The following is a 230,686-nucleotide window of genomic DNA, read 5'->3' on the forward strand; positions in this document are numbered from 1 at the left end:
ACCACAATACGTTCCATTTTTCCCATCAGCGCTGATTTAAACGGCTGCTCGGTATTGTCTGGGTAAGCTACAGTGACATCAATAATGTTATCAAACAGCTCCCCCATAGAAGCTAAAGTGTAAGCAATGCCGCCGGTTTTGGGTCGCAAAAGATACTCAAATTCCGAGCGTGTGGCTTGACGCTTCTGTGGCGTAAATCGCGTTCCTTCCACATAATTGACCACGGTCGTCGGTGTATCTTTAAATTTCGCGCAGGCGCGGCGGGTTGTCTCTAGATCTTGACCTCGCTTCTCTGGATGCCTCACCAAATACTCTCGCGAATACCTTTTCATAAACGGCATATCTAAAGCCCAACAAGCCATCCCAAGAAACGGTACATACAGCAGTTGTTGTTTTAAGAAAAATTTTGGGATAGGTATTCGGTTACGAAAGACACTGCAAAGTACCACAATGTCTGTCCAACTAAGATGGTTGCTGATCATCAGATACCACCCATCCATCTTCAGCTCATCAACGCCTTCGATCTGCCACTTCAATTTTGGATTGACCAGAGACAAAATACCGTGATTTACCGTTGCCCAAAGCCACATGCAGCGATTGGCAAGCTGGGTACACCTCTGCTGCCATGCCTTCATCGGCAACACCAGCTTCAAGAGACTTAAAATGAGTATAGGAAGGGAGCAAAATGCCGTGTTAACAATAACTAGCGAACAAGTAATAACAAAAACAAGGTAGCTCAGCATAAGCAATTATCTGTGATTCATTTGTTGCAAAATAATGATGGTTAATTTTACTGCTCAAACGGACTTCTGCAACGGTTTTATTATTGATCTGATATCTATTGTCTGTCGTACGAATCACTCCTATGCTATGGAGAAGGTGGCAAACGAAACAACTTGTTGATACTCTGATAACATATTTAATTATAATAAGTTAGCCCCGACCTATTACTTCAATACCGGATAAGAGCACAAGCAGCTCAACCCAAAAACCGTTCGTTTTCGACAATTTTATATTTAAGGATGAATTATGAAACAGGCGTGGCCCATATTAACTGTAGCTTTGGGTTTAGTTTGTCAGCCCGTTTTCGCTAAGCTCGGGAAAAGCAATGGCTTTAGTGGCGAAGTATCTATTAGTGCCGCTTACAGCAGTAATACCTCTAACCTCACCAATACCGACAGTGAATTTAAAACCTACCGTGGTGAAGATCAGGAAGACAGTTCTGGACTAATTCTACCGCTTGGCAATGTTCAATACACCTTTGGCTCTCGCTCACAGCACGAATTATTTCTAGGGACAACCCGTTCAGATGTTGCCATCGGTACCGTGGCACTAGAGACCGGCTATCGTCATCAACTTTATGACGGTACTAAGCTCAGCTTTTCCGTATTGCCTACTATTTTGAAAGGCGAAGTCTGGCAAGACCCATACCTCGAAAATCAGGCGCGAAAGACGACGGACGAAAGCGGACTGGCTTACCGAGTGCAACTGAATAACATTGCCGGTTCGCTGTTCAGTCTCGACCTAGCCTACGGTCAAAAAGATGTCGATGATGAAGACTCTGGTTCCCTACTCACGGCTGAAGAAGCTCAAAAGCTAAACCGAAACGCAGACATTTTCTACAGCAAAGCAAAGATGATGCTACCCATAAGTCGAACGGTATTGCTCTATCCTGCCATTATCTATTCAAAGCAAGATGCTGATGGCTCTGCAATGAGCAATGATACGTTAGGTGCGGAAGTGGCTTCTTTCACCTCCATAGGTAACCACAAGTTTGCATTAACTCTTAGCTACCTCAATATTGACTATGATGGCGCTAACCCCATATACAACAACCAAAAACAGAAAGTGGATCAGTGGAAGTTCTTCTTGGCCTACGAATATCCCAGCATCTTCAATATCCACAATCTATCACTGGTGGGGTTTGCTGGCGCAACCTCAAGAGATTCCAATATGGACTTCTATGATGAGGAAAGTTGGATTACCGCTGTCGGTGTTAACTGGAAATTCTAACGCTAGCTAGACGGCGATATTTACACAGCGTTCTTTTTAAACAGACTGCGCATTGAGTTGCTTGAGTAAGCGATCCATTGCCCTATAACCCAGAGCCTCAGCTAAATGAGGCTTTTTGATCTCCGCTTGCCCTGATAAATCCGCGATAGTTCGAGCCACCTTGATAATACGATGGTAAGCGCGAACAGATAGACCTAATCGATGCAGTGCGGCTTCTAAGAATTCGGCATCCTCCGACTGCAACCGACAATCTCGCTCCAACTCACGATTAGTCAGCAACGAATTAACCTTACCACTTCGTGCCAACATGATTTCTCTGGCATCAACCACTCGCTGCTTGACTACTGAGGTTGTTTCGCCCCGCTCGCCTCCTTGCGCGAGTACCCCTTTAGGTAGCGCCGGTATCTCTATCGAGAGATCAAACCGATCCAACAAAGGACCAGATAGTCGATTAAGATAGCGCAGTATCGCTTGTGGGTTACTGCGAGATAACTCCCCCTCATAATGACCAGTTGGGCTTGGGTTAAGAGCCCCTAAAAGCTGAAATCGGGCAGGAAAGCGCGTTTTACCTTGAGCCCTTGAGATAATGATCTCTCCAGACTCTAAAGGCTCTCTCAAAGAGTCCAACACTTTACGCTCAAATTCCGCCATTTCATCAAGAAACAGCAACCCGTTGTGCGCCAAAGATATTTCGCCCGGTCTCGGGATGGTTCCGCCACCCACTAACGCAGCCATCGAACTAGAATGATGCGGAGATCGGAAAGGTCGGCTTTTCCAATTATGAACATTAATGTCTTGTTGAGTGAGCGAGGTTACTGCGGCAGTTTCCATTGCCTCGTCATCCGTCATCATAGGTAATAGATCACACAGGCGTGACGCTAGCATGGTTTTACCGGTACCTGGAGGTCCAAGAAATAAAAGGTTATGCCCACCCGCCGCTGCAATTTCCAATGCACGTTTACCTTGTTGTTGACCTATGATGTCTTGCAGATCTCGACCATTTGCTTCCTCATTCATCTCTGGTTGAAATTGAGGTAACGTGAGTGCCATCTGACCAGAAATATAACTGCATACGTCAAGCAAACTGGAGGCGGCTTTATGTCTCTGTTCATCCACTAAAGCCGCTTCTCCTGCATTTGCTTGCGGTACAATTAAGGCACGCTGGTGCTGAGACACCATTAGGGCTGCAGGCAATACGCCTTTGACCGCTCTCAATTCTCCAGAGAGTGCTAATTCACCAATAAATTCATGATCTGAGAGCTTCTGATGAGGGATCTGATCAGAAGCTGCAAGAATACCCAAAGCAATCGGTAGATCAAAACGACCGCCCTCTTTGGGCAAATCAGCTGGTGCCAAGTTAACCGTTATGCGCTTAGCCGGAAATTGAAGTCGCGAGTTCATAATGGCGCTTCTTACTCTATCCTTTGACTCCTTGACCGTTGTCTCTGGTAGCCCCACCAGCGAGAAACCCGGCATACCATTACTAATATGCACTTCTACCGTCACTAATGGTGCTTCAACACCTACGCTCGCACGGCTATAAACAATAGATAATCCCATAAAGCACCATTTTCATTCTAAAATAGTCGGCATAAGCGCCATTAGAGCAGTATTAAATCTTATTGATATGTTATATCTCATCATTTAATGCTTAGTAAATGTGAGAGAAGTTGTAATTTTTCCTTGTCAGGTAACAGAAAACTATGTTACCACTAGGTTCGCAAATAATTTTGTTAGACCAAAATAACAACGAACCTAGTAAATATGACAGCAAACGCTCACTCTCTGATTATCCTGATTATTGTGGTCCTGATTGGCACCGCACGGGGGAATGTGGGCAAAAGATAGCCAGAAGATTCTAAAAACCCCCGCACTGAAAAGTCCGGGGGTTTTTTTACAGACTTAAAACAGAAAACTAGATAGTGATCGCTCATTCAGCCAACAGACTGAATCGAGAACAAAAACGGGAGCACATGATGTGCAGTCAAGGAACAAAATTCCATGCTACAAGCAATGGAACGAGAGGAAGTTACAATGACAGGTGCTGAATTAGTTGTAGCCGCGTTGAGACAACAAGGTATTGAAACGGTATTTGGTTACCCAGGTGGCGCTATCATGCCTATCTATGATGCGTTATATGACGGTGGCGTAGAGCATATCCTCTGTCGCCACGAGCAAGGCGCAGCAATGGCCGCGATTGGTATGGCCAGAGCGACAAAAGAAGTAACGGTCTGCATGGCAACATCGGGACCAGGGGCGACCAACCTTGTAACTGGATTGGCTGATGCCTTTCTTGATTCTATCCCTCTTGTCGCCATCACAGGTCAAGTTGCTAGCTCACACATCGGTACTGATGCCTTCCAGGAGATGGATGTGATTGGTATGTCACTCTCCTGTACTAAACACAGTTACCTTGTGACCGACATCGAAGACCTTGCTCCAACCCTTTCCGAAGCATTTGAAGTTGCAAAAGCAGGCCGTCCAGGTCCAGTTATTGTTGATATTGCAAAAGATGTCCAACTTGCTAATGCTCCGATCGAAGTACTGCCTGCATTTACTGCTCCACCGCACCCTGTCGCTTGTCCTGAGCAACTCGAAACTGCACAGCAAATTCTTGATCAAAGCTCTCGCCCTGTACTTTATGTGGGGGGAGGCGTACAGCTTGCCGATGCAACGGATACCGTTCGAGAGTTTCTACGCATTAACCCGATGCCTTGTGTTAGTACCTTAAAAGGGCTGGGGACGATTGAGAGACATGATCCTCACTATTTAGGTATGTTAGGCATGCACGGCACTAAAGCTGCCAACCTAGTGGTACAAGAAAGTGACCTTCTCATTGTGGTTGGCGCTCGTTTTGATGACCGCGTGACTGGGAAATTAGACACTTTCGCCCCTCACGCTAAAGTCATCCACATTGATATTGATGCCGCTGAATTCAATAAGCTAAGACGTGCAAACGCGATGCTTCGCGGCGATATCAACGTTATTTTACCGCAGTTGGAATTATCAAAAGATATCACGCCTTGGGCTCAACACAGTGAAAGCTTACGCTCGGCATTTAAATGGCGCTATGACCATCCTGGTGACCTTATCTTTGCTCCACTGCTGCTTAAGCAACTTTCTGACATGATGCCTGAGTCATCCATTGTCTCTACCGATGTTGGTCAGCATCAAATGTGGGCGGCGCAACATATTCAACCACGAGCGCCAGAAAACTTTATTACCTCAGCGGGTCTTGGCACCATGGGCTTTGGTTTACCCGCTGCCATGGGCGCTGCCGTTGGTCGAGAAGGTGACCAATCCATCCTCATTACTGGTGATGGTTCATTTATGATGAATGTACAGGAGTTGGGCACATTAAAACGTCGCCAAATTCCCGTAAAAATTGTGCTACTCAACAACCAACGTCTTGGTATGGTGAGGCAGTGGCAATCCCTCTTCTTTGATGGTCGACATAGTGAAACCATTCTTGATGACAACCCTGACTTTGTCATGCTAGCAAAAGCATTTGATATCCCAGGTAAAACCATCACAAAAAAAGAAGAAGTGGAACCAGCATTACAAGAGATGTTAGAGAGCAAAACCTCTTACCTACTCCATGTGCTTATTGATGAAGAAGAAAACGTTTGGCCATTGGTACCACCAGGTGCCTCAAACAGTGACATGTTGGAGAATACCTAATGCAAAGATACCTACTAGACATCAAAGCTGACGATAAGCCAGTACTGTTGGAGCGTGTACTGCGTGTCATTCGCCACCGAGGCTTTATCATCAAGCAAGTAGCAGCAACACAAAACCACGAAAGCAAGGTTGCTAGCGTGGAGATTATCGTCGATAGCGACAGACCGATTACTACATTAATTAATCAGATTGAAAAACTTTGGGACATTCGCACTGTAGAGGTTACTGAACTCAAGGGCAATGAACTGACCAATCACAACCTCCAAGAACAGAGTGCATAAGGAAGGGATGTTAAATGGCTACAAATACTGCAGATTTTATTTGGTTTAATGGCGAGATGGTACCTTGGGCTGAGGCAAACGTGCATGTGTTAACGCATGCCATGCACTACGGCACATCGGTATTTGAAGGAGTTCGCTGCTATAACACTCCTAAAGGTCCCGCTATTTTCCGCCATCCAGAGCATGCTAAGCGCCTAAAAGATTCCGCAAAAATTTATCGCTTCCCTATTCCGTATACGGAAGAAGAGATCATGGAAGCCACTCGCGAAACTTTGCGTCAAAATAAACTGGAGTCCGCTTACATTCGTCCGCTTGGTTTTGTGGGTAACGTTGGTTTGGGTGTCTGCCCTCCTGTTGGCTCAGAGATGGAGCTTATCATCGCCGCTTTCCCTTGGGGTTCTTATCTGGGTGAAGAAGCGCTAGCCAATGGCGTTGATGCCATGATTTCTAGCTGGAACCGCGCTGCGCCGAATACCATCCCTACCGCGGCTAAAGCCGGTGGTAACTACCTTTCTTCGCTACTTGTTGGCGGTGAAGCAAGACGCCATGGTTACGCCGAAGGTATCGCTTTGAGCGTTGATGGTTATCTCTCTGAAGGTGCTGGTGAAAACATCTTTGTCATTAAAGACGGTGTGATCATCACGCCACCAGCAACCAGTGCGATTCTGCCGGGTATTACTCGCGACACGATCATGACGCTCGCTCGTGATATGGGCTACGAAGTGCGCGAAGCGAACATTGCTCGTGAAGCTCTCTATCTTGCCGATGAAGTCTTTATGACAGGCACTGCTGCGGAAATTGTTCCAGTGAGAACGGTCGATCAAATCGAAGTTGGCGAAGGCAAACGAGGTCCAATTACACAAGTCATGCAAGATGCCTACTTTGGTCTATTTAATGGCACCACTGAAGATAAGTGGGGTTGGTTAGACTACGTATACCCTGAACAAGCGCCGGCAAAATAAGGAAATAACACAATGCCTAAATATAGATCAGCAACCACAACACACGGTCGTAATATGGCAGGTGCACGCGCTCTATGGCGCGCAACTGGCGTAAAAGATGAAGACTTCGGCAAGCCTATTATTGCGGTTGTAAACTCATTCACTCAATTTGTTCCGGGTCACGTTCATCTGAAAGATCTCGGACAACTCGTTGCGTCTGAGATTGAGCAAGCCGGCGGTATTGCTAAAGAATTCAACACCATTGCTGTCGATGACGGTATCGCGATGGGTCACGGAGGAATGCTTTACTCGCTTCCATCTCGTGAACTGATTGCCGATTCAGTCGAGTATATGGTCAATGCCCACTGTGCCGATGCCATGGTTTGTATCTCAAACTGCGATAAGATCACCCCAGGGATGCTAATGGCGTCGATGCGCCTTAATATTCCGGTGATCTTTGTCTCCGGCGGTCCAATGGAAGCGGGTAAAACCAAACTTTCTGATCAGATCATCAAACTTGATCTGGTTGATGCCATGATCCAAGGCGCCGATCCTAGCGTTTCCGATGAGCAAAGTGAACAAATTGAGCGTTCTGCTTGCCCTACTTGTGGTTCTTGCTCCGGCATGTTTACCGCTAACTCAATGAACTGTCTGACAGAGGCACTCGGTCTTTCTCAACCTGGTAATGGTTCGCTACTCGCCACACACGCCGATCGCGAAGTACTGTTTAAAAATGCCGGTAAGCGCGTGGTTGAACTGACCAAGCGTTACTATGAGCAAGATGACGAGTCGGCTCTACCTCGTAACATTGCAACAAAACAGGCATTTGAGAACGCCATGGCGCTCGATATCGCGATGGGCGGTTCAACTAATACTGTTCTGCACCTTATCGCCGCGGCTCAAGAGGGCAACATTGATTTTGATATGCAAGATATCGATCAGATGTCTCGTAGAGTGCCAAACCTATGTAAGGTTGCGCCATCAACGCAGAAATATCACATGGAAGATGTGCACCGCGCAGGCGGGGTTATTGGTATCCTTGGTGAACTGGATCGTGCGGGTCTACTTAACAACCAAACAAAGACTGTGCTTGGTTTAACAATGGAAGAACAGTTAGCTCAGTACGACATCAAGCTAACCGATTCTGAAGAGGTAAAACGTTTCTACCGTGCAGGTCCTGCGGGTATTCGTACCACGCAAGCATTTTCTCAAGACTGCCGCTGGGACACCCTTGATGATGACCGTGAAAATGGCTGTATCCGCACCAAGGATAATGCCTATAGCCAAGATGGTGGTCTAGCGGTACTTTCTGGCAATATCGCACTGGATGGTTGTATTGTTAAGACTGCGGGTGTTGATGAGAGCATTCTTGTATTTAAAGGTCCTGCGGTTGTCTTTGAGAGCCAAGAAGATGCGGTTGAAGGTATCTTGGGTGGCAAAGTAAAAGCAGGTGATGTCGTTATTATTCGCTACGAAGGTCCAAAAGGCGGTCCGGGCATGCAAGAGATGCTGTACCCAACCACTTACCTTAAATCTATGGGCTTGGGCAAAGAATGCGCCTTGCTAACAGATGGTCGCTTCTCAGGCGGCACATCGGGTTTATCCATTGGTCACGCCTCTCCAGAAGCAGCAAATGGCGGTACTATTGGTTTAGTAAAAGATGGCGATACCATTAGCATCGACATTCCATCAAGAAGCATCACGCTAGAGGTTGCTGAAGCGGAACTGGCGCAACGTCGTGAACAACAAGACAAGCTAGGTTGGAAACCGCTACAACGTGAACGTACCGTTTCTCTTGCGCTTAAAGCCTACGCTAGCATGGCAACCAGTGCAGACAAAGGTGCGGTACGCGATAAAAGTAAGCTCGAGGGATAACGATGAGTGACAACAGTTATCCCACCACTGGCGCAGACTATCTGCGCCAAATATTGCGCGCTCCCGTTTATGAAGTAGCGACGGTAACACCGCTACAGGACATGCCGCGCCTATCTGAAAGAACGGGTAACACCGTTCAATTAAAGCGTGAAGACAGACAGCCGGTTCATTCATTTAAGTTAAGAGGCGCCTATAACATGGTCGCCAATCTAACCGAAGAACAGAAACAAGCTGGGGTTATTGCGGCTTCAGCGGGCAACCACGCTCAAGGTATGGCGCTATCTGGTACTAAATTAGGTATCAATACCACTATCGTTATGCCTAAAACCACACCTGATATCAAAGTCGATGCGGTACGTGGGTTTGGCGGTAAAGTGGTATTGCACGGTTCCAACTTTGATGAGGCGAAAGCAGAAGCTGTGCGTCTCTCTGAAGAACATGGATATACCTTTGTTCCTCCTTTCGATCACCCTTTGGTGATTGCAGGTCAAGGGACTATCGGCATGGAGATGATTCAGCAAAATGGTCACCTCAACTATATCTTTGTGCCTGTAGGCGGCGGCGGTTTAGCGGCGGGTGTAGCGGTTTTAGTGAAGCAACTTATGCCAGAAATCAAGGTCATTGCGGTCGAGCCTGAAGATTCGGCCTGCCTTGGTGCAGCATTAGATGCCAATCAGCCCGTGGCTCTGGATCGAGTCAGTATGTTTGCTGACGGTGTAGCCGTTAAGATTATCGGTAATGAAACCTTCCGTCTTTGCCAGCAATACATAGATGGTCATATTACGGTCTCTAGCGACGAGATCTGCTCCGCGGTAAAAGATATTTTTGAAGATACACGAGCGATTGCTGAACCATCAGGTGCTCTCGCCCTCGCTGGTCTGAAAAAATACGCAGATAAGCACAAGCTACAGGGCTGTCAGCTTGGTACGATTCTCTCGGGTGCCAACACTAACTTCCACGGTCTACGCTACGTCTCTGAGCGCTGTGAGTTAGGTGAAAAACGCGAAGGGTTATTAGCGGTTACCATTCCTGAAAGGCAAGGGGCATTCTTCGAGTTCTGCAATATTATCGGTGGTCGAGCGGTAACAGAGTTTAACTATCGCTATAACGATGACAAACTGGCGAATATCTTTGTTGGTGTTAGGCTTTCTGGCGCTCAAGAGGAACTCGATAGCATCATCAAAGACCTTCGTACCGGCGGATATCCCGTTGTTGACTTATCCGATGATGAAATGGCAAAACTGCACGTGCGCTACATGATTGGCGGTAAACCAGCAAAGCCTCTTACAGAGCGCTTATATAGCTTTGAGTTTCCAGAATACCCTGGCGCTTTGCTTAAATTCTTGAGTACCTTAGGCACCCACTGGAATATCAGCTTATTCAACTATCGAAACCAAGGCGCAGACTATGGTCGTGTGCTGTGTGGGTTTGAACTTGATGATGGTGACTTATCTCAGTTTTCTGCTCACTTAAGGGAGTTAGGTTATCAATGTAAAGATGAAACCGATAACCCCTCTTACAAGTTTTTCCTATCATAAAAAAGCCCCCACCGTTGATACTGTGGGGGCTTTTTTAATGTATTCAGTCGTTATTGTTTCTTAGTTGGGCGCTTCCAATCAGCAACAACACGCTCTTTAGCGCGAGTAATGACTAGAGCATTATCCGCCACATCTCGCGTCACTGTTGTACCTGCCCCCACGGTTGCACCATCAGCAATAGTCACCGGCGCAATAAGTTGACTATCCGATCCAACAAAAACATCATCGCCAATGATGGTTTTAAATTTATTGGCGCCATCGTAGTTGCAAGTAATCGTACCTGCACCAATGTTAGTACGTTTGCCAATTTCAGCATCACCGAGGTAGGTTAGATGGTTCGCTTTTGACCCTTCACCTAAACGAGCATTTTTAACTTCGACAAAGTTGCCCACATGGGAGTCATTACGTAAGTCAGCGCCAGGACGTAAACGAGTAAATGGTCCAACAGTACAGGCTTCACCAACTGTTGCGCCTTCTATAACGCTATAAGGTCGAACCAAGGTATTATCGTCAATTTCACAGTCTTTCAGCACGCTGCCGGCACCAATTTCGACATTATCACCTAGAGTAACACTGCCCTCGATAACAACGTTGACATCAATCTCAACATCTTTACCGCATTGCAAGCAACCCCTCAAGTCAAAACGGTTTGGATCTCGAAGCATTACCCCCTGAGCCAGCAGTTTCTCTGCTTGTGCTAACTGGAAAGCGCGCTCAAGTTTGGCTAATTGCACGCGGTCATTCACACCTTCAACCTCAATTGGGCTATCTGGATGCACCGCTTCAATACGACGCCCGTCATTATGAGCCGCAGCAATTACATCGGTCAGGTAGTATTCACCTTGAGCATTGTCATTACTTAGACCTGATAACCAACGACGAAGATCTCCACCCGTTGCAACCATCACACCGGTGTTAATTTCTTTGATCGCTTTTTGCGCTTCACTGGCGTCTTTCTGCTCGACAATCGCCACAACCGCATCGTTCTCTCGTACGATACGTCCGTAACCTGTAGGGTTATCTAGAACAACCGTTAGTAGACCAATGCCGCCCTCAGGTTGAGCATCAAGCAAACGTTCAATGGTCTGCTCGGAAATCAGTGGTACATCCCCATACAGAACCAACACTTTTTCATCATCTGCAAATTGGTCAGACGCCTGATCAACCGCGTGGCCTGTGCCGAGTTGCTCAGCTTGGAGAACCCAATTGACTTTCTCTTGCTCAAGCGTTGCCTGCATCAAATCTCCACCGTGACCGTAAACCAGATGAAGATTTTGTGCCCCTAAGCTTTCACAGGTATCGATGACATGTTTCACCATCGGTTTACCCGCTAATGTATGAAGTACTTTTGGGGTATTGGAATACATGCGGGTGCCTTTACCCGCAGCAAGAATCACTGCACTAAATTTCATGAGATTAACCATCTACTTGTTTTGATTTGCTGTCTGACGAGTTACAACATGTGAAATAGAATATTTTCACATCCTTTAATGTGCATATTATTACAGAAAAGGCGACCCTTAGGTCGCCTTTTATCGCAGTCAATCACGCTTTATGCGAAATTAACGACGTTTTTTTGTCAGCTCAATTACTCGTAGCTGAGCAATGGCTTTAGCCAGTTCACTGGCCGCTTGCGCGAAGTCCATGTCGCCATGCTGATTCTGAATATTCTCCTCAGCTTTGCGTTTGGCTTCTTCTGCCTTAGCTGCGTCAAGCTCTTCACCACGAATCGCGGTATCAGCCAGCACAGTCGCTGTGCCAGGCTGAACTTCGACAATACCACCAGAGACATAAATGAACTCTTCGTGGCCGTGCTGTTTAACGATACGCACCATACCAGGCTTAATAGCGGTCAGCAGCGGTGTATGACCATGGAAAATACCAAGCTCACCTTCGCTACCGGTCACCTGAAACGTCTCAACACGACCTGAGAAAAGCTTTTTCTCAGCGCTTACCACGTCTAGGTGAAAGGTTATTGCTGCCATATCGCCTCCTATTTAGCCTTATAGCTTCTTCGCATTCTCGATAGCATCGTCGATAGTACCGCAGTACATAAACGCTTGCTCTGGAATGTCATCGTAGTCACCAGCTAGTAGACCTTTGAAGCCACGTAGAGTCTCTTTAAGAGATACGTAGATACCAGGGGCACCAGTAAATACTTCAGCAACGTGATAAGGCTGAGTTAGGAAACGTTCAACTTTACGAGCACGAGATACGACCTGCTTATCTTCTTCAGATAGTTCGTCCATACCAAGGATCGCAATGATGTCTTTCAGCTCTTTATAGCGCTGCAGCGTTTGCTGAACACCACGAGCAACGTCGTAATGCTCTTGACCAACCACTAGTGGATCAAGCATACGAGATGTTGAATCTAGTGGGTCAATCGCTGGGTATAGACCCATCGCTGCGATGTTACGGCTAAGTACAACCGTTGCATCCAAGTGCGCAAATGTTGTTGCTGGAGACGGGTCGGTCAAGTCATCCGCTGGCACGTATACCGCCTGTACAGACGTGATAGAACCCGTTCTAGTTGACGTAATACGCTCCTGAAGCACACCCATCTCTTCTGCAAGAGTCGGCTGGTAACCTACCGCAGATGGCATACGACCTAGTAGTGCCGACACCTCTGTACCTGCAAGGGTATAACGGTAGATGTTATCAATGAACAGAAGAACGTCACGACCATCGTCACGGAATTTTTCTGCCATTGTTAGACCAGTCAAAGCAACACGTAGACGGTTGCCCGGTGGCTCGTTCATCTGACCATAAACCATTGCTACTTTTGATTCTTCAGGTTTCTCAACGTTTACAACGCCGGCTTCCTGCATCTCAAAGTAGAAATCGTTACCTTCACGAGTACGCTCACCAACACCAGCAAATACTGATAGGCCAGAGTGTTGTAATGCGATGTTGTTGATAAGTTCCATCATGTTGACGGTCTTACCTACACCTGCACCACCGAATAGACCGATCTTACCACCCTTAGCGAATGGACAAATCAAGTCGATTACTTTTACACCCGTTTCTAGAAGTGCCGTCTCATTTGATTGCTCTTCATAGCTTGGCGCTTCACGGTGGATAGCGTAGTGCTCTTCAGCACCAACGTCACCGCATTCGTCAATCGCATCACCAAGAACGTTCATGATACGACCAAGGGTCTTAGTACCAACGGGTACTGAGATTGGCGCGCCTGTGTTTTCTACTGTTACGCCACGACGTAAACCATCAGAGCTACCCATTACGATACAACGAACTACGCCACCGCCTAGCTGTTGTTGAACCTCAAGAACAAGACGCTCTTTTGATTCAGATACGTTTAGAGCGTCATATACTCTTGGTACATCACTCTGTGGGAACTCCACGTCGACTACCGCACCGATGATCTGTACGATCTTACCTGTAGCCATCGTTAATCCTCTAATCTATTTCGTTTTACCTAAGCTTAAACCGCAGCTGCGCCGCTCACGATTTCCGTTAGTTCTTGTGTAATCGCCGCTTGTCGCGCCTTGTTATACACAAGCTCTAAATCGTCAATCAAGTTCGTCGCGTTATCTGTTGCCGCCTTCATCGCAATCATTCGAGCCGCTTGCTCACAAGCAAGGTTTTCAACCACGCCCTGATACACTTGTGATTCGATATAACGAAGCAATAGTGCATCTAATAGTGGTTTTGGCTCTGGCTCATAAATGTAGCCCCATGAATGCTCACGCTGCATTTCTTCGCTGTCAGATTTAGGCAGAGGTAGCAATTGATCGATCGTTGGTTCCTGAACCATAGTGTTCACAAAGTGGTTATACACTACGTACAGGCGATCCAATTCGCCTTCGTCATATTTCTTCAGCATTACGCCAACCGTACCGATCAGGTCTTCTAGACTTGGCTCATCACCAAGACCCGACACCTGTGCCGCTACTTTAGCACCGCTATTGTTAAAGAAAGCCGTTGCTTTTGAGCCAATCACTGCCAGCTCAACTTCTGCGCCCTTCTCTTTCCAATCTTTCATCTCTAAAACGGATTTTTTGAACAAGTTAATGTTCAAGCCACCACAGAGACCACGGTCTGTCGAAATAATAACGTAACCAACACGCTTGGCTTCGCGCTCTTCTAGGTACGGATGTTGGTACTCTAGGTTTGCGCTTGCCAAATGACCGATCACTTTACGCATAGTTTCCGCGTATGGACGAGAAGCTTCACGTGCATCTTGACTACGACGCATTTTTGAAGCTGCTACCATTTCCATCGCTTTCGTAATTTTTTGAGTGCTTTTAACACTACCAATTTTATTACGTATATCTTTTGCGCCGGCCATCGTTACTCTCCATAAGTGGTGACCATAAGGTCACCCACCAATTACCAAGTCTGAGTTGCTTTGAAATCGTCGGTCAGTGTCTTAAGCTGAGCTTCGATATCGTCGTTGTAAGCACCCGTTGCGTTGATCTCTTTTGCAAGATCAGCATATTGACTATGAGCATACGATAGTAGAGACGCTTCAAAATCTAGAATCTTGTTGATTTCAACATCATCTAGATAGCCGCGCTCAACAGCAAAGATCACTAGCGCTTGGTCAAATACAGACATAGGAGCATATTGTTTCTGCTTCATCAGTTCTGTTACTTTTTGACCGTGGCTAAGCTGACGCTTAGTTGCTTCATCAAGATCAGATGAGAACTGTGCGAATGCCGCTAGTTCACGGTAAGCCGCTAGTGCAGTACGAATACCACCGGATAGCTTCTTAATGATCTTAGTCTGTGCTGCACCACCTACACGAGAAACTGAGATACCTGGGTCAACGGCTGGGCGAACACCCGCGTTGAAGGCTTCAGATTGTAGGAAGATCTGACCATCGGTAATCGAGATTACGTTCGTCGGTACGAATGCAGATACGTCACCCGCTTGAGTTTCAATGATAGGTAGCGCAGTCAAAGAACCGGTTTTACCTTTCACTTCACCATTAGTGAAACGCTCTACATACTCTTCGTTTACACGAGCAGCACGCTCAAGTAGACGTGAGTGTAAGTAGAATACGTCACCTGGGAATGCCTCACGGCCTGGTGGACGTTTTAGAAGTAGAGAGATCTGACGGTAAGCTACCGCTTGCTTAGATAGATCATCATAAACAATCAGAGCGTCTTCACCGCGGTCACGGAAGTACTCACCCATTGCACAACCCGCATAAGGCGCTAGGTATTGTAGTGCAGCAGATTCAGATGCAGAGGCAACCACAACGATAGTGTTTGCTAGTGCACCGTGTTCTTCCAGTTTACGCACAACGTTTGCGATAGTAGAAGCCTTCTGGCCAATCGCTACGTAGATAGAGAAGATACCAGAATCTTTCTGGTTGATGATTGCATCAATCGCCATCGCGGTTTTACCGATCTGACGGTCACCGATGATAAGTTCACGCTGACCACGACCGATTGGGATCATTGAGTCAACAGACTTATAACCCGTTTGTACTGGCTGATCGACCGATTTACGATCGATTACACCAGGTGCAATCACTTCTACTGGTGAAGTAAGCTTAGCTTCAATTGGACCTTTACCATCAATTGGCTCACCCAGTGTGTTAACAACACGACCAAGCATTTCTGGACCAACTGGTACCTCAAGAATACGACCAGTACCTGTTACTTTCATGCCTTCCTTAAGGTCAGCATATGGGCCCATTACAACCGCACCAACCGAGTCACGCTCAAGGTTAAGTGCTAGTGCATAGTGGCCACCCGGTAATTCAATCATTTCACCTTGCATCACGTCCGCTAGGCCGTGAATGCGAATGATACCATCGCTTACCGATACGATAGTACCTTCATTACGAGCTTCACTTACAACTTCGAAAGATTCGATACGTTGTTTGATCAGATCGCTAATTTCTGTGGAATTAAGTTGCATGCTCCAATCCCCATCAAGACTGTAATGCATCACCCAGGCGGTTCAAACGACCACGCGCTGAGTTATCAATTACAAGATCTCCGGCTCGAATAATAACCCCACCAAGTAGGGTCTCATCTACACTGCAATTCAGCTTAACTTTGCGTTCTAAACGCTTCTCAAGTTTGTTGCCGATCTCAGTCAGTTGCTCTTGCGTTAGCTCGGTCGCAGAAATAATATCCACGTCCACTTGTTTCTCATGCTCTTTTTTAAGCATTAAAAACTCAGCCAGTACCGCAGGTAGAGCCACCAAACGACCGTTTTCAGCCATCACTTTTACCAAGTTTTGACCAAACTCATCAAACTGTTCACCACCAACAGCAATGAAAACTTCAGCGATTCTATTTGCTGAAACTGAACCTGAAATCAAGTCCGCCATTTCTGTATTTTTAGTGATTTCAGCGGCAAAAATCAGCATATCAACCCATTGGTCTAATGCATTCTTTTCGACCGCAAAGTCAAATGCTGCTTTAGCATAGGGGCGTGCAATTGTTGTCAATTCAGACATATTTATCGCCCCTCGCGTTAAAGTTTCGCAGTAATATTGTCGAGAATATCTTTCTGTGCATCTTTATCGATACTACGTTCCAGAATCTTCTCAGCACCAGCTAAAGCCAGAGTTGCAACTTGTTTGCGCAGTTCATCGCGGGCACGGTTGCGTTCCGCTTCAATTTCCGCTTCAGCTTGCGCAAGGATTTTTTGACGTTCAGTCAAAGCTTCCTCACGAGCTTCATCGATAATTTGTGCTTTACGCTTGTTTGCCTGCTCAATGACCTCAGTTGCAGTGCGCTTCGCTTCTTTCAGTTGATCAGAAGCGTTGGCTTGCGCTAGATCCAAGTTTTTTGCAGCACGCTCAGCGGCTACAAGGCCGTCAGCAATTTTCTTCTGACGTTCTTCGATTGCGTTCATTAGTGGTGGCCATACATATTTCATGCAGAACCAGACAAATGCAGCAAACGAGAGTGCTTGACCTAGCAGAGTTGCGTTCATATTCACAACAGCTACCCCTCTAACATTTCATTGATGAGCTAAAATTAATCAGATGACAGATTCGAAACCTGTCGAAATACAAGCTGATTAACCTAGCTGACCAACGAATGGGTTCGCGAATGTGAATAGCAGTGCGATTACAACACCGATCATAGGAACCGCATCAAGTAGACCAGCGATGATGAACATCTTAACTTGAAGCATAGGAGCCATTTCAGGTTGACGAGCTGCGCCTTCAAGGAATTTACCACCTAGAAGACCAAAACCGATCGCCGTACCAAATGCAGCCATACCGATCATGATACCTACGGCGATTGCAGAAAAGCTCAGTAAAGTTTCCATTACTATCTCCAATTTATAGTTGTTGGCTTAAATATGCCTGAATAAAAAAGCGTTATAATAATTAATGATCGCCATCTTCATGAGCCATTGATAGGTAAACTATCGTTAGCATCATAAATACGAAGGCTTGAATCGTAATTACTAGAATATGGAATATTGCCCACGGTAGCGAGCCCATCCACTGTAAATACCATGGCAGCATTGCCGCACAAAGAATAAATACGACTTCCCCTGCAAACATGTTACCGAACAGACGCATACCTAGAGAAAGTGGCTTTGATAGCAAAGACACAACTTCAATCAGCATGTTGAAAGGTATCAGTAACGGTGTGTTGAATGGGTGAAGAGTCAACTCTTTTGTGAAACCAACTAGACCTTTCACTTTGATGCTGTAGTAGATCATCAGAGCGAAAACACCTAGCGCCATAGCCATGGTGATATTGACATCAGCAGAAGGAACCACTTTCAAGTAAGGGATACCCATCTGCTCTGCTGGATAAGGTAAGAAATCGATTGGAACTAAGTCCATCAAGTTCATTAAAAATACCCAACAGAAGATAGTTAGTGCTAAAGGCGCGATCAATGCATTGCGGCCATGGAAAGTCTCTTTGACGTTGTCATCGACAAATTCCACGATCATTTCAACAAAACATTGTAGCTTGCCCGGCACACCAGCTGTTGCTTTCTTAGCAACTGAGCGGAATATTCCAATGAATATAAAACCAGTTAGCAAAGAAAAAAACAGGCTATCGATATGTACGTTCCAGAAACTGGTCTCTTCCACTAAACCTAGACTTCCTAACGAAAGATTGGTCAAGTGGTGAGAGATGTATCCGGCCGATGTTAGCGCTTCACCTGGCGCAGCCATAACTCATCCTATTTTTTGTTGTTGACGAATATTACTGGTGCCATAAGGTTACTTAAGACGGCCAGTAAAAAAGTGAGATTCAAGGGAACAACTTCCACCTGAATATACATGTAGGCTAGTGAAATTAGTGTGGCTGTAATGAGGAGTTTCAGTGCCGCTCCGGTATAGAAAGAAGCCGCTACTTTTTTGGCAGCGCGCGCTCCACTAAACAGAAAAGCACATAAAGCGAAAACTGCATTAGCGATAACAAAACTACCACCGCCAATCAGTGCCGAAATTCCCCACTCAGCATTTACAACCACTGTCATTCCAACAGCTACTAATGTAACAACACTGACTTGAATCAGTAACAATCGCTTTGCGAGCTCTCGTCCTGGTTTAGTTAGCACTGCTACCATGTATTCTTACCTTTAATCTAAATTAGCTGCGTAGATAGATTATTTCTGCGCAGCCGCAAAAAATTATACGATGACGTAAATTTATTGCAATTAAACCATACAAAAAGTTTCTTTTTGTTTACAAAAATGCAACCTAGGTTGAAGATTGCTATTTCTGATAATTGATCTAAATCAATTATCACATTTTAATTCTCTAGCTTAGCAATAAGTTGTTCTAATTTGTGAGGTTCATCAATACTAATTGTTACTTTTGCTTTGCCGTTGCTATTTCTAACCAGAGAAACTTTCGCCCCCAGTTTAGAACTTAATCTATCCGAAATTTCTTTTGCGTCACTGTCTTCTGATACATTTTTGTCAGAAGAGTTCGGTTTTAGGCACTTTTTAACCAATTCTTCCGTTTGACGAACCGTCATCTGCTTTTTGGCGACTGTCTCAGCGATCTCACACTGGACTTCACCTTCGAGAGCAAGTAGTGCCCTAGCATGACCCATTTCCAGTTTTTTGTCTGCAACAAGACTCTTTACGTCATTTTCCAGCTGATTAAGACGTAATAAGTTACTTACCGAGGTTCTGGATTTACCTATAACATCGGCAATTTGCTGGTGAGTCAGTTCAAAATCATTTTGCAAACGCTCAAGCGCTTGCGCCTCTTCAATAGCATTAAGATCTTCACGCTGAATGTTTTCAATCAACGCCATAGCTACCGCTGCGCGATCTTGAACGTCTTTAATAAGGCACGGTACTTGTTTTAAACCGGCTTGCCTTGCTGCACGCCAACGTCTCTCACCAGCAATAATTTCATACTGATCGTGACTGACTCGTCTTACGACAATAGGCTGGATAATACCCTGAGACTGTATGGAAGCAGCAAGTTCTTCAAGCGCTTCTGGTGCCATATCTTTACGCGGCTGATAAATACCAGGGCGTAAGGTACTGATAGATAACTCTTGTAAGTCACCATTGGCAGACATTGATTGACTTTGAGTGGCTATTTGCTGTTTTTCTCTAGCTAGTGAACTAGTTGACAGCAAGGCATCTAGTCCTTTTCCTAAACCACGTTTAGACATTGAATCGCATTTCCTTCAGAGCATTAAGCCAAAACTTCTTCGCGTCGAAGCATCTCACCAGCTAAGGCTAAATAGGCTTTAGCACCGACTGAATATTTGTCGTAGTACATAGCGGGTTTACCATGGCTTGGAGCTTCTGCGAGACGGACATTCCGAGGGATAACGGTTCTGTAAACTTTGTCACCGAAGTGCTTTTTAAGCTGATCTGAGACTTCGTTTGATAAACGATTTCGAGGATCGTACATGGTTCGTAATAAACCCTCGATTTTTAGATTCTCATTCACTACCGCAGCCAATTTACTGATTGTGTCCATCAAAGCCGTCAGGCCTTCTAAAGCAAAATACTCACATTGCATTGGAACCAGAACAGAGTCTGCAGCTGCCATCGCATTGATTGTAAGTAGATTTAGTGCCGGAGGACAATCTATAAAGATGAAATCATAGTTATCACGAATTGGGGTAAGTGCATGTTTTAGTCGCACTTCTCTCGCGAATACTTCCATCAATTTGATTTCAGCAGCGGTGACATCACCATTTGCTGCAATCAAGTCATAATGACCTGAAGTGTCTGTACACACTACCTGTTCAAAAGGCAGTTCATCAACCAGCAAATCGTAAGCGGTTGTTTCGACTTGATACTTATCGACACCACTTGCCATGGTTGCGTTGCCTTGAGGGTCAAGGTCTATAACGAGCACCTTGCGCTTTGTTGCAGCCATGGAAGCCGCTAAATTGATGCATGTCGTTGTTTTACCAACGCCACCTTTTTGGTTCGCTATAGCGACTATTTTTCCCACAACAACCTCTCCGTTATCCCTTGTCGGATAAGATTACAAGATGACGCTCGCCTTCCAACTCAGGAACTTTCAAAGGTTTGATATCGATCACAGAACACCACTCAGGTAGTTCGTCAATTTCAAATTCATGTCGCTGTCCTTTGAGAGCGTAGAAACGTCCAGTTCCAGCTTTTGGCAAATGTTTACACCAAGATACCATATCATTCATTGAGGCAAACGCACGACTTAATACACCATCAAAGCCATCTTCAAGTGCAAACTCTTCAACTCGCGACTGTACCGGAACCACGTTGGTAATTTTAAGTTCGTGTATCACTTGTTTAATGAACCGGATGCGCTTGCCTAAGCTGTCTAACAGATAAAACTGACACTCCGGCTTCATGATAGCAAGTGGTATACCAGGTAATCCTGGTCCAGTACCGACATCAATGAACAACTCACCATCCAAGTGTTCACCGACCACAATACTATCCAAGATATGCTTTACTAACATCGCTTGAGGATCACGAACCGACGTCAGATTGTAAGCTTTGTTCCATTTATCCAACAATTGCACATAACCAACAAGTTGGTCACGCTGGCGTTCAGAAACCTCTAAGGAGGTCTCTGAAAGTAATACATCTAATTGGGTTCTTAAGTGACTCACGCCGCCTCACCTTTCTTTAACATGCCATGTTTTTTTAAATAAACCAGCAGTATCGAGATCGCTGCAGGCGTAATACCTGAAATTCTTGAAGCGATACCAATCGTCTCCGGTTTTGCTTCCGTCAATTTTGCAATGACCTCGTTTGATAATCCTTTGACATCACTGTAATCAATGTCGGTTGGCAGCTGAGTATTTTCATGACGCATAGATTTAGCGATTTCGTCTTGCTGTCTTAGAATATACCCTTCGTATTTGACCTGAATTTCTACTTGCTCTGCGGCTTGCTTATCGTCAATAGCAGGAGCAAATGCATCAAGCGACGTTAACTGGTCATAAGACAACTCTGGGCGACGCAAAAGATCTTCACCACTCGCTTCGCGAGAAATCGGCGTTTTAAGCAGCGTATTAAGATCATCGACACCCGTCGACTTTGGATTGATCCAGGTCTCTTTTAATCGCTGACGCTCGCTAGCCATGTTTTCCATTTTTTCGTTAAATCTCGCCCAACGCTGATCATCAACAAGACCGAGCTCACGCCCTTTCTCTGTTAAACGGATATCTGCGTTGTCTTCACGAAGCAACAAGCGATATTCGGCTCGAGAGGTAAACATGCGATACGGTTCTTTGGTCCCCATGGTTGATAAATCGTCAATGAGTACGCCCATATAAGCTTGATCTCGACGTGGGCTCCAGCCCTCTTTGCCTTGAGAATACAAACTTGCATTTAGACCCGCCATCAAGCCCTGCGCTGCTGCTTCTTCATAGCCTGTTGTACCGTTAATTTGACCGGCAAAGAACAGACCAGAAATAAATTTGGTTTCGTAAGTTTGCTTCAAGTCGCGAGGATCAAAGAAATCATACTCGATGGCATATCCCGGTCTGACAATGTGTGCATTTTCAAAGCCTTTCATTGAACGAACAATGTCCACTTGCACATCGAATGGCAAACTGGTTGATATGCCGTTCGGATATAGCTCGTGAGTCGTCAATCCTTCGGGTTCAATAAAGATCTGATGGCTATTCTTGTCAGCAAAACGCATCACTTTATCTTCGATAGATGGACAATATCGTGGACCAATCCCCTCGATCACACCAGCATACATTGGGCTTCGATCTAAGTTATTGCGAATGACCTCATGGGTACGATCATTAGTATGAGTAATAAAACATGGGATCTGAGTGGGATGCTGCTCACGTTTACCTAAAAACGAAAACACTGGTGTTGGATTATCACCATGTTGAACTTCCAACACAGAAAAATCGACGCTTCTTGCATCAATACGCGGTGGTGTACCGGTTTTTAAACGGTCAACCCTGAATGGCAACTCACGTAGACGATGAGCTAGAGCAATCGATGGTTGATCTCCCATGCGACCACCAGAAGAGCTTTCCATACCAATATGGATTTTACCACCTAAGAAAGTCCCCACCGTTAAAACAACCGCCGTCGATCGGAACTTAAGTCCCATCTCTGTCACGACACCACAGACACGATCATTTTCAACGATCAAGTCATCAACGGATTGTTGGAACAGCGTCAAATTAGGCGTGTTTTCCAATGCTTGTCTTACATACGCTTTGTATAACGCACGATCAGCTTGGGCTCGAGTGGCTCGAACCGCAGGTCCTTTCGATGCGTTTAATGTCCGAAATTGAATACCAGCATGATCAATAGCCTGAGCCATTAAACCACCGAGTGCATCCACTTCTTTAACCAAATGACCTTTACCAATACCACCAATGGCAGGGTTGCAAGACATCTGACCTAAAGTGTCAATGTTATGAGTTAACAATAAAGTTTTTTGCCCTGTGCGAGCAGATGCGAGTGCGGCTTCCGTTCCTGCATGTCCGCCACCGACGATGATGACATCAAATGTTTCGTGATAAAGCATGAACCGACCTCAGTATTCAATCGACAAAAAAGATAAGTAAAAGGAGACGTATTCTACCGCTTTTCTTTTTGGGAGAAAAACGGTTTTAACAAATTTCGGATCAACAAATTATTTAATATAAATATATAGATCTATATATGATCTTTTTATTAGATCTATTATTAGGATCCCATGATCGTGTGGATAAGTGGAAAATGATCAATAAAACCATGGATCTTTTTTAGATCCATTCTTGTGATCTACCCATGATCTAATCCGGTATTTCCTGGGATCAAAATGCCACTTTATCCACAAGGGGTGGGGGGGGAAAAGTTATTCTTTGGATAAATATAGGTTTTTCACCGAAAAGATCATGTTTTATCCACAGTGTGATCGGTTGATAATTGACCATCTGTGAGGTTCGGATATAAAAAAAGCGACCAAATAGGTCGCTTAGGTGTACGGTCTTGTTTATCTAACTAAGTTTTGCCATGTGATTCTTTAGCCACATTTCTGCTTCATCTTCTGGTACTGGTGCCGCCAATATATCAATCTCAAAGCAATCTGTTATCGGTGTTGCACCAATATCTTCAAGCAGTTGATAGGCATCTTTTCCTGCTTGGCAGAACGTGTCATAACTAGAGTCACCAATGGCAATGACCGCGTATTTCACTTGACTCATTCGCGGTGGTGTATTGGCGAGTTGGCTCATAAAAGCACGAATGTTGTCTGGAAATTCTCCGGCACCATGGGTTGAAGTAATCACAAGCCAAGTTCCTTCGGCAGGGATATGTTCGAATTCCGGCTGATTATGAACGAGAGTTTCTATTCCTTGTTCTTGCAGTAAATCGTTGAGGTGATCGCCGACATATTCAGCGCCTCCTAGCGTACTACCAGTAATGATATGAATCATGTTGTTCCTTTATTTACCAATACAGAATGACGAGAAGATGCGTCCAAGAAGATCATCAGAGCTAAATTCGCCCGTGATCTCATTGAGATGCTGCTGGGCGATCCTTAGCTCTTCCGCTAAGATTTCACCCGCCATATAGCCTTCAAGTTGTTGTTGACCGATATCCAGATGTTCGGCTGTTTTTTCTAGGGCTTCAAGGTGGCGACGACGAGCCATAAATCCGCCTTCGTAGGAGCCCGCATAACCCATGATAGACTTCAGGTGTTCTCGCAAGGCATCAACACCTTCTCCGGTTCTTGCAGATAAGCGAATAAGAGTCGGGTTGTTAACGTGGCAGATGCCGAGCTCTTCACCAGTTTCGTCGACCTTGTTACGAATGACGGTGATACCGATGGATTCTGGAAGCTTATCGATAAAGTCGGGCCAAATGTCCTTAGGATCAGTGGCATCGGTTGTGGTTCCGTCCACCATAAATAGCACGCGATCTGCTTGAGCGATTTCATCCCATGCGCGCTCAATACCGATTCGTTCAACCTCATCGGAGGCAACACGCAGACCAGCGGTATCGATGATATGCAGCGGCATACCATCAATATGGATATGTTCACGCAATACATCGCGAGTGGTGCCTGCGATATCCGTAACGATTGCAGACTCTTTGCCTGATAGTGCATTAAGCAGACTTGATTTGCCCGCATTAGGGCGACCCGCGATAACAACTTTCATACCTTCACGCATGATAGCGCCTTGATTGGCCTCTTTTCTCACTGACGCCAGATTGTCGATAATGGTTTGTAGATCGCCAGCTACTTTGCCATCTGCGAGAAAGTCAATCTCTTCCTCGGGAAAGTCGATCGCCGCTTCAACATAGATACGTAGGTGAATGAGTGACTCGACTAGCGTATGGATACGCTTAGAAAACTCACCTTGCAGCGATTGAAGGGCGGATTTAGCCGCTTGTTCGGAACTGGCATCAATCAAGTCAGCAATGGCTTCTGCTTGGGTCAGATCCATCTTATCGTTCAAGAAAGCTCGTTCACTAAACTCGCCAGGACGGGCAGTTCGGATACCGGGAATGGCAAGGATGCGCTTGATGAGCATGTCCATAACCACAGGACCGCCGTGACCTTGCAGTTCTAGAACGTCTTCACCAGTGAATGAATGTGGGTTCGGGAAGAATAGGGCAATGCCTTGATCTAATTGGCTGCCATCTTCGGCTTTAAAAGCAAGGTAATCAGCGTAACGCGGCTTGAGAGTCTTGCCAGTTACCTCTAGCGCTACTTGCGAGGCTTTGGGACCAGATACACGGATAATACCCACACCACCACGTCCGGGAGCCGTGGCTTGAGCCACAATAGTGTCTGTTGTCATGCTTTTACCTAAATTTAATCGCTTTTTTCAAATTGTAATCACGGAGAATAAAAAAGGCGACCATAAAGGCCGCCTTTTATGCAAATTGCTTATCGAAACATTTTGTTTATTAAAACACTTTACTCATTGAAATAAAGAGTTACTTGAGACCTTTACGTTCGAGCGCTCGGTAAATCAGAGTTTGCTGGATAAGCGTCACAATGTTAGACACCAACCAGTACAGAACAAGACCTGATGGGAACCACAGGAAGAAGAAGGTAAACACAACCGGCATAAAGGTCATGATCTTCTGCTGCATCGGATCGGTTACTGTCGTTGGGCTCATTTTTTGGATCATAAACATACTTGCACCCATTAATAGAGGCAGAATGTAGTATGGGTCTTGAGCCGATAGATCGTGAATCCAACCGAAGAATGGTGAGTGACGAAGCTCAACCGATTCCATCAGTGCCCAATATAGGGCGATAAAGATTGGCATCTGCAGAACGATAGGTAAACAGCCACCAAGTGGGTTTACTTTCTCTTTCTTATACAGCTCCATCATCTCTTGGCTCATACGCTGACGGTCATCACCGATGCGCTCACGCATTGCTTGCAGTTTAGGTTGCAGCATACGCATCTTAGCCATTGAGGTATATTGAGCTTTGGTGAGTGGGTACATTGCACCACGAACGATGAAAGTCAGACAGATGATCGCCAGACCCCAGTTCACAACGATGCCTTGAATGAAAGCAAGGAGCGTGTGAAGTGGTTTAGCAATAAACCATAGCCAGCCGTAATCAACCACGAGATCAAGATTTGGTGCGGTTTCTGCCATCTGCTCTTGCAGTTTAGGACCTACCCAAAGCGTTGCATCTAGTGTCGCACTTTGACCATTTGAGATAGTTACGTTTGGCATGCGAACACCGATATCCCCTAGGCTACCAATGATACGAGTGTATAGGTTCGTACCCGGTGCTTCACGAGGGATCCAAGCCGCAGCAAAGTAGTGTTGAATCATCGCTGCCCAACCTTGACCGTTCGCTAGGCTTAGAGACAGGTTGCGATCTTTCATCTCGTCGAAGCTGTACTTCTTATAACGAGTATCTTCAGTCGAATATGCGCCACCGTTATAAGTTGGCATAGTAATGCTGCCGCCTTTGTCTTGAACATCTTGACGTAGGTGAGCATACATAGCGAATGTCGCATTCTGACCAGAGTTGTTATCTACTTTGTATTCAACGTCAACCGCGTAGCTGCCACGCTTAACGATGAATGTTTTGGTGTAGTTGATGCCGTTAACTGAGTAAGTTAGCGGAATACGAAGTTCTTCTTCACCGTCTTTAAGGTCAAAGTTTTCTGCAGAGACGTGATAAGCAGGGCGGTCAGTCGAGCTTAAATCGATACCCTGTGGACCAAATAGACCACTTTGTGCAATAAACTGGTGACCTGGAGTCTGTTTTAGCAGCTCAAATGGGTCACTGGAATCCATTTCAGTCGCGTATTGATTAAGTTTTGCGCTTACTACGTCACCACCAACGGTATTAATAGCAAGAGTTAGTACATCCGTTTTAACCGTAATGACTTTTTCTGCTGCTGGTTGACTTTCTCCTGGAACAAGATCGTTTCCATTCGCCATAGGCGTTGCAGGTAGGGTGCCGCTTTGTGTCTGCTCAGTCGGAGCTGGTACAGGATTCTTATAGGATTGCCATTGTTGAAATAGCAAAAAAGAAACTATAGCCAAGCCGATTAACAGAATATTACGTTGAGAATCCATCGTTATTTGTCTCTGTCTTGTTTTTGGGCTGGTGGTACGGGGTCAAATCCCCCATCATTCAAAGGATGGCATTTTAATAGACGTTTGCCAGATAACCAACACCCTTTTACAAAACCGTGAGCTTTTAAGGCATCGATTGCGTAACGAGAGCATGTTGGTTCAAATCGACAACGAGGGCCAATCAAAGGACTAATCGTCCAACGATACAAGTACACTAGCCCAATGGCTAGCCACGTGAAGGGCGAGAAAGGCGCTGCCATAACTTATCTAAAAGTTTGAATGTTTCTTCATTACTCAGAGTTTGCGCACTCTTTTTAGCAATTACAACAAAATCTTTAGCCGGAAGCTGGTGCTGTTTGTTGCGAAAGCTTTCTCGAACCAAACGTTTGAAATGGTTTCGTGCCACAGCGGTTTTTATCTGCTTTTTTGGAACGGCTAAACCTAAACGAGGATGAGATAGAGTGTTTTTTCGAGCAATGATGGTGAAGTGAGGGGAGCCTGCTCGATGAGCTTGCTTAAAGACGTATTGATAATGCTCGGGAGTTAACAAACGTAACTCCCGAATAAAGGCGTGCTTATTCAAAATAGTTTAATTATTTTGATAGACGAGCGCGGCCTTTTGCACGACGTGCATTAATTACCTTACGACCGTTCTTAGTTGCCATACGTGCACGGAAGCCGTGGGTACGTTTGCGCTTTAGAACTGTAGGTTGAAAAGTGCGTTTAGTCATGGTTAATACCTTTACTGATCAGTAGTTTTAGGTTCTCGTTGAACCCGGCGTGGGACATATTTCCCGCTCTATATATAGAGAGGAAATCCGACGCCTCTCAACAAAGAGGCGGAATTGTAATCACTCACTCGCAAAGAGTCAATAATCAGTTCAACATCTATTCCGGTTGGCGGATTATACTTTTTGTGAGCGAGAGCGCAAGGATCCTTATGCGATCCCGACGTTTTTTAGGAATTTTTTTAGCTGGATATCTTGTGGATGATTGAATATTTGTTGCGGTGTACCTTGTTCAACAATATGCCCGTCAGCCATAAAGATCACTCTGTCGGCGACTTCGCGAGCAAATTGCATTTCATGAGTCACCACTAACATGGTTTGATGATCTTTGGCTAACTTCTTCATTAAATTAAGAACTTCGCCAACCCACTCAGGATCCAGTGCCGATGTTGGCTCATCAAATAGCAACAGTTCCGGTTGCAGCGCCATAGCGCGACCTATGCCGACACGCTGTTGTTGTCCACCAGAAAGAGAAGCAGGGTATTGCTCTCCTTTATCCCCAAGTCCAATGTCTTCTAGTAACTGTTGTGCCTTGTCATAAGCCTGCTGTTTTTTCCAACCTTTTACCGTAATCAGTGCTTCGGCAATATTTTGTTTTGCGGTCAGATGAGCGAACAGTGCGTAGTTTTGAAATACAAAGCCAGTATTTCTTCTTATAGCCAGTACATCCTTTTTATCTGGATTCTGACAATCAACAGAAACGTCACCGATGGTGATAGAGCCCTGATCCGCTTGTTCGAGAAAGTTAACGCAGCGCAATAATGTCGATTTACCGGTACCGCTAGAACCGATGACAACGATAATTTCGCCTTTCTTTATCTCAATATCAATGCCTTTCAGGACTTCGCTATCAGCAAACTTTTTATGAATATTTTTTAGTTTGATCATCTTTGATACGCCTTATTCAGCCTTGCTTCTGCCCATATTTGAGCGCGAGTAAGTACTAACACTACACCCCAATAAATCAAAGCGACGGCTAAGAACGCCTCGAAAAATCGAAAGCTGGATGAAGCCTCCATTTGTGCTTTCGCCATGATTTCGGCAACCCCAAGCGTAAATGCAAGCGATGTCGACTTAATCATATCGATGAAGTAATTCATCAATGAGGGAAGGGCAACACGAGTCGCTTGTGGGAGAATGACTCTTCGCATGGCTTGCATACGAGTCATACCCACAGAGAGGCTCGCCTCCATCTGACTTCTATCGATACCAATAATGGCTGCACGAATACTTTCTGCCATATAAGCGGCGAAGTGCAAGGTAAGTCCTATGACGGCAGCACTAAATGCATTGAGCCCCACCAGCCAAGGAAATACTTGTGGCAGACCATAATAGAGCAAGAAAAGTTGCACCAGCAGTGGGGTGCCGCGGAAGAAACTAATGTATAGCTGACATAATTGATCAAGAATAGGCAGCTTAAACACACGAATGTTCGCGATAATGACCGATAAGATAAGCGCAAACAGCAAACCCCAGACGGCCATTTCCATCGTCGTGCCAAGATACTTGAGCAGTATCGGCATCAGCTCTAGCATGTAGTTAAAATCAAATCCCATAATACAACCAACGTGTAAAAATAAACAAACTCACCATCAAAGAGGGTGAGTTTAAGGTGAGTGTGTACTTACTTTTTAGTAATGTCAGCAGTAAACCATTTAGTCGAAATATCCGCTAGCGTGCCATCTGCGCGCATGGCATCCAAGGTGGCATTGACTTCTTGTTGCAGTTTTTTGCCTTTCTCGTTGTTAACAAAGGGCCAGGCATTTTCAATCAACTCAAATGGTTCACCTGCTAGTTCCAGTGGTAAACCGGTCTTTTTAATCAATTCCAATGCAGAGAGACGATCCATAACAAAAGCATCGGCTCGACCAAGCGCGACATCATGCTCAATACCGGTGTCATAAGTCTTGATGTTAATTTTGTTGCCACTGTCGTGCTGACGAAGCAGTTGTTCAAAATTGGAACCTAGGTTCACCGCCACGGTCTTTCCGGCAAGATCATCAATTGATTGAATCTCGTTGTTTCCTTTACGAACCGTAATTTGTGCACCGTCAATTACATAGGGTTGAGAAAAGAGATATTTATTGAGGCGCGCAGGCGTCATCGTGATCTGATTTGAGATGGTATCAATTCGACCCGTTTCGAGTAATCCAAACAAACCAGAAAAGTTAGCGGTCACATACTCGACCTTATAATTGTTGCGGCGACCGATTTCATCCCATAGATCCACTTCAAAACCTTGCAGCTTATCTTTTTCAACAAAAGTAAATGGGAAATAGCGTCCAGACATCCCGACCTTAACTTCTTGACTGACTTCAGCATAAGCTACCGCTGATAAAGACGTCGATAGAATGAATGTCGCAACAATGTTTTTAATCCAGTTTTTCATATTACAGCTCCTCGATTTGTTGGAGAGAATGTTACTGGTGAACATGTAGATAAGTTAAATAACCAGTTGTTATTAACCATAACCAATGGAAGGGTGGATAAAGATCACTTATCCCCAATAAATGTGTAATAGAGTATAGCTAATGACAAGTTGATCACGGATCTATTCACAAGGGGGAATGAAACGAATAACTTGTGGGAAGATCCACGTTTTGTGCAAACTAATGTGGGTAGAATTAGGACAATTTGTGTGGATCCTACCAAAATTACCCAAAAAATTGTGAATAACTTAGATCTTATTCACTGGATCGTCGATCATTTACTGGCGATCTTGGTTATCAACAGGTAAAATTGCCAATCTTTTCCAATTCAATTAAATAGAGTGAGAGCAACGTGTCATCTTCGCTTTGGTTGCAATGTTCGCAACGACTACAAGAAGAGCTACCAGCAACTGAATTTAGCATGTGGGTCAGACCGCTTCAGGCTGAGCTAAATGACAATACCCTAACTCTATTTGCACCTAATCGTTTTGTCCTCGATTGGGTAAGAGATAGATACATCAATAGCATCAATCGCCTACTTAAAGAGTTTTGTGGTGGTGATGTGCCTAATCTAAGGTTCGAGGTTGGCAGCAAACCTGTTACTCCCCCTCCTGCTCCTAAGCCAATTAAAACGGCTGCCGATGTGGCGGCTGAGTCTTCAGCGCCCGCGCAACTTCAAGCGCGCAGAATGGTTGATAAAACTTGGGATAATGAAAAGGTTGATGTTACTGACGTTAATCACCGATCGAATGTTAACGTAAAGCATAAGTTCAATAACTTCGTTGAAGGTAAATCGAATCAACTGGGTCTTGCTGCGGCTCGTCAGGTTGCTGACAACCCAGGTGCAGCGTATAACCCACTGTTTCTCTATGGCGGTACAGGTTTAGGTAAAACCCACCTATTGCATGCTGTTGGAAACGCGATTGTCGATAATAAACCAAACGCAAAAGTGGTCTATATGCACTCTGAGCGTTTTGTCCAAGACATGGTAAAAGCACTGCAAAATAACGCGATTGAAGAGTTCAAACGCTATTACCGCAGTGTTGATGCTTTGCTTATCGATGATATTCAATTCTTTGCCAATAAAGAGCGCTCGCAAGAAGAGTTTTTCCATACTTTCAATGCGTTACTAGAAGGTAATCAACAGATCATCCTAACTTCAGACCGTTATCCAAAAGAGATCAACGGGGTAGAGGATCGACTTAAGTCTCGTTTCGGTTGGGGTTTGACGGTAGCGATCGAGCCACCAGAGCTCGAAACTCGCGTGGCAATTTTGATGAAAAAAGCCGAAGACCATCAAATCCACCTTGCCGACGAAGTTGCTTTCTTTATTGCTAAACGTCTGCGCTCAAATGTTCGAGAGCTAGAAGGCGCTTTAAACCGTGTTATTGCTAATGCTAACTTTACTGGTCGCCCAATCACTATCGACTTTGTTCGCGAAGCGCTGCGTGATTTACTGGCACTGCAAGAAAAGTTAGTCACCATCGACAATATTCAAAAAACAGTCGCGGAATACTACAAGATAAAGGTTGCGGATATTCTATCCAAACGTCGCTCTCGCTCGGTGGCTAGACCACGTCAGTTAGCGATGGCGCTTGCCAAAGAGCTCACCAACCACAGCTTGCCAGAAATTGGCGATGCATTTGGTGGTAGAGACCATACAACGGTTTTACATGCCTGTCGCAAGATCGCCCAGCTTCGCGAAGAGAGCCACGACATAAAAGAAGATTACTCGAACTTAATTCGCACCCTTTCATCTTAATGGTGGCATAATCGTTATAATGTGCACTCAAACTGCTATATTGAATAATTAAGTTAGCCTTATGGGCCATCATTACTAAGAGTTAGCTATGAAATTTACCATCGAACGAACTCAGCTGATAAAGCCACTGCAGCAAGTCTCTGGTGCTTTAGGCGGTCGACCAACATTGCCAATTTTAGGTAACTTGCTTCTTAAAGTAGAGCAAGGTGTCCTTTCTATCACCGCAACTGACCTAGAAGTTGAGTTAGTCAGCCAGATTAGCTTAGAAAATGATTTTGAGGCAGGTAGTGTAACTGTCCCTTCACGTAAGTTCTTAGATATCTGTCGCGGTCTTCCGGATGATTCAATGATTACCATTGTTCTAGAAGGGGATCGTGTTCAGGTTCGTTCAGGTCGCAGCCGCTTTTCATTGTCGACGCTGCCAGCGAATGACTTCCCAAATATCGAAGACTGGCAGCAAGAGGCGCAAGTTACTATCAGCCAAGCTGAGTTGAAGTCACTGATTGATAAAACTCAGTTTTCTATGGCTAACCAAGATGTTCGCTACTACCTCAATGGTATGTTGTTTGAAGTTGAAGATAATATTCTGCGCTCAGTGGCCACCGATGGACACCGTATGGCGGTGGCTCAAGTCACTCTTGCTCAAGCGGGTGAGCACAATCAGATTATTATTCCTCGCAAAGGGGTGCAAGAGTTATCCAAACTGTTGGATGCACCTGAACAGCCTGTGACACTGCAAATTGGTGGCTCAAATATTCGAGCTGAGGTGAATAATTTTATTTTTACTTCTAAGTTAGTCGATGGTCGTTTCCCTGACTATCGTCGAGTGCTGCCGCAGAGTACGGATAAAGTGCTGTTGAGCGGTTGTGATGAACTGCGTCAGGCATTCTCTCGAGCTGCTATTTTATCTAATGAGAAGTTCCGAGGAGTGCGTGTTAACCTAGATGGTACAGAAATGCGCATCACGGCAAACAACCCTGAGCAAGAAGAAGCGGAAGAGATGTTGGATGTCGAATTTAGTGGCGACGCTTTAGAGATAGGCTTCAATGTGTCTTATGTATTGGACGTATTGAATACCTTGCGTTGTGAACAGGTTCGTATTTCCATGTCCAATGCTAACGCGAGTGCTTTGATTGAGAACAGCGAAGACGACAGTGCCATGTATGTGGTGATGCCGATTCGTCTGTAATCGACCACTCTCAGCAAACAGATATGCCGCTAACACGATTAATCGTCCAGCAGTTTCGCAATATTAAAGCCTGTGATATGCCATTATCGACAGGCTTTAACTTTATTATTGGTCCGAACGGTAGTGGTAAAACCAGCGTGTTGGAGGCGATCTACATGTTGGGTCATGGGCGCTCTTTTAAAAGCTCTCTAACAGGACGAATTATCCAAAATGAGTGTCAGGAACTGTTTGTTCACGGGCGTTTTTTGAACTCGGATCAATTTGAGATACCCATTGGGATTAATAAGCAGCGCGATGGCTCAACAGAGGTTAGAATAGGCGGTCAATCTGGACAAAAGTTGGCTCAATTAGCCGAGGTGCTACCTCTACAGTTGATTCACCCAGAGGGCTTTGAGTTATTAACCGATGGCCCAAAATTTCGCCGCGCATTTATTGATTGGGGAGTGTTTCATTCACAACCTCAATTTTATGAAGCTTGGGGGCGTTTCAAGCGTTTTAGTAAGCAGCGCAACGCACTGCTAAAAACTGCCCGTAGCTATAAAGAACTCAGTTATTGGGATAAAGACTTAGCGCTGTTAGCGGAGCAGATAGACCAGTGGCGGGCAACGTATGTTGAACAGATGCAACCCCTTGCTGAAGAAATGTGTCGTGCGTTTCTCCCTGAGTTTGAAATCAAGCTTGGTTATTACCGAGGTTGGGAGAGAGAAACCGCTTATGGTGAGCTTTTACAGCGCAACTTCGAGCGTGATCAGAACCTTGGTTACACATTTAGTGGTCCCAACAAAGCCGATCTCAGAATCAAGGTCAATAACACCCCTGTAGAGGATGTGTTATCGAGAGGTCAGCTAAAGCTGATGATGTGTGCTCTGCGCCTAGCGCAAGGGCAACATCTAGCGCAATTAACAGGTAAGCAATGTATTTATCTTATCGATGACTTTGCTTCAGAATTAGATAGTGTTCGTCGTAAACGTTTGGCAGATTGCCTAAAGCAGACGAAGGCTCAAGTTTTTGTAAGTTCTATTACCGAAAGCCAAATTGCCGACATGATAGATGAAAACGGCAAGATGTTTCATGTGGAACATGGCACAATAGAGCAAGTGTAAATAGTGAGAGAAACTCATGTCAGAAAATTACGATTCATCGAGTATTAAAGTACTAAAGGGTCTGGATGCAGTTCGTAAGCGTCCGGGAATGTACATTGGCGACACGGATGACGGAACCGGTCTGCATCACATGGTTTTTGAGGTCGTTGATAATTCAATCGATGAAGCGTTAGCGGGGCACTGTAAAGATATTATCGTGACTATCCACGAAGACAACTCGGTTTCGGTTAGCGATGATGGTCGTGGTATTCCAACCGAGTTGCACCCAGAAGAAAAAGTGTCGGCTGCGGAAGTTATCATGACGGTACTGCACGCGGGTGGTAAGTTCGATGATAACTCTTATAAAGTTTCTGGTGGTCTGCACGGTGTCGGTGTTTCAGTGGTTAACGCACTATCAAAACAAGTCACACTGACAATCCATCGTGGTGGTAAAGTCCATACTCAAACCTATCACCATGGTGAACCACAAGCGCCACTGTCTGTAGTGGGTGAGACGGACAGTACGGGTACAGAAATTCGTTTCTGGCCAAGCGAAGAGACTTTCTCTAACGTTGAATTCCATTACGATATTCTTGCTAAGCGTTTGCGTGAACTGTCGTTCCTTAACTCAGGTGTTTCAATCAAATTGATTGATGAGCGAGAAGAAGACAAACAAGACCACTTCATGTTTGAAGGCGGTATCATGGCGTTTGTTGATCACTTAAACACCAATAAAACCCCAATCATTCCAAAAATCTTCCATTTCAACCATGAACGTGAAGATGGCACTTCTGTTGAAGTGGCGATGCAATGGAATGACGGTTTCCAAGAGAACATCTACTGCTACACCAACAACATTCCACAAAGAGATGGTGGTACTCACCTAGCGGGTTTCCGTGCGGCACTGACCAGAACCCTAAACTCCTTTATGGATAAAGAGGGTTTCTCTAAGAAAGCGAAAACAGCCACATCGGGTGATGATGCTCGTGAAGGTCTAACCGCAGTTGTTTCGGTAAAAGTACCGGATCCAAAATTCTCAAGCCAAACCAAAGACAAGTTGGTGTCTTCTGAAGTGAAGTCAGCGGTTGAATCGGCAATGGGTGAAAAGCTATCTGAGTTCCTTATTGAGAACCCAACTGAAGCTAAAATCGTATGCTCTAAGATCATCGATGCGGCCCGTGCTCGTGAAGCAGCGCGTAAAGCTCGTGAAATGACTCGCCGTAAAGGTGCGTTAGATCTTGCTGGTCTGCCAGGTAAGCTTGCCGACTGCCAAGAGAAAGACCCAGCGCTTTCTGAACTGTACATAGTGGAGGGTGACTCTGCGGGCGGTAGTGCTAAGCAGGGTCGTAACCGTAAGAACCAAGCGATCTTGCCGCTGAAAGGTAAAATTCTAAACGTAGAAAAAGCGCGTTTTGATAAAATGCTTTCTTCTCAAGAAGTCGCAACTCTGATCACTGCACTAGGTTGCGGTATCGGTCGTGACGAATATAACCCAGACAAACTGCGTTATCACAACATCATTATCATGACCGATGCGGATGTGGATGGTTCTCACATTCGTACTCTGCTGCTGACCTTCTTCTACCGTCAAATGCCAGAGTTGATTGAGCGTGGTTATGTTTATATTGCTCAACCGCCACTTTACAAAGTGAAGAAAGGCAAACAAGAGCAGTACATCAAAGATGAAGATGCGATGAACCAATACCAGATCTCACTGGCGTTGGACAATGCGCAACTGCATGTTAACGCTGAGGCTCCGGCTATGGCTGGTGAAGCATTGGAAAAACTGGTTCATCAGTACAATGCTGCACTGAAAACCGCTGACAGAATGGGTCGTCGTTACCCACATGCTATGGTCAGCGAGTTTATGTATGTGCCAAGACTGACGTCGGAAAATTGTCACGATGCTGCAGCGGTTGAAGCTTGGGCTAAACAGCTAGTTGATCAGTTAAATGCCAAAGAAGTCGGCGCTAGCCAGTATAGTTTTGAGGTAGAACAGCACTCTGAACTGGGTATCAACCTACCTAAAGTGATTGTGCGTACCCACGGTGTGACTCATGAGCATGTCATCGGTGTCGACCTACTGAACTCTAAAGAGTACCGTTCGCTTGCCGACTTATCTGAAGCGCTAGACGGCTTCATTGAAGAAGGTGCATACGTGAAACGTGGTGAGCGTACTCTGCCAATTGCGAGCTTTGCTGATGCACTTGCTTGGTTGATTAAAGAGTCTCGTCGCGGTCTTTCTCTACAGCGCTATAAAGGTCTAGGTGAGATGAACCCAGATCAACTTTGGGAAACGACAATGGATCCAGAAACTCGCCGCATGATGCAGGTGACAATCGAAGATGCTGTTGGCGCAGATCAACTGTTCACGACTCTAATGGGTGATCAGGTTGAACCACGTAGAAACTTTATTGAAGAGAACGCACTGAAAGTGGCTAACTTGGATGTCTAGTTCTAGCTGATACCGATAAAATCGCAATGCGCTGCCTATGGGTGGCGCATTTTTTTTGCTTTCTATCTAACTGAAATTTAATGCTTTAATAAATAAGTGCTCATAAATTTGTTTATCGACGCTTGAATCCTAATTTTCCAACCTTATATCTAGTTATGAAGAGGACGCCGAGTTAGGGCCTCTGACAGAGTTGGTACTCATCGCTCAACAGAGGATGCTGTGATCAACACACAATTTGTCCCGATTTTTATCATGTCCCAGCGTTGGTTAACCCGAGGAATGGTAATAAATCACTTAGTCCCTAGATAGCATTACGATGTTAAGGGCTAAGACTATTGCTTATCATGAGGATAGTATTATGAGAACTGTAGATTTCACTCCTTTATACCGCAACGCAATCGGCTTTGACCGTCTATTTAATATGATGGAAGCAAGCTCAGCGAAAAATACTTCTGGCGGTTACCCTCCATACAATATCGAACAGAAAGACGAGAACCACTTCCGCATTACTATGGCGGTCGCAGGCTTTGCTGAAGAGCAGCTCGATCTGACTCAGAAAGAGAATATGTTGATTGTTAAGGGTGAGCGTAAGGCAGAAGAAGGCAAAAACTTTGTTTATCAAGGCATCGCAGAGCGCGACTTTGAACGCAAATTCCAACTGGCAGACTATGTCAAAGTGGTCGGAGCGAGTATGGAAAATGGCCTACTGCATATCGACCTTGAGCGTGAAATTCCGGAAGCAATGAAGCCACGTAAAATCGAAATTGCTGGTAGCAAGTTGATTGAAGGCTAACTCCCTAGCCTGAGACCTGACATAAAGAGTGAAAGAGCGCACTGTCGAAAAGAGAGTCGCGCTCTTTTTAGTTTTAGCCTTGTAGATAGGCTTTTTTCACTTCCTCTGCGATGATGGTAATACCTTGCTGCATCTTTTCATCATCTTGCACATAGTTCATACGCACGCATTGTTGGGTATGTGACCACTCTTGGCTTTGACCAATAAAGAAATATTCGCCAGGTACGATCAAGACGCCACGGGCTTTCAAGCGTTGATAGAGTTCCATTGAAGTAATCGGCAACTCGTCAAACCATAGCCATAGGAAGATTGCGCCTTCTGGTTTATGAATTCTAAACCGAGGATCGCTGATCGCTTGTTGCAGTAAAGATACTGCGCGCATCGATTTCTGTTGATAGAAGGGCTGAATTGTTTGTGCGCTGAGCTTTAACAGATCCCCTTTTTCGATCATATGATTGGCAATTGCAGGACCAAAACTGCCTGGAGCGAGACTGATGATGCCACTCATATTAGTCAGCGCTTGGGTAATGGTTTCACTCGCGACCACAATACCACAACGTAATCCCGGTAAACCGAGTTTAGATAAGCTCATGCATAGCACGGTATTGTCATTCCAAAACGGTTCAACTGGCTCAAAAATAATATTGGGAAAAGGCAAGCCGTAAGCGTTGTCGATGATCAATGGAATATTATTCGCTCGGGCTAATTGGTCGAGCTTATTGATCTCTTCATCCGTGAGGACATTGCCTGTTGGGTTGGTCGGTCTGGATGCGCAGATAGCGGCAATCGAGTCGTCAATATCGAGCGCATCAAAATCGACATGGTATTTAAACAATCCATTCTCGAGCAGTTCTATCTCGGGTTGGTAAGAGACAAAGATGTCCTCATCAATGCCCGCATCACCATAGCCGATATATTCAGGCGCTATCGGCAGTAATATTTTCTTATGTGACCCATCGCTTTGAGTGCCCGCTAATAGGTTAAATAGTGAGAAGAATCCACTCTGGCTACCATTGGTCAGACTGATGTTCTTTTCGCTGATATCCCAGCCGTAGTGATCTCTAAATAGCCGTGCGAGTGACTTAATAAAGCTATCTTTACCTTGTGGACCATCATAATTGGCCATCGCCGCAAGCAATTCACCGTTGGAAAGCATTTCAGAACTGGCTTGATGAAAGTAATCGAGCATAGCCGGTATGGCGGCTGGGTTGCCACCTCCGAGCATGATGGTGCCAGGTGTGCGCAGCCCATCATTGAGGTCGTCCATTAATTGGGTTATGCCAGAGTAACGATTAAATTTTTCACCAAACTTAGAAAACTGCATTGCGATACCTAATTCATTTTATTCACTTGTACTGCTTTACGGATTAATGATTCCGGTTGCGGCGAGAGGACGTTTGAAAATACCTCAATGAATCTGTGAGGCAAAGCACTATTTGTACTGTAGGCGAAAAAAAACCCAGTCATCGGACCGGGCTTTGTTCTGTTGCGAATCGTGATTATTTCTGAAGTAGTGAAATATCAGCAATTTGCAGGAATAGGTTGCGGAGGTTGTTGAGCAGCGTCAGACGGTTTTTCTTCAGCGCTTCATCATCAGCCATAACCATAACATTATCGAAGAAAGCATCGACAGGCTCGCGCAGATCCGCAAGTTTACTCAGTGCTTGTTGATAGTTGCCCGTTGCAAACGCTGGTTCGAGTGCTTCAGTCATCACTTCGACATTCTCTGCGAGTATTTTTTCAGCGTCTTCTTGCAGTAGAGCAAGATCGATTTCCGCGGCAAGTTCACCATCGAATTTCGCTAGGATATTGCCGACACGCTTGTTGGCAGCAGCCAATGATTCCGCCGCTTCCAATTCACGGAAGTGCGACACTGCTTTAACACGTTGGTCAAAGTCAGCGGGTTTGGTTGGGCGGTTAGCCAATACCGCTTGAATCGTATCGACGCTAAAGCCTTCATCTTTATACCAAGCATTGAAACGACCAAGCATAAAGTCGATGACATCCGCTTCAACCTTGTCATTGGTGAGCTTGTCAGCAAACAGAGACTTCGCTTTGTTGATCAAGTCTGTCAGATCCAAGCTGTAGCCGTTTTCAACAATAATACGCAGTACACCCAAAGAGGCACGACGCAGCGCAAACGGGTCAGAACCTTTAGGTGCTTGACCAATACCGAAGATACCAACAATGGTATCGAGCTTGTCTGCCATCGCAACCGCAGAAGAGATCGCGGTGCTTGGTAGTTGATCGCCGGCGAAACGAGGCATGTATTGCTCATAGAGTGCCAGTGCGACTTGCTCATCTTCACCATCGTGGGTTGCGTAGTGCATGCCCATCACACCTTGAGTATCCGTAAATTCAAATACCATGGAGGTCATTAGGTCACACTTAGCCAAAAGACCTGCACGTTTAGATTTATCTACGTCAGCGCCGATCTGCTCAGCGATATAACCCGCCAGCTCAGTAATACGGTCGGTTTTATCTTTGATAGTGCCAAGCTGTTTCTGGAAGATTGCCTGTTCTAGCTCTGGTAAGCGATCAACAAGTGGGCGCTTACGGTCAGTGTTAAAGAAGAACTCTGCATCGGCCAGACGAGGGCGGACAACCTTTTCGTTACCTTCGATAACATGGCGAGGCTCTTTAGACTCGATGTTAGAGACGAAGATAAAGTTTGGCAGCAGCTTTTGGTTTTCATCGTAAACAGGGAAGTACTTTTGGTCACCTTTCATGGTGTAAACCAACGCTTCCGACGGTACTTTTAGAAACTCTTCTTCAAACTTAGCGGTCAGCACCACAGGCCATTCCACTAATGAAGTCACTTCTTCGACTAAGTCATCTTCAAGATCAGCAACACCGCCAACCGCCGCCGCTGCTTTTTTTGAGTCCGCTAGGATAATCGCTTTACGCGCTTCGTAGTCAGCCATGACTTTACCGCGCTGCTCTAAGAGCGCTGGGTATTGCTCCGCTGAGTCAATCGTGAACTCTTGCTCACCCATAAAGCGGTGACCACGGATAGTGCGGCTTGAAGCCACACCAAGGATCTCACCCTCAATAAGCTCTGAGCCCATAAGCATGGTCAGTGTTTTTACTGGACGAATGAACTGAGTGGTCTTGTCGCCCCAACGCATTGGTTTGGCGATAGGTAGGTTGCCCAGTGCTTTCGCTGCTAGGTCGACAACGATTTCAGATGTTGCTTGACCCTTCACCTCTTGTTTAAACAGGAGCCATTCGCCTTTGTCTGTCACTAGACGATCGGCTTGTTCAACCGTGATGCCGTTACCGCGAGCCCAACCTTGTGCCGCTTTAGTCGCGTTACCGTCCGCATCGAATGCAACCGATACTGCAGGACCACGCTTCTCAACGATTTTGTCTTGTTGACCTTCAGCCAGCGCTGAAACTCTCAGTGCAAGACGACGCGGTGCTGCGTACCACTTCACACCTTCGTGGGTTAGGTTTGCTGCTTTAAGCTCAGCTTCGAAGTTTGCCGCAAATGCTTCCGCTAGCGTGCGAAGTTGTGTTGGTGGTAGCTCTTCAGTACCCAGTTCAATTAGAAATTCTTTAGCCATGGTTACTTCTCCTCGCCATCTTTTTTGCACATTGGGAAACCAAGGGCTTCACGTGATGCGTAGTATGCTTCCGCAACGGCTTTTGTTAGGTTGCGAATACGAAGGATGTAACGCTGGCGCTCTGTTACAGAGATGGCTTTACGTGCATCAAGCAGGTTAAAGGCATGAGCTGCTTTAAGGATTCGCTCGTATGCAGGTAGAGGTAGAGGCTTTTCAAGCTCTAGTAATTGCTTGGTTTCTTTTTCACACTGGTCAAAGAAAGCGAATAGGAAATCAACGTCAGCATGTTCAAAGTTGTAAGTAGATTGCTCAACTTCGTTCTGGTGGAAAATATCACCATAGGTCACGTTGCTGCCGTCTGGGGCGACGTTCCAAACAAGATCGTAAACGGAGTCCACTTCTTGAATGTACATGGCAAGACGCTCGATACCGTAAGTGATCTCACCAGTGACGGGTTTACACTCGAGACCACCCACTTGCTGGAAGTAAGTAAACTGAGTGACTTCCATACCGTTAAGCCAGACTTCCCAGCCTAAACCCCAAGCACCGAGTGTTGGGTTTTCCCAGTTGTCTTCAACAAAGCGAATATCATGCACAAGCGGGTCGATACCAAGCACTTCCAGCGAGCCTAGGTAGAGCTCCTGAATATTATCTGGAGAAGGCTTAAGAGCAACTTGGAACTGATAGTAGTGCTGCAGTCGGTTAGGGTTCTCACCATAGCGACCGTCGGTAGGACGACGAGAGGGCTGAACATAAGCGGTCGACATGGGTTCTGGACCAAGCGCACGCAAGCATGTCATTGGGTGAGAGGTGCCGGCACCCACTTCCATATCAAGTGGTTGAACAATGGTACAGCCATTTTGTGCCCAGTAATCCTGCAGCGCGAGGATCATTCCCTGGAAGGTTTTGATATCGTATTTTTGCATAGTCAATTCGCGCAATTCTTCTGTCTGAAAAAGATAAAAAATAACGATCAAGTATACCCAGTTATTCCCTGTGGGAGTAGGGGTAAACCTGCCTAATTAATCATCATAGTGGCAAAAATCGGCTTTTTTCTTTGTATGCAAGCTTAAATTGATGAAAGCACAGCAGCCGATGTTGAATTTGTCGCGGGTGGCAATTACAATGCAGCCATCTTTGGGGAGTAGCTTGTTCAATATTTCGCCGAAACATTGAATTCGTTCGTCAACATAATTGGTGCAAAATCACCATGGCGCTCGAGACTTGTGCCAACAAGTTTAGCAAGACCATAGATAAGCGTTGCCAACCGGGGTGGGGGGTAAGGTTTGTCTATTGGTTAAAATAATAATCTCCGCCCCATTGAGCATGTCGTGAGTATTTTAGCTATATCTATAACAACGGTCGCATTAGCCGAAATTGGGGATAAAACCCAGTTACTATCGCTATTGTTAGCCAGTCGCTATCGTAAACCTTTACCCATTATTGCTGCGATTTTTCTCGCCACTCTAGCCAATCATGCCCTTGCAGCTTGGTTGGGGGTTGTGGTTGCCGATCACCTCTCTCCGGAGGTTCTTAAGTGGGTATTAGTTGTGAGTTTTGCTGCAATGGCTGCTTGGGTGTTGATTCCCGATAAACTGGATGAAGATGACTCTATTTCCAATCGAGGACCATTTGTCGCGAGCTTTATTGCTTTTTTCATTGCTGAAATTGGTGACAAAACTCAGATAGCGACGTCTATCTTAGCGGCAAAGTATTCGGAAGGACTACTGTTGGTCATTCTGGGTACAACAATAGGTATGCTGTTGGCGAATGTACCCGTAGTCATGATTGGTAAATTGTCAGCAGACAAGCTCCCGTTGGTGTTGATTCGCAGAATTACCGCTGTGCTGTTTTTGATATTAGCGATCGCGGCGATCTTCAGTTAATCGTTCACATTGTTGAACGATTTAATACTGACATTAAAGGAGTTATGACAGGTCAATTTCGTGATGAATGGCGTATTAGTGCTACCATTGACATGATAGTTTACGGATGTGGACATTAGCGAGAGGGCATGAATATGCTGACACGTTATACAAAAATGACACCAAAGAGCCAAAGTTATTTATTCTCTGTTGGACTCGTTCTGACACTGTTGGGTATGGTGTTAACCGATATGTGGATTCCTATGGTTGTCGGAGCCATTATTATGGCCGCCTTAACGGTTGAATCTTGGATTCGTGTGCAGCATTTGATACCCATGCATAATGAAATCCGCGCACTGCAAAAGCAGATAAGCAAACTCAATTCTGAAGTCAGAACCCTCGAATATGACGAATAAACAAAAGGCTGCATTTGATGCAGCCTTTTTTATTCCGTTCCCTTCCTGATTAAATAGAGATAGGGCAGTGTGTCGGTTTGCACACCGAGTAGTTGGTGGTCCATAAATCGGCAAAAGCTTGGAATATCACGGGTAGTTGAAGGGTCATCCGCTTTTACCAGCAGCACCTCACCGTTTTCCATTTTTCTTATCGTCTTCCTGACCATCATCACGGGCTCTGGGCAACGCAGCCCTTGAGCTTCTAGGGTATGCGTAGCGAGTTCAGTTTTGATTGTCATTGGCGGCTCTTTGTCATGGTTAGTTTGGATAAATCACCGCAAATTTTACTCGTGAAGAAAAAATATGCAATAACACTTGGCAAAAGTTATTTTTTGCTCTAATGTTATTAACATTAATTTAACAACAAGATGATTCAGCTCAATACAGCAAATGATTAAGGTATGAATATATGAGTAAATTATTGGTTATCAGTTGTTTACATTTTATCTGATTTTGGCAAACTTAACTTTTAATGTGAACTAAATGTTAAATTTAAAGTTATCTCACAGGCTACGACTTCCGACACTATCCCAATTTTCTTGGGCTTCCCCGCTGAAAGGCGGGATTTTTTTGCCTGAAAAGCGTGATTAAACTAGCGATACCTCAATACCTTGCTTCGGTATATACTCTAAGACAACAACATCAAATCTTTGATATTTCGATAAAAGGTTGGGGTATTTGTGGAACTAGAAGAAATCTACCGAAGAGACTTGAACCTGTTAGTGGCTCTTAAGGTGCTGGTGGAAGAAGGCAGTGTTAGCCAAGCAGCGATCAGACTTAACCTCAGCCAGTCGGCGACGAGTCGTGTTCTCGGTCGATTAAGAGATTTACTGGATGATCCCTTGTTTACCCGTCAAGGTCAGCGCATCATTCCAACCAGTAAGGCGCTCGAGATCAGTAAACAGATAGAGCAACCCCTAGAGTCCTTTCGACAACTGTTAACGCCGAGCGAATTCAACCCTTTTTACTGCAATGAACGCTTTTTGATTGCTACCACAGATTATGCGATGCAGACCATACTGCCTTATGCCTTACCTAAGATCTATCAACAAGCCCCCAATATCTCTTTAGAGTTTGCGCCATTGCAGCATGAAAACCTATTCAAGCAGCTAAGTACCGACAAGGTCGATATGGCGATCTGTCGCCCAACAGGACTGGTATCGCCGTTACATCAAGATGTTTTAGGACCGGTTGGGGTTTCTTGTCTGGTGTCTAAGCATCATCCTTTGGCGAAGAAGACCATTACACTTGAAGACTATGTGTATGCACCTCATGCCATGATTGCGATCAGTGATGGCGTGAAGGCGTTACTGGATGCAGCCTTGATTAATCAAAAGCCTCGCAAGATGGTATTGCGCGCCTACCATTTAGAAGCGGCGTTAGCCATTGTCGATAGCATGCCACTGATTATTACCGTACCGGCAGATTTAGCTTACTTAGTCGCTGAACGTTATGATCTGATCATCAAGCCGCTGCCATTTGCCTTTACCCCGTTTGATTACTCTTTGATTTGGCATTCAAGGTGTGACACTTCAGAGTCGCAAAAATGGCTGCGCAATGTCGTTAAAGAAGAGTGCGGAAAGTTGATTGCCAAGCGTATAGAAGATGTTGGCTTAGGTTGACCGGAGCAATGACGCTAATCAGTTAATCAATAAACAGATAGACAAATAGACAAGAGGCGTACCCATTGGATACGCCTCTTTGATATCAATGATAATCACGGATGGATTAGATCTTGATGGTCACACGACCTGTCACTGCACCATTGGTGATATCTTCAGCCGCCTGAATCGCCTCTTCTAATGCGATAGTTTTGCTCGCTTGCTCGAAGTATGACGCAGGAAGTAGTTCAGATAACTGTTCCCATGCCTTAATGCGTTTTTCGCGTGGACACATAACAGAATCGACACCCTGCAGGCGAACGTTGCGCAGAATAAACGGCATTACTGTGGTCGGAAGGTCAAAGCCGCCAGCAAGACCGCATGCCGCTACAACACCGTTGTAGTTCATTTGTGCCAGAACTTTAGAGAGAAGTTTGCTGCCAACGGTATCAACGGCGGCTGCCCATACTTGACGCTCTAGTGGCTTAGCGGGTTCTTCAAGTTCGCTGCGCTCAACAATACGTGAAGCACCAAGGGAAGTCAGAAGCTCACCGTTTTCGGCGGCGCGACCGGTCACTGCTGCGACTTTATAGCCAAGTTGGTTTAGTAGAGTGACAGACACACTACCCACGCCACCGCTAGCGCCAGTAACAAGAACTTCACCATCTTCAGGCTTGACACCAGCATCGACAATGGCTTGCACACAAAGCATCGCAGTAAAACCAGCAGTTCCGATAGCCATGACTTTTTCCGCATCTAATCCTGCTGGCATTGGCACTAACCAATCACCATTTAGGCTTGCTTTTTCAGCCATACCACCCCAATGGTTTTCACCGACCCCCCAGCCAGTGAGTACCACTTCGTCGCCTTCCTTGTATCGAGGGTCTTCAGACTGAGAAACCACACCAGCAAGGTCGATACCAGGAACCATAGGGAAGTTGCGAATGATCTTGCCCTTACCCGTAATTGCCAACCCATCTTTAAAGTTAAGAGATGAGTATTTTACATCTATTTTTACATTCCCTTCCGGCAGTTGCGCTTCGTCAACTTGTGAGATGGTTGCGATGGTTTTTTTGTCTTCTTGATTAAGCAATAGGGCTTTGAACATGATGTTCTCCAATGGATTGACGTTTAATCGATTGGGTTGAGTTTAGGTGAGTTATTTAAAAAAAAACAATGAAACTTCAACATTTTTACTATGCATAAAACGCATAAATAAAAACAGCCTGTTGGTGTTAACAGGCTGTTTTATCGCATTGCATCTATTACGGACGTTCAAATATCGTGGCGATTCCCTGACCTAAACCGATACACATGGTGGCAAGACCATACTTGGCCTGCTTATCCTCCATGATGTTGATCAGAGTGGTGGAAATACGCGAGCCAGAACACCCCAGAGGGTGACCTAAAGCGATAGCACCACCATTGAGGTTAACCTTAGTCTCCATATGGTCGAGCAAGCCAAGGTCTTTAGCGCATGGAAGTGACTGAGCTGCGAATGCCTCATTGAGTTCAACGATGTCGATGTCTTCTATGCTTAGCCCCGCTCGTTTCAGTGCTTTTTGCGTCGCGGGCACTGGACCATAACCCATGATAGACGGATCGCAGCCAGCAATCGCCATTGCGCGAATTTTTGCTCGAATCGGTAATCCGAGTTGCAGGGCTTTCTCTTCGCTCATAATCAACATCGCTGACGCACCATCGGACAGTGCAGAGGAACTGCCTGCGGTCACGGTGCCATTGACTGGGTCAAAAACTGGGCGAAGCTGGGATAAGCCATGCTCAGTGGTCTCAGGTCTGATAACCTCATCATGGTCTAGAGTGAACAAGGTTCCATCGTCGGCATGGGCTTCCGTTGGCAAGATTTCATTGCTAAATCTGCCCTCAACGGTTGCCGCATGGGCTCTTTGATGACTGCGTGCGGCAAAAGCATCTTGTTGCTCGCGGTTGATGCCATGTAATTTACCTAACATCTCAGCGGTTAGCCCCATCATTCCCGACGCTTTAGCGACATGCTTTGAAAGTCCAGGGTGAAAATCGACCCCATGACTCATAGGAACGTGACCCATATGCTCAACACCGCCAATCAGACAAATCTCTGCATCACCCACCATAATGCTTCGTGATGCATCATGCAGTGCTTGCATTGAAGAGCCACAGAGTCGATTAACGGTGACAGCACCGATCTCGATTGGCAACCCTGCGAGTAGCGCAGCATTTCTAGCGACGTTAAAACCTTGCTCCAATGTTTGCTGTACACAGCCCCAATAGATATCCTCAATCTCTTGCGGTTGAACCTGCGGGTTACGATTGAGTATGCCTTTCATAAGGTGAGCAGAAAGGTCTTCAGCTCGCTGATGTCTAAAAGCACCACCTTTAGAACGCCCCATAGGTGTACGGAGGCAATCAACAACGACGACATTTTTCATTTTGATAATCCTTTTCCGAATGGTGGTTTACAGCGAACCGGTTTGCTGTTGCTGATAAAAACTGCGGCCCTCTTGCGCCATTTCGACAAGCAGTGCAGGCACCTTATACATGGCACCGAGCGATTGGTACTGCTTGGCAATCTCGATATAGTTGGCAATACCCAAGCTGTCGAGATAGCGGAATACGCCGCCACGGAATGGCGGAAAACCGAGACCATACACCAGTGCCATATCTGCTTCTTGCGGCGATGCAATAATACCCTCGTCAAGGCAGAGAACGACCTCATTAATCATGGGTATCATCATGCGGTGAATAATCGCCTCGTCATCGAACGCTTGAGGATCTGATACCACCTGTTCAAGCAGTTGATTAATCTCAGCGCTGGTGGATTTGTTAGGTTTTCCACGTTTGTCTTTGGTGTAATCGTAAAACCCGCTGCCATTTTTTTGACCAAAGCGGTGGTTTTCAAATAGCACATCAATCGCGTCTTTACCTTGCTTCGCCATACGTTCAGGGAAGCCTTTCGCCATAACCGCTTGAGCATGATGAGCGGTATCGACGCCGACAACATCAAGAAGGTACGCCGGTCCCATCGGCCAGCCAAATTTCTTCTCCATCACTTTATCTATACGGACAAAGTCTCCCCCGTCATTGATCAGTTGACTAAAGCCGCCGAAGTAAGGGAACAGTACTCGATTAACAAAGAACCCAGGGCAATCATTGACCACGATCGGTGATTTCCCCATCTTGGCGGCATAAGCCACCACTCTATCGATGGTTTCGTCCGAGGTATGTTCTCCTCGAATGATCTCCACTAATGGCATGCGATGAACGGGGTTAAAAAAGTGCATGCCGCAGAAGTTCTCAGGGCGAGTCAGTGATTGCGCCAGCAAGTTAATAGGAATGGTAGAGGTGTTGGAAGCGATCACAGTGTCGTTGGAAACATGGCTTTCGACTTCACAAAGTACCGAGGCTTTGATTTTTGGATTTTCAACCACGGCTTCGACAATGACATCACTGTGCTCAATGCCCGCATAATGAAGAGTCGGAGTAATGGATGAGAGGATCCCAGCCATCTTAAATCCATCGATACGTCCTCTTTGTAGTCGTTTATTGAGCAGTTTAGAGGCTTCTGACATGCCGAGTTCTAAGGATGGTTGAGCAATATCCTTCATCAATACCGGCACCCCTTTGAGGGCGGATTGATAGGCGATACCACCGCCCATAATACCTGCGCCCAGCACCGCTGCTCTTTGGGTCGGTTGACCTTTTTTAGCTGCGCTTTTTGCCAACCCTTTGATGTATTGATCGTTTAGGAAGATACCCACCAAAGACTTTGCGGTTTCAGAGACCGCTAAATCGACGAAGTAATCGGCTTCAATAGCAAGAGCCTCGTCTCTGCCCTTACTGCTTGCGGCTTCAATGGCATTCACTGCTGCCATTGGGGCTGGGTAGTGTGGACCGGCTTTTTGTGCCACTAAGCCTTTAGCAACGTTAAAGCTCATCATCGCTTCCACTTTCGATAGGGGAAGTGGCGATAACTTCTGTAGACGTCGGGCTTTCCAATCAATTTTTTCATTGATCGCTGACTGCAAGGTATCGAGCGCAGACTGATGCAGCTTGTCGTTATCGACAATCGCATCAAGCAACCCAAGCTTGAGTGCTTCATCAGCACGGCATGCTTTGCCTTGGGTGATAATTTCCAGCGCACTGTCAGTCCCAATTACCCTTGGTAGGCGAACCGTGCCACCAAAGCCTGGCATGATGCCAAGTTTGGTTTCTGGCAGACCAATACTAGTGGTCTTATCGCCAACGCGAATATCGGTGGCGAGTACGCACTCACATCCGCCACCTAATGTGTGCCCTTTGAGCGCAGATATCGTTGGAAATGGTAGGTCTTCTAGCTTACAAAAAATATCATTGGCGTAGCTTAACCACTGTTTAAGTTCTGGTTTAGGTTTGGCAAACAGACCAAGAAACTCGCCAATATCAGCACCGACAATAAAGGTGTCATGACTGCTGGTGAGTAGCAAACCGTTTAAGTGGTCTTGGTCTTTAATGATATCTAATGCTTGGTTAAGTGCTTCGAGGGTTTTGAGATCCAGTTTATTGACAGAAAGCGGAGCGTTAAAACACAACTCGGCAATGTTGGGTCGTACTTCTTGTACTTGTAGAGTTTCAGATTGGTAAATCATTGTCGTTCTCCGTGACAGACAATCTTGTATCGCGATTGAGTGAGAGCGGTGATGTTATTGTTATCTCTGGTTAGACCAGTGAACTAAGTGTGTACCCCGACAACGATAATTTCAATACATTTTTTAAACATTTGTTTAACATTTAACGAAAGTGTTATCCATAGCGGTTTTTTTAAGCCCTCGTGTTAGAATACGTTTTTTTATCCACACACAAAGCAAGCCTTAATGAACTCAACCGCTTACTTAATTCCTGAACAAACCGTCGCGTTTGAGGAAGAGATAAAAAAGAGCGTCTTTATTACCCAACTCGCTCATACGCCGAGTATCGAGTCGGCAAAAGCATTTATTGATAGTGTCAAGAAACAGCACAGTGCCGCTCGTCACAACTGCTGGGGGTTTGTCGCAGGGCGACCAGAAAACTCAATGATGTGGGGGTTTAGTGATGATGGCGAACCGTCGGGGACGGCAGGTAAACCGATTCTGGCTCAATTAAGCGGCTCTAGTATTGGTGAAATTAGTGCGGTTGTTACGCGCTATTCTGGTGGAATAAAACTTGGAACTGGTGGTTTGGTCAAAGCGTATGGTGGCGGAGTTCAACAAGCACTTAAGCTAATTCAAACTATAGAGAAAAAAATCACTACCTTATTAAGAGTAGAGTTAGACTACTCGCTAGTGGCAATCGTGCAGTCTTTGTTTACTCAGTTTGATGCCGAAGAGGTTGAGGCGCAATACAGCGATAAAGTGACGCTCATTATTGAAGTCGAAGTCAACAAAGCGGAAGCTTTGACCGAGAGTATTATTAACAGAAGTGGAGCCAAGGCGATGGTCTCTCCAGTAAAAACAACTAGGACGTAGCAGAAGCGTAGCTTCTTTATATACTTATGCAATTTCGATCAATTCTTCGCATCGTCGGATTATTACTCGCACTCTTTAGTGTTTCTATGCTTGCACCTGCATTTATCGCACTGCTCTACCGAGATGGTGCGGGTGTGTCATTTGTGACGACTTTTTTCGTTCTACTTGTGTGTGGCTTCTTATTTTGGTTCCCCAACCGTCGCAATAAACATGAACTCAAGGCTCGAGATGGTTTCTTGATTGTTGTGCTTTTTTGGACGGTAATCGGCAGCGCGGGCGCATTGCCTTTCCTTATGTCTGATACGCCCAATATTTCCGTCACCGATGCTTTCTTTGAATCCTTCTCCGCCCTTACCACAACCGGTGCAACCGTTATTGTCGGCTTAGATGAATTACCCAAAGCGATACTGTTTTACCGTCAGTTACTGCAATGGTTTGGCGGTATGGGCATCATTGTGTTGGCAGTGGCTATTTTGCCAGTCCTGGGTATCGGTGGAATGCAGCTATACCGAGCTGAGATACCTGGACCAGTAAAAGACAGCAAAATGACGCCCCGTATCGCGGAGACAGCAAAAGCCCTTTGGTACATCTACCTTAGCTTAACGGTGGCGTGTGCGGCTGCGTTTTGGGCGGCGGGAATGACGCCCTTTGATGCCATTGCCCATAGTTTCTCAACCATAGCCATCGGTGGCTTCTCTACCCATGATGCCAGCATGGGGTATTTTGATAGTCATACCATCAACATGATTACGGTTGTGTTCTTGTTGATATCGGCATGTAACTACTCTCTGCACTTTGCGGCGTTTGCCTCAGGTGGCGTACATCCTAAGTATTATTTGAAAGATCCTGAATTTAGAGCTTTTTTACTGATTCAATTGGTGTTGTTTTTAATTTGCTTCTCGGTATTGCTAAGACACCATTCTTATGACTCGGTTTATGATGCATTTGACCAAGCCTTATTTCAATCCGTCTCTATTTCTACCACCGCGGGCTTTACCACTACAGGATTTGCTGAATGGCCACTGTTCTTACCAGTATTACTGTTGTTCTCTTCTTTTATAGGCGGCTGTGCAGGTTCCACTGGTGGTGGGATGAAAGTAATTCGAATTTTACTGTTGACTCTGCAAGGGGTTCGAGAAATGAAACGCCTTGTTCACCCAAGGGCGGTATACACTATTAAAGTTGGCGGTACAGCATTGTCACATCGTGTCGTTGATGCGGTATGGGGGTTCTTCTCTGCTTATGCTTTGGTATTTGTCGTATGTATGCTTGGACTTATTGCTACTGGTATGGACGAGCTAAGTGCATTTTCAGCTATTGCCGCCACACTGAATAACTTGGGTCCGGGACTAGGTGAGGTCGCGCTGCATTTTGGTGAAATTAATGACAGGGCAAAATGGGTACTCATCGTATCCATGCTATTTGGTCGTTTAGAGATCTTTACTCTATTAATTCTACTCACGCCATCTTTCTGGCGCAGTTAAGGAAAACACATGGCAAAGGTTTTATTCCTTTACTCCTCTCGCGAGGGACAAACAAAGAAGATTATTGAGCATATCGCGACATCGACCGCGGGCGATAATGCGGTGTACGTTGATTTACACCAATCACCGAAAGTTGATCTTAATGACTATGAGCGGGTGCTCATTGGTGCTTCAATACGATATGGACGCTTAAGCAAGCAGCTTTATCAATTTATTGAAACTCATCAATCTCAACTGGAGCAGGCGAAAGTCGCCTTCTTTTGTGTCAACTTAACGGCGCGTAAAGAAGACCAAGGAAAAGATACCCCCGAGGGCAGTGTCTATATTAAGACGTTTTTAAACAAGTCACCTTGGAAACCTGCGCTTATCGGCGTGTTTGCGGGTGCTCTCTATTACCCGCGCTATAACCTAGTCGACCGATTTATGATTAAGCTCATTATGAGCTTAACGGGCGGGGAAACGGATACATCAAAAGAAGTGGAGTATACAAACTGGGAAAAAGTGGCTCTTTTCGCCAAACAGTTTGCACAAATGTAAAAGGAAAATTGCATTTATAGGCGGTTTTAGACGTTTTTTTATCCAAATAAAAGAAAGTCATAAAAAACCTAAAAAAAGCCTTGCCAATGTGAGTTCGATCTCTATAATGCACCCTCGCTGACACGGGAACGAGACATTAAAACCTCTACCAAATCAGTGATAGGTCAACCTCCTAGAGGTTAGAGAAATTAAGTTGAAAAAAGTGGTTGACACAACAACTTATCTCGCTAAAATGACCGTCCGTTTTGAGAGAAGCTCAAAACAAGCTCTTTAACAATATAAACCTATCAATCTGTGTGGGCACTCGTTGATGATAATCAAAAAGAGATACTTCGGTATCAACTTAGATTTCAATGAACTGAGTGACCAATCAAGTCGAAAGACTTGGCACAGTCAATTCATTGTTGTTCTGTTGGAACAACAATAGCTTTAAAATTACTTCTTACTTTCGAGTAAGGACAGTTTTGAAGTCAGTATTCGTTGAGTCTCCCCTATTTATAGGGAATCAAAATCTTAAATTGAAGAGTTTGATCATGGCTCAGATTGAACGCTGGCGGCAGGCCTAACACATGCAAGTCGAGCGGAAACGAGTTATCTGAACCTTCGGGGAACGATAACGGCGTCGAGCGGCGGACGGGTGAGTAATGCCTGGGAATATGCCTTGATGTGGGGGATAACCATTGGAAACGATGGCTAATACCGCATAATGCCTTCGGGCCAAAGAGGGGGATCTTCGGACCTCTCGCGTCAAGATTAGCCCAGGTGGGATTAGCTAGTTGGTGAGGTAATGGCTCACCAAGGCGACGATCCCTAGCTGGTCTGAGAGGATGATCAGCCACACTGGAACTGAGACACGGTCCAGACTCCTACGGGAGGCAGCAGTGGGGAATATTGCACAATGGGCGCAAGCCTGATGCAGCCATGCCGCGTGTGTGAAGAAGGCCTTCGGGTTGTAAAGCACTTTCAGTCGTGAGGAAGGGGTATACGTTAATAGCGTATGTCTTTGACGTTAGCGACAGAAGAAGCACCGGCTAACTCCGTGCCAGCAGCCGCGGTAATACGGAGGGTGCGAGCGTTAATCGGAATTACTGGGCGTAAAGCGCATGCAGGTGGTTCGTTAAGTCAGATGTGAAAGCCCGGGGCTCAACCTCGGAACTGCATTTGAAACTGGCGGACTAGAGTACTGTAGAGGGGGGTAGAATTTCAGGTGTAGCGGTGAAATGCGTAGAGATCTGAAGGAATACCGGTGGCGAAGGCGGCCCCCTGGACAGATACTGACACTCAGATGCGAAAGCGTGGGGAGCAAACAGGATTAGATACCCTGGTAGTCCACGCCGTAAACGATGTCTACTTGGAGGTTGTTCCCTTGAGGAGTGGCTTTCGGAGCTAACGCGTTAAGTAGACCGCCTGGGGAGTACGGTCGCAAGATTAAAACTCAAATGAATTGACGGGGGCCCGCACAAGCGGTGGAGCATGTGGTTTAATTCGATGCAACGCGAAGAACCTTACCTACTCTTGACATCCAGAGAAGCCAGCGGAGACGCAGGTGTGCCTTCGGGAACTCTGAGACAGGTGCTGCATGGCTGTCGTCAGCTCGTGTTGTGAAATGTTGGGTTAAGTCCCGCAACGAGCGCAACCCTTATCCTTGTTTGCCAGCACGTAATGGTGGGAACTCCAGGGAGACTGCCGGTGATAAACCGGAGGAAGGTGGGGACGACGTCAAGTCATCATGGCCCTTACGAGTAGGGCTACACACGTGCTACAATGGCGCATACAGAGGGCGGCCAACCAGCGATGGTGAGCGAATCCCAAAAAGTGCGTCGTAGTCCGGATTGGAGTCTGCAACTCGACTCCATGAAGTCGGAATCGCTAGTAATCGTAGATCAGAATGCTACGGTGAATACGTTCCCGGGCCTTGTACACACCGCCCGTCACACCATGGGAGTGGGCTGCAAAAGAAGTGGGTAGTTTAACCTTCGGGAGGACGCTCACCACTTTGTGGTTCATGACTGGGGTGAAGTCGTAACAAGGTAGCGCTAGGGGAACCTGGCGCTGGATCACCTCCTTAACGATAAGATTATTGCGATGAGTGTTCACACAGATTGATGGTTTATGTAGTTTAAGAGATGGAACACCCCCCAAGGTGTTCGCCTAAGTGTCCCGTTCGTCTAGAGGCCTAGGACACCGCCCTTTCACGGCGGTAACAGGGGTTCGACTCCCCTACGGGATACCATGGGTCGTTAGCTCAGTTGGTAGAGCAGTTGACTTTTAATCAATTGGTCGCAGGTTCGAATCCTGCACGACCCACCATTCTTCCCACGAGAATGAAAAAACAATGTGGGCGATTAGCTCAGTTGGGAGAGCACCTCCCTTACAAGGAGGGGGTCACTGGTTCGAGCCCGGTATCGCCCACCACTCTCTAAATACTTTTGGATACAAACTCCAAGCCTACTTAATTAAGTGAGGTTGGTTTTTTAGGCTCTGAAAGTCGTTAGAAAGTGTTGTTTAACACGCGTTTGCAATAGCAAACAAAGCTCTTTAACAATTTGGAAAGCTGACGAATAACAACAATCCCCTTATCTTTAGATAAGCGTTGTTATTCAAATAAAAGTTCTCAAATCCTAGTGATTCTTTTTCAATAAAGAATGATTAGGTACCAACACACATTCAAGTGTTCTTGGAAACAACATAACTTCGGTTGTGTTTGTTCACTTTTTGCTTCTGCTTTTTTATAAAAAGCGGAAATAAAGAGTTATTTGAGTCCGGCAAAATCAAAGCTATCTCGCTCATTCAAATAATGAGATAGCGACTTTGGTTGTTTAACGACAGCGCCAAGATTTCTTTTGAAACTCTTTGGGGTTGTATGGTTAAGTGACTAAGCGTACACGGTGGATGCCTTGGCAGTCAGAGGCGATGAAAGACGTAGTAACTTGCGATAAGCCCAGATTAGGTAGTAACAACCTGTGAGTCTGGGATGTCTGAATGGGGAAACCCACTAGCATAAGCTAGTATCATTAACTGAATACATAGGTTAATGAGGCGAACCGGGGGAACTGAAACATCTAAGTACCCCGAGGAAAAGAAATCAACCGAGATTCCGAAAGTAGCGGCGAGCGAAATTGGATTAGCCCTTAAGCTTTTAGCGCGTCAGGTGAAGAGTCTGGAAAGTCTCGCAATAAAGGGTGATAGCCCCGTAACCGACAACGTGCAATCAGTGAAAACGAGTAGGGCGGGACACGTGATATCCTGTCTGAATATGGGGGGACCATCCTCCAAGGCTAAATACTCCTGACTGACCGATAGTGAACCAGTACCGTGAGGGAAAGGCGAAAAGAACCCCTGTGAGGGGAGTGAAATAGAACCTGAAACCGTGTACGTACAAGCAGTAGGAGCCTCCTTTGTGGGGTGACTGCGTACCTTTTGTATAATGGGTCAGCGACTTATATTCAGTAGCAAGGTTAACCGAATAGGGGAGCCGTAGAGAAATCGAGTCTTAACTGGGCGTCGAGTTGCTGGATATAGACCCGAAACCAGGTGATCTAGCCATGGGCAGGTTGAAGGTTGAGTAACATCAACTGGAGGACCGAACCGACTAATGTTGAAAAATTAGCGGATGACTTGTGGCTAGGGGTGAAAGGCCAATCAAACCTGGAGATAGCTGGTTCTCCCCGAAAGCTATTTAGGTAGCGCCTCGGACGAATACTACTGGGGGTAGAGCACTGTTAAGGCTAGGGGGTCATCCCGACTTACCAACCCTTTGCAAACTCCGAATACCAGTAAGTACTATCCGGGAGACACACGGCGGGTGCTAACGTCCGTCGTGGAGAGGGAAACAACCCAGACCGCCAGCTAAGGTCCCAAAGTATAGCTAAGTGGGAAACGATGTGGGAAGGCTTAGACAGCTAGGATGTTGGCTTAGAAGCAGCCATCATTTAAAGAAAGCGTAATAGCTCACTAGTCGAGTCGGCCTGCGCGGAAGATGTAACGGGGCTAAGCTATACACCGAAGCTGCGGCAATAACTTTTAGTTATTGGGTAGGGGAGCGTTCTGTAAGCCGTTGAAGGTGAACTGTAAGGTTTGCTGGAGGTATCAGAAGTGCGAATGCTGACATGAGTAACGATAAAGGGGGTGAAAAACCTCCTCGCCGGAAGACCAAGGGTTCCTGTCCAACGTTAATCGGGGCAGGGTGAGTCGACTCCTAAGGCGAGGCCGAAAGGCGTAGTCGATGGGAAACGGGTTAATATTCCCGTACTTCTTACAATTGCGATGGGGGGACGGAGAAGGCTAGGTGGGCCTGGCGATGGTTGTCCAGGTTCAAGTGCGTAGGCTGAAGGTTTAGGTAAATCCGGACCTTCTTAAGGCTGAGACACGACGTCGAGCATCTACGGATGTGAAGTCATTGATGCCATGCTTCCAGGAAAAGCCTCTAAGCTTCAGATTGTAAGGAATCGTACCCCAAACCGACACAGGTGGTCGGGTAGAGAATACCAAGGCGCTTGAGAGAACTCGGGTGAAGGAACTAGGCAAAATGGTACCGTAACTTCGGGAGAAGGTACGCTCTTAGCGGTGAAGTCCCTAGCGGATGGAGCGGTCGAGAGTCGCAGATACCAGGTGGCTGCAACTGTTTATTAAAAACACAGCACTGTGCAAAATCGTAAGATGACGTATACGGTGTGACGCCTGCCCGGTGCCGGAAGGTTAATTGATGGGGTTAGACTTAGGTCGAAGCTCTTGATCGAAGCCCCGGTAAACGGCGGCCGTAACTATAACGGTCCTAAGGTAGCGAAATTCCTTGTCGGGTAAGTTCCGACCTGCACGAATGGCGTAATGATGGCCACGCTGTCTCCACCCGAGACTCAGTGAAATTGAAATCGCTGTGAAGATGCAGTGTACCCGCGGCTAGACGGAAAGACCCCGTGAACCTTTACTACAGCTTGGCACTGAACATTGACCCTACATGTGTAGGATAGGTGGGAGGCTTTGAAGACGGTACGCTAGTATCGTTGGAGCCGTCCTTGAAATACCACCCTTGTAGTGTTGATGTTCTAACTTAGACCCCTTATCGGGGTTGAGGACAGTGCCTGGTGGGTAGTTTGACTGGGGCGGTCTCCTCCCAAAGAGTAACGGAGGAGCACGAAGGTGGGCTAATCACGGTTGGACATCGTGAGGTTAGTGCAATGGCATAAGCCCGCTTGACTGCGAGAATGACAATTCGAGCAGGTGCGAAAGCAGGTCATAGTGATCCGGTGGTTCTGAATGGAAGGGCCATCGCTCAACGGATAAAAGGTACTCCGGGGATAACAGGCTGATACCGCCCAAGAGTTCATATCGACGGCGGTGTTTGGCACCTCGATGTCGGCTCATCACATCCTGGGGCTGAAGTCGGTCCCAAGGGTATGGCTGTTCGCCATTTAAAGTGGTACGCGAGCTGGGTTTAGAACGTCGTGAGACAGTTCGGTCCCTATCTGCCGTGGGCGTTGGAAGATTGAAGGGGGCTGCTCCTAGTACGAGAGGACCGGAGTGGACGAACCTCTGGTGTTCGGGTTGTCATGCCAATGGCATTGCCCGGTAGCTAAGTTCGGAATCGATAACCGCTGAAAGCATCTAAGCGGGAAGCGAGCCCTGAGATGAGTCTTCCCTGGCGCTTTAAGCGTCCTAAAGGGTTGTTCGAGACTAGAACGTTGATAGGCAGGGTGTGTAAGCGTTGTGAGGCGTTGAGCTAACCTGTACTAATTGCCCGTGAGGCTTAACCATACAACACCCAAAGGGTTTTGATGGACTCAAAGCAAGAACAGATTGAATGTGTGAGAACTTAATCAGCTTTCCAGATTTTTACCTTTAGCTTTTTTAAAGCTGAAAGTAAGCAAGAATTTGCTTGGCGACCATAGCGTTTTGGACCCACCTGACTCCATTCCGAACTCAGAAGTGAAACGAAACAGCGCCGATGGTAGTGTGGGGCTTCCCCATGTGAGAGTAGGTCATCGCCAGGCTTTAAACATTGTCTATTTAAAGCCCTTTTTTGGTCAGACTTTAGATAGTACCACTGCGGAGTGGTAGTTCAGTTGGTTAGAATACCGGCCTGTCACGCCGGGGGTCGCGGGTTCGAGTCCCGTCCACTCCGCCACTTATTTAGATAAAGCCCTAGCAGCAATGCTAGGGCTTTTTCGTGTTTGTTGAAAATAATTAACAACGGCAAGTCGTTAAGGCTGAATATAGATCTTTTGAGCCACCTTCCAAAAGGCGGTGATCAGAGGGTTATCTAAATTAGACCGTTTGCAACACACACCAAGCTTGAATGGTCTGATAGGTTCCAGTTTAAGGCGTTCGATCTTGTCTCTTACTGGACTGTTCACAATAACCACTTCGGGCGCAATCCCAATCCCACAGCCTAAAGCAACCATACTGACGATGGCTTCATGACCGGAAACCTGTGCGTAAATGTTAGGTTTAATACGCATCTTCTTAAACCACGCGTTGGCCCTCTCTCGTGCTGTACCTGCTTCAGGTACGATAAAAGGGACTTTATTCCAATTGATAGGCTGTTTGCTCAGTTCAACACCAAAACTGCTGCTACCTGATGGAGCGATGACGGACAAAGGGATTTCACTGATAGTTTCGAACTCGAGTCGTGCCGGTAATACCTCTGGTAACGCAGAGATAGCGATGTCGGTCTCATCTTGCATTATTTTATCTATTGATTGAGCGGGATCGCCTGTTGAGAGTTCAAGCTCGATATAAGGGTGAAGCAAACGAAACTCCGCCAAGAGTTCAGGAAGGTGACTGTAGCTTGCTGTCACCGAACAGAATAGGCGCAATTTACCTTTCAGCTCTTGCTCGCCGAGTTTACTTTCTGATTGAAACTGCTGCCATTCCGTAATGATCTTCATTGCAATGGGCAGTAGCTTTTTTCCCGCTGGGGTAAGTTCTACTGAGCGGTTATCCCTTAGGAATAGATTTTGTGCGATGTCCTGTTCGAGTTTTTGGATCTGACGACTGAGCGCTGATGGACTGATATGCATGGCTGTCGCAGTTTTATTGAAGCTTTTGCTGTCACAAAGGTGAACAAAGGCTTGTAGGCTTTTTATATTCATAATCACTAATTTTGATTGATGTTGCGTTTTGCGCAATAACTGATTGTGAATATATCACTTTAAGCAATTAAAAGAGTGTTTTAGTATGAATTTATTCGATGTACACCATCACCAATATGGATATTTTCACAGGAGCTGCCGCTATGGCTAACTATTTCAATACACTTAACTTGCGTGAGCAATTGGACCAACTAGGTCGTTGTCGTTTTATGGATCGTGAAGAATTTGCTCAAGAAGCAGATTACCTAAAAGGCAAGAAAGTCGTCATCGTTGGCTGTGGAGCTCAAGGTCTTAACCAAGGTCTAAATATGCGTGACTCTGGTCTTGATGTAGCTTATGCACTTCGTCAAGCGGCAATCGACGAGCAACGTCAGTCATTTAAAAACGCTAAAGACAACGGTTTTGAGGTTGGTAGCTATGAGAACCTTATCCCTCAAGCTGATCTTGTGGTTAACCTAACTCCAGACAAGCAGCATACTAACGTTGTTGAAACGGTAATGCCTTTAATGAAACAAGGCGCAGCACTGGGTTATTCACACGGCTTCAATGTGGTTGAAGAAGGTATGCAAATTCGCTCTGACTTGACAGTAGTGATGGTTGCTCCTAAATGTCCAGGTACTGAAGTTCGCGAAGAGTATAAGCGTGGCTTTGGTGTACCAACACTGGTTGCGGTTCACCCAGAGAACGACCCTAAAGGTGAAGGTTGGGATATCGCTAAAGCATGGGCAGCGGCAACAGGTGGTCACCGCGCTGGTTGCCTAGAGTCTTCATTTGTTGCTGAGGTTAAGTCTGACTTAATGGGCGAACAGACCATTCTTTGCGGTATGCTGCAAGCGGGTTCAATTGTTTGTTATGAAAAGATGATTGCTGACGGTATCGAACCAGGTTATGCCGGTAAACTGCTTCAGTATGGTTGGGAAACGATCACAGAAGCACTGAAGTTTGGTGGTATCACTCATATGATGGACCGTCTATCAAACCCAGCTAAAGTGAAAGCGTTTGAGCTTTCTGAAGAGCTTAAAGAGCTAATGCGTCCACTTTACAACAAGCATATGGATGACATTATCACAGGTCACTTCTCTAGCACTATGATGGCTGACTGGGCGAATGACGATGTTAACCTATTAGGCTGGCGTGCAGAAACTGGTGAAACAGCTTTTGAAAACTACCCAGAGTCAAGCATTGAAATCTCTGAACAAGAGTACTTCGACAACGGTATTCTAATGGTGGCGATGGTGCGTGCAGGGGTTGAACTTGCATTTGAAGCAATGACAGCATCGGGCATTATTGATGAATCAGCATACTACGAGTCACTGCATGAGCTGCCATTGATTGCAAACACAATCGCACGTAAGCGCCTCTATGAGATGAACGTGGTTATCTCGGATACCGCTGAATATGGTAACTACCTGTTTGCAAACGTGGCAACACCACTACTACGTGAGAAGTTTATGCCATCAGTCGCGACAGATGTTATCGGTAAGGGTCTCGGTGAAACGTCAAACCAAGTAGATAACGCGACACTTATCGCTGTTAACGAAACGATTCGTAACCACCCTGTTGAGTATATCGGTGAAGAGTTACGCGGTTATATGACGGATATGAAGCGTATCGCTGTAGGCGGTTAATCGCGAGTCATAAGCTAAAACGAATAACGGCTTGCCAATCGGCAAGCCGTTATTTTTTTGTTCTGCTGACGGGATTATTTATCCGCTAGCTTCTGCTCTAACTCAGCCAGTTTTTGTTCCATCTCTGTCAGTTTTTGACGCGTGCGCAATAGTACTTGAGTCTGAACATCAAACTCCTCTCTGCTCACCACATCCAGTTTATTGAGCTGACCTTGAATGACTTGTCGTACTTTTTGATCAACATCTGCGCCCAGTTCTTTGACTGGTTGAGGCATCGAGTCATGAATTTGTTTCGCTATCTGTTCAAGTTTTTTTGGATCAAACATATCTAATAACTCCTTAAGTGTTATCTCTTATTCTATGTAATCCGTTGTCGAATGTCGTTATTTTGACTAATAAAAAAGGCCACAATGTGGCCTTTTCTTAATCGTATCACGCTATGTGGTTAGCGGTGTTCCTTGCACGCTGCCGATGCTGCGTCAACACGAGCGATCTTTTCCAGGTCTTTATCTTCAACAAACACCGGAAGAGGCTTGTGTCGTTCTGCTAGGTAGGTATAGATAACCGGCAGTACAAACAGAGTAAACAGAGTACCAATCGCGAGACCGGCAACGATGACGATACCGATACTGAAACGTTGAGCTGCACCTGCGCCCGTGGCATACATCAGTGGAACCAGACCAGCAATCATTGCCGCAGTGGTCATCAAAATCGGACGTAGACGAACTTTTGCCGCTTCCATTACCGCTGCCATCCGGTCTTTGTTATGGTGAAGTTGTTCTTCTTTTGCTACCTCACAGATAAGAATACCGTGCTTGGTGATCAGACCTACGAGGGTAATCAAACCAACTTGAGAGTAGATGTTCATCGAAGCTGCGCCCCATGCTAACGCGATAAGCGCACCACAGATAGCAAGAGGTACCGAAACCATGATAACAAATGGGTCTTTGACCGACTCAAACTGAATCGCCAGAACTAAGAAGATGATAGCCAGTGCTAAACCGAACGTGGCGTATAATGCGCTACCTTCAGTCACGTACTGACGAGCTTCACCCATGTAGTCATGGTTGTAGCCGCTCGGCAGTTTGTTGCTTGCGGTTTGCTCGAACCAAGCAATCGCATCACCCATAGCAACCCCAGGAGAAGGCACTGCGCCAACAGTGGCAGAGTTTAACTGGTTGAAGTGAGGCAGAGATCTTGGCTCAGCCACAACATCAATGGTGATTAAACTACCTAATGGGATCGCTTGACCATTGGAAGAGCGTACGAAGTAGGTGTTCATTGACTCAGGGTTTAAGCGATACTTACGCTCAACTTGAGGAATCACTTCGTAAGAACGACCATTTAGGTCGATACGGTTTACATAACCATCCGCCATCATGGTACCTAGCGTGATACCAATATCTTGCATAGTTACGCCATACGCACCCGCCATATCTTTGTCGATATCGATTTTCATCGTTGCTGAGTCGTAGTTTAGATCCAGCGTTGAATAGACAAATTGCGCATTTTTCTGTACATCAGACCAAATATCAGTCGCAATAGTAAACAAGCTTTCGAAGCTGTTTGGCGTGGTAATAACAAACTGAATTGGTAGACCAGAACCGGCTCCTGGAAGTTCTGGCATTTGGAACGCAGTCACCGACATTCCTGGAACCTCTGAAACAAGGGCACCAACGCGATTTGCTACTTCCGCCTGACTGCTTTCACGTTGACTCCATGGAACCATTGACGCGATACCGAAGGCTTGGTTCGAGTTTGGCACACCAGTAAACACCTGAGCAAAGGCAACTTCCGGTTGATCAGACAGGATTTTGTTTACGTCATTCATGGTGTTTTGCAGATAATCAAGGTTGGCATTGGAAGGACCCGTGCCCATCAACATGACTACCCCTTTATCCTCTGACGGTGCAAGTTCACTTGGAATAAACTTGAACAACAAAGGTAGGGTTGCAAATACGATAACCGCAAACGCAATGATAACAGGGCGGTGCTGCATTACAGCGCCTAGCATACGTTCATAACGGTTAGTCATACCATCAAGGATATGGTGTACTTTTTGCTCGAATCGGCTTGGGGTTTCATTCGCTTTCAATAGCTTAGAACACATCATAGGAGATAGTGTTAATGCCACGATACCAGAAACAAATACCGCACCTGCTAGAGTTAATGCGAACTCTTTAAATAGCGATCCGGTAATACCGCCCATTAACGCGATTGGCGCATATACTGCACCCAGCGTTAACGTCATTGCGATAACGGGAACCGCAATTTCTCGGGTACCAATAATCGCGGCACGGAACGGTGATTCCCCCAGTTTGATATGGCGGTCGACGTTTTCTAGTACAACGATCGCATCATCTACTACCAGACCAATGGCTAATACCATGGCAAGTAGTGTCATTAAGTTCCAAGAAAACCCAATCGCTTGCATCACCATTGCTACACCAATTAGCGACAGTGGGATGGTAACGATAGGGATCAGTACGGCGCGGAATGAACCCAAGAACAGGGTGATCACGATAAGTACGATTAATGCCGCTTCCAGAATGGTTTTAATAACTTCTTGAATTGACTCATTAATCGCTACCGTTGAGTCATACATCACGTTCATTTTGATGGTGCTTGGCAAGTTCTTCTCTAATTGAGGAAGAAGTGCTAGCACATCAGCGGCGATGTTAATTGGGTTAGCACTTGGCGCTGCGTTGATAGCGGCAACCACGGCTTCTTGACCGTTAGCACTGGCACGATATACGTCGTGGCTTTTCGCGAGTGTCACTTTAGCGATGTCACCAAGGCGAATGACTTCACCATCGTTCTCTTTGACGACGAGATTGCTTAGTTCAGTCGTGTTAGTGACCTGAGTAGCAGCACTGCCGTTATATAGAACGAATTCGCCAGTTGCCTGACCGGTTGCCGATTGATAGTTGTTGGCGTTCAACACGCTCATAATATCAGTCGCGGTGAGTTTCAGTGCCGCCATTTTCAGTGGGTCGAGCCAGACACGAAGTGCGTATTTCACACCACCGTACATATCAACCTTAGACACACCGTTAACGGTAAATAACTGAGGGTTAATTACGCGATCAAGATAGTCAGTAATTTGGCTAGAGTTCAACACATCACTGGTAAAACCAATATACAGAACCGCGGTTGTCGAACCGGTTGACATGGTTACTGTTGGATCTTCCGCTTCACTTGGAAGTTGAGAACGAACCGAGTTGGTTTTCGCCAAAATATCAGAGAGTGCAGCGTTAGGATCGGTATTCAACTTCATATTAACAGTGATGGTGGATTGACCAAGCACTGACTGGGAAGTCATATAATCGATGTTATCTGCCTGTGCCACTGCTTGTTCCAGTGGTTGGGTAATAAAGCCCTGTATCAGGTCTGCACTAGCACCGTAGTAGCTAGTGGTTACTGTGACAACGGTGTTCGTCATCTCTGGATATTCACGTACCTGCATTTTGAAGACAGCTTGTAGACCAAGCAGTGCAATCAAAAAGCTAATGGATATCGCAAGAACAGGACGTTTTATGAAAATATCAGTAAAACGCATTTTGCCTCCATCTACAGCATCGGTGTTTCAGCAGGTGGGACAGTTGCATCACTTTCCACTACTTTCACTTTTACATCGTTACTCAGTCGTACTTGACCAGAAGTAACCACCATATCACCTGCTTTGACACCCTCAAGGATGTGTGCGATGTCAGCAGTACGCTCACCGACAGTAACCACTTGTTGTTTCACTCGCTTAACACCGTCCGCTTCCTCAACGATGTAAACATTGTCACCGTATAGAGTGAAGGTAATCGCGGTTTGCGGCAGCGTAACCTGATTTTCTAACTTGGGCAGGATGATGTTAGCACGTGCGAACATGCCACTACGCAGCTTGCCATCGTTGTTAGGAATATCGGCTTGAACTTGAACAAGACCACTTTGCACACTCACGGCAGGTTCAATAGCACTAATTGAACCTTTGAAAGTTTGCTCTGGGTATGCATCGACAAAAATATCGACGGCTTGACCAATGGAGATCTTTGAGTAGTCGTTTTGTGGCACGGTGAAACGCAGTTTCATCACGCTCGTGTCTTCTAGTCGCACGATGGCGTCGCTTGGTTGTAGGTATTGACCTAGGAACACGTTACGAATACCCACAACACCAGCAAATGGCGCTTTGATTTCACGACGAGAGATAGAAGCTTTCAGACTCTCAATATCCGCCGCTAGAGAGAAGTAGCTCGCTTCTGCTTCATCATAGGCTTCTTTAGAGATAGACCCTTTCTTGAAAAGACCTTGGTATCTTAAATACTTAGCTTTTGCTGCGGGCAGTCTCGCTTCGGCACTCTTTAGGTTGGCTTTTTCTACATCGGAGTCTAGAGACACGAGAAGTTGTTCTGCTTCAACGTTTGAGCCAGAATTGAAAGAGATTTTGTCGATAATACCGCTTGTTTCAGAGCTAAGCGTAATGCCCTGGTTTGGTTCAACAAAACCGATGGCTTCAATAACCGGCACCCAATCCACAGCGTCCACAGTGGTGACTGTCACAGGGAATTCAGGTTCAGGTCGATTAGCCATATACTCGGCAATCTTCTGTTGTTTGAAGAGATTGAAACCTATCACACTACCAAACAGTAGTATTGCAATAAGTAACATAAAAAATGTCCACTTTTTCATTCTGATTAGAACTCCAATTTAGTGTTTTATAATAGCATCCCAACTGGCTTCGATAGCGGCCTCAAGAGCGTTATCTTCCAGCTGATAAATACCTAGAATATGTTTTCGAGCCAGTGAAACACTCACTTCCAAACTTAATCCAGACAAAATTTCGTTATCGAGATCTTTGAAGACCCCTTGTTTTTTCCCCTCTGTAAACAAACCATCCACCATTGCGAACATTTTTCGCTCATGCTGCCGTGCTTTTTGGTTGTCTTGCAGTGGGATCGAGTCGTACTGCACTCGAGCTTTCAATGAATCAATGTTAGAGGCGGCAATACACCAAATGTTCAACCACATCGTCCTATATTGCTGTTTCAATGGCTGTTTCGTATCTACGTTTTTTTGAATAGCGTCTGCCATTTGCGACATTACGTAATAGCGAAGCTCTTCTAGTAGATGATCTTTGTCATTGAAGTAACGATAAATAGTCCCTGTAGCCACCCCCGCTTCTTGAGCGAGTTTCTGCATTGACACACCTTGAATACCAACAGAAGCCACCGTTTTTTTAGTGGCTTCAAGTATTTGTAATCGTTTATCCGTCGTGTTCATTGTTGTCACTAATTAATTACTCAATAATGAATGAACGTTCATTCATTATAATCGATACATGGTGAGACTACGCAACATATTTTTATACTTTAATTTTGTCTTAACAGACTAAATTCTGTAGGGCGTCGCCTCTGCTTTGCTGCTTATCAATAAAAATGTTTATGTGAAATAGCCATTGTGAAATAGCAATGTCTGTCGCGTCAGTCTATTATGTGCCCGTTACATTACCTCCGTCATTAAAGTCACGAATGAGCATCTGATGAAGCTAAATCCACAGCAAGATTCCGCAGTTAAATTTGTCTCTGGTCCCTGTTTAGTACTCGCGGGAGCCGGTTCAGGTAAAACCAGAGTAATCACTAATAAGATAGCCTATTTGGTGCAAAGCTGTGGTTACAAAGCGAGAAATATAGCCGCCGTAACCTTTACCAACAAAGCGGCACGCGAGATGAAAGAGCGTGTGGGCCAGACGTTAAGCAAAGGGGAATCGAAGGGTTTGATGGTATCGACCTTTCATACTCTTGGGCTCAATATCATTCGCAGAGAGTATAAAGCGTTAGGATTGAAAGCCGGCTTTTCTCTGTTTGATGACCAAGATCAGATGGCATTACTCAAAGAGCTAACAGAGAAACAGATCGACGGTGATAAAGACTTGCTGCGCATGTTGCTGTCGAGTATTTCTAATTGGAAGAATGACATGCTGTCCCCGCAACAAGTAAAGGGGATCGCCCGTTCTGAGCAAGAGCAGCTGTTTGCTTTTTGTTATGAAATGTATCAGGGGCAGATGAAAGCTTACAACGCATTAGACTTTGATGATCTGATTGCGTTACCGGTATTACTGCTGAAAACGGACCAAGAAGTTCGCCAGCGTTGGCAAAAGCGCATTCAATACCTGTTAGTGGATGAGTACCAAGACACTAACACTAGCCAATATGAATTGGTGAAACTGCTGGTCGGTGAGCGTTCACGCTTTACCGTCGTCGGTGATGACGATCAATCAATCTACTCATGGCGTGGCGCAAAACCTCAAAACTTGGTGCTGCTTAATCAAGACTTTCCAGCGCTTAAGGTGGTTAAGCTAGAGCAGAACTACCGCTCTACTTCTCGTATCTTGAGAGCCGCTAATATTCTCATCGCCAACAACCCTCATGTCTTTGAAAAATCGCTGTTCTCTGAACTGCCTGATGGTGAGAAGTTAAAAGTGCTGCGTGCCAAAGACGAAGATCATGAAGCTGAGCGAATCACGGGGGAATTGATTGCGCATCGTTTCGTCAACGGCACGCAATATCGTGATTATGCGGTGTTATATAGAGGCAACCACCAATCGAGGTTAATCGAGAAGGCTCTGATGCAAAACCGAGTCCCTTACAAGATCTCTGGTGGTACCTCATTTTTCGCTAGAGCGGAGATCAAAGACATCATGGCTTACTTGCGGGTTTTGGTGAATCCAGACGATGACAATGCTTTTTTACGTATCGTTAATACTCCACGACGTGAGATTGGTCCTGTCACACTTGAGAAGTTAGGCACCTACGCCAATATGCGCGGCAAGAGCTTATTTGAAGCGAGCTTTGAGTTAGGCTTGGAGCAGCACTTGTCAGGACGTGGCTTGGAGAACCTGAGACGTTTCACGCAGTGGATTGTTGCGATTGCTGATAATGCAGAGCGGGGTAACACCGTAGACGCGGTGCGCGCTCTGGTTCGAGATATTAACTACGAGGACTGGTTGTACGAGACGTCATCGAGTGGCAAAGCTGCAGAGATGCGCATGAAAAATGTCTCTGATCTCTATTCATGGATTGTTGCTGATTTAGAGGGCGACAACTATGACAAGGAAGAGAAAACGCTAAAAGAGGTGGTTCAGCGCCTAACACTGCGAGACATGATGGAGCGCGGTGAAGAGAATGATGATAGTGATGCAGTTCAATTGATGACACTGCATGCCTCTAAAGGCTTGGAGTTTCCGTATGTGTATTTAATGGGGACGGAAGAGGGCATATTGCCCCATCAAACAAGTATTGATGAAGATAATGTAGAAGAAGAACGTCGTTTAATGTACGTAGGCATCACTCGTGCGCAGAAAGAGTTGACCTTTACTATGTGCAAAGAGAGGCGTCAGTACGGCGAACTCATTAAGCCACAACAGAGTCGCTTTCTGGATGAGCTGCCTCATGAAGATGTTGAGTGGGAGATGGTGAAAAAGCCAGTTTCGCAAGAAGAGCGGATGGAGAAAGGTCAGGCGCATATTGCGAATATCCGCGCTATGTTTAACAAAAAATAAATGCTTGATAAAAAGTAGACGTTTGATCAATAGATACTTGATCACAGGTGACAGCAAGGGCAGACGTATCTGCCCTTTTATGGTTGCTAAGGTAAGACTTAGAATTACAGGTCGGCGATCATATGCTCAATCGCAGCGACGATCTCATCATCAGAACAGTCCATACAAGAGCCTTTCGCTGGCATTGCATTAAAACCGTTGATGGCGTGATCGGTTAGAACATCTTTACCTTTTGCAATACGCGGAGCCCAAGCCGCCGCATCACCAGTTTTTGGTGCTCCACTAATGCCGGTTGAGTGACAGGCGGTACAAAAGGTGTTGTAAACCGTGGCACCATCACGAGGACCGCTAGGCTCTTCAACCACAGGCTCGCTACCAGTTAGGTAGACGTTCCCGACGGGTTTAATGCGTTCAGCGATGGCATCATATTCTTTTTGGCTTAAATCAGCAGCGATTGAAGCGCTTGAAAACGTTAATACTGCAAATAGAGCAGCTAATGTTCGACGAGACATATCCATTAAACTCACTTTACTATCCAACAAGGTAGCAAGTCTGTGCTTGCATTTGATTTGTACGATTTTATTCTGCTTGTTGATTCAACAACTGTTAAATCAATGTAAATGTTGCGTGATTATATCCTGTTAAGTTGTTGCAATAAACAACAAGTTTTGTGCGACTGGGCATGAATCACAACTAAACTTTGTGGATTTGGCGCTTTGAGTGTTGAAAAAGACAACAATCAATAAAAAAAGTTGAAAAAACACTTTACGACCTAGTGTGATATACGTATTATTCCACTCCGCCGATAGGGCATGCGCCCGTAGCTCAGCTGGATAGAGCGTTGGCCTCCGGAGCCAAAGGTCGAAGGTTCGAATCCTTTCGGGCGCGCCATCCGGATAAAATATTGGCAAAATATAATGGTGGCTATAGCTCAGTTGGTAGAGCCCTGGATTGTGATTCCGGTGGTCGCGAGTTCGAATCTCGTTAGCCACCCCATTATTTCGGTGACTTCGGTTTCCTGTTTTGATTTAATCGAAACGAAAGCGTTCTGAAAAGAACATTGTCGGTGAATAGCGCAGCTTGGTAGCGCATCTGGTTTGGGACCAGAGGGTCGGGGGTTCGAATCCCTCTTCACCGACCACTATTTCAGTTATCGTTGTGAACGGTAACAAAACAAAATTTGTGGTGGCTATAGCTCAGTTGGTAGAGCCCTGGATTGTGATTCCGGTGGTCGCGAGTTCGAATCTCGTTAGCCACCCCATTTATTTTGGTAGTAAGTTACTTCCTTTTACGAAAATATTCGTAATAAAACATCGTCGGTGAATAGCGCAGCTTGGTAGCGCATCCCGATGTTAGGAATAGCGGGACCAGAGGCGACCCTCTTACGATGCACTCCTAGTAAAAAACAGAATTTCGGTGAATAGCGCAGCTTGGTAGCGCATCTGGTTTGGGACCAGAGGGTCGGGGGTTCGAATCCCTCTTCACCGACCACTATTGAAAGCCTCGTCTTAGGACGAGGCTTTTTTCGTATCGGGCTTCTCTATTCTTTCCTGCTCACTATTTCTCTATTCAAGACAGACATGCCATTGAAATTGTCTTGTCCTTATATCTACTTTTATCAGCGATTTTTACCTTGCGAACACGATATTTTATTAAATCGGTCAAGGTGAATAATGTTGCTATCGCGATATCGAATCTATCTGGGTTTTTATGTTGATTGACTGGTCTATTTTGGCTTTTAATTTTGCTATTTTTGTATTTATGTAGGTTAATAATTTGAAATTGATTTTAATTATATGGATATATTTCAATTCTGTTAATTTCAATCTGTGAATAATTATTCCAAACTAAAAAGTTGAATATTTTGGCGATATCGCGATTGTTGGTTTTTTGTTGCTGGGTTTTTCGCGTGCTTTAAATTATTTTGAATGAACTTTGCACAGTTTTTGATAACGATTAATTTTGTGTTTATGCATACATATTCGTTGAAACTGCTTTTTATTATCTTTTTTGCCAGTTTTTATCCTATTCTTGTTGCTTTTTTGTAAGATCTTTGCCAAATTGATGCACTTGCAAATAGTCAGCATAATACTCTGACTATGAATGGATTCAATTTTTCAGACAGGGCAGGAAGCTGCCGGAGCAGTAGAGGTCTGGTAATGTCATTATTAGAAGTCAAAAATCTTCGTATCGAATACCCATCTCGCCACGGTGTGCACGCTGCGGTAAAGAGCTTGTCGTTCAGCATTGAGCGCGGTGAAATCGTTGGTGTTGTGGGTGAATCAGGGGCGGGCAAGTCGACTGTCGGCAACGGCGTCAGTGATTTACTGTCACCTCCGGGCACAATTGCGGCTGGTGAAGTCTTTCTTGATGGTGAGAAAATCTCTGGGTTATCGCCAGAAGCGATGCGTAAAGTGCGTGGCTCAAAAATCGGTTTTATCTTTCAAGATCCGATGACCTCTCTTAACCCTCTTTTTACTGTTGAACAGCAGTTGAAAGAGACCATTCATGCCAATATGAAGGTCAGTGATGAGCAAGCTTATGAGCGTGCTCTTCATCTTATGAATCAAGTGGGCATCCCACAACCTGAGAACCGTCTCAAACAGTATCCTCATCAATTTTCTGGTGGCATGCGTCAGCGTGTGGTTATTGCGATCGCCCTTGCGGGTGAACCTGATCTTATTATCGCTGATGAACCGACCACGGCACTGGATGTTTCAATTCAAGATCAGATTCTAGGATTGATTCGCGAATTGTGCGTTAAGAATAACGTGGGTTGTATGCTGGTAACGCACGATATGGGAGTTGTCTCCAATGTTACTGACCGTGTGGCGGTAATGTATCGTGGTGACTTGGTTGAGTTTGGTCCAACGGCAAAAGTGTTGGGTGAACCTGATCATCCGTATACACGTAGCTTAATTTCTGCCGTTCCTCGCTCTGATATGAAGCTAGACCGATTCCCGTTGGTGAGTTATATCGAAGAAGCGCAAGAAATGGCACCTCTCGATGTCAAAAATCACTGGTTAGGTCAAAGCCAAGATCATCGTACTTATACCGGTCCTCTGCTAAACGTTGAAAATGTGAATCTACGTTTTGTGACCAAAGATTCATTGTTTGAAAGTCGTCGTGAGTACGTTCAAGCATCTAATGATGTCAGCTTCCAAGTTCACGAAGGCGAAACCTTTGGTTTGGTGGGTGAGTCGGGTTCCGGTAAATCAACAATCGCTCGTGTGATTGCGGGTCTCTATGCACCAAACTCAGGCAAAGTCACCTTTGAGGGGATTGATCTGACCGCATTGAAGTCAGAAAAAGAGCGCCGTCCAATGCGTCGTCAGATGCAGATGGTGTTCCAAAACCCTTATACCTCGATGAACCCTCGTATGAAAATTTACGATATTATCGCGGAGCCGATTCGTTTTCATAAGCTGACGGCAAACGAGAGTGAAACAAAAAGGATTGTTGAGGACCTGCTAGAACACGTTGGTTTGGGCAAAATGGCGGGCGTGAAATATCCCCATGAGTTTTCTGGTGGTCAGCGTCAACGTATCTCGATTGCGCGCGCACTGGCAACAAGACCACGACTACTGATTTGTGATGAACCAACATCGGCTCTGGATGTATCGGTTCAGGCACAAATCTTGAATCTACTCAAAGACCTACAACAAGAGTTGAATCTTACCATGCTGTTTATCAGTCACGATTTACCTGTTATTAGACAGATGTGTGACCGAGTGGGTGTAATGCAGATGGGCACGCTATTAGAAGTCGCGCCGACTGAGCAGTTATTTACTGACCCGCAGCATGAGTACAGCAAACAACTGATTTCTTTAATGCCAGAATTTACTGGTTTAAGGGAAGATGTAGTAAACATGGCGTAAGCCATCCTTCCCATCAGGGATACGATAACAGAAGCAAACACAACAAGGGACCTAGATCCCGGCATGAAGGAGTTATGCAAAATGAAATCCATGAAAAGTAAATTGACTGTAGCTTTAATGGCTGCAGGCTTAAGCTTTAGTGCAGCAGCGGCAGACATCACCGTTGCTTATGACGCCGATCCAGTAACACTTGATCCGCATGAGCAGCTATCCGGTGGTGTTCTTCAGCTGTCTCACATGGTGTTTGATCCACTTGTTCGTTTTACTCAAGAGATGAAGTTTGAGCCTCGTCTAGCGGAGTCTTGGGAGCGTGTTGATAACGAAACTATGCGTTTCAGCCTACGCAAAGGCGTTAAGTTCCACTCAGGTAACGAGCTAACTTCAGATGACGTAGTATGGACATTTGCTCGTCTTAAAGAGTCTCCAGACTTTAAAGGTATTTTCGCACCGCTAGTTTCTCTAACTAAAGTTGATGACTACACGTTTGAAATTAAAACAGACGGTACTTATCCACTTATCGAGAACGTGGCGACTTATATCTTCCCAATGGATAGCAAGTTCTACTCTGGCACAACTGCAGACGGTAAAGATAAAGGTGAGATCGTTAAGCACGGTAACTCATTTGCATCAACAAACGTTTCAGGTACGGGTCCATTTATCGTTAAATCTCGCGAGCAAGGCATCAAAATGGAATTTGAGCGTTTTGCAGACTACTGGGATAAAGAATCTAAAGGTAACGTTGATAACCTGACTCTAGTGCCAATCAAAGAAGCTGCTACTCGTGTAGCTGCGCTACTTTCTGGTGACGTGGATATGATTGCGCCTGTTTCTCCAAACGACTACAAGCGTGTAGATAGTGCGAAGAACATCAATCTGTACACTATGCCGGGTACTCGTGTTATCACGTTCCAGATGAACCAAAATAGCAACGAAGCACTGAAAGATGTTCGTGTTCGTCAGGCGATCACTTATGCAATCAACAACGAAGGTATTGCTAAGAAGATCATGAAAGGCGCTGCGACTCCAGCATCTCAACAGAGCCCTGTAGGTTACGCGGGTTACAATGCAGACCTAAAACCTCGCTACGATCTTAACAAAGCAAAAGAGCTGATGAAAGAAGCGGGTTACGAGAACGGCTTCACGCTAACAATGATGGCTCCAAACAACCGTTATGTTAACGATGACAAGATCGCTCAAGCGGCATCAGCAATGCTATCTAAGATCGGCATCAAGGTTGATCTAAAAACAATGCCTAAAGCGCAATACTGGCCTGAGTTTGATAAGTGTGCAGCAGACATGATGATGATTGGTTGGCACCCAGATACAGAAGATTCAGCAAACTTCTCTGAGTTCCTAACAATGACTCGTAACTCTGACACGGGTCGTGGTCAATACAACTGTGGTTACTACTCAAACGCAGAAGTAGACAAACTAGTTGAAGCGTCTAACAGCGAAACCGATCTGGTTAAGCGTAGCGAGATGCTAAAACAGGTTGAAGCAACACTGTACAACGAAGCGGCATTTGTTCCTCTTCACTGGCAAGATCCATCATGGGCAGCGAAGTCTACTCTAGAGATCAAACCAATCATCAATGGTATGAACTTCCCATACTTTGGTGATCTAGTCGTTAAGTAATTAAACCTTAACCACTTTATTAGTAACACAAAGAGAAACGCTCAGCCTAGCAAAGCCTAGCTGAGCGTTATTTTAAATCCCAGTAACAAGCAATTGTTAACGGTAATGGATAGTTAAGGGGCAAGGAATGTTTTCGTTTCTGGTCAAGCGCCTGTTTCAGGCACTGATAGTGATGTTTGTGATCAGTTTAGTGGCGTTTGCCATTCAGGATAACCTGGGTGACCCGTTGCGTGAGCTTGTAGGTCAGTCGGTTTCGGAAGCAGAGCGACAAGCAATGCGTGAGGAAATGGGCCTCAACGATCCTTTCATTACTAAATATTCACGTTTTCTTGGCAATGCAGTTCAAGGAGACTTAGGGAATTCATACACTTTTAAGCGCCCTGCGGTAGAAGTGATTTTGAGTAAATTAGTGGCGACAATGGAACTTGTGTTCGGTGCGACACTGATCATCATCGGTTGTTCTATTCCTCTTGGGGTGTACTCTGCGATTAACCCGAAGAGCTTTTTCACTAAATGTATTATGGCGGGAAGTAGTATCGGTATTTCGATTCCGGTTTTCTTAACCGCGATTATGTTGATGTACGTGTTCTCGATTGAGTTAGGCTGGTTACCTTCCTACGGCAGAGGGGAGACTGCGAACCTACTTGGATGGGATTCCGGCTTCTTTACCTTAGATGGATTGGCGCACTTGGTGCTGCCATGTATTGCGTTGGCTTCGATCATGTTGCCGCTATTTATCCGTTTGGTTCGTTCTGAGATGCTTGAAGTGCTGAGTTCAGAATACATTAAGTTTGCCAAAGCAAAGGGTCTACCTCTGACTAAAATCTACTATCAACATGCATTAAAAAACACCATGTTGCCGGTACTAACCGTCGGTGGTGTACAGATTGGTACTATGGTTGCGTACACAATTTTGACTGAAACGGTTTTCCAGTGGCCAGGTACAGGGTTCCTTTTCCTAGAAGCGATTAACCGCGTCGATACCCCACTGATCACAGCCTACGTTATTTTCGTTGGTCTTATTTTCGTGGTGACGAACACAATTGTCGACTTACTGTATGGAATCATCAACCCAACAGTAAACCTAACAGGTAAAGGTGCATAATAATGACTCAAGCAATACAAGCTGCTCCTTCTCGTTGGGAGCGATTCAAACAATCCGATTTTCTTTATTACTTTAAGCGTGACAAAGTGGCGATGGCGAGTTTCACCGTGTTTATGGTGTTCTTGCTGCTTTCTCTGGCTTCGCCTCTGATTGCGCCCCATGATCCTTATGACCTCAGTACCATCGATATTATGGATGCGGAATTACCGCCATCTTGGATGGAAGAGGGTGACACGAATTTCCTTCTCGGTACCGATGAGCAAGGTCGCGACATCTTATCGACGATTCTGTACGGTTCCCGTTTGTCACTAACAATCGGCTTTATGGCTGTGGGTCTACAACTGCTGTTGGGTACGATTATCGGTCTGTCCGCGGGTTACTTTGGTGGTCGTGTAGATAGCTTCTTGATGCGCTTTGCCGATGTACAGCTTTCGTTTTCAACCATGATGGTCGCGATTATTGTGTCTGCCATTTTTAAGGCGAGCTTTGGGAGCGATTTCTATAGTCAATATGCCGTTTTGATGCTGGTGGTGATCATTGGTGTTGCAGAGTGGCCTCAATACGCTCGAACTATTCGTGCATCTGTATTGGCAGAGAAAAAGAAAGAGTATGTAGAGGCTGCAAGAGTCATGGGCTTTAAGTCCTTACGCATCATGTTCCGTCATATCCTTCCTAACTGCTTGTCACCGATCTTGGTTATCTCGACGGTTCAGGTCGCTAACGCGATCATGTCAGAAGCGGCACTCTCGTTCTTAGGTCTTGGTTTACCGGTCGATCAGCCGTCATTGGGGGCTTTGATCAGTATCGGCTTTAAGTACATTTTCTCTGGTGCATGGTGGATTACTGCCTTCCCAGGTCTTGTGCTGGTGACTTTAGTTCTGGTGATTAACTTACTCGGTGACTGGTTACGTGATGTATTCAACCCTAAAATCTATAAAGGGTGATCCAGAGTGATTGATTTTTAATCTTATTTATAACTAAACTAAGAGTCGCTTTGTAGCGACTCTTTTTTTACCTTTCGCTTGGTAGAATCGAAGTTTTAATAGTGGATAGCGTGTTCAGAGGAAGTATATGAGCCCGATAAAATCAGCTAACAAGTGGCTATGTTCAAGCTTTGCTATTGCAGCCTCACTTTTAGTGTTGAGCGAGCCAAGTCATGCGCAAGATGCACCACTGTGTGATGCCACACAGGTTTCTTCTAACCAACTGCCAGTATTAGAGGCGCAGTGCCCAATTGGTCAGGGAGTTTGGAGTAACAATATTCCATCGACAGAAACTTCTGTTTATTGGATTCAATGTGGTCTGTTGGATGCGCTCATGCCGCTGTCGACAGCCAAGCCACTCTATCGTCAAATCTCCACCCATGTTTGGATGAAGCCTGAGGCGAAAGGCTATCGTTGCCTGCTGGGTCCCTATACAGACAGCCGAGTTGCCAGTAGAGAATTAGCCAAAGTAAAAACGCTCAGAGATTATAAAGACGCTTTTATTCGACACATAAGCCGTGCATCAGCACATGCCAGCCCAGTAAAACCGGTTGCCGCAGGTGAGACCAATATCACCAATTCGATCACCCCCCAAATTTCACAAGAGAACAACCGTCGTACTTCGACGCCTAAAGCAAACACCGTGGTGAAAGTGCCAGCAACAGCAACAACAGCGCAGAAGCCATCACCCTCTAAAACATCATCACAGAACAGTCGCCCCAAGCAGGTGGAGCCTGTCGCGACTTTGCCCACCACAGTCTCTTCCTCGGTGAGCATTCGTTTTAGAGCTCAAGTGCATAATAAGCAGTACACCTTGCCTTACTTAGACAGTAATAACTACCAGTTCTATATGGAGCATAATCAGGCCTGGAATCGCCTAGATTATCAAACTGCGATTAAGGTATGCAGTGACCTAGATATGCGTTTAGTCAACAGCACAGAATGGGAAGCGTTGCTGGCATCCAAAGTGATGACTCGAGAACAATGGCCAGTGCAACTCCCATATTGGGGAGATGGGCAAAAAGGTCTGTTTACCAGCGGTAAAGTGGTGCCCGTTAAGGCGAATACCCAGTTAAACGTGCTGTGTGTGAAATAAACCCAACGGCTTTATGGCAACAGCCAACGGGTTTTAGCGCTGAGTGAAAGCAAATAACTGAGCGCTAATGCACCACCACCACTGATGAGTACCCAAATTGGAATCATCATCATTGGGTGACCTTGATAAAGGTGCAGGGTATTCATTGGCCAAAGAAACAGTGGGTGGAGAATATAAATCCCTAAGCTATGCTTGCTAATGAAACTGACCACACGCTGACTACCGCTATTCAATCGGTCAGCAAAGGCTTTGCAAAGAATAAACACCATACTTGCCGCCAGAACAGTATTGATGGTTTTGTAGGAGAACCATCGACCAACGGAATACCTTTCCGCTTGGATACTGTTTTCTATCACCATGTAGCTACCCAGTGCCATAGCACCCAAGCCAAGAATCACCGCCACTATCACGATGGTCCGGTTTAACGGCAGTTTTTGATACAGCACATAACCTAAAGGTAAAAGCCCCATATAGAGCCAAAACTGTTCGCTCCAAGGACCATCGATGCGAAGTAGAAATAATAGAGTCGTAAGCAACCAAATCGCAGTTAATGCGTAGAGTGCAACATCGTCATAGCGCTTTACCAATGCTTGCAAGAATGGGATAGCAAAATACAGAGGGATAAAGTAATAAAAGAATCCCAGATGGTAGTAGGTTTGATGATGAAAGCTATTAGCGAGAATTTGAGAAACAATACTGCTATCAAACCCAGTGAGACTCCACCCCGAAAGGAACGCGTAGAAAATCGACCAGACGATAAAAGGGACCAGCACTTTTCCCAGACGCCTTGATAGATAATATTTGAGATCGAAAGGACGCTTGTCGTTAAGCATTAGCGCGCCAGTAATCAAAATAAAGACCGGTACAGCCCAGCGGCTAAACCCATTGAAACTGATGGCTGTTATCCATTCGCCCATGGGAATGTCGCCAAGTTGATGTCGATATGGAGCTAATGCATGAATAACGATCACCGCCAGTGCCGCACAGCAGCGCATGGCATCAAAGAAAAAAACGTGCTTTTTGGTATCCATTCATAACTCCTTACAGGCTCTTATGAACTATAAGAAATATAGGCAGATAGGCAAAGGGTGATTGCTTTAAGTTTTTGTAAAAACATACAGTTCACATTTAAATCCGCTGACATTATGATGACTTAGCGCGTTTCGAGTCACGATTAAACTGCCGATACACTTCCGCCACGACAAAACAGAAACCAGCAGGAATAAGTAGAGAATATGAGTTAAAGTGGGCGTAACTCAGCGCCCCTAGCGTTCCACCAACAACAAAGCCAATAATAATCAACAAGAATAGCTTACTCTTTCTGCGATCGAGCTTCTCCCCTCTCAGTATTGAGCCAACCATAATGCCCAGATCGGTAAATAAGCCGGTAACATGAGTCGTTCTTACCACCGCGCCACTGTAGGTTGTCGCCAACGCATTTTGCAGACCGCATGCCGCTGAAGCAAAAAAATGACCGAAAGAGAGGTTATTAGTCAGGAAGGCAAAGGCGAGAAACAGCAGCAGTGACTCTAAAAATAATGCGGTATCGTAATGACGCCCCAACTTGAGCGTTGACCCATGTAGCAGAAAACCAGCAATAGCAGAGCCGATAACAAAGCAGAGCAGGGTTCCCACAAGGTGGAGAATCGTAATGTAAGAGCCTTCTAACAAGCTCACGCCCAGCAAGGTTGCCGTGCCTGACAGATGAGAGACGGACTGGTGTTCAAAACTCAGCAGCCCAATCGCATTAATAAAGCCCGCAATCAAAGCCAAGACCAAAGCGCCAACTTCAACCCATTTGGGTAAACGAGATATCACTTTAACCTACCTTAAACCTACAGCAGTTAGTGGAAGCAAGAAAACGGCCTTATTATGCGCCTGAAAACGGAATGTACAAACCGCTTCTTCCCCTTCACTTTGAAGCGAAACAATAGGAAGCCCAAAATAGACGGCTAGCTAAACACGGAAAATGGAAATAGGGTCTTGAGCCCTGCATTGCTTATTCCGCGATGACTCAAACAAAAACAGCGAACTATCAAGTTGATAATAGTTCGCTGTTTGGTATCGCACCAGAGTGGGAGAGGTGCGTTACCTCATGGTAACAAACTCTTCCGACCCCGTTGGGTGAATTGCAACGACCGAGTCAAAGTCTGCTTTGGTTGCGCCCATCTTCATTGCGACAGCAAAGCCTTGAATCATCTCATCGACGGTAAAGCCGATACCGTGTAAGCCAACGACTTTTTCATCATCACCAGCACAGACCAGCTTCATTTTGCATGGTTGGCGATGTTTGGTTACCGCGGTGTACATTGCGGTGAATCCAGAGGTGTACACCTTGACGTTGTCTTCGCCGTATTGCGCAATCGCTTCTGGTTCCGTTAAGCCAATCGTGCCGATCGGTGGGTGGCTGAATACCACGGTTGGGACGAGATCATAATCCATTTTTGCCGTTGGTTTGTTATTGAATAGACGCTCAGAAAGCTGGCGACCTGCCTTCACTGCCACTGGCGTTAGCTCAATACCGCCTTCCATAATGTCACCGACACAATAGATGCCAGCAACATTGGTGCTTTGGTATTCATCGACCTTGATATAGCCCTTATCGTTGATTGCTACGCCTGTTGAACTTAGGTTAATCGCGTCAGTCGTTGGGTGGCGACCAATCGCCCAAATCAGCTGATCAACGTTTTGGCTTTCACCGTTTTCAAGGTGTAGAGTCAGGCTGCCATCGGCTTCTCTGACCACTTCTTTAGGCACAGAATGGGTGTGCAGTGTTGGACCTTCCGCGTCCATGACTTCAACTAAGGTGTCGATGATCATGGGATCGAAGGTACGCAGTGGAGACTGTTTGCGCACAAATAAGTGAGTTTTTGTGCCAAGAGCACTTAACACGCCGGCAATTTCTACCGCAATATAGCCGGCACCAACCACCGCCACACGCTTAGGTTGTGTCTCTAAATCAAAGAAACCATTGGAGTCAATACCATACTCCGCGCCGGGAATGTTTGGAATGGTTGGACGACCACCCACGGCAATCAAAATATGATCTGCCGTATAAAGTTCGCCATTCACTTCAACGGTTTTTGCATCAACAAATTTCGCAAATCCTTTGATGACGTTAACCTTGTTGTTACCTAGCACTCGGTCATAAGATTGGTGGATACGACCAATGTAGGCTTGGCGACTTTCAACCATCTTGCTCCAGTCAAAGCTTTTTACATCCACATCAAAGCCGTAGTCTTCAGCGTAAAGGTTCATCGCTTCAGCGACTTGAGCTCCGTGCCACATCACTTTCTTGGGAACACAACCTACGTTTACGCAGGTGCCACCAAGATCTTTGGCTTCGATAAGCGCGACCTTTGCGCCATACATAGCAGCACGGTTGGCTGAGGCGATACCGCCACTGCCACCACCAATACAGATATAGTCAAAATGCGTTGCCATTACTTTCTCCGAGAGCTGAATAGTTATAGTTGAATACATTGGGGTGAGCTTTACTCAACTCAACACAGTGAGTGCGCCCAACGGTATCTTATTATGTTCATCATAAATCGAGTCTAGCAACTAACGCCAATGGGAAAAAGTGTCTTTTATTATGACTAATAGCGATGAGTTGTTAGTGCGGCGCTGTTAGCAAGGAGTCAGCCTGTGACTGACTCCTTTGTTTATTAACCCGCAATAGCTCATTACCCGCAACAACTCGCAGCATTGCAGCTCGATGACGGTGCAACATCGTTACCCTTACCAAGATAGGTGTTGGTAAGATAGAAATCACTGAATAGAGTTTCAAAATCTTCTGAGACGGTCAGGTCGATTAAGCCTGATTGCAAGATATTCTGCTGCCAAGCTTGCATCTTAGGTAAACCACAGAAAAAGTCATAGCCGGTACGAGCTTTGACGATGGCTGCACGATGCAAAAGAGGCAACCAAGCAATATCGACATTACTGACCACGTCCGACTTAAAGTAACGCGTGGCACCGGAGAGTTGATCTTCTGATTTTTTGAATGCCTTGATAAGTTTGTCTGAGCGTTCTTCAAACGTCTGTTGGTTCTTACTGCTCATCGCGCCGCACTGAGCTAAGTAGTGCTTACTCCCAAGGTAGCTCCATGCCCTATCAAGGGCATGTTGCTCATTGGTGACATCTTGCTCTACTGGACCATATTCATCTTCGATGTACTCAATGATGGCATCAGATTCAAACAGTGCTGTTCCCGACTCAGTGATCATGACAGGCACTTGACCATTTGGCGCAATATCTAAAAACCACTGCGGTTTGTCTCTTAAGCTGATGTACTCAATCTCAAATGGGATCTGCTTAGTCGCCAATGCTGCCGTGACACGCTGAACAAAGGGACAAATTTTAAAACTAACGATTTTAATCATGATGATTTCCTCAAAGGCAAAAGTGTTTTTTCACCAATAAGACGTAGGCAAACAAAAAAAGACGACAATATTTTGCAAAAGATGGAAATTAATTTTTGCCAAGCTGAATTGGCGGGGGATAAAAATGACAAACGCAGCACTTGGCTGCGTTTGAAATATCGAGATAGAAACCTAGATGCGAGGCTTATTCCGGCACTATCCATTCCACTTTATGGTGACCAGTAGCTGGGGCAATTTGCTGTTGTAAGTAAGGCAGAATCGCCTTCATCTGCTGTTCAAGCTTCCAAGGGGGATTGATAACGATCATTCCAGATGCGGTCATGCCGCGCTCATTGGTATCTGGACTCACACCCAGTTCGATCTGGAGAATTTTGCGTATGCCCAGACTTTCTAGCCCTTCGATCATATCTTCGATGTCGTAGCGATTCACAACCGGATACCAGATAGCATAGATGCCAGTTGCCCAGCGTTTATAGCTCTGCGCGATGGCGGTTACGACATCACGATACTCTCGAGCCAACTCGTAAGGGGGATCGATTAACACTAAGCCACGACGCTCTTGAGGTGGAAGGCTCGCCTTAAGGCGTTTGAATCCATCTTCTTTAAAAATGCTGACTTGGCGGTCACGATGAAACTCTTGCTCAAGCAGAGGAAAATCACTGGGGTGTAACTCCGTTAGTACCATGCGGTCTTGTGGACGCAGTTGGGCACGCGCAACACGCGGTGAACCCGGGTAATAGCGTAATGTGCTATCCGGGTTGAGCGCCGTTATCGCCTCGATATAAGAAGCGATATCTTCAGGTAACCCATTATCACCCCAAAGTTTGGCGATCCCTTGCTTGTACTCACCCGTTTTTTCCGACCATTCATGGGTCAGGTCGTAGCGTCCAACGCCTGAATGGGTGTCATGATAAACAAAAGGCTTATCTTTGTTTTTCAGAGAATCAAGGATCAGGCTTTGAACAATATGTTTAACAACGTCGGCGTGGTTGCCAGCGTGAAAGCTGTGGCGGTAACTTAGCAAGGTAATTACTCATCTAGCGGGATAATCGTCAAATTATATACTGACTCAATGGGCTTGGGTATATATCGACAAAAAACGTGCTGAGGATTGATTTTTCACTCATTTGCCTACATTACTTGATACATACTCACTGAAATGTATTTTCTGTTAAACAGTGAGGGAACCCAATCACAAAAATAGGGATGCTGCATGTCTAATCCATTACTAACTTTTACAGACTTACCTCCTTTTTCCCAGATCAAGCCCGAGCATGTCAAGCCGGCGGTAGAGCAGGCAATAGAAGCGTGCCGAGAAAAAATCGAACAAGTGCTAGCGGATAATTCAACACCGACGTGGGACAACTTGGTTGCTCCTATCGAGCAGATTGATGACAAGTTGAGTCGTCTTTGGTCTCCGGTGAGCCATATGAACTCGGTGATGAACAGCGAAGAACTGCGTGAAGCGTATGAAAGCTGTTTGCCGATCCTGTCTGAATACGGTACTTGGGTTGGGCAGCACAAAGGGCTTTATGAGGCTTATAAGGCCATTAAAGCCAGTGACAGCTTTAACGACCTTACCCAAGCACAAAAGAAAACCATCACCGACTCACTGCGAGATTTTGAGTTGTCAGGTATCGGCTTACCTGCGGACCAGCAGCATCGCTATGGTGAAATCAGCAAGCGTATGTCTGAGCTTGGCTCGCAGTTCTCCAACAACGTATTGGATGCGACCATGGGGTGGAGCAAGCATATCACCGATGCCAGCGAACTCTCTGGGATGCCTGAGTCTGCTTTAGCTGCGGCAAAAGCGGCGGCAGAAGCAAAAGAGTTGGATGGATACCTGCTGACTCTGGATATTCCATCTTATCTGCCAGTACTGACTTACTGCGACAATCAAGCTCTGCGCCAAGAGCTTTATGAGGCTTATGTGACGCGCGCGTCCGACCGTGGTCCCAATGCAGGTAAATGGGATAACTCAGAAATCATTGCTGAACAGCTTAAACTGCGTCATGAAATTGCCCGTTTGCTCGGCTTTGGTTCATTCAGTGAGAAGTCTCTAGCGACCAAAATGGCAGAAACGCCAGCACAGGTGTTGGGTTTCTTGAATGACTTGGCTGAAAAAGCCAAGCCGCAAGGTGAACGTGAAGTAGAAGAATTACGTCAGTTTGCCGAGAAAGAATTTGCCGTGACGGAGTTAAATCTGTGGGATATCGCTTACTACAGTGAAAAACAAAAACAGCACCTATTCCAATTCTCTGATGAAGATCTGCGCCCTTATTTCCCAGAACAGACCGTGGTGAATGGTTTATTTGAGGTACTCAACCGCCTGTTTGGCATGAAGATTACTGAGCGCAAAGGGGTGGATACTTGGCATGAGTCGGTGCGTTTCTTTGATATTTTTGATGCGCAAGGCTCCTTGAGAGGCAGTTTTTACTTAGATCTTTACGCTCGCGAACATAAACGCGGTGGCGCTTGGATGGATGAGTGTCGCGTTCGTCGCATCGATATTGACAGTGAACTGCAAACACCAGTGGCTTACCTGACTTGTAACTTCAACCGCCCAGTCGGTGATAAGCCAGCCTTGTTTACTCATAATGAAGTGGTCACTCTGTTCCATGAAACTGGTCATGGTATTCACCACATGCTGACCAAGATTGATACTGGTGCCGTTTCTGGCATTAATGGTGTGCCTTGGGATGCGGTGGAGTTGCCAAGCCAATTCCTTGAAAACTGGTGTTGGGAAGAGGAGGCGCTGGCGTTTATTTCTGGTCACTATGAAACCGGTGAGCCACTCCCTAAAGCGATGCTGGATAAAATGCTCGCCGCGAAGAACTTCCAGTCGGCGATGTTTATTCTTCGTCAGCTTGAGTTTGGTTTGTTCGACTTTACTCTGCACACTGAGTATGATCCAGATATCGGTGCTCGTGTTCTAGAAACATTAGCGGAAGTGAAATCTAAGGTCGCGGTGCTGCCGAGTCTTGAGTGGAACCGTTTCTCACACGGCTTTAGTCATATCTTTGCGGGTGGCTATAGTGCGGGTTACTACAGCTATCTGTGGGCTGAGGTGTTGTCGTCAGATGCATACTCACGCTTTGAAGAAGAAGGTATTTTCAACCAAGAAACGGGTCAAAGCTTCCTTAACAATGTGTTAGAAATGGGCGGCAGTGAAGAGCCAATGGAGCTATTCAAGCGCTTCCGTGGTCGCGAGCCTGAGATTGATGCCCTATTGAGACATTCAGGCATTAGCGCCTAACATTGGATTTTTAGTGATGATAGCCTCTTGTTGATAAGAGGCTATTTTTTTATGGATTAACGCTTTTTATGGATTGACGTTACGACTGATCGGGTTTTGCAGTGAGATCAGTGTCTCTGTCGACTGAACTTCATCGATAGCTTGCAGCTTTTCAATCAGCACTTTTTGTAACTCTTCAATCGAACGGCACATCAGCTTGACGAAGATATTGTAAGCACCTGTGGTGTAATAGGCCTCAACGACCTCATCGAGGGCGTTAAGTTTTTCTAGCGCGGAGTGATAATCCCTTGCCGCATACAGGTTGATGCCGATAAAACAACACACGTCATAGCCCAGCTTTTTGGTGTTAACGATGACTTCTGTCCCTTCGATAATTCCCGCCGACTTCATTTTCTCAATTCGCACGTGAATGGTGGCTGGGCTGACTTGAAACTGTTTGGCCATTTCCGCATAGGGCTTTCTAGCATCTTCCATCAGCGTTTTTAGAATCGCTTTGTCTAAGTCATCGAGACCAGCAGGGTGGTGCATAATCAATCCTTTTTAATTCGCAAAATATCGCCGTTATGAATCGATAGCTTATCACTAATCGGTGGCATCAGTCTTATATTGGTGGCGCATCACTCTTGATGTAAACTTGCTAGGTTAAATCACCCATTGCCCTCCGGAGCCTATCTTGCACATTCAACTGATCAGCGAACAATCTTCAAGAGCCGATGAACTGGAACGCCTTGCCCAGCGTTGGGGGCTGATAGCCAGTTCTGATAGCGATTTTGCCTTAGTTCTGACCGCTGACCGTCTTGAGCTGCGTAAGTTAAACGAGCCTAAACTTGGCGCCATCTACGTTGATCTCGCGGGTGGTGCGGTTGCCCACCGTCGCAAGTTTGGCGGCGGTAAAGGGCAAGCGATAGCCAAAGCAGCCGGTTTAAACAAAGGCGTTACTCCAACCATCCTTGATGGAACCGCCGGACTGGGTAGAGATGCTTTTGTATTGGCCTCTTTGGGGTGCAAAGTACATTTGGTAGAAAGACATCCGGTTGTCGCTGCGTTGCTTGATGATGGTTTATCTCGCGCGAAACAAGACCCTGAGATCGGCGGTTGGGTGTCTGAGCGTATGTCTCTGCTTCATGCCTCTAGCCTTGATGCACTGAATCAGTTGGCTCAAGACCGACAGTTTACCCAGCCCGATGTGGTCTACCTTGATCCAATGTATCCTCATCCAGAAAATAAGAAAAAGTCAGCGTTAGTAAAAAAAGAGATGCGAGTGTTCCAGTCATTAGTCGGTGCCGACCACGATGCTGACGGTTTACTGGCACCAGCGCTGCAATTAGCGGCAAAACGTGTGGTGGTTAAGCGACCGGATTATGCGCCTTGGCTTGATGAACAGAAACCTAGCATGGTGATTGAAACTAAGAAGAATCGCTTTGATGTGTATGTGAACGCTGCAATGAGCGATTAATCGAACGGCAAGTTTGCAGAGTAAGGGTTGATTTTCTCGTCAATAGTCACTATATCTGATTAATAACCATTCTTATTATCGTTTGGTTGTTTGCTTACAATGGGTATAGCGTGGTGGAATTGGAGAGTAGTATGACCAAGCGTTTGTGCAAGTATCGTCGTGTTGAAATCAGCGCTCAGCTTGGGGAGATCACCCAATTGGTGGCTCAGCCTAAGTACATGTGTGGTTCTTGTACTCGCGTCGCCTCCCATCGTTCCGCACTCTGCAAGCCCCGTTTGCTTGAGACGGCGACGGTTTCGGCAGGGAACTCAGTTATCGCTAATTCTGCAATGACACCACTTGCAACAACACCGCGTGAAACCGACATTAAAGCGGATGCAAATCACACTCGGCATAGCAAACAAGATAAGCGTGCGGTGAAAGCCGCGAAAAAAGCGCTCAAGAAACAGAGTAAAGCGCAGAAGAAGCTCGCAAAGTTGGTTAAGAAAAGCCAAAAGCTAGCGAAGCAGCAACGGAAGCTGGAGCTGAAGTATCAACATCTCGCTCATAAAGCGGATAAGCGGGTGGCGAATATCGCCACCCAGACACAGCTGCATTAGTTTATCGACGTTGAGCTTGAGCTTTGGGTTTCACCCATAGCTCGTTCACGACCAAAGACAATAAGATCACCCCACCGCCTATGGCGAGTTTGGTAATATCAACCTCTCTATTCCAGATAACGATGTTGACCACCAAACCCGCAGGCACTAGCACGTTATTCATCACTGCTAAAGCGCCTGCGTTAACCATGCAGGCACCTTTATTCCACACAAAGTAACCCAAACCAGACGCAACGATGCCAAGGTAAACGAGTATCCCCCATTGTAATTGGGTCGTCGGTAGTTTGTCGGTGTTACCAAATAGCGCAAAGGCAACCAGCGCTACAACGGTCGCGCCTAGGTAGAAAAAGCCAAAAATAGTATGTTGCGGCAGCGTGACTTGCTCTTTCTCCATCAAATATTTGTAGCTCACCTGACCAATCGCAAAGCAGAGATTGGCGCCTTGAACCACTAGGAAGCCGAGTAAGAAATTGTCGTTGATGCCGGCAAACTTGATGAAGGCTGCGCCCAAAACGGCAATAACCGCAGTGACTAAGTACCACGGAGAGAACTGCCCTTTTAATCGATCATAAAATAGCGTGACATAAATCGGGGTAAAGACAGTAAACAGCAGAACTTCCGGCACCGAGAGCAATAGAAATGAGTGGTAGTAAAAGCAGTACATTAAACCAAGCTGAACACCACCTATCGCCATCAACTTGATCGCCAGAGAGCGAGAAACTTGCTTAAAGCGTAAGAAGGGTAAGAAAACCACCGCCGCTAATACCACCCGCATGAGTACGGAAAACCAAGCGTCAACCTGCCCGGCTAGATAAACACCAATCAAGCTAAATGAGAACGCCCAAAGCAGCGTTACAAAGTAAAGATATCCCATAAGTTTTTATTTCTACTGTCCATAAATGATTTGAAATCAACCTCTGCCTGACAACAAACGGTTTTCTGCGTTGTTGGCATAGTGTTGAATGTAATTCTGGCGGCAGTATAGCGGAGTCTGAGCAGGATGTTGATATGCAATGAACAGGGGTATAAAAAAGGCTCCCGATGGGGAGCCTGAGAAAATTACTCTTTAATTGGAACCACCAGCAGATCAACTGGCACAGTATTAATTAATTGGCGAGTTGAGGAGAGGAGCTTGCTCCAGAAATCTTGATGATGTCCGCAGACCACCAAATCCACATCAAACTCTTTAATGGTGTCACGTAGTTCGTTACTGAGATCGCCACTCCCAACCAGCGAGTGCTTGATAGGGTAGTCAGCATATTCAGCAAATTTTTTCAGTTGCGTCAGAGAGGCTTCCATTACGTGGTTTTGATTCTCCGCCATGTTGAGGTCGATGAGTCCCGTATAGAGTTCAGCAAAATTGACATCAATATGCACAAAAGAGACTTCTGAGCCAAGCGGCTTGGCTAAAGAAACGGCTCGGTCAATTAATAGGTTACTTTCATCCGAAAGATCTAGGGCAACCAAGATATGTTTGTAACTCATAACGCGCTCCTTTTGACGTTAGTTATATAAAAAACATACCAATAAAATCAAAATAATGATGCTGTCGTGATCGCAAAATGATGCGGTTTTTAAGTGAAGCGTGGAGGTAAATTTCTTAATAAAAAGACAAAAATTTGTGAGCAAAGTCTAAAATTCCTTTCTAGACTCTAATTAGACAGTCGAGGACGGCGAGCAGTCCTGTCTCGGTAGCGAACTGTGCGGTATCTTAGGCACTTATGTTATATCGACGTTAACACAAGTTAGCCAGTTAGGAGTACAGCATGTTATCTCAGGAAATGGTCGAACAGCTAAACGCGCAAATTAACCTGGAGTTCTTCTCATCCAACCTATACTTACAGATGAGTGCTTGGTGTGAAGATAAAGGGTTTGAAGGTGCGGCAGAATTTCTTCGCCAGCACGCAGATGAAGAACTTGAACATATGAAAAGGCTCTTCACCTATGTCAGCGAAACCGGTGCTTTGCCTATTCTTGGCGCGATTGATGCGCCTAGACATGAATTCGACAGTTTAGGGGATGTATTCCGAGAGACGTATCAGCATGAACAAATGATCACTCAGCAAATCAACAAGCTAGCTCATGTTGCTTTTATGGCTCAGGATTACTCAACATTTAACTTTCTTCAGTGGTACGTTGCCGAGCAACATGAAGAAGAAAAATTGTTCAAAGGGATCTTAGATAAGTTAGAACTCGTAGGAGAGAACGGACAAGCGCTGTTCTTTATCGACAAGGATTTAGCAACGTTAGCAAAAGAGGGTTCTTCTTCCATTATGGATGCTCCAGCTGAGTAACATCGGCGCTTAAAAGACGACTGGTCGTCTTTTACTCTTGAGCATCTTGGAAGATGTAGGGAGGAAAAGATGATCAGTGGAGACACTATTCTATTCGTTTTAATGCTCGTTACCATGGTCAACATGGCCCGGTATCTGACTGCACTACGCTCACTTATTTTTATCATGCGCGAGGCGCATCCGCTCTTGTATCAGCAAGTGGATGGACGTGGATTCTTTACCACACATGGCAACATGTCTAAACAGGTAAGGCTTTATCACTACCTGAAGACTCGGGAATACCACCATCATCATGATCCGGTATTCACTGGAAAATGTGATCGTGTAAGAGAGTTATTTGTTCTGTGCTGTGCGCTCGTTGGTGTAACACTTTTTGCCAGTTTCCTTTTATAACTGACGATAGCATTTGAGGTTAACGAGCCATCGCCAGCAATACGCTATTTGGTTAGTGTAAGTGGCTTTTGGCTGATGAAACCGCTAAAATAACGCGCTAATTTGGAAAGGATGTGCCGATGCACATCCTTTTTTATTATTTTGGGTTTGTTATAGGTAAAGGTCATGAGCCAAAAAGTTGATGTGGTTGTCATTGGTGCTGGTGCCGCTGGCTTGATGTGTGCTGCTCATGCCGGTATGCGTGGTCGTTCGGTATTGGTGCTGGATCATGCCAAAAAGCCGGGACGAAAAATCCTCATCTCAGGAGGAGGCAAGTGTAACTTCACCAACTATGACGTATCAGCCAATAACTATCTTTGTCAAAACCCGCACTTTGTAAAATCGGCACTTTCTCAATACAGTCACTGGGACTTTATCTCTTTGGTGAGCAAGTATGGTATTGAGTTTGAAGAGCGAGATCACGGGCAGTTATTCTGTCTTGATTCAGCCAAACAGATTGTCAGTATGCTGCTTGCCGAATGTGAGCAACCTAACGTTAAGTTCCGTTATCAGTGCGATGTACATTCTATTGAAAAAACACCGCAGGGCTTTAGCTTATATGCCGACACCGATGCTATAGAGTGCCAATCCCTTGTGGTTGCAACGGGTGGTTTGTCGATGCCGAAATTAGGCGCAACACCATTCGGATACAAGATTGCAGAACAATTTGACCTAGAGGTGATTCCGACCAGCGCGGGCTTGGTGCCTTTTACCTTACATAAAGAAGACAAAGAGGACTTCTCTGAATTGTCTGGCATTGCGATTCCCGCAGAGATCTCTGCCAATGATGGCACTCTGTTTAAAGAAGCCTTGCTGTTTACTCATCGAGGCTTATCGGGTCCGTCAGTATTGCAGATTTCATCTTTTTGGAAACCAGGACAGAATGTCTCGGTCAATTTGGTGCCAGAGGCAGATATTGAAGCGTTATTAAGCCGATCTCGCGAAAAACACCCCAATCAAAGCCTAAAGAACACCTTGGCAAGAGTGCTTCCAAAACGTTTGGTGGAAGTGCTGATCGAGCGTCAGGTGTTTGCCGACAAGCCGTTGAAGCAGTACAACCCCAAAGAGCTGGATGCTATCAGAAGCAGTCTAGAGAACTGGAAAATTGTTCCCAATGGTACCGAGGGCTATCGCACCGCTGAGGTCACCTTAGGTGGGGTAAACACCGATCATCTATCTTCAAAAACAATGGAGTGTAAATCCGTTCCCGGGTTGTATTTTATCGGCGAAGTGATGGACGTAACGGGTTGGCTAGGTGGCTATAATTTCCAATGGTGCTGGTCGAGTGGCTATGTGGCTGGGCAGAGTGTTTAGTCGCATCGATTGTGCGGTAGCCAAGATGGAATAAGCTTTGTTGCTTGCAATCCCGAGTCATCAAACAGCTTTTGGGGTTAGCTGCACTGGCTTTGTGTTCTTCGTTTTATACGCTGGTTTTTCAGCTTTAAGGGGTGGTTCAAGGAAAGGACGGGTGATTCTAGTTAATATCACGTTCTTAGTCACGTTTCAGAGCGTTACTCTGATGGTAGCGTTAAAGCTAAAAAGGTAATGCTGTGGGAACGAAAAGATTCATATCTCTATTTATTATATTCACCACACTTGTTACGTTTTCTTGTAGAGCTAGCGATGCTGCTTTTATTGAGAAACAAACGGTTGAAGCTCGACAGATGCTGAAGGATTACGCACTGTTAAACTGTTTGCGTGAAATAGAGCCAAGCAGCATGTTAGCGAAAGACTTAAGCTATGCGCAAAGCTCCTTTTCATTTATGGGGAGTGGGCAACATCGTATTATTCAAGACGAAGAAACATTTGAAACAAAGTACGACCCATATAAAGCAGTGCGTGATTACATACAAAATGAGTCAAAAAAAGCAATTGGTCATATGAAAAGTGGAGCGACATCGCGCAGTGTAGGATGCCTGAATGTATATCATTCTACGGAGTTTAATCACTTTATATCTAAACAAGACAGTTATATTTATAATTGACCATGATAGTGCATATTTTGGAGTGTTAAAGCTCAATACTCAGTACAAAGGTTTTAAAGATCAGCACCTTGATATTTTCCAAGCTTAGGGAACTATCATTGCATTAACTGGACCAACCCCTATTTACAAAAACGACGCCTTGTTAGGCGTCGTTTTTGTTTATCCATGAATCAATTACATTAACCACTTCCACCAGATGAACAGGGCTAAGAAACCAAATAGGTAAACCAAGCCGAGAATCGACAAAGCTTTGAGCCTTTTACTTAACTGAAGTTCTGCGGGTAGCTCGGTTTTTGAAACTAACAGATAGTTCAACAGCGCGAATATTGGAGTGGTGACAAACGCCATAACCATCGCAAAGTCCAGCATCGGCATTAAGGCTTTGACAAAAAAGGCAATGATTGAAATTGCCGACACAGACACAATAATCACCCAAACCTGAAACGCTTTTGGACTATTTTCAGGTTTGTTTTGCAGTAGGCGCTGTGATTCCTCAATTGCTCTTGAATAGCCATCAATAACAGTAATGGTGCTACCAAAAATACAGAAGAAAGCGATGATGGCGACCAAATAGCGAGACCACTCCCCAATGGTTGAGGCGTAGATGCTCACCAACTGATGAGAAAAACCAATACCTGATGCAGAAAGCTCAGTGCCCGAGCCATGAATCACCAGCGCGCCTAGGGCAACAAATACGATTGCTAAAATTGCGGTGCCAATATAGCCAACATTAAAGTCAAACAGTGCCGACTTAGCCGTCACAGTCTGCTTTTTACACTGACTTTTGAGCCAAAGCGAGGTGATGCTCGATATCTCGATAGGAGCTGGCATCCAACCCATAGTGACCACAAGAAAGCCGATGGCTGCCAAAGTCCAAGGAGACGGTGCTTGGTAGTCGGCAGGTGCAACACTGCCGTTTGAAGCCGCGATCACCAGTGCTGCGACCGTCGTTATGGTTAGGACCGTCATTATCGTTTTTGAAAGGCGATCGAGAGCCTTGTAGTGACCAGCAAAAAGAATGGCGATACAAACGCCTAAAACAAGGATACAGACTGGTAGCATGGCGAGTTCGAAAGGCAGGAAGTAGCTTAACAAACTGCCACTAAACAGCAACAAGGCCGCAGTGTTTACTATCGCAGAGATAACGTTGAGTATGGTAAAAGCCCAAAGATAGCCTCGACCAAGGTTAGAGTAGCCTTGGATCAGGCTTTGCCCCGTTCCCATGGTGTATTGCACGCCAGCCCTAAAGAAAGGGTATTTAAGCAGATTCACCAACAAGATAAGAATGACCAGTTGCCAGCCATAGATTGCCCCTGCTTTCGTGGAGGCAACAAGGTGCGAGCCACCAACAGCGGCAGCCGCCATCATAATGCCCGGACCAAGAGAGCGAATTAACTGTGACAAACCAGAGCGATGCTCTGGTGAAGTAGAGAGAGTTTTCTCCATAATAGAGTCCTTTCTAATTATATTTTTTGTAGAGGGTCTGTGTATTAATAATTTTACACTTTGTGTAAATATTTTATTTTGGAAGGTTAGTTCTACAGAGTTGCAGAGAATAATGCAATGAGGCGTTGCTATCACACAAACCTAAATTAGACGAATATTTTGCGTGAGGGTATTAGTTGGGTATAAATTTCATTATCGGCTTTTTTAGTGATTTTTAATTATGTCTTTTGTAATGAAAAAGAATATTAAAAATGGCAGTAAAGATAACTTTACTGCCATGATGACGAAATAATGTTCGGGAAAGCGGACTCGTTTTAGTGGTAGTTAAATCAGGCTTTTCGTTTTACCTGTTGAACAATCAGACCGATAACGATCAACACAAGACCGACTAGCGTTGATGGGTGGATCTCTTCACCTATGATGTAGGCAAGCAGCATCAATGAAATAAAGGGAGATGCGAAAATAAGGTTACTGATTTTGGCGGTATTTTGCGTGAGTTTGAGGGCGCTGAGCCAAAGAACAAAGGTGATCCCCATTTCAAACAGCCCGACATAGCTCAGTGCAAGCCACCCTTTGATGCTAATTTGTTGCCAACTCGCCCCTTCATAGATGGCGATAGCAAACGCAAAGGGGAGGGCGACTAAGAAACTCAGCAATACGCCTACCACAGGGTCGGCTTTGTTTTTGGTATTGATGATCCAATATCCCGCCCACAATAAGGTAGAAAGCAGTGCAAGCGCGACACCAGCAGGGCTACTAAACTGCAAACCCAATATATCGCCTTTTGTGGCGATAACCACAACGCCAAGATAACCCAATAGACAAGCGACCCAATCTTGAGGGCGTATTTTCTGCTTTAGAAAAACCGCAGCCATTAAGGTTAACGTTATTGCCCAGCTATAGTTGATCGGTTGCGCTTGTGATGCGGGCAGAAGATCGTACGCCTTAAATAATATCAGATAGTAGGCGAGTGGGTTGATCAACCCAACGATGAGGTAGTAGCAAGGATTAGCGGTAAAGGTATCTTTAAGCTGGTTGAGTGTGCCTTGTATTGCGCAGACCGCAATCAGAGCCAACGTTGATACCAATGACGCTGCCGCCACCATCTGGATTGGGGTAAATTCCGCCAGGGTAAGCTTAAAAGCGGTTGCTACGGTTGACCAGAGAAGTACGGCAGCAAGCCCATAAATCAAAGCTTGACGTTCATTATGCATAGTGATGATTGTGCAATTTAGTGTTTGAAAGCAGGCATATTACCAGTGATTAGCCTAGGCAAAGTAGAACAATTTGAGTGAGATAAATCATAACCTTGGTATTTGGCAATAAGCGATACTACATATGGACATTTATCCAGTATAAATTATCATTGCAGATAGGTGAATTGATATGGCTAACCAATAATGCAGTGGATTTTACAACATCAAATTTGGCTTCTTGTTGCCTTGGCTTCTGGGGCTTCAATAATGGCGATCGGTTTTGCAGTTGCCTGCCTGCGAGCGCAACAACGCCTTGATATGTCAACCCAACAAGCGGAGTTACAGCAGCAATCGGCGCAGCAAGAAATTGCAAGGCTAAAAGTGGATTATGAACAAGCCAAACAAGAGCTTGATGAGCTAGACGACGAACGCGATAAAGCCGCGTTCGAGTTAAAGCAAGCTCATGGCAAGGTGATGGCGGCGATGGAAAAGCTACGGTACTTCGACGCGATTAAGCAAGAGCGCCAAGATTATGCGCAAGAGCTTGACAATGAGCGCCAGCAGAGAGCGGAAGCTGAGGCTAGATTAAGAGAACAAATCGCCACCTACCAAGCCAATCAGCGCTCGGACAAAGAAAAATTACAGTTGCTAGAGCAGTCAGAAGAGCGTTTAAAGCAGCAGTTTGAGGCGTTAGCCAATCAGGTGTTTGAGGAGAAAACCGCCAAGGTTGATATTCAAAATAAACAGAGCTTACAAACCTTGCTGTCCCCACTCAAAGAGCAACTGGAAGGCTTTCGAAAGCAGGTCAACGATAGCTTTAGTTTTGAAGCTAAAGAGCGTCATACCTTGGTTCATGAGTTGAAAAAACTGCAACAACTCAATGATCAGATGACTCAGGAAGCGATGAACCTCACCCAAGCTCTTAAAGGCGATAATAAGCAGCAAGGTAACTGGGGCGAAGTGGTATTGGCGCGTGTTTTGGCGGAGTCTGGATTACGAGAAGGGCATGAATACGAAACCCAGGTAAATTTGCAAAACGAGGCGGGTAAACGTTATCAGCCGGATGTCATTGTTCATCTGCCGGATGATAAACAGGTAGTGGTTGATTCTAAGATGGCGCTCGTTGCCTATGAGCGCTACTTTCATGCCGACACTAACGACCAGCGTGATGGCGCTTTGAAGGAACACTTGCAAGCGCTGAGAAACCATATCAAAGGCTTGTCAAATAAAGACTATCACCAATTAAAAGGCATACAGTCACTGGACTATGTGCTGATGTTTATTCCTGTCGAACCGGCTTTCCAAGTCGCGATTCAAGCGGATCCGAGTTTGGTCAAAGACGCCATGGAACAAAATATCATTTTAGTGAGCCCGACAACTTTATTGGTTGCACTGCGTACCATAGATAATCTCTGGCGTAATGAAAGACAGAATCAGAATGCGCAAGTGATCGCCCAGCGTGCAAGTAAGCTCTATGACAAGATTCGTTTATTTGTCGATGATATGGAAAGCTTAGGGGGAGCCTTGGATAAGGCGAACCAGAGTTATCAAGGGGCGATGAACAAACTGGCGACGGGTAAGGGCAATATGCTGCGACAAGCAGAGTCATTTAAACGGTTAGGCGTTGAGGTAAAGCGTCCCATCTCTCCTAGCTTGACAGAAATTGCACAAAATGATGCTTTGTCTGAAAGACAAGCCGAGATGGATAAAGTAAACTGAATCACTGCGATGCAGTGGGTGTTGCATCGCGTAATAGGATGAATAATGACGGATATTATTGTGCAATCGAATCAGCCAACTCAACAATCTACAGCTTCAGTAAAGGATGAAACCACTCACTTTGGTTTTGAAACAGTCGCAAAAAACGAAAAAGTAACCCGTGTCGCGGAAGTCTTTCATTCCGTTGCTGCAAAATACGACATCATGAACGATCTAATGTCTGGTGGAATCCACCGCCTATGGAAGCGTTTTACTATTGATTGCAGTGGTGCAAGACCGGGACAAAAGATCCTCGATCTTGGCGGCGGTACTGGTGATCTGACCGCGAAGTTTTCACGCATTGTAGGCGATAAAGGCCAAGTGATTTTGGCTGATATTAACAACTCAATGCTCAATGTGGGTCGCGATAAGCTACGAGATTCTGGCATTGTCGGCAATGTGCATTACGTGCAGGCCAACGCCGAAGAACTGCCTTTTCCAGATAACCACTTCGATTGCATCACCATCAGCTTTTGTCTAAGAAACGTCACCGACAAGGATAAGGCGCTCCGTTCTATGTATCGTGTGCTTAAGCCGGGTGGTCGACTATTGGTGTTGGAATTCTCCAAGCCAACCATCAAAGCCGTTTCAAAGATTTATGACGCTTATTCATTCCATTTATTACCGAAAATGGGTGAATGGGTTGCCAACGACGCAGAAAGCTACCGTTATCTTGCCGAGTCGATTCGTATGCACCCTGATCAGCAAACCCTTGAAGCTATGATGCAAGACGCAGGTTTTGAGCAGACACAGCACTACAACCTAACCGGTGGTATTGTTGCTTTGCACCGAGGTTACAAATTCTAGGAAACCCACTATGCCTTTTGAGCCGTTAATGACTGCAGTGGTGGAAACCACGTTAAACACTTTGATCAAAGAAGATGATGAACTGGTGCGCCGTTTATCTCGACTCAAGGGGCGTGTTATTCAGATCCACTTCCGTGAGTTGAATAAGTGTTTAACCTTTGTGTTTAGCCAACAGATCGACGTTTTGTCTCAATATGAAGCCGAACCAGATTGTTATCTGTCTCTTAATCTCTCGGTATTGCCTCAACTCAGAGATCAAGCCAATATCACCAAGCTTATCAAACAGGATCAGTTACAGCTTGAGGGCGATATTCAACTGGCACAAGCCTTTTCCGCCCTATTGAGCGATTGTCGCCCCGATCCGGAAGAGTGGCTTTCTAAATTACTCGGGGATGTTGCGGCTCATACTATGGTGCGCGGTGCCAAAAGTACCTTTGATTTTGTCTCAACGCAGATGGATAAACACCAACGACATTTAGGTCAAGTGGTCACCGAAGAGTGGAAACTGGCTCCGAGTCCACTTGAGATCGCGGCTTTCTGTGATGACGTTGATGTGACTCGTGGTCACAGCGAACAGTTGTCACAAAGAATTGAAAAACTACAAGAGCAAATCACCCTCGCAGAATTAGAACAGAGTCGGAGTGTGCATGACGCCGAGTGAAATAAGACGCCTGTATCGCATCGCTAAAGTTCAATTAGAGTATGGCTTAGATGAGTTGATGCCCAATCATCAACTAGCAAAAGCGCCATTGTTTGCTCGAAAATGCCTGTTCTGGCTCAGAAATAAACATCCAGATAAACCTTTAGGTGAGCGTCTTCGTCTCGCATTGCAAGAATTAGGACCGGTCTGGATCAAATTTGGTCAGATGATGTCGACCAGACGTGATCTGTTCCCTCCTCATATCGCGGATCAGCTCGCTTTATTACAAGATCAGGTATCGCCATTCGATGGTGAGTTAGCGAGATCTCAGATGGAGCAGGCTTTGGGTGGTTCAATCGAACAGTGGTTTGATGATTTTGATGTCACCCCTTTAGCGTCAGCGTCGATTGCACAAGTCCATACGGCTAAGCTGAAATCCAACGGCCAAGAAGTGGTACTTAAGGTGATCAGACCGGATATTAAGCCGGTGATCGATGCTGACCTCAAGCTGATGTATCGTCTGGCTCGCATTGTTGCCAAAGCGCTGCCTCAAGCGCGACGATTAAAACCGATAGAAGTGGTTCGCGAGTATGAAAAGACCCTGATTGATGAACTAGACTTGCGCCGTGAAGCCGCCAATGCCATTCAATTAAGACGTAACTTTGAAGGCAGTGCTGAGCTGTATGTCCCAGAAGTGATGCCAGACTTTAGTAGCGAAAACCTCATGGTTTCTGAGCGCATCTATGGCATTCAAGTGTCTGATATACCGGCTCTAGAAGCCAATGGTACCAATATGAAATTATTGGCTGAGCGCGGTGTAACGGTATTTTTCACTCAGGTATTTCGCGACAGCTTTTTCCATGCCGATATGCACCCGGGCAACGTGTTTGTCAGCTATGAGCATCCAGAAAATCCAAAATGGATCGGCTTAGATTGCGGCATTGTCGGTACCCTTAATGCGGAAGATAAGCGCTATCTGGCGGAAAACTTCTTAGCATTTTTCAATCGAGACTATCAGAGAGTCGCGCAGCTGCACGTTGATTCTGGTTGGGTGCCTGCCGATACCAATGTGGACGAGTTTGAATTTGCCATTCGCATGGTGTGCGAACCCATTTTTGCTAAGCCTTTGTGTGAAATCTCATTTGGTCACGTACTGCTGAATCTGTTTAATACCGCGCGTCGATTCAATATGGAAGTGCAGCCTCAACTGGTTCTGTTGCAAAAAACCTTACTCTATGTTGAGGGATTAGGTCGTCAACTCTATCCACAATTGGATTTATGGGAAACCGCCAAGCCATTTTTAGAAAAGTGGATGGCTAACCAAATTGGTCCGCAAGCATTTTTAAACGGTATTAAAGATAGAGCTCCGTACTGGGCGGAAAAATTACCGGAATTACCAGAGTTACTGTACGATAGCCTAAAGCAAGGCAAAGCGATGAATCAGCGAATCGATACGCTTTATCAAGGGTATCGAGAGACAAAGCGTCAGCATGGCGTCGGTCAATTACAGTTTGGTGCCGGAGCAACCTTGATTGTCTGTGCCGCTGTTTTACTGGATAGCCCATACTCACAGCTTTCTTTGGTCTCGGCTGTTGCAGGTATAATTTTTTGGTTGTTTAGCTGGCGAACCTATCGTGGTTAACGCAGGTGTTAGATAAACTAGCATAGCGAGGCAACTTAGGTATAAACTTCTAGTTAATTTAAATTGTTAACTCAATTCGGAGTAGAACAGATGGGTGGTATTAGTATTTGGCAACTTCTTATCATTGCCGTGATCGTTATTTTGTTGTTTGGAACTAAAAAATTGCGTGGCATTGGTGGTGACCTTGGTGGAGCTGTAAAAGGCTTTAAGAAGGCGATGAATGAAGACGAAGCGCCAAAAAGCAAAGATGCTGACTTCGAACCGAAAAACATCGAGCAGCAAAAAACTCAGTCAACTGAAGAAGTAAAAAAAGACAAAGAGCAGGCATAACACGTGTTTGATATCGGTTTTTGGGAACTGGTACTCATCTCGGTGGTTGCTCTTGTTGTGCTTGGTCCCGAGCGCTTGCCGACGGCAATTCGTAGTGTGTCGAGTTTTATTCGCACCGCAAAAACGATGGCAAATAATGTCAAAGACGAATTGTCCCATGAGCTGAAAGTTCAAGAGCTACAAGAGAACCTTAAAAAGGCTGAGAAAATGGGGATGGACGACCTTTCTCCAGACTTACAGCGGTCGGTGGATGAACTCAAACAGGCCGCAAAAGAGGTGACTCGCCCTTATGCCAGTGCGAATAACAAAGCGACATCAGACTCAAGTAGTGAGCCGTTAAGTCAGAATGAATCTGCTTCATCGCAACCTGTGATGCAAACCAGTCAAGATGACCCAAAAGGCGCAACGAAGAGTGAATAAAGCGCTTTAGACTTTGTTAAGCGAGACCGATAAGGGCTCGCTGTTTTATTTTTGAGGTTTACATGTCTTCTGTAGAACAGACACAGCCCTTAATTAGCCACCTGCTAGAGCTACGTAATCGCTTATTACGAGCCATTTGTGCTGTGCTAGTGGTATTTGTCGCTTTGATCTACTTTTCTGGCGATATATACGACATTGTTTCTAGCCCGCTCGTCGAGCGTCTGCCGGAAGGGGCGACGATGATTGCGACCGATGTCGCGTCACCATTTTTTACCCCGTTAAAGCTCACGCTGGTCGTGTCGGTATTTATTGCAGTGCCTTTTATTCTTTATCAGATTTGGGCATTTGTCGCACCGGGACTCTACAAGCATGAGCAACGACTTGTGATGCCTTTAATGTTCTCAAGCTCGATTCTGTTCTACTGTGGCGTTGCTTTTGCCTACTTTGTGGTTTTCCCGCTGGTGTTTGGCTTTTTTACGGCTATCTCTTTGGGAGGCGTAGAATTTGCCACGGATATCTCTAGCTATTTGGATTTTGTCTTAGCACTATTCTTGGCGTTTGGGATTGCCTTTGAAGTGCCTGTCGCCATTATCCTATTGTGCTGGACAGGGGCAACCAATGTCGAAAGCCTGAAGCAGAAACGCCCTTATATCGTTGTGGCCGCATTTGTGGTCGGTATGATGCTGACACCACCGGATATGATCTCACAAACCTTACTAGCCATTCCAATGTGTTTACTGTTTGAGGTCGGTCTGTTCTTTGCGCGCTTCTATACTCGCAAAGAGGAAGATACCGAGTATTCTGAGGAATAACGGAAAGTTGCAGCTATGTTTCTTTATATCGGTGATATCAAGAGGCATAGCTGATTCATCATTTGAGCTGAGGCTGACAAGGCTTAGCTGAGGTTAAAAAGGCGTTTCGCATTGTGGGTGGTTTTTTCTAGCACCGCTTGCACATCCCACTCTTTACACTGTGCCACTCTTTCTAACACCAGTTGAGTATAGGCAGGCTCATTACGCTTACCACGATGTGGAACCGGGGCAAGGTAAGGGCAGTCTGTTTCCAGTATCACATAATCCAGATCTAGCTCTGGAATCACCTTATCCATTCCTGAATTCTTAAAGGTTGAAACGCCGCCTAATCCAAGGTGAAAGCCGAGTTTGTTAATCGCTTTTGCCTCTTCGATTGAACCTCCAAAACAGTGAAATACCCCGCGCAGGCTGCCATCTTGTTGTGATTCAAGCAGTGTGAGTGTTTCTTCAATCGAGTCTCGGGTGTGGATCACGACGGGTAAGTCTTTCTGTTTTGCCCAATCTAACTGGGTAATAAAGGCGTGTTCTTGCTCTGCTTTATAGGTTTTATCCCAGTATAAGTCGATACCAATTTCGCCAACAGCAATAAACGGATGCTTATCGAACCAAGCATGAATCTGTGCCAGAGTCTGTTCGACATTGCCATCGACGTAGCAAGGATGAAGCCCCATCATTGAACGACAAAGATCGGGATAACTTGCTTGTGTTGTGAGCATCGGTTCAATCGAGTCGAGGTCGATGTTGGGCAGCAAAATATATTCCATTCCTGCAGAGCGGGCTCGGGCAATAACTTGCTCTCGATCGCTATCAAATTCAGCCGCGTATATATGGGCGTGTGTATCTATCATAATGGTTGTACAGAGTTTGTCAGTTTGCATGAGTATACTTGAGTGACCTCAAGATGCTAGGGTGATATGCTCTATTTGGCATGAGTTAATTCAAGGAGAATAAAGGTGTCAGTAGCGATCCAAAGCCAATTTCCAGCAAGACGTATGCGTCGTATGCGTAAGCATGATTTTAGTCGCCGCCTAATGGCAGAAAATACCCTGACCGTGAATGATCTGATTTACCCAATGTTTATCTTAATGGGGAAAAATCGTCGTGAAACGGTAGACTCTATGCCTGGAATTGAGCGCCTTTCTATCGACTTAATGATAGAAGAAGCGAAATATCTAGCGAAATTGGGTGTACCTGCCATTGCACTGTTTCCGGTAGTGAATCAGGATGCAAAAAGCCTCTGTGCTGCTGAAGCGTTTAATCCGGAAGGTCTGGTTCAGCGAGCAGTGCGAGAGATCAAAGAGCATGTGCCTGAGATGGGCGTGATTACTGATGTGGCTCTTGATCCGTTTACCACTCATGGTCAAGACGGCATTATTGATGACGAAGGCTATGTACTCAATGATGAAACAACAGAAGTCCTTATCAAGCAAGCTTTGTCGCATGCAGAAGCGGGCGCTGATGTAGTCGCTCCATCGGATATGATGGATGGTCGAATTGGACGCATTCGTGAAGCGCTTGAAGAGGCGGGTTATATTTACACTCAAATCATGGCTTATTCGGCAAAATATGCCTCCAACTACTATGGTCCTTTCCGTGATGCGGTCGGTTCATCGGCGAATCTCAAAGGTGGTAATAAGAAGAACTACCAAATGGATCCTGCCAATAGTGATGAAGCCTTGCATGAAGTTGCAATGGACATCAACGAGGGAGCCGATATGGTAATGGTAAAACCGGGAATGCCTTATTTAGATGTGGTTCGTCGAGTTAAGACCGAACTGCAAGTCCCAACGTTTGCCTATCAGGTATCTGGAGAGTATGCGATGCATAAAGCCGCGATTCAGAACGGTTGGTTAAAAGAAAAAGAAACCGTGCTTGAGTCTCTGCTCTGCTTTAAGCGTGCAGGTGCCGATGGGGTACTGACTTATTTTGCTAAGCAAGTTGCCGAGTGGTTAGCAGAAGAATCGTTAGCAAAAAATAACGGCGAAGCGAAATAGATTGTAGATAGAAATAGATTGTAGATAGAAATAGCTATAGATAAGCGATGAATGAGTCAGAGTCGGCATAGTGCCGACTCTTTTTTATGAGTTTGTTAGATGCAGATCGCGTTAATTAGCATTTAATGAGAAAAATTATCAATTAGCACTTGCGCATTCAAATGCGAATGATTACTATTAACTTGTCTTGAGCGAAGTCGGTTTTATTTAGCCTTGAATGTTAGAAACCGTTGTTTTTAATTTCGAAGAACTATCTAGCTTAGCTTTTTGACACGACATTGCTCACATTGCTTCCAGTGAATTTATAGCTTGGAGTTTGTGGCTACCTCTACAGCACTACGGGTAGACACCTACTATTTATGCTAAGCGGCTTCTTTACAGATGCCGCTTTTTTTCTGTCTGTACACTTTCGACTCGGTTTATGAGTCACAAATGCTACGCTTGTAACTTGTTGGATCGATCTGTGATCACGGCAAGTTAAAACTTTTTCCACATGCAAGGATCGTCGCAAGATCAGATCTTTCTCTACAGATCGGCATAAAAATACTTTAATAACAATAGTTTAATTGTGTTTTCTGGTCTGACTTTATGAAATGGAAAAAGAATAAAATAACTATATAAACAGACTTATCCACAATAATGCACTTGCCAATGGTTAATCAAACAGACCGCTGTTTATATAGCCAGTGAAAGAGCGTGGCATAACTTTGCTAACCGTGGCATCCTTATACGCAATTACTACTCTACTCTTGGATGACGAGAACATGGCGCAAATACCAGACAACCCACTGATTCTTATTGATGGATCTTCTTATCTCTATCGAGCTTTCCATGCCTACCCAGAAAGCATGAGCAATGGTGAAATTCAGACCAATGCGATTTACGGTGTGGTCAACATGTTAAGAAGCATGATGCGTCAGTTTTCTTCGGAGCGTATTGCGGTTGTATTTGATGCAAAAGGTAAGACATTTCGTGATGATATGTATCCAGAGTACAAGGCAAACCGTCCCTCAATGCCAGACGAGTTACGCAGTCAAATTGAACCGTTACACAATATAATCAGGGCGATGGGATTGCCTTTAATCTGCATCCCTGGTGTTGAAGCGGATGATGTGATTGGCACGTTAGCTCATCAAGCGTCAAAAGCGGGTATGCCGGTTCTGATCAGTACTGGTGATAAAGATATGGCGCAGTTAGTGGACGAGAATGTCACACTGATCAACACCATGACCAATGTTGTGATGGATTCGGACGGCGTTGTCGAAAAATTTGGTATTCCACCAGAGCTGATTATCGACTATCTCGCGTTGATGGGAGATAAGGTTGATAACATTCCTGGTGTGCCGGGTGTTGGTGATAAAACCGCGACTGCTTTACTACAAGGTATTGGCAGCCTTGAGACGATTTATCAACGTCTTGATGACATTGCTGCGCTTAGCTTCCGTGGTTCTAAGACAATGGCAAAGAAACTGGTTGAACACAAAGAGAATGCAATGCTCTCTTATCAACTAGCCACCATTAAGCTTGATGTTGAATTGGAACATACGCCGCAAGATCTCAATAAGCAAACACCAGATGTAGATGCACTTCAGCAACTCTACGGTCAGATGACCTTCAAAACTTGGCTTAATGAGCTTTTAGAAGGTGGAAGCGGTGAGGTGGTCGCCGATGGACAAGCCCAGAGTCGCCAGCAAGCGTCAAGCGATGCTCCTGAATTGGACAACTCTGCGGTCACCATTGATCGCAGCCAGTATCAAACCATCTTAACCGAAGAAGAATTCAATCTTTGGTTAGAGAAGCTGAAATCAGCAACAGTATTCGCCATTGATACCGAGACCGACAGCCTTGATTACATGGTCGCTAATTTGGTCGGACTTTCTCTTGCTACCGACGAAGGTGTGGCTGCATACTTGCCTGTTGCTCATGACTATATGGGCGCACCAGCGCAGCTTGACCGAGCTTGGGTTCTCGAACAGTTGAAGCCTATTTTAGAAGATGAATCGCAGGCTAAAGTGGGTCAGAACTTAAAATATGATATGAGTGTGCTTGCTCGTTATGACATTGAACTCAAAGGCATCAAGTTTGACACCATGCTGGCGTCTTATGTCTACAACAGTGTCGGTGGTAAACATGATATGGACAGCTTGGCGTTGCGCTTCTTGCAACACTCTTGTATCTCATTTGAACAGGTTGCAGGTAAAGGCAAGTCGCAATTAACCTTCAATCAGATTGAGATGGACCAAGCATCACCTTATGCCGCAGAAGATGCTGATGTCACCTTAAGATTGCATCAAAGAATCAATGCTCAGTTAGAGCAGAACGACGCTTTAAACGCTATCTACCAGCAAATTGAAGTGCCACTGGTGCCGGTATTGTCTCGCATTGAGCGCACCGGTGTTTTAGTTGACGATATGCTGTTGGGCGCTCAATCTCAAGAAATTGCAGCGAGACTGGATGAGTTAGAGAAGAAAGCCTACGAGATCGCAGGCGAAGAGTTTAATCTGAGTTCTCCGAAACAATTGCAACAGATATTCTTTGAGAAAATGGGCTTGCCTGTTATTAAGAAAACCCCCTCAGGCGCACCATCAACCAATGAAGAAGTGCTACAAGAGTTAGCATTAGATTATCCGCTACCTAAGTTGATTCTTGAATATCGTGGTTTGGCTAAGCTGAAATCCACCTACACGGATAAGCTACCAAAGATGATCAACCCAGAGACGGGACGCGTTCACACGTCATATCATCAAGCGGTAACGGCAACAGGTCGTCTCTCTTCGACCGATCCAAACCTACAAAACATTCCAATTCGAAATGAAGAAGGTCGACGCATCAGACAAGCTTTTGTTGCACCGCATGGTTGGAAAATTTTAGCGGTCGACTACTCACAAATTGAATTAAGAATTATGGCGCACTTGTCTGGTGACGAAGCGTTGCTGGCGGCATTTAGAGAAGGCAAAGATATCCACGCAGCCACGGCGGCAGAGATCCTAGGCGTTTCGATTGATGAAGTTTCAAGTGAGCAGCGTCGTCGTGCCAAGGCGATTAACTTTGGCTTGATCTACGGTATGAGTGCCTTTGGTTTATCTAAGCAGTTAGGTATTTCAAGAGGTGAGGCTCAATTATATATGGACACCTACTTTGAGCGTTACCCTGGTGTTATGCAGTATATGGAAGATACCCGCTCTCTAGCGTCTGAAAAAGGCTACGTTGAGACCATTTTCGGTCGTCGTTTGCACCTGCCTGAGATTAAGTCGAGAAACGGTATGCGCAGAAAAGCGGCTGAACGTGCTGCGATTAACGCACCAATGCAAGGAACGGCCGCTGATATTATCAAGAAAGCGATGTTGTTAGTTGATGAGTGGATTCAAGCAGAGGGCGATGGTCGAGTTAAGCTGCTAATGCAAGTACACGATGAACTGGTATTTGAAGTGGAATCGTCATCTTTACTCGAAATTGAAAGTAAAGTACAAGATCTGATGGAATCTGCTGCAGAATTAGCCGTGCCTTTAGTGGCTGATTCCGGTCATGGTGACAACTGGGATGAAGCTCACTAGACACTTTTAAGCGAATTGCTGGATTTTTGTATGAACTAGCGCACGTTTGTGCGCTTTTTTTATTTTGAAAACGAAGAAATACTAACCAATTGTTTGCTCGCCGAAAATGTCAATTTGCTAGATTTTTTTGAAAATAAACTACAAAAATAGTTTCATTTAATAAACGTTTGCGGTAGATTAGAACGCGTAGGGTACAGAGGTAAGATGTTCTATCTTTCAGACCTTTTGTTTCACGTTATTGGATTAGGCTAATTCAGCCGCCCCAGTCAAATATTGACTGGGGCGTTTTTTCTTGTGCGAAATATAAAGACATTATTCGCTCGCCCCCACACAAAAAAAGCCGCTTAAGCTCTTCACTCAAACGACTTTCTATTATCAGTGGATGATTGCAGAGTGATTTACTCTTCGTTGTCTAAATCATCAGTTGTGTCATCTTCGCTGTCTTGCTGCATAGCAAAAGCAGGCGCAAACCAAGTGTCTAGTTTGTTACGCAATTGATCAACACCGATCCCTTTCAGTGAAGAGAAGGCGTCCACTTGAACATCGCCACCAAATGCCATTGCTGCCTCGCGGATCTTAAGCACTGCTGCCTTTCTTGCGCCTGATTTAAGTTTGTCGGCTTTTGTTAACAGAACTTGCACAGGAATACCGCACTCTACCGCCCAGTCGATCAGTTGTTGATCAAGATCTTTCATGGGATGACGGATATCCATCAATACCACCAAGCCTTTTAAGCATTTACGCTTTTGCAGGTATTCACCTAGAGACTTCTGCCACTTTTTCTTCATTTCCAGTGGGACTTGAGCGAAGCCATATCCAGGTAAGTCGACAATATGACAGCCTTCATCCACTTTAAATAGGTTGATTAACTGCGTTCGTCCCGGCGTTTTACTGGTTTTTGCCAAGCTTTTTTGGTTAGTCAGTCGGTTCAATGAGCTTGACTTACCGGCATTCGAGCGACCAGCAAAGGCAATTTCAATACCTTCATCTTCGGGTAAATGTCGAATATCAGGTGCACTAGTTATGAAGTGCGTGTTTTGGTAATGAATTTTTACGCTCAATGTTAACTCCATCCCGACTTTGTGTAGTCGATTGATTACTTTTTTGTGAAATTGTGTAAAATAACCGTGCTCGGCATTTTGGCCACGTATTGTACCATGAACGGTATGAATTGCTCGTGTTACCTCAACTTGCCATCCAAAGTGGAGCTTGGTACAGGGTGCAATCGAATGGCGAAAAGTGGTACTGGAAGCTTGATAATTATAATGGAATGTCATGAAAAAATTAGCGCTAATTTTGAGTCTGGTTGCCAGCTGCTCAGTATGGGCTCAAGGCGATATTGAAGCTGGAAAAGCAAAATCCCAAACCTGTGTTGCGTGTCATGCCGCTGACGGCAACAGTCAATTAACAATTTACCCTAAGATTGCGGGTCAGCATGCAAAATATATCGAGAAGCAACTCAAAGAGTTCAAACTCGGCATGACCAGCAATGGCAAACAAGGTCGCTACGATCCCGTGATGAGTGGAATGGCGTTACCGCTATCTGAAGAAGATATGGCGGATCTTGCCGCTTATTATGCCTCAATGCCCATCTCAGATAACGCCACACCTGAAAACGTGGTAGAGCAAGGTAAGGTATTGTATTCCGCGGGTGATAGTGAGCGAGGCATTACCGCTTGTATCGCTTGTCATGGTCCTAGAGGTAATGGTACTGAGCTTTCTGGTTTCCCCAAAGTTTCGGGGCAACATGCAGACTACATCAAACTCCAGCTAGAAAAGTTTCGCGCTGGCGACCGCAACAACGATATGAATGCCATGATGCGTGATATTGCCAAAAAGCTAACAGATGAAGATATCGATATTTTGTCCAAATATATGGGTGGTCTCCACTAACTGCACCGTTATATACCGCACCTGATATCAAGAGCCTTAATATCTCAGGTTGTCGTGTCGTCATTTAAGGTCAAAGTGTAACGATTCAAGGTCATAGTGCAGTATCGTACCGTTCGATATTGTTTTGTGATCTTTGCCACATTGTTATTTCCACATCGGTATCCAGTCTATCGCTATATGTCTTACTACTTTGTGAGACTTTAGCTATAGCTGCCGTTTATAAAATAGCCAAGTATATCGTCAACCCTCTGATCTGCATATTAATCGCCTACTTTCGTCTTAAATTCATAAAATTTTATTCGTATACGCGCTTGTTTATGATTCTGAGGTAGGTAAATTACTTCTTGTCGACAGGATGTTGAGAAAGGAAAGTTAGTCATGGAGATCTTCATGACGGCTAATAAGGAACTAGGATGGCCTTAACAGGACTCGTCAATACTCAGGAAGTGTATTGACCGATACGGATGGTCACTTGTTTCTCAGGATGAGAAAGTAAATGGAGTAGGCTGCAAGTTTTCGCCTTTACATCGACTTGCTAGGGATGAAATAACGCATCAGGATGATGAATTAAAAAGAATTAGCAGTGGAAGCACAAATAACAAATGGATGATTGTGCGGGCTCTTGAGTTAGAGCCAAGCAGTATCACGTTATAGTGATGAAGAGCGACAGCGTAAGCTGTCGCTTTTTTTATATCTGTTTCATTTTATCTGTTTCACTAGAACAAGTTCACCAAAACAAATTCATTAAAATAAACGGTTAAGTCCATTCAGTGCGGCAACACGATACGCTTCTGCCATTGTCGGGTAGTTAAATGTAGTATTAACAAAATACTCAATGGTATTTGCTTCGCCTTTCTGCTCCATGATGGCTTGCCCAATGTGAATGATTTCGGCAGCACGCTCACCAAAGCAGTGGATGCCTAATATCTCCTTGGTTTCTCGATGGAACAAGATTTTGAGACTGCCGACATCTTTGCCTGCAATTTGCGCTCTAGCAAGATGTTTAAATGAAGAACGACCGACTTCATAAGGGATTTTCGCTTCAGTCAACTCCTGCTCAGTTTTACCGACGGAACTGATTTCAGGGATAGTGTAGATGCCTGTTGGAATATCTTCGATGAGATTGCCCTCAGCTTCTCCCTGCGTGATGGCTTGCGCTACGAAACGCCCTTGATCATAAGCCGCGCTCGCCAGACTTGGATAACCTATCACATCGCCAACCGCATAAACGTTATCTGTTTGCGTCTGGTAGTTGCGGTCTACCTTGAGTTGCCCTCTAGAGTCAGCGCTTAACCCAACCGCTTCAAGGTTAAGTTTATCGGTATTACCCGTGCGTCCATTGGCAAAAAGAATGCAATCGGCACGCATCTTTTTGCCCGAGTTGAGATGGACAATAACACCATCATCCGTCCCTTCAATTTTTTCATAGGTCTCATCATTGCGAATAAGTACGCCATTGTTCCAGAAGTGATAAGAAAGAGAATCGGATATTTCATTGTCGAGGAACGCGAGTAGACGATCACGCGTATTCACTAAATCCGTTTTGACGCCGAGCCCACGAAAAATAGAGGCGTACTCGCAACCAATCACGCCAGCGCCATAGATAATGATGTGTCTTGGGTCATGCTCAAGAGACAAAATGGAGTCACTGTCGTAGATACGCGAGTGAGTAAAATCAACATCGCTAGGACGATAAGGACGAGAGCCTGTCGCGATCACAAACTTATCGGCACGGTACTGCTCTAACGTCCCATCTTCCTTAATGATTTCTATTGTGTGTGCATCGACAAACCGTGCTGTACCAAATAACAGAGTACATTGGTTTCTATCGTAGAAGCCTTGTCTTAGGCGTGTTTGTTTGTCGATAACACTTTTGGCATGGCTAAGAATATTTGAGAAAGTGGAATGTAGGCTGGTGTTATTTTTACAAAACAGCGGGTTACTATTAAATTCAATGATCCGGCTAACAGCGTGCCTTAGTGCTTTCGATGGGATCGTTCCCCAGTGAGTACAACCACCACCAACGCTAGACTCTTTTTCTACAATAGCAACATTGAGGCCTGCCTTGGTCAATCCCATTGCTGCACCCTCGCCACCGGGACCGCTGCCAATTACAATGGCATCAAAATGTTTGCTGTGACTCATAGTTCGTTATCCTTATCGTTCATGCAGTCTTGGTTAATGCACTGTTATCAATATTCTAACGAATTATTAAATTTGGTAAATAAATCAAACATCATAGAGTGTGAATGATCACGGTGTTTGGTTGTCGATTAGCAGTAAGGCAATGTTTATTTTGAGAAGAGTGCTGGCGTAGCGCGACTCGCTTAGTCAGGGTGATATTGGCTTACAGGTTCAAAATCCTAATCGCTGGACTTACACAAAGCTTCGATTTCGCGCTATATTAGCCATTCCTCTTTATGTCGTAACACTGGCATGCAACAAGAACACCTAGGTTAAAAATGAAATCAATGGGTATCCGTGCACAACAAAAAGAAAAAACGCGTCGTTCATTGATCGATGCTGCCTTTAGTCAATTAAGCGCCGATCGCAGCTTCTCGAACTTAAGTTTACGTGAAGTCGCCAGAGAGGCAGGCATTGCACCCACATCCTTTTATCGACATTTTAAAGATATGGATGAGTTGGGTTTGACTATGGTTGATGAGGGCGGGTTGTTGCTCCGACAATTGATGCGACAAGCGCGTCAGAGAATCGTGAAAGAGGGGAGTGTGATCCGTACATCGGTAGAGACTTTTATGGAGTTTATCGAGAGCAGTCCCAACGTATTCCGCCTATTATTAAGAGAACGATCTGGCACGTCGTTTGAGTTTCGTGCCGCGGTTGCTCGAGAGATCCAGCACTTTTCAGCCGAACTAACGGAGTACTTGATGAGTACAGGCATGAGTCGCGATGAGGCTCTTGCTCAAGCGGAAGCTTCAGTTATATTGGTTTTTAGCTCTGGAGCAGAAGCATTAGATTTAAATAAAAAAGAACGATTCGAGTTGGCAGAACGCCTGATTATCCAATTACGAATAGTCGCAAAAGGTGCCCACTGGTATCGAAAAGAACGTGAACGCAATCGCTTAAAAGAAGGGACAAATTGATGTCGATAGAAACTAGCTCAGATGAACGCCGAAATGGTCAGAAAACATTAGTGTTGGCGGTGATCGCAGGCATGTGTGGTAATGCCATGCTATCTTGGTTCACTATCAGTGAAGTGGCATTCTCTATTTTTCCATTAATCGCCTTGGTACTTTCTGTACAGGCGCTTTACCAAGAATACCTTAATAATCCAGTAACTGAAGATGTGCCGTTGGTGGGTTTAGCCGCCTTTTTTGTTGGTGCGTTTGGACATTCGGCGTTTACCAAAGCGCAATATCCGGATGCTGGCTCAAACTTCTTCTCAATCATCGTAGTATTGTTGCTGCTGTTTTGGATTGGTAAGAAGCTTGGCTATATTCTTAAGCAAGAATAGAGAGAACAAACTTAAAAAACGAGCCTTTTGGCTCGTTTTTTTATACCTACACTTTTTCTAACTAACCATACGTTCGCATCAATAACCTTTGAATATGACAAAGAGTGTTTTCATCGTTGATGAAATCACTCTGGCGCGGTTCAGAACAAATTGATAGATTTGAATATTGCCCTAATTCATTGAATAACAAGGGATAAAAGACGCTGGCCTTATGTGCGGTTAATTGGTACAATATGCCGACATTTTCAACGATACACACTAAAGCATGACTAAACAAATCGTTTCATTCTTCGCCGGTGCAGGCGGTCTCGACTTAGGTTTTGAACAAGCCGGTTTTCACGTTGCTTGGGCCAATGAGTACGACAAAGACATCTGGGCTACTTATGAAAAGAATCATCCTAAAACGACGCTAGTGACCCGAAGCATTACAAACATTGATGCAGATGAAGTGCCGGAGTGTGATGGCATCATTGGTGGTCCGCCATGTCAAAGCTGGAGTGAAGCCGGTGCGCAACGCGGTATCGAGGATAAACGTGGTCAGCTATTTTTTGATTTCATTCGTATTCTTGAGGCAAAAAAGCCTAAGTTTTTCTTAGCTGAAAATGTGAGTGGCATGCAGCATGCTCGTCATGCCGATGCTTTAAACAACATAAAGAAAATGTTTAAAGATGCAGGTTATGATCTTTATTCACAGATGATGAACGCCGTTGATTATGGTGCGGCACAAGATAGAAAACGCGTCATATTTATTGGCTTTCGAAGTGATTTGAATATCAAATACACATTCCCCGAGCCTATCGAAAAAGAAGAAAGAAAAGCGCTTAAAGACATTTTATTGGATCTAGACGGCAACGCGGTCCCTGCGCTTGAAAAGCAAAAGCCAAATCCAGATGTCAAAGTACTCAATCATGAATATATGATCGGTGGCTTCTCTTCAATGTTTATGTCGCGTAACCGTGTACGCACATGGGATGAACCATCATTCACTATTCAAGCGGGTGGCAGACATGCGCCTATCCATCCTAGCGCACCACGAATGGAAAAAGTCGAAACAGACAAATTCAAGTTTGTTGAAGGGCATGAGAATAAGTATCGCCGCCTCACAGTGAGAGAGTGCGCCCGTATTCAGGGCTTTCCAGATAACTTTGAATTTGTCTACAGCAATGTAGCCGCAGGCTATAAGATGATTGGCAATGCGGTGGCCGTTCCATTTGCCAAGGCGCTGGCGGTCAGTATTTTAGAGCACTTACATAAGGCTAAGGTTAAACAAGCCGCTTAGAGGAAAAAAGCAGTCATACATTGAGTTAAAGAGCGTAGGTACAGAGCTTATTGAACGGTACCTATGCTATACAGAGATGACTGCAATCTAATCGGGAGTATTTATTTAATACGTTCCAACATGACACCCGCTTCAATATGATGAGTAAACGGGAACTGATCAAACAACGCAAAACGGGTGATTTTATGTGTTTTGCCTAGTGTTTCTAAATTTTCTTGTAGTGTTTCTGGGTTGCAAGAGATATAGAGAATACGCTCATAACCTTGAACCATCTTACACGTATCTTCATCCATACCAGCGCGCGGTGGATCGACAAAAATGGTATTGCAGTTGTAGCTTGTTAAATCAACATTTTGTTGTTTTAGACGGCGGAACTCGCGTTTGCCTTCCATTGCTTCGGTAAACTCTTCCGCAGACATTCTGACAATTTGTACATTATCAATCTTGTTGGCTGCGATATTATATTGAGCAGAATCCACCGACGGTTTAGCAAGCTCAGTAGCGAGCACGCGTTTGAAGTTTTGTGCCAGAGCTAAAGAAAAGTTACCGTTACCGCAATAGAGTTCCAGCAAGTCACCTTGGCTACCGCGAGTACAATCAACTGCCCACTCAAGCATTTTTTGAGCAACGGGACCATTAGGTTGAGTAAAGCTATTTTCAACTTGCTGGTAGAGGTATGGCTTGTCGTTAACGTGAAGAGTTTCTAGCACATAGTCTTGGTCTAGTACGATCTTCATTTTTCTAGCGCGACCGATCAGGTTGAGCTTAAAGCCTTCATCATTGAGGCGCTGTTTAAGAATCTTAGCTTCACGTGTCCATTCATCGTCCAACTGGCGGTGATAGAGCAGAGATACCAAAATCTCCCCACTGAGTGTGGACAGGAAATCGACCTGAAACAGTTTCTTTCTCAGTACCTCGTTACCTTTCATTGCTTCAATCAGCATTGGCATTAGGTCATTGATCAGCCGACTCGCTGCGGGAAATTGATCGACGCGATACTTTTCACGTGTTTCCTTATTGAACATGATGTAATACATCTCTTCACCTTCATGCCAAACACGAAATTCAGCACGCATACGATAGTGTTTCTCTGGAGACGTAAATACTTCAAGTTCAGGAGCAGCGTATGGCGCCATCATTGCTGTTAAGCGTTGAGATTTTTCTTCCAGTTGAAGTTGGTAGCCTTCTGGTGTGAAGTCAAGATTTGCCATAGTTGTGCCTATCGTCGGTGAACATTGGAATAAGGAGCGCAGATTTTATTCAATACAGAGGTATTGTCCAGTGTTTATCAAAATTGTCCGACCTCATTAGCTGATTTTAGCTGGAAACCGTGTTTATGCAGAGACTTGTGGTGCAAAGGCGAGGATTAAACACAGATTCCAGTAAATTATGCCCGGGTTATAGACAAAGAGTATGTGTCCGAATACCATTTGCAGCAGCTGGTGTTGAAGAAGTGTTGTATTGCACTTCGGATACTGAAAAGGGAATCTGGTGTAAATCCAGAACTGACGCGCAGCGGTGAGAGAGAACGAACGCTCATAATGACACTGTTAAGAGGATCTTAACGGGAAGTCGAGTTACTAGGTCAAAGTAAGATGCTCTTGAGTCCGAATACCTGCCAGCAGCCAAATATAGCCATCTGAATATGGCGCTTTATATTTGGTTTGATTTACGCGATTTTAGGACAAATCAATAAATGAACAGATCTATTCTAGCGACAGCAGTAGCTGGCTCGCTTCTTTCTTATACTCCATTTTTTACTGCCCAAGCTAATGATGCCCTTGCCCCCTCTGAAGTTATGGTGATTACGGCAAATAAAACACCGCAGCAGATTGAGCAAGTATTAGCACCAGTCGAAGTCATCAGCCGAGATGAGATTGATGCCATTCAAGCCAAATCTTTGTCAGAGGTGTTGCGTCGTTTACCGGGCGTGCAAGTCAGCAACCTAGGTGGTTATGGCCAAACCACAGAGCTTTATGTGCGCGGTCGTTCTACTAAAAATACTCTAGTGCTGATTAATGGAGTCAGAATTGGTAGTGCAACGACAGGTGCTGCCAATTTGTCTGCTATCCCGCTTGATGGCGTCGAGCGCATTGAGATGATCCGTGGTACACGAGCTGCTGTTTATGGTTCTGATGCCGTAAGCGGTGTAGTTAATATTATTACCACTAACCCTAACGCTGCACTTAATCGAGTAAAAGCAGGTTACGGTAGCTTTAATTCCTATAATGCCAGTGCCTCTCTCTATTTTGGTGATGAAAAGCAGGGCTGGTTAAATGTGACGGCAACCCATCAAGAGAGTGATGGCTACAACATTCAACCTAGTAGTTCGACACCAGATGATAAAGATGACGATGGCTACAGAACTCAATATCTAGTCATAGACACAGGCAAGGCGCTGAACAGTCAATGGTTGATTAAAGCCAATGGTTATTATCAAACACATTATGTTGAGTATGACAATCCATATGTGGGCACCGATAAAACAGACAGTGATCTTTATAGCCTCAGTCTTGCTGCTCAGTATCTGCGAAAAAACCTCACTTCAGAATTTTCTTTATCCACTAACCAAGACCAAGCGGAGTCCTATGGACAAGGTGTTGCTGCCAGTACGATAAAAACACAACGCTATGCAGTGAATTGGAATAATGAGTTGGCACTAAGTCAGCAATTAAAGCTACTTGGTGGTCTGGATTGGTATCGCGATAAAGTCGGTAACACTTCTACGGCAATGACCAAAGACAGCCGCGACAATGCAGCTCTATTTGCTGGTGCGCTTTATCAAAAAAATAGAGTGTCGTTAGAAGGTAATGTTCGTTATGACGATAATGAAGCATTTGGTGGTTACACAACTTATCAATTAGGTGCGGGTTATGACCTAACAGATAATTTACAGTTGATTGCCACGCATGGTACTGCGTTTAAGGCACCGACTTTTAATGACCTATACTGGCCACAGCAATGCTGGGGTAGTTATTGCTACCAGGGTAACCCAGATCTAAATCCGGAAGAGTCGATGACGTCTGAAGTTGCCATTAAGCTCCATCACCAAGGTAACGTAGTGTGGCTAGCGATTTATCAAAGCCAAGTTGATGAGATGATTGCTAGTAATGGCTCTACTAATGTGAACATCGATGAAGCAGAAATTAAAGGCTTTGAGTTAGCCGCTAACTTCTACACTGGCGCTATAGATCACAATGTTTCCTATGACTATTTAGATGCGAAAGATAAGTCGACCAATCAACATTTGGTCAGACGTGCCAGACACAGCGCCAAGTGGAACTCGTCATATAAATTGGCTAGTTGGCGTTTTGACCTAAGCTACTTGTACCAAGGAAAGCGCTATGACGACACCACAAATACACAAGTATTAGATCCGTATTCATTGGTTGATATAGCCGCTAGTTATCAATTTGCTAATGGTTTGAGCTTGGGTGGCAAGGTTGCTAATCTGTTTGATGAAGAATATGAAACAGCAAGTGATTACCAAAGCCCAGAGAGAAACTACTACATCAACGCTATGTATGAGTTCTAATGAAGCCGCCCAGCAGGGCGGTTTTTTTATTACGTTTACCGTAAGGCAGCATCTGCTATTATGACGCCACTCTCAGTTAATCAACATGTCACATCGTAATAAAATGGGTAGAAATAATATTCTGATATTTGACTCCGGGGTTGGTGGTCTATCAGTATTTAAAGAAATATACCGACGTCTTCCTCATGATAACTATTTTTACCTGTTTGATAATGAAGCGTATCCCTATGGTGAACTCTCGCAAAGCATCCTTATAGAAAGGACTTGTAGACTCATAAATCAGATGATGGATGAACAGCCGATAGATATAGTGGTTATTGCTTGCAATACCGCCAGTACGGTTGTGTTACCACATTTACGCAGTCAGTTATCAATACCAGTCGTAGGCGTTGTGCCAGCAATAAAGCCTGCTTCCTTGATTTCAACCAAAGCCGTAGGGTTAATCGCAACCCCAGCAACGGTGAGTCGTCAGTATACCCGTGACTTAATCCGTGACTTTGCACCGGAAAAAGAGGTGGTTTTGTTAGGCTCAACCCGGCTTGTTGAAATGGCGGAAGAAAAGCTTAGAGGGTTTCCAATCGATTTGACAGAATTACAGCAGGTGCTGAATAGTCTTATCGGGCAGATTGATGTTGCCGTTCTGGGCTGTACGCACTTTCCACTATTAAAACAAGAGATATCGACGGTGTTAGGGGACGATGTGGTGTTGGTTGATTCTGGTTCGGCAATTGCTAAAAGAGTGGCGTATTTACTGGGAGAGGGATCGATACAACAAGAGAAGGGTGAGCTAAGGGCGTTTTGTAGTGCTCCTCCGTTTGAAGAAGAAGCACTAAATCAATCGCTAAAAACGTTTTCGTTTTCTCCTATTGAGCATTTTCCGCTTCGGGGTGTTTAGGGTCATTGGCAACACGCACTTTTAAGGTACGTTGCATATAGTCTTTTTCGTTTAATGCTTTAACTGCTTTGTCGACGTCAGAGCTAGATATAACAACAAAGCCAAAGCCACGACGTTTTCCGGTTCGTTTGTCCTTCATTAACCTGACAGCAAAAACCTCTCCGTATTCAGAGAATAGCTCTTTGACGTGAGATTCATTCGCCTTATAAGGCAGATTGCCAACATAGAGGGTTGTCGTGGCAGCAACTGCATCAGACGTTGAAGTTGGTGTTTGGGTTGTCGTTTTAGTAACAGCGAAAGTAACTACAACGCCAATTACGAAAGCTAACGCAGGTGAAACAGCAAGTTGAGAAAAAATAATGCCACCTAATACTGCGACAGCTACTACTAAAAGAAGTGATTTTTTAGAATCCATATTAAAGTACTACTTTTTTATTGAACAGTAATGAGATCTATCGTTAACAAATAGATATAGGAATATTACGTACATGGCGGCAACTTTTCCAATTAATTGATGTGATGTATTTCAAATGTTGAATTTAGGCCTCAATTTCGCCCCCTTGCTGGATAAATGAGCGTTTGGAAAAAAGTTTTTAAAAAACGCTTGTCATCGTTTGTGTGATCTCTATAATGCCGCCTCACCGACACGGAGATGAGACGAAAGTCACAAACCAGTGTTCGGTAAGAGAAGAAAAAGTTTTGAAAAAAACGCTTGACTCTCTAAGCGGGAAGCGTAAGATACGCATCCCTAACGACGAGACGCACAGTGTGCTAAGTTGTTAGAATGTTCTTTAAAAATATAAACCTATCAATCTGTGTGGGCACTCGTTGATGATAATCAAAAAGAGATACTTCGGTATCCACTTAGATTTCAATGAACTGAGTGACCAATCAAGTCGAAAGACTTGGCACAGTCAATTCATTGTTGTTCTGTTGGAGCAACAATAGCTTTAAAATGACTTCTTACTTTCGAGTAAGGACAGTTTTGAAGTCAGTATTCGTTGAGTCTCCCCTATTTATAGGGAATCAAAATCTTAAATTGAAGAGTTTGATCATGGCTCAGATTGAACGCTGGCGGCAGGCCTAACACATGCAAGTCGAGCGGAAACGAGTTATCTGAACCTTCGGGGAACGATAACGGCGTCGAGCGGCGGACGGGTGAGTAATGCCTGGGAATATGCCTTGATGTGGGGGATAACCATTGGAAACGATGGCTAATACCGCATAATGCCTTCGGGCCAAAGAGGGGGATCTTCGGACCTCTCGCGTCAAGATTAGCCCAGGTGGGATTAGCTAGTTGGTGAGGTAATGGCTCACCAAGGCGACGATCCCTAGCTGGTCTGAGAGGATGATCAGCCACACTGGAACTGAGACACGGTCCAGACTCCTACGGGAGGCAGCAGTGGGGAATATTGCACAATGGGCGCAAGCCTGATGCAGCCATGCCGCGTGTGTGAAGAAGGCCTTCGGGTTGTAAAGCACTTTCAGTCGTGAGGAAGGGGTATGCGTTAATAGCGTATATCTTTGACGTTAGCGACAGAAGAAGCACCGGCTAACTCCGTGCCAGCAGCCGCGGTAATACGGAGGGTGCGAGCGTTAATCGGAATTACTGGGCGTAAAGCGCATGCAGGTGGTTCGTTAAGTCAGATGTGAAAGCCCGGGGCTCAACCTCGGAACTGCATTTGAAACTGGCGGACTAGAGTACTGTAGAGGGGGGTAGAATTTCAGGTGTAGCGGTGAAATGCGTAGAGATCTGAAGGAATACCGGTGGCGAAGGCGGCCCCCTGGACAGATACTGACACTCAGATGCGAAAGCGTGGGGAGCAAACAGGATTAGATACCCTGGTAGTCCACGCCGTAAACGATGTCTACTTGGAGGTTGTTCCCTTGAGGAGTGGCTTTCGGAGCTAACGCGTTAAGTAGACCGCCTGGGGAGTACGGTCGCAAGATTAAAACTCAAATGAATTGACGGGGGCCCGCACAAGCGGTGGAGCATGTGGTTTAATTCGATGCAACGCGAAGAACCTTACCTACTCTTGACATCCAGAGAAGCCAGCGGAGACGCAGGTGTGCCTTCGGGAGCTCTGAGACAGGTGCTGCATGGCTGTCGTCAGCTCGTGTTGTGAAATGTTGGGTTAAGTCCCGCAACGAGCGCAACCCTTATCCTTGTTTGCCAGCACGTAATGGTGGGAACTCCAGGGAGACTGCCGGTGATAAACCGGAGGAAGGTGGGGACGACGTCAAGTCATCATGGCCCTTACGAGTAGGGCTACACACGTGCTACAATGGCGCATACAGAGGGCTGCCAACCAGCGATGGTGAGCGAATCCCAAAAAGTGCGTCGTAGTCCGGATTGGAGTCTGCAACTCGACTCCATGAAGTCGGAATCGCTAGTAATCGTAGATCAGAATGCTACGGTGAATACGTTCCCGGGCCTTGTACACACCGCCCGTCACACCATGGGAGTGGGCTGCAAAAGAAGTGGGTAGTTTAACCTTCGGGAGGACGCTCACCACTTTGTGGTTCATGACTGGGGTGAAGTCGTAACAAGGTAGCGCTAGGGGAACCTGGCGCTGGATCACCTCCTTAACGATAAGATTATTGCGATGAGTGTTCACACAGATTGATGGTTTATAGATTAAAGACGATACTGGGTCTGTAGCTCAGGTGGTTAGAGCGTTCGCCTGATAAGCGAGAGGTCGGTGGTTCAAGTCCACTCAGACCCACCAATAGTCCTAACGGATTTTGGCATACAGTATCAACACCTGATGGGGCTATAGCTCAGCTGGGAGAGCGCCTGCCTTGCACGCAGGAGGTCTGCGGTTCGATCCCGCATAGCTCCACCATCTTTAAGCGCATTAGTGATAGTGTCTTTAAAAATGGTTTCCTTCTTTATAGAGAAGGTGAAACATTGCTCTTTAACAATTTGGAAAGCTGACGAATAACAACAATCCCCTTATCTTTAGATAAGCGTTGTTATTCAAATAAAAGTTCTCAAATCCTAGTGATTCTTTTTCAATAAAGAATGATTAGGTACCAACACACATTCAAGTGTTCTTGGAAACAACATAACTTCGGTTGTGTTTGTTCACTTTTTGCTTCTGCTTTTTTATAAAAAGCGGAAATAAAGAGTTATTTGAGTCCGGCAAAATCAAAGCTATCTCGCTCATTCAAATAATGAGATAGCGACTTTGGTTGTTTAACGACAGCGCCAAGATTTCTTTAGAAACTCTTTGGGGTTGTATGGTTAAGTGACTAAGCGTACACGGTGGATGCCTTGGCAGTCAGAGGCGATGAAAGACGTAGTAACTTGCGATAAGCCCAGATTAGGTAGTAACAACCTGTGAGTCTGGGATGTCTGAATGGGGAAACCCACTAGCATAAGCTAGTATCATTAACTGAATACATAGGTTAATGAGGCGAACCGGGGGAACTGAAACATCTAAGTACCCCGAGGAAAAGAAATCAACCGAGATTCCGAAAGTAGCGGCGAGCGAAATTGGATTAGCCCTTAAGCTTTTAGCACGTCAGGTGAAGAGTCTGGAAAGTCTCGCAATAAAGGGTGATAGCCCCGTAACCGACAACGTGCAATCAGTGAAAACGAGTAGGGCGGGACACGTGATATCCTGTCTGAATATGGGGGGACCATCCTCCAAGGCTAAATACTCCTGACTGACCGATAGTGAACCAGTACCGTGAGGGAAAGGCGAAAAGAACCCCTGTGAGGGGAGTGAAATAGAACCTGAAACCGTGTACGTACAAGCAGTAGGAGCCTCCTTTGTGGGGTGACTGCGTACCTTTTGTATAATGGGTCAGCGACTTATATTCAGTAGCAAGGTTAACCGAATAGGGGAGCCGTAGAGAAATCGAGTCTTAACTGGGCGTCGAGTTGCTGGATATAGACCCGAAACCAGGTGATCTAGCCATGGGCAGGTTGAAGGTTGAGTAACATCAACTGGAGGACCGAACCGACTAATGTTGAAAAATTAGCGGATGACTTGTGGCTAGGGGTGAAAGGCCAATCAAACCTGGAGATAGCTGGTTCTCCCCGAAAGCTATTTAGGTAGCGCCTCGGACGAATACTACTGGGGGTAGAGCACTGTTAAGGCTAGGGGGTCATCCCGACTTACCAACCCTTTGCAAACTCCGAATACCAGTAAGTACTATCCGGGAGACACACGGCGGGTGCTAACGTCCGTCGTGGAGAGGGAAACAACCCAGACCGCCAGCTAAGGTCCCAAAGTATAGCTAAGTGGGAAACGATGTGGGAAGGCTTAGACAGCTAGGATGTTGGCTTAGAAGCAGCCATCATTTAAAGAAAGCGTAATAGCTCACTAGTCGAGTCGGCCTGCGCGGAAGATGTAACGGGGCTAAGCTATACACCGAAGCTGCGGCAATAACTTTTTAAGTTATTGGGTAGGGGAGCGTTCTGTAAGCCGTTGAAGGTGAACTGTAAGGTTTGCTGGAGGTATCAGAAGTGCGAATGCTGACATGAGTAACGATAAAGGGGGTGAAAAACCTCCTCGCCGGAAGACCAAGGGTTCCTGTCCAACGTTAATCGGGGCAGGGTGAGTCGACTCCTAAGGCGAGGCCGAAAGGCGTAGTCGATGGGAAACGGGTTAATATTCCCGTACTTCTTACAATTGCGATGGGGGGACGGAGAAGGCTAGGTGGGCCTGGCGATGGTTGTCCAGGTTCAAGTGCGTAGGCTGAAGGTTTAGGTAAATCCGGACCTTCTTAAGGCTGAGACACGATGTCGAGCATCTACGGATGTGAAGTCATTGATGCCATGCTTCCAGGAAAAGCCTCTAAGCTTCAGATTGTAAGGAATCGTACCCCAAACCGACACAGGTGGTCGGGTAGAGAATACCAAGGCGCTTGAGAGAACTCGGGTGAAGGAACTAGGCAAAATGGTACCGTAACTTCGGGAGAAGGTACGCTCTTAGCGGTGAAGTCCCTAGCGGATGGAGCGGCCGAGAGTCGCAGATACCAGGTGGCTGCAACTGTTTATTAAAAACACAGCACTGTGCAAAATCGTAAGATGACGTATACGGTGTGACGCCTGCCCGGTGCCGGAAGGTTAATTGATGGGGTTAGACTTAGGTCGAAGCTCTTGATCGAAGCCCCGGTAAACGGCGGCCGTAACTATAACGGTCCTAAGGTAGCGAAATTCCTTGTCGGGTAAGTTCCGACCTGCACGAATGGCGTAATGATGGCCACGCTGTCTCCACCCGAGACTCAGTGAAATTGAAATCGCTGTGAAGATGCAGTGTACCCGCGGCTAGACGGAAAGACCCCGTGAACCTTTACTACAGCTTGGCACTGAACATTGACCCTACATGTGTAGGATAGGTGGGAGGCTTTGAAGACGGTACGCTAGTATCGTTGGAGCCGTCCTTGAAATACCACCCTTGTAGTGTTGATGTTCTAACTTAGACCCCTTATCGGGGTTGAGGACAGTGCCTGGTGGGTAGTTTGACTGGGGCGGTCTCCTCCCAAAGAGTAACGGAGGAGCACGAAGGTGGGCTAATCACGGTTGGACATCGTGAGGTTAGTGCAATGGCATAAGCCCGCTTGACTGCGAGAATGACAATTCGAGCAGGTGCGAAAGCAGGTCATAGTGATCCGGTGGTTCTGAATGGAAGGGCCATCGCTCAACGGATAAAAGGTACTCCGGGGATAACAGGCTGATACCGCCCAAGAGTTCATATCGACGGCGGTGTTTGGCACCTCGATGTCGGCTCATCACATCCTGGGGCTGAAGTCGGTCCCAAGGGTATGGCTGTTCGCCATTTAAAGTGGTACGCGAGCTGGGTTTAGAACGTCGTGAGACAGTTCGGTCCCTATCTGCCGTGGGCGTTGGAAGATTGAAGGGGGCTGCTCCTAGTACGAGAGGACCGGAGTGGACGAACCTCTGGTGTTCGGGTTGTCATGCCAATGGCATTGCCCGGTAGCTAAGTTCGGAATCGATAAACCGCTGAAAGCATCTAGCGGGAAGCGAGCCCTGAGATGAGTCTTCCCTGGCGCTTTAATCGTCCTAAAGGGTTGTTCGAGACTAGAACGTTGATAGTGCAGGGTGTAGTAAGCGTTGTGAGGCGTTGAGCTAACCTGTACTAATTGCCCGTGAGGCTTAACCATACAACACCCAAAGGGTTTTGATGGACTCAAAGCAAGAACAGATTGAATGTGTGAGAACTTAAACAGCTTTCCAGATTTTTACCTTTAGCTTTTTTAAAGCTGAAAGTAAGCAAAGAATTTTGCTTGGCGACCATAGCGTTTTGGACCCACCTGATTCCATTCCGAACTCAGAAGTGAAACGAAACAGCGCCGATGGTAGTGTGGGGCTTCCCATGTGAGAGTAGGTCATCGCCAGGCTTTAAATCTCGACTCTGCTTAGTTTCTAAGCAAGTCACCATAAGGTTCTAAAAATAATTAGAATTTTATGTTGACTTTTCAAAGTGGAGAGCGTATTATACGCGTCCTGCTTAAGTGTTAAGGCACTGAAAGCCAAGCTCTTTAACAATATAAACCTATCAAATCTGTGTGGGCACTCGTTGATGATAATCAAAAAGAGATACTTCGGTATCCATTTAGATTTCAATGAACTGAGTGACCAAACAAGTCGAAAGACTTGGCACAGTCAATTCATTGTTGTTCTGTTGGAACAACAATAGCTTTAAAATGACTTCTTACTTTCGAGTAAGGACAGTTTTGAAGTCAGTATTCGTTGAGTCTCCCCTATTTATAGGGAATCAAAATCTTAAATTGAAGAGTTTGATCATGGCTCAGATTGAACGCTGGCGGCAGGCCTAACACATGCAAGTCGAGCGGAAACGAGTTATCTGACCCTTCGGGGAACGATAGCGGCGTCGAGCGGCGGACGGGTGAGTAATGCCTGGGAATATGCCTTGATGTGGGGGATAACCATTGGAAACGATGGCTAATACCGCATAATGCCTTCGGGCCAAAGAGGGGGATCTTCGGACCTCTCGCGTCAAGATTAGCCCAGGTGGGATTAGCTAGTTGGTGAGGTAATGGCTCACCAAGGCGACGATCCCTAGCTGGTCTGAGAGGATGATCAGCCACACTGGAACTGAGACACGGTCCAGACTCCTACGGGAGGCAGCAGTGGGGAATATTGCACAATGGGCGCAAGCCTGATGCAGCCATGCCGCGTGTGTGAAGAAGGCCTTCGGGTTGTAAAGCACTTTCAGTCGTGAGGAAGGGGTATGCGTTAATAGCGTATGTCTTTGACGTTAGCGACAGAAGAAGCACCGGCTAACTCCGTGCCAGCAGCCGCGGTAATACGGAGGGTGCGAGCGTTAATCGGAATTACTGGGCGTAAAGCGCATGCAGGTGGTTCGTTAAGTCAGATGTGAAAGCCCGGGGCTCAACCTCGGAACTGCATTTGAAACTGGCGGACTAGAGTACTGTAGAGGGGGGTAGAATTTCAGGTGTAGCGGTGAAATGCGTAGAGATCTGAAGGAATACCGGTGGCGAAGGCGGCCCCCTGGACAGATACTGACACTCAGATGCGAAAGCGTGGGGAGCAAACAGGATTAGATACCCTGGTAGTCCACGCCGTAAACGATGTCTACTTGGAGGTTGTTCCCTTGAGGAGTGGCTTTCGGAGCTAACGCGTTAAGTAGACCGCCTGGGGAGTACGGTCGCAAGATTAAAACTCAAATGAATTGACGGGGGCCCGCACAAGCGGTGGAGCATGTGGTTTAATTCGATGCAACGCGAAGAACCTTACCTACTCTTGACATCCAGAGAAGCCGGAAGAGATTCTGGTGTGCCTTCGGGAGCTCTGAGACAGGTGCTGCATGGCTGTCGTCAGCTCGTGTTGTGAAATGTTGGGTTAAGTCCCGCAACGAGCGCAACCCTTATCCTTGTTTGCCAGCGAGTAATGTCGGGAACTCCAGGGAGACTGCCGGTGATAAACCGGAGGAAGGTGGGGACGACGTCAAGTCATCATGGCCCTTACGAGTAGGGCTACACACGTGCTACAATGGCGCATACAGAGGGCGGCCAACCAGCGATGGTGAGCGAATCCCAAAAAGTGCGTCGTAGTCCGGATTGGAGTCTGCAACTCGACTCCATGAAGTCGGAATCGCTAGTAATCGTAGATCAGAATGCTACGGTGAATACGTTCCCGGGCCTTGTACACACCGCCCGTCACACCATGGGAGTGGGCTGCAAAAGAAGTGGGTAGTTTAACCTTCGGGAGGACGCTCACCACTTTGTGGTTCATGACTGGGGTGAAGTCGTAACAAGGTAGCGCTAGGGGAACCTGGCGCTGGATCACCTCCTTAACGATAAGATTATTGCGATGAGTGTTCACACAGATTGATGGTTTATGTAGTTTAAGAGATGGAACACCCCCCAAGGTGTTCGCCTAAGTGTCCCGTTCGTCTAGAGGCCTAGGACACCGCCCTTTCACGGCGGTAACAGGGGTTCGACTCCCCTACGGGATACCATGGGTCGTTAGCTCAGTTGGTAGAGCAGTTGACTTTTAATCAATTGGTCGCAGGTTCGAATCCTGCACGACCCACCATTCTTCCCACGAGAATGAAAAAACAATGTGGGCGATTAGCTCAGTTGGGAGAGCACCTCCCTTACAAGGAGGGGGTCACTGGTTCGAGCCCGGTATCGCCCACCACTCTCTAAATACTTTTGGATACAAACTCCAAGCCTACTTAATTAAGTGAGGTTGGTTTTTTAGGCTCTGAAAGTCGTTAGAAAGTGTTGTTTAACACGCGTTTGCAATAGCAAACATTGCTCTTTAACAATTTGGAAAGCTGACGAATAACAACAATCCCCTTATCTTTAGATAAGCGTTGTTATTCAAATAAAAGTTCTCAAATCCTAGTGATTCTTTTCAATAAAGAATGATTAGGTACCAACACACATTCAAGTGTTCTTGGAAACAACATAACTTCGGTTGTGTTTGTTCACTTTTTGCTTCTGCTTTTTTATAAAAAGCGGAAATAAAGAGTTATTTGAGTCCGGCAAAATCAAAGCTATCTCGCTCATTCAAATAATGAGATAGCGACTTTGGTTGTTTAACGACAGCGCCAAGATTTCTTTTGAAACTCTTTGGGGTTGTATGGTTAAGTGACTAAGCGTACACGGTGGATGCCTTGGCAGTCAGAGGCGATGAAAGACGTAGTAACTTGCGATAAGCCCAGATTAGGTAGTAACAACCTGTGAGTCTGGGATGTCTGAATGGGGAAACCCACTAGCATAAGCTAGTATCATTAACTGAATACATAGGTTAATGAGGCGAACCGGGGGAACTGAAACATCTAAGTACCCCGAGGAAAAGAAATCAACCGAGATTCCGAAAGTAGCGGCGAGCGAAATTGGATTAGCCCTTAAGCTTTTAGCGCGTCAGGTGAAGAGTCTGGAAAGTCTCGCAATAAAGGGTGATAGCCCCGTAACCGACAACGTGCAATCAGTGAAAACGAGTAGGGCGGGACACGTGATATCCTGTCTGAATATGGGGGGACCATCCTCCAAGGCTAAATACTCCTGACTGACCGATAGTGAACCAGTACCGTGAGGGAAAGGCGAAAAGAACCCCTGTGAGGGGAGTGAAATAGAACCTGAAACCGTGTACGTACAAGCAGTAGGAGCCTCCTTTGTGGGGTGACTGCGTACCTTTTGTATAATGGGTCAGCGACTTATATTCAGTAGCAAGGTTAACCGAATAGGGGAGCCGTAGAGAAATCGAGTCTTAACTGGGCGTCGAGTTGCTGGATATAGACCCGAAACCAGGTGATCTAGCCATGGGCAGGTTGAAGGTTGAGTAACATCAACTGGAGGACCGAACCGACTAATGTTGAAAAATTAGCGGATGACTTGTGGCTAGGGGTGAAAGGCCAATCAAACCTGGAGATAGCTGGTTCTCCCCGAAAGCTATTTAGGTAGCGCCTCGGACGAATACTACTGGGGGTAGAGCACTGTTAAGGCTAGGGGGTCATCCCGACTTACCAACCCTTTGCAAACTCCGAATACCAGTAAGTACTATCCGGGAGACACACGGCGGGTGCTAACGTCCGTCGTGGAGAGGGAAACAACCCAGACCGCCAGCTAAGGTCCCAAAGTATAGCTAAGTGGGAAACGATGTGGGAAGGCTTAGACAGCTAGGATGTTGGCTTAGAAGCAGCCATCATTTAAAGAAAGCGTAATAGCTCACTAGTCGAGTCGGCCTGCGCGGAAGATGTAACGGGGCTAAGCTATACACCGAAGCTGCGGCAATAACTTTTTAAGTTATTGGGTAGGGGAGCGTTCTGTAAGCCGTTGAAGGTGAACTGTAAGGTTTGCTGGAGGTATCAGAAGTGCGAATGCTGACATGAGTAACGATAAAGGGGGTGAAAAACCTCCTCGCCGGAAGACCAAGGGTTCCTGTCCAACGTTAATCGGGGCAGGGTGAGTCGACTCCTAAGGCGAGGCCGAAAGGCGTAGTCGATGGGAAACGGGTTAATATTCCCGTACTTCTTACAATTGCGATGGGGGGACGGAGAAGGCTAGGTGGGCCTGGCGATGGTTGTCCAGGTTCAAGTGCGTAGGCTGAAGGTTTAGGTAAATCCGGACCTTCTTAAGGCTGAGACACGACGTCGAGCATCTACGGATGTGAAGTCATTGATGCCATGCTTCCAGGAAAAGCCTCTAAGCTTCAGATTGTAAGGAATCGTACCCCAAACCGACACAGGTGGTCGGGTAGAGAATACCAAGGCGCTTGAGAGAACTCGGGTGAAGGAACTAGGCAAAATGGTACCGTAACTTCGGGAGAAGGTACGCTCTTAGCGGTGAAGTCCCTAGCGGATGGAGCGGCCGAGAGTCGCAGATACCAGGTGGCTGCAACTGTTTATTAAAAACACAGCACTGTGCAAAATCGTAAGATGACGTATACGGTGTGACGCCTGCCCGGTGCCGGAAGGTTAATTGATGGGGTTAGACTTAGGTCGAAGCTCTTGATCGAAGCCCCGGTAAACGGCGGCCGTAACTATAACGGTCCTAAGGTAGCGAAATTCCTTGTCGGGTAAGTTCCGACCTGCACGAATGGCGTAATGATGGCCACGCTGTCTCCACCCGAGACTCAGTGAAATTGAAATCGCTGTGAAGATGCAGTGTACCCGCGGCTAGACGGAAAGACCCCGTGAACCTTTACTACAGCTTGGCACTGAACATTGACCCTACATGTGTAGGATAGGTGGGAGGCTTTGAAGACGGTACGCTAGTATCGTTGGAGCCGTCCTTGAAATACCACCCTTGTAGTGTTGATGTTCTAACTTAGACCCCTTATCGGGGTTGAGGACAGTGCCTGGTGGGTAGTTTGACTGGGGCGGTCTCCTCCCAAAGAGTAACGGAGGAGCACGAAGGTGGGCTAATCACGGTTGGACATCGTGAGGTTAGTGCAATGGCATAAGCCCGCTTGACTGCGAGAATGACAATTCGAGCAGGTGCGAAAGCAGGTCATAGTGATCCGGTGGTTCTGAATGGAAGGGCCATCGCTCAACGGATAAAAGGTACTCCGGGGATAACAGGCTGATACCGCCCAAGAGTTCATATCGACGGCGGTGTTTGGCACCTCGATGTCGGCTCATCACATCCTGGGGCTGAAGTCGGTCCCAAGGGTATGGCTGTTCGCCATTTAAAGTGGTACGCGAGCTGGGTTTAGAACGTCGTGAGACAGTTCGGTCCCTATCTGCCGTGGGCGTTGGAAGATTGAAGGGGGCTGCTCCTAGTACGAGAGGACCGGAGTGGACGAACCTCTGGTGTTCGGGTTGTCATGCCAATGGCATTGCCCGGTAGCTAAGTTCGGAATCGATAACCGCTGAAAGCATCTAAGCGGGAAGCGAGCCCTGAGATGAGTCTTCCCTGGCACTTTAAGTGTCCTAAAGGGTTGTTCGAGACTAGAACGTTGATAGGCAGGGTGTGTAAGCGTTGTGAGGCGTTGAGCTAACCTGTACTAATTGCCCGTGAGGCTTAACCATACAACACCCAAAGGGTTTTGATGGACTCAAAGCAAGAACAGATTGAATGTGTGAGAATTTGAACAGCTTTCCAGATTTTTACCTTTAGCTTTTTAAAGCTGAAAGTAAGCAAGAATTTTGCTTGGCGACCATAGCGTTTTGGACCCACCTGATTCCATTCCGAACTCAGAAGTGAAACGAAACAGCGCCGATGGTAGTGTGGGGCTTCCCCATGTGAGAGTAGGTCATCGCCAGGCTTTAAATTTTAAGAGCCCGTTTGTATGAACGGGCTTTTTTAGTCCACTAGACTAAGTATTTGCATTTGCTGATATGGCTCAGGTGGTAGAGCGCATCCTTGGTAAGGATGAGGTCCCCAGTTCGAGTCTGGGTATCAGCACCATTTTTTGTTTGGCAACCATAGCGTTTTGGTCCCACCTGATCCCATTCCGAACTCAGAAGTGAAACGAAACAGCGCCGATGGTAGTGTGGGGCTTCCCCATGTGAGAGTAGGTCATTGCCAGACTTTAATTTAGTATCATCAGAGCAATAAATGTAAGACTCTGAAAGATATTTAGAAACCCGCCTTAGGCGGGTTTTTTGCGTTATGCGCTACCCAAAAAACAAATTCTACAATTTGCCTACCATTTTCACTATCAAGCGCATACGCGGCCGTTTTCTTTGATGTAAACTAACTGTTAATCTGTCGCAATGAACAAATAAGCTTTGGTTTAAATGTCTGTAATAACGCCTTTTATAATATCCGGTGGTCCTGGCTCTGGGAAAACCAGTTTGATTAATGCACTCCATAAGTTGGGAGTGGCTACTTACCCTGAGATCCCTAGGAAACTGATTGAAGAGCAATCAAAACGAGTCGATGGTATTTTACCTTGGTCTCAACTCAGTGCTTTTGCTGATCTATGTTTGACTGAAATGGTAGAGCAAAGGAAAGCCGCTTTAGGTGGTGGCAGACTTGCGGTGTTGGATCGTGCTATACCCGACATTTGTGGCTACTTACATCTTGCAGATATAAGCATCCAAGAAAGCATTGCAAAAGAGGCGCAGAAGAATTATCAAAACCAGGTATTTTTTTGCAAACCTGAGCCAGAGATTTACGTGTCAGACGAAGTTCGACCTTACCCGTATGAACAAGCGCTAGAGATTCATCATAGTTTGCTTCAGACCTACCAAAAATTGGGTTACCAGATTGTCGATGTTCCTCTGCTTTCGATAGCAGAAAGAGCCGAGTTTGTACTAGAAGCGATTAACAAGATAACCAGTCAAGAGCCTGCAACAAGGAGCGATGCTTAGATGCTTAAATTTGCGCAGTTTAAATCACTAGAGCTATTCGTGTCAGTAGCTAAGCATTTACACTATTTTTTGCGCTATCTTATTCAGAGAATGGGGCATGATAGAGTGAATGTTAATGCTGGCTATTTAGCGTACATTACCCTTTTGTCGATCGTTCCTATGCTGACGGTGTTGCTGTCGGTATTGTCTTCATTTCCAATTTTCTCAGATACAGGCGAAGTGCTACAAAATTTTGTTATTGCTAATTTTGTTCCAGCCGCAGGCGACGCAGTCTATTCTGCATTGATGGAGTTTGTCTCTAATACCGGAAAGATGACCGCCATAGGCAGTGCCTTTTTGTTTCTCGCAGCCTTAACGCTTATTTCTAACATAGATAAAAACCTCAACTATATCTGGCGAGTGAAGGTGAAGCGTCGCTTCGTTTTTTCTTTTTCAATGTATTGGATGATTTTAACGTTAGGACCGATTTTGATTGGCGCGAGTATTGTAGGCACGTCTTATGTGACCTCTTTAAAGATTCTTGAGCACGATGCACTCAGTGGCGCGTTTAGTCTTCTAATACGTTGGTTGCCAGCCATACTCGCCTTTTTTGCCTTTACGGGGCTTTATATGTTGGTGCCGAATAAAAAAGTTCGTGTGCATCATGCGGTCATTGGTTCTATCGTGGCGACTCTGCTATTTGAAATAAGCAAAAAAGCCTTTGCTTATTACATTACCCAATTTCCCTCTTATCAGCTGATTTACGGCGCGGTTGCAGCTATTCCTATTCTATTTTTGTGGATTTATCTATGCTGGTTCATCGTCTTAATTGGAGCTGAATTCACCGCAGCACTAGGTGAAAGAGAGCAGTGGTCGCCTAATAAAGGCGTGTTACAATCAGATATTAATAATTATAAAACAGATAATGAGGAAGCCATTAGTGATCGCACTAATTCAGAGAGTCAGTGAATCGTCGGTGACGGTCGAGGGAGAGATCGTAGGCCAAATAGGTCATGGTTTACTGGTGTTGCTTGGCGTAGAAAAAGGGGATGACGAGGCAAAAACTCAGCGAATGGTTGAACGTGTTACCAACTACCGAGTGTTTGAAGACCAAGAAGGTAAAATGAATCTCAACGTAAAGCAAGTTGGTGGAAGCCTTTTGGTTGTTTCTCAATTTACGCTGCCTGCGGATACGAAAAAAGGAACTCGAGCGGGTTTCTCTAGAGGTGCAGCTCCTGCTGATGCCGAACGACTCTACGATCTATTTGCCGATAAGTGTGAAGCTATCTTACCAACAGAGCGTGGTCGATTTGCGGCAGATATGAAAGTGGCATTGATTAACGATGGTCCAGTGACGTTCTGGCTTAACGCTTAGAGAATTTAGCGATATTGATAAAGGATTATTATGTTCAAGCTTATTACTCCTACAACAGAAAAACAGCTAGAAAAGTATTATCAATTTAGGTGGCAGATGCTGCGTGAACCTTGGCGGCTACCGATTGGCTCAGAAAGAGACGAGTATGATGAAATGAGTCATCACCGCATGATTGTGGATAGTCGAGGTAGACCGATGGCTATTGGTCGTCTTTATATCACTCCTGATAACGAAGGGCAGATTCGTTATATGGCGGTAAAGAGTAATCGCCGAAATAAGGGAATGGGCTCTTTGGTGTTGGTGGCGCTGGAGTCTTTCGCGCGTCAGGAAGGTGTTAAGCGGTTAGTTTGTAATGCTCGTGAAGACGCTATCGCTTTTTATGAAAAAAATGATTTTGTCAGTCAGGGTGAACTGAATGATCAACGTGGTCCCGTACGTCATCAACAAATGATTAAGCCACTCGATCCGATGTCTAAAGTGCTAAGAAGACCGGAGTGGTGCGCTGAACTTCAAGAGCGTTGGGAGCAGCAGATACCAATCAGCGATAAGATGGGGATTAAGATCAATCAGTATACGGGTTACCGATTTGAATGCAGTGCCCAGCTTAATCCAAACCTAAATCCGCACAATACCATGTTTGCTGGCTCAGCTTTTACGCTCGCGACCCTGACAGGGTGGGGAATGACTTGGCTTTTGATGCGTGAGCGCTCACTTAATGCTGATATTGTACTGGCAGACAGCCAGATTCGGTACCGACACCCTGTTGAAATGAATCCGGTCTCTGTGACTTCTCTTGATGGGATCAGTGGCGATCTAGACCGACTGGAGACAGGAAGAAAGGCGCGAATTGTCATTAATGTCACCATTTATAGCGGTGATGTACCTTCCGTCGAGTTTGTCGGTACTTACATGCTCTTGCCTAATTACCAGCATCGTTTTGACATGGTTCATGCTGACTAGTGTGGACTAAGCCAGATAACAACTCTATACGATAGCTTTGCCCACATTCTACGGTGATGTCTAACGTCAGTTCGGAGGCTGAAGGTTCAATCAATGAAGTGGTGCCTCCCGCTTGACCTTTTAGCTTGTTCCCCTCTATAACCACAGAGTCCAGTTCAACCTGTCCTCTGTCCAAAGACAGGATTAGCGGTGTAATATCGACCGCTTGAGGTTCCTCTTTGGCGGCGGTTATTTGTGCTTGATGAAATTGCGCGCGCAGTTTTCCCGTAGCCGTTCTTGAAAAGGCTAAAGGATCGGCAATTAACGCATCCAAATTCAGTTCCAGATCCATTTTCCCATCAAAGTACAGGTCACGTTCAGGATTGACGAGTAGATAGTTTGCCAAGCTAACGGGTAATGACAGCGCTTGTGCTTCGACAAGCAGAGGTTGGCTAGGAGCGGCGAAATTAAGTGAGGCTTGTGCGGTGGCAAAACCTTCTTGCAGAGGAATTATGAGTCGATTTAAACGCCAAAGCCCATTGTTACTTTCGGTTTCAAGTACTAACTGATTAGAGATGATTTTGTCATAACTCGCGCTGTTTACCGATGCGAGCAACTTGCCTTGCCACATCCCCCACCGATAATCTCGTTTGAGAATCAGGTTTTCCGAATCAATATTGACCCCAGTTAATTGCCAATGTGGTTGCTGATTGAGTTGAATCCATTGTCCCCGAGTGATTTCCACGTTGTCGATAGAGATAGATTTTATGTCTTTAAACCAAGCCGGGTTAATCAATGCTGTTAATGATGGTTGTTGTTGCTCTTGAACAAATTTGATGCCATCCAAACGAAAATGTTTCAGCGCAATGTTTTGCTTAGAAAGATGACCAGAAGCTTGGATTCGCCCTTGCTCCAGGTTGGTGTCCAAGTCATCGAGTTGAATCTCGCCGTTATCAATAGAAACTTGCAGTGTTGGTTCGATAAATTGAAATTCTTGCCAAAAGAAACTATCGGAATCTAAGGAGATATAGGCGTTATCTTGATCCAATAGGGATCGGCGTAAATCGATATTTTCTAATGAGGCATTGAGATTAATCACTTTACCGTCTTGGGAGCTAAGATTGGAGTTCAGGATATCTAAGCTGTTGATGTGTCCAATGGTTTGTTTAAGTGTGGCGATTTTCTCTAACCATACAGAGTCAAAATGATAATCCAACTTCTCTACCGTTGCGTTCACCAAAGACCAGGTATTATTCTCTTGTTGTGCTTGCGTGCTGATTTTTGCTTCATTCCACTCAAAAGAAGCCCCGTAGATAACGCTGTTGTTTGGTTGATAACGGCCATTGATTAATAGGTTAGTTAACGATTCGCCTTGATAGTAGAACTGAGAGGCTTGCAGCTGAAAGTCAGTTTTTTGCGGGACAAAACTATCGTCAAAGTCGATCTGTTGCATCTGTAGTTGCAGATCATTGATAACAAAGTCATGGTTAGAATAATCGATGTGCTTTAATGCAATGTTATCAACTTGCCACCATTTAAAATCATAGTGCGACCATGTCATTGATTGCAGGTTTGCCCCAGAGAGCAGGAGTTCTTTCACGCGCAGAGGCTTAGTAAAGGAGTGCGGTAGACCGAACCATAAGGTTAACTCAGTCGCTTGAGTTTCTGAATCGTCAGGAAATTGCGCAACAATATTGCTGAATGTCAGTTTATTGGGATATTGATAATCCACATCTTCACTATCAAAGTGAACCTGAGATAGCTGATTGAGATTCTGCAAGATAATGGGTTTTGCATATTGTGTGTGTAGCAGACCAAATCCAATGAGGATAGCAAGTAGTCCTACCGCTAATAGCCCGAAAAATAGCGCTGATAATCGTTTGATCACTAAAGTTCCCTTTAAACCTATGCACTGCCCCTGTCTGATAATTCGGACAAGATAATTCAACTTACACTAAAAAGCCCCTCAAAAAGAGGGGCTGTAGTTAAAAAGTTGAACTTCTATCTAACTATTTTTTGACTTGAGGACCAGCTGCGACCAGTGCCTGACCTTGAGCGTTATCGGTATATTTTTCAAAGTTGTTGATAAACCTAATCGCGAGATCTTCAGCTTTGCTTTCCCATTGTAGTGGGTCGACATAAGTATCGCGTGGATCGAGGATCTCAGAATCGACATGAGGTAATGCAATAGGTACCTCCAAGTTGAAGACCGGAATGTTTTTCGTCTCCGCTTCTTCAATAGAGCCATCTAAGATGGCATCTATAATCGCGCGAGTATCTTGAATAGAGATACGCTTGCCACTGCCGTTCCAACCGGTGTTAACCAAGTAGGCTTCCGCTCCGGCTGCCTCCATACGTTTAACCAACACCTCAGCATACTTTGTCGGGTGTAACGTTAAGAATGCCGCGCCAAAACAAGCGGAGAAGGTTGGAGTCGGTTCAGTAATACCGCGCTCGGTTCCCGCGAGTTTAGCGGTGAATCCAGATAGGAAGTGATATTTGGTTTGCTCCGGAGTCAGTTTTGACACTGGTGGTAGCACACCAAACGCATCGGCTGATAAGAAGATAACCTTATTCGCGTGACCACCTTTGGAGACTGGCTTCACGATATTATCGATGTGATGGATAGGGTAAGAAACACGGGTGTTCTCTGTTTTTGAGCCGTCGTTGAAGTCGATAGATCCGTCATTGCGAACGGTCACATTTTCGAGCAGTGCATCACGACGAATCGCGTTGTAGATATCTGGCTCAGCTTCTTTCGACAAGTGAATAGTTTTCGCGTAACAGCCACCCTCAAAGTTAAAGACGCCCTCATCATCCCAACCATGTTCATCATCGCCTATTAACTGGCGCTTAGGATCGGTTGAGAGGGTTGTTTTCCCTGTACCGGAAAGACCGAAGAAGATAGCGACATCACCCTGTTCACCCATATTGGCGGAGCAGTGCATCGAGGCAATCTCTTTTAGAGGTAAGAAGTAGTTCATCATCGCGAACATACCTTTTTTCATCTCACCGCCATACCAAGTGCCGCCAATTAACTGCATCTTCTCGGTAAGATTAAACACCGTGAAGTTTTCAGAATTGAGTTTGTGTTCTTGCCACTTGTCATTGGTGCATTTCGCACCATTCATCACAACAAAGTCTGGCTCAAAGATCGCTAACTCTGCTTCTGTAGGGCGGATGAACATGTTTTTAACAAAGTGTGCTTGCCAAGCTACTTCGGTAATAACGCGAATACACAATCTTGTTTCTGGGTTAGCACCACAATACCCATCGATGACAAACAAGCGCTTGTTTGATAGCTCATCAGTGACTAATACTTTGAGGTCATTCCAAACATCATTGGAAATGGGCTTATTGTCATTTTTGACTTGATCTGAAGTCCACCACATATGCTCACGGGTGGTATCGTCGAGAACGATAAATTTATCTTTAGGCGAGCGACCAGTAAAGATACCAGTATCAACAGCAACTGCACCGAGTTCGGTTACGATGCCTTTTTCGTAACCTTCTAAATCAGGGCAAGTTTCTTCAGCAAAGAGAGTTTCGTAACTAGGATTGCGAACAATCTCTGTTATGCCGGTGATACCGTATTGGGTAAGATCAATTTGCGCAGCCTTGTTAATGTCCATCACGGTCATAGGTGCTCCTTAGTCGATTTTGTAGGGATTTTTAAATTCTAATCATTCAGTACTTTTTATAATTTTGTTGTAATTGGTGAGTTCATGCTAACAACGAGGCTGCGAGAAAACAGAGAGGGAGTTCAAAAATTGACCATCAACTGTTGCTGGTTTTCTGTAGTCCATCACACATTCATTTGAAGGAGTTTTATTCCATTTTGTCATCCAAATACTTAGTAAATGTAGCCCATGAATTACGCATTGAGAGGAAAGTTCGGCACAATAATTTCGTAGGCAGATAAAATGGGTAAAAAAAGTCAGGCACATTGGCCTGACTTAGAGGAATAGTTCTAAATATAAATGAAATATTTAGTGGATGGTGTTATTGCTATCCGTTGCTTTTGACTCGGCATAACAGGTTTTGATTTCCGCTTCCTCAAAGCGATACGTGGTGCCACAGTAATCGCAGTGAAGAGAGACTGAACCTTCTTCCGCCAAGATCTCATTAATTTCTTCTTCTGCTACCGTTGCGATGGCTGCAGCGCTGCGCTCACGTGAGCAGCCACAGAAGAATTCAATCTTTTGTGGTTCGAATAGCTGAACTTTATCTTGGTTATAAAGGCGATACAGCAGTTCGTTAGCGTCAAGATTAAACAACTCTTCGTCTTTAACCGTGTTGGTTAATTGCTCAAGGTGTTCGAAGTCTTCTGGGCTTCCGGTGCCATCAGGCATAACTTGCAGAAGCATTCCGGCAGCATGTTTGGCGCCATCAACTTCACCAGTGCGGATCCATAGGCGAGTTTTTAACTGCTCAGAACGCTCAAAGTAGCCTTCTAGTACTTCAGCTAGATTATCACCTTCAAGACCCACAATGCCTTGATAGCGTTCGCCTTTGTTTGGCGTAATAGTAATGACAAGGTAGCCTTTGCCCATCATATCCTGAATGCTTGCGTCATCTGGGATTTCGCCTTCCCATCGTGCAACGCCACGTAGTTTTTGGTCATGATCACCATTGATAACCGCGAGAGAAACAGGACCATCACCTTGAAGCTGCATGGTGATAGAACCTTCAAATTTAAGCGTTGCAGTTAGCAGGCTAGTCGCAACCAGCAGTTCTCCAAGCAGAGTTTGCAAAGGTGCTGGGTACTCTTTGCTAGATAGAATGTTTTGATAGGTCGTATCTAACTGAACCAGTTCGCCACGAACAGACAGTTCGTCAAAAAGATATCGGTTTAGGGTGTTATTTGCCATTTAAGGAAGCTCCAGCTTATTGGTGTTTAAACTTAATGATATCGCGACGCTGTTTTTTGTCTGGGCGTCGTTCAGGGCTTGGGTTGTGTGCGTTTAACTTGCGTTTTAACGCGTTGTCTTCTCGTTTAGCAATACTCTCATTGGTTTCGGCATAGAGAGTTTGGGCTTCCGGTGCGCCTTTGCGTTGGTCTGAGATTTTTTCGATTACCACAGTTTTTTCTTCGTGCCCTTGACGAAGGGTGATAACCGCTCCTAATTCTACCATTTTACTTGGCTTAGAACGTTGTCCATTATAGTGGACTTTACCGCCATCGACCATGGTGCGAGCAATGCTTCTTGTCTTATAAAAACGTGCCGCCCATAACCATTTATCTAACCGAACTGCTTTATCTTCGGAACTCATTGCAAAACCTATTATCTAACCTGTTGCTACCCTTGAGAGGTAGTAGTGTTAGGGGTGATTATATTATTCTTCTCTAAATGGTGCAGAGATCTAAAAATTTCAACCCCAAAGAGTAGATTGCCATTTTGTAATAATAGATGTGATACAATCACCGTTTGTTTTATTAAAACAAAGTCAAACCAGCCGTGCTGTGTTATATATGTTTTAAAAGTTATGATTGACGCTAGGAACAATAGGTAAGTGAACGGACTATCAATTTCTCGGCAAACCGCATTTAATGCTGACAAGTTGTCTCATTTATTAAGCCGTGGCCTCCAATATCAGTCAAAAATCAGTGTAATTTGTACTCTTCTTTTGTTAGCAATGTCTGCATGGATCTTGGGTGTCCTTGCGTGGCAGTTGTTTCCTCAATCTCAATCGGTCAGTCGTTGGACGCCTCCTGTTGTCTCTTCGAAAACCGCACACTCCTCTGCAGACTTTGACTCGGAAGACATCAATAAGGGCAATATTTTTGGGCAATACAATAGCAAGCAACAAGTTGTTAAAGCTCCCGTTGTTTCTGATGCGCCGAAATCACGCCTAAACGTCGTACTTGTTGGCTCGGTAGTGAGCAATAACGCCAAGCTAAGCTTGGCCGTGGTTGCCAATAAAGGTAAACAAGCGACCTATGGGATTGGAGAGAAGATCGAGGGCACAAGAGCAACGATTAATGCGATATTGATCGATCGAATTATCATCTCTAATGCTGGACGTGATGAGACGGTGATGTTGGAGGGATTAGATTACCAAAAGCTTGACTCTACTCAGTCAACGAAGAGACCAAGTTCCAATGTTCGCGGTAACAACAGTCGTTCAGAAGAAGCCAGTGCTGATGATCTTGAAGCGATTCGCCAAGCGATTACTGAAGATCCTCAGCAAATATTCCAATATGTCCGACTTTCTCAGGTAAAGAAAGCGGGTAAAATCCTTGGTTATCGAGTTAGTCCGGGTAAAAAGCCGGAACTGTTTAACTCTGTCGGGCTAAAAAATGGCGACATTGCCACCGAGTTAAATGGTCAAGACCTTACGGACCCATCATCAATGGGTGAAATATTTAAATCTATCAATAATTTGACCGAGCTAAATCTTACGGTTGAACGTGATGGACAGCAACACGATATATTTATTCAGTTTTAATCGCATCTGGAATGCAAGTAGGGAGCATTAAGTGAAGAGTTGGCTCAAAACAAGTACCTGGTTATTGATGGGGAGCCTGATGGCAGCCCCAACGGTATCAGCCAATGAATTTAGCGCCAGTTTCAAAGGAACTGACATTCAGGAATTTATCAATATTGTGGGACGCAATCTTGATAAGACCATTATTGTTGACCCTACGGTTCGCGGCAAAGTCGACGTCCGTAGTTATGATGTACTCAACGAAGAGCAATACTATAGTTTTTTCCTCAACGTACTTGAGGTCTATGGTTATGCAGTTGTCGAAATGGACAACGGTATACTCAAGGTCATTAAGGCAAAGGACTCTAAAACATCGGCAATTCCAGTCGTAGGCGATAATGATGTTATTGCTGGAGACAGTGTTGTTACCCGTGTGGTTGCGGTGAAAAATGTCTCGGTACGCGAATTATCGCCCCTACTACGCCAATTAAATGACAATGCTGGTGCTGGTAACGTGGTTCACTATGACCCAGCAAACATCATCTTGATTACTGGTCGTGCTGCGGTGGTTAATCGCTTAGCCGATATCATTAAACGCGTCGACCAAGCGGGTGATAAAGAAATTGAAGTGGTTGAGCTAAACAATGCCTCTGCAGCAGAAATGGTTCGTATTGTTGATGCGTTAAATAAAACCACCGACTCAAAAAATACCCCTGCGTTGTTGGAGCCTAAACTGGTTGCTGATGAGCGTACCAACTCCATTCTTATTTCGGGTGAGCCGCAAGTGCGTTCACGCTTACGTCGGCTAATCAAGCAACTAGATATTGAGATGGCGTCTAAAGGTAATAACCGAGTTCATTACCTAAAAAATGCCAAAGCTGAAGATCTGGTTGATGTCCTTAAAGGTGTCTCTGAGAACCTACAAAAAGAGAAGCAATCGGGTTCAAAGAGCTCTTCCGCGAATCGTTCAGAGGTGATGATTTCTGCCCACGCAGAGACCAATGCGTTAGTACTCACTGCGCCGCCAGATATTATGAATGCACTGCTTGAAGTCATTCAACAGTTGGACATTCGTCGCGCGCAGGTATTGATTGAAGCACTTATTGTTGAGATGTCTGAAGGTGATGGTCTGAATTTTGGTGTTCAGTGGGGCTCATTAGAAACCGGCGCTGTAATTCAATACGGTAATACGGGAGCAAGTATCGGTCAGGTGATGGTTGGTCTTGAAGAAGCCAAGGATACGACGCAAACAGAAAGTTATTGGGATTCAGATAACAGCACTTGGGAGACCCGTGAATATACCGAAGAAGGTGATTACACGACCTTAGCAGCGGCATTAAGTGGTGTGAATGGAGCCGCATTAAGTATCGCGATGGGGGATTGGACCGCTCTTATTAGCGCCGTTTCCAGCGATAACAACTCCAATATCCTTTCTTCTCCGAGCATCACTGTCATGGATAACGGTGAAGCGTCTTTCATTGTGGGTGAAGAAGTACCGGTATTGACGGGTTCTACAGCGGGTTCCAATAACACCAACCCATTCCAAACCGTTGAACGTAAAGAAGTGGGCATTAAGCTTAAGGTGGTTCCTCAGATCAACGAAGGCAACGCAGTTCGTCTCGATATTGAACAAGAGGTCTCCAACGTGTTAGGTGCCAGCGGTGCGGTCGATGTACGTTTCGCTAAGCGTCAGCTGAATACCTCGGTGATGATTCAAGATGGTCAGATGTTAGTGTTAGGTGGCTTGATTGATGAACGCGCACTTGAAAGTGAATCAAAAGTACCATTACTCGGTGATATTCCTTATCTAGGTCGTCTATTTAGCTCGACCAGCACTTCGGTTGAGAAGCGTAACCTGATGGTATTTATCAAGCCGACCATCATTCGTGATGGCGTGACGGCGGATGGTATTACGCAGCGTAAATATAACTATATCCGTGCAGAGCAACTCTTTAAGGCTGATCAAGGTCTGAAGATGATGGATGATGCATTAATCCCTGTACTACCAGAGTATGGAGAAGAGATCACTCACCCTGCAGAAATCCAAGCCTTTATCGATCAGATGGAAGCGAAGTAATGATGGAAAAATTGCAGCATCAACCTCTAGTGCAGCGTCTGCCGTTTAGCTTTGCTAAGCGTTTTAGAGTGGTGTTGGAGTACGCTGACGCACAAACCACGCTGTATTATGCAGAGCCGTTAGCGCTCAACGCACTGCAAGAGGTGAAACGCGTTTGTCGTACCAATTTTGTTCTTCAGCCTCTCGAAGCTAATGAATTTGACACAAAACTCACTCAGGTTTATCAAAGGGATTCATCGGAAGCACGTCAGTTGATGGAAGATATTGGCGCAGATAGTGATGATTTCTTCTCTTTAGCAGAAGAGTTACCACAAGATGAAGACTTGCTTGAGTCCGATGATGATGCGCCGATCATCAAATTGATTAACGCTATGTTGGGCGAAGCCATCAAAGAGGGTGCGTCAGATATTCATATCGAGACCTTTGAAAAGATGTTATCGATTCGCTTCCGTGTTGATGGTGTGTTACGTGATGTACTCGCGCCAAGCCGCAAGTTGGCACCTTTGCTGGTGTCTCGTGTGAAAGTTATGGCGAAGCTCGATATTGCTGAAAAGCGTGTACCTCAAGATGGTCGTATCTCACTGCGTATCGGTGGTCGTGCCGTTGATGTTCGTGTGTCGACGATGCCATCTTCTCATGGTGAGCGCGTGGTGATGCGTCTTCTAGATAAGAATGCGACTCGACTTGATCTGCATAGTTTGGGTATGACCGATGCGAACCATCAGCACTTCCGCGCTTTGATCAAACGTCCACACGGTATTATTTTGGTCACCGGTCCCACCGGTTCGGGTAAATCGACCACCTTGTATGCGGGACTGCAAGAGATCAACAGTAATGAACGCAATATTCTTACCGTTGAAGACCCGATTGAATTTGATATTGACGGTATCGGTCAAACTCAGGTTAACCCTAAAGTTGATATGACATTCGCCCGAGGTTTACGAGCGATCTTACGTCAGGACCCCGATGTGGTGATGGTCGGTGAGATCCGTGATTTGGAAACCGCGCAGATCGCTGTGCAAGCATCGCTTACTGGTCACTTGGTAATGTCGACACTGCACACTAACACCGCGATTGGTGCGATCACGCGTATGCGAGATATGGGAATTGAACCCTTCTTGATCTCCTCATCACTGCTAGGTGTTCTCGCACAGCGTCTTGTGCGTACGCTATGTAAGGATTGTAAAGAGCCTTATCATGCTGATACGGCAACTAAGCAAGTGTTTGATATGGATGCGACAGAAGAGTTAGTGCTCCATAAAGCCGTAGGTTGTGAGAAGTGCAACTATAAAGGTTATCGTGGACGAACCGGTATTCACGAGTTGTTGATGGTCGATGAGCAGGTACAAACGCTTATTCATGATGAAGCGGGAGAGCAAGCGATAGAAAAAGCGATTCGCGCTCGTACTCCAAGCATTCGCGCTGATGGGTTAAGCAAAGTCAAACTCGGTGTTACCTCTATCGAAGAAGTAATGCGAGTGACAAAGGAAGCATAATCAATGGCGGCGTTTGAATACAAAGCACTGGATGCAAAAGGCAAACGTGTCAAAGGCTTGATTGAAGGGGATAACCCAAGGCAAGCAAGGCAGCGCCTGAAAGAAAAAGGTCTAGTACCGATTGATATCGTTGAGACCAGCGGTAAATCCTCCCGAAAAAAACAAGGGACTAATACGGCTAAGCCCATGTTTAAGCGTGGTATTAGCACCTCCGATTTAGCCTTGATTACTCGTCAACTTTCGACACTTGTACAGTCTGGCATGCCGCTGGAAGAGTGCTTAAAAGCCGTTTCCGAGCAATCAGAAAAGCCGCGTATCGGCAGCATGCTTGCAGCTATCCGTTCTAAGGTCACAGAAGGCTATACCTTGTCAGATAGTCTGGGTGACTATCCACATATTTTTGATGATCTGTATTGTTCGATGGTGGCAGCGGGTGAAAAATCAGGACACCTTGACTCCATTTTGGAACGCTTGGCAGATTACGCCGAAAATCGACAAAAAATGCGCTCGAAACTGCAACAGGCCATGATTTATCCAGTAGTGCTGGTTGTGTTTGCTGTGGTTATCGTCGCTTTCTTGCTTGCGGCTGTTGTGCCCAAAATTGTCGGTCAGTTTGTGCAGATGGGGCAAGAACTGCCTAAGTCGACGCAATTTTTGCTCTCTTCCAGTGACTTTGTTCAGGAATGGGGGTTACTGTTGCTCGGTGGGATGGTCATTGTGATCTATCTCATTAAAGCGGCACTAAGGCGCCCGTCGGTTCGAATGAATTGGGATACGCGAGTTTTGAATTTGCCTTTGATAGGTAAAATTGCTCGAGGGCTGAATACATCAAGATTTGCACGTACACTCGCTATCTGTACCTCTAGCGCGATTCCAATCTTGGATGGCATGAAAGTATCGGTCGACGTTATGACCAATCACTTTGCTAAGAAACAGGTGTCGACAGCAGCGGAAAATGTACGAGAAGGTGCAAGTCTTAGGAAAGCATTGGAGCAAACCAAACTTTTCCCACCTATGATGTTGCATATGATCGCCAGTGGTGAGCAAAGTGGTGAGTTAGAGAGTATGCTAACTCGTGCTGCTGATAACCAAGACCAGAGTTTTGAATCTACGGTTAATATTGCTTTGGGTATTTTTACCCCGCTGTTAATCGCGCTAATGGCGGGTTTGGTGCTGTTTATTGTGATGGCAACCTTAATGCCAATCTTAGAAATGAACAATTTAATGTCTAGCTAATCTAATCGAATTCCTGCGATCGCGCAGGAGCAATTATTTCGGAGTAATTCATGAAAAAGACAATGAAAAAACAAGCAGGCTTCACGCTGCTAGAAGTGATGGTCGTGGTGGTCATTCTGGGTATTTTAGCCAGTTTTGTCGTACCCAACCTGCTTGGCAACAAAGAGAAAGCCGATCAACAAAAAGTGATCACCGATATTGTGGCTTTAGAAAATGCCCTTGATATGTACAAGCTAGACAATAGCGTCTACCCAACCACGGATCAGGGCTTAGACGCTTTGGTAACAAAACCAAACAATCCGGAGCCACGTAACTACCGCACAGATGGTTATATTCGTCGTCTGCCTCAAGACCCATGGGGTTATGATTATCAATACCTAAGCCCTGGCGATAAAGGAACCATTGATATCTTTAGTCTTGGTGCTGATGGTCAAGAAGGCGGCGAAGGCGCTGCGGCAGATATTGGTAACTGGAACATTCAAGACTTCCAGTAATGGGAATCGGTAGTAGGCAGGGAAATTGACTCCCTGCCTGATTTTTACGATAGGGAATAGCCAAGATGCGAGCTGCTCGCCAACGTGGTTTCACGCTGCTAGAAGTTTTATTGGTGCTGGTGCTGTTATCGATCAGTGCGGTTGCAGTGATTTCTACTCTGCCACAAAACCAACAAGATATCGTAAAAACCGAATCTCAGCGCCTATTCCAAAGGCTGCAACTCTTCAATGAAGAGGCGATGTTAGCGGGTAAAGACTTTGGAATACGTGTTGATAAAGACAAATCTAAGTATGTATTTTTGGAGCTTAAAGCCGAGGGTTGGCAATTGGCTCAATTGAGCTCAATCCCAGAAGAAACGGTACTACCCGAGGGAATTGATCTTAAGCTAGATTTGAGTCAGGGCGCATGGGCAAGCAGTGAAAGTCTATTTGAACCCTCTTCTCTGTTTGATGATGAGATGTTTGCTGACCCAGATAAAGTAAAACCAGAAGAGCCACCACAAATTTTCATCCTATCGAGTGGGGAAATCACGCCGGGAGAGTTTGTTTTTTCTCCACAAGATAGAAGCCAAGTTGACCAGTCATGGTATGTGCAGATTCAAGAGAATGGTTTGATTCGAGTTTTGGATGACAAGGATAAAAATGACGAGAGCAAATAGAGGTATGACGCTATTAGAAGTGTTGATTGCTCTGGCGATATTTGCCACTGCCGCCATTTCTATCATTCGTTCCGTCACTCAACATATCAATACACTCAGCTATTTAGAGCAAAAAACCTTTGCTGCTATGGTGGTAGATAACCAAATGGCGAAGGTGATGCTCAGCACTGACGCATTAAAAGCAAGTAAGGGAAAAGAGACGCTGGCTGGCGTTGAGTGGTACTGGAAAGTGACCCCAGTGAGTACCGTCGATAATTTCCTTAAAGCCTTTGACGTTTCAGTCTCTGATAGCGAAAAAGGTAGCCCGATCGTGACGGTAAGGAGCTACGTTGCTAACTAAGTCAATAGTCAACAACAAGCAAAAAGGCTTCACACTCATAGAGGTATTGGTCGCTATTGCTATCTTTGCCAGTTTGAGCGTTGCGGCGTATCAGGTGGTGAATCAAGTTCAGCGCAGCAATGAATTATCTCAAGTTCGTAGCCAGCGTTTACAAGAAATCCAGCGCGCTTTCGTTTATATGGACAGTGACTTTCGTCAACTCGCACTGCGCCAGTTTCGTCAAGATGGTGCCGAACCGACGACTCGTCTGATTGTTTGGCAGCCTAATTTACTCGAGTCTGACACTCGTGGCTTGCTGTTTACTCGTTTGGGCTGGCTGAATCCACAAAACCAGTTCCCTCGAGGGGAGGTGGCTAAGGTGGGTTATCGTTTAGTCGAGGGCAAGTTAGAACGTCTTTGGTGGCGCTACCCTGATACCGCAGTCAGCGAGCCTGCGATAGAGCTACCCATTTTATCCGATGTAGAGGGGTGGAATGTCCGCTTTTATAACGGCGAAAGTTGGTTAGATGAATGGGAAACTGACTTAGCATTACCTCAGGCTGTCGAAGTGACCTTAACCCTTAAAGATTATCAAGATATCTCACGTATTTATCTGACGTCAGGGGGGTCAGTCAATGGGGCAAGCAGTGATGAAAGCTAACCATTTGATACCGATGTCCCGCTTCGGAAAACCAAAGCGCCAGCAGCAAGGGGTTGCGCTTATAGTTATCCTGTTGCTGCTTGCCATTATGGTGTCGATTGCAGCGACGATGTCAGAGCGACTGTTTAGTCAGTTCACAAGAGCAAGTAGCCAGATAAATTATCAGCAAGCCTATTGGTATTCAGTGGGTGTCGAGGCTCTTGCGGTTGTCGGTATCGAGCAGAGCTACGAAAATAACAGCGATACGGTGAACCTGAATCAAGCATGGGCAATTGAAGAGCAAACTTATCCGCTTGATTATGGTGTCGCCACAGGACGAATCAGAGATATGCAGGCATGCTTTAACCTTAATGCCCTTAGTGAGGTTGAGCCCAACAGCAATAGCACGTCACGCCCCTACTTGGTGTCGCTTTTCCGTGAGTTGCTTGAGCAGAGCCAAGTTGACAGTTATCAGGCTGAGCAGATCGCGGATTCAGCTTGGGAGTTTATCAACACCAGTACCGATGTTCGCTTGGTATCCGGTGTGGGTGATAGCTATTATGAATCGCTATCACCGGCGTATGTCAGTGCCAACGGACTATTGGCTGATAGCAGTGAGTTACGAGCGGTAAATCAAGTGACGGGGGATGCCATGCTAAAAATCGCCCCTTTGGTGTGTGCTTTACCTAGCACGGGTTGGTTATTGAATGTCAATACCGTCGTGCCTGAACAGTCAGTCATTATCGCGGCGATGTTTGCTCCTAACCTTTCTCAAGATGCTGCTCAACAGATCATTGAGAATCGTCCATTTGATGGTTGGGATAGTGTTGACGATTTTTTACAAGAACCACAGTTGAGCTCAATCACTGATGATGTGACTGATGAAGCTAAGCAGTATTTAGCTGTGGATAGCGCCTATTTTGAATTAGATTCTGAGGTCATCGTGGACGAGTCCCGAATACGACTCAGAACATTGTTTTATAGTGAAGACAGAGAGAACGTAACCGTCGTTCGCCGTCGATTTGGAGGATTCCGTGAGCGAGTTCCTGACCGTTCGTCTGAATAGTCAGCCAAACAGCCCCGTAGATTGGGCAGTTTGGTCGACGAACCAGCAAGAAATGATTGCCAGTGGGTCGCTAGAGAGTATCGACCTACTTGATAGCATTAAAGAGTATGCCCAGCAGAGAGTCACATTGGTGATGCTAAGCGGCCAAGACGTTCACTTTTCAAAAGTGGAAATCCCAGCAGGGGGAGCACGTCAATTCGAAACCATGTTGCCTTACTTGGTGGAAGATGATGTGGCTCAGGACGTCGATGACCTACATTTTACTGTGTTGCATAAGCACGGGACCAGTGCGCAAATTTGTGCTGTAGACCGAGATTATCTGACGTCGTTACTTGCCACATTTGCCGCCCAAGGGATGGATGTGAAAAAAGTGGTCCCTGATGTTCTCACTTTGCCTGAGTCCCAACATACCACGGCGGTTGATATGAACGGTCAGTGGGTGCTGCGTACGGATAAGTATGCGGGTATGGTCGTGGAGCAAGATTGGTTGGCAGCGATACTCAGCAGCGATGTTTTTGAGCCAAGAATTGTAGAGTCGAGTGAGCAAGAAGATGACAGTCATGAGCCACAAAAAGTGGTGATAGAAAGTTACTCTTCCGTCGATGAATCAATCATCACTCTATCTGAACAGGTGACTTGGCAGTTGCAACCTGTCGAGCTACCGATGGCGGTTTTATCCAAAGGTGTAGTTGATAGCGCTTTTAACTTGCTTAGCGGTGAGTTTAAGCCCAAGGCATCATTTGTTAAGCATTGGAAAGTTTGGCAAAAAGTAGCGGTGGCAGCATCTATTTTGCTTGTGGCATTAATCGCAAAGCAGGTGGTGTTGGTCAATCAATACGAATCTCAAGCCGCTCTATACCGAGCGGAAAGCGAGCGCATATTTAGAGCCATCTTCCCCGATAAACAACGTATACCAACGGTGAGCTACCTCAAAGGGCAGATGACAAGTGAACTAAGCCGTTTAGGGGGGAGTGATCAGTCATCGACTTCTGTATTGGAGTGGTTATCTCAGTTGCCAAAGACCGTCGGCAAGGTCAACGCTATGCAAGTTGAGAGCTTTACTTATGATGGTAATCGTAATGAAGTGCGTATGGATGTGACCGCAAAAGATTTCATTAGCTTTGAAACTGCGAAAAATGAACTGGAAGCCCAGTTTACTGTTACTCAAGGACCATTGAATAAGAATGGTGATCGAGTGATGGGTAATTTTGTATTGAAGAAGAAATAGGGCGGATTATGAAAGGATTGCTTCTAATGGCCCAAAGTTGGTGGGTAAGCATTAGTCAAAGAGAGCAGCGATTGGTTGTAGTCTGTGCCCTTATTTTGCTGGTGGGCGGTATCTACTGGGGAATTCTTGCTCCCTTTGACCAGCGCACGGAATTGGCACAGTCTCGCATTCAATCAGAGAAACAGTTGCTATCTTGGGTGACACAGCAAGCGGATAAAATTACCGAGCAGCGTGAGGCGGGTGGTGTCGTGGTATCAAGCCAGCCGTTGAATCAGGTAGTGACTTCATCAACTCGTCGCTTCAATATTGAATTAATTCGTATGCAGCCTCGTAATGAACAACTGCAAGTTTGGATCAAACCGATTCCATTTGAGTTTTTTGTCAATTGGCTGTTCTACTTAGAGCAGCAGCAAGGTATCAGTGTTGAAGTGATGGATATTGATAAGTCTGATCAGGACGGTGTTATTGAAGTTAAGCGTTTACAATTTAAGCGAGGTAGCTAAGTGAAACGAGTTATTAGCTATGTAGCGGTTTTCTCAACAGTGTTTATTGGCAGTGCCATCTATCATGCTCCCGCCAACGTGGTATTAAGCTATGCTCCAGTCCCTGACTTTATTGATATTAAGGGTGTAGAGGGAACCATTTGGCAAGGTAGAGCACAGCAAGTTCAGTATGAAAACTGGTCGTTGGGAGAAGTCGGCTGGAATTTTGATTGGATGAGTGTCATCAAGCTATCGCCTGAATTTGCCCTTAGATTTGGTCGCGGGAGCGCAATGGGGCTTTCTGGCAAAGGGAATGTCGGCATCTCAACGTCAGGACCTTATGTTTCAACCGTTGTTGCTTCTATTCCGGCAGATCAAGCGATGCAATTAGCCCCTGCCTTACCTTTGCCGATCACGGTAGGTGGTCGACTTGAACTTGCGATTAAGTCTGCGACATATCAATCGCCTTGGTGTTCTCAAGGTGAGGGCAACTTGGCATGGAATGAAGGTTTAGCGGAAACCCCGCTTGGTAGCCTGAGCTTTGGTCCAACGATGATTGATTTTGAGTGTGATCAGAGCACGATCTCGGCGACAGGTACTCAAAATAGTCCGCAAGTGATGGGTGGAATGACGGCTCAGTTGACGCCAAATCGCCAGTATCAAACTGAGGCTTGGTTTAAGCCAGGTTCACAGTTTCCTACAGGTATGAGTCAGCAACTGAGCTGGCTGGGTAATCCAGACAACCAAGGGCGTTATAGCTTTACTTATCAAGGTAAATTATAGAATTATCAAAATAGCTTATAGTCAAGCTAAGCGATAGAAGACGGTAATTAACCATCGCTGGAAAACAACAAAAAGGCACGAATAATCGTGCCTTTTTACGTGTTATATCGGCGAACTACTATTGCTTGACTAGAATTTGTGACCATGGCAAATCTTGGTCGCCAATGACAATAAAGTTGGGGTTTTCTAGTGTCTCTCTTTGGTTATAAGAGAGTGGCTCAAGCGCTGTGCTTAGAATATTTCCACCCGCCTCAGAAACAATACACTGAGTTGCCGCAGTGTCCCATTCCCCCGTAGGCCCAAGTCTCAGGTAGCAATCTACGGCACCCTCTGCGACTAAGCAGGCTTTTAATGCCGCAGAGCCAAGCGGCACAAGATCGTAATTCCAAGCATTGTTCATTCTCGCCGTGACTTGATTGATGTTCTGGCGGCGACTAATGGCAATAGAGATAGCCTGTTGCTCACTCTCATGTTGGTGAATATTGATGCGATAGCTTTCATTTAAGTCTGGAATTTTCCACGCGCCTTTGCCGTGGTAAGCGTAGTAAGTCACGCCAGAAACTGGCGCGTAAACAACGCCCATAATCGGTCTATTGTCGCGAACTAACGCTATAATAGTGGCAAAGTCACCACTGCGAGCAATGAATTCTTGGGTGCCATCAAGGGGATCGACCAACCAATATTCACTCCATTGAGTGCGTTTATCTAGACTAATATCTGCGGCTTCTTCGGAAAGGATAGGAATATCGGGAGTCAACTGAGAAAGCTGTTCCATTATCAGTTTATGAGCCGCTAAATCGGCGCTAGTCACCGGTGTCTCATCCGCTTTAATAAACTCTTCGTACTGCTTATTCTCGTAGATATCGAGAATTAATTGACCCGCTGAACGAGCGATGTCGATGACATTAGGCAGTAGATGAGAGAAGTCTTTTTGCAATGCACTCATAGTGATAGCCCCAATTGCGTTTTGATTCGTAAGGTAAGCAATAGAGCGGTGATACATCGCGCTTCGCAGAAATCAAGGTGTGTTAGCAGTTCTTCGGCTTGAGCCAATGGCCACTTTACCATTTCGAGTGGCTCAGGTTCATCACCTTGCAGCACTTCAGGATATAGGTCTTGAGCAACAAACAGCGCCATTTTGCTTGAGAAGTACGAAGGGGCAAGAACCACATCTTTGAGACGAGTTAGCTTATGTGCGCCAAAGCCGATTTCTTCTTTTAGCTCTCGGTTAGCCGCTTGCTCAGGCTCTTCACCGAGATCAACAAGCCCTTTGGGAAAGCCTAATTCATATCTTTCAGTACCAGCAGCATACTCTCTGACTAATAGAATATCACCGTCTTGAGTAATGGGAACCATCATAACCGCGCTTCGACCACTGGGCTTCATGCGTTCGTATGTGCGTTTTTCACCGTTAGAGAATTCGAGGTCTAGGGCTTCGATTTTAAATAGCCTAGACTCGGCGACCGTACTTTTAGTTAATATTGTCGGCCCTTTCTTAGGTGGCATGTGTTCCCTCCTTGCACTGGCATTGTTGTGGCGTATAGCAACAGAGCGATGTACTCGGTAGTGCAAGACTCTGCTGCGACCACGTCTAATCTATCAGATAGGATGTTTAGTAGTAAGAGTGTTCACCACGGTCATGTTCCGTCATATCGCGAACGGCGGTGAGTTCTCCGGAGAACTCTTCTAGAAGTTGTTTCTCAATCCCTTCTTTTAGAGTCACATCCACCATAGAACAACCATTACAACCACCACCGAATTGTACAATCGCGATCCCCTCTGGAGTAATTTCCATCAGGCTTACATGACCACCATGACCAGCAAGTTGTGGGTTAACTTGAGTTTGAATTGAGTATTCAACACGCTCCATCAAAGAAGCATCATCAGACACTTTACGCATTTTTGCGTTTGGCGCTTTCAGGGTAAGTTGAGAGCCCATTTTATCGGTGACGAAATCAATTTCAGCTTCATCTAAAAACGGCAGTGATAACTCATCGACATAAGCAGACAGCAGGTCGTAAGTGAATACGGTATCAGTCGCTTCTACCGCTTCCGGTGGGCAGTAAGACACACCACATTCCGCATTTTGAGTACCTGGGTTGACCACAAAAACACGAATATTAGTGCCTTCAGGTTGTTGAGCTAAAAGTTTTGAAAAGTGGCTTTGAGCACTTTCTGTAATTGTAATAGGATTTGACACGACGAATACCTGAGTAAAGTTGTGGGTTATTGCAGCCATTCTACTCCTTGTCGCCTTGGTAACACAAAGTTTATTTTCTTATCGCTAAGACGCATTACTTATTTAGCAAATAGAGCATGGATACCCAATTAAGCTAATCGGCTACTTTGGAGTGCGGCATAAACAGTAAATATCGATTTTTTTCACGCCCACTTCAAGTAATAATTCACTTAAATGTCGCACAGTCGCCCCGGTTGTGACGACATCATCAATAATGGCGACCTCCGTTACTTGGGGCGGTTGGTAAAGAGAAAACGCGTTGCGGACATTGAGCAGTCGAGCTTGTCTATTGAGGCTCTTTTGTGCTGGGGTATGACGATGTTTGCGGAATGTCTTAGTATGAATAGCGATGCTCGGTTCGAGAGCTTGCAGTTGGTAAGCCATTGTTTCGCTAAGATTAAAGCCGCGCCAAAGTTGCTTGTGCCAGAGCATGGGGACGGTGATCAAGTGATTGCATGATTGAGGGATCGCTTGATGTAATAGGCTCATAAGGGGCGCAAGCAAGCTAAGTTGCTTGGCGATTTTGATCTTATGTATTAAAGGTGACAAAGGGTAGACGTAATCGGCAGCACAATATAAGTTGCTCCATGGGGGAGGGTTTACGAGGCAGAGTCCACAAACCAGACCGGCTCCTTGCATCTGCAACCCACAACGTGAACAGCGAGGTTGAGGGGCAAAGTAGCGTTGGCAAGTTTCGCACCAAAGAGGGTGGCGAAAGGTGGGCTTCATCTCTAACCCGCAGATGTGACAGAGTTTAGGTATCAGCATGTTGAATGGCAGGGTCCAAAACAGACGTTGAGTAACCGATAGAATCACACGGATAACAAATAAATTAGTCGGATTTTTGTAGGAGTGAACGTGACGCAATCGACAGAACTATATTGGCAAGCCCAAGGTGAGGGACCAGATCTCGTGTTACTACACGGCTGGGGAATGAATGGTGCGGTCTGGCAAAATTGCATTGATCAGCTCGCTCAGCATTTTAGGGTGCATTGTGTCGATTTACCCGGCTACGGATTCAGTCATCAAGTCGATTGTGACTCGATGGAGGCGCTCACCGATAGACTGTTGAAACAAGCGCCAAGTCAGGCGATATGGCTTGGCTGGTCTTTGGGTGGCTTGATTGCGACTCGTATCGCGCAACAGGCTCCGCAACGAGTGACTCGGTTAGTGACCTTAGCCAGTTCTCCAAAATTCTCTGAGGGAGAACAATGGCGAGGCATCAAAAAGCAGGTACTGGCTAACTTTACTCAACAACTTGTCGAAGATTTTTCCCTCACCATCGAGCGCTTTATGGCTCTACAAGCGATGGGCAGTCCCAGCGCACGACAGGATATCAAGTGCTTAAAACAGGCGGTTTTATCCCGACCAGCCCCCAATTTTTCTGCGCTGGCATTAGGGTTAAAGTGGCTTGATGAAATGGATTTAAGACCTGCGCTGTCGCAATTAACGGTGCCCGTTCATCGTTGGTATGGCAGGCTTGATGGGTTGGTGCCGGTCAAAATCACTCAGACGCTACAGCAGACGACTCAGGGACACGATAGCTTTATCTTCCAACAATCTTCTCACGCGCCATTCATTACCGAACAAGAGGGGTTTATTTCGCAAGTCATCCGTTTGCTTGATGCATAGATTTGCTTGATGCATAGATTTTCTTGAGACATAGATCGGTTCGATACATAGATCTGCTAGGGACATAGCTGCGCAGGTGGTTATTTTTCAAACAAAACCATAAAGAACAACACATAATCGCCGATACAGAGTGGGTAATTAACGCGACGTTCTTCGCCTAGAAAGTGCAGCGTTAATTAGTATAAGCGCAATTCACTCATACAGAGGAGAGTGATGGATGATCGTTTCACCAAACAGCGTGGGTGCGCCTGTTATTGCTCCGACCGTCAATCCGCAAACGGAACAAGTTGCTCGAGAGAATCGAGTAAAAGAGCCGGTAGTGCCTGCGGTAGAACTGGCGAGAAGCAATGCAGAGCGTCGCCTCAATGCTGATGAAAAACGTCGTCGTCGCAACGCCTGGGACCCTGCAGAGCACCCAGATTATGAAGCGGATGAACAGGAAAAACCTGACGATCCGCTGGAACGATTGTTCTCTCTACTGTCGCTCAATAATTACAGTGCCAGTCAGGGGAAAGGTTATGCGATGCGGTTTCGCCTGCCTAAGAAAATAATGCAGGCTGCGATATTAAAAGGAAAAATGGCTAAACGCCGAACGGTGATTCGTTACCACTATGGTCATAGTGTTGCACCGAATACACCCTCCGATATTATCGCTGTTACCTAAACAAAAAGAGCGCATCCGCGCTCTTTTTTCTTTTAGCCAGTTTAGTTGGTTGATCTAGCTTAGTTATTTTTGCAGATCGATGCGATACAGAGCAAACCCTACCTCGTCGCTTCCGACTTTAGTCATAGGGTACTGACCTTTATCGGCAATAAATTGCGCCGCTTTCTCTGAAGGTGCGGTTTCGAACTGGATATCGAGCTGTACGTCTGACTGGATAGGTGAAAAACGCCAGTTGTTGTCGGCACTTGGTGTCACTTGCCCTTTTTCTTTGCTGACCTTAGAGATGTAATTCGCGACAACGCTGCGGTTTTCATCCGGTGAATCAAAGGCGATAAACTCACTGCCCGTGCCTGGGAATTTATTACTGTAGGCGCGGTAGTTGTTGGTTGCAACGACAAAGGTCTGTTTGAGGTCAAGGGGTTTACCTTGGTAGCTTAATGCGCGGATACGTTCGCTGTCTTTGTTGATCAGCTTACAATCACTGTCGTAACGTGCAGGTTGCGTTACATCGATTTGGTAGTTGACGCCATCCATCACATCAAAGTTATAGGTGCGGAAGCTATCCCAGTTAATCAATGATTGTGTCTTGGTTGAGCTAGGATCAATTTGATTGAACTGACCCGCAGAACACTCTAGCCACTCTTTGACCTCATTGCCGCTCATTTTAAGGGCGACGAGGGTATTCGGATAGAGATAAAGGTCAGCGGCGTTGCGGAAGGTCAATTGACCCGCTTCTACCTCAGTAAAGTTGGCTGGATCATTCTTACGACCGCCTGCCTTAAATGGTGCAGCGGCAGACAGTACTGGCAAGCCATCCAGATCAGGATCCCCTTGAATCATAGTTTCGACGTAGTCTTTCTGTGCTAGGTTGACGATCTGTATGGTTGGGTCATCTTGCACTAGCGCGAGGAAGCTGTACATGACATCGCTTGCCTTACCAATGGGTTGGTTCACGAATTCGCGAGTTGCGTCATGATCGCCCTTGACTGCTTCAACAATATTTTTGTCCGCATCAACCAGTGGTTTCTTATTGGCGGTGTCGAAGATAGGTCTTGCCTCTGTCTGAGCGTCAATCACCTTCCACTGACCCGCTTGCTTCTCAAGCACGAGATCCATAACACCGACATGACTACCCCAGCGTCCCGGCATAACCGCGGCAACGCCATTAATGGTGCCTTTTTGATTGTCGACACCTTGAATATTATCAAAGCCTTTACCTGGGAAAACGGCATGAGAGTGACCAAACGCGATAGCGTCGATCCCCGCGACTTCAGATAGATAGTAGGTAGAATTTTCAGCGCCAGCTTTGTAAGGGTCACTTGATACGCCAGAGTGAGGGATGGCGATGATGATGTCCGCGCCTTGCTTTTTCATCTCAGGAACCAGTGTCTCCGCGGTGTCCTTAATGTCTTTTGCGAAGACTTTACCTTCTAAGTTTTTCTTATCCCAAACCATAATTTGCGGTGGGACAAAGCCAATATAGCCCACTTTGATTTCTTGTTGCTGACCCTCGCTGTCGGTAAAGCGATGGCTTTTGATTAGGTAGGGTTTGAAATAGTGCTCTCCGGTTTTTTGGTCGAACACATTGGCACTGATATAAGGGAAGTTCGCCCCTTGAATCGAGTTAGCTAGGAACTCAAGACCATAGTTAAATTCATGGTTACCAATATTACCGACGTCGTAGCCCAGTTGATTCATCGCTTTATACACTGGGTGAACTTCGCCAACTTTGACGCCTTTTGACGCCATATAGTCACCCATCGGGCTGCCTTGGATAAGGTCGCCATTATCAACTAGCACACTGTTGGTCACTTCGTTGCGCGCTTGCTTAACCAGAGTCGCAGCACGACTTAAGCCTATCTTTTGTGACGGCTTGTCTTTGTAGTAGTCGTAATCCATGACATTGGTGTGGATATCCGTGGTTTCAATAATACGGAGTTTGATTTCATCAGCCATGGCAGGACCCGCTATGGCTAGCATGCCACTGAGAACAGCAAGTGAGAGTGATTTTGGCGTTGGATTCATTGAGGTGCCCTTTAGTTTAGTATCAGGTTAAAGGTGACTAAATCGTGCTAAGTATAACCATTGGTAGAGTACACAGGATTTCATGTGCAAAAAAATGTGATGCTAATGGAAACTATTGAATAGTCAAAATAAAGCCTCCAACAATATTGGTGATTGTAGGAGGCTTTATAATGCTCTTGTTTCAAGAAACTTGTAGGTTCTATGCGAATGGTTCTATGCCGATGGCTCTAAACCGTTAGCGCTAAAGCGACAAGTTCAGTGGCTACTTTTTGGCTTTAGCAAAAGCAGCGGCAAAAGCGCCACCCATCGCACTGTTTCCGTTGTTTGAGCCTGGTCGAGAATGGTTATCTCGTCGAGCGGGCTTCTCTTGATTCGCTGATTTGCCTTGATGGGTTGGTTTACCTTGGTGGGTACTGCGATTCTGGCGGCTGTCTTGCCCCGGTTCGTCTTTAAGACGCATCGAGAGCGCAATCCGCTTGCGCGCCACGTCGACTTCCATCACTTTCACTTTGACGATATCACCGGCTTTAACCACGTCTCTTGGATCGCTGACATAGCGATCCGTTAGCGCAGAAATATGCACTAGACCGTCTTGATGAACACCAATGTCAACGAATGCACCGAAGTTAGCCACATTCGAAACCACGCCCTCGAGAATCATACCGATCTCAAGATCGGAGACCTTATTGATGCCGTCAGCAAAAGTGGCGGTTTTAAACTCTGGACGAGGATCTCGACCAGGCTTATCGAGCTCTTTGATAATATCGGTCACGGTTGGGAGACCAAAGTCGTCGTTGGTATAGTCAAGCGCCTTAAGACCTTTCAAAAAAGTGCTATCTCCGATCATGGAAGCCAAATCGCGCCCTGTGTTGGCTGCAATATTATTGACTACAGGGTAGGCTTCAGGGTGAACGGCAGAGGCGTCGAGCGGGTTTTTTCCGCCCATAACGCGTAGAAACCCTGCGCACTGTTCAAAGGCTTTAGGTCCCAATCTGGAGACTTTTTTCAAGGTTGAGCGACTATTAAATCGACCGTTTTCATCGCGATAGCTGACAATGTTCTGAGCGATGGTTGCACTTAATCCCGCAACGCGAGCGAGTAGAGCGGGTGAAGCCGTATTCACATCAACACCAACCGCGTTCACACAGTCTTCAACCACTGCGTCGAGACGCTTTGCCAGCATGGTTTGGCTGACGTCATGTTGATACTGACCAACACCGATAGATTTAGGGTCAATCTTAACCAGTTCCGCGAGAGGGTCTTGAAGGCGGCGGGCAATAGAGACAGCCCCACGTAAAGACACATCCAGATTAGGAAACTCTTTGGCCGCCAGTTCTGAAGCCGAGTAGACCGATGCTCCCGCCTCGCTGACCATGATTTTTTGTACTGCAAACTGATTACGTTGAATCAAGTCAGCCGCAAAAGCATCGGTCTCGCGTGATGCGGTGCCGTTACCAATCGCAATCAGATCCACGTGATGTTGTTTAACCAACTTTTCAATACTCGTCATTGCTTGAGCGTATTGTTTTTGTGGTGCGTGAGGATAAATCGTGTCGGTCGCTAACACTTTGCCTGTGCTATCAACAACAGCCACTTTACAGCCGGTACGTAAGCCAGGGTCAAGACCCAGCGTCGCTTTAGGACCCGCTGGTGCAGCCATCAATAGGTCTTTAAGGTTGGTAGCAAAGACTTCGATAGCTTCGATCTCAGAGCGCTCTTTCAATGCCCCCATAAGTTCAGTTTCAAGGTGCATCGAAACTTTAATGCGCCACGCCCAGCTAATCACTTGTTTACGCCAAGTATCCGCAGCCGCTTGGCTGAGGTGAATACCATAGTGTTCAGCAATCAGGGTTTCACAATAGGAACTACGCTGCCCTTCTTCATTGTTGGGATCTGCGTTGAGCGTTAATTGCAGGAAGCCTTCATTGCGCCCTCGCAACATGGCTAACGCTCGATGAGATGGGATCTGACTGATCGCCTCATCATGAGCAAAGTAATCTTTAAACTTCTCGCCTTGTTGCTCTTTGCCAGCCACCACGCGGGCGTTGAGTTGCGCATGGCGCTTTAAATAGGTTCTTACTTTTTCAAGTAGATCCGCATCTTCAGCGATTCGCTCCATAATGATCGCTCTGGCACCATCGAGTGCGGCTTTGTTATCACTGATCCCTTTTGATTCATCAATATATTGAGCGGCAGACGCTTCCGGTTCATTGTCCGGATGTTGCCAAAGGAGATCGGCGAGCGGTTCAAGACCCGCTTCAATCGCAATTTGTCCTTTGGTGCGTCTTTTCGGTTTGTAGGGCAGGTATAAATCTTCGAGTCGAGTTTTACTGTCGGTGGATTCAATTTCCTGACGTAATTCGGCGGTGAGTTTGCCTTGGTCATCAATCGACTTAAGAATGGTTTGGCGGCGATCTTCAAGTTCGCGCAGGTAGTGAAGGCGACTATCTAGGTTACGAAGTTGGGTGTCATCTAAGCCACCAGTGACTTCTTTACGGTAGCGGGCGATGAAAGGAACGGTGTTACCGTCATCAATTAGGTTAACCGCCGCTTCAACTTGCTTAGTGCTAACATTCAGCTCTTTAGCAATCAATTGACAGATAGCTTGGCTCATCCGTGTATTCTCTTGGTTTTATGATTTACCTATACAGATATGGGCAAAAGGTCGGTTTTGCAATTCTCGAGCGCGCTTTCTGCGGTTACGAAAGTCATATTTCGTTTTAATTCTGTGACTTTTTGCGTGATTTGTGGATGTTTTGCTGTGAATTTCTACAATAATTAAATACCGATGAAGAATGGAAGCTAACGATATTGCTCTATTTTTCATATAAATAGATATGGACAGGCAGATAACAATGAAACAAAACCTCGCTCGCGCCCTTATTTCGCTAATGATTTTGTGGAGTACGATAAGTTTTGCCGCTTCGGATCTTTCCACCACGGGTAATCCTCCACTCAGTGTTGATGAAAAAGTGGTGCTAGGTCGATTGGAAAATGTGTACATGCAAGATGTCGACAGCTTGGTCAACGTGCCTTTTATGGGAAAAATTGATACCGGAGCGGATACGACTTCCATGCATGCAACCCAGATATCTGTTGAAAGCCAGCATCCTGATTTTCAAGACCTAAAAAATGATAAGTTGCTCAAAGCCATGGTGGAAAAATTTGGAGCCTCGGGTCAAGACTGGCGAGAGTACCCAAATCAACAAGAGTTAAAACAACTCAAATCAACCGTGAGTTTTGTGATTCGCCATCCATACACAGGAGAGGCGATTACCTTGAAAAGACCACTCACAAGAGCCAGTGCGATCCGCAGTCGTTCTAGTGAGGAGCCTATTTATCGCCCGGTCGTCACATTACCATTAACGATTGCGGATACTCGAGTCGATACCGAGGTAAACCTGACCGACCGTAGCGGTTTTAGCTCCCCCATTTTGATTGGTAAAACTTTCTTGGAAAACCACGCATGGGTATTGGCTGGATATGACTATCTTCAGCAGCAATCCAAGGCGCGTATGATTGGACGCAGTGAGTCAGGCTTTGTGCAAGATACTCCGGTCGATGTCAGTCTCTCCTTGGTAAATAACTATTCAATATTGGGGGCAAGCAATATTGATATCGATGATAAAGCTCAGACAGTGACGTTTGATCTTCAAGGTCGCAAAGGCAAAATGGAACGAGTGACTTACCCAATAACCAGAATGTTGAAAGTCAGCGGTAAATCCTATCCACTGATCTATGTCCCATTTAAATCCGGCGAGAACTTCAATCGCTGGATACTGGTTTATTTAAAAGATAGATCCAAATTAAGCACTCAACTTAGACTCGGACTGAATACGATTAATCAGTACTTTGTTATCGATACCGCCGGCAATAACCTGTTGCAGGAGAAGCCGCAGCTATTTTCCGACCGCTTGAAGAATAAACCCTTGGTGGTTTCGCCAGTTGAAGAGGTAGTGCTCGATGGTTATCCGTTAAAGGCTAAGCCTTCTTTTGTGGTGAGTACGCCGCTGCTCAAAGTACAGAGCTTTGAAACCATTGAAGCAAAGGGCGCGGATAAGGTTGAGTACTTCTTATCGGACTTGCGTCATGGCGGAGATGACACGATACGCAAAACCATCCTTCGTAAAATTAAAGTCGGAGATACGGTCAGACCGGTCGTTGATGGTGAATTTATCGTCGGCGGTCAGAGGGTGGATGTCGATTTTGCGCTTGAAGTGTTAGATGACGGCGAGGGGGACGAGCCTTATTTCATCATCGGTAAGAAAGCGAGAGAGTCGGGGGTTTTGGTTAACCCACGCAGTGAACAGTTATTGGAATCCTATCCTATATTCAAAGCGGGACATATCGAAAATGCGACCGTCGAGGGACTCACTTTTCCTGTGAAACTGGATACTGGCGCGGACGTCAGTTCTATCAGTGCGACCGATATCAAGCAGTTCGAAAAAGAGGGCAAGTCATGGGTGACGTTTACCTACAGCAACGATATGGGAATGAAGCAAGAGTTTACTCGTGAAGTGGTGGGTAGCATGCGTATAAAGGCTAAGAAGGGTGAAAAGTCGACGGCTCGACCAGTGGTTAAAATGAAAGTGAAGCTTGGAGAGGTGGAAAAAACCATCAGGGTGAACTTGCAAGACCGCAGCCGTTTTCACTACAGCATGATTTTAGGTAAGAACTTCCTACGCTATGGTGCGTTAGTCAGTAGTGAGCAAAATTTCCTGTTGGGGAATGAGATTGATAGCTACTAGCAAGTTCATTGATTGCTAGAGACAAAAACGCCAACGGGTTTTCCGTTGGCGTTTTGCTTATGACTCTTTTTTTGGACTCTCTTTTTGAGAACTGTCTTCTTGAGTGCTTATATCTTGAGCGTTATCGTCAGCAGAGCTAGGTTCTGGCGACTCTTCCTCTGAGGCTGCTACTGGCTCTTGCTCGGTCTCTTGAGGTTCTTGGTCTTCAATGTCCGTACCATCAATCATACCGTGAGTCTCTTTCCAGTTCTCCCAACGTTGATAAGCCAACTCCTGCATATCGGTGGTTTTATCCGCTTCATCGACAATCTCTTGTCCGAGTAGATGCTCAAAAATATCTTCTAGGGTGAGAATGCCTTGAATGGTGCCGTACTCATCAACAATCATGGCGATTTGTAAACGATGAGCCATCATCTGCTCGAAGGCTTTTGGTAGCATCATGGTGTTGAATAGCACCTTAATGGGGCGCATTACATCACCAAGCGGTTGGTTGCCTTGCCCATGCTGCAGTAACTTGTACAGTTCAAGCTTATAAACAAAACCTAAGATATTGTCTTTATGTTCGCTATACACAAGCGGTCTTGAGAATGGACTGTCATGATGTTCATTCAAGAATTCCTCAACAGTCATTTCAGCACGAACGCGGAAAACCACGGGACGCGGTGTCATGACTTGAGTCACGGGAATATCTTGTATGTTCAGCAGGTTGGTTAATATATTCGACTCACCCTCAGCGAATTCGCCGCTTTCTCGAGCCAAAATAGCCATTGCAGAGAGTTCGTCACGCATTTTTGGTGACTCATGCCCGCGGGATAGCCTTTTGGTGATTTGTTCTGAGAACCACACAAAGGGTGTCAGCAACCAAACCATGTACTGAAGTATACGCGCCGATAGCGGAGCAAGTTGACGCCAGTATGTCGCACCTATGGTTTTAGGCACAATCTCAGAAAGAACCAAAATACCTAGCGTTAATACCGCAGAAAACACCCCTAACCATTGGTTGCCAAAGACTTTAGCTGCCTGCGCACCCGCACTCGCAGCACCAATGGTGTGAGCAATCGTGTTCAGGGTTAAAATTGACGCTAGCGGTCGGTCTATATCCGCCTTAAGTTTGTTTAGCTTATCCGCGGCGGGGTGGCCTTGTTGTCTTAGTCGGGCTAAGTAACTTGGAGTAATACTGAGAAGAACCGCTTCTAATACCGAACAGATAAAGGAAACGGAGATAGCTACTGTAACGTAAACCGTTAAGAGAAACATTGATGTCCTGTTTTATGCACACATCAACCTAACTTTGCTGCAAAGCGAGCCTGGTGCATTGTTGGTGAGTGCTTGTAAAATGTAGGCTGAGCGCAAGATTTATCAGGCTTATCTGACACTCAACAGTGCATTTATGCGTCATAATTACAAAAAACACAAGTTTTCAAATTCATTCTTTGAGTTACAAATTGTGAGTTGATGCTCATAAAATGGCTAAACATAACGCATAAACGAAAAAGATCGCTCACAAACCTTTGCCAGATAGGGTATTTATGATTTAGAGTTGCGTTAACTCGATAACATGAAGAAGGGAAACCTAAATGAATAAGACCCAATTAATCGACTTTATCGCTGAAAAAGCTGATCTGTCTAAAGCTCAAGCTAAACTAGCATTGGAAGCGACGCTTTCAGGTGTTACTGAAGCGCTAACTGAAGGTGAGCAAGTTCAACTAATTGGTTTTGGTACGTTCAAAGTAAATCACCGTGCAGCTCGCACTGGTCGTAACCCAAAAACTGGTGCTGAAATTCAAATCGCTGCAGCGAATGTTCCTGCTTTCGTAGCAGGTAAAGCGCTTAAAGACGCAGTTAAATAATTTTTTGGCGCTGGCTATCTTGGTCAGCGCCATATTCTTTCCTATCTATTTTACCTTTCTGTTCTCAAATCCCACATAAACAATTGATCCCCCGCTGAATTTGCCTTATTACTCTTTTGGTGTTTTTGCATCATTGAACCATGCTAGGTTGAGACTGTCTTACTAAGCATACGCTTACCGTCTTGAACTCTAGCCATAACAGGATATTCATGAAGAAATTTCTGCTGCCACTGCTGTTGGCAACGCTTATTGGTTGTTCCTCATCGACGACGCAATCCCTCAATCGGAGCTCAGAATATACCGGAGGGCAAACCTTAGGCGATGCCACAAGTCTGTATTGGTATACGGAGCGCTTATCACAACCCTATGAGGGCGCAGACTATGTCGACATGGGTGATTATGGGGGTTACCGTTCTCATTATCGCTGGAATGACGACTCACTAGTCGAGTTTGCCAGAGAGGGCGTACAAAATGATATCGACGCCGGAACTATCGAGTACAAGGTTCATGTTCGTTTTAATAAAAGCGGTGAGGCGGTTTATCAGCAGTATCGACGTAACGGTAAAGTGCTCCCTTTGCGAGCTGCCCAGCTAGAGAACTACCAAAGAGAAGCCCAGTTGCTGATACAGCAGGTCAAAAAGCAAGATGAAGAGGGTTTAGAGCTGATTCAAGGGCATTGGGACGGTAAGCAACTAGAAACCTGTAATGGCATCAAGTTTGATGACATTCGTTTTGAGCAAAAGCTACCTAACTTTGTGATTGAACGTTTAGCGGATGTAGAGAGCTATATTGCCTTTCTCGGTGCGACTCGTTTAACCGGAGTGAGAGTGGAACAACTGTTAATGCTAAAAAATAGCTCAGCAGACTGTCTCAAAAGACCGGTGTTATTTGATTAGAGTTTGATCGACGCTTCGAGCTAATAAACAGAGCCCCGCAACATAAGTTGCGGGGCTCTGTGGTTATTTAGACTCTGTTTTCGGCTTGTCGCCGATCAGTCTTGGTTTTGTTCACGGGCAATCGCACGATAGCCAATGTCATTGCGGTGGAACATACCGTCCCAGCTAATGGTTTTTGCTAACTGGTAGGCACGAGCTTGCGCTTCAGATACCGAGTTACCAAGTGCGGTTGCACACAGTACGCGACCGCCATTGGTCACGACATTGCCGTCTTTCTCAGTGGTGCCTGCGTGGAATACTTTCTCGCCTTCCACGTTTTCAGTCGCTAGACCTGAGATAACATCGCCCTTGTTGTATGCCGCAGGGTAGCCACCCGCTGCTAGTACGATACCAATTGACGCACGTGGGTCCCATTTAGACTCTACTTGATCCAGCTTCTTGTCGAGAGCGGCTTGGCAGAGCTCAACCATGTCAGATTGCATGCGCATCATGATAGGTTGGGTTTCAGGGTCGCCAAAGCGGCAGTTATATTCGATAACCTTAGGTGTGCCTTGGGCATCGATCATTAGACCGGCATATAAGAAACCAGTATAGGGATGACCTTCCGCTGCCATACCACGTACCGTTGGGTAGATCACTTCCTCCATGATGCGGTCATGAATTTCTGGCGTCACCACTGGCGCTGGTGAGTAAGCACCCATACCGCCCGTATTTGGTCCTGTGTCTTTGTCACCAACACGTTTGTGGTCTTGGCTAGTTGCCATTGGTAGAACGTTTTCCCCATCCACCATCACGATAAAGCTGGCTTCTTCGCCATCTAGGAACTCTTCAACCACCACTCGGCTGCCTGCTTCACCAAAGGCATTGCCTGCAAGCATATCCTTGATTGCGTCTTCTGCTTCTTCAAGCGTCATTGCAACGATAACGCCTTTACCTGCCGCTAGACCGTCCGCTTTAACCACGATAGGCGCGCCTTGTTCACGTACATAAGCCAGCGCAGGCTCAATCTCGGTAAAGTTCGCGTAAGCCGCGGTTGGGATTTGGTGACGAGCAAGGAAGTCCTTAGTGAACGCTTTGGAGCCCTCTAGCTGAGCTGCTGCTTGGGTTGGACCAAAGATTGGTAATCCCGCTTGTTGGAACGCATCCACAACACCAATAACCAGCGGCGCTTCAGGACCGACAATCGTTAATTCGATGTTTTTCTCTTGAGCAAAAGCGACTAAGCCTTGAACATCTTCGACATCGATAGCCACGTTCTCTAGCTTAGCTTCTAGCGCGGTACCTGCGTTACCCGGGGCAACAAAAACAGTCTCAACGTTTGGGTTTTGAGCTATTTTCCAGCCAAGTGCGTGTTCACGACCACCGGCACCAATAACAAGAACTTGCATAGTAAAATCCTTATGAATGATTCTGAAAGCCTCACTCAAAGGTGAGGCTGATGACCATTGTTAGAGCCTCGTGGCTCTATTGAGAATAAATTAGTGACGGAAGTGGCGCATGCCTGTGAAGATCATTGCCATACCGTGTTCATCGGCTGCGGCAATCACTTCGTCATCACGCATAGAGCCACCCGGTTGAATCACACACTTAATACCGGCTTCAGCAGCAGCGTCGATACCGTCGCGGAATGGGAAGAAAGCATCGGATGCCATCACACTACCCGCGACCTCTAGACCTTCGTCAGCGGCTTTGATGCCAGCAATCTTAGCTGAGTACACTCGGCTCATTTGACCTGCACCCACACCGATAGTCATGTCGCCTTTGGCGTAAACAATCGCGTTAGATTTAACGAACTTAGCCACTTTCCAGCAGAATAGCGCATCTTTTAGCTCTTCTTCTGTTGGTTGACGCTTAGAGACCACTTTAAGATCATCCACCGTCACCATACCTTGGTCACGATCTTGTACGAGTAGACCACCGTTGACGCGTTTAACATCAAAGCCTGTGGTTTTGCTTGCCCATTCGCCACACTCAAGTAGGCGTACGTTCTTCTTAGCGGCAACCACTTCAGCGGCAGCGGCAGAAACGCTAGGAGCAATGATGACCTCAACAAACTGACGCTCAACAATCGCAGAAGCGGTTTCAGCATCAAGCTCTTGGTTGAATGCGATAATGCCGCCGAACGCTGAGGTTGGGTCGGTTTGGTATGCGCGGTTGTAGGCTTCTAGCAAGTCTTTACCGAGGGCAACACCGCATGGATTGGCGTGTTTAACAATCACACAGGCTGGCTGGTCAAACTCTTTCACACATTCAAGAGCAGCGTCTGTGTCGGCAATGTTGTTATAAGACAGCGCCTTACCTTGAAGCTGGCGAGCGGTCGCGACAGACGCTTCCTCTGGGTTAGATTCCACATAGAAAGCCGCAGCTTGGTGGCTGTTTTCACCATAGCGCATGTCTTGCTTCTTCTCGAACTGTTGGTTGAAGGTACGAGGGAACTTAGACTCTTGGTCGCCTTCTTTGTTCTCACCGTAAGATGGCACCATCGTACCAAAGTAGTTAGCGATCATGCCGTCATAAGAAGCGGTATGCTCGAAAGCCGCGATAGCAAGATCAAAACGCGTCTCTAGTGTCAGTGACTTGTCGTTGGCATCCATTTCAGCAATCACACGGTCGTAGTCGTGAGCGTTAACAACAATCGTGACGTCTTTATGGTTTTTAGCGGCAGAACGAACCATAGTTGGACCGCCGATATCGATATTTTCTACCGCATCTTCCAGCGTACAGCCTTCTTTTGCGACCGTCGCTGCAAATGGATATAGGTTAACGACAACCATATCAATTGGGTTGATGCCGTGTGTGTTCATCACTTCATCATCTTGGCCGCGACGACCTAATACGCCACCATGTACTTTTGGATGCAGGGTCTTAACGCGACCATCCATCATCTCAGGGAAGCCTGTGTAATCAGAGACTTCTGTTACTGCGATACCTTTCTCAGCCAGTAGGCGAGCAGTACCGCCCGTTGAAAGGATATCAACACCACGTTGTGCTAGAGCTTGGGCAAACTCAACAATACCAGTTTTGTCAGATACGCTGATAAGAGCGCGGCGAATAGGACGAGCGTTGTTCATGCTTCTGTCTTCCTTTAAGTCACAGAGTTAACGTTGCTGTGTGTAAGCAAGTGTTAGCTTACTTACCGCATAAAGATGGTTGCCAAAACAGACAAGCAGGGGTTAATTTAACCTAAGTGTGTTCTGTTTTAGTAACGACCCTTTAGGGGATAGGTGAAATAAAACGGCAAGGGTGCCTCATGAATAGAAGCGGCCTATGAGTTTTATATTTGGATGCTATGGTTGATCTGTTGCTCAAGCACTCAAAAATACACCGATCTCAATTTGGTGCGTATTCTAACCAATCTATTGCCAAAAAGCTCGCGCAATCGTTTGGCATCGCAAAAAAAACAGTAAAAAAACAGCGTTCAGACTGTTTTTATAATCAAGAGGTCAATATAAAAGGTTATGTTTCAGATAGGTGAGCTAGCAAAACGCTGTGAAATTTCTACTGATACCCTACGTTTTTACGAGAAAAACCAGCTACTGTCGCCTGCAGGTCGCAGTGAGTCGGGATACCGACTTTATAATGAAGAGAGTCAGCATAGAGTTGGATTTATTCTCAAAGCCAAGCAGATCGGTTTGAGCTTGGATGAAATTAAAGAGCTATTAGGCATCAAGCTGGAAGCGACCGAACACAGTTGTGCAGAAGTTAAAGCGATTACTTCCACTAAGTTGCAAGAGATCGATAGCAAAATTGCAGAGTTAACTCGTATACGTGCCGCGTTAAAGAAAATTAATGATGCTTGCTGTGGTCATCAACACTCAGCGAGTCACTGTTCTATTCTAGCCGCACTGGAGCAAGAGTAGCCGATAAGAGTATCGGTCGAAGCGATGCTGTTGTTTTTGTTGTGTTGATGTTTATTGTGAGGTTTTGATGGGAAGGAAGACGCTAAGATGAATATTATTATCCTCCATGGTTTGTATATGCATGGCATTGTTATGCGCCCATTAAGTCAGAATATACGAGAATTGGGCTACACCACCCAGATAGTGACCTATAACACCTTAGCGATTAATGAAGAAAAGCTTTTTGCTTCCATCGATCATGCCTTATCGCGCAGTAGCACCAATGTCCTAGTCGGGCATAGCTTAGGGGGCATTGTGATTAAGCACTATCTGACCTCACGAAAACCGTGTGTGCAGACTATTTCTCATGTCGTCACTATCGGGTCACCACTGCAAGGGGCTTCCGTGGTGGAGCGAGTCGAAAAATTAGGCTTGGGGGCGTTATTAGGTAACTCCGGTAGTTTTGGTCTTAAAGCGCATCAAGATATCTGGCAGCACCCACAAAAGCTGGGCAGTATTGCCGGTGATATCCCTGTAGGCGTTCGCCCATTGTTAATGATGAGTCGTTCAGAGTCAGATGGTACTGTGACGGTCGAAGAAACTCGAATTGAAGGTATGACAGACCATATCGTCACTCAACAGACCCACACCAGTTTGATCTACAGCCGATTTGTCAGTCAGCAGATTGACCACTTTATTCGATATGATGGTTTTAAACATGGCTCGTGAGTGGAATTCATTAGGGTAATCGCTGGGTACTTGTCGGGGGCATAAATGCAAAAGGCCTGACTAATAGATTAGCCAGGCCTTTGAAAACAGTGAATGACAGCTTAGCTATCAGTTCATGCCATATTTTTTTAGCTTCTTGCGAAGAGTACCGCGGTTGATACCCATCATAGTCGCAGCGCGAGTTTGGTTGCCGCGAGTGTACTGCATGATGGTGTCTAGTAGCGGCTGTTCAACTTCCGCTAGTACTAGTTCATACAATTCAGAGACGTCTTGACCATTTAATTGTGCCAGGTAGTTCTTTAGAGACGCTTTTACAGAGTCGCGTAGTGGCTTCTGAGTGATTTGGTCTTGAGATGTTACTGTAGTAACTGTCAATGGTTCTGAAGTCAAATTTTGTTCGAACATAATCGGTTTAGCTCTTCTCGTAATTATGATGCAACGTTTTCAAAATAGCCTTGAAGTGCGTCTAACTGCTGATTAGCAGCTTCGATGCCATTAAAGGCACGGCGGAACTCACTGGCTTGCTCATGTTCTTTTAAATACCAACCAACATGCTTACGAGCGATGCGTGGGCCTAGGTACTCACCATAGAACTGATGTAGTGCCTGAACATGACCGAGCAAAATTGCCTTCACGTCCTCAAGAGGGCGCTGAGGCATCAGTGTACCGTTTTCCAAGTAGTGTTGGATTTCCTCGAAAATCCATGGCCGTCCTTGGGCCGGACGTCCAATCATTAAAGCGTCAGCACCAGTGTAATCCAGTACGTATTTGGCTTTTTCTGGATTATCAATATCGCCGTTGGCGATAACGGGAATCGAAATAGCCTGTTTGACCGCTTTAATGCTGTCGTATTCTGCCAGACCTTTATACATACAGGCTTTAGTGCGTCCATGGAGCGCTAACGCTTGAATGCCACAGTCTTCGGCAAGTTTTGCTATTTGGACACAGTTTTTATTGTCTGTATCCCAGCCAGTGCGGGTTTTCAGTGTCACAGGGACATCGACTGCGTTGACTACGGCTTTCAGAATATCTTCGATAATCTTTGGATATTGCAGTAGCGCAGAGCCCGCCAGCTTTTTGTTCACTTTTTTTGCAGGACAACCCATATTGATATCGATGATTTGCGCACCGTTTTCAACGCTGAATTGTGCCGCCTCGGCCATAAGCTGAGGGTCGGCGCCTGCAATCTGCACAGAGCGAATACCTGACTCGCCCTCATGAACCATGCGTTGCTGTGATTTTGCTGTTTTCCACAGTTTTGGGTTAGAGGACATCATTTCACTGACGGCCATACCCGCACCGTAACGAAGGCACAACTCACGGAACGGTCTATCGGTTACACCAGCCATAGGAGCAACGATAAGGTTGTTGTTAAGTTGGTATTGTCCGATTCTCAAAACAGCGCCACAGGTTTACACAAGCAAGGGCGCGCATTTTACGCATTTTTTCGATGCGTGAAAAGACTAATATTTGAGCATTTACAATTTGTTTCTTTAAATTGTCTAAAATTCAGCCTGTTAGAGGTGAAACTATTCTTAATTCACGCAATAAAGTCACATTGAAATGGAATTCAATGTGACTTGTGATGCTAACGTGCGGATTTTTAGACGATGTTACTTGTGGGTGCTATGTGCGTTGAGAGCGGTTACTTACGTCCAGAAATGCGACACCACTCATTAAGCTCAACAATGGGATCAATAGTCATGTCATCACGGTAGTGGTTGGCAACGTCTTCGGCTTGGGTATCGAGTACACCCGACATAGCCAGTTGCCCGCCAGGCTTCACGAGTCCTTTAATCACGCCAGCAAGATCTCTCAAAGGTCCGGCGAGAATATTGGCAACAACAACATCGGCGACTAAACCTTCCGGCTGGTCTTGAGGAAGGAATAGCGTTAATTGATCGGCAACACCATTGCGTTGTGCATTGTCTTTAGAGGCAATCAGGGCTTGAGGGTCGATATCAATGCCGATGACTTTCTCAGCGCCAAGTTTGATGGCTGCAATGGCTAAAATACCTGAACCACAACCAAAATCGATCACGGTTTTGCCTGCAAGATCCAATGAATCTAACCACTCAAGGCAGAGAGCGGTTGTTGGGTGAGTACCAGTACCGAAAGCAAGACCGGGATCCAGCATCACGTTTACCGCTTGTGGATCGGGAACATCACGCCAACTTGGGCACACCCATAGGCGTTGACCAAACTGCATTGGGTGGAAGTTTTCCATCCATTCTCTTTCCCAATCTTTATCTTCGAGTTGCTCAACTTTGTAAGCAAAACCTTCAGCGAGTAACTTGCTTGCGGTAATTTGTTCTAGAACCCATTTGGTGTCGGCTTCTGCATCATATAGCGCAACAATATCCGTATCACCCCAAAGGCGCGTTTCACCGGGTAGCGGTTCAAAAACCGGAGTGTCTTTAGCATCAAGGAAAGTCGCTGATAGCGCCCCTGTTTGCTCCATAAGCATATCGCCGATTTGTTCAGCGTTTTCGTTGGTAGCGTTCAGTTTGATTTGAATCCAAGGCATTGGTTGGGTCCTAGCATGATGAATTTTGCGCAGAGTTTAGCAGATAACCTAGTTAGTCGGCATAAAAAAACCCGCCGAGGCGGGTTTTCAATCACATTAGCTGAGTCCAAGCTTCTTCTCAAGATAGTGGATGTTAGCCCCACCATGCTGGAAGTTTTCATCGTTCATAATGGCTTCTTGCAATGGGATATTGGTTTTAATCCCTTCGATGATCATTTCACCTAACGCATTCTTCATGCGTGCAATGGCAACATCACGGTTTTCACCGTAAGTGATCAACTTGCCGACCATTGAGTCGTAATGAGGAGGTACGGTATAGCCTGTGTAGATATGAGACTCCCAGCGCACACCCATTCCACCAGGAGAATGGAAGCGAGTGATCGTCCCCGGACAGGGTAAGAAGCGCTCCGGATCTTCGGCGTTAATACGACACTCAATCGCGTGACCACGCAGCTTAATATCGTCTTGAGTAAAGGAGAGAGGCTGACCCGCGGCAACACGAAGCTGCTCTTTGATCAGGTCGACACCAGTTACCATTTCCGTCACAGGGTGTTCTACCTGAATACGCGTATTCATTTCAATAAAGTAGAATTCACCATTTTCATATAGGAATTCGAATGTCCCTGCGCCACGGTAGCCGATCTCAAGACAGGCGCGAGTACAGCGTTCACCAATGTACTTGCGCATTTCTTCAGTAATACCCGGCGCTGGTGCTTCTTCGACAACTTTCTGGTGACGACGCTGCATTGAGCAGTCACGTTCACCTAAGTGAATCGCACCACCTTGTCCATCGGCAATGATCTGCACTTCAACGTGACGTGGGTTTTCTAGGAATTTTTCCATGTAAACGATGTCGTTGTTGAACGCTGCTTTAGCTTCTGCGCGTGTCATTGCGATAGCTTCAACCAGATCAGCTTCAGCACGAACCACACGCATACCGCGACCGCCACCGCCGCCAGAAGCTTTAATGATCACTGGGTAACCAATGCGCTTAGCGTGGGCTTTGTTTTTTGCATCGTCATTGTCTAGTGGACCGTCTGAACCCGGTACACAAGGCACGCCTGCTTTTTTCATTGCAGTGATAGCAGAGACTTTATCACCCATCATGCGAATGGTATCCGCTTTAGGACCAATAAAGATAAAACCAGAGCGTTCTACCTGCTCGGCAAAGTCGGCGTTCTCAGAAAGAAAGCCATAGCCCGGGTGAATAGCTACTGCGCCTGTTACTTCAGCCGCAGAAATGATGCGCGGGATATTTAGGTAACTGTCGATACCGCGAGCAGGACCAATACAGATAGACTCATCAGCTAAAAGTACGTGTTTGAGATCTCGGTCAGCCGTTGAGTGAACAGCAACCGTTTTAATGCCAAGCTCTTTACAAGCTCGCAAGATACGAAGGGCGATTTCCCCTCGGTTAGCGATAACAACTTTATCTAACATGATTTCGCGCCTCGCTTATTCGATGATGACAAGCGGCTGATCGAACTCAACAGGTTGGCCATCTTCAACAAGAATTGCAGTTACAACACCAGATTTGTCTGATTCGATTTGGTTCATCATCTTCATTGCTTCTACGATACACAGTGTGTCGCCAGCATTAACAGATTGACCGACTTCGATGAAAGATTTCGAATCTGGACTTGGAGCACGGTAGAAAGTACCGACCATTGGAGACAGAACTTGGTGACCTGTCGGTGCTGCTGGAGCCGCTTCTTCAGCCACAGGTGCGGCGGCAACTGGAGCTGCTGGCGCGACCGCTGGAGCCGGTGCTGCAGCATATTGAATTGGAGCAGGCGCTAGGTGCGCAGGTGTGCTGCGGCTGATACGTACCGACTCTTCACCTTCAGAGATCTCTAGCTCAGCAATGCCAGATTCTTCAACCAGTTCAATCAGTTTTTTTATTTTGCGAATATCCATGTTTTTGTCTCTTTATCTTGTGAGTAAGACGTCCTCAGAGATTTGAGGTCGTAGAGTATTTTGTTAATTTTGCTTTAGCGTCTTAATCGCCGCTTGTAGCGCAAATTCATAGCCTTGTGAGCCAAGCCCACAGATCACGCCTTTCGCCACATCCGACAAATAAGAATGGTGACGGAATGTTTCTCGGGCATGAACGTTGGATAAGTGAACTTCAATAAATGGGATAGCAACCCCAAGCAGTGCATCACGCAAAGCGACACTGGTATGGGTAAATGCGGCAGGGTTTATAATGATAAAATCGGTATTGCCCATTGCTGCATGAATCGCTTCGATTAACTCATATTCACGATTTGATTGAAGATGGGTTAACTCAACGTCTGCCTTTGCAGCAAGCGCCGTCAAGTTATCAATAATTTGCGTAAGTGTTTCAGCACCGTAGTGCCCAGGTTCCCTAACGCCTAATAAGTTGAGATTTGGGCCATTTAGAACCAGAATTCGAGACTTTGCTGTCATAATGTCGCCATCTTCGGTTAACGTGAAATAATCGTCCTTTATTTCAAGTCTACATAAAAAACAGGGTGAGTGAGAAGCCCATTTTTCCCAGTTTTTAAAAAGTTGACCAAGATTATAGCTAATTCAAAACATTTAGCAGCAATTTACTGGTCTAATCTCCCAGTGTTGTTCTTTGAATTTGTAACACAGGGCACGTTTTTATTGCGTGCCACAAGATGAAAACAAACAAGCCGCCATTATAAAGGCGGCTTGTTTCATGCTTGTTAATGTTAAATTTAAGCGAGTTCGGCTTTTTCTGCGATAAGTTTATCGACCACACTTGGGTCCGCCAATGTGGAAGTATCCCCCAAGTTAGCGGTATCACCAGTGGCAATTTTACGCAGAATACGACGCATGATTTTGCCAGAGCGAGTTTTCGGCAATGAATCGGTCCAATGTAGAACATCGGGGGTGGCGATGGGACCTATCTCTTTGCGCACCCACTCTTTGACTTCTTTGTGTAATTCTGCCGACGGGAATTCCCCATCGTTGAGAGTGATGTAGGCGTAGATAGCTTGCCCTTTGATGTCATGAGGAATACCCACAATGGCGGCCTCGGCGATTTTATCAAAGGCGACTAACGCTGATTCAATTTCCGCTGTCCCCATTCTATGGCCAGACACATTGAGCACATCATCCACACGACCTGTTATCCAGTAGTAGCCGTCTTCATCTCGTCTTGCTCCATCACCGCTGAAGTACATGCCCCTAAAGGTGGAAAAATAGGTTTGCTCAAAGCGGTCATGGTCACCGTAGACCGTGCGCATCTGTCCCGGCCATGAGTCAAGGATCACTAAGTTGCCTTCCGCAGCACCTTCAACAAGATGACCCATGTTGTCGACCAGAGCCGGTTGCACACCAAAGAAAGGTCGCGTTGCCGATCCCGGCTTTAACTCGGTTGCGCCGGGTAACGGAGTAATCAAGATACCGCCGGTTTCGGTTTGCCACCAAGTATCGACAATCGGCGATTGTTCGTTACCGATGGCGCGGTAGTACCATTCCCAAGCCTCGGGGTTAATCGGTTCGCCAACAGAACCCATGACGCGAAGACTGGTTCTTGTTGTTCCCGTTGTCGCTTCATCGCCTTTTGCCATCAGTGCGCGAATCGCAGTCGGCGCGGTGTAAAGAATATTGACCTGATGTTTATCGACCACTTCGCTCATGCGACTGGTGCTTGGGTAATTAGGCACACCCTCAAATAACAGTGTTTTGGCACCATTAGCAAGTGGACCATAGATAAGATAAGAGTGACCAGTAATCCAACCTACATCCGCAGTACACCAATAGGTTTCACCGGGTTGATAGTCGAACACATATTTGAAAGTCATCGCGGCATAGACCAGATAACCCCCCGTTGTATGCAGCACGCCTTTGGGTTTTCCGGTCGAGCCGGAAGTGTAAAGGATAAACAGTGGGTCTTCGGCGTTCATCTCTTCAGGAGGGCAATCGTCAGAAACATTCGCGGTTGCCTTATGCCACCAGACATCTCGATGGGAATGCCAATCAATGTCTGCCCCCGTGCGCTGCAGTACAATCACTTTTGCAACCGCATTCGTTTCTGGGTTGGTTAGCGCTTCATCGACATTTTTCTTCAAGGGGACAGCACGACCACCACGGATCCCTTCATCAGCGGTGATCACCACTTTTGCGTCTGAGTCGATAATACGTCCGGAGAGCGCTTCAGGAGAAAACCCACCAAACACCACAGTGTGAACCGCCCCAATCCGCGTACAAGCTAACATCGCAATCGCTGCCTCAGGCACCATTGGCATATAGAGACAGACCACATCACCTTTATGTACTCCGTTGGCTTTGAGAGCGTTGGCAAAGAGGCAGACTTGTTGATGCAGTTGGTTGTAGGTCAGGGTCAAGTCGTCTTGTGGGTCATCCCCTTCCCAAATAATGGCAACGTCATCGCCTTTGCTGGCTAGGTGGCGATCGATGCAGTTTGCGGAAACATTGAGTGTACCGTCTTCAAACCATTTAATGTCGATATGCCCGGTATCGAATGAGGTTTGCTTCACTTGGGTAAATGGCTTTATCCAATCTACGATCTTGCCATGTTCACTCCAGAAGGTTTCAGGGTCGGTGACAGATTGCTGATACATCGAAAGATAGGTGTCGTTATCCGCATGGGTATGAGCCTTGATATTTTCTTTAACCGGATAAACATGAACGTCACTCATTGCATCTCTCCTTGTCGATTGAGTTGTTGGTTATAACTCTCGGCTACAAGCGGTTATTGGGCAATTAGACTTTAGGCTTAGGTTTCAGCTTATTAAGACCGTAAAGTTCGAGCTAACATGAGGTTAGTGTTGAAATGGTGGCAAGGTACTGCGGGTTAATTTGACAAAAATAAGCGCAGCGGTTTTTGAGTCTTCCAGTGCATCGTGTTTATTGTAGCTTGGAATTTGCAGATGGCGGCAGATAGACTCTAAGCTCAGATCGAAGTAGCCATTCGGTAACTGTTTTAGCAGCTGGTCGTGATATATCTGACTGACTTCGATAAGTCGATTAGGCAATGGGAAGCCAACGTGCTTTTTACAGATCCGGTCGAGAATTTTTTTGTCATAGCGAATGTGATACCCGACTAAGGGGCGATTGCCGATAAACTCTAGCAGAGCCAAGATGGCTTGTTGTTCAGAGGCACCATTGGCGAGTTCTTGATGGGTAATATGGTGGACTTTTATCGAGTGTTGATCGAGTGACTCTGGGGCGCGTAAGCGAATATCAAAAGGCTGACTGGTGATGATGCGGTTGTCGATAATTTTGGTGGCAGCAATTGATATAACATCGGCAACGTTTGGGTCTAAGCTCGTCGTTTCACAATCAAGAGAAACAAACTCATTGCCAGAGGGCGTTTCAAATAGACAACGATAGGGGCTTTTCTTGAGTTTATGTCGCCAATATAAGGCTGCGATACGATTCATAATGCCACTTCCTTGTTCACAACATGGGTCATCAATGACGAATTTGGTAGTGATAGCCAAGCCACTGCTTGAATTTCTTTACGATGTGCAAACTGTGTCTCAGCAGATCTCGTTCCGGTCTATCGAGCTGCTGCAAGCTAATGGTGTTGGTGGTTTCTTGGCTGCTGAGTTGTTGATGCAAGCGCAATTTTAGTAGCTGTTTCAATGCCTCAGACAAGTTGTCAGCGGTGGAGGTTTCTAACACATTAGCGCTGACTAAGGCTTCAATTCGTTCGAAGGTATTGGTGGCACTAATTCCATATTCAAGACTGAGGGCGCGAACCCCATGAATGATTGGGAAGATCCCTCCTTGTTTGATATCTAATCCGCCTTTTTCCGACTTGACGTTACCAAACAGCGTAAGAGGCAAAGCAAAGTTAATGGCAGGGCGGGTGAACTCAGACAACAGCTGCTCTTTATCGACTAAAGTCTGGGTTAAATGCTGTTTAACGGGCTGAAAAAGTTCGCTATTGCCGGCGACCGGTCGAGCGTCGGCGAGAATGGCTAACTCCATGACCGCGTTTGGATTGGCAGCGGAAACCAGATGGTCAATATGCTGCTGCCATTGAGGTAAACTTTTTACCCACTGAACATTGGAAACCATCACTTCACCGGGACAGAGTGGGTAGCCCAAGCGCGCCAAGGTGTGTGTGAGTGATTTGAGCGTGGCGTCTTGGTTTGGCCATTCCAAGCCCTCTCTGATGATTAACGCGTTGTCTTGATCCGTTTTCAGTATCTGTTCACATCGACCTTCGGAGCCCATCACCATTAAGCAGCAATGACCTTGCATTGCGGGAGGCAGCACCAGTTCAAAGGCTTTCTCTATGATTTGATCGTTGATAGCGGACGTTAACTCCATCATAAATCGGGTACGGACACCGTTATTGATCAGTTGGCTCACCAGCTTTCTTTGCTGAACCGAAACCAGTGCCAATTCATCGACACTTGAAGCGCGCGCGATACTCAGGGTAATGACATGAGAATGGGTCGAAAAGGCACTGAGGATCTGAGTCATATCCAACATGCCTACCGCTTGATTCCCTTGGCTGACCATCAAGCGTTTCACTTTTTGTTTGGTCATTGCCACCATGGCATTAAATAAGAAATCGCCGTGTTCTACCTTATGCACTGGGTAAGTGGCGATGCGCCCGATACTTTGCTCTCGGTCGAGCTGTTCGAACACGAGGCTATGTAGCAGGTTAGTACGAGTAATGATGCCATAAGGCAGCGGGTTGGCAGCGTGTTGCCGTCTGGGGTCATCGTGCGACAACTCGACAAGGGCGGCATCGATACCAAAATCGACCAATTCCTGAGTCGCTGCAACTATGCTCATTTGTGCTGAGAGAATCAGTGGCGGGTGGTAGATCTCTTTGCTGACCTTGGTGAGCACAAATTCGGTTAAGTACTGCTGTTTTTTCGATTGGTCTAGCAACTGTTGTCGGTAAGCCAGACTGGTATTGAAATAGGCGGCAAATTGACCGTTTTGTTGATAGAGACGAGTAAACACCTCTTTGGGAATCAGGTAAGTGAGCGTATCTTCAAGGGCGACGTAATTGTGCTTGGTAGTGCCATCGAGTAGCGCCCGAACGTCGAACATATCATCAAAGGTGTAGTGAGCGTAAATCTCTTGCCCTTGGCTGTCACGCTCCTCGACCGAGCCTTTGATAATAACAAACAGTTGCTGGCTGCAATGCCCGGCACGCAGGATAAGCTCATTTTCACGGTAATAGGCGACATCTAAGCTGGCGCGCAGCTCTTTCTGTCCCGCTACAGACAGCCGATCAAAGGGTGGAGATGACATATTAAACTTATCGGGCATAACAGGCACCTTGGGGTAAACGCTGTGAAATCAGCTTCAGATACAGTTCACGAGTTATAGTGTGGCAAAAGCTAGGACAAGCTCCAGACGACTTTAGTCGAATATTGCCTAAGTGTTTTAAGAGAGAGTGACTCGCTTTGCCCTATTATTTTAGTACGTCCGCTTTTGAGGAAATGGTGAGTTGCAAACAATTCCCTTTTTCAGGGAGTTGGGTCGTTGCATAATAGGCGCACTTTTGGCTTGTCGCTGTTTGCTATCGGATTTCGTTTATGTTCAATCCCCGCCCATTTGGTTGGGTTTCTCAGTATTTATCGGGTTACTTTTTTGCTTACGGTGTGTATCTGCCGTTTTGGGCGCTATGGTTTGAAGGTCAAGGCGTATCGGCAGCGGATGTTGGAATGTTAATGGGGATTGGTTTTGCCACTCGTTGTGTTGCCAATCTTGTTATCACGCCACGTATTTACCGAGTGGAGAGCCTACTGCCAGCTCTGCGTTGGATAACGTTTGCCAGTAGCCTCTTTGTGGCAGCACACTTATTGGTTGAGCCTAATTTTACCATGCTCGCCACCGTCACCATTTTGTTTAATTTAAGCTTTGGTCCGATGATTCCGCTCTCGGATTCGATGGCGAACCACTACGTTAATCGTGGCATGTTGGATTACGGTCGGGCACGTTTGTGGGGATCGATTGCCTTTATCGTCGGCTCCTCGGCGGTCGGTTATATCGCGTCCCTGTTTGGTGCTAATGCGATTGTCTACACCGCACTTGCTGGTTTTATTCTGGCAATGTTGCTATCAATGAGAAACCCTAATCCGATGCCAGTGTCAGAGCAAACCACAGCACAGCCTAGACCGAAGATCATCAGCCTATTACGCGATCCCTCTGTGATTCGTTTTTTGGTATTGATCTCCTTGATTCAAGGCAGCCATGCGGCTTATTACGGCTTTAGCTCTATCTACTGGAAGGAAGCCGGATACCCGGAAAGCACCATTGGTTATCTTTGGAGCTTGGGTGTGGTGTCAGAAGTCTTGTTGTTTGCATTTAGTAAGCGTTGGTTCACGGGTATGTCGCTGCGCACACTGTTTATTATCTCTTCCATAGGAGTGGTGGTTCGATGGGGACTCACCGCCTCAACGACAGAAGTGGCTGGGTTAGTTATGATCCAATTACTTCATGGTGTGACGTTTGCGATCGCCCATATCGCAGCCATTCAATATATTCAAAAGTCGGATGCCAGCAAGATGGTCGCGCTACAGTCTTTATATAACGCGTTACCATTGGGGGCGTTTATTGCTTTTATGACCGCGGTCAGTGGTTGGGGTTATCAACTTTGGGGTGCCAATGTGTTTTGGGGAATGGCTGTTATGGGGATCGTTGCCCTGTTTATCCGATTGGATGAACCGAAAAGCAAGATCACCAATATCAATACCGCGACCTCGCTGGAATCCAATTAAATCGTTAACAGAGAATGACTTTCGCTTGGGTGAATCCACAAAATTGATGCTAACGATTTGAGTTATTGCAATAAACCTCTTTAAATTGATGACGGGTCGGTTGTCAATTTAAAGGGATGAATTGAATGCAAGGATGGTTAGTTGTACCTATTTCTTTGGCGTATTTAGGGGTGTTATTCCTGATCGCTTGGTATGGAGATAGGCAAAAGTCTTGGCTATCAAATTGGCGACCTTGGATATATAGCCTGTCTATTGCCGTCTACTGCACTTCTTGGACCTTTTACGGCACGGTGGGGCAGGCGAGCAGTAATCCTTGGGCGTTCCTGCCCATCTATATTGCCCCTATTTTGTTATTCGCTTTTGGCTGGCGAGTGATTGCTAGATTGATCTTAATCGCCAAGCGAGAACACATCACCTCGATTGCTGACTTTATCGCCGCCCGCTATGGAAAATCTCAAGGTTTGGCGGTGGTAGTTACCGTTATTGCGGTGGCGGGCATCTTACCTTATATCGCGCTGCAACTGCGCGGTATCTCAATGGGATTGGACGTGGTAGCGCCCAGACTTGCGTCCGACCTAGGCTATCAAGACTTCCATATATCTTGGTTTATTGTGGCTGCGCTTGCCATTTTCACCATGCTGTTTGGTACACGACACATAGACAACACAGAACATCACCGAGGCATGATGATGGCGGTGGCGTTCGAGTCCATCATTAAGCTGTTCGCCTTTTTGGCGGTCGGTTTATTTATCGTGTATTTATTGCTTAGCCGAGATGATATTGAATTAGCACAATTGGCGGCGAGTACTTATCAACCTCCCAATATCCCAACGCTGCTGATTCACACCGCTTTGACCATGTTAGCGTTTATCTGTCTACCGCGTCAGTTTCATACGGTGGTGGTCGAAAATGAGCAAGCGCAAGATCTGCACACGGCAAGGTGGCTATTCCCCTGTTATCTGCTCTTGATGGGGCTTTTTGTGTTACCAATCGCATGGGTTGGACAAGGACTATTGGCTGGCACGTCACCCGATATGTTTGTCATTAGCATCCCCAGTGCGGTGGGAGCAGACTTTATCGCTATGCTGGCGTTTTTGGGGGGCACGTCCGCTGCCAGTGGTATGGTGATTGTCTCGACTATTGCTCTGGCGATCATGGTATCGAATGATTTAGTCATGCCGTTATTGCTAACGCGTATTCGTTTGGTGAATCGCTCTCATCGAGATTTTTCTAGCTTGCTGTTGGTGATTCGTCGTGCACTGATTTGTCTGTTGTTGTTTGGCGCTTGGTTGTTCTATCAAGTATTGGACTCAGTACATGCGTTATCGACCATCGGTTTCCTGTCTTTTTCCGCGATCACGCAATTCGCTCCCGCTTTGATAGGGGGAATGTACTGGCGTTCGGGCAACAAAAATGGCGTGTATGTGGGGCTGTTTTTGGGTTTTGCTCTGTGGCTAATTAATTTAATGAGTACCACCGGACTGCTTGCCGGAAACGCAGACAATAACCTGTTGATTTGGCTGATTACGCCACCAGATTTACTTGCAGGTTTAGCGATCAGCAGTGCCGATTGGGGCATGTTGATGAGTGTCGTCGTCAATGGTGTCAGCTATGTGCTGGTGTCGCTGTTTACTCGTTCCAGTTTAACTGAGCGATTGCAGTCAGCCTCTTTTGTTGGCAGCCCATTACCCGATAATGAAAACCTGAGTCTGTATCAAAGTCGCGTGACGGTTGAAGAGTTGCAGATGCTGGCATCGCGCTTTGTGGGTCAGGCTCGGGTTCGCAGCGCATTTGAGCAGTTTTGGCAGCAACAGCAACAGCAAGCGTTACCGAATGAGCAAGCCTCGGCGGAGTTGATTCGTCATACGGAACGTATTCTCGCCGGTGTATTCGGTGCCTCCTCCGCCAAGTTGGTATTGGGATCAGCGCTGCAAGGGCGCAATATGCAGCTAGAAGAAGTCGCGACTATCGTTGATGAAGCTTCGGAGTTGTATCACTTCAGCAGGGGATTACTACAAGGAGCGATAGAGCATATCGGCCAAGGCATTGCCGTGGTGGATAAGCAACTTCGCTTGGTGGCGTGGAATCGTCGTTATTTGGAGTTGTTCTCTTTTCCTGCGGGATTGATTCAGGTCGGGCGACCCATTTCTGATGTTATTCGTCATAACGCGCAACAGGGGTTGTGTGGTCCGGGTGATCCTGAAGAGCATGTGCAAAAGCGCATCTATTACTTAGAGCAAGGCTCGCCTCATACATCGTCGCGTATTCGTTCCGATGGCAGCGTCATTGAGGTGCAAGGCAACCCCATGCCCGGTGGCGGTTTTGTGATGAGCTTTTCCGATATCACCGTGTTTAGAGAAGCAGAGAGCGCCCTGCGAGATGCCAACGAGCGTTTGGAGTCGAGAGTGACCGAACGGACTCAAGAGTTAGAGCAGTTGAATAAACGTCTGGTTATGGCGACACAGAAAGCGGAGCTTGAATCTCAGTCAAAAATGCGTTTTTTAGCGGCAGTGAGCCACGATTTAATGCAACCACTGAATGCCGCTCGATTGTTTGCATCGTCATTGTCTGAGGCAAGTAAAGATCAGGAAACGGGTAAAATCAGTTCTCATATCGAGAGTGCCTTAGGCGCAGCAGAGGAGCTAATTGGTGATCTGTTGGATATTTCTCGCCTTGAGTCAGGCAAGCTGCAAACCTGTGTGCGAGGGTTTGCTCTTGAAGATGTCTTCAATAATCTGCAAGCGGAGTTCGGCGCGATCTCTAAAGGGCAGAATATTGATTTTGCCGTGGTGCCAACCAGCCTTAAGGTGAAATCTGATCCAAAATTATTGCGTCGAGTGCTACAGAACTTCTTAACCAATGCGTTTCGTTACAACCCAGAAGGTAAGGTTTTATTGGGAGCGAAAAGGGTCAATGGGCACGTGCGCATTGATGTTTGGGATGATGGGATTGGCATTGAGGATGACAAACAGAAAGAAATTTTTGATGAATTTACTCGGGTTGATCGAGTGCATGCGGATCAAGGACTAGGGTTAGGCTTAGCGATTTCGAAAGGTATTGCTCATGTGCTTCGTCATCAGATCTCCATGCGATCTTGGCCGGGGCAGGGCAGCGTATTCTCTATTACCTTGGATCGTGTTGATCACGTTGATCTTGCGGTCGCCCCCAAACAAAGCGTGGTTGCCAATGATGATCTCGCTGGCTTGAAGGTGCTGTGTGTGGACAATGAAGCCGATATCTTAGTGGCGATGGAGACCTTACTGCAACGCTGGCACTGTGAAGTGAAAACCGCGCTTGATTTGGTGACCAGTCTTGAGTTTTTAGAGCAAGGTTGGCAGCCCGATGTCATTTTGTCGGACTATCGTTTAGACAATGGTCGAACGGGGTTAGAAGTGTTGCAACAGTTCCGGTTGCGGTTGGGGGATAATTTTCAGGGCGTGATCATTAGCGCCGACCGAACGGAATCCATGCTTGAGGGTATTCGTTCTCACGGTTTTGGGTTTATTAAAAAACCAGTTAAACCATTAAAGCTGAGAGCGGTGTTGAATCGAGCGTTAGAGGCTCAATCTAATTAGTGATTGGTGAATAGAACAAAGCCACTTACCTTAGGTAAGTGGCTTTTCGTTAGTTAAATCATTGAATATTAATGGTCTTGCGCTGCGCCTGATCCTTTCGGGTAGCGAATGGATTCCACCATATCTTGTACGTTCTGAGGGACTTCAGCCGTGAACTTATTAACGATAATTGATACCGTAAAGTTAAGGCACATACCCAATGTCCCAATGCCTTCTGGGCTAATGCCAAACCACCAGTTATCTGGCGTATTGGCAGCTGGGTTGATGAACTTGAAGTAGATGATGTAAGCCGCGGTAAAGGCAATGCCTGACAACATACCGGCAATCGCGCCCTCTTTGTTCATCTTCTTATAGAAGATGCCGAGAATAATCGCGGGGAAGAAGGATGAAGCCGCGAGACCAAACGCAAAGGCGACGACCTGAGCAACGAACCCCGGTGGGTTAATCCCCAAATAACCCGCCCCGACAATGGCCAATGCGGCACCGATCCGCGCGGCGAGCAACTCTTGCTTGTCGGTCATATTGGGCTTGAAGCCTTTTTTCAGCAAGTCATGAGATATAGAGGTTGAGATAACCAGTAGCAAACCCGCTGCCGTGGACAGTGCCGCCGCGAGTCCCCCTGCCGCCAGTAACGCAACGACCCAGTTAGGTAATTGAGCAAGTTCTGGAGACGCGAGAACGATAATGTCACGGTTGATTTTCATCTCATTGCGTTCATCGCCAGAGTAGAACATCTTGCCGTCTCCGTTCTTATCTTCCCAAGCGACTAGACCGGTGCTTTCCCAGTTTTTATACCAACTTGGCGCTTCGGTTGCCGCAACCCCCTTCATATCTGGACCATTAATGGTATCGATCATATTCACGCGAGCAAAGGCGGCGACCGCTGGTGCGGTAGTGTAGAGCAAAGCGATAAACACCAGTGCCCAACCTGCCGAGATACGAGCATCTTTCACTCTAGGAACGGTGAAGAAGCGGATAATCACATGCGGTAGACCCGCAGTACCGACCATCAAAGCTGCACAAATAAAGAACACATCAACCATACTTTTAGAGCCATCGGTATAGGCGGTAAAGCCCAACTCTTGGGTCAAGCCATCCAGTTTATCCAGCAGATAGGTATCGGTGCCGGAGATGGTCGAACCAAAGCCGACTTGTGGGAATACCGAACCGGTCATCATCAATGAGGTAAAAATCGCAGGAACTAAAAAGGCGAAAATAAGCACACAATACTGGGCGACCTGCGTATAAGTTATCCCTTTCATTCCTCCCATTACCGCATAGAAGAAAACGATGGCCATGCCGATGACAATCCCAAGGTTAATATCGACCTCAAGGAATCGGGCAAATACCACACCGACGCCACGCATCTGACCGGCGACATAGGTGAAAGAAACGAAAATGGCACAAAAGACCGCCACCATGCGCGCGGTTTTTGAGTAATAACGATCACCGATAAAGTCAGGCACAGTGAATTTGCCAAACTTACGGAGGTAAGGAGCGAGACAGAGTGCTAACAGTACATATCCACCGGTCCAACCCATAAGATACACACCGCCGTCATAACCGATAAAGGAGATGATGCCTGCCATAGAAATAAAGGAAGCCGCTGACATCCAGTCGGCGGCGGTAGCCATGCCGTTTGCTACTGGGTGTACGCCACCACCAGCTACATAGAATTCGCTCGTTGAGCCCGCACGAGCCCAGATAGCAATGCCGATATAGAGGGTAAAAGTAATGCCGACGAGAATAAACGTCCAAGTTTGAATATCCATTATGTTGCCTCTTAGTCTTCTTGTACGTTGTATTTTTTATCTAGCGCATTCATACGAGCCACATAAACAAAGATCAGTACAACAAAGGTGTAGATCGATCCTTGCTGAGCAAACCAGAAACCGAGTTTGAAGCCGCCAAATTGAATAGTATTGAGTACATCAACAAATAGGATCCCTGCACCATAGGAAACCAAAAACCAGGTTGCTAATAGTGTACCCATCACGCCTAGGTTCTCTTTCCAGTAGGCTTGTGCTTGTTCCGATGATTCAAACGCCATAACGCTCTCCTTTGTTACAGGTTGTTAACATTTGTGGTCTCAGATAAGGTAGCAGGAGAGAGAAAGAAGAGCATTGCAACTTTAGTCGAGGTGTAAAAACAAAAAAACACCTGCAATACAGGTGTTTAATTGACGAGCACGGCAAATGTTAATTGTTAAGGCAATGTTAAGTTAGCCTAAGGTCTAATGATTTTGACTAAATATAGAAGTCTTTTATTCCCTGTAACAGGTTATTGACGGCGACAGCGGCTAAAATCAAACCCATGACTCGGCTAATAATGGCCGCACCCACATTACCAATCCATTTCTGGATCCGACTTGCCCCTAAGAGTAAAACCAAGGTGATCAGCAGAACCACTAACATCACCAAAGCGGTAATTGATTGATCGATCACTGAGTGACGATGGTTATCTGTCAGCATCACAATCGCCATCATAGCGCCCGGTGAGGCTATTGAAGGGATGGCAAGTGGATAGACGGCAAGATCCGCCAATTGCGCTCGACTGGTTTCGCCACTCAGTTTAATTTCTTCTTCCGGTTTGCTTTCGCCAAATATCATGGTTAAGGCAAAGAGTAGCAGCACCAATCCACCAGCAGCCTGAAAAGCGGGGAGAGGGATCTGCATCGCTTCGAGCAGAAGTTGCCCGACGAAAAGGAAAAACAGCAGTACACCGGTAGCAATGGCGACGGCTTTCAGAGCAACGATACGTCGGTGCTTGGTATCAAGATGCGCAGTTTGTGATAGGTAGACAGGAACGGAGCCGATAGGATCAATGACGGCCCAGAGTACAACAAATTGAGTCACAATAATGGTTAGCAAGGGTACACTCCCAAGGTATGAGTAAGCCAAGAGGTGGACGCGGTTTCCTGCTGTGAATAAGGACAGCAAATAAGCGCAGCAAGGGTATTATCGTATGTTATCTCATATCCACCAATATGAAGATCACCTTTCGTTACATAATAGGATATGAGTTACACAACCTAGACACGGTATCAGGTTAGTTAGCGTCATTTTTACCGCAATGATGATGCTTACTGAACCTCACTGTCCATTTGCTGCAATAGAATGACGGCTTGCGTGCGATTCTTTACCCCAAGCTTTCTAAAAATAGCAGTCATGTGCGCTTTAATCGTTGCTTCAGATACATTGAGATCATAGGCGATTTGTTTATTGAGAAGACCATCCGACAACATCCCCAAAACCTTGTATTGTTGAGGCGTGAGGGTGGCAATTTTGTCTGCCAATTCAGTATGCTGTTGAGTTTGATTGACCAGTAATGCGGCAGGGTAGTAAGGGTCACCTTCAAGCACTTGATTCAGCGCGGCAATTAGGGTTTTCATATCACTGGATTTAGGGATAAAACCAAAAGCGCCGTGCATTTTGACTTGAGAGACAATGCTAGGCTCTTCGCTGGCCGAAATAACCACGATAGGAATATCGGGATAATCGGCTCTCAGTTGGATAAGTCCTGACATACCGTTCGCGCCTGGCATTTTTAGGTCAAGTAGAATCAGGTCTGGATCTTCCCCTTTTTCGAGAAGAGCCAAAAGTGACTCGAGCGAGTCGGCTTCCAACAGGTTCGCACCACCAATGGCCATATGCACTGATTGAAACAACGCATTGCGAAACAGCGGGTGGTCGTCGGCAATTATGATGCTATAGCTCAGTTCCATGTGATTCCATTGTGTTGATGAAATGTTAACATCTATTATTGATGTCTACCTATCTTCCCACAATCAACTTGGTGCAAAACTCTGATGAAAATCGACTTTTTATTGTATCAAGCCATTTTTTTCAAGGTGTTGTAAGAACTCGGGAGCTTTAACAAAGCCCGTTAGACGAGCACTCGGCAATGGGTCACCTTGACGACTCCAAAACTCAATCGTCGGCAGTCCCAATACACGCATTGCTTTTAACAACTCAATATCTTGTGGCTGATTTTTGGTGACGTCTGCTTGTACTAAGACAAATTGTTCGAGGACAGGTTCTACCTGAGCATGATGGAAGGTGTACTTTTCAAACTCTTTACAGGCGACGCACCAATCAGCGTAGAAATCTAACATGACCGGTTTATTGTCCTGCTTAGCTTGTGCCAAGACCGCTTGTAGTTCATTCAGGTTGTCGATGTGAATAAATTCGACGTTCGAGGTCTGAATAGTCAATTGACTAGGCGATGAATACCACAGTTGCAGCAGAGGTTGAATCGAGGCAATAATCCCTAATACGGCAACAATACCCACCAAGGTTTGCTTCCAAGATCCAAACGGTAATTGATTTTTTTGGTGATAAAGCCAACCAAAGGCAGCAAGACCCAATAGACTCCATAAGAGACTTGCCCAAAACTCAGGAATGATTCGCTCCAACAGGAATAGAGGTGCGGCGAGTAGAACAAAGCCAAACAGAATTTTAACTCGGTCCATCCAGCCCCCCGCTTTCGGTAGCAGCTTGTTGCCAAACACCGCCGCCGCAATCAATGGAATCCCCATCCCGAGTGCAAGGGCATACAGAGCAACCGCACCAGTAATCAGATCTCCGCTTTGCGCGACATAGAGCAGCGCTCCAGAGAGCGGCGCTGTGGTACAAGGTGAACACACTAGACCTGAGATCGCGCCCATAGCGAACACACCAAGGACATTGCCACCTTGTTGCTTGTTGCTAAGACCATTGAGCCAAGTTTGCACACGGCTAGGTAATTGTAAGGTGTAGGCGCCAAACATAGACAGCGCTAAAGCGATAAACAGAACACTCAAGCCGATCAACACATACGGGTGCTGCATCGCCGCTTGAAACTGCATGCCAGCGGAGGCAACGACTAAACCTAGTAGGGTGTAAGTGAGCGCCATTCCCTGAACATAAATAAATGACAGCCAGAGTGCCTGCTTCTGGCTGCGTTTGCCGGTTCCCAAAACGATGCTGGTAAGAATGGGATACATAGGCAAGACGCAAGGCGTAAAAGCAAGCCCAACACCCAGCAATAGAAATAGAGCTGGCGTCCACCAGTTTTGTTCGAGCTTCGATGTCAGATCTTGCGGCGCAGAAGTGGATGACAGATCGGTTTGCCTCTGGGGTAAGTTTTCTGCGTTGTTGACTGCTGGCGTTTTGGTGTTATCGACAAAAGGGGCGCTATCGACAAAAGGGGCGATATCAATCACTCGAGTCTCTGGTGGGTAACAGAAACCAGCTTTGGCGCAGCCTTGATATTGAACGATGACTTGAGAGCCCGGTTGATACTGGCTCAATGTGACTTCTGCAAACAGCGGTTCGGTATAGATATGGACATCACCAAAAAATTCGTCTTGGTACGGCGTTCCATCGGGATAACTGATGTTATCGATGGTGAGGTTTTGTCCACTGATATTCAGTCGTTCTTGATAAAGGTAATAGTCCTCTTTGACTTGCCAGTCCAAAAACAGACGGTTGTCTTGCTGATAGAAATTAAAGGCAAAGGCTTCATCAACAGCAACAAAGCGATTGTTTGCTTGAGGCGCAAAGGCACCACTGTTATCGGCTTGACCAAACAGTGCAAAACTTGGTGTCGCAACCAAGATCAGCAGTATGAATAGAATTTTTTTAAATGTTTGTCTCATAACAGCAGAGTAAATCTTATACCAATTGAGTGAGGTTATATGAAGTTAAGACAGGAAGATAGAGGGAAATGTTTCAAGCAAAATAAAAAAAGAGTCACCACGATAGTCCCGTTACCTAAAACTCGTCTCTTGAGTTAATTTTTCTCTTGAGTTGATAGAGGTATCTAGGGTGACCCTTAATATTCAGCCGATTAATGAATCAGTAAGCCACCAAACGCAAAGCCCAATGCCACAGCAGTCGAAATAGTCACCACGCCCGGAATAAAGAACGGATGGTTAAAGACATACTGTCCAATACGTGTTGAACCGGTGTCATCCATCTCGACCGCAGCCAGCAAGGTTGGATAAGTTGGAAGTACGAATAACGCACTGACCGCAGCAAAGGAGGCAACCGCCGTCAATGGCGCGACACCAATTGCTAGCGCCGCTGGCATCAAAGCTACCGTCGTTGCGCCTTGGGAGTAGAGCAGCATAGAGGCAAAAAACAGCACGAGCGCGAGCATCCATGGATGCCCTTCTAACAGTTCTCCTGCGACTTCTTTGATGTCATTGACGTGTGCGTTAACGAATGTTGAGCCAAGCCATGCTACGCCTAGAACGCAGACACAAGCGGTCATCCCTGAGCGGAAAGTCGCGGCAGAGGGGATCTTAGACGCATCAATCTTGGTGAACAGAGTAATGGCCGCCGCCGCAGTCAACATGATGGTCATAATCGCTTCGTTGCGACCTAATGTCGGATCTTTGATAAGCCCAACTGAGCCAGAAATCGCCGCAGCATAACAAACCACAAAGGCGATGGCGGCTAAGAAGATATAGGTCGCGGTTTTTGCTGTTGCGGGAATCACACGCTGTTGAGCATCGGTTAATTTGACCAGTCCCTTGGCGAGACGCTGTTGATACACTTCATCATCTTGTAGATCTTTGCCCATAAAGTTGGCAACAAATGCGCCTGCCATACAAGCAATAAAGGTCGTTGGAATACATACTGCGAGCAGAGTCAGGTAGTCAACGCCCATTGGTGCGAGCATCGCAGCAAATGCGACGACCGCCGCTGAGATCGGTGAGGCGGTAATCGCAATCTGTGAAGCGACGACGGAGATAGATAGAGGACGAGAGGGTCGAATTCCTTGTCCTTTAGCAACTTCAGCAATCACAGGCAATGTCGAGAAAGCAGTGTGTCCAGTACCCGCAAGTAAGGTCATAAGAAAGGTAACAATGGGCGCATAAAAAGTGATTCTTTCAGGGTGTTTTCTTAAAAAGTTTTCCGCCAATTGTACTAGCCAATCCATGCCACCCGCGACCTGCATCGCCGCAATGGCAGTGATCACCGACATGATGATGAGAATGACATCGACAGGAATATAGCTTTGACTGGTTGGAACCCCAAGTATTAAAGAGAGTGCGACGACACCCGCACCACCTGCAAGCCCAATTCCAATGCCGCCAATACGTGCCCCGAAGTAAATAAACAGCAGTACCACGGCCAGCTCTATAGCAACCATATGTTTTCCTCTTAATATCTTAATTTATTTGTTTGTACTACCAAGTTTAAATCTCTGTGTTTAAACCTAGTTTAGAGTGGCTTCAATAGCAAAAAGGCCCTTTGAAGGGCCTTGGTAAAGGAGCTTAATCGTAGCGCTTCGCTTTGTATTGCGGCTTCATCAAGTTGCCTACGGCAAAGATTTCATCCAATTCCTCCGCGGTGAGTAGTCCTCGTTCCAAGACGACCTCTCTTACGCTCTTGCCTGTTTCTGCACAAATCTTGCCGACGATATCGCCTTCGTGATGTCCAATATAGGGATTAAGGTAGGTGACGATGCCGATAGAGTTATAGACGTAGTGTTCACATACCTCTTTATTGACCGTAATACCGTCAATGCACTTATCACGGAGGTTGATGCAAGCGTTTTTCAGGATGCTAACTGACTCAAACATGCTTTGCGCAATGACGGGTTCCATTACATTGAGCTGTAACTGCCCCCCTTCTGCTGCAAATGAGATGGTGTTGTCGTTACCCAATACCTTGAAACAGACTTGGTTGACTACTTCTGGGATCACCGGATTGACTTTGGCTGGCATAATGGAAGAACCTGCTTGCAGTTGTGGCAGGTTTAGTTCGTTTAGACCCGCTCGTGGACCTGAAGAGAGCAATCTTAGGTCGTTACAAATCTTTGAGAGCTTAACCGCTAAGCGTTTGAAAGCACTATGAATCATCACGTATGCACCGCAGTCTGAGGTGGCTTCGATCAAATCTTCAGCAGGGACACAGTCATAGCCCGTCACATCAGCGAGGTGTTTCACGGCTAGTGCTTGGTAGCCTTCTGCGGCGTTTAAGCCAGTGCCGATAGCCGTTGCGCCTAAGTTGACTTCAAGAAGCAGTTTCGAGGTGTACTCCAGGTTGCGGATCTCTTCGTTTAAGGTCACCGCCCAAGCATGGAACTCTTGTCCTACGGTCATTGGGACGGCGTCTTGAAGTTGAGTGCGACCCATTTTTAAAATTGTGGAAAATTCTTGGCTCTTATTTTCAAATGAACCTTTGAGGTATTCGATGGCATCAATCAGCTTGAGTACGGTGTTGTAGACCGCAATACGAAATCCCGTAGGATAGGCGCAGTTGGTGGATTGGCTTTTGTTGACGTGATCATTGGGGTTAATGAATTCGTACTGGCCTTTTTGTTTGCCCATAAGCTCCAGAGCGACATTGGCAATGACTTCATTAGCGTTCATGTTGACGGAGGTGCCAGCGCCACCTTGAAATACGTCGGAAGGAAACTGGTCAAGACATTTGCCAGTATCAAGAATTAAATCACACGCTTGAATGATGTATTGTGAAGTGTCTTTTGGCAGAACGCCGAGTTCACGGTTAGCGAGCGCTGCCGCTTTTTTGGTCATGACCATGCCACGAACAAAATCTGGAACATCAGAGATGGTGGCATTAGAGATATTAAAGTTTTCTATGGCGCGTAGGGTGTGGATACCATAATAAGCGTCTGCAGGAACGTGGCGTTGACCGAGTAGGTCTTCTTCAATGCGAGTCGCGGTCGTTGTTGAGTCTTGAGAGAGTAAAGATGAAGTTGCCATACCTTGGATCCTTATAGTTATTCTGCGTACAAAACAGTGTGGCTATCATTGCTTTAAGAATCCATTCACAGCGGTACTTTTATGCGTCCCAGCGTGTAGGGATATCTTACTCAAAGCGACAACTAAAGACGAGAAGTAGATCGCTATTTTCAGCAATTTAATACTAATAATGGCTAATGAATCAACAGCAGGGTAAGGCAATGAAATACGGTTTATTTATCTTGGTGAAAGTGTGAGCTAACAGGCTTCTACTTCTCTTTTGTTGTGATTTACAGCCAGCTATGCGTAAACTAAGGATAATTCATAGATTCATCACTGTTTTGTATGTGAATTGAAGCGATATACCAAGCTGCAGCGATATACGAAACAGACAGCGCCCGTCGTGGCGAAAGGAGTGCCTAGTGTTTGCCGTTTTACTTTTATTGTTTATCTTTGTGCCGATTATTGAAATCGGTCTGTTTATTCAAGTCGGTGGTTTTTTAGGGTTATGGCCAACGATTGGTCTGGTGTTGTTGACGGCATTTGTCGGTGCATCTTTAGTTCGTAGTCAGGGACTGCAAACCTTGATGTCAGTACAAACCCGCCTGCAACAAGGAGAGATGCCCGCTCAGCAAATCCTTGAGGGAGTGATGTTGGCTGTTTCTGGGGTTCTATTGTTGACGCCGGGCTTTATGACAGATGCTTTCGGGATGTTGGTACTATTGCCAGCCCCGCGTGCGGTTATGGCAAAGTACTTAATGACGAAAATGGTGGTCAAAACCGTGTCAGGAGGAAACTTTGGTGCTGGTGGTTTTCATCAGCAAGGTCCTTTTGGTTCAAATCCGTTTGATGATCGTCAGCAAGGCGATACCTTTGAAGGCGAGTTTGAGCGTAAAGGCGATGACGATGATGATGATCGTAATAAATTGAATTAATTGCCGATTATGTTGTTTATTAAGCGTTTTAAAATCACGCGACGTCGCTGGAATACCATCCTTATTGTTGCCATTACCCTTTTTATTTTGGTGATGGCTTCGCCTCAATTGATTAAGCAATATTTGATTGCCCCGTCCGTCGTTGACCCTGAAGCTGCGGTACTCAACCCTTATCAAGCACCGATCGAACTGAATTACAACGGAGTACAATTCTATTTCGATGACCAATGGTTGGCGATTCCGGCGTCTTTAAGTGAGCAGGCGGAGCAAATCGTCTCTACCTGGGGAGAAATGCGAGGAACGCTAGTCGATGATTCTTTGTTGCAAAAACTTAGACCTAGCATGGAGAGCCCTGTAACGGTAGAAATTTGGTATCAAGACATCGAAGAACCGCAACGTGTGACCGCCTACAATATGCAAACTTTTTGGCTGATTCAGAACTACAACAGCCAATGGTTGGCGATCAGCTTGAACGATCAACAGCTCATACTCCACAACATGAACCCGTAGAGTCGAACTATGCCTGAATTACCTGAAGTTGAAGTCTCCCGTCTGGGCATCACGCCACACTTAGAGGGACAGATAATAAAAAATATCGTGGTTCGCCAGCGTCAACTGCGTTGGTGGATCCCCGAGGAGATTCACGGTTTGCATGGACACACAATCAAGTCCATTCGCAGGCGAGCAAAGTATCTGTTGATTGATACCGATGCCGGGACGGCTATCATCCATCTGGGTATGTCGGGCAGTTTGCGAGTGCTTGAGCATCCGCCCGAGCCAACCAAGCATGACCACGTCGATCTGGTGTTGGGAAATGGTAAAGTGATGCGTTATAACGACCCGCGTCGTTTTGGCGCTTGGTTGTGGAGTGAAGCGGGAGAGTCTCATGCGTTGATTGACAATTGTGGTCCAGAGCCTTTAAGTGATGACTTTTCGGCGCAGTGGATGCAAGAGCGAGCAAACAACAAACGGGTCGCAGTCAAAACTTTTATTATGAACAACAGTCATGTGGTTGGTGTGGGAAATATCTACGCCAGCGAGTCTCTGTTTGCGGCTAAGGTAGCGCCGATCATACCAGCGTATAAACTCTCACTTGATGATTGGCAGCGATTGGTTAAAGAGATCAAGCTGGTACTGCATAAAGCCATTCAACAGGGGGGCACGACGCTGAAAGATTTTGCTCAGACTGATGGAAAACCGGGTTATTTTGCTCAGGAGTTACAGGTGTATGGACGCGCAGGAGAACCTTGCCGAGTTTGTGATGAACTCATTCAGCAGCAAAAAATTGGTCAGCGAAATACCTTCTTCTGTCCTCGTTGCCAGCCGGCATAAAAAATGCGAGCTCAGCTCGCATTTTTTATAGACTATTTTTTGTTGGTGGATTCGTAGATTTTGAAATCATCTCTTTGCGTTTTTAGCAGGTAAAGATTCCACATATATTGCTCTGGTCTCTCTGTCACCAAGTCCTCGATCGCTTTATTCATTGCTCGAGCATCTAGCTCCTCATCCCCTGTTGGGAAGTTTTCTAGAGCAGGGAGTACGTGAACCTCGTATTTACCTGTTTTATCATTATAGGCAGGTAGCATCGGAACCACTTTAGCACGACAAACTCGCGCCATTTTACCAAAGCCTTTGAGTGTGGCTTTTTCTGTACCGAAAAATGGTACAAACACCGAGTTCTTTGGACCATGGTCTTCATCGGGTAGCCAGTAGCCAATATAGCCGTCTTGGATCGAACGAATAAATGGTTTGATACCAGCTTCTCTTGAGAAAATTCGCCCACCATACTGCATACGCTGTACATGCATCAGCCAAGCACCTAAACGGTTTTTTTGCGGCTTCATTATACTTGCGACCTTGTGACCTTGAGCCGCCAACATGACCGCTGGGTAATCCACTGCCCAAGCATGCGGTGCGAGTATGATGACGCGTTCGCCCTGTTCAAGCAGAGGCGTTAAGTTTTCTTCACCAATCATGACTCCTCGGCTTTGGTTGTGTTTGGTTGAACGAACCAAAAACTCCGAATAGCCAAAGAGATATTGTGCCGCTTTCGCAAACGTTGCGGCGACAATGGTATCGATTTCTTCGGGGGACTTGTCTGGAAAACAGTACTCAAGGTTGACGCGTGTTCTTTTTACCACACGACCATTTCTATTAACGACAATAGTCGATAAGTAGCTGGCCAGTCGATCGCGCAATTTCACCGGCATAAAGGCGAGCAGTGCTGCGAAAAATATGCCTAGCCACATCCCCCAGTAGCGAGGATGAAGAAACGCCCATTCAAAACGGACGTCGTATAGATGTTTGTTAATTCTGTCTTCGTTGCTCATAAATTTTATTTGATTACTGCAGTTGAAGTTTTAATAGTGCCCAATACTCATCAAAGCTAGCCGTTGGGGTGTATTTGAAGTCTGAGCGAACAAATCGATTCAGGCAACCTTCGACCTGACCAAGAAGTTGTGCAGCAAGTACGCTTTCGTCAACAGGGAAGCTTTTCCCTTCACGAATCTTTCGCTCACGCAGGATTTGGCGAAGCGAGGTTTCAATTCTATCGTAAAGTTGGTTAATGCGGTCGCGTAAGCGTTCGTTTTCAAACATCAGAGCGTGACCAGATAGGATTCTGCTTAATCCGGGGTTTCGTTCAGAGAAGCCTAAGATCAGTTGTAACACAAGACGTACACGTGCCAGTGTATCCTTTTCTTCATCAAGAATGAGATTAATGCGAGACATTAACGAGTCTTCAATAAACTCAATCAGCCCTTCAAACATTCGAGCTTTGCTTGGGAAATGACGATAGAGAGCCGCTTCTGATACGCCCACTTGCTTAGCAAGCTTGGCCGTTGTTATGCGTGATGTTCCTTCATTTGATTCCAACATCTCTGCCAGCGCTTGAAGAATTTCTTCTTTTCTATTCGACTTTCTCGTAGCGGACATAAATCCTATTCCTTTTGAAAACAACAAATTTCATCTACCGGCAAAGTGAGATTGAGTCACTTTGTCGGTGTCTTCACCCAGTTTGTCGTGCTGAGCATCGACAGTCTACAGCATGGGGATTTTATTTCTGTAGTACGATATGTGAAATGATTGAGCTCGGTAGCAATCTCTAACTAAAGCCATGCTCTCACAGCAGAAAACCTGCCTTTAGGCAGGTTTTATTTTGGCGAGTATAGCGTGATTTAGTTAGTCTATTTGCCCGAGCGCTGTGAGCAGGATAGCTTGACTTAATTCAGTTTTACTGCCGAACCCTAACTCTTTCTTATCGTCAGCCCAATATACGGTAATACTATTGTTGTCACTGTTAAAGCCTTGTCCCTCAACAGAAACATCATTAGCACAAATCATATCTAACCCTTTGCGCTGCAGTTTATCTTTGGCGTAGTTCTCTACATCTTGAGTTTCTGCCGCAAAGCCAATAGTAAATGGACGAGCCTCAGTTAAACTGGCGACTGCCGCTATTATGTCAGGGTTTTTGACCATGCTGATATGCATATTATCATTATCGGCACTTTTTTTGATTTTTTGAGTGGCAAGATGCTCGGGTCGATAGTCGGCAACTGCGGCACAGCCAATAAAAATATCGTGTTGCTTAGCCAACTTTAGCGACGCTTGATACATCTCTTCAGCGCTAGTGACGTCAATACGATTGACACCATTCGGGGTGGCTAAAGAAACAGGACCCGAGATCAAGCTGACGTTCGCGCCGAGTTTGGCGGCGGTTGCTGCTAGAGCAAATCCCATTTTTCCAGAGCTATGGTTGGAGATGTAGCGCACAGGATCGATAGCTTCACGGGTCGGACCGGCGGTAATGACGACGGAACGACCGTGTAAAGGCTTAGGTGCAAAGAAGTCCTCACATAAGCCAACTAATTGCATGGGTTCTAACATACGTCCCATGCCGACATCACCGCACGCCTGCTCCCCTTTACCAGGACCCCAAATCATCATGTTGCGACGAGCAAGGGTAGCAATATTCTCTTGGGTTGCGATGTTTTGATACATCTGCTGGTTCATCGCCGGAGAAACCGCAACAGGGGCGTCGGTGGCTAAGACTAGCGTACTGAGCAAGTCATTGCCCATACCGGCGGCAACGCGAGCGATTAAATCCGCAGTCGCTGGAGCCAGCAATACTAGATCTGCCCACTTGGCCAATTCGATATGCCCCATAGACAATTCCGCCGTAGGGTCGAACAAACTTGTCGAAATGGGGTTTCCAGAGACAGCTTGCATCGTCAACGGGGTAATAAACTCCTGCGCTGCTTTGGTCATGACGACATGCACTTTTGCACCACGCTCGATAAGACGGCGGGTTAAATCAGCGCATTTATAGGCAGCGATACCTCCGCTAATTCCGAGAAGAATATTCTTTCCCGCTAATGTTTGTTGCATAGCCTGCTCCTTAAAAAATACTGGAGCTAAGATAGCAAATGTCATTTATTGGTTCTACTTTCATAGCACAGGTCACTTTGACTCCTCCTTATTTATTATGAAGGTTACCCGTTTTGCGCTTAGTTATCTCATAAGAGGAGGCCTCATTTGCGCATCTAGCGTTTGATTCAGATACTGGCTTCAAATGGAGAAAGGACAAGGTGACAGTATGCTTAAATCATTGCCCAATGATTCACGCCCCAGAGAGAAGTTATTGACTCGGGGAAGTCATACCCTTACCGATGCGGAATTATTGGCTATCTTCCTAAGAACCGGTACTCGAGGCGTCAATGTGATTCAGTTGGCCGATCAGTTGTTGCGAGAGTTTGGGTCTTTACGCGCGTTATTCTCTGCGCCAGTGGATGAGTTCTGCCGACATAAAGGGTTAGGAACGGCAAAATATACGCAACTGCAAGCTGTATTGGAGATGAGTCATCGATATTTATCTGAAACGATAACGCGAGGTGATGCACTGATTTCATCTCAACAAACTGAAAAATATTTAACGCATAAACTGAGACACAGAACGAGAGAAGCCTTTTATGTGCTGTTTTTAGATACACAGCATAGATTGATAGCGGAGGAAATGATGTTTGAGGGAACACTAGACTCTGCCTCTATCTACCCAAGAGAAATCGTCAAGCATGCTTTAGAGCATAATGCTAAGGGGATAATATTGGCACACAACCACCCATCAGGGATTGCGGAGCCCAGTGAATCCGATAGAAGAGTGACTCGTCGTATTGCCGATGCTGTCGCTTTGGTGGATATTTCTTTACTCGATCACTTTGTTATTGGCGATGGTCAAGTGGTCTCGTTTGCGGAAAGAGGCTGGATTTGAGTAATCGGAGTGAGATTTAGCAATTTATTGTATGAAATGTGATACAGAGCTTTTGTTTTGGTGATTTTCTGCTATAGTTCGCCCACTAAAATTATCAACCCATATCAGCTCAAATTGAAAAAGATCACGAAATCCTTAAAAAAGGATCTGTTCGGGTCTTGAGCAATGCACGTCAAGTTAGTATAATGCGCGACCTTTGATAGCCTTGTATGGGTATTCCATAATGGTTATGGCCTCTTGTAATTGAGGTTCGGCCACCAAGGTTGATATCGAGCTGAAACGATTTGGAGAAGACATTCATGTCCCGAGTATGCCAAGTAACTGGTAAGCGTCCTGTAACGGGTAACAACCGTTCACACGCACGAAATGCTACCAAGCGTCGTTTTCTGCCGAACCTACAAACTCATCGTTTCTGGGTAGAAAGCGAAAAACGCTTTGTTAAACTACGTCTAACCGCTAAGGGTATGCGTATCATCGACAAGAAAGGCATCGATGCTGTTCTTGTTGATATCCGCTCTCGTGGCGAGAACGTATAAGAGGAATTAAGCAATGGCTAAAGGCATTCGTGAGAAAATCCGTCTAGTATCTACTGCAGACACTGGTCACTTCTACACAACTGACAAGAACAAGCGTAACATGCCAGGCAAATTTGAGATCAAGAAATTTGATCCAGTTGTCCGCAAACACGTTCTGTACAAAGAAGCTAAAATCAAGTAATTGATCAAGTTTCACTTGTTAAGTATTGAAAACCCAGCTTTTTAGCTGGGTTTTTTATTGCTTGTAAAATAGGTCTTGTCACCTTGTCACCTTGTCACCAACGAGAGACCTAAGCCTCTCATTTTGCTTTACATTGCCCCTTTAAAACCCAACTGTCTCCATGCTTCATAAGCGATAATAGCCACCGCATTCGATAGGTTTAGGCTACGAGCATCTGGCATCATAGGAATACGGATACGCTGCTCCATCGGCAAGCTCTCGATGACTTCTGCCGGTAGCCCTCGTGTTTCAGGACCAAATAGCAGAATATCGCCTTGCTGATAATTGGCGTCAGTATGGTGCCCCGTTGTTTTGGTTGTGCAAGCAAACAAGCGGTAGTTGGGTTGGTTCTGTTGCAGGTATTCTAAAAAGGCCGCGTAATCTTTGTGGCGCTTGACTCTGGCTAGGTCGTGATAATCTAAACCGGCACGACGCACTTTCTTTTCTTCTAAATCAAACCCTAATGGCTCGATAAGGTGCAGATTAGCGCCACAGTTGGCGCATAAGCGAATAATATTACCCGTATTAGGAGCGATTTCTGGTTCGTAGAGAGCGATATCAAACATTGGGAAACTCTGATCTGAATGAGAGGTTATGAGTATACCCAAGTTACCTCAAGATGCGAGGTCCTCTGAACTCAGCATCTTGAGGTAACTTGGGTATCTACTGATATCAACAAATGACCTAAAGAGATTCGGTCATTTGTTGATAAAGAGAGAAGCAAGGGTAGCATTATAAGGATAGTGGCAGTTTTACCGCCATTTTTAAGCCGCCTAATTTGCTGCGAGAGGCTGTAATTTCACCATTATGCTGCAAAACAGCGCTTTGAGTAATTGCCAGTCCCAATCCAGTTCCACCAGATTCTCTATCTCGCGCAGTTGAGACGCGGTAGAAAGGGCGAAAAATATCGTTGATTTCCTCTTCAGGCACGCCCGGTCCATCATCTTCTACGCAGATCAGTAGGTGTTGTTGCTCAACTTGCATCTCGATATCGATCTTATTCTGACCGTAACAGATGGCATTGCGGATGATGTTCTCTATGGCACTCATCAGCAGTTTGGGGTTACCAGAGAGCGTGACGTCGGGAATGTCGCTGTAGGTTAATTGTTTGCCTCTCTGTTCTGCTTCAAATTGCGCATCATCGAGTATTTCTTCCCATAAACTGCTTGCCGGCTGTGTTTCTCGCGTTACATGGCTATCGATATTCATTCTCGATAATTCAAGCAGCTCACCAATCATTTGTTCTAGGCGTTGTGCCTCTGTATCAATACGTTTTAACTCAGGGCTTTCTCCTTGCTTACGAGTCGCCAGCGCTGTCGCCATGCGTAGCCTCGTGAGCGGTGAACGCAGTTCATGCGAGATGTCGGACAATAAACGCTGCTGTCCAGAGATTATCTGATTGACCGCCAATACCATTTGGTTGAAGCTGCTGCCAGCTTGTTTAAATTCAGCGGTGCCCGTTTCCAATTCAGGATCTTCGGTAAACTCACCTTTGGCGACTCGTCGTGCTGCACGCTCCAATCGCCTTGCTGGTTGACTCAGTGCCCATGCAAGCCACAGTAATAACGGTGTGCTCACCGCCATGACTGCCAAAAGCAGTTGCAGCGGTTTATCAAATAGATTGATCAAAAATGGCGGCGGTTGATTCCAACGCATACCGATATACATATGGAGTTCTTGGTCGGCGAGGGTAATCGGTAGGGGACCTGCCAGCATATATTTGCCATACAGCTTTTGCATCGGCGTATCTGGGGATTCTACCGAAGTGATAAAATTTTGCAGGGTACGAAACTTAAAACTATCGCGGTCTTGAGTGCTAAGGATGGTGCCATCTTGTTCAGAGAGGAACAGCCTTGGCACCTCGTTCTTTCTATGGTTGTTACCTCGAGAGAACTGATTGTCAAACGTCATGATCGCACGGGAAAGGTCAGTCTCACCCTCAAGGCGGTTTTGTACCTTATCACGTACCTTATACAGTTTGGTTAGGGTATCACTCGGCACATCACGCGCCACCCTTGGGTCTAAGTGCGGTAACGACAGTACCGCAATAAGCACCAGTAACATGGTAGTCCAAAAGATGGCAAAGATGCGCCCGTATAGGCTGTTGATTTTCGGTAGTTTCATGGTTATTCCTTGACCAACAGATATCCACGACCACGCAAGGTTTTTATTCTTGCTTTGCCATCCGTTTTCTCCGGGAGCTTTTTGCGTAAATTGGAGACGTGCATATCAATGGCACGATCAAAAGTAGACAGCCGCTTACCAAGAACCTCTAAACTCAAGACCTCTTTAGTTAACGTTTCTCCTGGGTTTTGAACTAAATATTGTAATAGCGCAAACTCAGTAGAGGTAAGATCAAGTAACTGTCCCTGACAGTGTGCTTCCTGACGACTTGGGTAGACTTGAATATCGTCGAAGCTATAGTGGTCGGTTGACTCCGGCTCGGTCCGTGTTTGCGTACGACGTAATATTGCCTTAATACGTCCAAGCAACTCACGATCACTGAATGGTTTTGGTAGGTAGTCGTCAGCTCCTAGCTCAAAGCCAAGGACTCGGTCGATTTCATCTCCCTTGGCGGTCAACATCAATACTGGGGTTTCCCATTTTTCTCGAAGTCGCTTGAGGGTATCGATACCATTCAGTTTTGGCATCATCACATCCATGAGCACCAAGTCGACGCCATCGTTTATCGCTTCTAATCCAGCGAGACCGTCGTTAGCTTCACTGACGGTAAAGCCTTCAAAACTCAGAATGTCTTTAAGCAAGCTCGTTAGCTCTGTGTCGTCATCAATAATCAGGATGTGCGCCATAACTTTGTCTCTTATAAGTATCCAATACCTGCATATAATAATGCGTTAAATAGCAGAAAAATCTATCTTTACGCTTCTTTACGCTCACTGTACGTTGCTTTACTTTGGCAACGCTATTCTACACTCAAGCGCTGCAGAAGCAGCCATGATATAAAACTCAATGAGGTATAGATTATGAAATTTGCTAAAAAACTGGTTATTGCTGCAACGGTTCTTCCTCTTGCTTTTGGCTCTGTTACGGCAATGGCAAAAGGCGGTCCTGGTGGTCAAAAAGGTGGCATGGGTAAAGGCGAACAATGTATGGATGTATCAAAAGGTATGTTCCGCCAACTTGACCTTACTGATGAGCAGCAAGAGCAACTAAAAGAGTTGCGTAATGCCTCTCGTGAAGCTCGTAGAGCGGAACGCAGCGGTGACGTTGAAGTGAAAAAAGCAGAAATGATGGCTCGTCATAGCCAGATGCAATCAGTCTTGCTAGCGGATACTTTTGATGCACAAGCTGCTCAAAGCTTGGCAACAGAAATGGTTGAAAAACAAGCTCAGCGTCGTGTAGGTAAAATGGAACAACAACATAAAATGTTGAGCGTTTTAACCGCAGAGCAGAAAACTAAGTTGCAAGAACTTCAGCAGCAACGTCTGGAAAAATGCATGGAAAAAATGGGTAAAAGAGCAGAAAGAATCGCTGCAAAATCCGCTGAGTAAGGTCTATATTTAATATTAGGCAAATCGTTTATAAGTTAAAACGGTTTGCCTGTTTTTCGTTGCTGTTCGCAACGACCCCTTGGGTTCTAATTTAGATGGAAGTGCGTTTAACACTAACGCTGTCGGTTTTGTACTGATATTCCCTTTTGAAGCCAACAAGTCATTCAATATGCTTTCATCTTTTTTTGTGGCCAATGGCCACTTTTTTTTGTCTATTTGTTTGATATTTCTGGTGTAATTAACTGTAATTATTATCTTAAAAAGCGACTAATTAGGAGTCGCTCAGAGTATACTTATCGCTCAGATTATGGATAGATACCGCAACAGATGACAGACAATTACGCGAAACTTGTGCAAACAGCGGCTTGGGCTGCAACAACCGTGGCGACCGTGCTGCTAATTATCAAACTAATGACATGGTGGGTCACAGGCTCTGTCAGTCTGTTGGCGTCATTGATCGACTCTATGATTGATATCGCCGCTTCGTTAGTCAACCTTGTTGTGGTCAAATATTCACTGCAACCTGCCGACAAGGAACACTCCTTTGGACACGGTAAAGCGGAGTCACTTGCGGCGTTGGCGCAAGCGATGTTTATTTCTGGTTCGGCTTGTTTCCTTATTCTTAATGGTGTCGATCGTTTTTTCCGCCCTCATGAGCTTAATGCACCAGAGTTAGGTATTGGCGTGAGTGTCATCTCGCTGTTTATTACTTTAGGTCTGGTCACTTTCCAAAAGTATGTAGTTCGTAAAACAGGCAGCCAGGCCATCGCTGCTGACTCTCTTCATTACCAATCCGATCTGTATATGAACGCCGCCATTATTGTTGCGCTGGGCTTAAGTTGGTATGGCGTAGGACAAGCCGATGCGGTATTTGCGATTGGAATAGGGGTGTTTATTTTGGTGAGTGCAGCCAAGATGGCAAATGACGCCATACAGTCGTTGCTTGATCGCCAACTTCCAGAAGAAGAGCTGTTAAAAATCAGAGAGATTTGCCACTCAGAACCGCAGGTGCTCGGTGTTCATCAGATTCGTACCCGAATGTCGGGTCCAGTTAGGTTTATTCAGTTGCACTTAGAGTTGGATGACGATCTACCTTTGATCCAAGCCCATCGTATTGCTGATAATGTGGAGCATGCATTGCTCGATGCTTTCCCATACTCAGATATCATTATTCACCAAGATCCATACTCAGTAACACTCGTTGAAGAGGCGAAACAAAAACACTTAGATTAAGTTTATTTCGGTGTGTAAAAAAAATGCGCTTTTAACAAATTTTCCACGTATAATGGTGAAGTTGTAAACCAAGAGATTACAACGAGATAAATCGACAATTTCACTGGTTTCCCGTTTGAAAAGACCGCAGTCTGACGTGAATCAAGATTCGGGAACTCACGAACTGTAATACTTGTCGAAGTATTATCTGTTTCATGTTTTGGGGAGCGTGGACAGTGTTCGTTGCGAAGTTTGGCAACAATAAATTATTTATGACGCATTTTGCGCCATACTTACTATTTCAAATGAGAATGCATAATTGGGGTTAGCATGATTAAAAAAATTGGGGTTTTGACGAGTGGTGGTGACGCACCGGGTATGAACGCGGCGGTGCGCGGCGTAGTTCGTACTGCTCTATCAGAAGGTCTTGAAGTTTTCGGTGTTTACGATGGTTACCTTGGACTTTATAACGATCGTATTGAAAAATTAGACCGTTCAAGTGTTTCTGATGTTATCAATAGTGGCGGTACTTTCCTTGGCTCTGCCCGTTTCCCTGAATTCAAAGAAGAATCCGTACGTGCTCAAGCGATTGAAAATCTAAAGAAACACGATATTGACGCTCTAGTTGTTGTGGGTGGAGATGGTTCTTACATGGGTGCGAAGAAATTGACTGAAATGGGTTACCCATGTATTGGTCTTCCAGGCACTATCGACAACGATATCGCAGGTACCGACTACACTATCGGCTACATGACAGCACTGAATACCGTGATTGATGCTATTGACAGATTACGTGATACTTCTTCGTCTCACCAGCGTATTTCTATCGTAGAGATCATGGGTCGCCACTGTGGTGATCTGACGCTAATGGCAGCGATTGCTGGTGGTTGTGAATATATCATCACCCCCGAAACTGGCTTGGATAAAGACAAGCTTATCGACAGCATTAATCAAGGTATCGCAAAAGGTAAGAAACACGCGATCATCGCACTTACCGAGTTGGTTACAGATGCCAACGGATTAGCAAAAGAGATTGAAGCTGCTACTGGTCGTGAAACTCGTGCGACTGTACTTGGTCACATTCAACGTGGTGGTCGACCAAGAGCATTTGACCGCGTATTAGCGTCACGTATGGGTAACTATGCGGTGCACCTATTGATGGAAGGTCACGGTGGTCGTTGTGTTGGTATTCAACGTGATGACTTGGTACACCACGACATTATCGATGCAATCGAGAACATGAAGCGTCCCGTCCGTAATGATCTGTTCAAAGTGGCAGAAGAGTTGTTCTAATCGGCACACTCTGTTTTGGATATAAAAAACCGCAGTTTGAACTGCGGTTTTTTGTTATTTGCTTAACGCTTCAATTAGCTTTTTGCAGCAGCAGCTGCTTTAGCGATAGCTGCGAAGCTCTTAGCATCAAGAGATGCACCGCCCACTAGCGCGCCGTCGATGTCAGGCTTTGCAAAGTAAGATTCAGCATTTTCTGGCTTAACAGAACCACCGTACTGAATGATAACTTGTTCAGCTACTGCTGCACTTTTCGCTGCGATATGAGCACGGATAGACGCGTGGATACGCTGTGCATCGTCTGCTGTCGCTGCTTTACCAGTGCCGATTGCCCAGATTGGTTCGTAAGCGATGATGGCACCATTCAGAGCATCAATACCGCAAGCGTTAATGACCGCGTCAATTTGACGAGCACAAACTGCTTCAGTTTCACCTGCTTCGTTTTGCGCTTCAGATTCACCGATACAGAAAACAGGTTTTAGACCGTTCTCTTTTAGGAATGCAAATTTCTTAGCGATGAACTCGTCAGACTCGTTGTGATACTCACGACGCTCAGAGTGACCGATGATGATGTGAGTGGCACCGAAGTCTTTTAGCATCTCTGGAGACATGTCGCCAGTGAATGCACCGCTGTTGTTAATATCTGTGTTTTGAGCCCCAAGGATTAGCTTGTTACCGCCTTCTTTAATAAGACGTTCAGCTAGGTCGATGTACAGTGCAGGTGGTGCAATCGCAACATCTACACCCGTCACGCCTTCAAGTTCAGCGTTAAGACCGTTGATAAGATCAGTAACCATTGATTTGCTACCGTTCAGTTTCCAGTTGCCCATTACTACAGGTTGACGCATGAGAAAATCTCCCAAATTAATGTGTGTCAAAAAAATAAAAAAAACAAATGTCGCTAGGATTGAATATAGCAAATTAATGAGGGCAAATCATGACTCTTATCATTTCTTTCCGAGATAGCAGTGACTTGCGTATCAACCCATTCAAGTGATCCCAACAGCAGATTTGCGAAACACTACTCGGTGAAACACACCAAGCCTGTTATCAATAAAAGTTAGCCCGATAAGTTGATGGATTGGGTCATTTAAATGGAGTCTAACGTTATGCCTAATTTAGTAATGGAGTATTCACATACTGCAGAGGAGCGCCTTAATTTACAAGGACTGCTGCAGGACTTACATCAAGTCGCGCTTGATTGTGATTTGTTTGATAGCCGTGATGTGAAATCTCGAAGTCACCGCTATCACCAGTGGTTAATTGGGGAGCGTGGTGACACTGAAGATTTTATCCATATTCACTTTGAACTGCTTGCCGGACGTAGCATGGAGCAGAAACAGGTGCTCGCTGATGCATTACTTGCGGTGTTACAGCAGCAGGCCAGTCACATTAGTAGCCTGACGGTCAATATGGTCGACATGGATAAAGCCTGCTTCAGAAAACTTAAAAACATTACCTTATAAAGCTTCATCATAAGCCGTATTAGGCAGAGTTAGGCGGACGACTATCGCCACTCTTCTTTACGCCCAAAAGGTAAGATCGTCGCACCGGTTGAGGGTTCTAACTGTTCACCATTAAGTGCTTTGGAAAATTTGACGATTTGGCGATGCAGTTCATCACGCAGTAGCACATTGGCGTGGATCGGATTTTTGGCTTTTTGTAGGACTCGTTCGATGTGAGACTGTTGAGCAGTCAGTCGCGTTTGCATCGCTTCTGAGCAGGTGTCGATGTATTGGTCACACAGTTGTTGTCTAAGTTGAGTCAACTTTTCTGGATTATCTTTTGCCAGCGCGGCGAGTTCGTCAAACGAAGGGAGATGAATACTCTGTGTCATAATTTTCGCTCCATGAAAAGACCAAGCCATGATTTGAGCGTAGGAGCGTTTATCGCAAAGATAAAGTGAATGCAGATTATAATCTGTAACAGAAATGAGATTGCCACAAGGTTGCTGGAAAAGAGTTAAGAGGCTAACGTTATGATTGCCTGTCGAATTTGGTTAACTCTAGCTTGTTTTTTAGGCGTCAGCCTTGTATGAAAAGTGATACAGACAGCGTCTAGCACCTTGAACGATGTGCTCACTGCGCGTCACGCTGACCTCGTCCCCTAGCAAAGATTGAAACACGTTAAGTTCAGATTGACACAGTAATTCACAACGCGTGGCTGCTTTGCAGATAGGGCAGTGATTCTCAATTAAGGCAAACCCATTTTCCAATTCAACAAACTCAGCCATGTAACCGTCAGACTCTCTTAGTTGAGCCAGTTTCATCACTTTGTTTTTTAAATCGGTCAGTGAAGTTAGATGCGGTTGGTAATGCTCAAGAGTTTGTTGCTCTCTTTTATTGGCGACCTTTTTTAAGCCATCTTCACCAAAAATATCTTCAATCGCATCAATAAACTGTACCGTAAGATCGCTGTGCTTATCGGCAAAATAGGCATGACCTTGATCGGTCAATGACCAGTGTCTATTGGGTCTACCTACTTTAACTTTCACATCTTCAAATTGCAGCAACTGCTCTTCTTCGAGGATCTGCAAGTGCTGCCTTGCCCCCATAGTAGTAATGGCGAGTCGCTCTGCGATGGATTTAGCCGTCACCGCACCTTCACGTTTTATGATGTTGATAATCTGTTCAGTAGCTTTCATGGTAATGGATAATAAAGTAAGTAAACCGATTGCACAGGCTATTATGGCGCAATGGTTTTATAAAGCAAATTATTTACTTATCTCTCAATATCCGTAGCAAGTCCGCCAATTGAAAAACAAAAAACGCCGAAAATATTCGACGTTTTCAGGCTATTTAGCGCAGGCAGATTACAGAATAATATCTCTGATTTCTGGATCTTTTCTTTCTAGGTAGTGCGTTGATTTAATGCGACGGATAGTGCGGCAACGACCACGGATAAGTAGCGTCTCGGTGGTTGCAATGTTTCCTGAACGGCTAATCCCTTCTAGAAGATCACCTTTAGTGATACCGGTCGCTGAGAAAATAATATTGTCACTGCGAGCCATATCTTCCATACGAAGAATGACATTTGCTTCAACGCCCATCTCTTTGCAGCGAGCCAGTTCTTGCTCGCCCGCTTTGCGGTTTTCTTCGTTGTCGCCTTTGACTTCATGTCTTGGTAGTAGACGACCATGCATATCACCGTCTAGCGCTCGAATGACTGCGGCAGAAACCACCCCTTCAGGCGCACCGCCAATGCAGTACATCACATCAACTTCACTGTCAGGCATACAAGTTAATACTGAAGCAGCGACGTCACCATCGGGCACAGCAAATACACGGACACCCATAGCTTGCATCTCTTGAATAACTTGGTCGTGGCGCGGTTTAGCCAGCGTTGTTACCACGAGAGTGTCGAGAGGTTTATTCAGGGCTTTAGCGATGTTTTTTAGGTTGTCGGCAAGAGGAAGTGCAAGGTCTATGACCCCTTTAGCACCAGGACCAACCACCAACTTTTCCATGTACATATCAGGCGCTTTTAGGAAACTGCCTTTTTCGCCAGCCGCCAATACAGCGAGCGCGTTTGATTGACCCATCGCGGTCATGCGAGTGCCTTCAATAGGGTCAACAGCAATATCAACCGCATCGCCACCGACGCCGACATGTTCACCGATAAACAGCATAGGAGCATCATCGATTTCTCCTTCGCCAATAACAATCTCACCACTGATTTCGGTCTTATTAAGCAGGCTACGCATCACCTCAACAGCAGCACCGTCCGCTGCGTTTTTGTCACCTCGACCCAACCATTTGTACCCAGCAAGAGCTGCACCTTCGGTAACTCGTGAAAAAGCCATTGCTAAATCGCGCTTCATATAGACTCCAAAAAAACAGAAAATAGACGAAAGAATTTACAACGCGGGATTCTAGCACATCTCAATGGAAACGTTTGCGTTTTTAGCGGACGGAGTACATGACCAAATCAAGTTTGCGGTAAATAATTGCGATGTGAATATGAAAAGAGTTAAATGGCGAGACTTTGGATTTTTTCATCGAACTATATGTTGTTTTTTTGCGCAAATAGGATCGAAATTCAATATAGCGCGTGTCTATCTGAGCTAGGCTGAGTAGAATAGGGGCAATGTTAAGTGGAACATAGCGCTTCCATATAAATTGAATAAGGTAGGCCGAGATGTCTTTTGAAGTATTAGAACAGCTAGAAGCAAAAATTCAAACTGCGGTTGACACAATCGCTCTATTGCAAATGGAAGTTGAAGAGCTTAAAGAGCAAAAAACGGAGCTTGCAAACCAAGCCGAGCAACTAAAAAACAGCCGTGAAGAGCTAGAAGCGAAAAATGCGCAGATGCAACAAGAGCATTCACAATGGCAAGAGCGTATTCGTAACCTGCTTGGCAAAATGGATGAAGTGGAATAACACGGTATTTGTTAACAGATAAAATGGTTAATAATGAGTCTGTTGCAAACAAATGTTGATTAAGCACTCAATTGAGTGCTTTTTTTGTGACTGCAGATAGAGGCGGTGTTACTCCTGCTAGAGAAGTACCTAGAATCTTTAAATGACTTGCGTATACTGTTTTGTGATTTAGGGGGAAAGGGAATATATAATGAAAACGCGTGATCGAATTGTCCACACGGCGCTTGAAATGTTTAACTCAGATGGTGAGCGTAATGTTACGACCAATCATATTTCAAGCCAACTCGAAATCAGCCCTGGCAATCTTTACTATCACTTCCGCAATAAGCAGGAGATAGTACGAGAAATTTTCTCCCTTTATTCGAAAGAGTTGATTGAGCGCTTTTCGCCAGTTCAAGGGCAGCAAGAGAGTCTTGGACTCCTTAAGCATTACCTTGATTCCATTTTTACTTTGATGTGGAAATATCGATTTTTCTACGCCAACTTGCCCGAAATCTTACAACGTGATCCTGAGCTTCATACCGATTACATCAATGTACAAGATCGCCTTCAAGGCAACTTGATTAACATCCTTAAAGCGTTTGTGGATATGAATTTGCTCGCGCTCAAAGAGAAAGAGCTTAAAAGCTTGGTTGTGACATTGCACTTGATGGCCGTGAGTTGGCTGAGTTACCGCTCTGCAATGTCTCCAAAAACACGCATTACAGAAGAAGTGGTACAGCAGGGTATGCTTCAGATGATTAATGCGGTAAAACCGCTTGCCACCGAAAAAGGTTCCGAGCAACTGGCACTGTTGGAAGATGGTGTCAAAATGATGAAAAGCTCAACCATCTAGCAAGTTGTTGCCTTTGGGTACTAGCGTTTTAGCCAGTTAACCGGGTTTTGCACTCGGCTGTTGCGGCGGATCTCAAAATAGAGTGAAGCCGTGGATTGTCCCCCAGTGTCGCCCGCTAAGGCAATGGTCTCTCCCGCGATCACTTTATCGCCTTCTTTCTTCAATAGGGTTTGATTGAAACCATACAAGGTCATATCGCCTTTACCGTGATCGAGTAACACCACTAAGCCGTAGCCTCGCAAGTAGTCCGCGAATACGACGGTACCGGAGTAGACAGATTTTATGGTGTCACCATAGTCTGCCTTGATGACCATACCTTTCCAGTCCACATGACCTGTCTGTTTGGTGCCAAAACGGTGTAATACTTGTCCTTTCACCGGCCATGGCAGTTTGCCTTTTTGTTTTGCCAATCCATTCATCGGCACTTGGTTACGCTTGGCCGCTTTTGCTATCTCGGCTTTTAAGCGTGTCTCATTGCGCTGCAATTCAGCCAAGTAGCTTTTGTCATTCGATATGTTAGACGTGATTTTTTTAACCGTACTTTTTCGGTTGGAGCGACTGCTGGCAAGGGTTGTTTGATCTTTCTTTTGCTGCTCAAGCAAGTTTGCGATCTGGTTTTTTTCTGCTTGTCGTGCTTGCTGGCTTTCCAGTAATTGTTTTTCCGTTTCTGAAAGCTGTTTTAGGGTTTCTGTTCTCGCTTTTGCCAAGTGTTGATAATACTGGCTCATTCGTTGCTCATCGGGTTCTGAATTGAAAATATTTTCCGCAGATGACGAGTTTTGAGCAATATAGTAGGTACTGATCAGTTCAGCTAATAAGGTTTGTTGTGCGATTTTTTGCTGAGATAAGGTGCTGATTTTTTTGTTGATCGCATCAATGTTTCGGTTGCTTTGTTGCAGCTTTTGTTCGGTGTTTTTGATCGCTTTTTGAATGTTGGCAATGCCAACTTCTTGCTCTCTTAACGACTTTTGCAGTTTATCCAGTTCTTTCTGTTGTGTGGCGAGCTCTTTTTGTTGGCGTTTAATTTCGGTTTTTACGCCAGTCAGTTCGGATTGGTTCGCTGCGTTCACTAATGATGAGTAGCCGATACCTGTCGATAGGACAATGCTGAGCACGAAAGCAGAAAAACGAGAATGTTTACAATCAGAGGGCATAGAAAACCACACAGCAAGTCCGTATTAGAATGAGTCGGTTACTACTCTATTGAAAAGCGATTATTGGCGCAAGCAGACAAAAACGCCGATGCGAGGGCATCGGCGTTTTATCAGCAGTTTCAATATCGTATTACTTTACTAGAACTTCACCAGACATTTCTGCTGGGATCTCTAGGTCAGCCATTGAAAGCATCGTTGGTGCGAGATCAGAAAGCTTACCGCCTTCTTTAAATTCAAGCGCTTTGTCACCCACATAGATTAGCGGCACAGGTAAGTTAGTGTGCGCTGTGTGGATGCCGCCTGTTTCAGGGTCAACCATCATCTCTGCGTTGCCGTGGTCAGCAGTAATGAGCATTTGACCGCCGACTTCTTTAATTGCTTCAACGATTTTAGCAACACTCGCGTCTAGCGCTTCGATCGCTTGTTCAGCGGCATCGTAAACACCAGTGTGACCAACCATATCTGCGTTCGGGTAGTTACAGATGATGGTGTCGTATTTGCCTGATTTGATCGCAGCAACCATTTTTTCAGTCAGCTCTGCTGAACTCATTTCTGGTTGTAGATCGTAAGTGGCGACTTTCGGTGAAGCTACAAGCTGACGCTCTTCGCCGTCAAACTCAGACTCAACACCACCGTTGAAGAAGAAAGTAACGTGAGCGTATTTCTCTGTTTCAGAGATACGTAGCTGAGTTTTACCGGCTTTAGATAGCCACTCACCGTAAGTATTCTCTAGCGATGCCGGTGGGAATGCTGTTGTTAGCGGAATATCAGCAGCGTATTGAGTCAACATTACGAAGTTGATTTGTGGGAAGGCTGCACGCTCAAAACCATCAAAGTCAGGAACAAAAGTACGCGTGATTTGACGCGCACGGTCAGCACGGTAGTTCATAAAGATAACCGCGTCGCCATCTTGCATAGCAGCGTCTTCTTGACCTTCTGCTTTGATCGCGGTTGCTTTAACAAATTCGTCGTTTTCTTCACGAGCGTAAGCGGCTTCAAGACCCGCGACTGCAGAGTCAACAGTGAAGTCAGCTTTAGCTTGTGTTAATAGATCATAAGCAACTTGAACGCGATCCCAGTTATTATCACGATCCATTGCGTAGTAACGACCCACAAGAGAAGCAACGCGACCTTTGCCTAGCTCAGCGAAAAGCGCTTCGAAGCGTTTCAGCGAACCTTCTGCGCTGCGTGGTGGTGTGTCACGACCGTCTAGGAAGCAGTGTAGGTAGATTTTCTCTGCGCCACGTTCTGCTGCCATTTTTACTGCTGCGTAGATGTGGTCTTCGTGTGAGTGAACGCCACCTGGAGACATCAAACCTAATAGGTGAACGGCTTTACCAGCAGAAACAGCGCTATCGATAGCGGCAACAAGCGCTTCGTTTTGGTTGAACTCGCCATCAGCAATAGACTTAGTAATACGTGTTAGGTCTTGGTATACAACACGACCTGCGCCAATGTTGGTATGACCCACTTCAGAGTTACCCATTTGGCCATCGGGTAGGCCAACATCCATGCCTGAAGCAGAGATAAGCGTATGCGGGTTGTTTGCCCACAAGCTATCCATTACAGGTGTTTTAGCATTGTTGATTGCGTTGCTTGCGTTATCTTCACGGTAACCCCAACCGTCAAGAATCACTAGAGCCATTGGCTTCTTAGCTGACATAGTTATAACCTCGTCAAATCGATAGTAACTTTACAGAAAACAAATTAGCGTAACTTTACTACATTTTTTAAGCAAAACTGTAGTGGAAGATCAAATTATCTCTCTGTTAACCGTAGCTTCTTTACAGTATTGAGCATTTTGTAACGCGATTTTTGCTTGCTACAACGTCTAATCATAGACGACATTTCGACACTATCGTCAGTTGCTTAAGGAAGTCGTATGCCGACTTTGATGGTTTGTCCTTGAGATGATTAATGTCTGCTATGAATCAACGTTTTGTCTCAGTTTAAAGTAAGTGGTGAGCAAACGGGCATTGCTTGTCTCTATCGTATCAATAGTCAAAAGATGGTGATTAAGGGAAGTGGAGAGCAGCGAAGGATCTCAATTATGCTCTAGAAACATTTTCCCCTCTCGCCACAGCTTTTTTAAGCGGCTATACTCCATCACTGATTTTTTATGTTTAACCAGTAAGAGCAAGTATTGATGCAAGAGTATTTAGAATTTTTTCAGCAGAACATGATTATGTCGGCGGTTTGGGTCGGTCTATTTGTTTTTCTGATCTTAAACATTATCAAAACCGCAACGGCAGCTTATAAAGAAGTTCCAGCTGCATTGGTCACTCAGATGATGAATAAAGAGTCTGGTGTGGTGGTCGATATTCGCGCAAAGGATGACTTTAAGCGTGGTCATATCACCGGCGCAGTCAACATTTTGCCGTCAGATATTAAGGAAGGAAACCTACCTAGCCTTGAAAACCGTAAATCTGACCCAATCATTGTGGTATGTAAGACGGGTCAGACCGCACAAGAGAGTGCCAATCTACTAGCGAAAGCTGGATTTGAGAAAGTCTTTCTATTGAAAGATGGCATTGTCGGCTGGAAAGACGCCAGCTTGCCTCTGATCAAAGGCAAGAAATAACGGTAAGAGCTGAACAAGTTTGCGCCAATTGCTACAGTGGGGTGTGATAAGCACCACGGAAATAGCGGCTGATCTAGTCATTCCACTCTAGCTTGGTTTAGTCTGCACACATTATTATCTGATTAACTAGACGAATTTAAGGAAAACCATCATGGCTGAAGCAGCTCCGCAAGAAGCACAACAGAACTTCGCAATTCAACGCATCTTTCTAAAAGATGTCTCTTTTGAAGCGCCAAACTCTCCAGATATGTTCCAAAAAGATTGGAACCCAGATGTAAAACTGGATCTAGACACTCAAAGCCGTGAACTAGGTCAAGGCGTTTACGAAGTTGTTCTTCGTCTAACAGTAACGGTTAAAAACGCTGATGATACTGCGTTCCTATGTGAAGTTCAGCAAGGTGGTATCTTTACCGCAGAGCAGATGGAACAAGGTCAACTAGCACACTGCCTAGGTGCTTTCTGCCCGAACATCCTATTCCCTTATGCGCGTGAGACTATCTCAAGCCTAGTGACTAAGGGTACGTTCCCTCAACTAAACCTAGCGCCAGTTAACTTTGACGCTCTGTTTATGAACTACCTACAGCAGCAAGCTCAGCAAGAAGGTCAAGCGGAAGCTTAATCTTTTTGACTTCAGACTGACTCTGTTTAGAAAAATGCACAGCGCAACGCGTATGTGCATTTTTTATTTTTCTCGTTCGGGTTTAGACTACTTCAATAAAACAATAGGGTAATGCTATGAACAATTCCTATGGAAAAGATATCGCGATGACGGTTATCGGTGCAGGCTCTTATGGAACGTCATTGGCCATTTCTCTCGCTCGCAACGGCGAAAACGTTGTGATCTGGGGGCATGAGTCAGAACATATGGAAAGATTAGAGGCTGACCGCGCTAACCATGAGTTCCTTCCTGGAATTGATTTTCCTGAGTCATTGATCGTTGAATCGGACTTAAAGGCTGCGGTTGAAGCGAATCGTGATCTTTTGATTGTTGTACCAAGTCATGTGTTTGGTATCGTGTTAAACAGCATTAAGCCACACCTTAGAGAAGATAGCCGAATCTGTTGGGCAACCAAAGGATTAGAGCCAGAAACGGGACGTTTATTGAAGGAAGTTGCCCAAGATATTCTTGGTGACAGTTATCCACTGGCGGTATTGTCAGGTCCAACTTTTGCCAAAGAACTCGCGATGGGAATGCCAACGGCGATTGCCGTGGCTTCTCCCGATAAAGAATTTGTTGCCGATCTTCAAGATAAAATTCACTGTAGTAAGTCGTTCCGTGTTTATGCCAATGATGATTTCATCGGTATGCAGTTGGGTGGCGCAGTGAAAAACGTCATCGCTATTGGTGCAGGTATGTCTGATGGTATTGGCTTTGGTGCCAATGCGCGTACGGCGTTGATTACTCGTGGCTTGGCAGAAATGACGCGTCTTGGAATGGCGTTGGGCGCTAAGCCTGATACCTTTATGGGTATGGCAGGACTCGGTGATCTAGTCTTAACTTGTACCGACAACCAATCAAGAAACCGTCGATTTGGTCTTGCTTTAGGTCAAGGGAAAGACGTTGATATTGCACAGCAAGAGATAGGTCAAGTGGTGGAAGGCTATCGCAACACCAAAGAAGTTTGGCTGCTTTCTCAGCGAGTTGGGGTTGAAATGCCAATTGTTGACCAAATCTATCAAGTACTGTATCAACAGAAAGACGCAAGACTTGCCGCGCAAGATCTATTAGCAAGGGATAAAAAAGCAGAGAAGCAGTAAGTGGCTCTGCTGGTGAAGTGACATATTTAGGATAGACCATGAAGCATTGCGAGAAGCAGAAAACTTGGGAGTGCATCGTAAAAGAGGCTCGTGCACTCTCTGAACAAGAGCCTATGCTGGCCAGTTTTTACCACGCGACGATTATTAATCATGAAAGCTTGTCGGCGGCATTGAGTTATATTCTTGCCAATAAGCTCAATACGGCTTCGATGCCAGCAATGGCAGTACGAGAAGTGGTAGAGCAAGCTTTCCGCGCCGATCCAAGCATCATTGATGCCGCGGCTTGCGATATCTGCGCGACGGTAAATCGTGACCCTGCGGTTTCTAGCTACTCTATGCCCCTGCTTTACCTTAAAGGTTACCACGCACTGCAAGGTTATCGTGTTGCCAACTGGTTATGGAAACAGGGACGCATGGCGCTTGCCACGTATCTACAGAACCAAATATCGGTCGCTTGTCAGGTCGATATTCATCCGGCAGCAAAAATCGGCAAGGGCATCATGCTGGACCATGCGACCGGTATTGTCATTGGTGAAACGGCGGTGGTCGAAAATGATGTATCTATCCTGCAAGATGTGACGCTAGGAGGTACTGGTAAAGAGTGCGGAGATCGTCACCCTAAAATCCGTGAAGGGGTCATGATTGGTGCGGGCGCTAAAGTGCTTGGCAATATTGAAGTGGGTGTCGGCGCTAAGATTGCTTCCTGCTCGGTGGTCCTTCAACCTGTTCCAGCGCATACTACCGCCGCGGGTGTGCCCGCTAAAATTGTTGGTCGACCGAAATCGGATATGCCTTCGTTGGATATGGATCAGCAATTTAATGGTAAATCAAAAACCTTTATCGGTGGTGATGGGATCTAGGCTAGAGGTCAACAATCCTTGGTTTAGTCCTCAGCCTATAGGTGTTTAGATAATAGATGCTTAGATAATTTCTTGGCGTATAAGTAGGCCATCACACCGCCGGCAATATTCCCGCCAGTAACCCCGATAAATATCCCCTGTATGCCGTAGAAGTGACCTCCCACAAATGCGGCAGGCAGGGTGAAAACAAATAGCCTCAACAGACTCCATAAAAACGCTTTACTGGGTTGATGCAAAGCGTTCAATCCACTCCCCAGCATCATCATGATACCTAAACATCCATAGCTTAACGGCACCGTAATTAGGTAGAGCCATAAGATGTCCCTAACCGCTTGTTCTTGAGAAAACATAAGCGATATAGGATGGCTCAGTGGCACCATCATCACAAACACTAATAGCTGAAATAGCACCGAGAAGCGCATACTTAAAAAAAGCGCTGAGAAGCTGCGGTTTCTATTCTTAGCACCAAAATTCTGTGCCATAAAAGGCGTCAATGCGGAACTCAGTGAAATTAACACCAAGATCAATACGGCTTCAACGCGCTGCGCTGCCCCAAAGGCTGCGACGGCGATGGTGCCGTGAACCGATAACAGCTTCATGAGGATGGCGCCAGAAATCGGCGCCATGGCGGAGGATAGAGCGGAGGGTAAGCCAATTTTTAATATTGCTCCCCAATCGCCAATGATTTTGAGTACGGAGAATAGACCGAGTAGCTGCTCTCTTTTGGCGAGAATGTACAGGGAGAACACTAAGGCAATACTCCACGCAACCCCACTTGCTAACGCTGCGCCTTGGATACCCATTTCAGGAAAAGGTCCAATACCAAAGATAAGCAGGGGATCAAGAATACCGTTGATTAAACCCGACAGCATCATGATTTTTGCCGGGGTCTTCGTGTCTCCAGTGGCACGAATAGCGCTATTGCCCGCCATCGGCACGACGAGTAACGGCACGGCAAGATACCAAACCTGCATATATTGCTGGATTAATGGCAGGGTAGTTTGATCGGCACCTAACAGGGTGAATAGAGGTGAAATGGTCAATAGGCCGATGACAGAGGCGACAAGCACGAGAGTGACGGCCAGCATGAGACCATGTGTGGTTAGGCGCTTTGCCGTATCGATATCATGTTCACCGAGAGAGCGCCCAATATTGGTCGAAAGCCCAATGCCTATTCCCATAGTGATACAGTTAACCGAGAAGGTGACAGGGAAAGTAAAGCTAACCGCAGCGAGTGCGTCCGTGCCGAGTAATGAGATAAAAAAGGTATCGACTAAGTTAAAGGCGAGAATGGCAATCATGCCAAACACCATAGGCACCGTCATTTGACGCAAAACTAGAGCGATGGGAGCCGAGAGTAATCCGTGTTTGTCGTGCATAGCCGTTAATACCAATGAAATCAGTCGCTAGCATAACGCAATTAATCCAGTGGTGCGAGATGGCTAAGATGGCAACGCTTAGAGTTAACGTCATCAGATCTGTAGGTTAAATCTCAAATTTTTACAGCTTGCCCCTTGGGTTTAGATAAATCACCCCCAACATATTCATCACAAGCCAAATATCTTCAGATAGCATCATACGCAACAAAGGCTGTCTGGGGTGTTCACTAGGCACTATCAAAAGCTAAATGGAAAAATAATCAGGAGAATCGACCGATGAATATCCGTCCTCTACACGACCGAGTAATCGTTGAACGTCAAGAAGTTGAATCAAAATCTGCTGGCGGCATCGTTTTAACTGGTTCAGCTGCGGAAAAATCTACACGTGGTACTGTATTGGCTGTGGGTAACGGCCGTATTTTGGAAAATGGTTCAGTACAACCATTAGACGTAAAAGTAGGCGACACAGTTATCTTCGCTGAAGGCTACGGCACCAAAACTGAAAAAATTGATGGTAAAGAAGTTCTAATAATGTCTGAGAACGACATTATGGCAATCGTTGAGTAATTTTTGCTCTGAATAATAAAGTCATCCCTAGAATTTTAGATTTAGATAAGGAAATAAAAAATGGCTGCTAAAGACGTTAAATTTGGTAACGACGCACGAATTAAGATGCTAGAAGGCGTAAACGTCCTAGCTGATGCAGTAAAAGTCACCCTTGGTCCTAAAGGCCGCAACGTAGTGCTAGATAAATCTTTTGGCGCTCCAACCATCACTAAAGATGGTGTTTCTGTTGCTCGCGAAATTGAACTCGAAGACAAGTTCCAAAACATGGGCGCGCAGATGGTTAAAGAAGTGGCATCTCAAGCGAACGATGCTGCTGGTGACGGTACCACAACAGCAACCGTACTTGCGCAATCTATTATTGCTGAAGGTCTAAAAGCGGTTGCTGCGGGTATGAACCCAATGGATCTTAAGCGCGGTATCGACAAAGCTGTGATTGCTGCTGTTGAAGAACTAAAAGCACTATCTGTTCCATGTGCAGATACTAAAGCTATTGCACAGGTAGGTACTATTTCTGCGAACTCAGACGAGAGCGTGGGTAATATCATTGCAGAAGCGATGGAAAAAGTCGGTCGTGATGGTGTTATCACGGTTGAAGAAGGTCAAGCACTGCAAGATGAGCTTGATGTTGTTGAAGGTATGCAGTTCGATCGTGGCTACTTATCTCCTTACTTCGTCAACAACCAAGAAGCAGGTAGCGTTGAGCTAGATAACCCATTTATCCTACTGATCGATAAAAAAGTTTCTAACATCCGTGAATTGCTTCCAACGCTGGAAGCGGTAGCAAAAGCTTCTCGCCCACTACTGATCATTGCTGAAGATGTAGAAGGCGAAGCCCTAGCGACACTCGTTGTTAACAACATGCGTGGCATTGTTAAAGTGGCGGCAGTTAAGGCTCCAGGTTTCGGTGATCGTCGTAAAGCGATGCTACAAGATATCGCTATCCTAACTGGCGGTACGGTAATTTCTGAAGAAATCGGTCTAGATCTTGAGAAAGTAACGCTTGAAGATCTTGGTCAAGCGAAGCGTGTTGCGATCACTAAAGAAAACTCAACCATTATTGATGGTGCAGGCGAAGAAGCGGCTATTCAGGGGCGTGTTGTTCAAATTCGTCAACAGATTGAAGAAGCAACTTCTGACTATGACAAAGAGAAACTTCAAGAGCGCGTAGCTAAGCTAGCTGGCGGTGTTGCAGTAATCAAAGTCGGCGCTGCTACTGAAGTTGAAATGAAAGAGAAGAAAGACCGCGTTGAAGACGCACTTCACGCGACTCGCGCAGCCGTTGAAGAAGGTGTGGTTGCCGGTGGTGGTGTTGCACTTATCCGCGCAGCTTCTAAAGTTGTCGGTCTTGAAGGTGCAAACGAAGAGCAAAATGTGGGTATTCGCGTTGCTCTACGTGCAATGGAAGCACCACTTCGTCAAATCACAGCCAACGCGGGTGATGAAGAGTCTGTTGTTGCAAACAATGTGAAAGCAGGCGAAGGCAGCTATGGCTACAACGCGGCTACTGGTGAATACGGCGACATGCTAGAAATGGGTATCCTAGACCCAACGAAAGTAACGCGTAGCGCACTTCAGTTTGCTGCATCGGTTGCGGGTCTAATGATCACAACAGAAGCGATGGTGACTGACGCACCACAGAAAGATGCACCAGCAATGCCTGATATGGGCGGTATGGGTGGCATGCCAGGAATGATGTAATCATCCTCTTTTTAGCCGTTACTTATAGCTAAAAAATTAGAAGGATCTCATTGGTGACAATGAGATCCTTTTTTTCTGGGGTATTCCTGTGTTTATCGGTGTTTCGTCAAGCTCGCATTGTTGCTTTCTTTATGCGGATAAAGGCAACAGTGACTCTGTATTAATGGCTGTTCGCGCGGCTCATCCTGTCATTTGTTTATTTGAAGCTGTTGGGCGAGCGTCGCAACAATTCATTCAGACATAGCCTATTTAAAAGCTTTTCTTACCTTTTATGACAAATAAATAAGCTCATCATTACCACCAGAGTGATCTCACCCATATTGTTGTTGTTTTAATGATTATTTATTCACCTTATTGTGACTTTCTCCGAAATCTCTTGTTTTAGAAAGACATACCATTGCAATCGATTACAATAATTTGCAATTCGTTGCATAGCGTTGCTTTCTTTTAAAGCTAATCAAGGGGTGAAAAATGTATAAGAAGCTACTACTTGCTTCCGCAGTTGTTGGATTGACAGCATGTGGAGGAGAATCTACCTCTAGTGGTACCGATCCTGGTTCTGATAATACCCCTGCTGTGATAGCAGGAACCGATACAGCGAGTATCTACTCTACCTCAACGAGCGTTAGCGAATCGTTAACGATAACCGATGTTGATGCTGGTGAAGCTGAGTTCGTATCGAGTAGTGCCACTGAGTATGGTACGTTTACCATCAGTACATCGGGTGATTGGACTTACAAACTTGATACGACCAATAGCGATGTTGTTGCGTTAGCATCAGGTGAAACCTTAACCGAAAGCATTACCGTTTCATCGGTGGACGGTACGCAACACACGGTCACCATCACCATCACTGCTCCTTCTAGTACGAATACTCCTGCTGTGATAGCAGGAACCGATACAGCAAGTATCGACTCAACGGCAACGAGCGTTAGCGAATCGTTAACGATAACCGATGATGACGCTGGTGAAGCTGAGTTCGTATCGAGTAGTGCCAGTAAGTATGGTACGTTTACTATCAGTGCATCGGGCGATTGGACTTACGAACTTGATACGACCAATAGCGATGTTGTTGCGTTAGCATCAGGTGAAACCTTAACCGAAAGCATTACCGTTTCATCGGTGGACGGTACGCAACACACGATCACTATTACTATCACCGCTCCTACCTCTGCTACTAATACTCCTGCTGTGATAGCAGGAACCGATACAGCGAGTATCTACTCAACGGCAACGAGCGTTAGCGAATCGTTAACGATAACCGATGATGATGCTGGTGAAGCTGAGTTCGTATCGAGTAGTGCCAGTAAGTATGGTACGTTTACTATCAGTGCATCGGGCGATTGGACTTACGAACTTGATGCGACCAATAGCGATGTTGTTGCGTTAGCATCAGGCGAAACCTTAACCGAAAGCATTACCGTTACATCGGTGGACGGTACGCAACACACGGTCACCATTACCATAGAATACGCTGATGAAGGTGTATTGATTACGCCAACCTTACCGAATGGCGTATTAACTATTCCTGAGGTTGATTGTACACAAGTATTTACTGATGCAGATGATTTAGCTGATGCAGCATCAGAGTCTATGGAAGCGGGTACGACCTTATGCTTAGCTGATGGAACATATACTAGTGGATTTGAAGTTAAGTTTGGTGGTGCTGGTACGAAAGAAGCGCCAATAAAAATAGCGGCGGAGAATCCAGGTAAGGTCATTTTCTCGGGCGGGGAAGTATCCATTAAAATGGGTGGCTCTTATGCTCAATTCCAAGGCTTTATTTTTGAAGAGCCCATTTTTAGTAGTAGCTTTTTTGAAACACGTTTAGGCAGTAATTTAGAAGACCTTTGTCATAATTGCCGTATTACAGAAAATGTCATTGTTAACGGTAAAGCAACGAGCTCAGGTGGTATTTTCGCGCATGTTTACGGTAAAGATATTTGGGTCGACCATAATATTTTTAGTGGTAAAACAGCAGCGAACCCGATGGTTTCAATCAACCGTTGGGTAAATGATGAGGCGACGGAAGAAGAGGTACTTCAGTTTATTGCGCAAGGCGCTATTGTTTACGGTAATTATATTGCAAACCGTCCACCAGCAAATGGGAAAATGTACGCTGATAGCGGTGATAACGACTACGAAGCAGTCAGGACGGGTTTAAGTGCGACTCACCATTACCCAGGCAATTCTATGGTTGTCGGTAATCTATTTGAAAATATTCAAGGTGAAGCAGAAGTTATTTCAAATAAAGGCACCAATAACGTTATCTCTGGTAATACCGTGCGCAATAGTTATGGTTCAATTACTAACCGTCATGGTAATACTAACGTGATCAGCAATAACTTTATGTTTGGCGATGGCTTCCCATACGCAGGTGGCTTACGTATCGTTGATGACGGTCATACCATTACCAATAACTACATCGAAGGGGCACGTTACCAAAACACTTCGCATCACGGTGGTATTGTGATCATTGGCCATGATGGCGCGGGTGATGGCGATAACGGTTATCAACAGGTAGAAAACGTGCATATTGCGCATAATACGGTTGTGAATAGTGTCAATAGTGTCAATGTAAATGGTGGTGGTAAGTCAAAAACGCCTAAGCTAGTCTATTTTGCGAACAATATTATTGATCAAGCTGTTGGTGATGTTTTTGTTGATACCGAAGACGGTATTGGGGAAGGCTCTGTCTACACGGGTAATATTGTTTATGGCAGTGGCAAGTTAGCAGAAACAGATGATGTGGATGCAACCGATCTTGGTGCGACATTTATGTCTGCAGCGTTAGCAAAAGCGGAAGATGGGCTTTATCGTCCAAGTGATGACTCGCCAGATTTAACTGCTGGAAGCTACGAAAAAGCGGATTTTGCTGATGTAACTCAAGATATGGACGGTACTGCTCGTGGTGACACGACACAAGTAGGTGCTGATGATATTAATACCGACACCGCAACAGTGACACCATTAGAGTACGCAGACGTTGGTCCACAATCATATTCCTACGAAAAACCTGCCGCTATTATGGTAGAAGCTGAGATTGCTAATGCTGACTTTGAAGATGGTTTAACAAGTTGGAGTGGTGGTTCAATTATTGATACTGACGCAGGTGCGTTTGCGGGTAATAGCTTATTAGTTTCTGGAAGCGCAACCGCATCACAATCGGATATTGCTTTAACCGCTAGTGAAAAATACGCTGTCTCTGCTTTTGTTAAAGGCACCTATTCAATTGTTGTTAATGATCATGTCTTTGAAGGGGAAGAAACATCGAGTAATTACACCTATGTAATCCATGAGTTTGAAACGGGTGTCGATGAAACAACAGGTACAATCACCTTAAAAGTCGCTGATGAAGTGACCGTTGATTCAGTCGTAGATGGCAATTTGGATAACTGGAAGAATGATAGTGGTTCACTTGGTGTCTGGGACACTGTTGAAGATAGTGATGGTGGTTTAGGTGATGTGGGTAGTTCATCAGATAGCGCCTTTGATGGTGGGTCTGTTCGCATTAGATTTAAAGAAGATGAAGGTGATATTCATGACTTCACTGTAAAACCAAGTGTAAGTCAATCTATCACTGACGTTGCAACGGGGGTCGATCTTACTTACTCACTTTATTACTGTGATAAGAAAGGTGATGATTCTTTAACCACGCTTCATTACGGTGTCAAAGACGGATCAGGAAATATCATTGCTGATGCTCGCACCCATGTATCAAAGCTTGATGATGCCCCAGAAGGCTCTAATAAAGATTGCTTTAAACAAGTTACGCTTGTTATCGCAGATAATACGGCACCGGATGTTGAGATATTTGCAACCCTGGAAGTTGATACTGACACAATGAGCAGTGATACAGGTGGTAACCTTTATGCTCATGAACAGTATCTTGATGATGATTTAGAAGTGCGTGTTGATGAGTTTGTTTTATCTTATCAAGGTAAACCTGCAGATGACGCCGAAGCAATGCTTGATGAAGTCCGTTTGGTCAAGCGTACCATCGATGAACTTTCTGACTAGTCGATAATTGATTGACATCTTAAATGACCAAAGGAGGCTTGCTTAATCGCTGCTCTCCTATACACAAATCCCCAAGCCATGGCTTGGGGATTTTTTTGAACTAATTTTATGTTTCATGAGCTGACTATCTAAGAGATCGAAGGGGTTTTCCTTTTCGGTCTTTTTTGTGTTTTGTGTTTTGTGAAATGTGATGGATTTTACGGACTGATGACATTTTGCGTCACCTGCCTACCTATTATCACCTAAACTAAATTTAGTTAGTGATAAAAAACAGGTAACTATTGGAGATAACAATGAAAAAAGCAGCTTCAACTCTCGCTCTTATGGCAGCAGTGGCAGCGCCAGCGGTTTTTGCTAGTACCCCAGTGATGTTTTCCACTCTCAATGGATTCAATGCGCCTGATGCTGGTGCGGTTGGTGGTGTCAGACTTGCCGTTCTTCACGGTCAAGTTGATGAAGTGAAAGGGGTTGATTTTTCTCTTTTAGGTATGTCAGAAACCAAGCGTACAACGGGTGTCAACTTTGGTCTGTTCTTTGGTGCCTCTAAGGTGACTCAAGAGATGAAAGGAGCTTCTTTGGGTCTATTCAACTGGAACACCGGTAAGACACAAGGTGTTAACCTAGGTGCGGTAAACGTGACTCAAGACGTACAAGGTTTAAACTGGAGTGCAGTGAACTACTCTGAGGGTTACACCATGGCAGATATCGGTCTGGCGAGTATTTCAAATAAATCTAACTTCCAATTTGGTATTTTTAATAAAACCAATACGATTGATGGTATTCAAATCGGCTTAATTAACTGCGCCGATAACGGTTTCCTTAAGTGCTTCCCAATCATCAATTTCGCAAAATAGTGACCATTGGGCACTGAAACGAATAGGCCCTAGCTAAATCGCTAGGGCCTTTTTCTCAAGTCACGCTACTCCAGATTGAGATCCAATGGGGTTTTGCTTTTTCTTCCCCCTTCCTCTCGCGTCAACTTGGGAACAAGGTACCCAGAAACCCTTTCGAGCAACCCTTGCATAATCGCCTTAGCTTGTTGATCACTGACATAGAAATGGGCAGCACCTTGAACTTTGTCGAGAACATGCAGGTAGTAAGGCAGAATTCCTGAATTGAATAGTGTATGGCTCAATTCAATTTGTGATTCCACATCATCATTGACGCCTTTGAGCAGCACGCCTTGATTTAATACCGTCACACCCACCTCTTTAAGCTTATCGATACTCGCCGCGAGTTCACGGTTAACTTCGTTTGCATGGTTAATATGCGTCACCAGAACCACGTTGAGGCGCGTCTGTGCAAATAACTGCACTAACTCCTCGGTAATACGTTGTGGGATCACCACAGGCAGACGAGTATGCACACGGATGGTGTTAATGTGCGGTATTTGTTCAATGCGTTGCATCAACCAAGCCAGCTCATGGTCTTTTGCCATCAAGGGATCGCCCCCTGACAAAATAACCTCGTTGATGGCAGGTTGGTTAGCAATATAGTCTAAAGCTTGCTGCCATTGCGTTTTACCGCCTTTGTTGTCTTGGTAAGGAAAATGGCGGCGGAAACAGTAGCGACAGTTGACGGCGCAACCCCCTTTGACAATCATCAGTGCACGGCTTTGGTATTTATGCAAAAGCCCCGGAACCACACTGTCTTGCTCCTCAAGCGGATCTTGGGAGTATCCATCATGAACCTCAAACTCTTCACTAAGAGGGAGAACCTGCCTTAGTAGAGGATCATTGGGGTTGCCTTTTTCCATGCGATCAACAAAGCTTTGAGGAACACGCATTGGAAATAAGCGCCTAGCCCTAAGGCCTGTTTCCCAGGGCGTCGCATCAATCTGTAACTGCTCTAGCAGTTGATAGGGATCTGAGATCGCATTCGCTAATTGTTTGAGCCAGTTTTGCTCAACAGAAACAAGATTTCGGGTTATGATAGGCGACATGAAATTTTAACTCGAAGAAAACTAAGAGGATACAATGGCTACTGTTAGCACCAATGAATTTAAAGGCGGTCTGAAATTAATGCTTGATAGCGAGCCTTGCGTGATTCTAGAAAACGAATACGTAAAGCCAGGTAAAGGCCAAGCGTTCAACCGTGTAAAAATTCGTAAGCTACTGTCTGGCAAAGTGCTAGAGAAAACATTTAAGTCAGGTGAAACTGTTGAAGTTGCTGACGTAATGGATATCGACCTAGACTACCTATACTCAGATGGTGAATTCTACCACTTTATGAACGCTGAAACATTCGAGCAGATTGCTGCTGATGTTAAAGCAGTGGGTGACAACGCAAAATGGTTGGTAGAAAACAACACTTGTATGCTTACTCTTTGGAATGGTAACCCAATTACTGTGACTCCACCTAATTTTGTTGAGCTAGAAGTGGTTGAAACGGACCCTGGTCTGAAAGGTGATACTCAAGGTACGGGTGGTAAACCTGCGACACTAACAACAGGCGCGGTTGTTCGTGTTCCACTGTTCATCCAAATTGGTGAAGTGATTAAGGTGGATACACGTACAGCTGAATACGTAGGTCGTGTGAAGTAATTCAATTCGAGCTAGTTAATGAAAATAGAAGAGGTCGCCAAATGCGACCTCTTTTTTTGTGGTTCTTTTTATATGCTCTTTGGTCTATGGTTTTAGATTACACCATAAAGACAAATATCACCGCGATACAGCTAATCAGCGCGGCAAAAAAATAACAAGCGATCTTACCGACCACCCCGGTGTGTAGTTTGAGATCGTGCATGCCGTGGTGGACTCTGTGCATGGCGTGCCACATAGGCAGAGCTAAGGTGGCGATGACAAACAAGCCGCCGATTAAGCTAGAGACAAAGCTAGATACGCGTTCATAACTTAGACTTTCAGCGTCAATAATACCGAGTGGCACTAAGATACCCAAAACCAAGATAGTAATCGGCGTTATCATGGCAAACCATGTCCCTCCGGCACCAAACAGTCCCCACCAGATTGGTTCGTCTGAACGTCTAGGATTACGGTTAATCATAATCAATCTCCTTACACTATGATCAGCACAATCAGTGAGATAGCAGCGACGGCAGCCCACTGTGCGAGCACAATCGTTTTCTTCTCAATCGGTTTTCCCTTGATGCGAATGGGCATCACTTGAGGCATCATTGAGAAGAAGGTTGCAGCATGAAATAGACTCCCAGCAAGAGCAACGATATTAATTGCAATCACGATGGGACTCGCCATAAACGCTAGCCAAGTATTCCAAGCATCCGCCCCTTTTACTAATGCTCCCAAACCAAAGGTAACAAATAGGGTAAACAATATCAGTGGTAACACCGTCGCTTCTCTGAGCATATAGAAACGATAGAATGGGTGCTTGGTCCACCAAGTGGCGTTCATTTCGCGGACATAAGGTTTTCTATTACTCATGATCTTATCCCTCCACCGTTTGCGCTTTACCGTCTGGTTTAAACATGGCAATCACAAAGTCAGTTGAAGATGCGATCTTTCCTTGGTTTACAGCGGCAGCTGGGTCAACATTCTTAGGGCAGACTTCTGAGCAGTAGCCGACAAAGGTACATCCCCAAGCGCCATTCTCACCATTAATCAGTGGCATACGCTCCTTAGCGCCGTTATCACGGCTGTCTAGGTTGTAGCGATGGGCTAGAGTGAGCGCGGCTGGTCCCATAAACTCTGGATTAAGCCCAAATTGAGGACAAGCGGCGTAGCAAAGACCGCAGTTGATACAGGCAGCAAACTGTTTGTATTTAGCCATCTGCTGTGGGGTCTGAAGGTTGGCACCCTCTTCGGGTTTACGGTCATTACCAATAATGTAAGGCTTGATTGCCTCAAGTCGCTCGATAAATGGTGTCATATCGACGATCAAGTCTTTCTCAATGGCGAAATTCGCTAATGGCTCGATAGTGATGCCATCGGGATAATCACGTAGGAAACTCTTACATGCCAGTTTAGGTACGCCATTAACCATCACCCCACAAGAACCACAAATCGCCATGCGACATGACCAGCGGTATGAAAGGTGCTTGTCTAAGTTGTCTTTGATGTAACCTATGGCGTCGAGTATTGACATGGTTTCATCAAAAGGCACTTCAAAGGTTTGCGTGTAAGGGGCACTGTCTTTTTCTGGGTCATAACGAAGAATATCGACCCTTTGGATTCGATTAGCTGACATTATACTTGCTCCTCTTCGTTAGCTTGTTTCGCAGCTTCTTCAGCGGCGGCGCCATAGAGTCGGGCTTTTGGTTGAGACTTGGTGATAGTGACATCACTGTAGTCAATTTTTGGTGCGCTATCGGGTTGATAGAAAGCAAGAGAATGCTTTAAGAAGTTCACGTCATCACGCTCTGTGCATTCGTCATCAAGCCTTTGGTGAGCACCACGAGACTCTTTACGCAAAATCGCTGAGTGAACCATCGCCTCGGCGACTTCCAATCCATAGCCGACTTCAATGGCGTATAACAGGTCGGTATTGAATACCTTGCCTTTATCTTGGATCTTAATCTGTTTGTAGCGCTGCTTAAGCTCTTGAAGTTTCTCAATCGTCGCTTGCATCAGATCTTCTTGTCGGTAGATACCGCAACCCGCTTCCATGGAATGCCCCATCTCGGTACGGATATCAGCCCAATTCTCATCGCCCTCTTGATCGAGTAGGGCTTGGATTCTCTGCTCGACTTCACTCACTTGAGTGGCAATGGCGCTGTCATCCCAGCCAGCAAAGTTTTTGGCACACTCAACGGCATGTTCGCCAGCGACGCGACCAAATACGACAAATTCTGCTAGAGAGTTAGAGCCCAAGCGGTTAGCACCGTGCAAGCCGACGGAGGCACACTCGCCGACTGCGAATAAGCCGTTAATGCGAGTTTCGCATTGACCATTGGTTTCGATACCTCCCATGGTGTAGTGAACCGTTGGGCGGATTGGAATCGGTTCTTTGGCTGGGTCAACATTGACGTACGCCTTGGAGAGTTCGCAAATAAAGGGTAATCGTTCTTGAAGATACGCTTCACCAAGATGACGTAGGTCGAGATGAACCACATCGCCAAGCGGGTGTTTGATGGTGTTGCCTTTCTGCTGTTCATGCCAGAAAGCTTGCGATACTTTATCGCGTGGTCCCAATTCCATGTACTTGTTCTTTGGCTCGCCGACTGGCGTTTCTGGTCCCATACCGTAGTCTTGTAGATAGCGATAGCCATCTTTGTTGACGATGATGCCACCTTCACCACGACAGCCTTCGGTCATTAGGATCCCCGTACCCGGAAGACCGGTTGGGTGATATTGAACAAATTCCATATCACGCAGTGGTACGCCGTGGCGATAAGCCATCGCCATGCCATCGCCAGTCACGATGCCGCCATTGGTGTTACAGTGATATACACGACCAGCCCCGCCAGTTGCTAAAACAACGGACTTGGCTTTGATGATAACCAATTCACCTTCAGACATATGAATCGCGATAAGACCTTGCACTTCACCATTGACCACAAGCAGATCGACCACAAAATACTCATCAAAACGTTCAATCTGTGGGTATTTCATTGAGGTTTGGAATAGGGTATGCAGCATATGAAAGCCAGTTTTGTCGGCGGCAAACCAAGTGCGCTCCACTTTCATGCCACCAAAACGACGTACATTCACCTCGCCGTTTTCCTTGCGACTCCACGGGCAACCCCATTGCTCCATCTGGATCATTTCTCGTGTGGCGTTGTTAACGAAGTATTCAACAACATCTTGCTCGCATAGCCAATCGCCACCGCCAACGGTATCGTTGAAGTGGTTATCTAGACTATCTTCTTCCTTAATAACGGCAGCGGATCCCCCTTCTGCGGCAACGGTGTGTGAACGCATTGGGTAGACTTTAGAAATCAGAGCGACTTTGATTTCCGGATTAGCCTCTGCGGCGGCAATAGCAGTTCTTAGACCAGCGCCACCAGCGCCGATGACTGCGATATCTGTGGTTATTGTTTTCACAGTTATCCTCCAGTGTGTGATTGCAAGTCGGTTCTTGCAAGTGGTAGGAAACGCTTATGACAAGCTTTTTATTATTTGCCGATAATATTAGA

Annotated in this window: 192 protein-coding genes, 15 tRNA genes, 10 rRNA genes, 1 pseudogene and 1 riboswitch (1 of these 219 running past the window's edge); of the genes and pseudogenes, 118 read left to right on the forward strand and 100 right to left on the reverse strand. The window is 45.8% G+C overall.

Features of this window, described 5'->3' with window-relative positions:
- Positions 1-743, reverse strand: the 5' portion of a protein-coding gene (yihG, locus tag L9Q39_RS00310; RefSeq protein WP_237483185.1) for a 1-acylglycerol-3-phosphate O-acyltransferase, YihG family. 142 nt of this gene lie to the left of the window's left edge; 743 of the gene's 885 nt are visible here — the first part of the coding sequence; the start codon lies at positions 741-743; its stop codon lies beyond the left edge, outside the window.
- Positions 744-1,029: 286 nt separating this feature from the next.
- Here yihG and L9Q39_RS00315 point away from each other — a divergent pair, with 286 nt between their 5' ends.
- Positions 1,030-2,013, forward strand: a complete 984-nt coding sequence (locus L9Q39_RS00315; RefSeq protein ID WP_237483186.1) for a DUF2860 domain-containing protein — start codon at positions 1,030-1,032, stop codon at positions 2,011-2,013.
- A 36-nt stretch (positions 2,014-2,049) separates the two neighbouring features.
- Here L9Q39_RS00315 and L9Q39_RS00320 read toward each other — a convergent pair whose 3' ends face one another.
- Positions 2,050-3,573, reverse strand: a complete 1,524-nt coding sequence (locus L9Q39_RS00320; RefSeq protein WP_237483187.1) for a YifB family Mg chelatase-like AAA ATPase — start codon at positions 3,571-3,573, stop codon at positions 2,050-2,052.
- Between the two features lie 474 nt (positions 3,574-4,047).
- On the opposite strand from L9Q39_RS00320, the gene ilvG reads away from it, so the two are divergent.
- Genes ilvG through ilvA form a run of 5 tightly spaced genes read left to right on the forward strand, consistent with a single transcriptional unit; the run spans position 4,048 to position 10,329 of the window.
- Complete coding sequence (gene ilvG / locus L9Q39_RS00325; protein WP_237483542.1) at positions 4,048-5,694, forward strand: acetolactate synthase 2 catalytic subunit; 1,647 nt, start codon at positions 4,048-4,050, stop codon at positions 5,692-5,694.
- On the forward strand, positions 5,694-5,975 hold the full coding sequence (gene ilvM / locus L9Q39_RS00330; RefSeq protein ID WP_237483188.1) for an acetolactate synthase 2 small subunit: 282 nt from the start codon (positions 5,694-5,696) through the stop codon (positions 5,973-5,975). Before ilvG ends, ilvM begins: the two co-directional genes overlap by 1 nt.
- A gap of 14 nt (positions 5,976-5,989) precedes the next feature.
- Positions 5,990-6,937 carry a branched-chain-amino-acid transaminase gene (ilvE, locus tag L9Q39_RS00335; RefSeq protein ID WP_237483189.1) on the forward strand — a complete coding sequence of 316 codons (948 nt, stop codon included), beginning with the start codon at positions 5,990-5,992 and terminating at the stop codon, positions 6,935-6,937.
- Between the two features lie 12 nt (positions 6,938-6,949).
- Complete coding sequence (ilvD, locus tag L9Q39_RS00340) at positions 6,950-8,791, forward strand: dihydroxy-acid dehydratase (RefSeq protein WP_237483190.1); 1,842 nt, start codon at positions 6,950-6,952, stop codon at positions 8,789-8,791.
- A 2-nt stretch (positions 8,792-8,793) separates the two neighbouring features.
- Complete coding sequence (gene ilvA / locus L9Q39_RS00345; protein ID WP_237483191.1) at positions 8,794-10,329, forward strand: threonine ammonia-lyase, biosynthetic; 1,536 nt, start codon at positions 8,794-8,796, stop codon at positions 10,327-10,329.
- 50 nt (positions 10,330-10,379) lie between these two features.
- Here ilvA and glmU read toward each other — a convergent pair whose 3' ends face one another.
- The 23 genes from glmU to L9Q39_RS00460 all read right to left on the reverse strand — a co-directional run bounded on the left by glmU (position 10,380) and on the right by L9Q39_RS00460 (position 30,456).
- Complete coding sequence (glmU, locus tag L9Q39_RS00350; protein ID WP_237483192.1) at positions 10,380-11,741, reverse strand: bifunctional UDP-N-acetylglucosamine diphosphorylase/glucosamine-1-phosphate N-acetyltransferase GlmU; 1,362 nt, start codon at positions 11,739-11,741, stop codon at positions 10,380-10,382.
- Between the two features lie 150 nt (positions 11,742-11,891).
- Complete coding sequence (locus L9Q39_RS00355) at positions 11,892-12,314, reverse strand: F0F1 ATP synthase subunit epsilon (RefSeq protein ID WP_237483193.1); 423 nt, start codon at positions 12,312-12,314, stop codon at positions 11,892-11,894.
- 18 nt (positions 12,315-12,332) lie between these two features.
- Positions 12,333-13,736 (reverse strand): F0F1 ATP synthase subunit beta, encoded by a 1,404-nt coding sequence (atpD, locus tag L9Q39_RS00360; RefSeq protein WP_237483194.1) that lies wholly within the window; start codon positions 13,734-13,736, stop codon positions 12,333-12,335.
- Positions 13,737-13,771: 35 nt separating this feature from the next.
- Positions 13,772-14,638 (reverse strand): F0F1 ATP synthase subunit gamma, encoded by an 867-nt coding sequence (gene atpG / locus L9Q39_RS00365; RefSeq protein ID WP_237483195.1) that lies wholly within the window; start codon positions 14,636-14,638, stop codon positions 13,772-13,774.
- 41 nt (positions 14,639-14,679) lie between these two features.
- On the reverse strand, positions 14,680-16,221 hold the full coding sequence (gene atpA, locus L9Q39_RS00370) for a F0F1 ATP synthase subunit alpha (RefSeq protein ID WP_237483196.1): 1,542 nt from the start codon (positions 16,219-16,221) through the stop codon (positions 14,680-14,682).
- Between the two features lie 13 nt (positions 16,222-16,234).
- A complete protein-coding gene (gene atpH, locus L9Q39_RS00375; protein ID WP_237483197.1) occupies positions 16,235-16,768 on the reverse strand; it encodes a F0F1 ATP synthase subunit delta in 534 nt (177 codons plus the stop codon).
- 17 nt (positions 16,769-16,785) lie between these two features.
- Positions 16,786-17,256, reverse strand: coding sequence for a F0F1 ATP synthase subunit B (atpF, locus tag L9Q39_RS00380; protein ID WP_237483198.1), 471 nt, complete (start codon positions 17,254-17,256; stop codon positions 16,786-16,788).
- Between the two features lie 81 nt (positions 17,257-17,337).
- The gene (gene atpE / locus L9Q39_RS00385) at positions 17,338-17,592 is read right to left on the reverse strand and encodes a F0F1 ATP synthase subunit C (protein WP_102470019.1); all 255 of its coding nucleotides are present in this window, start codon (positions 17,590-17,592) and stop codon (positions 17,338-17,340) included.
- Positions 17,593-17,653: 61 nt separating this feature from the next.
- Complete coding sequence (atpB, locus tag L9Q39_RS00390) at positions 17,654-18,460, reverse strand: F0F1 ATP synthase subunit A (RefSeq protein ID WP_237483199.1); 807 nt, start codon at positions 18,458-18,460, stop codon at positions 17,654-17,656.
- 8 nt (positions 18,461-18,468) lie between these two features.
- Positions 18,469-18,858: a F0F1 ATP synthase subunit I gene (locus tag L9Q39_RS00395; protein ID WP_237483200.1), complete on the reverse strand. Its 390-nt coding sequence runs from the start codon at positions 18,856-18,858 to the stop codon at positions 18,469-18,471.
- Positions 18,859-19,043: 185 nt separating this feature from the next.
- A complete protein-coding gene (locus L9Q39_RS00400) occupies positions 19,044-19,925 on the reverse strand; it encodes a ParB/RepB/Spo0J family partition protein (protein WP_237483201.1) in 882 nt (293 codons plus the stop codon).
- 23 nt (positions 19,926-19,948) lie between these two features.
- On the reverse strand, positions 19,949-20,722 hold the full coding sequence (locus tag L9Q39_RS00405) for a ParA family protein (protein ID WP_237483202.1): 774 nt from the start codon (positions 20,720-20,722) through the stop codon (positions 19,949-19,951).
- Positions 20,723-20,735: 13 nt separating this feature from the next.
- A complete protein-coding gene (gene rsmG / locus L9Q39_RS00410; RefSeq protein WP_237483203.1) occupies positions 20,736-21,368 on the reverse strand; it encodes a 16S rRNA (guanine(527)-N(7))-methyltransferase RsmG in 633 nt (210 codons plus the stop codon).
- A complete protein-coding gene (gene mnmG / locus L9Q39_RS00415) occupies positions 21,365-23,260 on the reverse strand; it encodes a tRNA uridine-5-carboxymethylaminomethyl(34) synthesis enzyme MnmG (RefSeq protein WP_237483204.1) in 1,896 nt (631 codons plus the stop codon). The genes rsmG and mnmG overlap by 4 nt, the downstream gene beginning before the upstream one ends.
- Positions 23,261-23,714: 454 nt before the next feature.
- Positions 23,715-24,152: an FMN-binding protein MioC gene (mioC, locus tag L9Q39_RS00420; protein WP_237483205.1), complete on the reverse strand. Its 438-nt coding sequence runs from the start codon at positions 24,150-24,152 to the stop codon at positions 23,715-23,717.
- A 9-nt stretch (positions 24,153-24,161) separates the two neighbouring features.
- The gene (gene mnmE / locus L9Q39_RS00425; protein ID WP_237483206.1) at positions 24,162-25,523 is read right to left on the reverse strand and encodes a tRNA uridine-5-carboxymethylaminomethyl(34) synthesis GTPase MnmE; all 1,362 of its coding nucleotides are present in this window, start codon (positions 25,521-25,523) and stop codon (positions 24,162-24,164) included.
- Between the two features lie 139 nt (positions 25,524-25,662).
- On the reverse strand, positions 25,663-27,279 hold the full coding sequence (gene yidC, locus L9Q39_RS00430) for a membrane protein insertase YidC (protein ID WP_237483207.1): 1,617 nt from the start codon (positions 27,277-27,279) through the stop codon (positions 25,663-25,665).
- Between the two features lie 2 nt (positions 27,280-27,281).
- Complete coding sequence (yidD, locus tag L9Q39_RS00435) at positions 27,282-27,539, reverse strand: membrane protein insertion efficiency factor YidD (protein ID WP_237483208.1); 258 nt, start codon at positions 27,537-27,539, stop codon at positions 27,282-27,284.
- The gene (gene rnpA / locus L9Q39_RS00440; protein ID WP_237483209.1) at positions 27,506-27,862 is read right to left on the reverse strand and encodes a ribonuclease P protein component; all 357 of its coding nucleotides are present in this window, start codon (positions 27,860-27,862) and stop codon (positions 27,506-27,508) included. Before rnpA ends, yidD begins: the two co-directional genes overlap by 34 nt.
- A gap of 10 nt (positions 27,863-27,872) precedes the next feature.
- The gene (rpmH, locus tag L9Q39_RS00445; protein ID WP_237483210.1) at positions 27,873-28,010 is read right to left on the reverse strand and encodes a 50S ribosomal protein L34; all 138 of its coding nucleotides are present in this window, start codon (positions 28,008-28,010) and stop codon (positions 27,873-27,875) included.
- Positions 28,011-28,217: 207 nt separating this feature from the next.
- On the reverse strand, positions 28,218-28,955 hold the full coding sequence (locus L9Q39_RS00450; RefSeq protein WP_237483211.1) for an amino acid ABC transporter ATP-binding protein: 738 nt from the start codon (positions 28,953-28,955) through the stop codon (positions 28,218-28,220).
- Entirely contained in the window at positions 28,952-29,623 is a 672-nt protein-coding gene (locus L9Q39_RS00455; RefSeq protein WP_237483212.1) for an amino acid ABC transporter permease, read from the reverse strand. Before L9Q39_RS00455 ends, L9Q39_RS00450 begins: the two co-directional genes overlap by 4 nt.
- Positions 29,624-29,691: 68 nt before the next feature.
- Positions 29,692-30,456 (reverse strand): amino acid ABC transporter substrate-binding protein, encoded by a 765-nt coding sequence (locus L9Q39_RS00460; RefSeq protein WP_237483213.1) that lies wholly within the window; start codon positions 30,454-30,456, stop codon positions 29,692-29,694.
- A gap of 392 nt (positions 30,457-30,848) precedes the next feature.
- Here L9Q39_RS00460 and dnaA point away from each other — a divergent pair, with 392 nt between their 5' ends.
- The 5 genes from dnaA to L9Q39_RS00485 all read left to right on the forward strand — a co-directional run bounded on the left by dnaA (position 30,849) and on the right by L9Q39_RS00485 (position 37,777).
- The gene (gene dnaA, locus L9Q39_RS00465) at positions 30,849-32,258 is read left to right on the forward strand and encodes a chromosomal replication initiator protein DnaA (RefSeq protein WP_237483214.1); all 1,410 of its coding nucleotides are present in this window, start codon (positions 30,849-30,851) and stop codon (positions 32,256-32,258) included.
- A gap of 88 nt (positions 32,259-32,346) precedes the next feature.
- Positions 32,347-33,447 (forward strand): DNA polymerase III subunit beta, encoded by a 1,101-nt coding sequence (gene dnaN, locus L9Q39_RS00470; RefSeq protein ID WP_237483215.1) that lies wholly within the window; start codon positions 32,347-32,349, stop codon positions 33,445-33,447.
- 23 nt (positions 33,448-33,470) lie between these two features.
- On the forward strand, positions 33,471-34,550 hold the full coding sequence (gene recF / locus L9Q39_RS00475; RefSeq protein WP_237483216.1) for a DNA replication/repair protein RecF: 1,080 nt from the start codon (positions 33,471-33,473) through the stop codon (positions 34,548-34,550).
- A 16-nt stretch (positions 34,551-34,566) separates the two neighbouring features.
- The gene (gene gyrB / locus L9Q39_RS00480; protein WP_237483217.1) at positions 34,567-36,984 is read left to right on the forward strand and encodes a DNA topoisomerase (ATP-hydrolyzing) subunit B; all 2,418 of its coding nucleotides are present in this window, start codon (positions 34,567-34,569) and stop codon (positions 36,982-36,984) included.
- Positions 36,985-37,342: 358 nt separating this feature from the next.
- Positions 37,343-37,777 (forward strand): Hsp20 family protein, encoded by a 435-nt coding sequence (locus L9Q39_RS00485; protein WP_237483218.1) that lies wholly within the window; start codon positions 37,343-37,345, stop codon positions 37,775-37,777.
- A 73-nt stretch (positions 37,778-37,850) separates the two neighbouring features.
- On the opposite strand, the gene L9Q39_RS00490 is transcribed toward L9Q39_RS00485, so the two are convergent.
- From L9Q39_RS00490 to glyQ, 3 genes are all read right to left on the reverse strand, one after another.
- Complete coding sequence (locus L9Q39_RS00490; protein ID WP_237483219.1) at positions 37,851-39,101, reverse strand: valine--pyruvate transaminase; 1,251 nt, start codon at positions 39,099-39,101, stop codon at positions 37,851-37,853.
- A 175-nt stretch (positions 39,102-39,276) separates the two neighbouring features.
- Positions 39,277-41,343: a glycine--tRNA ligase subunit beta gene (gene glyS, locus L9Q39_RS00495; protein ID WP_237483220.1), complete on the reverse strand. Its 2,067-nt coding sequence runs from the start codon at positions 41,341-41,343 to the stop codon at positions 39,277-39,279.
- Positions 41,344-41,345: 2 nt separating this feature from the next.
- Positions 41,346-42,269: a glycine--tRNA ligase subunit alpha gene (gene glyQ / locus L9Q39_RS00500; RefSeq protein WP_237483221.1), complete on the reverse strand. Its 924-nt coding sequence runs from the start codon at positions 42,267-42,269 to the stop codon at positions 41,346-41,348.
- A gap of 405 nt (positions 42,270-42,674) precedes the next feature.
- On the opposite strand from glyQ, the gene L9Q39_RS00505 reads away from it, so the two are divergent.
- Together L9Q39_RS00505 and L9Q39_RS00510 are read left to right on the forward strand one after the other, a co-directional pair.
- A complete protein-coding gene (locus tag L9Q39_RS00505) occupies positions 42,675-43,229 on the forward strand; it encodes a TMEM165/GDT1 family protein (RefSeq protein ID WP_237483222.1) in 555 nt (184 codons plus the stop codon).
- Between the two features lie 134 nt (positions 43,230-43,363).
- Positions 43,364-43,624, forward strand: coding sequence for a hypothetical protein (locus L9Q39_RS00510; RefSeq protein WP_237483543.1), 261 nt, complete (start codon positions 43,364-43,366; stop codon positions 43,622-43,624).
- Between the two features lie 29 nt (positions 43,625-43,653).
- On the opposite strand, the gene tusA is transcribed toward L9Q39_RS00510, so the two are convergent.
- On the reverse strand, positions 43,654-43,902 hold the full coding sequence (tusA, locus tag L9Q39_RS00515) for a sulfurtransferase TusA (protein WP_237483223.1): 249 nt from the start codon (positions 43,900-43,902) through the stop codon (positions 43,654-43,656).
- A 441-nt stretch (positions 43,903-44,343) separates the two neighbouring features.
- Here tusA and L9Q39_RS00520 point away from each other — a divergent pair, with 441 nt between their 5' ends.
- Positions 44,344-45,285: a LysR family transcriptional regulator gene (locus L9Q39_RS00520; protein ID WP_237483224.1), complete on the forward strand. Its 942-nt coding sequence runs from the start codon at positions 44,344-44,346 to the stop codon at positions 45,283-45,285.
- 106 nt (positions 45,286-45,391) lie between these two features.
- On the opposite strand, the gene acuI is transcribed toward L9Q39_RS00520, so the two are convergent.
- The 3 genes from acuI to fadB form a co-directional block, all read right to left on the reverse strand.
- The gene (gene acuI, locus L9Q39_RS00525) at positions 45,392-46,372 is read right to left on the reverse strand and encodes an acrylyl-CoA reductase (NADPH) (RefSeq protein WP_237483225.1); all 981 of its coding nucleotides are present in this window, start codon (positions 46,370-46,372) and stop codon (positions 45,392-45,394) included.
- Positions 46,373-46,529: 157 nt separating this feature from the next.
- Positions 46,530-47,693, reverse strand: a complete 1,164-nt coding sequence (fadA, locus tag L9Q39_RS00530; RefSeq protein ID WP_237483226.1) for an acetyl-CoA C-acyltransferase FadA — start codon at positions 47,691-47,693, stop codon at positions 46,530-46,532.
- A gap of 27 nt (positions 47,694-47,720) precedes the next feature.
- A complete protein-coding gene (fadB, locus tag L9Q39_RS00535) occupies positions 47,721-49,889 on the reverse strand; it encodes a fatty acid oxidation complex subunit alpha FadB (RefSeq protein WP_237483227.1) in 2,169 nt (722 codons plus the stop codon).
- Positions 49,890-50,114: 225 nt separating this feature from the next.
- On the opposite strand from fadB, the gene L9Q39_RS00540 reads away from it, so the two are divergent.
- The 10 genes from L9Q39_RS00540 to L9Q39_RS00585 all read left to right on the forward strand — a co-directional run bounded on the left by L9Q39_RS00540 (position 50,115) and on the right by L9Q39_RS00585 (position 58,889).
- Positions 50,115-50,744 (forward strand): YigZ family protein, encoded by a 630-nt coding sequence (locus L9Q39_RS00540; protein ID WP_237483228.1) that lies wholly within the window; start codon positions 50,115-50,117, stop codon positions 50,742-50,744.
- A 26-nt stretch (positions 50,745-50,770) separates the two neighbouring features.
- Positions 50,771-52,228, forward strand: a complete 1,458-nt coding sequence (locus tag L9Q39_RS00545; RefSeq protein WP_237483229.1) for a TrkH family potassium uptake protein — start codon at positions 50,771-50,773, stop codon at positions 52,226-52,228.
- A 9-nt stretch (positions 52,229-52,237) separates the two neighbouring features.
- Positions 52,238-52,765 carry a menaquinone-dependent protoporphyrinogen IX dehydrogenase gene (gene hemG, locus L9Q39_RS00550; RefSeq protein ID WP_237483230.1) on the forward strand — a complete coding sequence of 176 codons (528 nt, stop codon included), beginning with the start codon at positions 52,238-52,240 and terminating at the stop codon, positions 52,763-52,765.
- A gap of 515 nt (positions 52,766-53,280) precedes the next feature.
- Positions 53,281-54,833, forward strand: a 16S ribosomal RNA gene (locus tag L9Q39_RS00555).
- An 89-nt stretch (positions 54,834-54,922) separates the two neighbouring features.
- A tRNA-Glu gene (locus L9Q39_RS00560) sits at positions 54,923-54,998 on the forward strand.
- Position 54,999: 1 nt separating this feature from the next.
- A tRNA-Lys gene (locus L9Q39_RS00565) sits at positions 55,000-55,075 on the forward strand.
- 29 nt (positions 55,076-55,104) lie between these two features.
- Positions 55,105-55,180 (forward strand) — tRNA-Val (locus L9Q39_RS00570).
- A 450-nt stretch (positions 55,181-55,630) separates the two neighbouring features.
- Positions 55,631-58,519: ribosomal RNA gene (locus L9Q39_RS00575) — 23S ribosomal RNA — on the forward strand.
- A 120-nt stretch (positions 58,520-58,639) separates the two neighbouring features.
- A 5S ribosomal RNA gene (gene rrf / locus L9Q39_RS00580) occupies positions 58,640-58,755 on the forward strand.
- Together the 16S, 23S and 5S rRNA genes with 4 tRNA genes alongside form the textbook arrangement of a ribosomal RNA operon.
- Before the next feature lie 57 nt (positions 58,756-58,812).
- Positions 58,813-58,889, forward strand: a tRNA-Asp gene (locus L9Q39_RS00585).
- Positions 58,890-58,965: 76 nt separating this feature from the next.
- Here the strand turns inward: L9Q39_RS00585 and ilvY are convergent.
- A complete protein-coding gene (gene ilvY, locus L9Q39_RS00590) occupies positions 58,966-59,856 on the reverse strand; it encodes an HTH-type transcriptional activator IlvY (protein WP_237483231.1) in 891 nt (296 codons plus the stop codon).
- A gap of 143 nt (positions 59,857-59,999) precedes the next feature.
- Here ilvY and ilvC point away from each other — a divergent pair, with 143 nt between their 5' ends.
- A complete protein-coding gene (gene ilvC, locus L9Q39_RS00595) occupies positions 60,000-61,484 on the forward strand; it encodes a ketol-acid reductoisomerase (protein WP_237483232.1) in 1,485 nt (494 codons plus the stop codon).
- A gap of 74 nt (positions 61,485-61,558) precedes the next feature.
- Here ilvC and ubiK read toward each other — a convergent pair whose 3' ends face one another.
- From ubiK to L9Q39_RS00615, 4 genes are all read right to left on the reverse strand, one after another.
- The gene (gene ubiK, locus L9Q39_RS00600) at positions 61,559-61,810 is read right to left on the reverse strand and encodes a ubiquinone biosynthesis accessory factor UbiK (protein WP_042477776.1); all 252 of its coding nucleotides are present in this window, start codon (positions 61,808-61,810) and stop codon (positions 61,559-61,561) included.
- Between the two features lie 119 nt (positions 61,811-61,929).
- Positions 61,930-65,043 (reverse strand): multidrug efflux RND transporter permease subunit, encoded by a 3,114-nt coding sequence (locus L9Q39_RS00605; RefSeq protein ID WP_237483233.1) that lies wholly within the window; start codon positions 65,041-65,043, stop codon positions 61,930-61,932.
- 11 nt (positions 65,044-65,054) lie between these two features.
- Complete coding sequence (locus L9Q39_RS00610) at positions 65,055-66,161, reverse strand: efflux RND transporter periplasmic adaptor subunit (protein WP_237483234.1); 1,107 nt, start codon at positions 66,159-66,161, stop codon at positions 65,055-65,057.
- Between the two features lie 18 nt (positions 66,162-66,179).
- The gene (locus L9Q39_RS00615) at positions 66,180-66,761 is read right to left on the reverse strand and encodes a TetR/AcrR family transcriptional regulator (protein ID WP_435532795.1); all 582 of its coding nucleotides are present in this window, start codon (positions 66,759-66,761) and stop codon (positions 66,180-66,182) included.
- A gap of 250 nt (positions 66,762-67,011) precedes the next feature.
- Here L9Q39_RS00615 and rep point away from each other — a divergent pair, with 250 nt between their 5' ends.
- Complete coding sequence (gene rep / locus L9Q39_RS00620) at positions 67,012-69,030, forward strand: DNA helicase Rep (RefSeq protein ID WP_237483236.1); 2,019 nt, start codon at positions 67,012-67,014, stop codon at positions 69,028-69,030.
- Positions 69,031-69,134: 104 nt separating this feature from the next.
- Here the strand turns inward: rep and L9Q39_RS00625 are convergent, their stop codons facing one another.
- Positions 69,135-69,548 (reverse strand): c-type cytochrome, encoded by a 414-nt coding sequence (locus tag L9Q39_RS00625; protein ID WP_237483237.1) that lies wholly within the window; start codon positions 69,546-69,548, stop codon positions 69,135-69,137.
- Between the two features lie 296 nt (positions 69,549-69,844).
- On the opposite strand from L9Q39_RS00625, the gene L9Q39_RS00630 reads away from it, so the two are divergent.
- From L9Q39_RS00630 to L9Q39_RS00675, 10 genes are all read left to right on the forward strand, one after another.
- Positions 69,845-69,921 (forward strand) — tRNA-Arg (locus tag L9Q39_RS00630).
- Positions 69,922-69,950: 29 nt separating this feature from the next.
- Positions 69,951-70,026, forward strand: a tRNA-His gene (locus L9Q39_RS00635).
- A gap of 68 nt (positions 70,027-70,094) precedes the next feature.
- Positions 70,095-70,171: transfer RNA gene (locus L9Q39_RS00640), tRNA-Pro, on the forward strand.
- A gap of 44 nt (positions 70,172-70,215) precedes the next feature.
- A tRNA-His gene (locus L9Q39_RS00645) sits at positions 70,216-70,291 on the forward strand.
- Positions 70,292-70,444: 153 nt separating this feature from the next.
- A tRNA-Pro gene (locus L9Q39_RS00650) sits at positions 70,445-70,521 on the forward strand.
- Positions 70,522-71,189: 668 nt separating this feature from the next.
- On the forward strand, positions 71,190-72,908 hold the full coding sequence (locus tag L9Q39_RS00655; protein ID WP_237483238.1) for a dipeptide ABC transporter ATP-binding protein: 1,719 nt from the start codon (positions 71,190-71,192) through the stop codon (positions 72,906-72,908).
- 81 nt (positions 72,909-72,989) lie between these two features.
- Positions 72,990-74,543 carry an ABC transporter substrate-binding protein gene (locus L9Q39_RS00660; protein ID WP_237483239.1) on the forward strand — a complete coding sequence of 518 codons (1,554 nt, stop codon included), beginning with the start codon at positions 72,990-72,992 and terminating at the stop codon, positions 74,541-74,543.
- Positions 74,544-74,670: 127 nt separating this feature from the next.
- Positions 74,671-75,648: an ABC transporter permease gene (locus tag L9Q39_RS00665; RefSeq protein WP_237483240.1), complete on the forward strand. Its 978-nt coding sequence runs from the start codon at positions 74,671-74,673 to the stop codon at positions 75,646-75,648.
- Between the two features lie 2 nt (positions 75,649-75,650).
- On the forward strand, positions 75,651-76,592 hold the full coding sequence (locus L9Q39_RS00670) for an ABC transporter permease (protein WP_237483241.1): 942 nt from the start codon (positions 75,651-75,653) through the stop codon (positions 76,590-76,592).
- Between the two features lie 127 nt (positions 76,593-76,719).
- Complete coding sequence (locus tag L9Q39_RS00675) at positions 76,720-77,727, forward strand: SPOR domain-containing protein (protein WP_237483242.1); 1,008 nt, start codon at positions 76,720-76,722, stop codon at positions 77,725-77,727.
- Between the two features lie 11 nt (positions 77,728-77,738).
- Here the strand turns inward: L9Q39_RS00675 and L9Q39_RS00680 are convergent, their stop codons facing one another.
- From L9Q39_RS00680 to L9Q39_RS00700, 5 genes are all read right to left on the reverse strand, one after another.
- Positions 77,739-78,758 carry an acyltransferase gene (locus tag L9Q39_RS00680; protein ID WP_237483243.1) on the reverse strand — a complete coding sequence of 340 codons (1,020 nt, stop codon included), beginning with the start codon at positions 78,756-78,758 and terminating at the stop codon, positions 77,739-77,741.
- Between the two features lie 112 nt (positions 78,759-78,870).
- Entirely contained in the window at positions 78,871-79,545 is a 675-nt protein-coding gene (locus L9Q39_RS00685) for a YoaK family protein (RefSeq protein ID WP_237483244.1), read from the reverse strand.
- Positions 79,546-79,815: 270 nt separating this feature from the next.
- Positions 79,816-81,171 carry a glutathione-disulfide reductase gene (gene gorA, locus L9Q39_RS00690; RefSeq protein ID WP_237483245.1) on the reverse strand — a complete coding sequence of 452 codons (1,356 nt, stop codon included), beginning with the start codon at positions 81,169-81,171 and terminating at the stop codon, positions 79,816-79,818.
- Between the two features lie 242 nt (positions 81,172-81,413).
- Complete coding sequence (locus tag L9Q39_RS00695; RefSeq protein WP_237483246.1) at positions 81,414-82,112, reverse strand: glutathione S-transferase family protein; 699 nt, start codon at positions 82,110-82,112, stop codon at positions 81,414-81,416.
- Positions 82,113-82,296: 184 nt separating this feature from the next.
- A complete protein-coding gene (locus tag L9Q39_RS00700) occupies positions 82,297-83,136 on the reverse strand; it encodes a 23S rRNA (adenine(2030)-N(6))-methyltransferase RlmJ (RefSeq protein WP_237483247.1) in 840 nt (279 codons plus the stop codon).
- Between the two features lie 189 nt (positions 83,137-83,325).
- Here L9Q39_RS00700 and prlC point away from each other — a divergent pair, with 189 nt between their 5' ends.
- Positions 83,326-85,368, forward strand: coding sequence for an oligopeptidase A (prlC, locus tag L9Q39_RS00705; RefSeq protein ID WP_237483248.1), 2,043 nt, complete (start codon positions 83,326-83,328; stop codon positions 85,366-85,368).
- 66 nt (positions 85,369-85,434) lie between these two features.
- Here the strand turns inward: prlC and asnC are convergent, their stop codons facing one another.
- The gene (gene asnC, locus L9Q39_RS00710; protein ID WP_237483249.1) at positions 85,435-85,896 is read right to left on the reverse strand and encodes a transcriptional regulator AsnC; all 462 of its coding nucleotides are present in this window, start codon (positions 85,894-85,896) and stop codon (positions 85,435-85,437) included.
- Between the two features lie 145 nt (positions 85,897-86,041).
- Between asnC and L9Q39_RS00715 the strand changes: the two genes are divergently transcribed.
- The gene (locus L9Q39_RS00715) at positions 86,042-86,824 is read left to right on the forward strand and encodes a class I SAM-dependent methyltransferase (RefSeq protein ID WP_237483250.1); all 783 of its coding nucleotides are present in this window, start codon (positions 86,042-86,044) and stop codon (positions 86,822-86,824) included.
- A 131-nt stretch (positions 86,825-86,955) separates the two neighbouring features.
- Positions 86,956-87,423: a hypothetical protein gene (locus tag L9Q39_RS00720; RefSeq protein WP_237483251.1), complete on the forward strand. Its 468-nt coding sequence runs from the start codon at positions 86,956-86,958 to the stop codon at positions 87,421-87,423.
- A 1-nt stretch (position 87,424) separates the two neighbouring features.
- On the opposite strand, the gene L9Q39_RS00725 is transcribed toward L9Q39_RS00720, so the two are convergent.
- Complete coding sequence (locus tag L9Q39_RS00725; protein ID WP_237483252.1) at positions 87,425-88,297, reverse strand: carboxylate/amino acid/amine transporter; 873 nt, start codon at positions 88,295-88,297, stop codon at positions 87,425-87,427.
- Positions 88,298-88,482: 185 nt separating this feature from the next.
- On the reverse strand, positions 88,483-88,908 hold the full coding sequence (locus L9Q39_RS00730) for a universal stress protein (RefSeq protein WP_237483253.1): 426 nt from the start codon (positions 88,906-88,908) through the stop codon (positions 88,483-88,485).
- A gap of 281 nt (positions 88,909-89,189) precedes the next feature.
- Between L9Q39_RS00730 and ftnA the strand changes: the two genes are divergently transcribed.
- The 4 genes from ftnA (at position 89,190) to L9Q39_RS00750 (ending at position 92,134) form a co-directional block, all read left to right on the forward strand.
- Positions 89,190-89,717, forward strand: coding sequence for a non-heme ferritin (gene ftnA, locus L9Q39_RS00735; protein ID WP_237483254.1), 528 nt, complete (start codon positions 89,190-89,192; stop codon positions 89,715-89,717).
- A gap of 69 nt (positions 89,718-89,786) precedes the next feature.
- Complete coding sequence (gene uspB, locus L9Q39_RS00740; RefSeq protein WP_237483255.1) at positions 89,787-90,110, forward strand: universal stress protein UspB; 324 nt, start codon at positions 89,787-89,789, stop codon at positions 90,108-90,110.
- Between the two features lie 165 nt (positions 90,111-90,275).
- Positions 90,276-91,463 carry a BaiN/RdsA family NAD(P)/FAD-dependent oxidoreductase gene (locus L9Q39_RS00745; RefSeq protein ID WP_237483256.1) on the forward strand — a complete coding sequence of 396 codons (1,188 nt, stop codon included), beginning with the start codon at positions 90,276-90,278 and terminating at the stop codon, positions 91,461-91,463.
- Between the two features lie 236 nt (positions 91,464-91,699).
- Positions 91,700-92,134, forward strand: coding sequence for a hypothetical protein (locus tag L9Q39_RS00750; protein WP_237483257.1), 435 nt, complete (start codon positions 91,700-91,702; stop codon positions 92,132-92,134).
- A gap of 174 nt (positions 92,135-92,308) precedes the next feature.
- On the opposite strand, the gene L9Q39_RS00755 is transcribed toward L9Q39_RS00750, so the two are convergent.
- Positions 92,309-93,580 (reverse strand): Nramp family divalent metal transporter, encoded by a 1,272-nt coding sequence (locus L9Q39_RS00755; RefSeq protein WP_237483258.1) that lies wholly within the window; start codon positions 93,578-93,580, stop codon positions 92,309-92,311.
- Positions 93,581-93,909: 329 nt separating this feature from the next.
- The gene (locus tag L9Q39_RS00760; protein ID WP_237483259.1) at positions 93,910-94,794 is read right to left on the reverse strand and encodes a DMT family transporter; all 885 of its coding nucleotides are present in this window, start codon (positions 94,792-94,794) and stop codon (positions 93,910-93,912) included.
- A 186-nt stretch (positions 94,795-94,980) separates the two neighbouring features.
- On the opposite strand from L9Q39_RS00760, the gene rmuC reads away from it, so the two are divergent.
- From rmuC to tatC, 7 genes and pseudogenes are all read left to right on the forward strand, one after another.
- Positions 94,981-96,495 (forward strand): DNA recombination protein RmuC, encoded by a 1,515-nt coding sequence (gene rmuC / locus L9Q39_RS00765; protein WP_237483260.1) that lies wholly within the window; start codon positions 94,981-94,983, stop codon positions 96,493-96,495.
- 45 nt (positions 96,496-96,540) lie between these two features.
- Positions 96,541-97,341, forward strand: coding sequence for a bifunctional demethylmenaquinone methyltransferase/2-methoxy-6-polyprenyl-1,4-benzoquinol methylase UbiE (gene ubiE, locus L9Q39_RS00770; protein ID WP_237483261.1), 801 nt, complete (start codon positions 96,541-96,543; stop codon positions 97,339-97,341).
- A gap of 10 nt (positions 97,342-97,351) precedes the next feature.
- The gene (locus L9Q39_RS00775) at positions 97,352-98,002 is read left to right on the forward strand and encodes a ubiquinone biosynthesis accessory factor UbiJ (protein ID WP_237483262.1); all 651 of its coding nucleotides are present in this window, start codon (positions 97,352-97,354) and stop codon (positions 98,000-98,002) included.
- The gene (ubiB, locus tag L9Q39_RS00780) at positions 97,989-99,623 is read left to right on the forward strand and encodes a ubiquinone biosynthesis regulatory protein kinase UbiB (protein WP_237483263.1); all 1,635 of its coding nucleotides are present in this window, start codon (positions 97,989-97,991) and stop codon (positions 99,621-99,623) included. The genes L9Q39_RS00775 and ubiB overlap by 14 nt, the downstream gene beginning before the upstream one ends.
- A gap of 90 nt (positions 99,624-99,713) precedes the next feature.
- The gene (tatA, locus tag L9Q39_RS00785; RefSeq protein WP_237483264.1) at positions 99,714-99,953 is read left to right on the forward strand and encodes a Sec-independent protein translocase subunit TatA; all 240 of its coding nucleotides are present in this window, start codon (positions 99,714-99,716) and stop codon (positions 99,951-99,953) included.
- A gap of 3 nt (positions 99,954-99,956) precedes the next feature.
- Positions 99,957-100,287 (forward strand): annotated as a pseudogene (tatB, locus tag L9Q39_RS00790) (Sec-independent protein translocase protein TatB); the annotation flags it as partial.
- A 148-nt stretch (positions 100,288-100,435) separates the two neighbouring features.
- On the forward strand, positions 100,436-101,185 hold the full coding sequence (gene tatC / locus L9Q39_RS00795) for a twin-arginine translocase subunit TatC (RefSeq protein ID WP_237483266.1): 750 nt from the start codon (positions 100,436-100,438) through the stop codon (positions 101,183-101,185).
- Between the two features lie 83 nt (positions 101,186-101,268).
- On the opposite strand, the gene L9Q39_RS00800 is transcribed toward tatC, so the two are convergent.
- Positions 101,269-102,033, reverse strand: a complete 765-nt coding sequence (locus L9Q39_RS00800; protein ID WP_237483267.1) for a TatD family hydrolase — start codon at positions 102,031-102,033, stop codon at positions 101,269-101,271.
- Between the two features lie 105 nt (positions 102,034-102,138).
- On the opposite strand from L9Q39_RS00800, the gene hemB reads away from it, so the two are divergent.
- The 3 genes from hemB to spfP all read left to right on the forward strand — a co-directional run bounded on the left by hemB (position 102,139) and on the right by spfP (position 106,985).
- Positions 102,139-103,179, forward strand: coding sequence for a porphobilinogen synthase (gene hemB / locus L9Q39_RS00805; protein WP_237483268.1), 1,041 nt, complete (start codon positions 102,139-102,141; stop codon positions 103,177-103,179).
- Between the two features lie 764 nt (positions 103,180-103,943).
- The gene (gene polA, locus L9Q39_RS00810; protein ID WP_237483269.1) at positions 103,944-106,733 is read left to right on the forward strand and encodes a DNA polymerase I; all 2,790 of its coding nucleotides are present in this window, start codon (positions 103,944-103,946) and stop codon (positions 106,731-106,733) included.
- Positions 106,734-106,937: 204 nt separating this feature from the next.
- Positions 106,938-106,985 (forward strand): small protein SpfP, encoded by a 48-nt coding sequence (gene spfP / locus L9Q39_RS20750; RefSeq protein WP_438356636.1) that lies wholly within the window; start codon positions 106,938-106,940, stop codon positions 106,983-106,985.
- Between the two features lie 146 nt (positions 106,986-107,131).
- Here spfP and yihA read toward each other — a convergent pair whose 3' ends face one another.
- Positions 107,132-107,794, reverse strand: a complete 663-nt coding sequence (yihA, locus tag L9Q39_RS00815; protein WP_237483270.1) for a ribosome biogenesis GTP-binding protein YihA/YsxC — start codon at positions 107,792-107,794, stop codon at positions 107,132-107,134.
- Positions 107,795-108,008: 214 nt separating this feature from the next.
- Between yihA and L9Q39_RS00820 the strand changes: the two genes are divergently transcribed.
- Entirely contained in the window at positions 108,009-108,626 is a 618-nt protein-coding gene (locus tag L9Q39_RS00820; RefSeq protein ID WP_237483271.1) for a c-type cytochrome, read from the forward strand.
- A gap of 744 nt (positions 108,627-109,370) precedes the next feature.
- Here the strand turns inward: L9Q39_RS00820 and sthA are convergent.
- Positions 109,371-110,771, reverse strand: a complete 1,401-nt coding sequence (gene sthA / locus L9Q39_RS00825; protein WP_237483272.1) for a Si-specific NAD(P)(+) transhydrogenase — start codon at positions 110,769-110,771, stop codon at positions 109,371-109,373.
- A gap of 317 nt (positions 110,772-111,088) precedes the next feature.
- On the opposite strand from sthA, the gene fabR reads away from it, so the two are divergent.
- From fabR to L9Q39_RS00840, 3 genes are all read left to right on the forward strand, one after another.
- A complete protein-coding gene (fabR, locus tag L9Q39_RS00830; RefSeq protein WP_237483273.1) occupies positions 111,089-111,730 on the forward strand; it encodes an HTH-type transcriptional repressor FabR in 642 nt (213 codons plus the stop codon).
- A complete protein-coding gene (locus tag L9Q39_RS00835; RefSeq protein WP_237483274.1) occupies positions 111,730-112,101 on the forward strand; it encodes a YijD family membrane protein in 372 nt (123 codons plus the stop codon). Before fabR ends, L9Q39_RS00835 begins: the two co-directional genes overlap by 1 nt.
- A gap of 265 nt (positions 112,102-112,366) precedes the next feature.
- Complete coding sequence (locus L9Q39_RS00840) at positions 112,367-113,380, forward strand: DNA cytosine methyltransferase (protein ID WP_237483275.1); 1,014 nt, start codon at positions 112,367-112,369, stop codon at positions 113,378-113,380.
- A gap of 101 nt (positions 113,381-113,481) precedes the next feature.
- Here L9Q39_RS00840 and trmA read toward each other — a convergent pair whose 3' ends face one another.
- Complete coding sequence (trmA, locus tag L9Q39_RS00845) at positions 113,482-114,591, reverse strand: tRNA (uridine(54)-C5)-methyltransferase TrmA (RefSeq protein ID WP_237483276.1); 1,110 nt, start codon at positions 114,589-114,591, stop codon at positions 113,482-113,484.
- A gap of 212 nt (positions 114,592-114,803) precedes the next feature.
- Positions 114,804-115,017: riboswitch (cobalamin riboswitch) on the forward strand.
- Positions 115,018-115,076: 59 nt separating this feature from the next.
- Here trmA and L9Q39_RS00850 point away from each other — a divergent pair.
- Positions 115,077-116,915 carry a TonB-dependent receptor domain-containing protein gene (locus L9Q39_RS00850; RefSeq protein WP_237483277.1) on the forward strand — a complete coding sequence of 613 codons (1,839 nt, stop codon included), beginning with the start codon at positions 115,077-115,079 and terminating at the stop codon, positions 116,913-116,915.
- 85 nt (positions 116,916-117,000) lie between these two features.
- Complete coding sequence (murI, locus tag L9Q39_RS00855) at positions 117,001-117,810, forward strand: glutamate racemase (protein WP_237483278.1); 810 nt, start codon at positions 117,001-117,003, stop codon at positions 117,808-117,810.
- Here the strand turns inward: murI and L9Q39_RS00860 are convergent.
- Positions 117,779-118,225 (reverse strand): RNA recognition motif domain-containing protein, encoded by a 447-nt coding sequence (locus L9Q39_RS00860; protein ID WP_237483279.1) that lies wholly within the window; start codon positions 118,223-118,225, stop codon positions 117,779-117,781. The genes murI and L9Q39_RS00860 overlap by 32 nt on opposite strands.
- A gap of 621 nt (positions 118,226-118,846) precedes the next feature.
- Between L9Q39_RS00860 and L9Q39_RS00865 the strand changes: the two genes are divergently transcribed.
- The 17 genes from L9Q39_RS00865 (at position 118,847) to L9Q39_RS00945 (ending at position 133,413) form a co-directional block, all read left to right on the forward strand.
- Positions 118,847-120,399 (forward strand): 16S ribosomal RNA (locus L9Q39_RS00865).
- Between the two features lie 63 nt (positions 120,400-120,462).
- Positions 120,463-120,539, forward strand: a tRNA-Ile gene (locus L9Q39_RS00870).
- A gap of 41 nt (positions 120,540-120,580) precedes the next feature.
- Positions 120,581-120,656 (forward strand) — tRNA-Ala (locus L9Q39_RS00875).
- A gap of 399 nt (positions 120,657-121,055) precedes the next feature.
- A 23S ribosomal RNA gene (locus L9Q39_RS00880) occupies positions 121,056-123,948 on the forward strand.
- Between the two features lie 122 nt (positions 123,949-124,070).
- A 5S ribosomal RNA gene (gene rrf / locus L9Q39_RS00885) occupies positions 124,071-124,185 on the forward strand.
- Between the two features lie 387 nt (positions 124,186-124,572).
- Positions 124,573-126,125 (forward strand): 16S ribosomal RNA (locus tag L9Q39_RS00890).
- 89 nt (positions 126,126-126,214) lie between these two features.
- Positions 126,215-126,290, forward strand: a tRNA-Glu gene (locus tag L9Q39_RS00895).
- Between the two features lies 1 nt (position 126,291).
- Positions 126,292-126,367: transfer RNA gene (locus L9Q39_RS00900), tRNA-Lys, on the forward strand.
- Positions 126,368-126,396: 29 nt separating this feature from the next.
- Positions 126,397-126,472 (forward strand) — tRNA-Val (locus L9Q39_RS00905).
- A gap of 449 nt (positions 126,473-126,921) precedes the next feature.
- Positions 126,922-129,812 (forward strand): 23S ribosomal RNA (locus L9Q39_RS00910).
- A 120-nt stretch (positions 129,813-129,932) separates the two neighbouring features.
- Positions 129,933-130,048: ribosomal RNA gene (gene rrf, locus L9Q39_RS00915) — 5S ribosomal RNA — on the forward strand.
- Positions 130,049-130,115: 67 nt separating this feature from the next.
- Positions 130,116-130,191, forward strand: a tRNA-Thr gene (locus tag L9Q39_RS00920).
- Positions 130,192-130,198: 7 nt separating this feature from the next.
- A 5S ribosomal RNA gene (rrf, locus tag L9Q39_RS00925) occupies positions 130,199-130,314 on the forward strand.
- Positions 130,315-130,532: 218 nt separating this feature from the next.
- Complete coding sequence (locus L9Q39_RS00930) at positions 130,533-131,099, forward strand: AAA family ATPase (protein ID WP_237483544.1); 567 nt, start codon at positions 130,533-130,535, stop codon at positions 131,097-131,099.
- 90 nt (positions 131,100-131,189) lie between these two features.
- The gene (locus L9Q39_RS00935; protein ID WP_237483545.1) at positions 131,190-132,047 is read left to right on the forward strand and encodes a virulence factor BrkB family protein; all 858 of its coding nucleotides are present in this window, start codon (positions 131,190-131,192) and stop codon (positions 132,045-132,047) included.
- A complete protein-coding gene (gene dtd, locus L9Q39_RS00940) occupies positions 132,019-132,453 on the forward strand; it encodes a D-aminoacyl-tRNA deacylase (protein WP_237483280.1) in 435 nt (144 codons plus the stop codon). The genes L9Q39_RS00935 and dtd overlap by 29 nt, the downstream gene beginning before the upstream one ends.
- Before the next feature lie 30 nt (positions 132,454-132,483).
- Positions 132,484-133,413 carry a bifunctional GNAT family N-acetyltransferase/hotdog fold thioesterase gene (locus tag L9Q39_RS00945; protein ID WP_237483281.1) on the forward strand — a complete coding sequence of 310 codons (930 nt, stop codon included), beginning with the start codon at positions 132,484-132,486 and terminating at the stop codon, positions 133,411-133,413.
- Here L9Q39_RS00945 and L9Q39_RS00950 read toward each other — a convergent pair.
- The 4 genes from L9Q39_RS00950 to hslR all read right to left on the reverse strand — a co-directional run bounded on the left by L9Q39_RS00950 (position 133,373) and on the right by hslR (position 138,666).
- On the reverse strand, positions 133,373-135,280 hold the full coding sequence (locus tag L9Q39_RS00950) for an AsmA family protein (RefSeq protein WP_237483282.1): 1,908 nt from the start codon (positions 135,278-135,280) through the stop codon (positions 133,373-133,375). The genes L9Q39_RS00945 and L9Q39_RS00950 overlap by 41 nt on opposite strands.
- A 121-nt stretch (positions 135,281-135,401) precedes the next feature.
- On the reverse strand, positions 135,402-137,033 hold the full coding sequence (gene pckA, locus L9Q39_RS00955; RefSeq protein ID WP_237483283.1) for a phosphoenolpyruvate carboxykinase (ATP): 1,632 nt from the start codon (positions 137,031-137,033) through the stop codon (positions 135,402-135,404).
- Positions 137,034-137,381: 348 nt separating this feature from the next.
- Positions 137,382-138,263 (reverse strand): Hsp33 family molecular chaperone HslO, encoded by an 882-nt coding sequence (gene hslO, locus L9Q39_RS00960; protein ID WP_237483284.1) that lies wholly within the window; start codon positions 138,261-138,263, stop codon positions 137,382-137,384.
- A gap of 16 nt (positions 138,264-138,279) precedes the next feature.
- A complete protein-coding gene (gene hslR, locus L9Q39_RS00965; RefSeq protein WP_237483285.1) occupies positions 138,280-138,666 on the reverse strand; it encodes a ribosome-associated heat shock protein Hsp15 in 387 nt (128 codons plus the stop codon).
- A gap of 240 nt (positions 138,667-138,906) precedes the next feature.
- Here hslR and gspC point away from each other — a divergent pair, with 240 nt between their 5' ends.
- The 12 genes from gspC (at position 138,907) to L9Q39_RS01025 (ending at position 150,301) form a co-directional block, all read left to right on the forward strand.
- Positions 138,907-139,842: a type II secretion system protein GspC gene (gspC, locus tag L9Q39_RS00970; RefSeq protein WP_237483286.1), complete on the forward strand. Its 936-nt coding sequence runs from the start codon at positions 138,907-138,909 to the stop codon at positions 139,840-139,842.
- A 31-nt stretch (positions 139,843-139,873) separates the two neighbouring features.
- A complete protein-coding gene (gspD, locus tag L9Q39_RS00975; RefSeq protein ID WP_237483287.1) occupies positions 139,874-141,898 on the forward strand; it encodes a type II secretion system secretin GspD in 2,025 nt (674 codons plus the stop codon).
- On the forward strand, positions 141,898-143,394 hold the full coding sequence (gspE, locus tag L9Q39_RS00980) for a type II secretion system ATPase GspE (RefSeq protein WP_237483288.1): 1,497 nt from the start codon (positions 141,898-141,900) through the stop codon (positions 143,392-143,394). Before gspD ends, gspE begins: the two co-directional genes overlap by 1 nt.
- Positions 143,395-143,397: 3 nt before the next feature.
- Complete coding sequence (gene gspF, locus L9Q39_RS00985) at positions 143,398-144,630, forward strand: type II secretion system inner membrane protein GspF (RefSeq protein ID WP_237483289.1); 1,233 nt, start codon at positions 143,398-143,400, stop codon at positions 144,628-144,630.
- A gap of 50 nt (positions 144,631-144,680) precedes the next feature.
- On the forward strand, positions 144,681-145,124 hold the full coding sequence (gene gspG, locus L9Q39_RS00990) for a type II secretion system major pseudopilin GspG (protein ID WP_237483290.1): 444 nt from the start codon (positions 144,681-144,683) through the stop codon (positions 145,122-145,124).
- A 65-nt stretch (positions 145,125-145,189) separates the two neighbouring features.
- On the forward strand, positions 145,190-145,783 hold the full coding sequence (gene gspH / locus L9Q39_RS00995; RefSeq protein WP_237483291.1) for a type II secretion system minor pseudopilin GspH: 594 nt from the start codon (positions 145,190-145,192) through the stop codon (positions 145,781-145,783).
- Complete coding sequence (gene gspI / locus L9Q39_RS01000) at positions 145,767-146,123, forward strand: type II secretion system minor pseudopilin GspI (protein WP_237483292.1); 357 nt, start codon at positions 145,767-145,769, stop codon at positions 146,121-146,123. Before gspH ends, gspI begins: the two co-directional genes overlap by 17 nt.
- Complete coding sequence (gene gspJ / locus L9Q39_RS01005) at positions 146,113-146,763, forward strand: type II secretion system minor pseudopilin GspJ (protein ID WP_237483293.1); 651 nt, start codon at positions 146,113-146,115, stop codon at positions 146,761-146,763. Before gspI ends, gspJ begins: the two co-directional genes overlap by 11 nt.
- Positions 146,753-147,808 (forward strand): type II secretion system minor pseudopilin GspK, encoded by a 1,056-nt coding sequence (gene gspK, locus L9Q39_RS01010; protein WP_237483294.1) that lies wholly within the window; start codon positions 146,753-146,755, stop codon positions 147,806-147,808. Before gspJ ends, gspK begins: the two co-directional genes overlap by 11 nt.
- Complete coding sequence (gspL, locus tag L9Q39_RS01015; protein WP_237483295.1) at positions 147,777-149,036, forward strand: type II secretion system protein GspL; 1,260 nt, start codon at positions 147,777-147,779, stop codon at positions 149,034-149,036. Before gspK ends, gspL begins: the two co-directional genes overlap by 32 nt.
- A gap of 8 nt (positions 149,037-149,044) precedes the next feature.
- Entirely contained in the window at positions 149,045-149,539 is a 495-nt protein-coding gene (locus tag L9Q39_RS01020) for a type II secretion system protein M (protein WP_237483296.1), read from the forward strand.
- Positions 149,540-150,301 carry a type II secretion system protein N gene (locus tag L9Q39_RS01025; RefSeq protein WP_237483297.1) on the forward strand — a complete coding sequence of 254 codons (762 nt, stop codon included), beginning with the start codon at positions 149,540-149,542 and terminating at the stop codon, positions 150,299-150,301. It begins immediately after the preceding gene.
- A 118-nt stretch (positions 150,302-150,419) separates the two neighbouring features.
- Here L9Q39_RS01025 and cysQ read toward each other — a convergent pair whose 3' ends face one another.
- From cysQ to L9Q39_RS01045, 4 genes are all read right to left on the reverse strand, one after another.
- Positions 150,420-151,247, reverse strand: coding sequence for a 3'(2'),5'-bisphosphate nucleotidase CysQ (gene cysQ, locus L9Q39_RS01030; protein ID WP_237483298.1), 828 nt, complete (start codon positions 151,245-151,247; stop codon positions 150,420-150,422).
- Positions 151,244-151,807 carry an ADP compounds hydrolase NudE gene (gene nudE, locus L9Q39_RS01035; protein WP_237483299.1) on the reverse strand — a complete coding sequence of 188 codons (564 nt, stop codon included), beginning with the start codon at positions 151,805-151,807 and terminating at the stop codon, positions 151,244-151,246. The genes cysQ and nudE overlap by 4 nt, the downstream gene beginning before the upstream one ends.
- Before the next feature lie 106 nt (positions 151,808-151,913).
- Positions 151,914-152,501: a Fe-S biogenesis protein NfuA gene (gene nfuA / locus L9Q39_RS01040; RefSeq protein ID WP_435532800.1), complete on the reverse strand. Its 588-nt coding sequence runs from the start codon at positions 152,499-152,501 to the stop codon at positions 151,914-151,916.
- Positions 152,502-152,642: 141 nt separating this feature from the next.
- Positions 152,643-153,029 (reverse strand): ComF family protein, encoded by a 387-nt coding sequence (locus tag L9Q39_RS01045; RefSeq protein WP_237483301.1) that lies wholly within the window; start codon positions 153,027-153,029, stop codon positions 152,643-152,645.
- 369 nt (positions 153,030-153,398) lie between these two features.
- Between L9Q39_RS01045 and bioH the strand changes: the two genes are divergently transcribed.
- The gene (gene bioH, locus L9Q39_RS01050; protein ID WP_237483302.1) at positions 153,399-154,172 is read left to right on the forward strand and encodes a pimeloyl-ACP methyl ester esterase BioH; all 774 of its coding nucleotides are present in this window, start codon (positions 153,399-153,401) and stop codon (positions 154,170-154,172) included.
- Between the two features lie 217 nt (positions 154,173-154,389).
- Positions 154,390-154,836: an ATP-dependent Lon protease gene (locus L9Q39_RS01055; RefSeq protein WP_237483303.1), complete on the forward strand. Its 447-nt coding sequence runs from the start codon at positions 154,390-154,392 to the stop codon at positions 154,834-154,836.
- Positions 154,837-154,899: 63 nt separating this feature from the next.
- On the opposite strand, the gene cpdB is transcribed toward L9Q39_RS01055, so the two are convergent.
- A complete protein-coding gene (gene cpdB, locus L9Q39_RS01060) occupies positions 154,900-156,861 on the reverse strand; it encodes a 2',3'-cyclic-nucleotide 2'-phosphodiesterase (RefSeq protein ID WP_237483304.1) in 1,962 nt (653 codons plus the stop codon).
- A 262-nt stretch (positions 156,862-157,123) separates the two neighbouring features.
- Positions 157,124-159,475: a Tex family protein gene (locus L9Q39_RS01065; RefSeq protein ID WP_237483305.1), complete on the reverse strand. Its 2,352-nt coding sequence runs from the start codon at positions 159,473-159,475 to the stop codon at positions 157,124-157,126.
- 241 nt (positions 159,476-159,716) lie between these two features.
- Between L9Q39_RS01065 and L9Q39_RS01070 the strand changes: the two genes are divergently transcribed.
- Positions 159,717-161,609 (forward strand): putative ATP-dependent zinc protease, encoded by a 1,893-nt coding sequence (locus L9Q39_RS01070; RefSeq protein ID WP_237483306.1) that lies wholly within the window; start codon positions 159,717-159,719, stop codon positions 161,607-161,609.
- A 57-nt stretch (positions 161,610-161,666) separates the two neighbouring features.
- Here L9Q39_RS01070 and L9Q39_RS01075 read toward each other — a convergent pair whose 3' ends face one another.
- Entirely contained in the window at positions 161,667-162,866 is a 1,200-nt protein-coding gene (locus tag L9Q39_RS01075) for a CNNM domain-containing protein (protein WP_237483307.1), read from the reverse strand.
- 320 nt (positions 162,867-163,186) lie between these two features.
- Here L9Q39_RS01075 and hupA point away from each other — a divergent pair, with 320 nt between their 5' ends.
- Positions 163,187-163,459 carry a nucleoid-associated protein HU-alpha gene (hupA, locus tag L9Q39_RS01080; RefSeq protein WP_237483308.1) on the forward strand — a complete coding sequence of 91 codons (273 nt, stop codon included), beginning with the start codon at positions 163,187-163,189 and terminating at the stop codon, positions 163,457-163,459.
- A gap of 209 nt (positions 163,460-163,668) precedes the next feature.
- A complete protein-coding gene (locus L9Q39_RS01085) occupies positions 163,669-164,355 on the forward strand; it encodes a DUF1481 domain-containing protein (protein WP_237483309.1) in 687 nt (228 codons plus the stop codon).
- Positions 164,356-164,450: 95 nt separating this feature from the next.
- Here L9Q39_RS01085 and purD read toward each other — a convergent pair whose 3' ends face one another.
- Positions 164,451-165,743, reverse strand: a complete 1,293-nt coding sequence (gene purD, locus L9Q39_RS01090; RefSeq protein ID WP_237483310.1) for a phosphoribosylamine--glycine ligase — start codon at positions 165,741-165,743, stop codon at positions 164,451-164,453.
- Between the two features lie 90 nt (positions 165,744-165,833).
- The gene (gene purH / locus L9Q39_RS01095) at positions 165,834-167,426 is read right to left on the reverse strand and encodes a bifunctional phosphoribosylaminoimidazolecarboxamide formyltransferase/IMP cyclohydrolase (RefSeq protein WP_237483311.1); all 1,593 of its coding nucleotides are present in this window, start codon (positions 167,424-167,426) and stop codon (positions 165,834-165,836) included.
- Positions 167,427-167,813: 387 nt separating this feature from the next.
- Between purH and zntR the strand changes: the two genes are divergently transcribed.
- Both zntR and L9Q39_RS01105 read left to right on the forward strand, forming a co-directional pair.
- Positions 167,814-168,215 carry a Zn(2+)-responsive transcriptional regulator gene (zntR, locus tag L9Q39_RS01100; protein WP_237483312.1) on the forward strand — a complete coding sequence of 134 codons (402 nt, stop codon included), beginning with the start codon at positions 167,814-167,816 and terminating at the stop codon, positions 168,213-168,215.
- 87 nt (positions 168,216-168,302) lie between these two features.
- Entirely contained in the window at positions 168,303-168,923 is a 621-nt protein-coding gene (locus L9Q39_RS01105) for an esterase/lipase family protein (protein ID WP_237483313.1), read from the forward strand.
- Between the two features lie 108 nt (positions 168,924-169,031).
- Here L9Q39_RS01105 and fis read toward each other — a convergent pair whose 3' ends face one another.
- The 9 genes from fis to L9Q39_RS01150 all read right to left on the reverse strand — a co-directional run bounded on the left by fis (position 169,032) and on the right by L9Q39_RS01150 (position 178,707).
- Positions 169,032-169,328, reverse strand: a complete 297-nt coding sequence (gene fis / locus L9Q39_RS01110; protein ID WP_237483314.1) for a DNA-binding transcriptional regulator Fis — start codon at positions 169,326-169,328, stop codon at positions 169,032-169,034.
- A 23-nt stretch (positions 169,329-169,351) separates the two neighbouring features.
- Entirely contained in the window at positions 169,352-170,320 is a 969-nt protein-coding gene (dusB, locus tag L9Q39_RS01115; protein WP_237483315.1) for a tRNA dihydrouridine synthase DusB, read from the reverse strand.
- Between the two features lie 248 nt (positions 170,321-170,568).
- On the reverse strand, positions 170,569-171,450 hold the full coding sequence (gene prmA / locus L9Q39_RS01120; protein WP_237483316.1) for a 50S ribosomal protein L11 methyltransferase: 882 nt from the start codon (positions 171,448-171,450) through the stop codon (positions 170,569-170,571).
- Between the two features lie 96 nt (positions 171,451-171,546).
- The gene (gene accC, locus L9Q39_RS01125) at positions 171,547-172,890 is read right to left on the reverse strand and encodes an acetyl-CoA carboxylase biotin carboxylase subunit (protein ID WP_237483317.1); all 1,344 of its coding nucleotides are present in this window, start codon (positions 172,888-172,890) and stop codon (positions 171,547-171,549) included.
- Between the two features lie 15 nt (positions 172,891-172,905).
- Entirely contained in the window at positions 172,906-173,367 is a 462-nt protein-coding gene (gene accB, locus L9Q39_RS01130) for an acetyl-CoA carboxylase biotin carboxyl carrier protein (protein WP_237483318.1), read from the reverse strand.
- Positions 173,368-173,430: 63 nt separating this feature from the next.
- Complete coding sequence (gene aroQ / locus L9Q39_RS01135) at positions 173,431-173,880, reverse strand: type II 3-dehydroquinate dehydratase (RefSeq protein WP_237483319.1); 450 nt, start codon at positions 173,878-173,880, stop codon at positions 173,431-173,433.
- A 275-nt stretch (positions 173,881-174,155) separates the two neighbouring features.
- Positions 174,156-176,105, reverse strand: coding sequence for an acetate--CoA ligase (acs, locus tag L9Q39_RS01140; RefSeq protein ID WP_237483320.1), 1,950 nt, complete (start codon positions 176,103-176,105; stop codon positions 174,156-174,158).
- Positions 176,106-176,228: 123 nt separating this feature from the next.
- Positions 176,229-176,849 carry a 3'-5' exonuclease gene (locus tag L9Q39_RS01145; RefSeq protein ID WP_237483321.1) on the reverse strand — a complete coding sequence of 207 codons (621 nt, stop codon included), beginning with the start codon at positions 176,847-176,849 and terminating at the stop codon, positions 176,229-176,231.
- A 31-nt stretch (positions 176,850-176,880) separates the two neighbouring features.
- Positions 176,881-178,707 carry a DUF294 nucleotidyltransferase-like domain-containing protein gene (locus L9Q39_RS01150; RefSeq protein ID WP_237483322.1) on the reverse strand — a complete coding sequence of 609 codons (1,827 nt, stop codon included), beginning with the start codon at positions 178,705-178,707 and terminating at the stop codon, positions 176,881-176,883.
- A 269-nt stretch (positions 178,708-178,976) separates the two neighbouring features.
- Between L9Q39_RS01150 and L9Q39_RS01155 the strand changes: the two genes are divergently transcribed.
- Both L9Q39_RS01155 and L9Q39_RS01160 read left to right on the forward strand, forming a co-directional pair.
- Complete coding sequence (locus tag L9Q39_RS01155; RefSeq protein WP_237483323.1) at positions 178,977-180,161, forward strand: 3-phenylpropionate MFS transporter; 1,185 nt, start codon at positions 178,977-178,979, stop codon at positions 180,159-180,161.
- A 125-nt stretch (positions 180,162-180,286) separates the two neighbouring features.
- The gene (locus L9Q39_RS01160) at positions 180,287-183,736 is read left to right on the forward strand and encodes a hybrid sensor histidine kinase/response regulator (protein ID WP_237483324.1); all 3,450 of its coding nucleotides are present in this window, start codon (positions 180,287-180,289) and stop codon (positions 183,734-183,736) included.
- A 68-nt stretch (positions 183,737-183,804) separates the two neighbouring features.
- On the opposite strand, the gene L9Q39_RS01165 is transcribed toward L9Q39_RS01160, so the two are convergent.
- The 7 genes from L9Q39_RS01165 to aspA form a co-directional block, all read right to left on the reverse strand.
- Positions 183,805-185,508, reverse strand: a complete 1,704-nt coding sequence (locus L9Q39_RS01165; RefSeq protein ID WP_237483325.1) for a sodium:solute symporter family protein — start codon at positions 185,506-185,508, stop codon at positions 183,805-183,807.
- An 11-nt stretch (positions 185,509-185,519) separates the two neighbouring features.
- Positions 185,520-185,786, reverse strand: a complete 267-nt coding sequence (locus L9Q39_RS01170; protein WP_237483326.1) for a DUF4212 domain-containing protein — start codon at positions 185,784-185,786, stop codon at positions 185,520-185,522.
- Between the two features lie 196 nt (positions 185,787-185,982).
- Complete coding sequence (locus tag L9Q39_RS01175; protein WP_237483327.1) at positions 185,983-186,606, reverse strand: MarC family protein; 624 nt, start codon at positions 186,604-186,606, stop codon at positions 185,983-185,985.
- Between the two features lie 212 nt (positions 186,607-186,818).
- Positions 186,819-187,460 carry a response regulator transcription factor gene (locus tag L9Q39_RS01180; RefSeq protein ID WP_237483328.1) on the reverse strand — a complete coding sequence of 214 codons (642 nt, stop codon included), beginning with the start codon at positions 187,458-187,460 and terminating at the stop codon, positions 186,819-186,821.
- 99 nt (positions 187,461-187,559) lie between these two features.
- Positions 187,560-189,374 (reverse strand): protein-disulfide reductase DsbD, encoded by a 1,815-nt coding sequence (locus tag L9Q39_RS01185; protein WP_237483329.1) that lies wholly within the window; start codon positions 189,372-189,374, stop codon positions 187,560-187,562.
- Positions 189,375-189,565: 191 nt separating this feature from the next.
- Positions 189,566-190,876 (reverse strand): anaerobic C4-dicarboxylate transporter, encoded by a 1,311-nt coding sequence (locus L9Q39_RS01190; RefSeq protein WP_237483330.1) that lies wholly within the window; start codon positions 190,874-190,876, stop codon positions 189,566-189,568.
- Positions 190,877-191,000: 124 nt separating this feature from the next.
- Positions 191,001-192,455, reverse strand: coding sequence for an aspartate ammonia-lyase (aspA, locus tag L9Q39_RS01195; RefSeq protein ID WP_237483331.1), 1,455 nt, complete (start codon positions 192,453-192,455; stop codon positions 191,001-191,003).
- Positions 192,456-192,856: 401 nt separating this feature from the next.
- Between aspA and L9Q39_RS01200 the strand changes: the two genes are divergently transcribed.
- Genes L9Q39_RS01200 through mutM form a run of 3 tightly spaced genes read left to right on the forward strand, consistent with a single transcriptional unit; the run spans position 192,857 to position 194,701 of the window.
- A complete protein-coding gene (locus L9Q39_RS01200; protein ID WP_237483332.1) occupies positions 192,857-193,369 on the forward strand; it encodes an FxsA family protein in 513 nt (170 codons plus the stop codon).
- Between the two features lie 9 nt (positions 193,370-193,378).
- A complete protein-coding gene (locus L9Q39_RS01205; RefSeq protein WP_237483333.1) occupies positions 193,379-193,879 on the forward strand; it encodes a hypothetical protein in 501 nt (166 codons plus the stop codon).
- A gap of 9 nt (positions 193,880-193,888) precedes the next feature.
- Positions 193,889-194,701, forward strand: a complete 813-nt coding sequence (gene mutM / locus L9Q39_RS01210) for a bifunctional DNA-formamidopyrimidine glycosylase/DNA-(apurinic or apyrimidinic site) lyase (protein WP_237483334.1) — start codon at positions 193,889-193,891, stop codon at positions 194,699-194,701.
- A gap of 32 nt (positions 194,702-194,733) precedes the next feature.
- On the opposite strand, the gene lpxM is transcribed toward mutM, so the two are convergent.
- The 3 genes from lpxM to coaBC form a co-directional block, all read right to left on the reverse strand.
- Complete coding sequence (gene lpxM, locus L9Q39_RS01215; protein WP_237483335.1) at positions 194,734-195,699, reverse strand: lauroyl-Kdo(2)-lipid IV(A) myristoyltransferase; 966 nt, start codon at positions 195,697-195,699, stop codon at positions 194,734-194,736.
- Between the two features lie 13 nt (positions 195,700-195,712).
- Positions 195,713-196,303: a nucleoid occlusion factor SlmA gene (slmA, locus tag L9Q39_RS01220; protein WP_237483336.1), complete on the reverse strand. Its 591-nt coding sequence runs from the start codon at positions 196,301-196,303 to the stop codon at positions 195,713-195,715.
- Positions 196,304-196,549: 246 nt separating this feature from the next.
- Positions 196,550-197,755 carry a bifunctional phosphopantothenoylcysteine decarboxylase/phosphopantothenate--cysteine ligase CoaBC gene (coaBC, locus tag L9Q39_RS01225; protein WP_237483337.1) on the reverse strand — a complete coding sequence of 402 codons (1,206 nt, stop codon included), beginning with the start codon at positions 197,753-197,755 and terminating at the stop codon, positions 196,550-196,552.
- Positions 197,756-197,963: 208 nt separating this feature from the next.
- Between coaBC and radC the strand changes: the two genes are divergently transcribed.
- From radC to rpmG, 3 genes are all read left to right on the forward strand, one after another.
- Positions 197,964-198,635, forward strand: coding sequence for a RadC family protein (gene radC / locus L9Q39_RS01230; RefSeq protein WP_237483338.1), 672 nt, complete (start codon positions 197,964-197,966; stop codon positions 198,633-198,635).
- Positions 198,636-198,934: 299 nt separating this feature from the next.
- Complete coding sequence (gene rpmB / locus L9Q39_RS01235) at positions 198,935-199,171, forward strand: 50S ribosomal protein L28 (RefSeq protein ID WP_237483339.1); 237 nt, start codon at positions 198,935-198,937, stop codon at positions 199,169-199,171.
- Positions 199,172-199,184: 13 nt separating this feature from the next.
- A complete protein-coding gene (gene rpmG / locus L9Q39_RS01240) occupies positions 199,185-199,352 on the forward strand; it encodes a 50S ribosomal protein L33 (protein WP_237483340.1) in 168 nt (55 codons plus the stop codon).
- Positions 199,353-199,480: 128 nt separating this feature from the next.
- Here rpmG and trmL read toward each other — a convergent pair whose 3' ends face one another.
- From trmL to L9Q39_RS01255, 3 genes are all read right to left on the reverse strand, one after another.
- Positions 199,481-199,957, reverse strand: coding sequence for a tRNA (uridine(34)/cytosine(34)/5-carboxymethylaminomethyluridine(34)-2'-O)-methyltransferase TrmL (gene trmL, locus L9Q39_RS01245; protein WP_237483341.1), 477 nt, complete (start codon positions 199,955-199,957; stop codon positions 199,481-199,483).
- Positions 199,958-200,123: 166 nt separating this feature from the next.
- Positions 200,124-201,515, reverse strand: coding sequence for an envelope stress sensor histidine kinase CpxA (gene cpxA / locus L9Q39_RS01250; protein WP_237483342.1), 1,392 nt, complete (start codon positions 201,513-201,515; stop codon positions 200,124-200,126).
- 2 nt (positions 201,516-201,517) lie between these two features.
- A complete protein-coding gene (locus L9Q39_RS01255) occupies positions 201,518-202,201 on the reverse strand; it encodes a response regulator (protein WP_237483343.1) in 684 nt (227 codons plus the stop codon).
- Positions 202,202-202,375: 174 nt separating this feature from the next.
- Here L9Q39_RS01255 and L9Q39_RS01260 point away from each other — a divergent pair, with 174 nt between their 5' ends.
- The 3 genes from L9Q39_RS01260 (at position 202,376) to pfkA (ending at position 205,408) form a co-directional block, all read left to right on the forward strand.
- On the forward strand, positions 202,376-202,903 hold the full coding sequence (locus L9Q39_RS01260) for a CpxP family protein (RefSeq protein ID WP_237483344.1): 528 nt from the start codon (positions 202,376-202,378) through the stop codon (positions 202,901-202,903).
- A 327-nt stretch (positions 202,904-203,230) separates the two neighbouring features.
- Positions 203,231-204,136: a CDF family cation-efflux transporter FieF gene (gene fieF, locus L9Q39_RS01265; protein ID WP_237483345.1), complete on the forward strand. Its 906-nt coding sequence runs from the start codon at positions 203,231-203,233 to the stop codon at positions 204,134-204,136.
- Between the two features lie 309 nt (positions 204,137-204,445).
- Positions 204,446-205,408: a 6-phosphofructokinase gene (pfkA, locus tag L9Q39_RS01270; protein ID WP_237483346.1), complete on the forward strand. Its 963-nt coding sequence runs from the start codon at positions 204,446-204,448 to the stop codon at positions 205,406-205,408.
- A gap of 74 nt (positions 205,409-205,482) precedes the next feature.
- Here pfkA and tpiA read toward each other — a convergent pair whose 3' ends face one another.
- Positions 205,483-206,253, reverse strand: a complete 771-nt coding sequence (tpiA, locus tag L9Q39_RS01275; RefSeq protein WP_237483347.1) for a triose-phosphate isomerase — start codon at positions 206,251-206,253, stop codon at positions 205,483-205,485.
- A 261-nt stretch (positions 206,254-206,514) separates the two neighbouring features.
- On the opposite strand from tpiA, the gene L9Q39_RS01280 reads away from it, so the two are divergent.
- On the forward strand, positions 206,515-206,871 hold the full coding sequence (locus tag L9Q39_RS01280; RefSeq protein WP_237483348.1) for a 5-carboxymethyl-2-hydroxymuconate Delta-isomerase: 357 nt from the start codon (positions 206,515-206,517) through the stop codon (positions 206,869-206,871).
- A gap of 41 nt (positions 206,872-206,912) precedes the next feature.
- Here the strand turns inward: L9Q39_RS01280 and L9Q39_RS01285 are convergent, their stop codons facing one another.
- The 3 genes from L9Q39_RS01285 to glpX all read right to left on the reverse strand — a co-directional run bounded on the left by L9Q39_RS01285 (position 206,913) and on the right by glpX (position 209,225).
- On the reverse strand, positions 206,913-207,242 hold the full coding sequence (locus tag L9Q39_RS01285) for a DUF3135 domain-containing protein (RefSeq protein ID WP_237483349.1): 330 nt from the start codon (positions 207,240-207,242) through the stop codon (positions 206,913-206,915).
- Positions 207,243-207,422: 180 nt separating this feature from the next.
- The gene (locus L9Q39_RS01290) at positions 207,423-208,049 is read right to left on the reverse strand and encodes a helix-turn-helix transcriptional regulator (protein WP_237483350.1); all 627 of its coding nucleotides are present in this window, start codon (positions 208,047-208,049) and stop codon (positions 207,423-207,425) included.
- Positions 208,050-208,217: 168 nt separating this feature from the next.
- Positions 208,218-209,225, reverse strand: a complete 1,008-nt coding sequence (gene glpX, locus L9Q39_RS01295) for a class II fructose-bisphosphatase (protein WP_237483351.1) — start codon at positions 209,223-209,225, stop codon at positions 208,218-208,220.
- A gap of 317 nt (positions 209,226-209,542) precedes the next feature.
- Here glpX and zapB point away from each other — a divergent pair, with 317 nt between their 5' ends.
- Positions 209,543-209,785: a cell division protein ZapB gene (gene zapB, locus L9Q39_RS01300; protein ID WP_237483352.1), complete on the forward strand. Its 243-nt coding sequence runs from the start codon at positions 209,543-209,545 to the stop codon at positions 209,783-209,785.
- Between the two features lie 190 nt (positions 209,786-209,975).
- Positions 209,976-210,620: a TetR/AcrR family transcriptional regulator gene (locus L9Q39_RS01305; protein WP_237483353.1), complete on the forward strand. Its 645-nt coding sequence runs from the start codon at positions 209,976-209,978 to the stop codon at positions 210,618-210,620.
- Positions 210,621-210,640: 20 nt separating this feature from the next.
- Here L9Q39_RS01305 and L9Q39_RS01310 read toward each other — a convergent pair whose 3' ends face one another.
- Positions 210,641-211,774, reverse strand: a complete 1,134-nt coding sequence (locus tag L9Q39_RS01310; protein ID WP_237483354.1) for a murein hydrolase activator EnvC family protein — start codon at positions 211,772-211,774, stop codon at positions 210,641-210,643.
- A 130-nt stretch (positions 211,775-211,904) separates the two neighbouring features.
- Positions 211,905-213,437 carry a 2,3-bisphosphoglycerate-independent phosphoglycerate mutase gene (gene gpmM / locus L9Q39_RS01315; protein WP_237483355.1) on the reverse strand — a complete coding sequence of 511 codons (1,533 nt, stop codon included), beginning with the start codon at positions 213,435-213,437 and terminating at the stop codon, positions 211,905-211,907.
- Between the two features lie 483 nt (positions 213,438-213,920).
- Here gpmM and L9Q39_RS01320 point away from each other — a divergent pair, with 483 nt between their 5' ends.
- The 4 genes from L9Q39_RS01320 to cysE all read left to right on the forward strand — a co-directional run bounded on the left by L9Q39_RS01320 (position 213,921) and on the right by cysE (position 216,973).
- Complete coding sequence (locus L9Q39_RS01320) at positions 213,921-214,355, forward strand: rhodanese-like domain-containing protein (RefSeq protein WP_237483356.1); 435 nt, start codon at positions 213,921-213,923, stop codon at positions 214,353-214,355.
- A 151-nt stretch (positions 214,356-214,506) separates the two neighbouring features.
- Complete coding sequence (secB, locus tag L9Q39_RS01325; RefSeq protein ID WP_237483357.1) at positions 214,507-214,974, forward strand: protein-export chaperone SecB; 468 nt, start codon at positions 214,507-214,509, stop codon at positions 214,972-214,974.
- Positions 214,975-215,090: 116 nt separating this feature from the next.
- Positions 215,091-216,113, forward strand: a complete 1,023-nt coding sequence (gpsA, locus tag L9Q39_RS01330; protein WP_237483358.1) for an NAD(P)H-dependent glycerol-3-phosphate dehydrogenase — start codon at positions 215,091-215,093, stop codon at positions 216,111-216,113.
- A gap of 38 nt (positions 216,114-216,151) precedes the next feature.
- Positions 216,152-216,973 (forward strand): serine O-acetyltransferase, encoded by an 822-nt coding sequence (cysE, locus tag L9Q39_RS01335; RefSeq protein ID WP_237483359.1) that lies wholly within the window; start codon positions 216,152-216,154, stop codon positions 216,971-216,973.
- A gap of 35 nt (positions 216,974-217,008) precedes the next feature.
- Here cysE and L9Q39_RS01340 read toward each other — a convergent pair whose 3' ends face one another.
- On the reverse strand, positions 217,009-218,352 hold the full coding sequence (locus tag L9Q39_RS01340) for an MATE family efflux transporter (RefSeq protein ID WP_237483360.1): 1,344 nt from the start codon (positions 218,350-218,352) through the stop codon (positions 217,009-217,011).
- Positions 218,353-218,628: 276 nt separating this feature from the next.
- Between L9Q39_RS01340 and L9Q39_RS01345 the strand changes: the two genes are divergently transcribed.
- The 4 genes from L9Q39_RS01345 (at position 218,629) to L9Q39_RS01360 (ending at position 225,491) form a co-directional block, all read left to right on the forward strand.
- Positions 218,629-218,919, forward strand: a complete 291-nt coding sequence (locus tag L9Q39_RS01345; RefSeq protein ID WP_237483361.1) for a co-chaperone GroES — start codon at positions 218,629-218,631, stop codon at positions 218,917-218,919.
- Between the two features lie 60 nt (positions 218,920-218,979).
- Positions 218,980-220,617: a chaperonin GroEL gene (groL, locus tag L9Q39_RS01350; RefSeq protein WP_237483362.1), complete on the forward strand. Its 1,638-nt coding sequence runs from the start codon at positions 218,980-218,982 to the stop codon at positions 220,615-220,617.
- A 471-nt stretch (positions 220,618-221,088) separates the two neighbouring features.
- Complete coding sequence (locus L9Q39_RS01355) at positions 221,089-224,637, forward strand: VCBS domain-containing protein (RefSeq protein WP_237483363.1); 3,549 nt, start codon at positions 221,089-221,091, stop codon at positions 224,635-224,637.
- Between the two features lie 293 nt (positions 224,638-224,930).
- The gene (locus L9Q39_RS01360; protein ID WP_237483364.1) at positions 224,931-225,491 is read left to right on the forward strand and encodes a VC2662 family protein; all 561 of its coding nucleotides are present in this window, start codon (positions 224,931-224,933) and stop codon (positions 225,489-225,491) included.
- Positions 225,492-225,556: 65 nt separating this feature from the next.
- Here L9Q39_RS01360 and epmB read toward each other — a convergent pair whose 3' ends face one another.
- Entirely contained in the window at positions 225,557-226,579 is a 1,023-nt protein-coding gene (gene epmB / locus L9Q39_RS01365; RefSeq protein WP_237483365.1) for an EF-P beta-lysylation protein EpmB, read from the reverse strand.
- A 34-nt stretch (positions 226,580-226,613) separates the two neighbouring features.
- Between epmB and efp the strand changes: the two genes are divergently transcribed.
- Entirely contained in the window at positions 226,614-227,180 is a 567-nt protein-coding gene (gene efp / locus L9Q39_RS01370; protein WP_237483366.1) for an elongation factor P, read from the forward strand.
- 97 nt (positions 227,181-227,277) lie between these two features.
- Here efp and frdD read toward each other — a convergent pair whose 3' ends face one another.
- Genes frdD through frdA form a run of 4 tightly spaced genes read right to left on the reverse strand, consistent with a single transcriptional unit; the run spans position 227,278 to position 230,594 of the window.
- Positions 227,278-227,640 carry a fumarate reductase subunit FrdD gene (frdD, locus tag L9Q39_RS01375; protein ID WP_237483367.1) on the reverse strand — a complete coding sequence of 121 codons (363 nt, stop codon included), beginning with the start codon at positions 227,638-227,640 and terminating at the stop codon, positions 227,278-227,280.
- Between the two features lie 11 nt (positions 227,641-227,651).
- Complete coding sequence (frdC, locus tag L9Q39_RS01380; RefSeq protein ID WP_237483368.1) at positions 227,652-228,035, reverse strand: fumarate reductase subunit FrdC; 384 nt, start codon at positions 228,033-228,035, stop codon at positions 227,652-227,654.
- A 4-nt stretch (positions 228,036-228,039) separates the two neighbouring features.
- Positions 228,040-228,798 (reverse strand): succinate dehydrogenase/fumarate reductase iron-sulfur subunit, encoded by a 759-nt coding sequence (locus L9Q39_RS01385; protein ID WP_237483369.1) that lies wholly within the window; start codon positions 228,796-228,798, stop codon positions 228,040-228,042.
- Positions 228,798-230,594, reverse strand: coding sequence for a fumarate reductase (quinol) flavoprotein subunit (gene frdA, locus L9Q39_RS01390; protein ID WP_237483370.1), 1,797 nt, complete (start codon positions 230,592-230,594; stop codon positions 228,798-228,800). Before frdA ends, L9Q39_RS01385 begins: the two co-directional genes overlap by 1 nt.
- Between the last annotated feature and the right edge of the window lie 92 nt (positions 230,595-230,686).

The organism is Vibrio hippocampi (assembly GCF_921292975.1).
GTDB classification, from domain to species: Bacteria; Pseudomonadota; Gammaproteobacteria; order Enterobacterales; family Vibrionaceae; genus Vibrio; species Vibrio hippocampi.

Excerpts from the sequence above, each read along its gene's own strand:
- L9Q39_RS00315 (WP_237483186.1), top strand. The coding sequence starts at position 1,030 with ATGAAACAGGCGTGGCCCATATTAACTGTAGCTTTGGGTTTAGTTTGT.
- L9Q39_RS00320 (WP_237483187.1), bottom strand. The coding sequence starts at position 3,573 with ATGGGATTATCTATTGTTTATAGCCGTGCGAGCGTAGGTGTTGAAGCA.
- ilvG (WP_237483542.1), top strand. The coding sequence starts at position 4,048 with ATGACAGGTGCTGAATTAGTTGTAGCCGCGTTGAGACAACAAGGTATT.
- ilvM (WP_237483188.1), top strand. The coding sequence starts at position 5,694 with ATGCAAAGATACCTACTAGACATCAAAGCTGACGATAAGCCAGTACTG.
- ilvE (WP_237483189.1), top strand. The coding sequence starts at position 5,990 with ATGGCTACAAATACTGCAGATTTTATTTGGTTTAATGGCGAGATGGTA.
- ilvD (WP_237483190.1), top strand. The coding sequence starts at position 6,950 with ATGCCTAAATATAGATCAGCAACCACAACACACGGTCGTAATATGGCA.
- ilvA (WP_237483191.1), top strand. The coding sequence starts at position 8,794 with ATGAGTGACAACAGTTATCCCACCACTGGCGCAGACTATCTGCGCCAA.
- glmU (WP_237483192.1), bottom strand. The coding sequence starts at position 11,741 with ATGAAATTTAGTGCAGTGATTCTTGCTGCGGGTAAAGGCACCCGCATG.
- L9Q39_RS00355 (WP_237483193.1), bottom strand. The coding sequence starts at position 12,314 with ATGGCAGCAATAACCTTTCACCTAGACGTGGTAAGCGCTGAGAAAAAG.
- atpD (WP_237483194.1), bottom strand. The coding sequence starts at position 13,736 with ATGGCTACAGGTAAGATCGTACAGATCATCGGTGCGGTAGTCGACGTG.
- atpG (WP_237483195.1), bottom strand. The coding sequence starts at position 14,638 with ATGGCCGGCGCAAAAGATATACGTAATAAAATTGGTAGTGTTAAAAGC.
- atpA (WP_237483196.1), bottom strand. The coding sequence starts at position 16,221 with ATGCAACTTAATTCCACAGAAATTAGCGATCTGATCAAACAACGTATC.
- atpH (WP_237483197.1), bottom strand. The coding sequence starts at position 16,768 with ATGTCTGAATTGACAACAATTGCACGCCCCTATGCTAAAGCAGCATTT.
- atpE (WP_102470019.1), bottom strand. The coding sequence starts at position 17,592 with ATGGAAACTTTACTGAGCTTTTCTGCAATCGCCGTAGGTATCATGATC.
- atpB (WP_237483199.1), bottom strand. The coding sequence starts at position 18,460 with ATGGCTGCGCCAGGTGAAGCGCTAACATCGGCCGGATACATCTCTCAC.
- L9Q39_RS00395 (WP_237483200.1), bottom strand. The coding sequence starts at position 18,858 with ATGGTAGCAGTGCTAACTAAACCAGGACGAGAGCTCGCAAAGCGATTG.
- L9Q39_RS00400 (WP_237483201.1), bottom strand. The coding sequence starts at position 19,925 with ATGTCTAAACGTGGTTTAGGAAAAGGACTAGATGCCTTGCTGTCAACT.
- mnmG (WP_237483204.1), bottom strand. The coding sequence starts at position 23,260 with ATGCTTTATCACGAAACATTTGATGTCATCATCGTCGGTGGCGGACAT.
- mioC (WP_237483205.1), bottom strand. The coding sequence starts at position 24,152 with ATGATTCATATCATTACTGGTAGTACGCTAGGAGGCGCTGAATATGTC.
- mnmE (WP_237483206.1), bottom strand. The coding sequence starts at position 25,523 with ATGACAACAGACACTATTGTGGCTCAAGCCACGGCTCCCGGACGTGGT.
- yidC (WP_237483207.1), bottom strand. The coding sequence starts at position 27,279 with ATGGATTCTCAACGTAATATTCTGTTAATCGGCTTGGCTATAGTTTCT.
- yidD (WP_237483208.1), bottom strand. The coding sequence starts at position 27,539 with ATGGCAGCGCCTTTCTCGCCCTTCACGTGGCTAGCCATTGGGCTAGTG.
- rpmH (WP_237483210.1), bottom strand. The coding sequence starts at position 28,010 with ATGACTAAACGCACTTTTCAACCTACAGTTCTAAAGCGCAAACGTACC.
- L9Q39_RS00450 (WP_237483211.1), bottom strand. The coding sequence starts at position 28,955 with ATGATCAAACTAAAAAATATTCATAAAAAGTTTGCTGATAGCGAAGTC.
- L9Q39_RS00455 (WP_237483212.1), bottom strand. The coding sequence starts at position 29,623 with ATGGGATTTGATTTTAACTACATGCTAGAGCTGATGCCGATACTGCTC.
- L9Q39_RS00460 (WP_237483213.1), bottom strand. The coding sequence starts at position 30,456 with ATGAAAAACTGGATTAAAAACATTGTTGCGACATTCATTCTATCGACG.
- dnaN (WP_237483215.1), top strand. The coding sequence starts at position 32,347 with ATGAAATTTACCATCGAACGAACTCAGCTGATAAAGCCACTGCAGCAA.
- recF (WP_237483216.1), top strand. The coding sequence starts at position 33,471 with ATGCCGCTAACACGATTAATCGTCCAGCAGTTTCGCAATATTAAAGCC.
- gyrB (WP_237483217.1), top strand. The coding sequence starts at position 34,567 with ATGTCAGAAAATTACGATTCATCGAGTATTAAAGTACTAAAGGGTCTG.
- L9Q39_RS00485 (WP_237483218.1), top strand. The coding sequence starts at position 37,343 with ATGAGAACTGTAGATTTCACTCCTTTATACCGCAACGCAATCGGCTTT.
- L9Q39_RS00490 (WP_237483219.1), bottom strand. The coding sequence starts at position 39,101 with ATGCAGTTTTCTAAGTTTGGTGAAAAATTTAATCGTTACTCTGGCATA.
- glyS (WP_237483220.1), bottom strand. The coding sequence starts at position 41,343 with ATGGCTAAAGAATTTCTAATTGAACTGGGTACTGAAGAGCTACCACCA.
- glyQ (WP_237483221.1), bottom strand. The coding sequence starts at position 42,269 with ATGCAAAAATACGATATCAAAACCTTCCAGGGAATGATCCTCGCGCTG.
- L9Q39_RS00510 (WP_237483543.1), top strand. The coding sequence starts at position 43,364 with ATGCTGACACGTTATACAAAAATGACACCAAAGAGCCAAAGTTATTTA.
- tusA (WP_237483223.1), bottom strand. The coding sequence starts at position 43,902 with ATGACAATCAAAACTGAACTCGCTACGCATACCCTAGAAGCTCAAGGG.
- acuI (WP_237483225.1), bottom strand. The coding sequence starts at position 46,372 with ATGTTCAAAGCCCTATTGCTTAATCAAGAAGACAAAAAAACCATCGCA.
- fadA (WP_237483226.1), bottom strand. The coding sequence starts at position 47,693 with ATGAAAAATGTCGTCGTTGTTGATTGCCTCCGTACACCTATGGGGCGT.
- fadB (WP_237483227.1), bottom strand. The coding sequence starts at position 49,889 with ATGATTTACCAATCTGAAACTCTACAAGTACAAGAAGTACGACCCAAC.
- L9Q39_RS00540 (WP_237483228.1), top strand. The coding sequence starts at position 50,115 with ATGAACTCAACCGCTTACTTAATTCCTGAACAAACCGTCGCGTTTGAG.
- L9Q39_RS00545 (WP_237483229.1), top strand. The coding sequence starts at position 50,771 with ATGCAATTTCGATCAATTCTTCGCATCGTCGGATTATTACTCGCACTC.
- hemG (WP_237483230.1), top strand. The coding sequence starts at position 52,238 with ATGGCAAAGGTTTTATTCCTTTACTCCTCTCGCGAGGGACAAACAAAG.
- ilvY (WP_237483231.1), bottom strand. The coding sequence starts at position 59,856 with ATGAATATAAAAAGCCTACAAGCCTTTGTTCACCTTTGTGACAGCAAA.
- ilvC (WP_237483232.1), top strand. The coding sequence starts at position 60,000 with ATGGCTAACTATTTCAATACACTTAACTTGCGTGAGCAATTGGACCAA.
- ubiK (WP_042477776.1), bottom strand. The coding sequence starts at position 61,810 with ATGTTTGATCCAAAAAAACTTGAACAGATAGCGAAACAAATTCATGAC.
- L9Q39_RS00605 (WP_237483233.1), bottom strand. The coding sequence starts at position 65,043 with ATGCGTTTTACTGATATTTTCATAAAACGTCCTGTTCTTGCGATATCC.
- L9Q39_RS00610 (WP_237483234.1), bottom strand. The coding sequence starts at position 66,161 with ATGAAAAAGTGGACATTTTTTATGTTACTTATTGCAATACTACTGTTT.
- rep (WP_237483236.1), top strand. The coding sequence starts at position 67,012 with ATGAAGCTAAATCCACAGCAAGATTCCGCAGTTAAATTTGTCTCTGGT.
- L9Q39_RS00625 (WP_237483237.1), bottom strand. The coding sequence starts at position 69,548 with ATGGATATGTCTCGTCGAACATTAGCTGCTCTATTTGCAGTATTAACG.
- L9Q39_RS00655 (WP_237483238.1), top strand. The coding sequence starts at position 71,190 with ATGTCATTATTAGAAGTCAAAAATCTTCGTATCGAATACCCATCTCGC.
- L9Q39_RS00660 (WP_237483239.1), top strand. The coding sequence starts at position 72,990 with ATGAAATCCATGAAAAGTAAATTGACTGTAGCTTTAATGGCTGCAGGC.
- L9Q39_RS00665 (WP_237483240.1), top strand. The coding sequence starts at position 74,671 with ATGTTTTCGTTTCTGGTCAAGCGCCTGTTTCAGGCACTGATAGTGATG.
- L9Q39_RS00670 (WP_237483241.1), top strand. The coding sequence starts at position 75,651 with ATGACTCAAGCAATACAAGCTGCTCCTTCTCGTTGGGAGCGATTCAAA.
- L9Q39_RS00675 (WP_237483242.1), top strand. The coding sequence starts at position 76,720 with ATGAGCCCGATAAAATCAGCTAACAAGTGGCTATGTTCAAGCTTTGCT.
- L9Q39_RS00680 (WP_237483243.1), bottom strand. The coding sequence starts at position 78,758 with ATGGATACCAAAAAGCACGTTTTTTTCTTTGATGCCATGCGCTGCTGT.
- gorA (WP_237483245.1), bottom strand. The coding sequence starts at position 81,171 with ATGGCAACGCATTTTGACTATATCTGTATTGGTGGTGGCAGTGGCGGT.
- L9Q39_RS00695 (WP_237483246.1), bottom strand. The coding sequence starts at position 82,112 with ATGATTAAAATCGTTAGTTTTAAAATTTGTCCCTTTGTTCAGCGTGTC.
- prlC (WP_237483248.1), top strand. The coding sequence starts at position 83,326 with ATGTCTAATCCATTACTAACTTTTACAGACTTACCTCCTTTTTCCCAG.
- asnC (WP_237483249.1), bottom strand. The coding sequence starts at position 85,896 with ATGCACCACCCTGCTGGTCTCGATGACTTAGACAAAGCGATTCTAAAA.
- L9Q39_RS00720 (WP_237483251.1), top strand. The coding sequence starts at position 86,956 with ATGACCAAGCGTTTGTGCAAGTATCGTCGTGTTGAAATCAGCGCTCAG.
- L9Q39_RS00725 (WP_237483252.1), bottom strand. The coding sequence starts at position 88,297 with ATGGGATATCTTTACTTTGTAACGCTGCTTTGGGCGTTCTCATTTAGC.
- L9Q39_RS00730 (WP_237483253.1), bottom strand. The coding sequence starts at position 88,908 with ATGAGTTACAAACATATCTTGGTTGCCCTAGATCTTTCGGATGAAAGT.
- ftnA (WP_237483254.1), top strand. The coding sequence starts at position 89,190 with ATGTTATCTCAGGAAATGGTCGAACAGCTAAACGCGCAAATTAACCTG.
- uspB (WP_237483255.1), top strand. The coding sequence starts at position 89,787 with ATGATCAGTGGAGACACTATTCTATTCGTTTTAATGCTCGTTACCATG.
- L9Q39_RS00745 (WP_237483256.1), top strand. The coding sequence starts at position 90,276 with ATGAGCCAAAAAGTTGATGTGGTTGTCATTGGTGCTGGTGCCGCTGGC.
- L9Q39_RS00755 (WP_237483258.1), bottom strand. The coding sequence starts at position 93,580 with ATGGAGAAAACTCTCTCTACTTCACCAGAGCATCGCTCTGGTTTGTCA.
- L9Q39_RS00760 (WP_237483259.1), bottom strand. The coding sequence starts at position 94,794 with ATGCATAATGAACGTCAAGCTTTGATTTATGGGCTTGCTGCCGTACTT.
- rmuC (WP_237483260.1), top strand. The coding sequence starts at position 94,981 with ATGCAGTGGATTTTACAACATCAAATTTGGCTTCTTGTTGCCTTGGCT.
- ubiE (WP_237483261.1), top strand. The coding sequence starts at position 96,541 with ATGACGGATATTATTGTGCAATCGAATCAGCCAACTCAACAATCTACA.
- L9Q39_RS00775 (WP_237483262.1), top strand. The coding sequence starts at position 97,352 with ATGCCTTTTGAGCCGTTAATGACTGCAGTGGTGGAAACCACGTTAAAC.
- ubiB (WP_237483263.1), top strand. The coding sequence starts at position 97,989 with ATGACGCCGAGTGAAATAAGACGCCTGTATCGCATCGCTAAAGTTCAA.
- tatA (WP_237483264.1), top strand. The coding sequence starts at position 99,714 with ATGGGTGGTATTAGTATTTGGCAACTTCTTATCATTGCCGTGATCGTT.
- tatC (WP_237483266.1), top strand. The coding sequence starts at position 100,436 with ATGTCTTCTGTAGAACAGACACAGCCCTTAATTAGCCACCTGCTAGAG.
- L9Q39_RS00800 (WP_237483267.1), bottom strand. The coding sequence starts at position 102,033 with ATGATAGATACACACGCCCATATATACGCGGCTGAATTTGATAGCGAT.
- polA (WP_237483269.1), top strand. The coding sequence starts at position 103,944 with ATGGCGCAAATACCAGACAACCCACTGATTCTTATTGATGGATCTTCT.
- L9Q39_RS00820 (WP_237483271.1), top strand. The coding sequence starts at position 108,009 with ATGAAAAAATTAGCGCTAATTTTGAGTCTGGTTGCCAGCTGCTCAGTA.
- sthA (WP_237483272.1), bottom strand. The coding sequence starts at position 110,771 with ATGAGTCACAGCAAACATTTTGATGCCATTGTAATTGGCAGCGGTCCC.
- fabR (WP_237483273.1), top strand. The coding sequence starts at position 111,089 with ATGAAATCAATGGGTATCCGTGCACAACAAAAAGAAAAAACGCGTCGT.
- L9Q39_RS00835 (WP_237483274.1), top strand. The coding sequence starts at position 111,730 with ATGTCGATAGAAACTAGCTCAGATGAACGCCGAAATGGTCAGAAAACA.
- L9Q39_RS00840 (WP_237483275.1), top strand. The coding sequence starts at position 112,367 with ATGACTAAACAAATCGTTTCATTCTTCGCCGGTGCAGGCGGTCTCGAC.
- trmA (WP_237483276.1), bottom strand. The coding sequence starts at position 114,591 with ATGGCAAATCTTGACTTCACACCAGAAGGCTACCAACTTCAACTGGAA.
- L9Q39_RS00850 (WP_237483277.1), top strand. The coding sequence starts at position 115,077 with ATGAACAGATCTATTCTAGCGACAGCAGTAGCTGGCTCGCTTCTTTCT.
- murI (WP_237483278.1), top strand. The coding sequence starts at position 117,001 with ATGTCACATCGTAATAAAATGGGTAGAAATAATATTCTGATATTTGAC.
- L9Q39_RS00860 (WP_237483279.1), bottom strand. The coding sequence starts at position 118,225 with ATGGATTCTAAAAAATCACTTCTTTTAGTAGTAGCTGTCGCAGTATTA.
- L9Q39_RS00935 (WP_237483545.1), top strand. The coding sequence starts at position 131,190 with ATGGGGCATGATAGAGTGAATGTTAATGCTGGCTATTTAGCGTACATT.
- L9Q39_RS00945 (WP_237483281.1), top strand. The coding sequence starts at position 132,484 with ATGTTCAAGCTTATTACTCCTACAACAGAAAAACAGCTAGAAAAGTAT.
- pckA (WP_237483283.1), bottom strand. The coding sequence starts at position 137,033 with ATGACCGTGATGGACATTAACAAGGCTGCGCAAATTGATCTTACCCAA.
- hslO (WP_237483284.1), bottom strand. The coding sequence starts at position 138,263 with ATGGCAAATAACACCCTAAACCGATATCTTTTTGACGAACTGTCTGTT.
- hslR (WP_237483285.1), bottom strand. The coding sequence starts at position 138,666 with ATGAGTTCCGAAGATAAAGCAGTTCGGTTAGATAAATGGTTATGGGCG.
- gspE (WP_237483288.1), top strand. The coding sequence starts at position 141,898 with ATGATGGAAAAATTGCAGCATCAACCTCTAGTGCAGCGTCTGCCGTTT.
- gspF (WP_237483289.1), top strand. The coding sequence starts at position 143,398 with ATGGCGGCGTTTGAATACAAAGCACTGGATGCAAAAGGCAAACGTGTC.
- gspG (WP_237483290.1), top strand. The coding sequence starts at position 144,681 with ATGAAAAAGACAATGAAAAAACAAGCAGGCTTCACGCTGCTAGAAGTG.
- gspH (WP_237483291.1), top strand. The coding sequence starts at position 145,190 with ATGCGAGCTGCTCGCCAACGTGGTTTCACGCTGCTAGAAGTTTTATTG.
- gspI (WP_237483292.1), top strand. The coding sequence starts at position 145,767 with ATGACGAGAGCAAATAGAGGTATGACGCTATTAGAAGTGTTGATTGCT.
- gspK (WP_237483294.1), top strand. The coding sequence starts at position 146,753 with ATGAAAGCTAACCATTTGATACCGATGTCCCGCTTCGGAAAACCAAAG.
- L9Q39_RS01020 (WP_237483296.1), top strand. The coding sequence starts at position 149,045 with ATGAAAGGATTGCTTCTAATGGCCCAAAGTTGGTGGGTAAGCATTAGT.
- cysQ (WP_237483298.1), bottom strand. The coding sequence starts at position 151,247 with ATGAGTGCATTGCAAAAAGACTTCTCTCATCTACTGCCTAATGTCATC.
- nudE (WP_237483299.1), bottom strand. The coding sequence starts at position 151,807 with ATGCCACCTAAGAAAGGGCCGACAATATTAACTAAAAGTACGGTCGCC.
- L9Q39_RS01045 (WP_237483301.1), bottom strand. The coding sequence starts at position 153,029 with ATGAGCCTATTACATCAAGCGATCCCTCAATCATGCAATCACTTGATC.
- L9Q39_RS01055 (WP_237483303.1), top strand. The coding sequence starts at position 154,390 with ATGATCGTTTCACCAAACAGCGTGGGTGCGCCTGTTATTGCTCCGACC.
- cpdB (WP_237483304.1), bottom strand. The coding sequence starts at position 156,861 with ATGAATCCAACGCCAAAATCACTCTCACTTGCTGTTCTCAGTGGCATG.
- L9Q39_RS01065 (WP_237483305.1), bottom strand. The coding sequence starts at position 159,475 with ATGAGCCAAGCTATCTGTCAATTGATTGCTAAAGAGCTGAATGTTAGC.
- L9Q39_RS01070 (WP_237483306.1), top strand. The coding sequence starts at position 159,717 with ATGAAACAAAACCTCGCTCGCGCCCTTATTTCGCTAATGATTTTGTGG.
- L9Q39_RS01075 (WP_237483307.1), bottom strand. The coding sequence starts at position 162,866 with ATGTTTCTCTTAACGGTTTACGTTACAGTAGCTATCTCCGTTTCCTTT.
- hupA (WP_237483308.1), top strand. The coding sequence starts at position 163,187 with ATGAATAAGACCCAATTAATCGACTTTATCGCTGAAAAAGCTGATCTG.
- L9Q39_RS01085 (WP_237483309.1), top strand. The coding sequence starts at position 163,669 with ATGAAGAAATTTCTGCTGCCACTGCTGTTGGCAACGCTTATTGGTTGT.
- purD (WP_237483310.1), bottom strand. The coding sequence starts at position 165,743 with ATGCAAGTTCTTGTTATTGGTGCCGGTGGTCGTGAACACGCACTTGGC.
- purH (WP_237483311.1), bottom strand. The coding sequence starts at position 167,426 with ATGAACAACGCTCGTCCTATTCGCCGCGCTCTTATCAGCGTATCTGAC.
- zntR (WP_237483312.1), top strand. The coding sequence starts at position 167,814 with ATGTTTCAGATAGGTGAGCTAGCAAAACGCTGTGAAATTTCTACTGAT.
- L9Q39_RS01105 (WP_237483313.1), top strand. The coding sequence starts at position 168,303 with ATGAATATTATTATCCTCCATGGTTTGTATATGCATGGCATTGTTATG.
- fis (WP_237483314.1), bottom strand. The coding sequence starts at position 169,328 with ATGTTCGAACAAAATTTGACTTCAGAACCATTGACAGTTACTACAGTA.
- prmA (WP_237483316.1), bottom strand. The coding sequence starts at position 171,450 with ATGCCTTGGATTCAAATCAAACTGAACGCTACCAACGAAAACGCTGAA.
- accC (WP_237483317.1), bottom strand. The coding sequence starts at position 172,890 with ATGTTAGATAAAGTTGTTATCGCTAACCGAGGGGAAATCGCCCTTCGT.
- accB (WP_237483318.1), bottom strand. The coding sequence starts at position 173,367 with ATGGATATTCGCAAAATAAAAAAACTGATTGAACTGGTTGAAGAATCT.
- aroQ (WP_237483319.1), bottom strand. The coding sequence starts at position 173,880 with ATGACAGCAAAGTCTCGAATTCTGGTTCTAAATGGCCCAAATCTCAAC.
- acs (WP_237483320.1), bottom strand. The coding sequence starts at position 176,105 with ATGAGTGACGTTCATGTTTATCCGGTTAAAGAAAATATCAAGGCTCAT.
- L9Q39_RS01145 (WP_237483321.1), bottom strand. The coding sequence starts at position 176,849 with ATGAATCGTATCGCAGCCTTATATTGGCGACATAAACTCAAGAAAAGC.
- L9Q39_RS01150 (WP_237483322.1), bottom strand. The coding sequence starts at position 178,707 with ATGCCCGATAAGTTTAATATGTCATCTCCACCCTTTGATCGGCTGTCT.
- L9Q39_RS01155 (WP_237483323.1), top strand. The coding sequence starts at position 178,977 with ATGTTCAATCCCCGCCCATTTGGTTGGGTTTCTCAGTATTTATCGGGT.
- L9Q39_RS01160 (WP_237483324.1), top strand. The coding sequence starts at position 180,287 with ATGCAAGGATGGTTAGTTGTACCTATTTCTTTGGCGTATTTAGGGGTG.
- L9Q39_RS01165 (WP_237483325.1), bottom strand. The coding sequence starts at position 185,508 with ATGGATATTCAAACTTGGACGTTTATTCTCGTCGGCATTACTTTTACC.
- L9Q39_RS01170 (WP_237483326.1), bottom strand. The coding sequence starts at position 185,786 with ATGGCGTTTGAATCATCGGAACAAGCACAAGCCTACTGGAAAGAGAAC.
- L9Q39_RS01180 (WP_237483328.1), bottom strand. The coding sequence starts at position 187,460 with ATGGAACTGAGCTATAGCATCATAATTGCCGACGACCACCCGCTGTTT.
- L9Q39_RS01185 (WP_237483329.1), bottom strand. The coding sequence starts at position 189,374 with ATGAGACAAACATTTAAAAAAATTCTATTCATACTGCTGATCTTGGTT.
- L9Q39_RS01190 (WP_237483330.1), bottom strand. The coding sequence starts at position 190,876 with ATGGTTGCTATAGAGCTGGCCGTGGTACTGCTGTTTATTTACTTCGGG.
- aspA (WP_237483331.1), bottom strand. The coding sequence starts at position 192,455 with ATGGCAACTTCATCTTTACTCTCTCAAGACTCAACAACGACCGCGACT.
- L9Q39_RS01205 (WP_237483333.1), top strand. The coding sequence starts at position 193,379 with ATGTTGTTTATTAAGCGTTTTAAAATCACGCGACGTCGCTGGAATACC.
- mutM (WP_237483334.1), top strand. The coding sequence starts at position 193,889 with ATGCCTGAATTACCTGAAGTTGAAGTCTCCCGTCTGGGCATCACGCCA.
- lpxM (WP_237483335.1), bottom strand. The coding sequence starts at position 195,699 with ATGAGCAACGAAGACAGAATTAACAAACATCTATACGACGTCCGTTTT.
- slmA (WP_237483336.1), bottom strand. The coding sequence starts at position 196,303 with ATGTCCGCTACGAGAAAGTCGAATAGAAAAGAAGAAATTCTTCAAGCG.
- coaBC (WP_237483337.1), bottom strand. The coding sequence starts at position 197,755 with ATGCAACAAACATTAGCGGGAAAGAATATTCTTCTCGGAATTAGCGGA.
- radC (WP_237483338.1), top strand. The coding sequence starts at position 197,964 with ATGCTTAAATCATTGCCCAATGATTCACGCCCCAGAGAGAAGTTATTG.
- rpmB (WP_237483339.1), top strand. The coding sequence starts at position 198,935 with ATGTCCCGAGTATGCCAAGTAACTGGTAAGCGTCCTGTAACGGGTAAC.
- rpmG (WP_237483340.1), top strand. The coding sequence starts at position 199,185 with ATGGCTAAAGGCATTCGTGAGAAAATCCGTCTAGTATCTACTGCAGAC.
- trmL (WP_237483341.1), bottom strand. The coding sequence starts at position 199,957 with ATGTTTGATATCGCTCTCTACGAACCAGAAATCGCTCCTAATACGGGT.
- cpxA (WP_237483342.1), bottom strand. The coding sequence starts at position 201,515 with ATGAAACTACCGAAAATCAACAGCCTATACGGGCGCATCTTTGCCATC.
- L9Q39_RS01255 (WP_237483343.1), bottom strand. The coding sequence starts at position 202,201 with ATGGCGCACATCCTGATTATTGATGACGACACAGAGCTAACGAGCTTG.
- L9Q39_RS01260 (WP_237483344.1), top strand. The coding sequence starts at position 202,376 with ATGAAATTTGCTAAAAAACTGGTTATTGCTGCAACGGTTCTTCCTCTT.
- fieF (WP_237483345.1), top strand. The coding sequence starts at position 203,231 with ATGACAGACAATTACGCGAAACTTGTGCAAACAGCGGCTTGGGCTGCA.
- pfkA (WP_237483346.1), top strand. The coding sequence starts at position 204,446 with ATGATTAAAAAAATTGGGGTTTTGACGAGTGGTGGTGACGCACCGGGT.
- tpiA (WP_237483347.1), bottom strand. The coding sequence starts at position 206,253 with ATGCGTCAACCTGTAGTAATGGGCAACTGGAAACTGAACGGTAGCAAA.
- L9Q39_RS01280 (WP_237483348.1), top strand. The coding sequence starts at position 206,515 with ATGCCTAATTTAGTAATGGAGTATTCACATACTGCAGAGGAGCGCCTT.
- L9Q39_RS01285 (WP_237483349.1), bottom strand. The coding sequence starts at position 207,242 with ATGACACAGAGTATTCATCTCCCTTCGTTTGACGAACTCGCCGCGCTG.
- L9Q39_RS01290 (WP_237483350.1), bottom strand. The coding sequence starts at position 208,049 with ATGAAAGCTACTGAACAGATTATCAACATCATAAAACGTGAAGGTGCG.
- glpX (WP_237483351.1), bottom strand. The coding sequence starts at position 209,225 with ATGAAGCGCGATTTAGCAATGGCTTTTTCACGAGTTACCGAAGGTGCA.
- zapB (WP_237483352.1), top strand. The coding sequence starts at position 209,543 with ATGTCTTTTGAAGTATTAGAACAGCTAGAAGCAAAAATTCAAACTGCG.
- L9Q39_RS01305 (WP_237483353.1), top strand. The coding sequence starts at position 209,976 with ATGAAAACGCGTGATCGAATTGTCCACACGGCGCTTGAAATGTTTAAC.
- L9Q39_RS01310 (WP_237483354.1), bottom strand. The coding sequence starts at position 211,774 with ATGCCCTCTGATTGTAAACATTCTCGTTTTTCTGCTTTCGTGCTCAGC.
- gpmM (WP_237483355.1), bottom strand. The coding sequence starts at position 213,437 with ATGTCAGCTAAGAAGCCAATGGCTCTAGTGATTCTTGACGGTTGGGGT.
- L9Q39_RS01320 (WP_237483356.1), top strand. The coding sequence starts at position 213,921 with ATGCAAGAGTATTTAGAATTTTTTCAGCAGAACATGATTATGTCGGCG.
- secB (WP_237483357.1), top strand. The coding sequence starts at position 214,507 with ATGGCTGAAGCAGCTCCGCAAGAAGCACAACAGAACTTCGCAATTCAA.
- gpsA (WP_237483358.1), top strand. The coding sequence starts at position 215,091 with ATGAACAATTCCTATGGAAAAGATATCGCGATGACGGTTATCGGTGCA.
- cysE (WP_237483359.1), top strand. The coding sequence starts at position 216,152 with ATGAAGCATTGCGAGAAGCAGAAAACTTGGGAGTGCATCGTAAAAGAG.
- L9Q39_RS01340 (WP_237483360.1), bottom strand. The coding sequence starts at position 218,352 with ATGCACGACAAACACGGATTACTCTCGGCTCCCATCGCTCTAGTTTTG.
- L9Q39_RS01345 (WP_237483361.1), top strand. The coding sequence starts at position 218,629 with ATGAATATCCGTCCTCTACACGACCGAGTAATCGTTGAACGTCAAGAA.
- groL (WP_237483362.1), top strand. The coding sequence starts at position 218,980 with ATGGCTGCTAAAGACGTTAAATTTGGTAACGACGCACGAATTAAGATG.
- L9Q39_RS01355 (WP_237483363.1), top strand. The coding sequence starts at position 221,089 with ATGTATAAGAAGCTACTACTTGCTTCCGCAGTTGTTGGATTGACAGCA.
- L9Q39_RS01360 (WP_237483364.1), top strand. The coding sequence starts at position 224,931 with ATGAAAAAAGCAGCTTCAACTCTCGCTCTTATGGCAGCAGTGGCAGCG.
- epmB (WP_237483365.1), bottom strand. The coding sequence starts at position 226,579 with ATGTCGCCTATCATAACCCGAAATCTTGTTTCTGTTGAGCAAAACTGG.
- efp (WP_237483366.1), top strand. The coding sequence starts at position 226,614 with ATGGCTACTGTTAGCACCAATGAATTTAAAGGCGGTCTGAAATTAATG.
- frdD (WP_237483367.1), bottom strand. The coding sequence starts at position 227,640 with ATGATTAACCGTAATCCTAGACGTTCAGACGAACCAATCTGGTGGGGA.
- frdC (WP_237483368.1), bottom strand. The coding sequence starts at position 228,035 with ATGAGTAATAGAAAACCTTATGTCCGCGAAATGAACGCCACTTGGTGG.
- L9Q39_RS01385 (WP_237483369.1), bottom strand. The coding sequence starts at position 228,798 with ATGTCAGCTAATCGAATCCAAAGGGTCGATATTCTTCGTTATGACCCA.